A 225153-nucleotide genomic window follows, 5' to 3' on the forward strand; every position below is an offset into this window, starting at 1 on the left:
TCGCCACTCTCCAGGCCCAGCACCTTCCTGGCGTTCACGGGCACAGTGACCTGGAGGCTCACGCCGTTCTTCCTTACAATCACCGATCCTATGAGAAGTACGTCTGGCACCCTTAGGGTGTGACAATAATTCAATTAAGTGTTTGTAAAAAACTCTTTTAAACTTTTGACACCACCCCAGGGATGGGTATCTTCTCTTGTGCGGATCCCTGTGGAAACATTTTATACAGCCCCCACATTCTGCCCGGTATCAGGGCAGGGCCTGTGCACCCCACACCGTGGGCATTCAGGTGTTGGATGCCAGGTGCTGAATGTGCCCTGCTACCGAATAAAGGGGAAGGTTCCGGTTATGCGGCCGTCCGGTTCGTTGAATTCTGTCGTCGCCATCAGGCCGGTGGCCGCTGTAATAGCAGCCGAGTTCATGAGGACGTTCACCAGGTCAGCTGCCTGGATATTCATGCCCCTCTACCTGGAACGTGTGAGGCACATCCCCTACGGCTTCATAGGCCTAATATTCACAGTGGCGTCGATGGCGGCCTTCCCTTTCGCCCTGCTGGGCGGCAACCTCATAGACAGGCTGGGGAGCAGGAAGATCCTGCTGACAGTGTCACCTCTCCTCTCCATAGTCTTCTTCTCCATGTCGTTCCTCGTCTACAGCGAAGCAAGGAGCATATACCTCTACGCTGCCTTCATATCCTCTTTCCCCCTGGCAACCGTGCAGGCCACTGCGGACAGCGTGGTGGTCACCCACGCCACGGAACTGGACCAGAGGATCACTGCCTTCAGCCTTACAAGGATTTCCGCCAACGTAGGGTTTTCCGCAGGCCCAGTGCTGGGGGGCGCTCTCAGTGCTCTGGGTTACCACATCATATTCGCCATGCCTGCCATCGCTGCAATCTGCGAAACGCTCCTCTATTGGGCCATAGTGAGGCAGGACACCAGGGCCGGGGGCGTGGAGGGGGCGGTTTTCCACTTCCCATGGGATGACAGGGTCTTCATACTCGTGGTGTTGCTCGTATCCCTCTCCTGGTTCGGTGCAGGGCAGTGGGGGACAACGCTCACCCTCTTCCTGAGCAGCCAGTACGGGATAAGCAACCTGATGATAGGCGCCATATACGCATCGAACGGAGTAGCGGTTGCAGTGCTGCAGCTGCCCATGAACAGGCTCCTCCGCAGGATCGATGAGGTGTTGAGGATAGGCCTCGGCTCCGTTATATACGGCGTGGCCTTCTTCCTCTACTCTGTGTCGGGCAACATCTTCTTTCTCATAGGGAACACCGTGTTCCTGACCCTTGGGGAGAACACGATCTCACCTGTCATGAACTCCCTGGTATCGAGGATGGCACCCCCTGAGAGGAGGGGTGCTTATTTCGGCACACTGCAGTTCTTCAATGGCTTCATTTCCCCATTGGCACCCCTCATGGGCAGCGAGATGCTACAGTCAATAGGTGGCCACCACCACACCTTCTGGGGCATAATAATGGCCATCAACCTGTCGGTGGCCGCAGCGATACTCTCGGTGAGGAGGCTGAGGGGGGTGAGGGAACGCCTCTCTCTATGAGAGGCCGGTTATGTTTCCCTGCTCATCCACATCTATGCCCTCGGATGCTGGCACCTTTGGCAGGCCTGGCATCGTCATTATGTCTCCGAGCATGGGCACTATGAATCCTGCCCCTGCGGAGAGCGAGATGCTCGAGATCCTGACCTCGAATCCCCTTGGAGCGTTCAGAAGCGCTGGGTTATCGCTGAGCGAGTACTGCGTCTTTGCCATGCACACGTACGCATCTGACATGCCTGTGCTCTCCACCAGCCTCAGGTCTGAGAGGGCCCTCTCTGTGAACGTCACTCTGCCAGCTCCGTAGACCTTTGTGGCTATTGCCTCTATCTTCTCCCTCGGGTCCATGTTCCTGTCATAGGCCCTCCTAATGGTGTAGTCTCCCACCGACCTCAGCACCTCCTGTGCCAGTGCAATGCCCCCTTCGCCACCCTTTGCGTAGACATCGGACCGGGCGTGCCTCACGGAGTGGCTGTCGAGTATCTCCTCCAGGGCCTTCAGCTCCCTCTCTGTGTCAGTGGGGAAGAGGTTGATTGCCACCACCGGGTCTATGCCGAATGACCTCACTATCTCCACATGCCTCAGGAGGTTATCTGAGCCCCTGACAACAGCGTCCACGTCCTCCTTCTCAATGCTACCCGAGCCATGGTGCTTCAGCGCCCTTATGGTCGCTACAATAACGACTGCGTTGACGGAGAACTTCCCCTGCGCCTGGACTATGTCGAAGAACTTCTCGCCACCGAGCTCTGAGCCGAAGCCTGCCTCTGTGACAAGGTAGTCGAATGCGCTCAGCCCTATCAGGTCAGCGGTTATGCTTGACGTGCCGTGGGCGATGTTCCCGAAGGGCCCGGTGTGCACGAATGCCGGTGCGCCCTCCGTGGTCTGGACGATGTTCGGGTCCATGGCGTCCCTGAGGAGTGCGGCCATGGCACCCTGGGCCCTCAGGTCACTGGCCCTCACCACCTTCTTCCCCCTTGCATAGACCACAATCCTGCCCAGCCTCTCCTTCAGCTCCCCTATGGAAGTGGAGAGGCCGAGTATCGCCATGACCTCGGAGGCTGGCGTTATCACGAACCTGTCCGGCGCCATGACCCCGCTTGCCCTTTCCCCGACGCCCACTATTATGCTCCTCAGAGACCTGTCGTTCATGTCCACTGTCCTTGGGAACATTATGCCCTTGGGCTCCATGCCCAGTGGGTTCCCGTGGTACATGTGGTTGTTTATCAGTGCAGAGAGGAGGTTGTGTGCAGCGCTCACTGCCGGAAAGTCCCCGGTGAAGAGGAGGTTTATCCTGTCGCTGGGCTCAACCATGGACCTGCCCCCGCCAGTGGCACCGCCCTTGACGCCGAAGCACGGGCCAAGGGACGGTTCCCTTATGGCGCACGCCGCGTCCTTGCCCAGGCGCCTCAGGGCCTGTGTGAGGCCTATGGTCGTCGTTGTCTTTCCCTCGCCGGCCGGGGTGGGGTTGATGCCTGTGACCAGAATGAGCCTTCCCCTCTTCCTTCCCCTGTACCTGTGGTCGACCTTGCCCATGTACCTGCCGTATGGCTCGAAGTGCTCCCTGCCTATACCGCACTCCTCCACTATGTCCTCTATGGGCCGCAGTGTGCCGGATGGCATGCGTGAGTATATGCAATTAAGTAATTAAAAATTACAAAGACGGGAAATTCACAGGAACACAGGCTCCCTGTCCCTGACGAATGTCCCCCTCTGCAGGTCCAGGAGTGCCTCCTCTATCTGCTCCTGCGTGTTCATTACTATTGGCCCGTACCAGGCGATCTCCTCGTTCAGGGGCCTTCCCGCTATCATGATGAACCTCACCGGCTCCTCATCCGTCTCTATGCTGACCATGTCGTTTTCCCTGGACAGTATATATGCATGCCCAGGCACGAGCTCTGCATCGACCTCGGTGTAGGCCTTTCCGGAGATCAAGAACACGATTGTTGTGTAACCCTCGCCTATATAGTTAACAAACCTGCTCTCCTTCTGCATCGAAACGTCAAAGTACTTGGGGTCTATCCTCCTGTTCAGCTGGAGGGTGCCTTCAGCGTCGAGGTACTTCCCGGCTATGACCCTCACCGTTGAGCCGTAATCGTCCTTAACGACAGGTATCTCCTTCTTCGTCACTCCCCTGTAAACTGGCTTCTTCATCTTCTCGTCTGCAGGTATGTTTATCCAGAGCTGGAAGCCAGTGACGCTGTCCGGGTTGCCTGTAAGCGAGTCCTGGAACCTCGGGTTCCTCCTCTCCAGGCCGTGTGGCATCTCCTGGTGGAATATGCCGCTGCCCGCTGTCATCCACTGCACGTCACCCGGGTATATGGTGCCCTTGTTGCCCACGCTGTCCTCATGATCTGTCCTGCCGTCAAGCTGGTAAGTCACGGTCTCTATGCCCCTGTGCGGGTGCCAGGGGAACCCGTTGATGTAGTCTGCCGGGTTGTCAGAGCCGAAGCTGTCCATGAGAAGGAAGGGATCTGTTATGCTAACTGTCCTCTGGCTCCCGAATATCCTCCTGAGCCTCACACCGGCCCCATCCATCGTGGTTCTGCCGGTTATGTCGTACTGCACGAACTTTACCTTGCCGGATACCATATTTCAATATTTTTTGATAGTATTAAAGGATTATTACCCAAATATGTGTAGCAGATGCCTTCCAGCTACGAACGCGGCTCAGCTGCCCGGGACAGGCTCCTTCCCTGTGTTCCCTATCCTCATGAAGAGGAGGAAGAAGATCAGGCTGACGGATGCCTCGAGGGCCCCAAGCACAAGCCACATGGGCACGAACGAGTGGAACCTGTCAACTATGTACCCGGACATGGGCGGCCCGAAGACAGCACCGAGGTTTATGATGGTCAGGCTCAGGCCACTGAACACACCTACGCCATTCCTTGGACCAACCTCAGAAATGGAGGTGACGTATGCACCGTTCCACGAAACAGAGGTTGCACCAGCCAGGAAGGCGTAGGCCACGTCTGCGGGAAAAACCGGCGGGAGTGCCGGGAGTGCGAGCACCACCAGGCCTGCCAGGCCACCGATGGCCGATAGCAAAAGGCGCCTGTTTCCCCTGAAGAGCCTCTCGCTCAGCACCGCCCACAGGGATCTGCCCGCTATTGCACCCAAAAGCACGACCGAAAGGCTCAGCTCTGCCAGTTCGAGCGCCAGGCCCCTGCCGTGGAGGAATATCACATAGTAGGCAAGGAGCGTCTGCTGCACCCATGCGTAGAACATGGCGGTTATGCTCACCATCAGCAGCACCCTGTGCCTCAGGGCCGACAGGATAAGGCTCCTGAACGGCTCCCTCCTGCCCTTCCTCCCCATGGCATGCGAGTTGGCCAGCATCACTATTGTGGCTATGCACAGGGACGCCATGACAACGTAGTTGATCCTGAAGCCAAGGGCCAGTGCCAGCGGAGGGAACACAATCGCGCCTATGAAGCCGCTTATCGGCACGCCTATCTGCTTCAGGCCCAGCAGCTTGGCGTGGTGAGGGTAGTATGCGTCCATTATGGCCCTGTTGGTTGAGGGCGTGACCATACCGTAAGAGAGACCTATCAGCAGGTAGGAGACCAGGAGTAGGGTGAATCCCCTGGTAAGTGCTGTCATGGCCATGGCCACCGTCATCAGGGACATAGAGAAGAGCAGCGTTGCCCTGGGACCGGCAGTGTCCACCAGGTAGCCAGATGGAATCGCAGCCGCTGAAACCCCCAGGAAGGTGAAGCTCGGGACAAGGCCCACCTGCTCCTGTGTCAGGTCGTATGCCGACTTGAAAAATGCGTCCAGTGGGGAGAAGGAGGTGTTTGCCAGGCTCCCGGCCACCTGGGCGGTCAGCGTGACGCCGAAAAGGAGAAGGGATACCCTACCTGCCCGTGACACAGCATGGCATCTCAGCCCTCTCCTTTACCTTTTTCACAACTGTAAAAATGTTGTTGTTCCCATGCGTAATTCACTGTGCTATCTCCTCCACCATCTTCCTGGTGGTCCTGGGCCCGAGGATCAGGAGGTCTGCGACAACAATTGCAACGAGGAACCATATGAACTCGAAGACCGCCAGGTTACCGTGCGGCTTTATGAAGGCCGCGATCAGGAGGACGAGGATCGATGTGGAAACCCTGCTCAGCGCATAGACGAAGCCTGACGCGGTTGTCCTCACCCTGGTCGGGAACACCTCTGCGTTGTACTGGTGGAGGAAGTTGCTGAAGTTCCAGAGGGCGAATGACGTGAGGAAGCCGAAGACCACTGCCTGCAGCAGGGTGTGGACTATAACGAAGAGTGTGCCGAACGCGCCCCCAAGTATGGCAGACGCTATTATGCCCATCTTCCTCTCGACCCTGTCTATTATGAATATGTTGAATATGCTGCCAACAACGAAGCCGGAGAAGATTATGGAAGCAAAGCCCAGTGGGTCACTCTTCGGGAACGATACGGATATTATGCCCGGCGCGAAGGTTACGAAGCCGTAGAATATGCCTGACTGGAAGAACTGGAATATGGCCATCATGAGGGTTGTGCGCCTCACGTCTGGAGCAAAAATGTCAGCAAACCTCGAAGGCTTCTCCACAATGTTTGTCTTTGATGACAGGGGAGGGAGTTCCTTCAGGTTCAGTTCCCTCTTCACTCTGTCCTCTATCTGCCTCATTATGGCGTCTGCCTCCTTGTAGCGCCCGTGGACCTCGAGCCACCTCGGCGACTCCGTAAGCCTTAGCCTCACTGCCCAGACAGCAAACCCCGCCACGCCCATGATCCACAGCGGTATCCTGAAGGAGTAGTAGCCCAGATGTGATGTGAGCGAGGTGATGTAAACGATGAGTGGTGCTGCCGTCACGGCTATGGTATAGATAAGGGCCAGCCTGGCACCCCTCTGCTTCCCCCTGAACACCTCCGTGCCATAGCTGTCCACCAGCGGGAACTCGCCCCCAACCCCAATGCCGCCTATGAAGACGAACAATGCAACAAGCTGCCACAGAGGCATGAAGCCGGCGATGAGCATGCCGGTGCCGAAGAGCAGCTGGTTGTACAGGAACACGGCCTTACGACCCCTGGCATCGGCCAGCCTACCGAAGAATATTGAGCCAACGAACTCACCTAGGAAGAAAGGCACAGGCAGTGCATAGGTCGAGTACACCCCCTTCAGGGAGAAATAGGCTGCCACGAGGCTCAGTATGGCTCCGTTTCCCAGAAGCATGAGGCTCTCTGCCCACTCCCCACTGGTTAGCATCAGGAGGAAGTTTCTGTGGAACTTACTGAAGGGTAATCTCTCCAGTCTGTCCGCAATGCTCCCCTCATACCCTTTATTCTCTTCCATCCATGGTTGTAGGTGGTGGGTGTATATAATTGGACATTATAACTAATTAAAAAGAAAATGTCCTTGCAGTATCGTATTCAGGTGAACCTTTCCACAATGGCCCTAACGATCTTGCCCTCCGCCCTCCTCAGGTGGTAGAGTGCGGTCACCTTTGATATGTTGAACATGGAGCCTATGCTGTCAGCGTCCAGTTCCCTTGGCCAGCTGTAGAATCCGTGCAGGTAAGCGCTCTTCATAATCCTCCACTCCGTCTCGGTGAGGCCGAGGGCGTAAGGGGTGAAGCCCCTGAGTGTCATGAGTTCGAGAGCTTCGTGCGCACTGCACCTCTGGTACGTGTATGCCTCTATGTCATTCAGCCTCTCAACGCTTGACATTATGCCTTCTGCGTCCCCCCTGGAACTGACTATTACCCTGAACCTCTCGGTTCCGCCTGTGGCGATGACCGGGAACACCAGTGTGCCCCCGCCCAGTATTATGGCATCCATGACACCGTGGCCCTTTTTCCTGCCGGTTATCAGGGTGGCCTTTCTGTCTGCCTCTATCCTGAACTTCGTGAAGTCGCTGGACAGGGCCTTCCTTATCTCCCCAAGATCCCTGGAGAGCGTCAGGGCCGCAACAGAGTTCACCGACGGCTCCATGCGGAAGACGTCCAGTATGAACAGGGAGGCATCGGTCCTGGTTGCAACGGCGGATAGCCCGCAGCTGCTCCTGACCGTGAAGTCCAGAAGATACATGTTAGGATATCAGTGTGTATTTGCTATTAAACATTTCCAGCCCTGCTCTTCCCCTCACCCATCATGCCGTTGCCCTCACCCAGGGCAGGTGCCCTCCCTGGCCGGGAACCGCCTATGGGTATTCCGGGGACAAGGATGCTCCTGCCCCCGTACTCCACCTCGACCATCTTTGACCTCGCGTGCTCGTCAACGAGCAGGTCCCAGGGCCTCCTGAGCTCCGCAAAGCCGACGTTTGCCCTGGCCAGCCTTGAGGACAGTTCACTGGACGGCATTGATGCCACTATCTCGGAGATCCTGGGTATCAGCTCACCCCTTAGCCTGTGCCTCATGGCGTTTGTCTTGTATTCTTCCCTGTCGAGTTCCGGCGCTACCTCCCTGCAGAATGCCTTCCACTGTTCGTCGGTGGTCACAGCCACGAAGACATCCACCCCGTCCGATGTCCTGAAGAAATCGTACACGCCCCAGGAAAATCCCACCTCGTTTAACGGTGGCACTTCCCTTCCTGTGACCTGGTACGTGGCGATGTGCTGCCCCACAAAGAACATGGCCGTCTCGAAGAGTGCCGATTCAACGAACTTTCCCTCACCAGTCCTCTCCCTCTCCATGAGGGCTGCAAGGACTCCTATCACACCGAAAAGTGCTGCACCCATGTCAACGAGCGAAGCGCCCACACGGAGCGGCCTACCGTTCAGGCCGGTCATGTACGCGAGGCCGCTGTGTACCTCTATGGGGAAGTCCAGCGACTTCCTGGCCTCGTACGGGCCCGAGCCGTAACCCTTGATCGATAGGTATATGATCCGGGGGTTCACCTCCCTGAGCTTCCTGTAGCCTAGTCCCAGGGCATCCATGGCACCTGGCCCAAGGTTGTCGATCACCACATCGGAGCCCCTCACCAGTTCCAGGAACTCATCCCTACCAGATGCCTGCCTCAGGTCTATCTCCACGCTCCTCTTGTTCCTGTTGAAGAACGGGAAGGTGCCTGCGCTGGAACCCTCTAGCTCCCTTGCGATGTCTCCCCTGCCTGGCCTCTCCACCTTTATGACCTCAAAGCCCAGGTCAGAGAATATGAGCCCTGCTGTTGGCCCGGCGACTATGTGGCCTATCTCAATGACCCTTACCAATGACATCACCCGCGATCCTTACAACATCATCCACTTTCAGGCACACGCCCCTCCTGGCAGACTCGTCCTTCACCCTTGCCAGGACCTCCCTTATCTCAGCCTCGGACGCACCGATGCCCCTCGATGCCAGTATTTGCTCCACCATTGCCCTTCCGGCATATACGTTGATGCTGAATTCCGACGCCCTGAAGACCCCACTGAAGGCAGCGTGGGTGCCGGCAGTGTGCTTCTGGGCATTTGCGCCGAAGAATGGCAGGTTGTCGAAGAGGAACGTCTCTCCTACCTTGCTGACCAGTATGGACGCAAGGTACCTGTAGGCCTCTGCCAGGGCATCCATGTCCAGGCCATCGCTGCCCAGTGCCCTGGTGGCGAAGTCAGAGACCGCTGCAAGATCCGCTATGCCGTTCCTCTCCCCTATGCCCATAATGGTGCAGTCAGCCCTCTGGGCGCCACTCTCCAGGCCGGCCAGAGTGTTGGCAACCGCAAGCCCCCTGTCGTTGTGGCAGTGCACCTCCACAGAGGCCCCGACACTGGAGGCAACCGCAGAGACCACTTCCCTCATCCTGCCTGGTGTGGCCTGGCCGAGTGTGTCCGGAAGCTGTATGATGTCTACACCAAGCGAGTCCAGGCGCTTCGAAATCTCGACTATCCTCTCCAGGCTCCACTCACTCACGTTGACCACGGCAACGGCAACGGGCCGCCCTGTGGACCTGGCGTAGCGCACCGCCTCCATGGCCCTGTCCAGGTGGCCGAGGTCGAAGGGCAGGTGCATCGCGATGCCCGCGCCTGTCCTGAATACCGTTTCTGCGTCCTGAACGGTCGTCCTCCCAAGGCCGAATACCTCCCTGAACAGCCGCATCTCAACGACCCTTTCAGTGAACTCGGCCTCAGAGGGGTGGGCAGGGGGGTAGGCAACTATTGCAGACCGCACCCCTGCTCTTGATATCAGGCCTGCCAGCCTTAACCTCTCCTCCCTGCTGTACGCAAGGCCAGGGGCCTGCATGCCCTCCCTCAGTGTATCGTCAACAATCATGATGGTGAAAGCGGTGAACGCGTATTCAAAGAATACTCTAACCTATTAGCACCATGCCTGCAAAAAATGAATAAGGTAAGTGCAGATCATTGAATGAGGACGCAGAGATGTCGGCAATAGTTGCATCCGGCATGACCAGGTTCGGGAAGAGGAAGGAGGACCTCCTGTCCCTGGGGGGCGAATCTGCCCTCCCTATACTCAGGAAGTACAGGAGTGATATCGATTTCCTCCTTGTATCGAACTCCTACTCTGGTGAATTCAACTCAATTTCAGGCATCAACACGCTGCTCGCCACCTACCTGAGCCTTGACGGCGTCCCTTCCCTGCGTGTGGACAACACCAGTGGCAGCGGTGGCACAGCAATCTTCCTCGCTGACATGCTCATCAAGTCAGGCCAGGCCCGGGCGGTGCTTGTTACCGGCCTGGAGAAGATGTCCACCATGGACACAAGGCACGTGACATCAGTCATTGCGTCACTCCTGCCAGAGGAGGAGAGGCGGCAGGGGCCGTCCCTGCCATCGCTGGCCGCACTGCTGGCCCAGCTATACATGAGGCGGTACGGCGCCAGCAGGGAGAGCCTGGCACAGGTTTCAGTGAAGAACCATAGGAACGGTGCAGCCAACCCTTATGCGCACATACAGAAGGAGGTTACACTGGAGGAGGTCATGCAGTCCCCAGTGGTTGCGGAGCCACTGAGGCAGTACGAGTTCAGCCCCATAAGCGACGGGGCAGCATCGGTGCTGGTGGTGGGCGACGGGGATGCGGAGAGCTTCACAGACAGGCCAGTTTACATAAAGGCGGTATCTCTGGCCAGCGACAGTGCATCCGTCACGGCGAGGGGAGACCTCATGGGCCTGGAAGCGGTGAGGAGGGCCGGGAGGAACGCAATGAGGCTCTCAGGAATATCCAAGCCGGATTTCGCAGAGCTCCACGACATGGCCACTGTGCTTGAACTTGTCCAGATGGAGAGCCTGGGGCTCTGCGAGCCAGGGGAGGCATGGAAGATGGTGCTGGAGGGCGAGACCGAGGTGGGGGGGAGCATGCCTGTGAACACCAGCGGGGGCCTCAATTCAAAGGGCCATCCGATAGGTGCCAGTGGCGTGGCGCAGGTCGTGGAGGCCTTCTCTCAGATAAGGAAAGAATGCGGTGGTAGGCAGGTCAAGGACGCAAGGACTGGCCTCTGCCTGAGCATGTCCGGGTTCGGGAACAGTGCGGCTGTCACGGTGCTGGGTGATGAGCCATGATGGTGAGCGAATGTGCCAGGTGCAGGGCACGCTGGTTTGTGAGGCGCCTCATGTGCCCGAAGTGCGGGTCTGAGGAAATCCGTGCAGTGGAAGTCCAGGGTGAAGAGGAGGCCTCAACGAGGCTCCTCGTCACTCCCGCTGGGTTACCTGAAAGCTACAGGGTGAGGCTGGTGAGGGCAGACAACTGTTTCTACCTGGAAATGCTGAATGAGTGATCCCTGTCGGTACCAGGGCCTGGGTTTCACGGAACACAGGAACTTTTTTATCGTCAAAGCACTGTTAAACACTGGCATCCGATACGCGGTACATGCGGAGCAAGGGTGGGGCCGCAGGCGAATCCGGCACGTGGTCATGGTCGACCTGCGGTAAATGGCCAGTGCAGGCCCCCGTTTGGGCCTCAGGGCCTTTGTCTCCCTGCCTGCACACCCTGCTTTCGCTGTGCCCTGGTTCAGTGGTGATGGGGTGATCGAGTGCAGTCCTCACTTGGTGGTATAAGGGTGGTAGACTTCACGGTGGCCATGGCGGGGCCCTACTGCACCATGATGCTGGGTGACCTAGGTGCTGAGGTAATAAAGGTCGAGCCTCCGCAGGGAGATGTGACCAGGTCCTGGGCGCCCCCGTATATAGCCGGTCAGTCCGCTTACTTCCTGAGCGTGAACAGGAACAAGAGGAGCATATCTGTGGACCTGAAGGACGAATCGAACAGGGAGAGGGTAAGGAAGCTCATAGCATCGTCCGACGTCGTGGTGGAGAACTTCAAGCCGGGAGTTATGAGGAAACTGGGCCTTGACTACGAGAGCGTCAGGCAGCTGAACGAAAGGATCATATACTGCAGCATTTCCGGCTTCGGGCAGACAGGCCCCAGGGCGGAGCAGCCGGGGTTCGACCTCACGATATTGGCAATGAGCGGACTGATGAGCATAACAGGTGAGCCCGAGAGGCCACCGGTCAAGTTCGGCGTTCCGATCGCGGACATAGTCTCTGGATTGCATGCTGCAATAGCCATAGTGGCAGCAATCAGGCACAGGGACAGGACAGGGGAAGGCCAGTACATTGACATGTCCATGCTCGAAGCCAACATGTCTGTGCTGACACACCAGGCCTTCAGCTACTTCGCAACAGGCAGGGACCCGGAAAAGCATGGCTCTGCCCACTCCAGCATAGCACCCTACCAGGTCTTCAGGGCCTCTGACGGGTACATCGCAGTTGCTGTGGGAAGCGAGAAGCAGTGGTCATCGTTCTGCAGGGCAATCGGGAGGGAAGACCTTGAGAGGGATGAGAGGTTCAGGACAAACCCTGACAGGGTGAGGCACAGGGAGGAACTTGTGGCAGAGCTTGAAAGGGTCTTTATCACCAGGGACAGGCAGTACTGGGTGTCAGCACTCATGGCTGCGTCTGTACCAGCTGCCCCTGTACTCAACGTTTCAGAGGCAATGCATGACGAGCAGGTCAAGGCGAGAGAAGTGGTTGGTGAAATCGACGCAGGTTATGGCAGGGTACCCGTTATATCCTCACCGTTCAGGATGTCAAAGACACCCGGGACTGTTAGGCTCCCTCCTCCCCTGCTGGGCCAGGATAACGAGCTGCTGGAGGAAGTGCAATGATGGAGAGGAGTAGCCTGGGCAGGGACGTTCTAATGATATCGTTCTCTGCCTTCTTTGCAGACCTCGGTTATCAGGCCGTTATAGCGGGGTATCCCCTCTACCTAACCGTTGCCCTGGGCGCCCCCGTTTTCGTTTATGGGATCGCAGAGGCCCTCAACTACGGTGTGGGCTCACTCTTCTCCTACATAGGTGGCAGGATCTCGGACAGGTTCGGCAGGAAGAGAGTCGCTATTGTGGGGAACAGCTTGATACCCATTCTCTCTTTCACAGGCCTTGTCAGGTCAGTACCCGGCGCAGTGGCGACATTTGCATCCGGCTGGTGGTCCAGGAACTTCAGGTCCCCTGCGAGGAGGGCACTCCTGGCCTCGGCGGCTGGGCCAGAGGACCGATCGAGGGCCTTCGCCTTCCTCCACTCCCTCGACGTTGGTGGAGGCATGATCGCAACGGTTCTGGTAATACTCCTGCTCCTCATCCGCCTGCCGCTCTATGAGATCTTCCTCTTCACTGTGCCACCGCTTGTCATATCGACCCTCCTCCTGGTGCCTGTCAGGGACAGCGGCAGACAGGCAGAGGGGGCCGGCTCGCAGGGCAAATACGTGATGAGCCGCGCAGCCTTCTTTTCAGTACTTGCCGGCACTGCACTGTTCGGGTTCAGCTACTACAGTGCGGGCTTCACGATCATCGTGTCGGAGCGCATCTCAGGCAGCGAGGAACTGGGTGTGCTCTCCTACACGATCCTGATGGCAGCCTCATCACTCACGGGCTTTGCCCTGAGCAGGTTCCGCCTCAGGAAGGACCTCTTTCTCCTCTCCCTCCCAGGTTACCTCCTGGCGGGCATCTCATCACTGGGCATATCGGCCTCCATAGTCTTCGGCGCAGGCCTGCCTGGTGTCTACACAGCCGTTGCCCTCCTTGGTGTATCCCTCGGTTTCGTTGAGACGCTCGAGCCCACCATAATTTCGAGGGCAGTCTCAGCATCTGGCACTGGGCGTGGTATGGGCTCTCTCTCCGGCATGAGGAGCGTTGGGCTCTTCCTCTCGAACCTCGCGATGGGAACGCTGTTCAGCGTGCAGCCATACTATGCATTCTACTATGCCACCGCAGTCTCCACCGCAGCGGCCATACTGGTCATGTGCGGCAGCATTCTCGAGAACAGGTGGAAAAATAATGGCGCCCCGGCAACTGTGAACTGACCGGGGGGCCCTTCCCTTCAGTGCACACTCAGTCTGCGTTGCCGTGCTCGAAGTACTCCTCAAGGCCGGCTGTGCCCCTTTTCCTCCTCAGCGCTATCCTTATGGCTGTCTCGGCGTCCATGCCGTACTCCATCAGGGACTCAAAGGTCTCGTCCTCTATCTCCACCCTCTTCATTGAGTGACTGAGTTTGTCATTGTATTAATAATTTGCTGAAGTCTGCATCGCTTATTGACGGATCAAATCACCATATGCTCCCTCGGAACACGCCTCTCCTCCACCCCCAGGTCACTTACCCTGACCCTCTCTCCGTTGTAGAGTTCCGCAAACTCTTTCCCGCCAAGGAGTGCAGAGACGATCCTGCCCGCCGCGTCCCCCTTCATGATGCCGCTTCCGCTGGTGCCTGTGGCCACGATCACGTTCAGATCCCTGAAGATGTAGTGTGTCCTGTCGATGGTGTTGTAGGCGTAGTGGCCAGCCCACATTGAGGTAACGCGGGCCGATGACAGTATGGGGAGGTATGAGCGTGCAACGGGGAAAACGCTCTTCTCATAAAACTCAGGCTCTGGCTGCGGATCCTCTGTGAAAGAAAAGTCCCTGCCGTACTCGTCAGCCACAGAGATCCACAGTGACCTGCTCCTGGGCTCCGGCCTCATGTACACCCTGTGGCTGGGCAGGACGACGAAGGGCACAGTGTCAGCGCCTTCAACCATGGGGTGCTCCACGAACCTCCCGATCTCCGGGCCAGAGACCTGGAAGACCTGCCTCTTCTTTGGCCTAATATGGCTATCTATGCCTGTTGGGTCAAGGAGTGCGGTTGTCCAGACGTCGGTGCAGAGCACGTAGGTGTCCGCAGAGACCTCCCCGGAGCTCGTCTGGAGGCTCCTCACGGTCTTTTCCTGCCACAGGAAGGGCTCTCCGGGATAGTTGAGTGGCTTCACCGGTTCAAGGGCAACCCTCTTCACCTCAGTCCCGTACATTGCCTCCACACCCATCTCCCTTATCTGTCTGTCGTAGAACCCGCAGAGCTTGTCCGGCTCTATGATTCCGCAGTTCAGGCCCAGGAGCCCACCTTCAATGTCCGAGAGGCCCATGAGCTCAGCCTCCGACCTCTCAGGCCTGAGTCTGAACCCCATCTCCTCGATCTCATGCTTGTCCACAAACCTTGACCTGCTCTTTGCCGCTGCCTCCCTCGTATACCCAGAATCCAAGGCACCGCTCCCGAGTAGGAAGAGGTAGCCGGTGAACTTCATGCCTATGTCGTGGTGCAGGTCTTCCTGCACGTGCCTGTAGAAGGAGATGGAGGACGAGGCGAGCTTCCTGTTCATCTCGGATGAGAAGACGTCCCTGAAGCCTGCCGCACTCCTCCCTGTGTTCCCCTGGGCGAAAGTGCTCTTCCTCTCCAGAAGTGCAACCCTCATGTCCGGGTTCTCCCTCTTGATATGGTAGGCCGAGGAGAGGCCAGTTATCCCGGCGCCGACCACCACAACGTCGAACTTTTCCATGCCGCTTTATATTGAAACACAAATTAATTTGTTTCACTCCGCGGGATATGAAGAAACTGGATAACAGCTCCAGTCTCCGTGCACCGACTGAAAGAGAATGGGCGCTCCATTGGCCGGGCATTCAGGGGGAAGGCCCCTCCATGGGGCCGTCCAGGCACCCGGCCAGAACCACTAGCCTGTTACCTTGATGTCCACGGTCCTCCAGTCAGTATTAGAGGCGTGCTTCCCGCGCTTCTTCTGGAGGTAGTTGTATGCGCTCAGTGCAGCCGTGGCACCCTGTCCGGCGGATATGACCACCTGCTTGTACGGCATCTGCGTTATGTCGCCTGCCGCAAACACACCCTTCCTGGACGTCTGGCCGAGGCTGTCCACTATTATCTCGCCTTCATCATTCATTTCCACGAAGCCCTCCAGGAACTTGCTCCTGGTGACGTACCCCATCTCCACGAAGACTGCCTCGCCCTCTATCCTCTCCTCCTTCCCCCCGCAGACTGCAGTGACACCCCTCACTGTGGCATCACCCTCTATGCTCCTGACCTCGCACCCTGTCCTGAAGCGGACATTGTTCCTGGACTTGAGGGCCTGGAGCAGCTCCGGGTCGCCCCGCACTGTGTTCGGCCTCTGCACCACGGTCACGCCAGAAGCGACGCCTGAGAGGTACAGGGCTGCCTGCAGCGCGTGGTCCCCGTGGCCCACGAGTATCACTTCCTTCCCCCTGTACAGGGGTCCATCACAGACAGCACAGTAGGACACTCCACGCCCCTTCAGCTCGCTCTCACCCGGCACGTTCAGGTCCCTGGGTGTCTTGCCGAAGGCCAGTATAAGGGCCTCAGCCTCGAAGGACGCCGTGGTAGTCTTAACCGTGAACCTGTCCTCGCCACTGACGGAGACGACCTCGTCGTAGAAGAACTCTGTGCCGTAGAGGCTGGCCTGCTCCTGGAAGATGGACATGAGTTCGAAGCCGCCTATGCTCTTGAAGCCGGGGTAGTTCTGTATCTCCGTTGTGAGGAGGGCCTGCCCTCCGATGTCCTTGGTTATCACCAGGGTCTTGAGCCCCTGCCTTGCCATGTAGAGGGCAGCCGTGAGGCCAGCGGCAGCTCCACCGACCACGATCACGTCGTATTTGCTCTCCATCAATCTACCTCAGTTCAGGACGAAATTCCTCTTTATCTTGGTCTCCAGGAAGGCCCTGGGCACAGCCCCTATCACCGCGTCCACCGGCTTGCCGTTTGCGAAGAACATGATTGTGGGTATGCTCCTTATCATGAACCTCGAGGCAACCATGGGGTTATCGTCCACATTCACCTTTGCGAAGTCGATCTTGCCGGCGTAGTCCTTCGCAAGCTGCTCCACTATGGGCGAAACCATCCTGCACGGGGCACACCAGGGTGCCCAGAAATCTACGACGACATACCTCTTTGAGGACACAAAGCTGTCGAAATCGCTGTCCGTAAGCGGAACAGGCTCAGTGTTCACAACTCTCACCTCCATACTAGGCTCTCTGCCCTGGGACATGAACTGCCTCAGCATGCGTTCCCTTATCCTCTGCAGTTCCTCATCATCAGAGGGCATCTTTACCAGACCTGGATTTTGAGCTGGCTTATATTTTTTGTTATTGCAAATGACATGCAATACCGTTTAATATGCATTTTACATTACCTCAAGCATGGAGATGCCCACATCACTCCTGGACAGGAGTGCCAGCTGCTCTGACTTCCTCTCCTGCCTCTTCGCACTCAACGCAACTGACGTGTCCGTACTGTTCTCACTTTCGTCCGCAAAGAAGGCGACGCTGGACAGCATAGCGGAGATCACAGGGAGGGACAGGACCACGGTCTTCAGGAGCCTTGAGAGGCTGATAAGCGCCGGCTTCGTGACAAAGACCTCCTCAGTGGTGGACGGCGGGGGCACCAGGAACCTTTACTCGGTCGTTTCGGAGGAAACGCTCATGGAGACGATAAGGTCCAGGGCTAGGGCTGCGGTGGATAACATACTGGAAGCGGAGAAGAGGGCGGAGGAGGAGCTCCGCCGGCACCTCTACCAGTAGCCTGGATGGGCCCTGCAATTCTGGCTTGCATGCCTGGCCACAGTACACGGGCGGCCCGGGCCCTGCATCAACTGTCGCCGGTTACGCCCATTTTCCTCAGGAGGACGTATGCTGCTGCCAGGTCTTCCAGGCCTATCCCCATGCTCTTGAACACCACCCTATCCTTCCTGTACGCTTCAGGTTTCACCATGAAGTCCTTCAGCTCAATGAGCCTCTCCCTGCCGTGTTTCCTGACGTAGTCTATCACCTCGCCGCTCTCAAGCAGCGCCTGCTCAAGGTGCTCCACCACTATGAGCTCGCTGCCCTCCAGCACGTCAGGCGCAGCCTCCCTCCTGTTAGGCAGGTTACCTCCTGCGAGGTTGACTATGTACCTGTCAGGGAGGTCACCGCGGCTGAATATGGCCTCGTTTGAATCGGTGATGCTGTTCACTATATCAGTATCCCTCAGGGCCCTGTGCACGTCGCTGAATGGCTCTATGCCGAGGCCCGTCACCTTTGACATCCTCTCTGCAAACTTCCTGGCGTTCTCAGGGTGCCTAGAGTAGACCCTGACCTCCTCGAACTGGAATACGGAGCACATAGCTGTGAGCTGCGTCTCTGCCTGGAAGCCGGAACCTATGACTGTGAACACCTTGGGTTTCCACGTGATCGCCTCCCTGGTGAACATGGCCGGGAGTGCTCCCGTCCTGACCTGGCCGAGCCTGTTCGCCTCTATCACAGCCATCAGTTCCATCGAATCAGTGTCGAATACGAGCACAACGAACCTGGCGCCCCCCTTGCCCGCTATATACGTCTTCAGGCCAGCCATGTGCCTGTCCGCGTACAGGGCCGGCATGGTGTTCAGCACCATGCCGTCACCGAAAATCCTATCCCTCGGGCTGCTCTTTGACCTCCCTGAACCGTACGAAAGGAATGCGTTCCTCAGTTCCTCGATGACATCCTTCACACTCAGGTTCCTGTCCACTTCCTCCTCTGTTATATAATGCATAGAACCATATTGCAAATAATACAATAAAGGTTGGATCGCGGCAACCAAGGTAAAAGTAAATGTAACATGCGGGGATGTTCAGCCATGTCCAGAAAGCCATCCATTGAACTGCAGAAGCTCAGAAAATACGTGATGGCCAACTCATCTTACAGCCTGGAGGAAAAGGGTAGGGAAATAGTGCTGAGGTTCGTGCCAAACTCCCCTGAGCAGATGGCGCACTTTCCAGAGGGCCAGCCGGTCGAGCACCTTATGTTCGGGTATGTGGAGGGCGGAAGGGTGTTCTTCTACAGGTTCACCACAATAAGCAGCTTCGGAGAGACAACAACCGAGCTGGACGGAGAGGACGACCCTGTCATGGAATGGCTCAAGTACATCTGATCCGCAGGCAGGATACTGCAGTGTTTGGAATCCTTCAGTAGAAAGGTGCATGGTCGCACGCCACGCAGGTGGGATATGGGTCTGCCCCTCCTCACCACTGCCAGGGCTGATACCGCCTTTCCGGAAGCCTTATTCTGGTGAACCCTGGAGATATCACACCGGTGTGGGCATGGTCAGGCAGGATTGTTGGCAGGGGAAGCCCGCATCAGAGTATTGCACCGAACAGGAGGGGCAGTATCACCGTGGCATCGCCGTAGACGTTCACGAACTCCGCGTCCTCTCTGACCTTCTTCCATGAAATTGCCTCCTCCAGCTTGGCGCCAGAGAGCGAGCCGTCGTACTCCTGCGCCGTGGTTATGTAAACCGCATAGTCAAGGCCACCCCTGAACTGGTTCCACCAGATGGTGTGATGCTTTGATATGCCCCCACCGATCATGATCGCTCCCGTCTTCTTCGCCTCGAACACTATGTCCGAAAGCTTGTGCTCGTCCTCAAGCAGGTTGATCTTGAAGTCCCTGTGCATCTCGTAGAAGCTCCACATCTGTGAACCGACCGACCCGTCTGTCATCCCGGGCACAAACACAGGTATACCGTTCTTCGCGGCGTTGTAGAGGATTGAGGAGTCGCTCCCGAGCCTCAGACCGATCTCCTTCACTATCTCGTATCCCGCCCACTCCTTCTTCCTGCTGTAGAGTTCATCGAGGAGGGGCATCATGAAGGCCTCTATGGCCTTTCCGTAACTCTCGTCAGGTATGAACACGCTGCCGAGCCTGTTTATCCCCAGGTCCCTGAGCTTCCTATCACTGAACTCAAACGCACCGCAGTAGTAGTTGCTCACCGTCCTCGCTATGTCGTGGTCAAGGGTGCCGTTGGTCGTTATTATGACGTCCACAAGCCCCCTCTTCACCACCTCGTTAATGATCCCCCTGGTACCTGTGGATATGATGTCGGCAGGAAAGGAGAGGAATGTGGTGTTCTCCTCATCCACCATCTTCCTGATTATGGAGTAGGCGGTGTATATCTTCGAAGAGGTGAAGCCCCCGCTCCTGGCGAAGCTCTCCATAAGCTGCCCTATCGTGGTATCCCTCGATGCCTTTATGTCCACAACTGTATCCCTGAGAAGCTGGTCTCTCTGCATGGAATGAAATAGACCGGCATTATAAAGAAGTTAACTGGCGCAGCAGGGTAGCCGGCCGATATGTGGAGTTAAAATTGAGTGTGCAGGTCTTGGCCCCTGGCCTCACCTTGCAGACGCGGCTATCCTCTCAACCTCTTCCTTCCTGCTTATTGCGAAGGAACTCGTGTCGTTCCTGGCAGCCGCCATGATCTCGTCGGCCAGGCACTGAGCTATCGGCTTCTTGCTCTTGAACGAAGCGCTTGTTGCGCCTATTGCGATGTTCCTGAGGGCCACGTCCAGCCTCCTGGACGGAGACACGTCCACGGCCTTCGGCACGGCTATGCCACCGTACTTCAGCCTTGTGACCTCTTCCCTGGGTGCGGCGTTCTCTATTGCGTTCACAAGGACCTGGACAGGGTTCTGCTTGGTCCTGCTCTCAATGATCTGGAAAGCCTCGTGTAGCACCCTGTACGCGCTGTACTTCTTGCCTGTCCACTTGCCTGTGCGCATCAGTTTGTTCAGGAGCCGCTCAACAGTGTTTATGTTCCTCTTTCCCGCGGAGTAGCTGGAGTACCTGCCCCCGGTGTGCAGGTTCAGGTTGCTGGTCAGGTTGATGTACTTCACCAGGCCCGGGTCATGCACTTGCACGTCTGTAACTGTGTACTGATTGAAGAGTTTCTGCTCCATCTTCACCTCACCGTCTTCTCCTTCCTTCCCTTCACCAGCTCCTTGAGGGAAATTCCGTTGACCTTCACGACCTTATACCTCACACCCGGTATATCTCCCTTGCTTCTCCCCTTCCTGCCGCCTATGCCCTCCACAACGACCTCATCGTGTTCGTCTATGTAGTTTATGGCCCCATCACCTGGCGCGAAGGCCGTTATCTGCCTACCATTCTTTATGAGCTGGAGCTTCACGCACTTCCTGATGGCAGAGTTGGGCTGCTTCGCTTCGATTCCGATCTTCTCTATCACTATTCCCTTGGCCTGGGGTGCCCCCTCAAGCGGGTCGCTCTTTTCCTTCAGCCTGAGCACCCTCCTCTTGTACTTCGCCTTGGACCACCTGAACTTCTTCCTCTGCGCGAGCAGCTTTCCTCCAGCATTCTCACCGTTCGCCAACTTTTCCCCACCCTTTCAACAGGCTTTGACAGTGAAACACCACACCACAGCATGTGGTGCTGACTCCTTACCGATAGCAGGACTCTATATTAATCTTTTAACTCTCCAGATACGGGAGGACCGAGAAGCGGGATCTGCGTCCAAAGTGGCACCCATGAAAGAGTGCATTCCAGGCCCAGGGAGGGGCCTGGGGGATCAGGGGGATTGCCAGAGAGCCAGGCCTATGGGCAATGGGGGCAACAGGACTGTGGGGGTGTCCCCACCCCATGGGCCATGGGCACATGGGCCGCTTCCTCGCCTGGACACGTGACCGGGGATGATCGCACACACTCCATTTGTAATAATGGAGGATTGGCTGTTAAAAATTACAGAACTACTTAATTATTGACTTAATTGCATAATTTATGTCAATTAGTGTAGTAATTTTTAAGTCGTGACGCAGATTTGACCCCCATGGCTCAGAAAGTCCTCCTGCTCTACTCTGGAGGCCTGGACACGTCTGTGATGATAAGGTGGATCAAGGAGAACCTCGGTTATGACGTGGTGACCCTAACGCTCGATGTGGGGCAGGACAGCAACGATCTGGATGCAATAGCGCAGAAGGCCGTGAAGATTGGGGCGGTGGATACGATAACGAAGGACGTGAAGGAAGAGTTCGTCAGGAACTACGCCTTCAAGGACGTCAAGGCCGATGGCCTGTACCAGGGGACATACCCGCTCTCAACAGCGGTGGCCAGGCCGCTCATGGCGTCTGTGGCCGTGGAGGTCGCACATGACACCGGCTGTTCGATAATAGCACACGGGTGCACAGGCAAGGGCAACGACCAGGTGCGCTTCGACCTTGCAATAAGGTCCCTGGACAGCACCTTAAAGGTGATAGCACCGGTCAGGGACTGGAACATGAACCGTGACCAGGAGGCAGAGTATGCCAGGAAACACGGTATACCGGTGAAGAACGGAGGTAAATACTCCACAGACGAAAACCTCTGGGGCCGCTCCGTGGAAGGCTCTGACCTCGAGGACCCGTCTATGCCTGTACCCGAGGATGCCTACCTCTGGGTGACGCCCCCCTCCAAGGTGGACGGCACATTCGAGACAGTGACGCTTGGCTTCACCTCCGGCATCCCGGTCTCGCTGAACGGCGAACACATGGATCCCGTGCAGCTGGTGAAGAAGCTCAACGGGATTGCTGGATCAAGGGGCGTGGGTGCCATCGACCACCTGGAGGACAGGGTCACGGGGATAAAGAGCCGTGAGTTTTACGAATGCCCTGCGGCTGTAACGGTGCTCACCGCCCACAGGGCCCTTGAGAAACTCGTCCTGACGAGGAAAGAGCTGGAGCTGAAGCACTACATCGACAACATCTGGTCGAACATGGTCTATGAGGGCTTCTGGTTTGACCCACTCATGGCGCACATAAACGCCTTCGAGGAGAGCGTGAACACGCCTGTAAGTGGAAAGGTCACACTCAAGCTGGGCAAGGGTATGTGCATCGTCTCTGGGGTGGAGAGCCAGAACTCTCTGTACAACTACGGCCTCACGACTTACAGTTCAGTGCAGACGTTCGACCAGACCCAGGCGCCCGGCTTCATAAGCATATACGGCCTCCAGTCAGTCCTGGCATCTTCAGTCCGCTCTGTCATGAAGGAAGCCGAGATAACGCAGTGAGTGTGGCCATGAACGCAGGCAGCCCGATCTGGAAGGGTGGGCTTGCCCACACCGATGTGAAGAGTGGCGAAGACTTCACTGTGGGCAGGGATGCAACCTACGACCTGATGCTCTACCGGTACGAGGTTCTCTCCCTGATAGCCTACCACCTTGCCCTGAAGGACACCGGCCTCATCGGTGATGGCCTGAGTGACAGGACAGTGAAGGCACTGAGGCAGGTCTACGGTGAAGAGCCCAGGAGCCTTGGCGGTGCAGAGGACGTGCACACACTGGTTGAGAACATGGTCTCGTCCATCGACGCTGAATGCGGCGCAGTGCTCAGGACTCTCCTCTCCAGGAACGAGCAGGTGCACACCGACCTGAGGCTCTTCTTTGTCGACCACCTGCTCTCGGCCTCACTGGTGGCAGCTGATGCGTGCATCAGGGTCATGGGAACAAGGGGCGAGGACGGTGACATGCCGGGTTACACCCACTACAGGCAGGCTATGCCCGTGAAGTTCAGCACCTACATGGACTACGTCTCCCGCACACTTCTGAGCATTTCCGAGAGATCTCTCGCCCTGGCGGACATGCTCTCTGAGTGCCCACTCGGCTATGGATCTGGCTTCGGCTCACTGTCCCCGGTGGACAGGGGATCACTGGCAGGCATGCTCTGTATGAGGCCAGGGAGTGAAAACCCCCTCCACATGGCATCTCTTAGGGGCCTGGACGAAATCCAGGTTCTAGACCTGGTTAAGGACGCCTTCATCTCCATGTCCAGGATCGCGCAGGACCTCATAATGTGGAGTTCTGAGGAGATAGGGATACTGAGGCTGCCTGACGACTTCGTGACGGGCAGTTCCCTGATGCCGAACAAGAGGAACCCAGACTTCCTGGAAATGGTGCAGGGCTATGCGTCCATGGTGACCTCCATGGCCTTCGGGGCGTCAGCGGATCTGCTCTCGAAGTCCACGGGCTACCACAGGGACTTCCAGGTTCCGAAGTGGCATGCGATGGAGGCGCTTTTGCTGCTTGAGAGGGCAATACCCCTTTTCGGGGACCTCATCTCCAGGGTGCAGTTCGATCCTCAGAGGGCCAGGGAACTGGTGCTCAACTCAACCCACGCGACGTCCTACGCATCCTCGCTGGTGCTTGGCGGTATGCCCTGGAAGGAGGCCTACAGGTCTGTGGGCTCGATGCTTGCGGGTGGGAAGAGGATACCAGAGTCACCGGCCCCTGCCTTCAGGCCTCTGGATGGACATGAGGTCTCATCCCACAGGGATATGGTCTCAAAGAAGATCGAGGAGAGGAAGAGGCGTCTCTCAGGTCTACTTGGAAATGTCTGATGCTCCTGCAAGTGCTTATGTGCAGGGCTCCCCTGGTTTATGGGGAATGGCCATATCCGCTGTCCCCTGCCCATGAAGCTCTGCTGTTTGGTAATGCGTAGGGGACGCACGCAGATTTCCCTCACACGTCTCCGGCGACGTAGACCCCGGCGGGGGCCTCCAGAATATACGGAATCGTTTGAAAGATGTGTGGCACCCGGATATCAGAAGAACTGCAGCGACGTTGCCAGGAAGATTATCGCCACCATCAGTGCCAGTGAGAAGTAGGACATCACGTGCGTGTAACGCCTGATCCTCTGGACCTCCTGTATCTTGCCCTCCCTGGCCAGCCTCGTTATCTTGCGCCCATGGTATATGTTATTGAAGTAGATGACGAAGATCATTATACCAACGAGTATGACCTTGGCCAGGAGTATCCGGCCCCCTTCAGTGGCAAGCAGGTCGTAGTTGCCGCCCAGGTACCAGGTGGCGTTGTATATGCCCGTGACCACCAGCGTGGCTATGGTCACATGCGTGAAGTAGGCGAACCTCTTGGCCACCCTGCCCACCATGAGCGTCCTCTCCCTCTCGTCCTGTGTCACCTTGAAGGATGCTGGCCACAGGACAAGCCACATGAAGAATGAGCCGCCTACGAATATGATGGCACAGAATATGTGGATCCAGAGGACGATTATGTCAACAATCAGCACGGCAATGGTTATGCAAACGATCCTTAAACATGTTTTCTATTTCGCCCTGCTCACTATCTTTACCACGTCCCCATCCCTCAGTTCGTGCTCCTTCCCGAGGGCCCTCTTCGTCCTCCCGTCTATGGCCCTTATGAAGCCATCGCCTATCTCTGTGTGTATCATGTAGGCGAGGTCAAGAGCGGTGGTGCCCTCAGGTACCATGAGTGCGTCAGGCAGAACGTTGCCCTGAGAGTCCGTCCAGTGTGTCTCGTCCTGGACAGGATAGACAACGATCCTCCTGAGCCTTTCCTTCGCGACCGCCCTCAGGATTTCCCCGGCCCTCTTGAGCCTCCCAGACCTGAAGGCGCTCCTTATGGTCTCCAGAGCCTCTGCCTGCCTGCTGTTTGCCCTTCCAGAAACGTCGAAAGAGGTGTCTGTGCTAGATATAATGCCTAGGTTGAATGCCCTGGTCAGGGTGAGCTCGTAGTCGGCACTTATCACATCGCAACCAGGCAGTGCTTCCCTCACTTCCCTGATCTCACCATCGCTCAGCAGGTCCCCCTTGTTCGCGACCCTCACTATGGGCTTCACGGAACGGAATACCTCACCAGCGAACTCATGGAAGTCGTCTGCCCCCCATATGGACAGCCTCTGTGGGAAAACGCCCTTAGAGAGGCATGTGGAGATATCAGCCTCGCTGAGGCCAAAGGATGCCAGCTTTGTGTGCAGCGACCTCTCTATCCTCTCTCCGGATGCATCCGCCCTCCTCGAGAACCTCTCCCAGTCCCTGGCCATCCTGTCCGCAAACCAGGTCACTATCTCCCTCTCCACCTCCTCCGCCTGTGCGGCAAGCCTTTCCTTACCTCCCCTCACAGACGTGCCGTCGAAGAGGTTTATGATGGCATCTGAATTCCTTAGGGCGTCCAGGAACTCGTTGCCCATGCCCTTCCCCTGGCTCGCGCCCTCTATGAGGCCGGGCACGTCGACAACCTCAACGGGTACTGCCCTCATCCCGTTCCTGCAGAAACCCTCCCTGGGGCTGCACTTCCTCCCTATCTCGCCCTCCGGGCACCTCTCCATTATGTACGAGAGGCCAACGTTCGGCTGTACGGTTGTGAATGCGTAGTCGGCAATGTCCACCTTTATGCCAGTGAGTGCCGAGAAAAGAGTGGACTTTCCTGCGTTTGGCCTGCCAGCAATGCCTATCTTGAGCCTAGCCATCAGGCTTCACTGGATGATGGAGATGCTCACTCTCCTCATGTCGTAGCCCTTTGGGCACTCCAGCCTGCCCTCAATGGCCTTTATGGTCGCCTTCGTGCCCTCCCTCTTGTGCACCAGGTTGCATACCTCTATGTTCGGGCACGTTATGTGGTCACAATTCATGGACTTGAGCGTTATTGTGGAGCCCTCCTGCAGTTTCTTACCGAACTGCATGTTCACGTATTCCTGTATCTCCTCGACCTCCACCGTTGCAACCTGGTCCCGGTTGAACACAAAGCAGGGGTTCACCTTGTCCCTCACCTTCGTTATCCTGTAGTTCCTCCCGGGCTCAAGGTTGAAGCAGACGTTCTTTATCTTGCACGAGGCACAGCCCACCAGGGGCGTTACGAAAGTGAACTCCAGCCCTTCCCTGGCCAGGTCAACACCGATGAGCGTTATCTTCGCCATCCCGTCTTTCCCTCATATTATGCCTGTTATCTCAAGCGCCCTCTCGGCGGCACTGTAACTCAGGTCCCTCTCGCCGAGTATTGTGTACCTCTCCGGCCTTATCCTGTGTGCCGTGCTGAGCGCCTTTATCATCGTTATGTCACTGATGTTATAATCCTTTGCCCTTATCGAGAGGCGTATTTTCCTGTAGGTCTCCGCGAGCTCCTCCCACCTGCCGCCGTGCAGGTACATGGATACGACCGAACCTATTGCGCACTGCTCTCCGTGGATGCTGTTCCCGGCACCCAGCATCTCAAGCGAGTGTGCGATCAGGTGCTCGCTCCCGCTGGCTGGCCTCGAAGAAGAAGCAATGGCCATTGCCGTGCCTGAGGCGAGTATCTGCTTCATGACGAGCCACACGCTCTCTTCCACTCCTGGCATTATCAGGTGGGCCTTCTCTATCAGCTCCCTCGCCGCGTACTGTGAAAGTGCAGCCGCGCTGGTGCTGAAGTCCTCACCATGGAGCCTGTTCGCCAGCTTCCAGTCCAGTATGGCGGTCTCGTTCGAGATAACGTCTGCCGCACCCGCAGCAAGGTACCTGTAGGGTGCCTTAACCATTATGGACGTGTCTGCAATGATGGCAACTGGCATCGCTGCCTCCTCTGAGAGGTTACAACCGGACCTCTTGATCGATGCCCTCGGCGATGCTATGCCGTCATGGCTCGGCGACGTCGGTACGCTCACGAAGGGCAGGTCAAGCTCGTATGCAGCCTTCTTTGCGAGGTCTATCTTGGTGCCACCGCCCACTCCTATGACCATGCCAGCGCCGACCTCACGGCAGAACTCCTCCGCCATGTTCAGGTTCTCGGTGTTCGCCTCTCCCGTTATATGTACATGCACATCGAAGCCGGAGGACTCGATCAGTTCAGCCACGGTCCTCCCGGCCATTGAATAGGTAGTGTTCCCAGTGATGACAGCAACCGATCCCGATCTGAGGTTCCTCGAGACGACGCCTCCCACATTCTCTATGACGCCGTGCCCGACGAACACGTCCCTGGGAAAGTGCATTGTTCTGAATTTGTCGAACTCCATTCCTGCATTTGATCTTCAGGATAGATATAAAGATTGATGTCCTGGATATATGTGATACTTTTGTGTGATGCTTTATAAATCATGTTTCGATGTGCAGCCAATGCTGCTGGCATCCCTCTATTTCCTGTGGCCAGCTGCCATCGGAATGGTGATCGCGAACTCCATTTCAATCTATCTTGCACGCAGATCCTCAACGATCCTGGGCAGGCTCGTAGACTACCTCATCCTCACCATGATGAACGGGATGCTACTTGGCCCACTCCTCCACTTCATCTTTCCATATTACCTGAACTTCCCAAGGACTGTGGAAGTCTCGGTTTTCCTGATGGCTGCAGAATCCCTGCCGTTCGTCGGAAGGTTCATATCAATGGCCCTGAACGGTACGCAGGGCTCAGGGAGGCCGGTGCTTTACTTAACCGCGTCATTTGTCCTGGTCGATGAGGCCCTGATGAGCATCGACTTCAGCCTTGCCACAGCCAGAGGAGCTGCAGCAGGCTACCTGGACTTTGCACACATCATGGACTACCTCTCATCCTATTGGTTCGTTGTGCCGATGGGGCTTGAGATGGCGCTCTCCTCGGTACTCCTCACCAGGGACTTCAGGAGGGAGCATTCGGTGACATTCATGGTCCAGGCTGTGGCCATGGCGCTTGTGCCAACCGCCTTCAACCAGCCCCTATGGGTACCTGTGTCCATTTACCTCTCCGGTTCAGTGATGACAGCATACTTCATCTATATGTTCGAGCACCTCTACAGGTCAAAGGCGGTTGAAACTGGTTTCTCTGAATACCTCCTATTACTGCTCCTCATATATGGTTTCATGATGGCGGGGATTTTCCTCTGGCAGTACAGTGGAGATGCTGATATCCTCTCAATAAGCATGCTAGCTCTCATGGCTCTTTACCTGTATGGTGCCCTATGGAAAGGTGCGCTGGAGGGCAGGAAGAGGTACTGGACAGTCGATGCCAGGTGGACGCTCCTCTTCATGCTCCTCGTCTTCTTTGCGGAGTTCTTCATGGGCGCAGTCTTCGACGCGCAGTTCTTCGGGGCACGGCAATTCGTCTCTTCGCTCTCCCTCGTAGCCATTCATGGCGGCGTATCCGGAAAGATCGCATCCTCCCTCTACGACGGCTTCATGTTCCTGGCTGAGATTTCTCTGTCCACATGGTTTCTGGTCATGATGGGCATAGAGATGGGTTCCCTTGGATACTTCAAGGCCAGGGAGGCCAGGAACACCGAAAACAAAGTCAGGCTTTACCTCATGATTGCGGCATACGGCATATACTCCGTCCTGCTGCCTGACTTCATCATCCCCAACCCGTCCGCAGTGCCATTCATCGGTTGGTCAATGGGCATCGGTACAGGGGGGCCTCTTGCGCCTGTGTTCATATTGCCGATACTGCTCACCTACCTGATAAGCGGCATCCTGTCGCTCCTCTTCGGTGCCAGGCAGCTCTGCTCGGTGTTCTGCACTGCACCCCTCATGTACCAGGGGACGTTCTACAGTGCCATGAAGTCTTTCAACAGTGGCAACAGGGTGGCCAGGTCTCTAACTGTTCACGACAGGAGGGCTAGGCTCCTGTACAGGGCCACCTCGCTCATGGTTTACTCGTCACTGGCCGCCGCAGGTGCCCTCTCTTTACTTGACAGCATACACGTGCTGGACATCCGTGTCTACGGTACAGATCCTGAGTACTTCGTGTACCTCATGCTTTTCGGGGTGGCATGGTACGTTACCTTCCTGACCATGCCCCTCCTGGGCTCGTATGCCTGCATCAACACAGGCTACTGCCACTGGGGGAACTTCAACAGGTTCGTGTCAAGGTTCGGCCTGTTCAGGCTGAAGGTCCTTGACCCATCGCTGTGCGTTAAGTGCAGGGACAAGCCCTGTGCGAAGGCATGCCCGGTCGGTAACCACGCGCAGCCGGGCAGCTTCATTGCCACTGGCCAGTACAGGGATTCGAGGTGTGTTGGCATAGGCGAATGTGTTGAGGCCTGCCCGTATGACAACATTTTCTTCTATGACATAAGGGGCTGGATAAAAGAAAGGCTTAGGGGGGCACCGCGGGCCACTTCAGAGGACTGAGGGCTGGCCCTTGCCCACAGCCTCTGATACTGTGCTTATCTTTGCCAGGTCGAGGACATTTGTGAAGTAGATGAACATCGAGACTATCATGGCCACGGCCAGTGCCGCCCATGAGAGGCCGAAGGGGTGGGAAACCACCACGGGCTCCACTATGCCTATGGCCGACAGGGCGAAAATTGCGAAGAAGAGGCTCATGAACTGCCTCTCTCCACTGGTCAGGGAATTCCTGTTCTTATAGACGAAGCTCAGGAGGAGGTATATGGAGACAACCATCAGCACAGCATAGGCTGCAAGCATTATTGTGACGAACTTCCCTGGGCCCGCGAGGGCGGGGTCTGCTACCTGCATGAGGAACACGGAGAGAGAGAACCTCCTCTGGAAGCCAGGGCTCAGCCTGAAGGCGAGGAAGTAAAGCATCTCCACAAGCATGGGGGCAAGGAACAGGTAGTATGTTACAGACCTTCCGAAGTAGGCCACGTATAGCAGGCCGCCCCTCGCAGAGACATGTACTCCAGTCAGGGAGAAGAGGAGCAGGGCCATGGAGACCTCGTTCCAGGTTATGAGGCCCGATATCCCTATCACAGACATCGGTGAGGTGTAGCTCTTCTTTGCGTTCACGGCAATCCAGAAAATGTAGACGAGGGCTGCGGTCATGAGTACCATGCCGATTGTAGCTGACAGGACGGTATCGAAGAAGTCCTTCGGGCTCACTATGTAGTAGAAGAAGGCATCAAGCATGCTGCCCATCATGACAAGGATAACGATGGATATCGCGTATGGCCTGAAACCCAACTGGCCCATGTTCTTCCTGGTGTAATCGATTATCCAGACTATCAGTGGTGTCATCACCACCTCTGTGAGCACTATGAGCAATGGGCTGTACATCTGACAGGTGGTAATGTTATGCCGTCTGATAAAAGTTGGGAATGGGTCAGAAATATTCTACAGCATAGGCCATGTTGGTGTTCGAGGCTGCCACAGCCTCATCCTCGCTGACTGCTATAAGGCCGACCGAGACGTTACCAAAGGCTGCGATCTCTTCCCTTACTATGTCCTCCAGCCTCTTGGCACCTATCCTGGAATAGACCCTGTAGCACAGCACTCTCTTCAGTATCTCCTCACCTATGCCTGTGGCCACAACCGCTCCCTTCTCCCCGCAGTATATGCCGGCCCCAGGGATCGGGGAATCGCCTATCCTGCCCCTCAGCATTGGGGACGCCCCTCCTGTGGAAACCGCAGCAGCAAACTCCCCGTTCACCCTTGCCACTGCACCCACTGTGTCTGTGGTGCTCAGGAGCTCAGGCATGCTCCTCAGCACTTCCCGCATCACAGAGTACTTCTCATCTTCGCCAGTCTTCTTGCCCTCGAGCGCAGACATCATTGCCCTGTACCTCTCCCTGGCCTTCTCTGTGCTGGGGTCATAGTCCCTATGGCCCATTGCCCTGGCGAACCTCACGGCCCCGTCACCGGAGAGTATGAGGTGCGGTGTCCTCTCCATGACATCCCTGGCCACAAGCACAGGGTTCTTGACCCTCTCGATGGCCGCAACGGCACCGAAGCGCCCCGGTATCATTACGGCAGCGTCCATCTGTATGCTGCCGTCAACCCTCATGACTGAACCTGTGCCGGCGTTGAAGTCCTGGTCATCCTCCATCTGCACAACGGCAGAAATCACGCAATCAAGTGCGCTCTTTCCATTAAGCGATCTTTTCGCGTAAGCCTTGAGGCGTTCAGAGAACTGGTTGCTTGAGCCTGCACCCCCGTGCAGGACAATTGTGTTGCTCACGGGGGGCAATACTCACGTTATTTAACTTTATATTGTTTCAGCCAGTCAGTGTAACCAGGATCTATTAGGAGTTTCACTATGTCAGGGCATTGTCCCTCGGCCTTGGGGTACTTCGTAGTTGGAACTCTGCAGTGCGGTGAGCTGTGTGGCTCTGGTGTGGTCACTTAGAGCGCCATTCCATATGTCAGTTGGCCATTCCGAACCGGAAAAACGTTTAATACCGAACAGCAATCCCTTAGATCGCTGGGCTCGTAGTCTAGTTGGTATGATGTCGCCCTGACACGGCGGAGGTCACCGGTTCAAATCCGGTCGGGCCCATTTAATCTATTAATAGAGTAATTCCTACCCTGCCTATCTTTACGCCCTTATGACAACAGAGCCGGGCTTTCAGTGGCAATATTTTTCATTAGAACTTTGATTCCCTTATCTCGAGAGTTTCCTCAGGATCTCCACTGTAATACTGTATTGATGTTAGATAGTTCAGAAAAAGAATGCCGCGCCTTCTCGTTGTAATCATATAAGATTTTTGGTATCTGCTATAGAAATTGTACCGCTTATCCCTTCTAGGGCATTCCTCAGATTTCCTTTGCTTATTTATATCCTTTCAGACATTCATAAGGCATGGAACAGCATGCTCATGATTGTTTTCATATTTAGCCTAGAGATGCACAAAACATTTTAATAACTTAATATTAATAAAACTACAATGGATATTTATTCTAACCAAGTATGGAACGTTAACACTAACCCGATTTCAAAGAATCCAATAAGTACCGGAAGTGCATCTGTGGTTTTAGGCAGTAGCGCCTCTGTGACTGTAAGTGTAGGTTATAATGGGTACGATACGGGAACCGTTTCTGGTGGAAATGCCCTTCCCTATGGTGAATTCGATTGGCAGCACTCGTTTACTATGCCACAAATAGTGAAGCCAGTGTAGAGGGGAGTGTTACTGTTCAATTCTATATGTGGTGGACAGAAGGCTGGAACACTTTCTCGGTGTTTCCGACATTTATATACATTCTTTTCTTTGCGTCTACAGCGTTTCTGATTTCTGCATCGACTTCCAGGCCGTCACTGTCCATATTAATTAATTTCCTCGTGGTTGCCTTTCTCTATTTTTTGTGGATACTATTAGTACACCTTTTGAATGTCGCTTTTATTTATCGAATGTTGGGTATCAAACAAAATTCATCAGCAGCTTTCTTATTAGAAAATGAAGAAAGCTATTTCATCCCAACTCAGGGGTATAACAATTCAATAACACCTCTGGGAAACCCTTCGGTGGTCGGCTTTAATTTGCAGAATTTGCTAGTATATTCATTCAATGGTATGCAGAGTTCGTTATTTCATTCCCTTGAACTGAGCCTTATATTTATGATACCTACATTTTCTACACCGTAATTGTTTTCTTTGTATTGAATTGGCGTATTTCTAATCTTAAGGATAATTATTGAGACAGCGTGTCCTTCCAACACACTCTGACTAACTTAAACATTAACAGCATCTTCCAATAATCTCGTTAAGCAAAATTGTGGCACTGAGTGAGGATCAGAAATATATATTGTTGCATCATGATAATAAGGAAAGTTAAAGAAATAGCCTCACAAGGCAGAATGGTATGTAAATATGATGTGAACCTCGATTCTGATAGGGTAAAAATTGACAGAAATAAAAAGGGGCCCAGCCGCTAAGAGAACGGAATTGACCGACCTTCAGGCTAGCTTGATTGTGGGATGGAGAGACGAACCTGTGGAGTTGAGAAAGGTCGTCATTGAGTCAAACCACGGATAAAGGGAAAAATCAGAAACATAATATTCTATTATAGAAATAAAACCTCATTTTACAAAGCTCAAATATAAATATATATTGTTATACTGGAAGATCCTGATGATAAATCTAGACGGTCATTATACTGTGGCAAAGGTCATGCAAGATCACTGCAGCTCCACACCGGTGGCACATAATATGTACTGTTCACGAGTTCTTACTGCTTAATCTAGGCGAGTTCTTACTGCTTAATCTAGGCCACAAGTGCGTGGAGTAGAAGCAGGTTTTTAGAAGAAAACCTTTGGAATTAGCCCATCCTCTGTGCTTGCAGCTGTTGTGTAGTTTTATTGCGGACTGTGCTACGAAAACTTTAGTACATGTAATGTACACCCCATCTAGTTTCATTTATGTTGACCGTTTACGGTTTTTATTTAAATAAGGGTGGTTGGCCTTATGTGCTTCTTATATTATAGTTTTTGAATTATATTAGTCAACATATATGACTAGCAGATTCTGCAGTATGAGATGCGTATTATTTGGGGGTGAGCAATGTGTTGGTGAATAGGAGAGTTAGCGTGAGACTCTATCGCGGAGATACTTATGAGGGTATACTGAGGAAATCAGAGATGCCGGGCTTCCTGCACCTGGGGCAGAGGGTTGCAGGTGGAGTGGTTGACAGGTACATACATCTCGATGATATAATGTACTTCTGGTATTTAGTTAATGGAAAGAAAAAGATATACGAGGTTCGCGTGGTAAACCGTTTCCGGGGGTTTTTAGCTTAATCCCACCACATCTTTTCGGACTGGCACCTTGAGAGGGGGGGTGTGCTGTAAATGTCTGAATCCGTTGGTAAGGATATAGGTACAGCCCTGGCTATAATCTTCCTCGTCTCTGCCCTGGTCATCCTGCCGCTGTATGTGTCCTACTATTTCTTCAGGTGGTGCAGGTAAGGACCCTGAAGCCGCCCCTCGTCGTCGTTGCAGGCTCGTTGCAGGCGCTCTATTCGTTTCACCAATAAACCCAAGCAGTTGCGGTGAAAACCTGGATCTCGCACAGCTGGCCTTTTCCATGCTTATGATAGGGGATGCCATGCTCTTCTGTGAATGGGTCGCTGGTCAGATCTACAGGCTGGCAATAGGCAAGAAGGGCAGGAAGAGGCTTAAGAAGATCTACAATACCATGGATTCGTTAGGAATGCTGTGGCGGAACACCACCTGGTCCTGGCTGCAGTGTCGCCTCTCCCGTTCATCCTACTCTCGCTGATAGACTTCAGCTGGATCAGTGGGGCTGCGGCTGACGATTTTTCAACCTTCTGGTACCTGATCTTGCTCTTCTACCTCTTTTCCGCTGTGGCAATCACCTTCGCATGGATCGAGGAGACTTTCGGGTGAGGCTGGAACAGATCTGGGCAATACTCCATCCCAGTTCATCAGTCCTGACCTCTCCACCTTGCTTACATGGAACAGTGTGCCACTCCGTTCATATGGTATAACGTGTGGAAAGGGCCGGGTACCCTATACCATAGTAGGCGTGCATTGAAAATGGCCTTGGAGACGTGTGGTATGCAAGCGCAGGCCTCTCAGGATCGGTGGTCTGCCCCTATTAGGCGGGAAGATCCACTAACCGTATTATGTGATTCACTCAATTTTATGTATTTAACAGAACTGAGATCTCATGGACTTCAACGAAGCGTGGTACAGGATCCTTGATTTTGCGAGAACGCACAAGAGTGTGAAGACGCTAGTGAGGAAGACCGAAAACGAGATCGTTGGAGTGAGTGAGAGTGAGATAAGGGCAGTTTCGAGCGTCCGGAGGAGGGGGCGTCTATCCAAGGAACGCGTGCTCCGGAAGGAGGAGTTTGAAATTGCCTGGAATATGCTGTTTTCCAAGGGTAGCGTCAGCTCGAGAGACATTTCACCGGTACTCATGGGCAGGAGGCTCATTATACTGGCACTCATGGCCAGGGCACTCGGGCTGGAATGGAAGACAAGGCCGGTGACGGTATTCATTGGCAGCGAAGGCCACCAAGCCTGATCCGTGGCCCGTTGCCTGGTTCACCATATGGGGTATGGGCCAGCCAGCAGCTTTTACTCTTCCCTGCATCTTTGATCTTCATCCAGTATCCTGCGAACTCTCTCTTTGGCTCCATCGTTGCCAGGCTCAGCTGCCCTGCAATGGCCCATCAAGGGGCAGAATGCATCCGCCACAGGATGCTGGGAGGCGCCACTCAACGTACCACACTGTCATGGCAGTTGTCAGATCCTTAAAAGCAAGGAATCCGGACGGAACTGCACCTTTCCTGCCATTATCTGAATGTCCCAGCACTGCAGGCCGACCACCTACACAGGAGGAAAAGCTTCCAGGAGAGGCCTCTGTTCTCGATCTGGCCTGGAGTGTTCACATCGCTTCATGGGGAAAACATGGGCCTCCTGGCCCTGACGACCGTACAGTACACGAACAGGCTCGATCAGGCATGCCGTCATGGAAACGCCGCCAAAAGGCCAAGGTATCTCTGGGCCGTAACAAGCGCCGCGAGAGGGATTCGAACCCCCGATCCACTAAGGGAACCAGATCTCAAGTCTGGCGCCGTACCACTGGGCCATCGCGGCACTTAATAAATGGAGTTTACCTTCTCAGCCTCCCATTTGCCCTTATGGAAGGCCTGCTCTTGGCACTGCCCTTCCTGCCTGTGCGGAGGCCCCTGCCCTTGTAGCCAGCAGACGTGAGGCCCCTGTATACTCTTCCCTTGTGCTGGGGCTCATTTATCCACCCGAGGTTCTTGTCCGCCATGACGTCCGGGCAGACAGGGTCGACCATTATGACCTCGTAATACTTGTACTTCCCGTCCTCACCAACGTAGTATGAGTTGAGCACCTCGCAGTTCGGGTACTTGTCCGCGGCCCTCTCCTCCGCTATCCACTGGAGGCTCTTCTTGGGCGTGAGCTTGTTGTAGGCCATCCTCCTTGGCCTCCTCCCACCCATGATCTTGGGCCTGTTCAGGCCTCCGCGCCTGACCCTTGACCTTACAACGAATATGCCCCTCTTTGCCTTGTAGCCGAGTGACCTCGCCCTGTCGATCCTTGTCGGGTACTCGAGCCTCACCACCGAGGGGCCGTTGCGCCACTCTATCATCCTTTCCTTGTGAAGCCTGTATATTTCCGACTTCTTCAGGCTCTTCCAGGCGTCCCTAACGACGGAGTATGTTGAAAGTGTCTCTGCCATCTGAATCAGCCTTTGACCGTTACGTAAGGCGATAACTAAGATACCTATAAATATGTTGCCGGCACCAGGATGCTGCACAGAGAGCACCCTCCATGGCCCACGGTGTGAACCATGTACGAAATCAAGAGGCCCAGGTACCGGCAAGGGCCCGGGCATTCCCCGGCTGCATGGGCCTGCCATGAGTCCAGGGGGTGCGGGAGCACTTCGTTGTGTGCCATTATCGCTTACATTTTCAATCCTGGCAGGAGCATACCTTGCGCACCCCCACATGCAAAACTGCATTTGGTGGTTATCCACCATTCCAAACATGTCTTTTTAAAGGTGTGGGGCCAACCGTAACCTAAAATTGGCAGACGCTATGACATGCCATTGAAGTCCTCCAGGCTCAGGAAAAGGTACATACTTGTGGAATGCCAGAACAGAGAGGCGTTACTCTCCATGGAGGCCAGGGTGTCACCCCTGGGGGTGAGGCGGAAGTACTGGAGGGGCAGGTACGCGATTTACCTGGCCAACCAGTTCAACAAGAACGATGCCATTGACCTCATGAACTCCGTTGATGGTGTCAGGACGCTTCTGACCAGCGGGAGCATAAGGAAGCTCAAGGGCCTCACTGGGAACGGAGGAATGCCTCCTCCTTATCAGAGATATGGAGCCAGGAGGCAATAGCATCCCATAACCTCTTCCTCTTCCTCAGCTCGGAGAGTATCCACAGGCTCGATGAGGCTGCTTCGTTGCCCATGTGGCAGAGCATCCTGAACTTCATCAGGAGGGAGTTCCTGGTGTTCCTGCTCTCCCTCATGTCAGACATCTTCTTCACGTAGGATGGGAACTGGTACTTCACAAAGTGTTCGTTCCTCTTCCCTATGAACTGCGCTGACGAAGCTGCGATCTCCTGTGCGTACATCCTGAACGCGAAGTGCTGCTTCCTGCTTACCCTCCCCAGGAAGACGTCCGCGCGTGAGAGGATGTCGTATGCGGAGGCAAGGTCATCTGGCTCCTTAGCCTCCTCGTGGAGGTTCTCGTCCATCCACATGACCAGGTCCTCCGCCTCCAGGTCGCTCTCATCGATGCTCCTCAGCGCCACGTCCAGGTTGCCGGACTTAAATATGCTCTGCATCACGTCGAACGGGGTCTTCTTCGTATCCCTCCTCATCACGTCCGCTGTGGACGCTACCATGCCAGCAATGTCGTTTATCATGCCCCTGATGTCCGTGCCGTTCCTGTCCATGATGGCCTGGATCTGGTCCTGCGAGAGCCTTATGCCCTCCTCCTCGCCTATCTGCTGCAGCCTCCTGGTCAGGCGCTGCCTGTAGCTCCTGTAGTCCAGGTCATTCTTCCTCCTGTACGGCTTGAACTCTATCACCATCGAGTTCTCCAGCACCTCCCTGGCAGCGCCCTTCCTCCTGAACTCGTAGAAGTCGTTCATTGTTATGACAATCGGGTTCCTGGAGACCCTCAGTACCCTGGCCAGTTCCGAGAGGCCACCGGCGTCCCCACCCGATTCCCTGCCCCTCCCCTCAAAGAAGTTGTCCGCCTCGTCAATGAGTATGAGCCTCAGGCCCTCAGTGCCTGTGCCCGATATGTCCCTGTACAGGGAGGCCATCAGTGCAACCCTCCTGACACCGTCCCTGTTCCTCTGGTCAGAGGCGTTCATCTCGACAATGGGCCAGCCCATCTCACCGGATATGGCGTAGGCCATGGACGTCTTCCCGACGCCAGGCTCCCCGTAAAGCAGTAGGGCCTTCTTGGTGACCTCGCCCCCCCTCCAGGCCTGGCACCACTCCCTGACCTGCCTGACTATCGAGTCCGGAGCGATAATCTCCTCCAGGTTCCTGGGCCTGAACCTCTCCGTGCTCAGCATCAGGAAACCCTCAGTCCCTCTCCTATTTCTCTGTCAACCGTGAGCAGGGCAAGCCTGTCTTCCGTCTCAACCGCAAGGAGCATGCCTTGGCTCTCAAGGCCCATGAACTTTGCTGGCTTCAGGTTTGCCAGTATTATTATTGTCTTCCCCACGAGTTCCTCCGGTCTGTAGTAGTCCGCGATGCTTGATATGATCTGCCTCTCCTCGCTTCCAAGGCTTACAACGAGCCTGAGGAGTCTCTTTGATTTCTCGACCTTTTCACAGTGCTTCACAAGCGCTGTCCGTATGTCCAGCTTCTTGAAGTAGTCAATGTCAACAAGTTCCTCAGCGCACATGTGCCAGCTAATCACTAAATTTATTTAACAACTGCGTTACGTCCAGCGTTGTTAAGCTCCCGCTCACCAATGCTGGTACTGCAGAGCGCTGTGAACGGCATACTGGGCTACATAGGGCTGTTCTTTGTAACACGCTTCATAGGCGCCACTGCTTACGGTTACCTCGCGTTTGGCATGGGGTTCGCTGGCACCCTCTTCTTCATGAACGACCTGGGCTTCTCGCAGGCGCACATAAGGAACATATCATCGGGGGCCAGCTTCAGGGAGGCCAACGAGACGTTCCTGGCGATCAAGCTCCTGCTTGGAGGCATCTTCGTCATCGTTGTCATCTCTGCACTGCTCATCTGGACCGACATTCTGCACAAGGGCTTCCAGAACCCTGTTGAGTTCGACGTGATCCTGGCACTCATACCCTACTACTTCTTCCAGAACATGCTAGGCTTCTCCAACGCGTTCTACACGGCACGCCTGCACTCCGCCAGGATGAGCTTCCCCGGGCTGGTGGAGGCCACATTCAGGAACTCCACGTTCATAATCATAGGTGCCCTGGCCCACTTCCATGTCATATCGGTGGGTGAGGCACTGGGTGGTCTCATCCTGTCGATAATATACAGCGTCTCATACACCTTATACTTCACGGTCTCCTACCTTATTGGACGGCCCTGGAACATCGGCAGGCCCAGGCTCACGCTCCTGAGGAGCTACATGGCCTTCGCCCTACCCCTTGCAGTCTCCTCGTCCCTGTCCACGGTGAACGGCAACATTGACAAGGTAATTGTACAGTTCTTCTGGCACGCGGATGCCACAGGTGCCTTCTATGCATCGCAGAGGATCGTGACGATCATAACCACGATGTCCTCTTCCCTCTACATATTCTTCCTCCCCCTCTTTGTGAGGATGCTGGGCTCAAGGGAGGACTTCGACACATCGGTGCAGGAATACGAGAGGATAGTCTCGCTCTTTGCACTGCCAATAGTGGTGGCGTTCATAGTCATGCACCTCTACATAACGAACCTCTTCACTGCAGCATACGACAGTTACTCCGAAATGCTGATGTTCCTCTCTGCCAACGCATACATTGCTGCTGTAACGATGCCATACTCATCTGCCCTCACGGCGGAGAACAAGACATGGGTGGTTGGCAGGATATCGATATATGCGGTAATAGTGAACATAGCCCTGAACCTGCTCCTTGTGCCGCCCTCAATATTCGGCTTCAGGGCAATATCGCTGGGCGCAACTGGCGCATCGGTCAGCCTGCTGAGCGCAACGCTCTTCAGCAGCTTCCTCTACCGCTACAGGGTGTGGAGGGACAAGGGGATCGGGTACCCGAAGGGGATAACAGTGCAGGCTGTCCCTGTGGCCGCCCAGGCAGCTTTCCTCTACATCTGCTCCAGGGTGCTGCACCCCTATGACATACTCATCCTGGCGCCCGTCCTAGCCGCATCGGTCATAATATACCTGGGCTTTGCCGTGCTCCTGAGGCAGATAACCATAGGCCAGATCTTCATGTTCATAAGGATGGTCAACCCGAAGAGGATAGTCTCGGGCATGAGGGAGGAGAGGTAGAGTCACCTAATGTATTCCCTACCCAGCGTCTCCCTTGCAATTATGGTTTTCATCACCTCCCTGGAGCCCTCCGCGAGGAGGAAGGACCTTATTCCCCTGAGGGCCCACTCCTCGGGGCAGTCCTTGGAGTACCCGTAGGCCCCCTGCCACTGCATGGCATCGTTTATGGCCTCGAAGGCCCAGGTGGTTGATATCAGCTTCGCGATCGCAACTTCCCTGCTCACCTGAAACCTGGAGAACTTCCCGTGCCTCTGTTCCTGGTCATAGGTCCAGAGGGCCCTGTACCCCATGGTGAGGGCCGCCTCCATCCTGGCCACGTCGTCGGCCAGCTGGAACTGTAGACCCTGGAACTTCGCGATAGGCGAACCAAAGGCGATCCTGCTCTTCATGTATTCTGCACCGTTGGATATGGACTTCAGTGCAGTTGCCGCGCTTATCACGGCTATCAGTGCCCTGGCGAACTCGAACCCCTCATGGATTATCTTGAACCCCTGGTCAACGCTGCCTATCACGTTCTCCTTTTGCACACGGACGTTTTCGAACGTTATGGCGCCCCATGATGAGCCCTCCCTCCCCATCTCCTCCAGGTACCGCACGGACATGCCGTCGCTGTACGGGATGAAGAGCAGGGTCACCCCTCTGGAGCCCTTGTCAGGGCTTGTCTTCGTGACAGTCACGAAGCCACCTCCAATTTCTTTGACGTCCCTCACCAGGCTTATGAAGCTCTTCTCCCCGTTCACCACATACATTCCGTCCTGGAGCGTAGCTGTTGTCCTCATGGAGGCTATGTCGGATCCGAAGTTAGGTTCCGTGGACGCGATGCCGACTATTTTCTTCCCCCTGGCAACATCTGGCAGTATGCTCTCCCTGAGCTCGCTGCTCCCGTACTTGCTCACAAGGTAAGACCATGCGTTGTCCACAAGGAAGAGGACCGGTATGGAGCATGTGGGATCCGCCCTGGCGATCTCCTCCGCTGCTATTCCAGTAGTGACCGCATCTGCCCCCATGCCGCCGTACTCCTGCGGCACGGTCATGCCGAGGAGCCCCATCCTGGCAAGGCCATCGTAGACCTCCTTTGGGATCCTCCTCTCCCTTATCATGTCCCTTATCCTTGGTGCGATGGTCCTTGTGCAGAACTCTCGCACGCTACTCCTGAGTAACTCCTGGTCCTCTGAGAACTCGAAGCTCAGCATACTGGAAGATGGCAAAGGTTTTAAAATAAGGTTGCGGGGTCAGGATACCCTGATCCTGGCCCTCTCCGGGTCCCTGGCCAGCAGGGCAACCCTGCTGTCACTCCTCTCGCCCGCTACCTGGTACCCGGTCCTCTCGGCCAGTGCCCTGGAAAAGTCCATTATGTCGGCATGGGAAGGCATGTTCTCTATGCCGAGCCTGGCAATGGACTGGCCCACGTGCACATAGCCCTTGGGCTCTATGAAGTCTGGCATGCCTATCATGTCGAGCCTTGCGTATTCATCCACATAGGGCATGTTCACTCCCTTGACGAGTGTGTGCCTTATGACTTTTCTCGTGTCGAGGGAGGGCAGGAGCTCAAGCGTCCTCATGAGGTTCTGCCACCCGTTCCCTATGGCAGGGCTCAGGAGCTCCTTGAATATCTTCTCGTTCGGGGCCGCCACTGTGACGTAGAGCTGGGTCGGCAATGGATCGAGCTTCTCAAGCACCATCGGCAGTGTCCCGTTGGTGACAAGGAAGGTGGTCATGCCCCTCCTGTGGGCCAGCTCTATGAACTCACCGAGCCTTGAATATAGCGTCGGCTCCCCTGTGAGCGATATGGCAATGTGCTTCGGCTCCATTGCCTCCTTCCACCTCTCCTCGCTCACCTTGGGGTTGCCCTTGAACCCTGAGAGGAGCTTCTTGTGCTGCCTTATGCTCTCCTCCAGTATGAACTCCGGGTCGTCCTCATAGGATATGTGCATGCTGTCGAACCCCTGGAAGCGCCAGCAGAAGGAGCAGTTCTCTGTGCATGCGTTCAGTGCTGGGGTCATCTGTATGCACCTGTGAGACTGGATGCCGTAGAAGTCCCCCTTATAACAACCTGGCCCGCCGGTGAGCTCGCTCTTAGTCCAGTGGCACACCTTAACCGCGGAGTGGCTTCCCACAAGGCCGTAGTGCTGCTTTTTGTAGATCTCGGTGTAAGCGTTCAGGGCCTCCCTCTTCTTGACTGTGATCATAAACGGTACTCAAATTCGGCAGAATATAAAAATTTAGTGAGGTGCCTGTTGTTCGGGCCCATTCCGGTATGCCTGCTGCCTGGCCATCTCAGGCACCGGAATGGCCTGGCCTATCCTTATGGACCAGGTGCGAAGCTCCATTGAGACGCCTTCCACGATCCTGAAGAAATCCGGCCTGACTATGTCAGGGACGAACGTGCCCAGGTGGAACGACCTGCCGTAAAGCCTCTGGGGCATCGCCATGGCCACTGTCCTGTCCGCAGTGATGCCGTTCACTAGGCGCTCCACAACCGGGTTGCTGAAGGACGCAGCGTAGATCCTCTCTTCCCTCGATATCTCAGAGACCCAGTCCTCGCCACCGCCTATTATGTTTGTGTCGTCATAGAACACTGCCCTGAAGTTATCCTCCAGCAGATATTTCATCTCCCTGGTCCACTTGACACCCAGGGACGTTATCACCGGGTCATGGGAAATGTCTATGTACTCAGGTGGCACCAAGCAGTCCAGCTGGTAATAGGTAAGCGGCATGGCGCTGCATATCTCCTCGAAGGATGAGAGAAAGCCCTCCGTCGTGACCTTCTTCTCCACGGCGAAGTCTGGCATCCTCCCGTAACTGCCGGCAAGTGCGCTCCAGAGGTTTTCCTCATCACTCCTGTGGTACCTGAGGTATACAGTGTAGACGCCTTCCCTGATCACAGCACCGTCAATGACAAGGGATGGCACCTCGTTGATCCTCTGGAATGCCTCTATCAGCGGGGATCCCCTCAGGTCCCTGGCGCTCTTTACCGCCCACCTCGTCTTTAAGGAATCACTGACCTCAAGGCCACCTGTGGCAGGCATGTTGTAGATGCCTATGCCCCCATCCCTGGTGAGCCTGAACCTGACGGCCACGTTAATTCCGTGCCTTTCAGAGACTGCAGTGAACTCATCATCGTGATAGAAGGACAGCACAGCCCTCCTGTCCAGCCTCGTCCCTATCTCTGAGGGAATCATAAGAGGGAAGTGAGCATGCCCTTATTTAATTTAACTGCATGGGATGGCGAAAAACAGCTCTGGACGCGCAAGCGAAATGGAAAATATGCAATGGTTTGTGGAAAATATACTCAAGAATAATGGCGGAATTCAGTCTTCGCTGTCCCCGCCAGAGGAGGAGCTGCTCGAGCTGCTGCCAGACGGCGGGTTCGGAGTCTTGGAGGCCTTTGTGGCTATCACGTCGTCTATCCTCAGTATCATGACTGCGGCCTCCGTGGCGGCATCTATGGCCTGCTTCCCAACCCTCACAGGCTCAATGACGCCGGCCTTCTCCATGTCCTCCACCTCGCCAGTGTAGACGTTTATGCCGTACGTCTTGTGTCCCTTGGCGTGCTCGCTCCTTATCTTTATCAGTATGTCTATGGCATCAAGGCCAGCGTTCTCTGCAAGGGCCCTGGGTATCTCCTCGAGCGAGTCAGCGAACTTCTCTATGGCCAGCTGCTGCCTGCCACCAACGCTCTTTGCGTAGTCCCTGAGCTTCATTGCAATCTCTGCAGCGGTGGAACCGCCACCGGTGACGTAGGCGCCATCTTCGAGCGCAGCGGCGACCACGTGGATCGAGTCTGTAATCGACCTCTCAACCTCATCCGTCACGTGTTCGGTGCCGCCCCTGACCAGTATGCTCACCGCCTTGGGGTTCTTGCAGCCCGTCACGAAAGTCAGGTAGTCCTCGCCTATCTTCACCTGCTCCACCAGGTCCGCCGTGCCAAGGTCAGCAGGAGAGAGCTCGTCTATGCTCGATGCGATGGCAGCGCCGGTTGCCTTGGCCAGCTTCTCTATGTCGCTCTTCTTGACCCTCCTGACAGCGTATATGCCCTCCTTTGCCAGGTAGTGCTGGGCCAGGTCATCTATGCCCTTCTGGGTTATGACCACGTTCGCCCCCGTCTGCTTTATCTTCAAGACCATGTCCCTGAGCACGCTCTCCTCCTGTGCCAGGAACCTCTGTATCATGGACGGGTCGTCTATCCTTATGTTCGTGTCGAACTCAGGCTTCTTTATCTCAAGGGCTGCGTTGAGCACAGCGATCTTCGCGTTCTTGACAAAGTTGGGCATGCCCGGGTGGACCTTCTCCTTATCCACTATCACGCCGTATATGAGCTGCGTGTCCTCTATCTCGCCACCGTGCTTCTTCACTATCTGTATGTTGTCAAAGTCCACGTGCAGCTTGCCATCTATCTCCTCTGCCACTGCCTTGACCGCCTGGTAGGATATCTCCGAGAGCTTCTCCTTGCTCCCTGAGGCGCTCTTGCTGCTCAGCGAAGTGGCGGCCATCTTCATGAGGAGTTCCTTGTCGTCCGGCTTCACAGGCTTCGATATGCTGTCAATGATCTTCTTCGCCTCCTCGGCTGCCATCCTGTATCCTTCGGATATCACTGTGGGGTGGACATTCTGGTTAATCAGTCCCTCGGCCTGCTGTAGCAGTGCACCCGCTATGACCACCGCTGTGGTGGTGCCGTCGCCCACAAACGAGTCCTGGGTCTTGGAGACCTCAACCATCATCTTGGCCGCTGGGTGCTCAACATCCATCTCCTTCAGTATTGTGACACCATCGTTGGTGATGACGATGTCGCCGAGGGAGTCCACGAGCATCTTGTCCATTCCCCTTGGGCCAAGGCTTGTCCTGACAGACTGTGCGATCGCAATTGCCGCCTCAATGTTGTTCTTAATCGCGTCCTTGCCAGTCTCTCTCTTTGTGCCTTCCTTTAATATGAAGATGGGTTGTCCGCCTATCATGCTGATCGAGGATGTAAAAATAAACTTCTATATAAGTATTTCTAAAACATCCGGGGCACACAGTCAGTCCCGTATAAGTCTTCTGGGCAGGGGGCTCCGTGCTCTGTCAGTGGCATTTCACCGGCACTTCCCACACGCATTCCCAATACGCATGCAATGCAGAGGCCTTCTGCAATGAAAGGGAAGCCCGCTCAGGAAAAATAGTGAATAACGAGGAAAAAAAGGACTCACGGCTTCAGGACAACCCGGCCCTCAACCTTTCCCTCCTTCAGCTCCCTCAGCACGGTGCCGGCCTCGGAGAGCCGCCTCTGCTTCACCATTGACCTGAGGACACCGTCCGCTGCCAGTCCCAGGACTGCCCTGGCGTCCTTCCTGAAGCCGGATGCCACGCTGGTTATGTCCTTCTCCCAGGTGAACGAGGTGAACGGGATCTCTATTCTGTCCATTATTGCAGGTACCACCACGGTGCCACCCGGCTTAACGGATCTGGCCGCTTCCGCCACGGCCCTGCTGTTCGGCGCGAACACTATGGCTGCGTCATAGGGCCCTTCCGGTTTTTCGAGTACCTGCGATGCACCCGCTTCCTGGGCAAGCCTTGCATGCCTGGATGTTATCGCTACTGCCTTCGCACCAGTAGCCTCTATCAGCTGGATTGCATAGTGGCCCAGGCCGCCGACGCCGAAGACCGCCACCCTCTTTCCCGGTTCTGGCCTTACCCTCTTAACCGCAGTGTATGCGGTGATGCCCGCGCAGAACAGGGGTGCGGCCTGCTCGCTTGGCAGTCCCTCGGGAATGGGAGTGACGTAATCGCCGTTGAGGCTCACCAGCTCGGCGTAACCGCCGTGGTGGTTTATTCCCGTCACCGTGGCGCTGGGGCAGAGGTTCTCCCTTCCGCTCACACAGTATTCGCATTTGCCGCAAGCGTCATAGAACCACCCTATGCCGACCCTTGTGCCCTCCTTGACCCTGGGGTTCCTGCTCTCTATAACCTCCCCAACTATCTCATGTCCAGGGATCAACGGGAAAAGTTCCCTCGGCACCGGGACGTCACCCTCGACTATGTGCAGGTCGGTGTGGCAGACGCCGCTGGCCTGAACCCTTACAAGCACCTGCCCATCCTTCAGGGCAGGGTCTTCGAAGTCCCCGTACACTGTTGGGTTCTCCTCTATCTTTCTCTGTTCCCTGATGTAGACTGCCTTCATAGTGGTGGCATTCCAGGGCAAGATAAATATGTTTTACTATAATAATGATGCCACACATAGTTGTGCATACATCTGAGCCCGAAAATGCATTCCAGCGGCAAGGGAAAAAGATATCCAGATATGTGTATTCCTCTCCGATGCTCCAGTTTGATAGCGTTGAAATAGAAGGCCACAGGTTCCAGTTCCTGCAGTACGCTGTTGGAAACGCCCCGCTGCTGGTCCTGAGGGGCAAAAGGGGGTACGTGATGTGCGGTTATCTTGACATAGAGACTGCCGATAGGGTCGGTGATGTGGCCGTCAGGGTAACGGGCGTCAGGTCCCTGGGCGATATGCTGTCTGCAACTGTGAGGTCCGTAACCGGGAAGGCCAGGGAGCTCGGGATCAGGGAGGGCCAGAGTGTGAGGGAAATACTGGGGCTAATTGCATGAGGGACAGGTCCAGTGTCTCAATAATATTCAACAGTGGATCGATAGTGCTCATAAGGAGGATCGAGAGGCCAGACGATCCATGGTCTGGCCAGATTGCACTCCCCGGCGGCTTTGCAAAGCCTGGGGAGAGCAATGTGGAGTGCGCAGTCAGGGAGACGCGGGAGGAGGTCGGGATCTTGCTGGGCATGGGTAGCCTTGTGGGTGAAATGGGGCCATTTCACCCATTTCGCTTTCCGCACATCAGCGTCTTCCCTGTGCTCTTCAGGATAAGTGAGGAGGTTGAGCTGAGGCCGGGGCCTGAGGTGGCTGAGGCTAGGTTTGTGCCTCTCCATGACCTCCGGCCAGATTACCTTGGAGAGCACCCTGCATTCAGGTACAGGGACTGGTACATCTGGGGGCTCACCTTCAGGATCCTCCAGGAACTCCTCGGCGACAGCGACCTGCTCTGCAGGCTGTACTCTGGCCAGTGAGAACGCACCCAGAGTGGTGCATCCCTGTGGCCTACCTGAGTATCCTCGTTCCCTGGGGGTCAAGCGAGACCCTGAAAACGAATTCCGATTCCGACATCAGCCTGGACTGTATCCTGTCCACATCACCAGGCCTGCATAGGACAAGGACGAAACCATCACGCCCTCCGCCCATGAGCCTGGCAGCCCTGGCGCCCGAGGACAAGGCTGTGCCTATTATCCTCTCAACCCTCTCGCTTGTTACCCTGGATCCAAGCCTCTTCTTGATTTCCCATGCGGCGTTCACGAGGGAGTAGAAGCCGTCGAGGTCTCCGGAGAGGGCCGAATGGAGCATCTTCTCTGCAACATCCTTCATCCTCTCCAGGTTCCCTATGGTTTCCATGTCCCCGCTCCTTGAGGCCTGGACCTGATCCTTCAGGGCCTCAGTGCTTTCCCTTGTTTTTCCTGTGTAGACAAGGATTGTGCCACCGTCTATTTCGCTGAAAATCCTGCTGCCTACCTGGATCGGGTGCACAGTGAACTCCTTCCCTCTGAACGCCATCCCCTTGAAACCCCCTATTGCTATTGCGTAGGGGTCCTGGCGCCCGAGAGTGACACCGAACCGGTTCATCTCGATGTCGTAGGCCTCCTCTGCCATCTTGCCCGGGGGATCGACCGCGCCCCTGAGTTCGCCTATGAGCCTGAGTGTGGCAGTTATCAGGGCGCTGGAAGAACCGAGGCCAGAGCCGGGCGGTACGTCTCCGTTGAGGAGTATCCGCCCCCTCTTCACTCCGTTCACCTCAAGGAGCTCAACCATCCTGTCGAGCACCTCTGTGTGCTCATTGGCCCCAACTATGTAGCTCCTGAGAAGGTCCCTGGAAGATATCTCGAGGCTGTGCCCATCATCCTTGTAGGATACCCTAACGCCCCTGTCTATGGTCGCGTTGACCACAAAGCCGCCGTGGGTGGAGATGAAGGGTTCTATGTCTGTCCCTCCCCCACCAAAGGTTATCCGGAAGGGGCTGTAGGAAGTGATGGTGCTGCTCAAGCGCCTTAAAAACACTAAAGGTGTTAATAAAAATATTGGGCAGACTCTCCCTGGCCTGGGCTAAGGTTATATCCATGGTTTGAGTTTCACTGGTGTCATGGCTGATAAGAGGAGTACAGAGGGATTCCAGTCAGGGGCTGGACTCATAAGGTACTTTGAGGAAGAGGAGATTAAGGGGCCCGCCATGGATCCGCGCCTCATAATTTACATAGGCATAGCCATGGCGGTCATAGTGGAGCTTGCTAAGATCTTCTGGCCGGTCTGAGGTTGTGTGTCAGAAAAAAATAAATGATCAATCGCTATTTCGCACAGAGCTCCCGTGGTGTAGTCCGGCCAAGCATAAGGGACTCTCAATCCCTCGACTCGGGTCCAAATCCCGACGGGAGCATCCACAAAAGGTCAAAGGCATACGCCCTTCCTTGAAAGGTTGCAGATGGCCTGTTTTCCTTGTCCAGTTATTACCTTCACCTTCCACACCAGCGATTATGAGGGCAATCCTGACAACAGGGAGCCAGAATGGAACCCGGGTATAGGTAAATGGCCTGGTACGGGAGTGTTGCTGGGCCTTAGTGCACGACGGCAAACCTCAGCATTACAGACTTCCCGCGGTTGTTCAGCTACCTCGAGGGAACACCGATAACATTCGCTGTTGCGGTGGCCATCTTCTACCCGCCCGGTGTCTTCTCCGGCTTCAGGAGGCAGTTCTGGCACAGGGGGTGGACTCAGCAGTACATAGAGGGGAGGAACTAAACGGGCCGAAACCGACACTTCCAGGCCAGTGGCGCTGTCCCATGGGGGGTGGGCCATGCATTGAACGCACGTGGATGGGCTCACCATGGTGCCCTCCCTCCCTGCCACCCAACGTGTGCAGACCCACTCCATCTTGTCTCTGTCCCAGGCTGGAGGCTGTTGCGCCATTACGCAGTGTTCGCAAGCCCCATGGAATCTGTGGCGAGAATGGGGAGGAGCTGGTGGTGTGGGGCAGACTGCAGGGCTGCAGGAGGTAGGCACTCCTTACAGTGTGAAGTGTGGAACCTTAGCCGTGGTGAACGGGCTGCACGGGCTCTGGCTCGACCGTGCAGACTCTAGGGAGGGCCTGACTGTAGGGCAACCTCAACCACGCTTGAGGCCTCATGACCGTGATGAGGGTGCCAAAGTTAAATACATGCACCCAATACGTTAAGATGCACAGGCATGTCCTGTGATGGGACAAGATGATAGATGGGAAGTTTTGAAACACTTGGCATTCCAGACCAGGTTCTGAGGAACATAAGGCTTGCAGGGTACAGGGTGCCCACCGATATACAGGCCCAGGCGATCCCGGTCCTGCTTCAGGGGATGGATGCTGTCATCAGTTCGGAGACAGGTTCCGGCAAGACAGCGGCTTTCCTGATACCGGGCATAGTGAGGTATGTGGAGGGCAGAAGGAGGCTACTGGTGCTTTCCCCAACAAGGGAGCTTGCGATACAGACAGACAGGCAGGCCGGCACGCTTGGTCGTGGCCTCCTCAGGCACGCCCTGGTATACGGTGGTGCACCCATGGGCAGGCAGGTCTCCGATCTTTCCATGGGCCCGGGGATAGTCACGGGCACACCAGGTAGGGTCCTCGACCTGCACAGGCGCGGAGCCATTGACCTCGGAGCATTCGACTCTGTGGTGCTGGACGAGTGCGACACAATGCTCGACATGGGCTTTGTGGAAGACGTGACGGAGATCCTGTCGCACGCCAGTGGAAGGTCGCAGACCTCCTTTGTGTCCGCCACGGTTACCGCCCCGATCCTCTCCCTGATTTCCGAACTCGGCACAGACCCCGTTTACATAGGGCTTAGGCCGGGTGAGCGGCACGGGGGTCCCGCAATCGAGCACACCTATGCGGTTGTCAGGCCCGGCGGAAAGTTCCAGGCCCTGCTGGAGTATATAAGGCATGCCAGGCCTTCCAGGGCCATAGTCTTCACGGGCACACGGAGGTACGCGGGCATACTTGCCCAGAGGCTGAACAGGCACGGGGTGAGCGCGCTGGCAATCCACGGTGACATGACTCAGAGGGCCAGGGAGAGCGCCATGGAGGAGTTCAGAAGGAGGCCAGGAGTGCTCGTGGCAACGGACGTCGCATCCAGGGGCATAGACATAAAGGGGATCGACGCCGTGGTAAACTTCGATGTCCCCCGTGATCCCAGGCTCTACGTGCACAGGACTGGCAGGACAGCCAGGATGGGTGCAGTGGGTCTGGCCCTGACCATAGTGGAGAGCGGGGAGGTCGGTGCACTCGAGGAGATAGAGAGGGAGGCCGGGGTCAGGATGATGAAGGTCGACCTTGGCGCAGCGGCAGAGTGAGGCCTAGGCCCGGGCTGGGGCCCTGGCCATGCCCTTCAGCTCCCTGATCTTGGCCGCCCACAGGTGTGCCCTGCACACCGTGATCTCTATGTCGTTCACGTACAGGGTTGATGTCACGAACTCCGTCTTTTTGAAGGAAACGCGCTCTATTCTCTCAAGAGGTATCGAGAACTGTTCCCTCTTCCCCCTGAACTCCAATCCTCTCTCGCTCAGCTTCAGGGTGCCCTTCGAACCCTTGTAGAGGGCAAGGTCAATCAATCCCACCACTCTCCTCCTCGACCATGTTGACGAGGCGGCCAGCTCTCTTCACTGTCTCTGGCCTTTTCTTGGACAGGACCACCACATATAACACCGCGAGCACCAGGTACACTGAGCTGATGAGCACTGCCTGGGTGACCGGAAAGATCGGTGGCACGATGCTCTCGTAGAGCACGAAGATGAATATGGCTGTGGCAACGGCTGGCATTATGTAGTGCTCTATGGGGTGCAGGATCTTCTGGCCCAGGGTTATGTGCCTCTCCCTCAGCCTCCTGAACATTGTCATGACGGATGTGTTCAGGAGCGTGTGGGTCAGTATGAGCCCGACCAGTGCCACAGTGGTGAGGAGCTGGAAGGTGTTGGACAGTGCGCTGGAGATGGCTGCGGAATTCGCAGACCCGCTGAGCAGTTCCACCGGTGAGAGGCCCATGGCGGCAGAGATGGTAAACGTGGCCCCAACTGCAACAGCAGACGAGACCGTGCCTATGAAGGCCAGGGACTTCCAGGGAGTGGCGAACCTCTCGCTGACCTCGGAGAAGAACTTCGGTATTATGCCGTCCCTGGCCATGGCGAAGTATACCCTTCCCGCGTTGCTCTGCATCGCCACTGAGTCCGAGAAGGCAGAGTTGAAAGCAACAAGGGCCAGCATGAAGCCACCGGCAATGCCTGTGTAGAGGGTTGCCACTATGATGCCGGGTATGTTGCTCTGGGCGAAGCTCTGCATCATGCTGGTGCCCCAGCCCACCGTGAGGGCGTATGCCACCTCTGTGAGTATTATGCCCACCAGCACCAGGCCGTAGATGAGGGCCTTGGTCACGCTCCTCGGGTGGTCAACCTCCTCACCGAGGGGTGCGGAGCCACCGTAGCCTATGAAGCTCGTCAGGCCGAATATCATGCCAAGGCCGAGGCCTGCCACTGGCCCGCCCTCATTGGCGAAGAGGCTGCTGTACTGCTTCCATGCAAATGGGTTGAAAACAGCCGCGGTGTTGTCCGGGGCGCGGAGTATTATAATGAGCGATAGCACCCCAAGGAACGCTATCTCGAAGAATGCGGCGACCCTGACATACTTCATCTGTGGCCTTATGCCGACGATGGCCAGCACTATCGGGACAACAATGAAGACCAGGATGAACGGGATCCATATCCAGGCTGGCAGGGCCACGTGGAAGAAGTAGTAGATCACCCCTGGCAGCACAACGCCGGCCACATAGACCGGTATGGCAGCAGTGCTGGCGATCTGGTAGAGCACGTAGAGCAGCCCAGATACTATGGCAGGCCTGGGGCCGAACGCTGTGGATATGTATCCATAGTACCCGCCGGCACTTGCATGCCTCTTTGATAAGTGGTACAGGGTGTTGACCTCAAGGAACATTGTGAGCATCGCTATGAGGAAGGCCAGGGGCGTGAGCATGAATGCAAAGGCCGCTGCGCTGGTGACGAAGGCGACTGTGTCGCATGCCGGTGCCATGGCAGCGATCTCCTCTGCAACTGCGCCCCAGAACCCAACCTGCCCCCTCTTCAGTCTGTGGTAGTTCTCACCTGAGTACGTTTCGGCGTTGTCTGCCATGTATTTGCACCGTCCTAACTGAATTAGGGTTATACTAAAACAATATTTAAAACTTAATGCCCTGCAGAGCACCTTAAAACTGTAGCATATACGGAGGGAGTTAAGCAGGCCTGAAAACCAGGCGTAAAATGCAGGGACCATGCAGGCATGTCAGCGCTGGGAGGGAGATTTGAACTCCCGAGCTACTACGAGCACAGGTTTTCCAGACCTGCGCCTTACCAGGCTAGGCTATCCCAGCAGAAGCACCGATCGGTCATGGGAGAATGGTTTATTAGAATTTCTAATCCTGGTGGGGCAGCATGCCCTGCCATGGAGCACCCGTGCATCCAGGTGCGCATCGCTTTTAAGTGCCGTTCGCATGATCGGTGCAATGAGGCTTAGCACGGACTCCTGGCACTACAGGACTGAACTACTTGATATCGATAGGTCGCTCTGCAACTACTGCGGGGCCTGCGTGGGCATGTGCCCGACTGATGCCATATGGATGGACGATACGATCATAGAGGTCAACGATTCTAGGTGCATAAGGTGTTCGTTCTGCGTGAGGGGTTGCCCGACCGGGGCGATAGCCGGGAGGTGGTAGGGTGCGCTATGACTGTGTCGTGGTGGGCGCAGGGCCCGCCGGGAGCACAGCAGCCAGGTACCTGGCGAGGGGCGGCATGAGCGTACTCATGCTTGAGAAGAGGCCGGACATAGGCTCCCCGGTGAGGTGCGGTGAAGGGATATCCAGGGACTGGCTGGGCGAGCTCGGTATAACGCCGAGCGACAGGTGGGTGGACAACGAGGTGAAGGGGGCCAGGATATTCGGGCCAAGCGGAAACAACTACATATCTGTGTCCGCGTCCATGGCCGGGAACGAGGTGGGCTACGTCATAGAGAGGGACAAGTTCGACAAGTACCTGGCTTCAATGGCCGCCGACGCAGGTGCGGACATTATGGTTAAGACGCCTGCTGTGGATGCAATCGTTGATGCCGGTGGCGTGGTCGGGGTGAAGGCGAGGGTGGGAGGCAGGCTCGAGGATATACGTTGCGACTTTGTCCTTGCCTGTGACGGGTTTGAGAGCGAGTTTGCCAGGTGGGCTGGCATGAAGGATTTCCTCCTGCCCCCGTCTGACATGGTGTCGGCCCTGCAGTACAGGCTGCGTGGCATTTCATGCGATAGGGACTACGTGGACTTCCACTTCGGGAGCATAGCGCCAGGTGGTTACATATGGGTCTTCCCAAAGTCCGAAGGGGAGGCCAACGTTGGCATAGGCGTTAACCTCTCCAGGGCAGGCAAGGGCATGGCCAAGGAACTCCTCGACTCTTTCATAAAGCGGAACCCCGCGCTGTCCAGGGGAAAGCCAATCCAGGTTGTATCAGGGGGCGTCTCTGTGTCGAAGGTGAGGAAGCGCCTCCACATGCCAGGCCTCCTGGTGGTGGGTGACGCTGCCAGGCTCATCGACCCCCTCACCGGGGGCGGGATATCAAACGCCTGCATATCGGGCAAAATGGCGGCCGAGAGCATCCTCCTGTCCAGGGACAGGCAGGAGGCAGGACAAATATACGAAGACAGGGTCAGGGAGCGCTTCGAGGTCCCCCACATGAGGGGCTGGTTCATGAAGGAGAAGCTGATGGAGGTAAGTGACGAACTCATAGAGGCGGTGGTGGACGCCCTCCACTCTGTTGACCTTGGCACATTCTCACCCCAGGAACTCATAAACGCCGTTGCCTCCACGAGGCCATCCCTCATGGAGGAGATAAGGCGCTTTGCGGGCCTATGATGATTCAGTGCCCTTGATTATGTCGTCCAGCGAGAAGTTACCGTTCCTAAACTGGGCACGCATCAGCTTCCTTATGCCCCTGTTGCCCTTGAGCATCTTCAGGTTGTTCTTCATGGCCTTGTATTCCCTCAGGAGTTCCCTCACCTCGGATTCCGGCCTGCCGGACCCCCTCGCAACCCTCTGTATCCTCTTGGAGTTCAGTATATCCGGGTTCTCAAGTTCCTCAAAGGTCATCGAATCAAGGATGACACGGTACCTCTGCAGCTTCTGCGTGGCACCCTCTATGTCCGCCTGACCCACCCTTGAGGCCAGGGGCGACCTGGCCAGTGGCATGTTGTCCAGGATCCTCCTGAGCAGGCCTGGCTGTGCGAACTTCTCCCACACATCGTACATGTCCTTGAGGTTGAACTTACCGGACATCAGCTTGTTGAACGATTCCTCGGCTTCCTCCTCTGTTATGTTCGCCTCCTGCACTGCCTCCATCAAAGACTCAAGGTCCCCAAGGCCCAGGAGCCTGGAGAGGAAACGCGTCGGGTTGAATATCTCGAAGTCGTCCAGGTGCTCCCCTGTGCCTATGAAGAACACGGGCGCCCTGATCTCGGCCACAGCGCTCAGCGCTCCACCTCCCTTGCCCGTGCCATCCATCTTTGTGATTATCACGCCTGTGATGCCAACTGCATCGTTCATGGCCTTCGCCTGCGGCCCAGCCTGCTGGCCCACCGTAGCGTCCATGACCAGGAGGACTTCGTCCGGCTCAACAGCCTTCTTCACCCTCTTGATCTCCTCGATGAGATCCATGTCGAGCGAATCCCTGCCGCTCGTATCCACTATCTTCACCTTGAAGTCCTCAAGCCTGCGGAGCCCCTCCTGCACGATCTTCACAGGGTCCTTCTCTCCCTTGATGCCGAAGAACCCGCAGGAGAGCTGCTTCGATATCTGCTCGAGCTGCTCATAGGCCGCCGGCCTGTGCACGTCTGCCGCTATGAGGCCCACGTTGAGCCCCTTCTTGCTGAAGAACCTTGCCAGTTTCCCTGCAGACGTGGTCTTTCCCTGCCCGTAGAGGCCCACGAGCATGATCTTCTGGGGCCTTATCTTGATCGTGGAAGGCTCTCCGAGTATTGAGAGCAGCTCCTCATAGATGATCTTTATCATGAAGTCCTGTGGCGCCATTCCTGCAGGCGGCTTCTCCTCCATCGCCCTCTTCTCAAGCTTCTTGGTGAGTTCCAGGGCAAGCCTCACATTGACATCTGCCTTGAGGAGCGCCCTCTGGACATCCCTGACTACCTCTCTCACGGTCTCCCTGTCGATGTAAGAGGAGTTCGATATCTTCCTTATGGTCTCCCTGAGTGATGTGGCCAGGTTGTCCAGCACCATATTACTTCGAAACAACACCGTTTATTAAACCTTATCGGGCGCGCTCAATGCTTCGCTAGGCAAATCTGGAGGCACTCCATGCCACCGACTGAATTTCACGCCTACCTGTCAGCCTTTAAGGCGGAGAAGCGCATAGGTGTGGGCCCAGGATAGGGTCATTTCCCAGTGGCCCCACTAGGAATGGTGTCAGTACTCCCTCCACCTGTAGCCGCATGATGCGCAGGTGTAAAACTTGGTCTCTGGCTCATCTGCGGACCTTGTCTGCTTGAGGAGGTAGTAGGCACCCCTGTGCTTGCACTTCGGGCAGACAGCTTCCGAGTCCAGGGGCTCAGCCGTGACCTCGCTCTCGATCATGATGACTTCCTTGGAGCTGCTCTTGTTAACTATCCTTCCAGTGCCATCTCTGCTGTTGCTCTTCTTCACCTCGTAACCGCAGCTTGAACACTTGTAAGTCCCACCGTTGGGGGACATGAGGGAACCGCATTTCGGACAGAACATAGGGCATGCATATCTGTTAATGATATTTAACGTAATGGGGGTCATGGAGTTCGACCTGCGCCAGCGAGGTATGGGATTGCGGGCTCACTCCCAAGGGATCTCCTTGAGGTTGCTGGAAGACGAATGTAACTGGACCGTGCAACCTCCTCAGGTACCGCATTGGCCCACTCTCCCGTGCCAGTGGGCGGGAGACATCTCATTGGCATTCGATTCTCCGGGGCAGTGCGTATCGACTACGATGAGGAAGGAGGAAATCCGATCGTAGGGCCGAAATGGTCAGCCCGCTTGGCCTGCGCAGAACAAGTTGACCGGAACTATACATCCTTACGGCCATCGCCATGTTTAACTAAGCGGAAAAAATGTTACTGCATGCCTCTGCTGAATGGCGATGAAGAGATATCGGGAGTTCTCAGGAAATACAGGAACATTGCTGTAGTGGGCATCTCTGACAAGCCGGACCGGGACAGCTACAGGGTTGCATCTTACCTGAGGGAGCACGGTTACAGCATAATACCAGTCAACCCCACGTTGAAGGAGTGGAACGGCATCAGGGCTTACCCAAGCCTCTCCTCGATACCAGGTGACCTGAAGGTGGAGGTTGTCGATATATTCAGGAAGCCAGAGGCAGTAACGGAAGTCGTCAGGGAGGGCCTGCAGCTGAAGCCCAGGGTCTTCTGGATGCAGGAGGGCGTTGTAAACAGGGAGGCCGCGGACCTTGCTGTGCAGAACGGCGTGGACGTCGTCATGGACAGGTGCATGATGAAGGAACACAGGCGGCTCCTCGGTGGTAAGTAATATTAGCCAGTGATCAATCGGGTCTCTGTGTCGGGGTAGCCTAGCCCGGTAAGGCGGTAGACTCGAGATCTACTGCTCTCTGTAGCTCGGGAGTTCGAATCTCCCCCCCGACGTCCCTGCAAAAATTTTCCCTTTCCCGGCATGCTGGACAGTTTTGAGCTTTATTTAAATACTGGTTAACAGATTTCGTAGGGTGAGCGGCCTGGATAAAAAGGACATTCTCATAATCCGCTACCTCTCCGAACATGGGAGGGACAAGATATCGAACATATCTTCAAGCCTCGGGATACCCAGGGCAACGGTGTTCGAGAGGATCCAGAAGCTGGTCGCTTCCGGATACATCAAGAAGTTCACGATTGAGGTGGACTTCGAAAAGCTGGGGTTGCCGATCCTCTCCTACATCCTCCTGCACCACGGCTTGGGAAGCGTTGAGGACACTCTCCGGAGGCTTTCCTCCCTTGACTGCGTGGTGAGCGCTGCTCTCACCACGGGGTGCTGGGACATCATCATGCTCACTGCCCACCGCTCCATGAAGGACCTGTCTGACTTCGTGGTGAACGAGCTGCAGAGGCTCACTGGCTCCGGCAACTTCCAGATACTCCCCGTCATGAGGCTTGAGAAGCAGTGACCAGGGATGTGAAATAGATTTATATTGCTAGGATCATACTCGTCACAGCTTGCGATCGGTATGACAGCGGATGGAAAGTATGATGTGATTGTGGCAGGGGCAGGCCTGGCAGGTTGCCTCGCCGCCACTACTGCTGCGAAGGCTGGGGCAAATGTGCTGTTACTTGACAGGAACCCGGAGAGCGAGGTGGGAAAGAAAACAGTATGGGGATGGACGTGCGGAGATGCGGTTGCCAAGTCCCACCTGGACTTCGTGAACAGGAAGACGGGCATCACCTTCTCCAGGCCAGAGCTTGACAACCCTGTCACGGGCGTTCTCGCCATCTCACCGGACATGCAGACGAAGTTCATGTTCGATGGCGAGGGCTTCATCCTGGACAGACCGGAGTTTGAGGCAAAGCTCCTGAGGGCGGCCCTTTCTGCCGGAGCGCATTACGAGAGCAGCTTTGAGGTCGAGGCCCCGGTACTCGAGGACAGCAGGGTCGTCGGGGTGGAGGGAAAGGACAGGAACGGGCAGAAGCGCGAATACAGAGCAAAGGTCGTTGTGGACGCCCTGGGGATATCCACTGTCCTCAGGAGGAAACTGCCAGAGAACCCCTACGTGGAGAGGCAGATAGATATCGACGACATTGAGAGCACGGGCCGCTACATATATGAGTTCGACCTAGACCATGAGGATCTGAACTATTACGACCCGAAGAACGCGCTGATCCACCTTAACCCTGTGCTGGCACCAGGCGGTTACGGCTGGGTGTTTCCGAAGAGCGGGAACAAGGTCAACATAGGCCTCGGCGTCCAGAAGAAGAGCCTTGAGATAAGGAACAAGAAGCTCGGGAAGAACGACAACCTGCAGTCCCTCATAGACCAGTACGTGAAGTGGAACCCCACACTGAAGAACCTGAGGCTGTTCAACAAGAACAACAACGGCAAGGGCATGTGGTCCGTGGCCGTGAGGAGGCAGATGGAGAGCCTCGTCTTCAATGGCTACATGGGGGCTGGGGACAGCATGGCCATGCCGAACCCCATAAGTGCCGGTGGCATAGGCCCGGCGCTCATATCCGGTTGCCTCGTTGGGGAACACGCGGCCAGGGCAGCGCTTGAGAACGACACGAGCATAAGTAACCTCTGGCAGTACAACCTTGACTTCAACCAGGCCTATGGGAAGAGGATGGCGGGCCTGGAGGTGTTCAGGATATACCTGCAGTCTCTCAACACGGATATACTGAACTACGGCATGAAGACGTTCCTGACGGTCAAGGAAGCCACCGAGATAACCTACGGTCGCATACCGAAGCTGAGCCTGGCCTCGAAGTTCAAGATGGTGCTCAAGGGTGCAGCGAACATAAACGCCTTCTCCAGCATGCTTTTTGCAATCAACAGGATGAAGGAACTAAACGAGATCTACGAGCAGTACCCGGAGAAGCCGGAGGGGTTCCTGCCCTGGAAGAAGAAGGTGCAGGCCATAATAGAGGATGCAAAGGAGAGGTTCAAGCCGAACCCGATCTGACCTTTTTCTTATAGTACTCACAGTACTGTGAGACCTTACACTCCCCACATTTGGGGCCTACCGGCCTGCACACGTGCTTCCCGAACTCCACAAGTGTGGGGTTGAAACCGAGCCAGAGGTCCTCCGGGACTATCCTTCTCAGGTCTTCCTCAGTCTCCTCTGGCTTCTTTGTGCTTACCCAGCCTATCCTGTTGGCTATCCTGTGGACGTGGGTGTCCACAGCGATCGCGGGAATGCCGAACGCATCTGCAAGCACTACGTTTGCGGTTTTCCTCCCAACTCCGGGTATTGTCACGAGCTCCTCCAGCGTGCTCGGCACCCTGCCACCAAAGCGTCCCACCACTGTCTTTGCAACCTCAATGACCCTCCCTGCCTTGACCCTGCTGAACCCGACCCTCCTTATGATCTGCCTGACCTCCTCCGGGTCCGCCCTGGCCAGGGCCTCAGCTGTCCGGTAGCGTTCGAAGAGGGCCCTGGCAGAGGCATCCGTGACCTCGTCCTTTGTCCTGTGCGAGAGCACCGTTGTTATGAGGACCCAGAATGGGTCGGAGAACTCGAAGTGGTGCGGCGGGCTCTGCGACTTTATCAGCCCGTAGATCTCCCTCACTTTCCCTGCTGCCTGGTCTCCAGCTGGCATACCCAGTACTCTGATATCTCCCTTGCATCGGTAGGCGTATTATAAAGCAAGCTGTCGACCAAGGCCTCAGCCAGGCGCACGTTTGTGACCAGGGGTGTACCCTTCATGATCGATACCCTCCTTATCTCGAAGCCGTCCCTGATGGAGCCACTCATATCGGTTGGCGTGTTTATCACGAATGACACCAGGCCGAGGGCTATGGCCTCGTCCACCCTGGGCCTCCTGACGTCATCTATGCGGTAGACCACATCGGCCTCTATGCCATGCCTGGAGAGGAACTCCTTGGTGCCAGGGGTGGAATATATCTTGAAACCCTTCTCCCTCAGCTTCCTGGCTACCCTGAGCACGTCTGGCTTGTCCCTGTCACTGACCGTTATCAGGACGGAGTTCCCAAGACTGGACTTTCCGAACATCACCTGTGATGCCTTGTATATGGCCTCATTCAGTGTCATCCCGGCACCGAAGCCTTCGCCTGTGGACTTCATCTCCGGGCCCAGTACCGTGTCCAGGTCCCTGAACCTCTTGAACGGGAACACCGGCACCTTCACGAAGTAGGCCCTGGGCTCCACGTGCTCCACAGACAGCCTGCCTCCGAGCATGCACAGCACCCCCTCCCTCACCCAGTCGACACCAGTTGCCTTGGCAACGAAGGGGAGGCTCCTGCTTGAGCGTGCGTTCAGCTCGATTATGTAGACATCGCCTGACTTCACAGCGACCTGAAGGTTGGAAAGCCCGCACAGGCCGAACTCAAGGGTCAGCCTGTCCACTATGCCCACTATCTTCGAGTAGATGTCCTGGGGCACCATGCCGGGCCCGAGGACCATGGTGGCATCTCCGGAGTGTGTCCCGGCCTCCTCTATGTGCACGGAGATCCCGGCTATCACGCTCCTCATGCCATCAGAGACGAAGTCCACGTCCATCTCAGTGGCGCTCTCTATGTACCTGCTCACAACGACAGGGTATCCCGGGCGGTCCTTGAATATCTCTGCGACCCTCTCCCTGACGGCCTGGATGTCGTAGAGTATGTCCATGGCACGGCCACCGATGATGAAACTCGACCTGACTATGACCGGCAGGCCAACCTTTTCTGTCTTCCTGATCGCCTCCTCATCGTTTGAAACGATGGCGAACTCTGGCTGCAGCAGCCCCAGGCGGTTGAGTGCGTTGGCGAAGAGGCCCCTGTCCTCGATCCTGTTTATCGATGATGGCTTCGTGCCCAGTATCATGCCCTCTCCGAAGAGTTTCCCCAGGTCTCCTGCCATGTTCTGCCCCGTCTGGCCAGAGAACTGTATTATTATGCCGTCTGCCCTCTCCCTGGCCACGATGTTCGACACATGCTCCAGGGTGAGGGGCTCGAAGTAGAGGGCATCGGACACGTCAAAATCTGTGGACACCGTCTCAGGGTTGCTGTTCACCATTATTGTCCTTATGCCCAGCGCCCTAAGCGCCATAACTGCCTTAACGGAGCCGTAGTCGAACTCCAGGCCCTGGGATATCCTGTTCGGGCCGGATCCCATCACGATTATGCTCTTCCCACTCTTCTCCGGCAGGAACTCGCTCTCACTCTCGTAGGTGGAGTAGAGGTATGGCGTGTCCGCCTGGAACTCCCCTGAACAGGTGTCTATGGACTTGTATGCAGGCAGGATGCCCCTTTCGAGCCTCCACCTGACCACGTCCGCTTCCGAAATGCCGGTGAACCTCGCTATGAGGTAGTCAGGAATGCCCATCCTCTTGAACTCGTAGAGGTTGTCAGGTATCTTCCCCCACTCCAGCTCCTTGAGCTTGTCCACTATGTTCTTCATCTTGTGCACAAAGTAATCCGGGTAACCGCACATCTCCGCTATGTCCTCAGGCCTCCACCCCCTGAAGAGTGCCTCGAAAACGGCGAAGAGCCTCCTGTCATTAGGTACGGTGAGGAGCCTGCGCAGCTCGCTGTCCGATGCGTCAAGCCTGAGCCTCCTGCTGTCCTCGGTCTCCAGGGAAGCGACCGCCTTCATCAGGGCCTCCTCGAACGTCCTGCCGATGCCCATGACCTCGCCGATGGACTTCATCTGGACACCAATCGTCCTGTCGACGTGGAACTTGTCAAAGGGCCACCTCGGTATCTTCACTGTTATGTAGTCCAGTGACGGCTCGTATGCGGCATAGGTGTTGCCCGTTATGGGGTTCCTTATCTCAGGAAGGAGGTAGCCAAGGGCGATCTTCGCTGATACCCTGGCTATGGGGTATCCGCTGGCCTTGGACGCCAGTGCCGATGACCTCGATGTCCTCGGGTTTACCTCAACCACATAGTACCTGTGTTCCCTGCTGTCAAGGGCGAACTGTATGTTGCACGCCCCCTTTATGTCCAGCGCACTTATCACATGGATGGCAGCATCCCTCAGCATGTGGTACTCCTCATCACTGAGCGTCTGCGACGGCGTCACCACTATGCTTTCGCCTGTGTGCACTCCCATGGGGTCGAGGTTCTCCATGTTGCACACCGTGATGCAGTTCCCAGCGCTGTCCCTGATCACCTCATACTCGAGCTCCTTGAGGCCAGCAATGGACCTCTCCACCTCAATGGTCTCCTCAGGGTTGAGCCTGAAGTACTCATCGCAGATCTCTCTGAGCTTCTGGAGGTTCGGCACAATGGTGCCCCCGGAACCGCCCAGGGTGAATGAGGTGCGCACTATGTACGCAGATTCCTCCATTCCCTGCAGTGTGTCCATGTAGTTTTCAGCGCTTAGCTCGTATGATTCAGGTATCGGCTCCCCTATCTGCTCCATGAGCCTGTGGAACAGCGTCCTGTTCTCCGCCAGCCTGATCGATTCCACGCCTGTTCCCAGGATCCGCACGTTCAGTTCCCTGAGTATTCCCCTCCTGTCTAGCTCCACCGCCATGTTGAGGCCTGTCTGGCCCCCCATGGTCGCTATGATCGAATCAACGTTCTCAGCCTTTATGATCTTCACTATGTTCTCCACAGTTATGGGTTCCAGGTAAACACGGTCCGCCACGGCGTGGTCTGTCTGTATGGTGGCGGGGTTTGAGTTTATCAGGACCACCCTCACACCCTCCTCCCTCAGGGAGAGGCATGCCTGCGAGCCCGCGTAGTCAAACTCAGCCGCCTGCCCGATAACAACCGGGCCGGAACCTATAACGAGGACGCACTTCACGTCAGGTATCTTTGGCACCTCAATCACCTACCCTTTCAATGAGGGAATCGAAGAAGGCACTGGCATCGTGGGGCCCAGGCGAGGCCTCGGGGTGGTACTGCACCGAGTAAACATTCCTGGCCCTGTCCTCCATGGCCTCCACAGTACCGTCGTTCACATCCCACTGGAGAACCTTGAGCCCTGTGCCCTTCAGCGTGTCCGGGTCAACCGCATAGCCGTGGTTGTGGGTTGTCACTATGCTCCTCCTGCCGTCCGTGACCGCATGGTTAGAGCCCCTGTGCCCGAACTTCATCTTCCTCGTGGACGCGCCGTACGCCTGGGCTATTATCTGGTGCCCCAGGCAGACGCCGAAGGTAGGTACCCTTCCTATGCAGGACTGCACGAAGTTGACAACGGGCCTAAGAGACTGGTGGGCCGGGTCACCGGGCCCGTTTGATATGAAGAGGAGGTCGTAATCATCAATATCGATGGCAGAGAAGTCGTGGTCATAGTTCACGGTGTGCAGCGTGAACCTCCTAGCCATCTGCTCCCTGAGGCTGAACTTCGACCCAACGTCTATGTAGAGGCATTTGAGCCTACCGGAGCCCATGGTGGCCTCTTCCCTGTCCCTGCAGACGCGCCCCACAAGGTCCAGGGACATTGTGTCGACCCACTGGCCGTGGAACTCCTTGCTGTCAGAGATGACTGCCTTCATGGCACCCTTCTCCCTTATGTGCCTCACCAGGGCCCTGGTGTCCACAAGGTCAACGCCCGGCACGCCGTTCCTCTCCAGGAACTCCTCAAATTCATCCCCTGGCTTCCCTGCACCCAGCACCGAATGGGCGTCCCTGGTGATTACGCCGGACACCCTCGCCCTCTCCGACTCCATCTTTCCTGCCGAAAGGCTGTAGTTGGCAATCGTGGGAGACGCAAAGACCAGCATCTGGCCCTCGTACGAAGGGTCAGTGATCGCTTCCAGGTAGCCAGTCATGGCTGTGGTGAACACGATCTCGGACTGGGCCTCTCTGTCTGCACCGTATGGCACGCCGTCAAACACAGTGCCATCCTCCAGTATAACATACCTCCTTTCCATCAGAACCACCAATCAGGAAAAAGCAGATCCCCCCGGTTGAGCTCACAATCCCAGATGCTTCCCAGGGGTTCACCTTGCTGACCTCTAGGGGATTCCTTATCTCTCTTGTAATAAATTGTTTTCTGTTATAAAATTTCAAACGGTGTTAAAAATTTTGACCATTGTCGGTAATCTTAGCTTTACTATTAACAGTTCTGTCAATCCAGTCAAGGTACTCGCCACTTCCCGCATCTACTGGCATGAATATTATTTCAGGCAGCTGGTATGAATGTTCTCTCTTCACAAGATCGATTATCCCTGGCACCTCGGTTTCTGTTGTCTTCACCACGGCCAGGTACTCCCGGTCATCCGCGATCTTCCCTTCCCACCAGTACATGGAGTTCACTGGCACTATGTTAACGCACGCTGCCAGCTTCCCCTCGAGGATCTTGAGCGAGATCTTCCTTGCCTCCTCCTCACTGCCAAAGGTCAGGAGGCCTATGAGGTGCTTCACCATAGTACCTGGATCTCCTCCCTGTAGATTACACTGCGCCCATCGAACCTGAAGCCCAGTGCACGCACCTCCACCCCTCCATCGTATGCCTGCCTGAGGGCCTCACTGAACGCCGGGTCGCGTTCCCTGTTGGCCATGAAGAACCTCGCCCCTGACCTCAGCACAAGGAATAGGACAGCGGCCCTGCCTCCCTGCTCAGAGATCCTCCTCAGCCCCCTCAGGTGCCTCACGCCCCTCTCCGTGGGTGCGTCCGGGAAGAGGGCAATGTCACCCTGGATGAGAGAGCAGCCCTTGACCTCCACAACCGTACCGTCAACAAGGAAGTCGAACCTCGAATCGCCGACCTTCACCTCAGGCCTCGCCTCTCTGCCAAGCAGCGATTCAGCGATCTTCCTGTGAACGCTGCTGTCAGTGAGGGCCCACTCCCCACCTTGCTGGAAGGCAATGAGCCAGAGGCCGGTCTTTCCCCCGTGGGGCCTGAGCAGCACCGGCGTACCGGGGATGGTGAACTCCTGCAGCCGTCCGGGGTCGTGCAGGTGTGCGGTCACCTTCCTCCCCTCAACCTCCACCACAGTGAGGAACCTGTTTGGCCTCTCAATGAACCTCCCCTGGAACAGCGGCCCGCTGTAGGTGAAGCAGGGACCCTCGGGCCTCAGGATGCGCACCACGCCTACGGCATGGGTTCGGTGCATAACAATGTGTTCTTCCACCGGCACAGGCAGTCCGGATGTGCTTTAACGGCATTTTCCCGGGGGCAACATGTAATCTGGGCCGATCTCCATGACAGGCGCGCTCCGGGGGGCGGATAACATTGCATGGATGTCCACTGCCATCCCCTTCGGATTGTGGACCGCAACTGAAATTAACGGTGCACCGCATTATCATCCATGCTCGTTGAAAGTGGTCACAGGATCAAGGGTGGCAGGTACAGCGGTTCTGCGTCGCTCTACATATCGGTTCCAGGGCCGGTGGCCGGTGGCGGGGCGCCGGGGCAGCTGGCCCAGGACAGGGAGACGTTGGCCGGTATGAGGAGCGATGGCAGTGTGAGTTATGCTGTGATCGGTGGGGCAGACCCCCTGGTGTACCAGGCCTCTGATTCGCTTGTCCAGATGGTCAGGGCGCTGCACGAGCTCAAGTATTCTGTGATCCTGGAGGTCAGGGGCAACATCAGGCCACAGGAGTGGGTGAAAAAAGAGGCGGATCTGTTCCTAGTGCGCCTTGAGCCTGAAATGAAAAGCGTATTCTATGAGGACTCGGTGTTGCTCACATATCCACGCGAGAAAACTGACTACACCGTCGTGTGCGATGGTGTTGACGATGCCCTGCTGGCCCACTTCTGCCTCACATTCCTGAGGGGTGTTGAGGCCGTATACCTCATCCACAGCGCAGGCCGCGATATATCTGCCCTGTCGGAAAAGGTAAAGAAAATCGGGATCAATCCGGTGGATTGCCCGTCCTGACCCGGGAAGGCATCAGACCTCTATTTCCCTTCCGTTGAACGGGAGGACAACGTTGTAGCCTTCTAGGGCCTCCTGAAGCTTCTCCCTCTGGTCACCGTGGCACAGTACCACAGTCTCGGGATCGACCTGCTTCACGAAGGACACAAGGTCATCGTGCCCTGCGTGCGCTGACAGGTCGAAGAATTCCACCTTCATCTCAGGCTTCACGGCGGCACCCGCTATGTTCATGGTGCCGCTCTCCAGGAGAAGCCTCCCGTTGGTGCCCTCAACCTGGTAACCGGTGAGGAAGATCGCGCTCTTCCTGTCATTGAGCATGTTCTGTATGTAAAACAGGGCTGGGCCCCCGTCCAGCATGCCACTTGTCGTAATTATTATGTCGCTCTTCAGGGCACGCTGCCTCATCCTGTTGCCCCTCACCTCTATGACCTTCTCCAGTGCCCTCTGGAACTCCTTCTTCGATCGCAGGAACCCGTTCGTGTTCAGGTATATGCTCGTGATGGAATTCCCCATGCCGTCGACGTATATCTCGTAGCCCGTGTCTGCCAGGTTCATTATCAGCTCCTGCGTCCTTCCGACTGCGAAAGTGGGCAGTATCACCCTGCCGCCGTCGTCTATGACCTCCTTTATCCTGGCCTTGAGCCTGGCCATCACCTGCTCTCTGTCCTCGTGGTTCCTGCCTGCATACGTGCTCTCCATGATCAGGATGTCAGATTTCACAGGCTTCGCTCCCACAAGGAGCTTCGTGTCCCTTGTGTACAGGTCGCCAGTAACCAGGATGCTCCTGGAGTCCTCCATCATCCACATCGTGGAGCCTGGTATGTGGCCCGCGGAATACGGGGTCACCTGGAACCTCCCCACCTCCTGCGTCTCCCCATACCTGGCAACGTCGAGGTACGCGAACAGGGATGAGACATCGTCCTTGTTGAACCTCACCGGGTAGCCCTCCAGGTTCATGATCTTGACGGAGTCGTCCAGCAGCGGCTTCATGCTGTTTGCTGTCATCAGGGTGGCATGTATGGTCGGCGACGCACCCTGGTAGTACAGTGGCAGGGCACCTATGTGGTCAAGGTGCGCGTGTGTTACGAATATGTCACTGACAGGCTCCGGTGGCATCGGGTACTCCGGAGGTTTGTCAGGTATCACGCCGTAGTCCACGAGCACTTTTGTGTCTCCGTCCGTTATCTTTATTGCCAGCCTGCCTACCTCTTCCGCTCCTCCCAAAAACTTCAGTTTCGTCATGTCATCTCACGCCTTTGCATTTTCTAACCTTGATGAACAGTTGCACTTCCTCTCCCCAGATATCCTCGGCACCGTCTCCCTCACCACTTCCCTCACTACATCCTCGTTCTCCTTCATCACCCTAAGCACCTCTGACGTATCTACCGGCTTTTCGGACCACACATCGTAGTCTGTGACGGTGGCGAGGACGGAGTAACACATGGCCATCTCGTCCGCAAGGACAACCTCAGGCACCAGCGTCATGCCTATTATGTCCCCGAACTGCCTGAACATCTTCGATTCTGCCCTTGTGGAAAACCTTGGCCCCTCTATGACGACATACGTCCCGCTGTCATGGACCCTCTTCCCCATGGCCCTGGCCTGTGAGGCCAGTGCTGAATTCACATCCGGGCAGAACGGGTCTGCGGTTGAAATGTGGTACACCGAGGGCCCATCATAGAAGGTGCTATCCCTCCTTTTTGTGAAGTCTATGAACTGGTCAGGGATCACGACATCCCCTGGCCTCATCTCCTCCTTCAGGGAGCCCACGGCGTTTATGCCTATTATCCTCTTCACGCCAACGCTGTTAAGGGCCCATATGTTGGCCCTGTAGTTAACCCGGTGTGGAGGTATGCTGTGCTTCTTGCCGTGCCTGGCTATGAAGGCGACCTCCACACCGTTTATCGTCCCGATATCAATGCTTGAAGATGGCCTTCCAAAGGGCGTATCGACATCGATGCTCCTCGGGCTGTCCATCAGCTGGTAAAGGCCACTTCCTCCGATTATGCCTATGTACGTCATTGGACCACTGTAAGCTTAACTACTATATGTTTGAGACCATATCCGTACACAGTATTTAACCATGATATCATGGCTCCGTGTAATAAATGGGAACCCCTCGCCTGCAAACTTGGCGGAATGCACAGTCACCGGTGCATACAAGAGTTAAGGGTTGACCTTCCTGAGAATTTTCTGCACCCCGGAACCGTACTGTGCAGCCTTCTTTCCCCTTAGCGCTATCTCCATTGGTAGGCCGCTCCTAATTGCAGTGTACCTGAGGAATGCCTTCTCTACCCCTGCGTAGAGGTGTATCCATTTGGGTATGGAATTCGCTATTTCAACGACCTCCGTGTTGAGGTACGGTGTCACCAGTTCCTTGCCGAACATCCTGGCCATCTTCACCTCCCTTGGCAGCACTGAGTCCTGCAGTTTCCTCAGGCTATCCCTGTTGTCAGGCTCCCTGACCCTGAACTTGTGATAGCCGTAGAATAGCTCGTCTGATCCCTGCCCGCACACAACCGTATCGCCCTCACACCTCTGGACTACAAGGAGGAGCACTATCTCGAACCCCATGTCTTCCCTCGGTATCTGCGGGTCGATGGACCTCAGGGCCTCCCTGGCCCTCCTGACATCTTCCTCGGATACCTCTATGTGACGGAGCCCGTAATTCAGTGCCCTGGCCGAAGCCAGAGAGGCCACCCTGTCGTGCGTGTTGGGGGCAGACACATTCACGGGGGACAGCGACCCACCGGATAGGAAGAGCAGAAACGAACTGTCAACCCCGCCAGAGAAAGCGAGTTCCGCAGCACCTATACCCCTCACAGTATCCCTCAGGATCCCGTGTAGCCTGTCGGCCAGTTCGGGGACGCTGCTTCCATCCAACGTTTCCTTCTCGATCCTCTCGTACCACTCCATCCCGACGCAGGTCATGAAGGCACTGCACCGATATTAAACATTCCAGGGGCAACCACCATTATAGCATGCGCCCGGGATAGGTTGGTGCTGGAAACCATTTTTACCGTATTGTGCATAGCCATGTGTGGATTACGTCCCCGACACTTCGGTCATAGTGGATGGCAGGTTCACCTCCTTCCTTTCTAGGAAGAGGGATGTACGTGTGATTCTGCCGGAGGCGATGATAGCGGAAGTCGAGCACCAGGCCAACGAGGGGAGGGCCATCGGTCTCGCTGCCCTGGAGGAGCTCAAGGCCCTGAGAAAGATGGCGGATGAGGGGAAGATATACCTGGAGATCCAGGGGGGCAGGCCAACCAGGTCGGAGATAAGGAACGCCAGGTTGGGGGATATCGATAACATAATCAGGGAGGTGGCTCTCGAGAACGACGCCACACTTGTCACGGGTGATGCCATCCAGAGGGACATAGCATTCGTGAAGGGCATAAAGGTGGAGTACATAGAACACCCTTCCAAGTCCTTCAGGAAGATAGAGGAGTTCTTTGATGAGGAGACGACTTCTGTGCACCTCAAGGCAGGCCTGAAGCCCATCCTGAAGAAGGGGAGGCCTGGGGAGACAAGGTACGTGGAGAGCGGGAACACCATAAGCCACAGGGAGCTGGAGAGCATAGCCAACAACATTGTGAAGAGGTGCAGGACAGAGCCAGAATCGTTCATCGAGCTCGACCTGAACGGGGCAACAGTGGCGCAGCTGGGCCCAATGAGGATAGTGATAACCCGGCCCCCATTCTCTGACGAGATGGAGATAACGGCAGTGAGGCCGATAACCAAGCTGAGCCTGGAAGACTACAACCTCGATGCTGAACTGGTGAACAGGCTGAAGGACCAGGCCAGTGGCATACTCATAGCCGGTGCCCCTGGAGCCGGGAAGAGCACCTTCGTGCAGGCCCTTGCTGAGTTCCTCAGCGACCAGGGGAAGATGGTGAAGACCATGGAAAGGCCAAGGGACCTCCAGGTCAAGAAGCAGATCACGCAGTACACATCACTTGAGGGCTCCATGGAGCGCACCGGAGACATCCTGCTCCTGGTCAGGGAGGACTACACCGTGTTCGATGAGATGAGGGTCACATCGGACTTCAAGGTATTCTCGGACCTCAGGCTTGCGGGCGTCGGCATGATCGGTGTCGTCCACGCTACAAGGCCAATAGACGCGCTACAGAGGTTCATCGGGAGGATCGAGCTTGGCCTGATACCACAGGTGGTCGATACGATCCTGTTCATCAGGAACGGAGGTGTCAGTTCAGTTCTCACAACAGAGCAGGTGGTGAAGATACCTGAGGGCATGACGCAGGAAGATCTGGCCAGGCCTGTCATAGTGGTCAGGGACTTCAAGACCTCCAGGCCCCTGTACGAGATCTATTCATATGGAGAGCAGGTCGTTGTCGTGCCGGTTAACAGGTCCGAAGCAACAGGCGTCAACTCACTTGCGGCCCAGAAGATCGAGGAAGATCTGAGGCGCTTCCTAGGTACGCAGGAGGTGAAGGCCGAGCTCCTGTCAGGCAGCAGGGCCAGAGTCTTCGTTCCTGAGGAATACATACCGAAGCTCATAGGGAAGAAGGGTTCCACTATATCGGAGGTGGAGAAGAGGCTGAACATAAAGCTCGAGGTGGAGCCCCTGCAGGTGAAGCCCGCGGGCAGGAGGCCGGTTGGCGTGGAGATAAAGAACAAGATAATTTACCTTGATGTGGGGGAGAAGGACAGGTTCGTGAAGGTCTACGTCGACGACATACTGATCCTACAGGCCAAGAGCTCGTCAAAGGGCATAATAAGGATAAAGATCAACAGTGAAACCGGCGCTGCCCTGTACAAGTACATAAAGGAGGGCAAGAGGATAGAATGCTCCTTTGTTGATTGAGGCGCCAGGCCATGAGATGCTCTTTCTGCCGCGGGGAGGCGGTGTACGAGGCCAGGTACAGCGGTGCCAGGATGTGCAGGTACCACTTTACCGAGAGTGTGGAAAGGAGGGTGAAGAGGGAGATCAGGGCACAGATGGATCTCAAGGGAAACACAAAGAGGATAGCCGTGGCAGTATCGGGGGGAAAGGACAGCTCCACCCTGCTCTTCCTGCTGCACAAGATCCTGGGCAACAGGAAGAACGTTGAGATATTCTCGTTCACCATAGATGAGGGCATAGAGGGCTACAGGCCACCTGGAGTGGAGTCGGCAAGGCGCCTCTCAGAGAGGCTGGGCGTTGAGCACCGCGTCCTCTCATACAGGGAGGCCTTCGGGGCAACGCTTGATGATATGGTCAAAATGGACAGTGGCCGCACCATACCATGTTCCATATGCGGCCCCATGAGGAGGAGGCTCATCAACGAGGCCTCATTGAGGATAGGCGCGGACTACGTGGCCCTGGGCACGAACCTGGACGACTACGCGCAGTCCATACTCATGAACGTGTTCAGGGGGGACGTCGCGAGGATGGCAAGGCTCGGGCCCCACAGCACCGTGAAGGAGGGCCTCGTACCGAGGGTCTTCCCGCTCAGGCTGGTGCCCGAAAAGGAGGTCATGCTCTATGCAATACTCAACGGCATTGAGTTCGACGCCGGGTGGTGCCCTTACTATTCCAGGGCCCAGAGGAACGAATTCAGGGACATACTGAACAGCGTGGAAGAAAGGTCGCCGGGCACAAAGTTCTCCATAGTGAGGTTCTATGACGGAATAAGGGATATTCTGGCCGATGCATACCAGGCGGAGGGCCTGGGGCACTGCAGGGTCTGCGGATCCCCCTCCTCATCCGATGTCTGTCCGGTCTGCTCATTCTTGGAGAGGGTTAAGGGCAGCGGGGTGCCGGAACAGAAGGGATGAGATATGTATGCCCGTTGGATAACTGCAGAGCATTCCGTAAAATCCATAAACTCAGAAACATTCAGGTCAAACGGCTGGGGTTGTAGCTTAGCATGGTTTGAGCACCCGGCTGATAACCGGGAGGTCATCGGTTCAAATCCGGTCAACCCCACTCTGTAAATGTGTAGGGTTTCTCTTATTTCCGGAACGTCTCGACGAGTACCCGAGGCCATCAGGCAGGGCCGATCGGAACCCCAACACTACAGAGCCTTATTATGGGGACTGTGTGCAGCCTGATCTTAATAGAGAGCATCAATCACATGGGGAGCACTTAGGGAACCAAGATCGACATTCGATAAAACATGAGACACACAATTATCTCATCTTACAACATCTGGAGCATGTTGGACAAATGGAGAAGCGGGTCCGAGGGGATTTGAACCCCTGGCCTATGGATTAAGAGTCCATCGCTCTACCTAGCTAAGCTACGGACCCAGCGGGAGGAGATTGTTTGGATAGATTTATAACTTATTATGATCCTTTCTGTTCCGCCGCCTCCTCGACCTGGCCCTGCTTCAGTCTCCTTATCTCCTCGATCATCTTAGGTATCACTGTGTAGAGGTCGTCTACTATTATGTAGTCTGCAAACTTGTGGATGTCAGCCTTCTCGTCAGTGTTGATGGAAATCACGGTGCCGCTGTCCATCATGCCCACAATGTGCTGAGGCTTTCCGGAAATGCCAGCTGCTATGTAGAGCCTGGGCCTGACTATCTTGCCGGTCTGCCCGACCTGGTATTCCCTCGGTACCCAGCCAAGATCTGCCACTGGCCTCGTTACACCTATGTTGCCACCGAGTTCCTTCGCCAGCTCTCTGAGGAGCTCTATGCCCTTGGGGCTGCCCAGGCCCAGTCCTCCTGCGACGATGACCTTTGAAGCGGTTATGTCATCACCGCCGCGCGGTGTGAAGCCCAGGATCTCCTCCCTGAGCTGCTCCTTCTTGAACTCGAAATCTACCTTCTCCACACTGTACCTGTGGTCCTTCAGCTTCGGGGGTATCTCGAACGTCCCGGGCCTGGAGGTGGCCATCTGGGGCCTGTGCTTCTCGCACCTGATCTCTGACATCGTGCTGTCGCCGTAGTCAGGCCTCCTGGCCAGGAGTATACCGGTATCTGTCTCTATGTCTATGTCCATGCAGTCCGCTGTCAGGCCGCTCTGCACCTTGACCGCAACCCTTGCGGCCAGGTCCCTCCCGTTCTTGGTCCCGGGCACTATGAGCACGTTGGGCTTTGCCCTGAACACGAAGTCCGCCACCACCTCAGAGTAAGGTGTGGAACGGTAGAGCTTCAGCTCAGGGTTGTCTGCAACCATCACCACATCGCAACCGTATTCGCCAGCTTCCCTTGCCATGCTTTCTGTCTGGTACCCCGCAAGCGCACATATGAGCCTGCTCTTAGTCTTGTCAGCAAGCTTGCGCCCGACGCCGATCATCTCCAGGGAAGCGTTCTTAAGCTTCCCCTGCCAGTGATCGAGGTATACCATCACATCCCTGTATTCCTCCGGGTGCTGAGGCGGCTCAGCCCTCGCAAACTTCGCCAGCTCACTCACCTCCCAGCTCTATGATGCCTTCCTTAACCAGCTCCTCGAGCATCTGCCCGATCTCCTCGGTCTTGACCCTCTTGGCCTTCCTGTCCTTCCTTGGGAACGGCAGCATCTTCTTCACGACAGTTGGTGAGTTCCTGAGGCCCACCCAGTCCGGTGGTATGCCAAGGTCCTTCATTGTCCACACGGTCACTCCCTTCCTCATGGCGTCTATCTTCCTCCTCAGTGACGCTATCCTGGGCGTGTTTGAGTTTGTGACTATAGTGACCACAGCTGGTGTCGGTATCCTGACCACCTCAACACCCTCTTCGAGTTCCCTCTCGGCCACCACATAGCCATCCTCGTAGGTGCAGTCCCTCACATAGGAGGCCAGTTCAGCCTCCAGGAACTCTGCAACACCCGGACCAACATGGCCTGTGCTTGAGTCTGACGTCTTCTCGCCGGCAAATATTATGTCGTACTTTCCCAGCTTCTTTATCGCCGCGGCCAGTGTGAGGCTCGTGGGGTAGGTATCGGAGCCTGCTATCGCCCTGTCGTTGACCAGTATGGCATTGTCGGCCCCCCTTGCCATGCACTCTATAAGTGCCGCCTCCGCGAATGAGGGTGCCATGCTGATAACTGTGACAGTGCCACCGAACTTGTCCTTGATCCTGAGCGCGGCTTCCAGGGCATTCTCGTCAGCCTGGTTGATCACGTTGGTCGCCTGCGACCTGTTGAGTGTGAACGTGACCGGGTCAACGAAGACCTCGTTGCTGTCAGGCACAACCTTGATGAGGACCACCATATCGGGCATTGTAAATCATGACTGTATCATGTGAAGATAGATAAACGGAACGATCGGGCATTCGGTTTGGGGTGTCTCCACCTGTGCTGTACCGTGCACTGCACTGAACAGTAGGCCCGGTGCTGGAACCCAAGGCCAGGAGAACGGTGGGAAGGCGGGAAAATGCCGTATGGGTGTCTGGTTTCGAGCAACCGCAGCATTGTCGCACCCCGCACGTTCTAGGCTCGGGCCACCGGGTATAAAGGTTTAAATAACTTCTTCCACTAACCCTACAACCATACCATACACTAATGGGCAATGCCTCCTGTGGCATCCCAGTGTCGCCTGGAGCGTTCTTCCGGGCGAATGTGAGTGTAACGGTTATGGACGGTGGTACGTAATGGCGACTCCGCATCACCCCAGACGGGGGTCTATGGGTTACTATCCGAGAGTGAGAGCGAAGAGCATATTCGGCACCATAAGGTCATGGCCTGAAATACAGGGCCCGGTGAAGGTTCAGGCCTTCGCGGGGTACAAGGTGGGCATGACCCATGTGCTCATGGTCGACTACAGGAAGAACAGCCTCACCGCTGGCCAGGAAGTGATGGCAGCGGTCACAGTTGTGGAGGTCCCGCCGCTCACGGTTGCAGGCCTTAGATTCTATGATGAAAACGAGAACGGCTTGTTCGTCAGCTACGAGAAGTGGGCGGACAACCTTGATAAGAGCATATTCAGGAGGATACCGGAGAGGAAGAAGAGCAACGAGAAGCCCATGGTGACCAAGGTGGCGGATGTAAGGCTCATTGTCCACACGAACCCGCAGCTGGTTAAATCAATACCCTCGAAGACGCCGGAGATATTTGAGGTGAGGGTTGGGGGCGGGACAATTGAGGAGAGGATAAAGTACGCCCAGGAGAAGCTGGGCAAGCAGATCACTTTCGATGAGTTCTCCAAGCCCGGTAAGTTTGTGGATGTCATAGGGGTGACCAAGGGAAAGGGCTTCACGGGCCATGTGGAGAGGTTCGGAATAAAGCTGCTGCACCACAAGAACAGGAAGCACAGGAGGATGATAGGCACCCTGGGCCCGTGGCACCCTGACTGGGTCAGGAACACTGTGCCCCAGGCCGGTCAGATGGGGTTCCAGCAGAGGACGGTTCACAACATCAGGGTAATAAAGTATATCAGCGACCCGACCAAGGAGAACGTGAATGTCAAGGGTGGCTTCCCCGGGTACGGGGTGGTGACGAACCCGTGCGTGCTTCTCCATGGTTCAATACCGGGCCATATGAAGAGGCTAATCAAGATGAGGGATCCGGCTAGGCAGACGTCGCCAGACGTAACGGATCTCGTGATACGCTACGTCTCAACCGAATCCAAGCAGGGTGATTGATTTGAAGTCAAACGTTTACTCGAAGGATGGCAATGCCGTTGCTGAGATCGAGCTCCCGAGGGTGTTCGAGACCGTGCCGAGGGAGGACATCATAAGGAGGGCCTTCAGGGCTGTGACCCTTTCCATGCGCCACCCCTACGGTACATCGCCGACGGCCGGTCTCAGAAGGGTGGGTCATAACTACGGGCCAGGCCACGGGATAGCGAGGCTGCCCAGGGTGGCAGGCTCCACCAGGGGTGTTATACTCGCAAACATGGTCGGTGGGAGAAGCGCGCATGCACCGACAACGCAGAAGGTGCTCGTCAAGCGCTTCAACAGGAAGGAACTCCGCATGGCAAAGTTCAGCGCCATAGCGCTTACAGCAGTCCCGGAAAAGGTCAGGGCGAGGGGTCACAGGGTACCAGAAGGGCTTTCCCTGCCCGTGGTTGTCAAGGACGATGTTGTGGAGGTATCAAAGGCAAAGGATGCGATGAGTGTCCTCTCCAGCCTTGGCCTCGATGAGGATGTTATGAGGGCCAAGGAGGGAACCAAGATCAGGGCAGGTAGGGGAAAGATGAGGGGCAGGACGTACAGGGAGCCGAAGAGCATACTGATCGTGTGCACTGACACCAGGAAGGCGAGGGGGTTCAAGTCACTCCCGGGTGTGGATGTTGCGAACGTCTCCTCACTCGGCATACGCCATCTAGCCCCTGGAGGAGTTGCAGGCAGGCTCACCCTCTTCACGGAATCAGCAATAAGGAAGCTGTCGGAGGTGGAGTGAGTGGACACCCAGAGCGTTATACTGACTCCTGTGGCAACCGAAAAGACGATGCTCATGATGGAGAAGGAGAACAAGCTCACGTTCATAGTCCACAGGGCTGCCAGGAAGGCGGACATAAAGAAGGCCGTGGAGGAGTCCTTCAACGTCAAGGTAGTGAAGGTCAACGTGGTTATAGGCAAGGAGGGAAAGAAGGCCATTGTGAAGCTGGCGCCTGAGTTCTCGGCGGAGGAGATCGCCGGGAGGATAGGCATATTCTGAGGTGAAGGTATGGGTAAGCACATTGTTGCTCAGAGGAGGGGCCGCGGGGGTCTTGTCTACAGGAGTCCGAGCCACAGGCACGTGGCACCAATAAGGCACCCTTCCCCCGGAGAGTACACGGTCAAGGACATTATACATGCCCCTGGCAGGAATGCACCCCTGCTGGTGCTGGAGGACGGGACTGGAAAGCACCAGTTCCAGATCGCGTTCAACGGTGCATACGTCGGCCAGAAGTTATCTGTAGGCTCAGGCTCACCTGCACCGGGCTGCACGCTACCTCTTGGCTCAATACCGGATGGGAGCCTCGTCTACAACATTGAGAGCATGCCAGGCGACGGCGGCAAGTTCTGCAGGACCGCCGGTACGGCTGCACTCGTGGTCAGCCACGGGGAGCGTGTGACACTGAAGTTCCCCTCCGGAAAGATGAGGCAGTTCCACCCGTTGTGCATGGCCACTGTGGGCATAGTATCCGGCAGCGGTGCGAAGGACATACCCATACTGAAGGCCGGTACACACATACACTACCTGAGGAGCAAGGCCAAGTGGCCGTTCACCGTGCGCGGTGTGGCAATGAACGCGGTGAACCACCCGCACGGGGGAGGCAACCACCAGCATGTGGGCAGGCCAAGCACGGTTGGAAGGGGAACGCCACCTGGTAGGAAGGTCGGTAGGCTGTCTCCTAAGAGGAGGAGGTGAACATGCCGGTAAAGAAGCAGGCATCTGTAAAGTCGATCAAGAGGAAGGCCAGGAAGTCACAGAAAGTGGTCCTGGGCAGGGCGAAGGAATTCACATACAGGGGGTACACACTCGAGCAACTCCAGAAAATGGACCTGCAGGAAGTCATGAAGCTCCTGACCGCCAGGGCCAGGAGGTCCCTGACCAGGGAGATGAACTACGAGCAGAAGGTGCTCTTTGAAAAGCTGAACTCAGATGAGCAGAACATAAAGACCCACGTGAGGGACATGATAATACTCCCGAGGTTCGTTGGCAAGATTGTTGAGGTCTACAACGGCAACTCATTCGTAAAGTTCGAGATAAAGCCCGAGATGATAGGCCATTACCTGGGCGAGTTTGCCATGACAAGGAAGGAGGTGAAGCACTCCGGCCCAGGCGTTGGTGCTACCAGGTCATCGAAGTTCATGCCGCTGAAGTGATGCATATGAAGGGTTACTCTATCCAGAATGTGGGTGAGAGGAGCGCCAGGGCAAGGGGGAAGGAACTGGACATATCCCTCAAGGACTCCGTGAACATAGCACACTTCCTGAGGGGGAAGAGGCTCCAGTGGGCCATAGATGCGCTTGAGAAGGTCACCCAGAAGAAGCTGGCTGTGCCTTACTTCAGGTACCTTGACTCCGTGTCACACAGGAAGGGCATGTCTTCCGGGCGCTACCCAGTAAAGGCCGCCAGGGCATTCCTAGAGGTGCTCAGGAACGCCGAAGCAAACGCAGAGTTCAAGAGCCTTGACACGGAGAACCTCGTGATCCGCCACATAGCAGCCACCAAGGGCAGGATGATCAAGAAATACCTGCCGAAGGCCTACGGCAGGGCCGGCGCATGGTTCAAGGACCTCGTCAATGTGGAGGTAGTCGTTGAGGAGGTGGAGTCATGAAGGAGAGGAAGTTCGTGAAGGAGGCCGTGAACAAGCTCCTCGTGGCCGAGTTCATCAGGAAGGCAACCGACAACGCTGGCTTCGGCGGCATAGAGATGAAGAGGACCCCCTTCGGCACGAACATAACCCTCTACGTTAACAAGCCCGGCCTGGTCATAGGCAGGCACGGTGCCAAGGTGCAGGAGATCACGGACGAGCTGGAGAGGAGGTTCAAGGTGGAATCTCCGCAGATAGAGGTCAAGGAAATACCGAACCCCGACCTGAACCCCCAGGTTGTCTCGAAGAAGATCGCACTGTCCCTTGAGAAGGGCTGGAACTACAGGAAGGCAGGGAACACGTCTCTAAGGAGGGTCATTGAGGCAGGCTCCAAGGGCGTCATGATCAGGATAGGGGGCAAGATATCCGGCGAAAGGGCCAGGGCACAGAAGTTCATGTACGGGTCGATAAAGTACTCCGGCGAACCCGGCAGGAGCGGCATGGAGACGGGCTTCTCCATAGCAAAGCTCAAGCAAGGCGTGATCGGCGTCACGGTCCGCATGCTGAAGAACGATTACAAGCTGCCCGATGTGATAAGCGTCGGGGAGCTCCCAAAGCAGGAAGTAAAGGAGGTAGTGTCACAAGATGGAGCTAAGGGCGAGTAGGATTAGGGAGATGAGCAGGCAGGAGAGGGAGGAGACCCTGAAGAACCTCAGGGAATCCCTGCTCAGGGAGAGGGCAAGCCATGCCATGGGAGGTGCACCCTCCAACCCGGGCAAGATAAAGTCCATAAAGAGGCAGATAGCCAGGGTCCTGACAGTGATGACGGAGGAAAACAAAGAATGAAGGACAAGAATTTCACGGGCATCCCGAAGGAGTTGCAGCCCTGGGAGGGCTTCAGCAGGGACACCCAGACTGTGAAGATAAGCGTGGACAAGAGGAGGTACGGCAAGAGCGTCACGATCATAGAGGGCATAGACCCAAAGGCGGAGAACATACAGGAGATTGCGAAGACGCTGAAGAAGAAAGTGGCCTCTGGGGGCACCGTTAAGGACGGGAGGATAATAGAGCTCCAGGGTGATCACAGGGAAACCGTGAAAAAGCATCTGGAGGAGATGGGCTTCAGGACTGAGGTCGTATGAGGAACCTTAGGGACTACCTTGATGACCTGATTGGCTACCACTGTGAGGTCGTGAGGTCCAGCAACAGTGCCCTGGTGGGCATAGGCGGAAAAATAGTGGACGAGACCAGGAACATGGTCTATATAGGGTCTGGCAGGAGGGTCAGGGCAGTCCCAAAGGGCGTGGTAACACTCAAGATCTCAAAGCCAGGCAGGGAAGTCTACCTGAAAGGGCCCTTGCTCTGTTACAGGCCTGAGGATAGGCTCAAGGAATCAAGGAGGATTGAGAGGAACCTGAGAAGGGGTGGTGTTAATGGCAACTAGGAACATCGGTATAGATGTGAAACCGCCAGCCACTGAGTGCAAGGACAAAAAGTGTCCTTTCCACGGCAGCCTGGTCGTGAGGGGCCAGGTGATGACTGGCGTCGTCAAGTCTGCATCCATGATAAGGAGTGCAGTAGTGACCAGGGAGTACAAGAAGTACATAAAGAAGTACGAGAGGAGGACCAGCGTCCTGAAGAAATACCATGTGCATGTGCCCGGATGCATATCCGTCAAGCCGGGCGACGTGGTCAAGATCGCTGAGTGCAGGAAGCTGGCCAAGACCATATCATATGTTGTGGTGGAGAAGGTGACCACATGAAGGGAGTAGCGGGCAGACAGCACAGGGGACTACCGCTCGGCGCAACCATGATATGCGCGGACAACAGCGGTGCCAAGATGATCAGCCTCATAGACGTCAAGGCGTACCACGGCGTTGCCAGGCGCATACCGGCCGCTGGCGTAGGCGATATGTTCGTTGCGAGCGTGAAGAAGGGTACGCCTGAGATGAGGAGCAAGGTGGTCTACGCCGTCGTGATAAGGCAGCGCAGGCCGTACAGGCGCCCTGATGGCACGATGGTCGAGTTCGAGGAGAACGCAGCGGTGCTTGTAACGCCTGACGGAGAGGTGAGGGGATCCGAGATAAAGGGGCCCGTGGCCAGGGAGGCGGCCGAGAGGTGGCCAAGGATAGCGGCAATTGCCTCCACAATAGTATAGGGTGATATCATGATCAAGAGGCTGAATGTGCACCTCTCAAGGGACCTCCAGAAGAAGTTCGGCATACGCACCTTTCCCATAGTCTCCGGCGACGTGGTCAGGATTGTCAAGGGATCGAGGAAGGGAGAAGGCGGAAAGGTCGTTGAAGTCGACCACGTCGCGGGAAGGGTCTCGGTGGAGGGAATAACCATAGCGAAGGCGGACGGCAAGCAGAAGCCATTCTTCCTGAGGCCGGAGGAACTGGTCATCACAAGGCTCGACCTCTCCAGGCAGGAGCGGCAGGACAGGCTCAGGCAGCTGGCCGCACTCAGGAACGTCACGGTGTCTGAAGAGGTCATAAAGGAAGAACAGCAGGCGGCTGTGGCAGAGGAGAAGAAGGAGGTCAGCGAGCAGCCGGCGCAGGCAGTGGAGGGCACAACCACGGATGAGGCCGGATCAGTGGCCGCATCTGGTTCAGAGGATGAAGTGAAGGAGGCCGAGGGAAATGATAACGAAAACTAAGAGGCTTGTCCTTCCCAGGACAATCAAGATCGCGAGAAAGACCCACTTCTGGGGAGCGAGTGCATCCCCCGGCAAGCATGACAGGGAGCACTCAATACCCCTCCTGATCCTGTTAAGGGACTACCTCCACCTTGGCGACAAGGAGAGGGAGATAGCCAGGATGCTTGCCAACAGGCAGGTTGCCGTGGATGGCAAGGTAGTCAGGGAGAAGCGCTTCGGTGTAGGCTTCATGGATGTGGTCTCAATACTACCGACAGGGGAACACTTCAGGATAACCTACGATACCCTGGGAAGGCTCGTCCCTGTGAGGATCGAAGAGGGGGAGGCACAGATAAAGCCCCTCAGGATAAAGGGAAAGAGGAGCATAGACAACAGCCGCTTCCAGATAACCTTCCATGACGGGAGGAACATGATCACACAGGACAAGGACCTGAGGCCCGGTGACGTAGTGATATTTGACCTGAAGTCTAGGTCGGTTGTGGAGAAGCTGAAGTTCCAGCCTGGGAACAGGGCCTTCCTAACAGGCGGCTCGCACGTGGGGGAAATCGGCACGATCAAGAAGATCGAGGTCAAGGAGTCATCGCACGCCAACCTGGTGCACTTTGAGGAGGGCTTCAGCACCGTTCAGGACTATGCGTTCGTCATATCGTCACCGAAGTACTCATTCAACATCAAGGTACAGGGAGGTGCGCAGTCTTGAGCAATCCGATGCAGGAAATTGTCATAGACAAGGTCGTGGTCAACATAGGCGTTGGCCAGGCGGGCGACAGGCTTAACAAGGCGGCCAGGGTCGTGGAGATGTTGACTAACAGGAAGCCGGTGTTCACGACCGCGAAGAGGACCGTCAGGGACTTCAACGTGAGGAAGGGCCTGCAGATAGGAGTCAAGGTTACCCTCAGGAAGAATGATGCTGTGGAGTTCCTCAAAAAGGCGCTCTACGCAAAAGGATATAAGATCCCGCACTACTCCTTCGACAGGCAGGGAAATGCCTACTTCGGCATAGCGGACTACACGGACTTCAAGGGCATGAAGTACGATCCGGAGATCGGCATATTCGGCATGGACATAGCCGTGGTGCTCAAGAGGAGGGGCGGGTACAGGCTGGAGAGGAGGAGGGTAAACAGGAAGCACCTGCCCTCTAAGATCAGGGTCACCAGGGAGGAGAGCATGGAGTTCCTTGAAAAGAATTTCAACGTGCAGGTGGTGAGGTAATGGCACAGGTCAAGCTGCAGCCCAAGAAGAAATTTGGCCACAAAGAGGGTTGCCTGAGGTGCGGGAGGAAGAGAGGGATAGTGAGGAGGTACGGCCTGCACCTCTGCAGGCAGTGCTTCAGGGAGACGGCCCCCCAGCTTGGCTTCAGGAAGTACAGTTAAGGTGATGTTATGAGACATGACCCGCTCAATGATATAATAAACAGCATCAAGAACGCTTCCAGGATAGGGAGGAAGGAGATCGTAGCTGAACCTGCAGGCAGGCTCATAGGCAGGGTCCTGAAGGTCATGCAGGAGTACAACTACCTGAAGAGCTTCGAGGTCATAGACGAGGCCAGGGGAGGGAAGTTCAGGATCGTGCTCAGCGACACCATTAACAACTGTGGTGTGATCAAGCCAAGGCTCCCTGTCAAGATATCAAACATGGACAGGTACGAGGCCAGGTACCTCCCCGCCCAGGACTTCGGAATCCTGATACTCACAACAACAAAGGGCGTGATGAGCCACATAGAGGCCAGGAAGCTGGGAATAGGCGGTAAGCTGCTTGCCTACGTCTACTGAGGTGGCGCGCATGGAGATAAAGTGGAAGGAAATGTTCTCATTAAGCCCTCCGCAGGGCGTCACGTTCACGGTGAGCGACCACACGGTGGAGGTGAAGGGTAAGCTGGGCACGGTTGTCCGTGTCTTCAAGGACAACTATGTCCGCGTGGTGCCTGACGGGAACTCCATAAAGATAATGGTGAGCAAGGAGAACCGCAGGAACAGGGGGATAGCGGGCACCTGGTACTCCGAGATCAGGAACGCCTTCAGGGGAGTGACAGAGGGGTTCAGGTACGAGATGAAGATCGATTACACGCACTTTCCCATGAGGGTCTCTGTCAGGGGCAACAGGGTAGTGATTGAGAACTTCCTGGGGGAGAGGTCACCCAGGTATGCAGACATAGTGGGCAACACAAAGGTGAGCGTCAAGGGTGATAGGGTTACGCTTGAGGGCATAGACAGGCGCCAGCTAGGCGAGACCGCCGCAAACATAGAGAGGGCCACGAAGATAAAGGGCTTCGACCTCAGGGTCTTCCAGGACGGCGTCTACCTGATTTCAAAGGGTGAGTGAGATGAACACTCTGAAACCTTCGCTGTCGGAATACGAGAAGAGGTTACTGAAGATCAAGGTCGAGCAGGCAAGGAAGCGTCCAGCCTTCAGGAGGCAGGAGTGGTTCAGGTACAAGAAGCTCGGGGATGCATGGAGGAAGCCCAGGGGAAAACACTCCAAGATGCGTGAGCACCTTGCCAGGAGGCCTCCTGTAGTCGATTCGGGTTTCAGGTCTCCAAGAATCGTGAGGGGCCTGCACCCGTCCGGCTTCAGGGAGGTGCTGGTGAACAACGTTTCTGAGCTGGAGAGGCTGGACAGGAACAGGGAGGCGGCCAGGATTGCCTCCAAGGTGGGGGCCAAGAAGAGGGAGGCGATCCTGAAGAGGGCAGATGAACTTGGCATCAGGGTCATCAACAGGGGGAGTGAGTGAGCATGAAGATGGAAACAGCGAAGAGGCTGGCTGCAGAGGAGTTCAAGTCCGGCGTCTCCAGAGTCTGGATCGACACGAACAGCACCGAGGAGGTGCTCGAGGCCGCATCGAGGGAGGACATAAGGCAGCTCATAGAGAGGAACGTCATACAGCTCAAGCAGAAGAAGGGCAACTCCAAGGGGAGGTTCAAGAAGAGACTCAAGCAGCTTTCCAAGGGCCGCAGGCGCGGGGAAGGTTCCATAAGGGGTACCAAGTATGCTAGGTTCCCGAGAAAGGAGCGCTGGATCAAGACGATCAGGCCACTCAGGGAGGAGCTCAGGAACCTCCGGGACAGAGGTAGCATAGACAGGAAGACTTACAGGCGCTTTTACAGGATCATAAAGGGGGGCTCGATAAAGTCCAGGGCCCAGCTGGTGGCCCAGATAAAGTCGCAGGGCCTCCTAAAGGGCGGTGAATGATATGCACGTTAGAGTGTTCAAGAGGAAGAGGGAGGGCATTACCGACTACAGGAAGAGGCTTGCCCTCGTCAAGTCAGGCCTACCGAGGCTCGTGGTGAGGCCTTCGGGAAAGGGGATACAGGCCCAGATAGTGAAGTTCAGCCCGAGGGGTGACATAGTGGTCGCCACGGTCAACGAGAGGAGCCTCAGGAAGAGGGGGCTCCAGGTTGATGGCAACAGCACCCCCGTCTGCTACCTGGTGGGCTACATGCTGGGAAAGCTTGCGCTTTCCAGGGAGGTGGAGGAGGCTGTCCTTGACATAGGCCGCAGGAAACTGACACGGGGCGGAAGGATAACGGCTGTCCTCAAGGGTGCCGTCGATGCTGGCCTTTACGTTCCGCACGACGAGAGCATCCTCCCCTCGGAAGACAGGATAAAGGGAAAGCACCTGAAGGACAGCAAGAGGTTCAGCGGTATCGATGAGATGAAGAGGGCCCTGGAGGTGGTTCAGTGACTGATGAAGACTGGGTCCCAAAGACGCAGCTCGGGAAGCTGGTGGCCGAGGGCAAGATAAAGACGATGTCAGAGGCCATCAGGTCAAGGCTGCCACTGAAGGAGTACCAGATAGTTGACATCCTCTTACCAAACCTGATGGATGAGGCAATATACATAGAGAGGGCACAGAGGATGACAGACTCCGGAAGGAGGATGAACTACTCTGTGACCGCGGTGGTTGGCAACGGCGATGGCTTTGTCGGTGTGGGAAGGGGCAAGGCCAAGGAGGCTGCACCTGCCATAAGGAAGGCAGTGAACAACGCGAAGCTCAACATACTGGAGATCAGGAGAGGCTGTGGCTCCTGGGAGTGCGGCTGTGGCAGGGCCCACACGCTGCCGTTCCTGGTCGTCGGGAAGTCGGGCTCCGTTGAAGTGGTGCTCAAGCCTGCGCCACAGGGCCTGGGCAGGGCAGTCGGAGATGTGGCCAAGATCATACTCAGGATGGCAGGCATCGAGGACGCCTGGGGCTTCGCCAAGGGCCACACGAAGACCACTGTGAACTACGCTCTGGCCACATTTGATGCCCTGAGGCAGACCTCCATAATGAAGATAAACCCTGCGCTCAAACTGTCAACGCCAATATATGCGGGGAGTGTTGCTAATGCTGGCAGTGTTAAGAGTTAGGGGAAGGACCGGCATCAGGCCGGACGCGGAGAAGACCGCGGCACTCATGAGGTTGCACAGGATCAACCACCTGGTCCTGGTGCCCGAGGACGATGTGCACAGGGGCATGCTGCAGGTGGTGAAGGATTACGTCACGTGGGGTGAGATAGACCGGGAGACACTGGTCATGCTTCTCAAGTACAGGGCACAGCTGAAGGGCCACAGGCCTCTCGACAGGGAGGCACTGTCATCCCTCGGCTACTCCTCTTACGAGGAACTGGCGGACGCAATACTGGCCGGAAAGAAGCTCACAGACCTGGAGCCACTGGTGCCGGTGTTCAGGCTGAACCCGCCTGTGAAGGGCTACGAGTACATAAGGAAGCCCGTGACACAGGGGGGCACACTGGGCTACAGGGGTAAGGCCATAAACCAGCTGATCAAGAGGATGCTGATCTCAGGGGTTGATCTCAATGGTAAGGGAGAAAACTAAGAAGCTGAGGGGCGGTCACTACGGCCGTGGCTGGAAGGCAGGAAGGGGCAAGGGAAAGCGTGGAGGCTCAGGGAACGCAGGAATGGGGAAGCACAGGTGGATATGGATGCTCAAGTACGACAGGCTCCACCTGGGCGGAAAGGGGTTCGTGAGCCACCACAGGAAGGCGCCAGAGAACCCGATAAACATATCGAAGCTCAACCAGCTGCTGCAGCAGCTCGAGAGGGATGGCTACGCGACCAGGGATGGGGATGCTGTGACAGTTGACCTCAGGGCCGCTGGCTACACCAGGCTCCTCGGGGCCGGTGTGCCTGAGTTCAGGGGCCACATAAAAGTGGCCAGGGCGACGCAAAAAGCAATAAATAAGCTTTCCAATCATGGTGTCACGGTTGAAGTAGATGGCGGAGATTCAGAGGAATAGAGCGGCCGCTATCCCGGTCGTAATTTTCTACGCACTGGTAATCGTCGGCTTCTGGTACTTCGGGCACTACGGGGCAGCGAAGCTGGTGGTCGCGGCGGTCCTCACCTCACCCGTATTTTACCTCATTTACCTGGTGGCCAGCTACAAGGGCCCGAAGAAGAGCAGGCTCTACGGGCTTGAGAACCTCACGTCCAAGCTCCCGGCCATCAAGAAGCCCAAGGGGCACGTCCAGTTCAAGTACAAGCTGATGTGGACTGCCCTTGTGGTGATCCTCTACTTTGCTCTCACAAACGTCTACGTCTACGGCCTGAACAGGACCGATACAATCGACGTATTCGCTGCGTTCAGGGCAATATTTGCAGGCGCATCTGGCTCGCTCATGGACCTCGGTATCGGCCCCATAGTCACTGCGAGCATAGTGATGCAGCTCTTCGCAGGCGCGAAGATATTCAACCTTGACCTACAGGACACATCAGACAGGGCCATTTACCAGGGCGTCCAGAAGCTCATGGTAATAATAATGATATTTGTGGAGGCCATACCGCAGGCATTCGGGTACCTTGTACCGGACGCATCCCTCGTTTCCAGGCTGAACGCCCTTGCGCCAGGATTCGGGCACTTCCTTGCGGAGACAGTGATAGTCCTCCAGCTATTCTTCGGCTCATACCTCGTCTTCCTGATGGATGAGGTCGTTTCGAAGTACGGGATAGGCTCTGGAATATCTCTCTTCATCGCAGCAGGTGTCTCACAGCAGCTCATTACGGGCACGTTCAACTGGCTCCCCACAACCCCGACATCGCCGCTCTCCCTCTCGAACCCGCCTGCGGGCGCACTGCCGAAGATGTTCTACATCCTCACGCACTCGTCCGCATCATACCTTAGCAACACAGGGATGCTTTCAATACTCTTCCAGCAGCCAAACCCGATGATAGCCCTCATTGGAACGCTCTTCATATTCTTCCTCGTTGCCTACTTCCAGAGCAGCAAGATTGAGCTGCCTATAGCACACGAGAGGGTGAGGGGTGCCAGGGGCAGGTACCCGCTCCAGCTGCTCTACGCATCCAACATACCTGTTATCCTGGCAACTGCACTCCTGGCCAATGTATCCATGTGGACACTCCTCTTCTGGTCCAGCCCAGTCCTGAGCAAGGTGCCCATCCTGGGCCATGACAGGTACCTGGGGGCTTACCCGACCGCTTCCCAGATCTCGCAGTACGGCATATCCAGCACCACCCCTGTGGGCGGGCTGGCGTACTACCTCGCTGCACCCAATGGCCTGTCTGACTGGCTGTTTCCGATACTGCAGCCCTCAACGGGACAGTCAGTCCTGCTCGGGCACACGCCCTGGGAGGAGGCTATACACGTCATTGTGTTCGTCCTCTTCATGGTGGGGGCCAGCGTGCTCTTTGCCAAGTTCTGGATCGAGACTACGAACATGGGCCCGTCTGCTGTGGCCAGGCAGATAATGTCCTCAGGCATGCAGATACCCGGGTTCAGGAGGGACCCGAAGGTGATGGAGAGGGTGCTCCAGAAGTACATCCCTGCAATCACCGTCTTCAGCGGCGCTGTGGTGGGCCTTCTGGCTGCAGGGGCAAACCTCATAGGCACAGTGGGGGACACCAGCGGTACGGGTCTCCTGCTCGCTGTTGGCATAGTGATCCAGTTCTACGAGGCAATGGGCAGGGAACAGCTCATGGAGATGCACCCTGTGATAAGGCAGTTCTTCGTCGGTGGTTAAATGCGCGTTGTCATTGCAGGTGTTGCTGGAGTTGGCAAGTCTACAGTCCTGGAGATAGTGGCGAAGAGGTCGAAGTACGAGATCGTGAACTTTGGCACCCTCATGTTTGAGATGGCAAAGGACATAGGACTTGTGAGCAACAGGGACGAGATCAGGAAACTCCCCGTGGACACGCAGATAAACCTGCAGAAAAAGGCCTCATCTGCGATAGGCAGGATGGATGATGTGATAGTCGATACCCACATGTCCATAAAGTCCAAGAACGGCTACCTCCCGGGCCTTCCAGAGTGGGTGCTCAGGGAGCTCAAGATCGCTTCATACTTCCTGATCGAGGCAGACCCTGTGCTGATAAAGAGAAGGAGGGAGATGGACCCCACACGCTCGAGGGATGACGACACCGTGGAGGAGATACGGACGCACCAGGAAGTCAACAGGTACTTCGCAGTGGCCTATTCCATATACACAGGAGCGACAGTTAACTTCATAGAGAACCCAGAGGGAAAACCTAACATAGCTGCTGAAAATATATTATCGAAGCTGGTGTGACCATGGCAGAGCAGAACACTCAGGTGAGTCAGCAGCAGGCTCAGCAGGAAGCGATGAGGAAGATGCTGAGCTTCCAGATGATATATATGATGGTGAGCCTGGTCATGCTGTTCATCGTTGCATCCCCATCACTCAGGACATACATAGGGATGGGGATGAACAGGGTCTTCGTTCCCCTCCTCGGCTTCAATTACATGTACCCTCTCATATCCCTCATATTCACAGGCCTGATACTCGGCATAATAACTTCCGTGCCCAGGTACTTCTTCACCGACTGGGTCAAGATGGGCCAGATCCAGGAGAGGTCCAGGGCACTGTCAAAGGCAATCACAGAGGCGTACAGGAACAACCAGAGGGACAGGCTTCAGAAGCTCCAGAAGATAAGGATGGACATGGCTCTGGACCAGCAGGTCATATCCATGAACACGCTCAAGCCCTTCATGGTCCTGACAGTCTTCACCTTCCTGATATTCGCATGGCTCTACGTCTTCGTGGGTGAGATACCTTACAGGGTCGTGGCTTTCCCATGGGACTTCAACGTGAACATACAGCTAGCCCACGCTTGGATCTTCCCGTACTGGATAATCATGTATGCCCTGGTGAGCCTCGTTGTCGGGTACTTCATAACAATGGTCATGAAACTGGTTGACTTCACGTACAAGATAAGGGAACTGGAGAAGAAGACGCAGACAGTGGACTGAATGAGGATCGCCATCAGTGGTGGAATCGGGAGCGGAAAGTCCACAGTGGCAAGGCTACTGGCGGAGAGGACTGGTTACGAGTACGTATCAGGCGGCGTCTTCTTCAGGCAGAAGGCGAGGGAGCTGGGAATGACAATAGAGGAGTTCAACGAATACGCCGAGTCCCATCCTGAGATCGACATGGAGCTGGACAGCGACCTCCTGTCCTTCCTGAGAAGGAGCGACGATTTCGTGATAGAGAGCCGCCTTGTGGGCTGGCTCTGTTACCGGAACGGCATAGATGCGCTCAAGATATTCCTGGAGGCGAGCCGGGAGACGAGGGCCAGGAGGCTGGCCTCCAGGGAGAGGCAGAGCTACCAGGAGGCCTTCAGCGACCTCGTGAGGAGAGAGGAGAGCGAGCTGAGGAGGTACAGGCACCTGTACGGCATAGACTACATGGACAGCTCCTTCTATGACCTTGTGATAGATACGGAGAATCTCTCTCCGGAGGAAGTTGTGAATGAGGTCTTCTCAAGGCTCAGCAAGGGCTACCGGTGCTGAACTGAACGGCTTCATAGTGATAGATAAGCCGAAGGGCCCCACGAGCCACCAGGTGGACTACTGGATCAGGACTATAACCGGCACGGAGCGTGTTGGGCACGTCGGCACGCTGGACCCTCAGGTAACCGGGGTACTTGTTGTGGCCCTGGGGGATGCAACGAAGCTCATAGAGGTCGCGCACGAGCAGAGCAAGGAGTACGTATGCGTGATGCTGTTGCACAGGGATGTGCCCACTGAGAGGCTCCAGCAGGTGTTCCAGGAATTCACAGGCGACATATACCAGCTGCCGCCGGTGAAGTCCGCTGTCTCCAGGAGCATCAGGGTGAGGCGCATCCACTCCCTGAGCCTGGTCGAGAGGGATGGAAGGTACGTGATGTTCAGGGTTGTCTGCGAGTCCGGGACATACATCAGGACGCTGTGCGTGGACATGGGCTACGCCCTAGGCACGGGGGCGCAGATGGTAGAGTTGAGGAGGGTCAGGACCGGCCCGTTCACAGAAAAGGAGGCGGTGACACTGCAGCAGGTCAGCGACGCCTTCGCCCTCCTGAAGGCCGGCGATGCCAGGCTGGTCAAATCCGTGGTAAAGCCCATGGTCTCCCTGTTCTCCGACGTACCGAAAGTGGTTGTTAAGAAGAGTGCTGTGGAGAACATCGCCCACGGTTCGGACCTTTACGCTGGCGGGATTAAGCACATAATCGGCCATCCCGGGCCAGGGGACAGGGTATGCGTGATCACGGACGATAACCAGGTGGTCGGCACGGGCAAGATGCTCGTGCCACACGACAGCATGGACTCCCTGAAGGTCGTGGATTTCGACCGGGTGCTTGTGAAGCCCAGGGAGCCCGCCGGGAGGAAGAAGCCTGATGTCAGGAAGGAGCGTAAGGTGGTACGGGGTCAGGCGAGGAGAGGCCACTGAATTCTTCAGGGATTTAGACAGGGATTTCATAGGGGTCTTTGACAGCCTCAGGTCAGGGTCGGTGCCAGAGACCGGTGGGACGAGGCCGGGAATAGACCTCAGGCAGGCGATGATAGAATATGCTAAAAAGAGGCTCAGGGAGGAGTTCACAGAGGACCAGGTACTCATAAGGGGTTACCTGCTGAAGAAGGAATTGGACACAGCCCTGAACAGCCTGGTCTCCAGGGTATCTTACATTGAGGAGGCGGAGGGCAAGGAGTACTCCTCCGGGGACATCTGCTCCTACCTGAGGGCCCTGAGGCCTGGATCGATTGATGAGAGTGTGATATCTGGCATAAGGTCTCTGTGCGATGCCAGGGAGACCCTCCTCTCAGACCTGGAGGGCAAGGCACTCAAAGTCGCACCGAACACCCTGCGGCTGGTGGGACTGGAGGCAACCCTGGAGCTGCTTTACAGGACAGGTGGCCTGAGGCGCCTGGCATCATTGCCAGCAAGCAGGATCCAGTTAGTGGGGGCCGAGAGAGCGCTGTTCAGGCACCTCACCTCTGGGTCGCCACCGCCCAAGCACGGCTGCATATTCAAGGCCCCACTGATCTCCTCTCTAAGGGCAGAGGACAGGGGCCGGGCTGCGAGGGTGCTTGCCTGCAAGATAGCCATAGCCTCAAGGGCCGACCTGCTGGGAAGGGACCTGGGGGAAGAGGCTATAGCTAGGTTCGTTGCTGATGTGAAGAGGGCAGGGTTCAAAAGTTCTCGAGTTCGCTCTGGGCGGCATGCCTCTCGCCGGGTATCGTGACAGGGTACTTACCTGTCAGGCACCCCAGGCACAGGGATTCTGCGGGGAAGCCTATTGCATCCACGAGGCCCTCTATTGACACGTATCCAAGCGAATCTGCACCGATCTCCTTCCTTATCTCCTCGGTTGTCCTTCCAGCCGCAATGAACTGGTCCTTTGTCTTCATATCTACGCCGAAGTAGCAGGGCGCGATTATCTCTGGAGAACCTATCCTGACGTGTATCTCCCTGGCCCCGGCCCTGCGCAGTATATCGACGATATGCTTCATCGTGTTGCCCCTGACTATGCTGTCGTCCACGAGCACTACCCTCTTGTCCTTCACCGTCGACTTTATTGCATTCAGCTTGACCTTGACAGCGTTCCGCCTCTGTTCCTGCGTGGGCATTATGAACGTCCTCTCCGAGAACCTATTCTTTATCAGGCCCTCGTTGTATGGAATCCCAGATTCCATGGAGTAACCCAGTGCCTGAGACCTGCCGGAGTCTGGTACCGGTATGACCAGATCCGCATCTACGGGGTGCTCCCTGGCGAGCCTGCGTCCGAGTTCGATCCTTGTATCGAAGACCTCCCTCCCGTCTATGATGCTGTCAGGCCTCGCGAAGTAGACATACTCGAACATGCAGTGAGATATGCTCTTGCTTGCCTGAACGAAGAGTGTATGCAGGCCGTCCTCCCTTATCTCAACGACTTCGCCCGGCATGACGTCCCTGAGGAGCTCACCACCTAGGACATCGATAGCGCAGGATTCGGAGGCCACCAGGTACCCATCTGGCAGCCTTCCTATGACAAGGGGCCTGAAGCCGTGAGGGTCCCTGATGGCGAAAAGCCTGTCGTTTATCAGGAGGGTTGCTGAGTATGCCCCCTTGAGCCTGTTCATGGCCTGCTTTATCCCGTTGACGATCCCGAACTCGTTTACGTCTCGGGATATCTCCATTAACATGACTTCAGTGTCGGACGTGGTCTGGAAGGTTGCACCCCTCCTCTTCATGCTCTCCTTCAGCTGCTCTGCGTTCGTTATCTCGCCGTTGTGGGATATCGCTATGTAACCCACGGAGCTCGAGACCACAAATGGCCCCGCATTCTCAACCGTCTTCCTGCCGGCGGTGGAGTACCTGGTGTGCCCTATTCCTACCCTTGAGCCGTCCAGGAAAGAGAAGTCCGAGTACTTTGGGTTGAAGACCTCCGATACCAGGCCCATGCCCTTGTGAACCTGTACAGACCCTGACTTGAAAACTGCAATGCCAGCGCTCTCCTGGCCACGGTGCTGCAGGGTCTTGAGGGAGGTCAGGAGGCTATCGAGTGCTTCCCCACCGCCCTTGTAACCTACGACAGCACAGTATTCACTTGGCTTTTGCCCATCTGTATGATCTGATCCTAGGGGCAGGGAATCCACAGTGGGAGCACCTCTTCTTCCTCACGTGGTAGGTGTGATGCCCACACCTGCGACATGTCACGTGCACCTTCCTATTGTTCATCTTGCCCAGAGCGGCAGTTCCATTGCTCATCTTCAATCACCCTTTGATGGTGAGACAAAGATCACGTTATCCCCTCTCACCAGCACCCTCTCATAAACTCCCTTGTTCTCTCCGCCTATAATCTCACCGGCATTCCTGATCACTAGGTTCATGTAGATGTCGTATCCTTCCAGTATGCCAGAGTACCCCCTGTTTCCCTTAACGTCCACCAGGACGTTCTTGTCTATGGAGTTCCTCAGAACATCCATGGGCTTCACTATGTTTCCGGTGTTCTTCGCCATGAACTTCACGTGGTAATACCGGTTCCGTATATAATTATGTTGAATTCGCAGGCTTACAGGTAACAGAGAAGGCCTGGCCCCTGAAAGGAGACTCCGAAAACTTATATTGAGAGCAGACATAACCCTGAGGCACACTCAAGATCAGGAGATGTGGTCTGTTTGAAAATGCCAAAGAGCATCAAGATGTACTGTCCTTACTGCAAGAAGCACACGATGCACGAGGTGGAAAGGGTAAGGAAAAAGAAGGCAAGTGAATTTAAGGCAGGACAGAGGAGGTTCAGGAGGGTCACCTCAGGTTACGGAGGTTTCCCCAGGCCAAGGTTCGAGGGCAGGGAAAAGCCAACCAAGAGGCTGTCCCTGAGGTTCAGGTGTGAGGAGTGCGGTAAGGCCATAACCAGGCCCACACAGAGGGCAAAGAAGTTCGAGCTGCTGGAGGCGCAGTAAATGGCCGATGCTAAGTTCAAAAAGATTAAGTTCGCCGGCAATAAGTTCATAAAGGTTAAGTGCAAGGACTGCGGTAACGAGCAGATCACGTATTCCAAGGTCTCTTCCAAGGTGGTGTGCTCCATATGCGGCTCAACGCTGGCGGTTCCCACGGGGGGATCCACAGCGGTTGCCTCAGATGTTGTTGAGGAGGTAAAATGAGGAAGGACCTGCCTGAGGTCGGTGACCTCGTCGTTGTTACGATAAAGGAGGTCAAGAACTTCGGCGCAAAGGTGGAGCTCGACGAGTACAAGGGCAAGGAGGGCTTCATCCACATAGCTGAGGTGGCCACAGGGTGGGTAAGGCACATCAAGGACTACCTGAGGGAGGGTCAGAGGACCGTATGCAAGGTGCTTAACGTTGACCAGACCAGGGGCTATGTGGACCTCTCCCTCAAGAGGGTCAACGAGCACCAGAAACGTGAGAAGATCCAGGAATGGAAGAACGAGCAGAAGGCTGAAAAGCTCCTCGAAATTGTGGCCCAGCAGTTGGGAAAGAGTGTTGAGCAGTGCTACACTGAGTTCGCAGACGACCTGGTTGAGAGGTATGGAAACCTCCATGCTGCCTTTGAGGACGCTGCGGCATCGGAGGAATGGCTTCCAGACGTGGATGGGGACTGGAAGGAAGTATTTCTGAAGGTGGCAAAGGAAAACATAACTGTACCTTACGTAAAGATAGGCGGCTATGTGGAGGCATACTCCCTGTCGTCCAGGGGAGTTGAGGACATCAAGAAAGTGCTTGTGCCCGTGCTCAGCCAGAAGGTGAACATACAGTATGCCGGGGCCCCCAGGTACAGGCTCACAGTGATTGAGAAAGATTATAAGTCAGCTGAGGATGTATTGAAAAACACGGTGCAGATTCTGCAGGAAAATGCAAGGAAATACAACGTATCCCTTGAGTTCACAAGGTTCCAGTCGAAATGAAGTCCCTGATACGCAAGTGCCCCAGGTGCGGTGCATACACGATGCGCGAGAACTGCCCGCAGTGTGGTGGCCTGACCATGATGGCCCTGCCCCCGAGGTACTCGGAGAAGGACAGGTTCCAGAGGTACAGGTTGAGGGAGTTGGTGTCCGATGGTGCTGAACAGGATAGAAATTAAATATTACAAGAAACCAAAGATCTCAAAGTCAATCCTCGTGAGTGGCCTCCCAGGTATCGGCAACGTGGGCAAGATAGCGGCCGATTACCTGGTGGAGACACTGGGGATGGAGAAGATAATAGACATATTCTCGCAGTACTTCCCGCCTCAGGTGTTCATAGGCGATGACAGCGTTGTGAGGCTTGTGAGGAACTCCATCTACCACAAGAAGATCCCAAGGAAGTTCGACCTCCTGGTGCTTGTGGGCGACTTCCAGGGCACGACTCAGGAGGGGCAGTACGAGCTCTCCGGCGCCATACTTGACATTGCGAAGGAGCTGCGCGTCAACATGATCTATACCCTGGGCGGCTACAGCACTGGCAAGATAGTCGAGGCCCCGAGGGTGCTAGGTGCTGTCACGGATGAGGACATAGTGGAACCCCTGAAGAAGGGGGGTGTTGTCTTTCCTAAGGGCGAGCCCGGTGGTGGCATAGTTGGGTCAGCTGGCGTTATACTCGGCCTGGCCAAGGAAGTGTACTCGATAAGAGGAGCATGCCTCATGGGCGAGACCTCCGGCTACTTTGCGGACCCGAAGGGGGCCAGGGAGGTACTGAGGGCGCTGTGCAGGATACTCAACATAGACGTCGACATGTCAGAGATAGAGGAGAGGAGCAGGGAGATAGAGCAGATAACGGAGAAGATGCAGGAAGACATACAGAATAAGGTCCAGCAGAAGGAGGACCTGGGCTACTTCGGATGAGGCAGGGTGGTTCCTTTGCCCCAGGCCCCGAGGGACGAGGGCAGGTACAGGGAGGCATCGATAAGCGAGTTCTTTGAGAAGAACAGGCACATCCTGGGGTTCGATTCTCCCCAGAAGGCCCTCTTCATGGCAGTCAAGGAGGCGCTGGACAACTCCCTGGACGCGTGCGAGGAGTTTTCCATCCTCCCTGAAATATCCATTTCCATTGATAGGCAGGGCGGGGATGTCTTCACGGTGACTGTTGCAGACAACGGGCCCGGGATAAAGAGGCGCTTCATTCCTGAGGTTTTCGGCCGCCTTCTCTACGGTTCGAGGTTCCACTCGTTCAGGCAGTCCAGGGGTCAGCAGGGTATCGGGATAACCGCCGCAGTGCTGTACGGGCAGATAAGCACAGGGCAGCCTTCACGGATAGTGTCGAAGACGGAGGACGAAGACGTTGGCTATGAGGTCGTGATGGGCATCGACGTGGCCAGGAACAGGGCGGACATACACTCTGAGAAACCGGTAATAGTGGGTTTTGAGCACGGCACAGTGGTGAGCATGCCCCTGAGGGGAAGGTACCAGACCGGCAGACAGTCTGTCCTTGAGTACGTGAGGCAGACCGCGGTAGCTAACCCACACATGGAAATGAGGTTCAGGGACCCAGATGGAAAGGTGTACGTCTTCCACAGGTCAACAGGAGTGGCCCCTGCCCCGCCGAAGCAGAGCAAGCCATACCTGAGGGGCCTGGAGGCAGGCGAGATAAGGCAGCTCGCGCAGGCCTCACCCTCGAATGACATGCTGCACTTCCTCACAGACACTTTCGGGAGGATGAGCGAGGACGTGGCTCAATCGGTACTGTCGAGAGCAGGCATAGATCCCAAGAGGGAGCCGCAGTCCATCACGCCCGCCGAGGCGATGAAGATCAGGGAAGTGGCAGAGGGGGCCGACCTCCCCCCGCCAAGGACTGACGTGCTCTCACCACTGGGCGGGGAATTCATAAAGCTGGGCCTCAGGGCAGTGTACGGCGACCTGGAGCCCTCGTTCTACGCGGAGCCCATCGTCAGAAAGCCATCCGTCTACAACGGCATGCCGTTCCAGGTGGAGGTGGGCATGGTATACGGCGGTGCCCTGAACCCCATGGAACAGGTGCAGGTGGTGAGGTACGCCAACAAGGTACCGCTGCTTTACCAGCCGGGCTCGTGCGCCATAACGCAGGCCGTGCAGTCTGTGGACTGGAGGCCATACGGCCTCGAGCAGAGGAACGGACAGGGCATCCCGTTCGGGCCAGCAATAATCCTGGTCCACGTGTGTGGTATAAGGCTGCCTTACTCGTCGGAGTCGAAGGAAGCAATAGCCCCCGTTGACCCGATAGTCCAGGAGATAAGGAGTGCCCTCATGTCTGCGGGCAGGCAGCTGAAGCTCCACCTGCAGAGGAGGAAGAGGAGGGAGAAGAACAAGGAGAGGTTCCAGCTTGTTAGCGAGCTGATCCCGGAAATAGCCAGGAAGGCGGCCAAGATAGCAGGGAGGGATGAGCCAGACATAAGGCCCCTCCTTGTAAGGGTCGCCAGGGTCGTCCTCTTCAGCCTTGGAAGGAACGGGACACTCAGGGTCATCAACCTCTCCGGCAAGGAGAGGGAGTTCGACGTTTTCGCAAGGGTGAGGGGAGCGGCGAGAGAGGACAGGCACCTCGGGCACCTGAGCCTTGCCCCCGGAGAGGAGGCGGAGTTCCACCTCGGCACCGAGGCACAGAACATCTCGGTATTCTACAGGGGGCTCAGCGAGGAGCAGGTACTGGGTGCCGACCCGCTGCCCGGAGACTGGGGCCTGGTGGTGGGCGAGCATGAAGGATGAGGTCAGCGCCAGGATAAGGAGCCTCGCGGAATCCATATACCAGCAGGTAGTCAGCGGTGAAGTGCCATACCTGGAAGTTCCGGCCAGGACTAAGGATAACATTGTCTTCGACCCACTTGCCTCCGTGTGGAAATACGGCACATCAAAGGTGGTGAGGGGGGCCCAGACAACGGACGGCGCAGGGTACCTGGTCAAGGCCCTTTACGTCATGGACTTCATCGAGGAGATGCTCTCGGCCAACAAGTCTTCAACGCTCAGGGAAATGTACTACATTTCCGAGGGCTGGGGGCACGGGAAGTTCGCCACCCAGGACGAGTCGAACATGATGGCAGAGGACCTGGAGATCCTCCTTGGCCTGCTGCGCGAGGACATGAAGCTGAGGCCTGAGGAGAACGGAGCCAGCGTCATAGGGAACCTTACTGTGCTCGAGAGGAACAGGAAGGGGCAGATGAAGAAGATAAACTGCAAGGACGATGTGGGTGAGGGCGGGTACGCGATACCATATAACGTGGAGAGGGACAACCTGGTCCTGAAGGACGCTGATGCAGACCTAGTGCTTGCCGTGGAGACCGGTGGTATGTTCGACAGGCTCGTTGAAAATGGCTTCGATGAGAAGTTCAGGGCGATAATAGTGCACCTCAAGGGGCAGCCGGCAAGGAGCACAAGGAGGCTACTCAAGAGGCTGAATGAGGAGATGCACCTGCCTATCTACGTATTCACGGACGGGGACCCGTGGTCGTTTAGAATATATGCATCCATAGCATACGGTGCAATAAAGACCGCCCACATCTCGGAGTACCTTGCTGTTCCCACTGCGGAGTTCGTCGGCGTAACAGCGTCTGACATACTTAACTACGACCTGCCCACCGACAAGCTGAACGAGAAAGACATTGCGGCACTGCACGCGGAACTCTCCGATCCCAGGTTCCAGACAGAGTTCTGGAGGCAGGAGATCGAGACAATGCTGTCCATCAACAGGAAGGCGGAACAGCAGGCACTTGCGAAGTACGGGCTTGACTACGTGACGGACACATACCTGCCCGAGAAGCTCGGCTCCAGTGGTGGTGACCTGCATGCATAGGTTCAGCGTGGAGATTGTCCAGATGTCCCCCTCAGCCTCGAAGGAGGAGAACCTTGAGAAGTGCCTCAGGGCATTCGATACTGTCAGGCCTGGTTCCACGGACCTTGTGGTCTTCCCTGAATACCAGATGCTCATGCCAGACTTCGAAAACCCGGAAAGGGTGAACAGAGAGGCCGAGGCCATCTCCGGCCCGTTCATGGAGAGGATGGTCGAATCTGCCAGGAAGTACTCAACGAACCTGGTGGTCAGCATTGTGGAATCGAACTTCGGGTCGCTGAGGCCCTTCAACACCTCAACAGTAGTCACGGAGCTGGGGCTGGTGGAGAGGAAGTACCAGAAGGTGCACCTGAACGCCAGGAGTGGCCCGCAGGAAAGGCGGGTGTTCGAGAAGGGGTACGCACCCATAGAGCCCTTCTACGTGGGCGAGCTGAACATAGGGATACTGAAGGGCGAGGACATCCTGTACCCTGAGCAGGCCAGGTACCTCACTCTCCTGGGCTCCGAGGTACTCGTTGTCCAGGCCGCGTGGTCATCTGTCACGGACATCTCGGAGATGTGGTTCCCGATACTCCGCACCAGGGCCGTGGAAAACTCCTGCTTCGTGATAGCATCAGACAACGCTGGGGGCCAATTTTACGGCCACTCGTGCGTCATATCGCCCCTGGGCCAGGTCATATCCGACGCAGGCCAGGACGAGTGCGTAATACATGTGGACATAGACCTCGACCTGCTGAGGGTTGCCAGGGGAGAGGGTGACCCGTTCGAGGACAGGAGGCGTGACCTATACAACATAAATGGGCTATGACCTCCTTATGAGCTCCCTGAGCAGCGACCTCATCTCCATGTAATCCGAGACCCTGTACCTTGCGGAAGTCTCCCCCGGCCCGACCTTGACTGTCAGGGCGTCAGAGTTCTTGATGAACGCCTCCTCGTCGGTGATGTCGTCACCGGCGATCAGGGCCTTCCTGCCATGTTTCCTGAACTTCCTTATGGCGTCTCCCTTGTTCACTCCAGGGATACGGAGCTCAACCACCTGTTTGCCCAAGTAGAGTTCCATGCCGCTCTCCTCGGCAAGCGAGCGCATGAAATCCTCCAGCCGTCCCCTGGTAGCCGTGTCCATGAGCCATGTGTTCACAGTTATGCCGCCCACCTTGTTGTAGAGCCTGGCGCCATGGAACATCTCCCTTATCTCGTTCTTCCTGAGGGCGATGGAGTTGCAGATCTCCACGTACCTGCTGTAATCTGGTATGAGGGGGACATCCCCCTCACTGGTGAGGAGAAGTGCCCCGTGGAGCGCTATCACCCTGTACCTGGGGGGCAGGAACCTCCTCATGTCCTCGGCACTCCTGCCCGTCACAATGTACATGTCATATTCCTCGCCTAGGCCGTCGAGGATGGACAGCAGTTCTCTGTCTGCAAAGCACGATGTTGGGTCGCTGGATATCGGAACCAGGGTGCCATCGTAGTCAAGGAACACCTGGTCGCCTGGCCCCATCTGTTCCAGTATCTCAGCTGTACCTGATCTCCCCCTGGTTGCGCTCTGCACTCCTCTCACCCATGATGTGCTCTGCCACCCTGCTTATCTGTGCCGTCCACCAGAAGAGGTTGTGCTCACTGACCTCTCTCTTCATGTTCTCGAGTCTTCTCATTATCTCCTCCTTAGTCATCCTGAAGGCTGCCACTATGGAATCCGCGACCTGGTCTATGTCGTTCGGGTTCACTATCAGTGCGTCTTTGAGGTCGTAGGCCGAACCAGCGAACTTCGATATTATCAGGACGCCACTGTGAGACGCAGCGACGAACTCCTTGCTCACCAGGTTGAGGCCATCGATGAGTGGGGTAATGAGGGCAACGTCAGCACTCCTGTAATAGGAAACAAGGGCCCTGTCGCTTATCTTCCTGTACATGTATATTATCGGGAACCAGGAGATCGAGCCGAACTCACCGTTGACCCTACCTATGGTCATCTCCAGCTCCCTTTTCATCATGGCATATTCCGGCACAGTGATCCTGCTCGGCGTCACGATCATCACGTACACGAACCTGCCGACGTACTCCGGGTAGCGCTTGAGCAGGTTCTCTATGGCCAGGACCCTGTTGGTGAGGCCCTTCGTGTAGTCCAGGCGGTCTATGGAGAATATGATCTTCTTTCCCTCCAGCAGCTCCCTCTTCATCTTCTTCCCGCGCCTCATCCTGTAATACGCGTCGTCAATGCCCAGGGGAAGGGCCATGAGCTTCTTCTCGAGTTCACTGCTGTCGCCCACCAGCATCCTGTAGGAGTTGAGGAAGTTCTTCAGGTAGACCTCAGTGTGGAAGGTTACCAGGTCGCTGGAGGCGATGCTCCTTATCATCTGGGCGCTCTCTGGCAGTATGGCGAAGAACTCACCAGCCACCCATGGTATGTGCCAGGTGAACACAATCACGTTCTCTATGCCCTTTTCCCTGAGCATGCCGGGGACCAGGGTAAGCTGGTAGTCGTGTATCCACACGATCATATCGTTTTCGATGTACTTGCTTATCTTCTCGGCGAACTTCTCATTGACTGCCCTGTAAGCCTTGAACGCGCTGTGGGACATCTTTATCCTGTCCCTGAAGTAGTGGAAGAGTGGCCAGAGTGTGCCGTTCGAGTACTCGTCGTAGAAGCCCTCCTTCTCCGTTCTGTTGAGTATGACCCTCACTATCTTGTACTTGCCGAGGTCCTCGACCTCATAGTTGCTGTCCAGGTTGCCGTCTCCCCAGCAGACCCAGACGCCACCCTCCCTCTGCATGAGCTTCCTGAGGGCCGTGGCCACTCCCCCAACGTTCTCTTTCACAGTCTCCTTTCCCTTTGACTGTTCATGTGTGATGGGGCAGCGGCTTGTGACTATAAGGTAGCTCACATGTCATTATGCTTATTCAATATAAAATAGTGATAGATGCGGCAAGGACGCAAGCCACACTTTCCCGGAGGCCTCTTGTTGCCCTGGAGGCCATGGGAAACCGCCAGTTCGAACTGCCTGCAGGTCGAGTGCGAAACAATTTTATACAGATTCCATATTCAGTGGTCGTGACGGCCATAACAGCGGTGTCACACCCGGTCTCATTCCGAACCCGAAGGTAAAGGCCGCTGTGTGCCGCGTTGTACTGTCTTCCGCGAGGGGACGGGAAGCGCGGCTCGCTGTCATGCTTCTGAAAGTTTCTCGATGTGCCGGTGTCTCCTAGCAACAGGACATTGCCGTGGATGACTATTAAAGAGTGAGGTTGAAGGCAGGTTTATTGCCTTCTGTCAGCGCATTACCTTGTCAATTGAAAACCTGTAAGCGTCCACCTCACTCCTGACCTCTTCCCTCCTGGCCCTGAGCTCCTCGAGGAACTCGTTTATCTTGTCCGTCGCTATCTGCTTCATCTCTCCGCTGAGCAGTGCCCCTCTCCTGTACTCCTCGTAGACTTTCCTCACCTTCCCCTGGTCCGGCTCAAGCAGTTTATATATGTTGTAGGCGAAGTCTATTTCCGGCACCGCACCGAACTTCCTCTGCTCTTCTGCCGTGGCCCTGCCCCCAGAGAATGCGTATTTCATCATCTTCTTCCTCACGGTCTTGGGGTCGTCGTCCAGGTAGATGCCCGAGTTCGGATCCGAGGAGGACATCTTGCCGGAGCCCTTGAGTGCAGGCATGAACTTTGAGATGATTGAGGATGGCTTCCTGTAGCCTATCTTCGGCAGCACGTCCCTGGCCACAAGGAAGTGGGGGTCCTGGTCGATGGCGTATGGTATGAGGCACCTCTCGTCCCTCCCTGTGAGTGCCGGGATCAGGAAGGCCGGGACCGCCTGCATGGATGTGAAGAAGAACTTGCCAACGTTGTCGCTGTCAGAAAAGCCGAAGACATCCCTGGCCAGAGAGACGTTTATGTGCCTGGCGACCCGGATGGCCTGGTTGTACAGTATCCCTGCCTGCTCACTGTCCACTATTATGTGCGTGTTCTCGGGCCTGAAGCCGAGGGAAAGGATGTCCAGTATGTTCTCCTCAGTGTACTTCCTTATGTCCTCCATCTCCAGGTCTCTGAAGAGGAACTTCTCGTCATCAGTTATCTGGATGAGGAGGTCAGCTCCGAACCTGTCCTGCAGCCACTTTGTGAATATGAACGGTATTAGGTGGCCAAGGTGCATCTTGCCTGATGGCCCCCTGCCGGTGTAGAGGTAGAAGCGCTTTCCACTCCGGTAGTCGCTGAGCAGCATGTCGAGGTCCCTATGTGCGAAGAAGGTCCCGTTTGTGATGTAGGGATGTACCTCGCCAGCGGCGCTCCTTATCATCTCCGTCAGTTCTGGATCGATGATCTTCGCGCCGAACTCCCTTGCGACCTTCTGGTAATCAGTGTCCGTGAGCTCCCCCTGGACCTCCCACGGTGTTATCTGTTTCTCCTGAGCCACGTCAGCGTATCCCAACGTCTCTATAAACTTTGATTGCACCCCTACCCCCATGCCTCGGGAGCGCAACCGGGGCCGCCACACGGGCTTTCAGCACACCGTGCGGGAGTATAGGGGATTCAGGCTTAAGGCCCTTGGAAAAGCAGGTTTTTACGTTCTTGGCCCGTGAAGCAGGGGAAACTTGTGGAGGCCCAGGGCCTCACACCCTCATGAACAGGTCCCTCTCTATCTTGGCCTTCATCTGTGATAGTTCGCTGGGCTTGTATATGCCGTATTCTGTTATGAAGCCGGTGACGTACTTCGCAGGTGTCACGTCGAAGGCCGGGTTCTTTGCCCTGCTCTCCTCTGGGCCTAGCCTCTTACCGTTAACGAAGAGGACCTCGTTCTCGTCCCTCTCCTCTATGGGTATCTCATCCCCGCTTTTCAGGGAGAAGTCAAACGTGCTCCCGGGGGCTGCCACGTAGAATGGTATCCCGTTCTCCTTTGCCAGCACAGCCTTCTCATATGTGCCGATCTTGTTTGCGAAGTCCCCGTTGGAGGCTATCCTGTCAGCACCCACTATTACAAGGTCCACCTCGCCCCTCCTCATGTAAAAACCGGCGGCGTTATCCGCTATTATTGCGTGGTCTATGCCCTCCTGGGCCAGCTCCCACGCGGTCAGTCTGGCACCCTGAAGCCTCGGCCTCGTCTCATCCACGAACACGAACGGGTTCTTGCCCTCCATCTTTGCAAACCTGATCGGGGCAAGCGCAGTCCCCCAGTCAAGGACGGCCAGGGCCCCTGCATTGCAGTGTGTCAGTATCTTCCCGTTCTCCGGTATGAGCTCGTTCCCGTACTCGCCTATCTTCCTGCACCTGCCGGATATCTCGTTCGCGTACCTCCTGGCAGCGTTCATGTCGTAGTTGTTCTCCTTCATGTAGCGTATGGCCTTGAAGAGGTCGTAGGCTGTTGGCCTGGTTGAGCCTATCTTCCTTACCGCGCTCTCCATGTCCTCTCCGTTCATCTTTGCCAGGGCGAGGCCATATGCCGCGGTCACTCCTATGGCCGGTGCCCCCCTTACAACCATGTCCTTTATTGCGAAGGCTATGTCGTCGGAATTCCTTGCCTTGAAGACCTCAACGCTCTCCGGTATCTTCCTCTGGTCGATGATCTTGACAACGTTGTCCTCAAACCACACTGCAACGAGAGTCCTGACCTCGCCCTCTATTGCTACCTTCATACCTCTGCATACCTCCTTCTCTTAAAAAATGATCTGCACTCCCTCTCCACCTCCTCCAGCTCCGGGGAGGGGTGGATCTCCTGGAATGGCTCAACCGTGTAGCTGGAAGGTTCGGCCTCTCCAAGCACGATCCTTCTGAAGAGGTAGTTGTGGATCACAGGCACCTCATACTTCGATATGACCTCCACGACCCTCTTCACCCTCTCCTGGGCCTCCCTTGCCTCTTCTTTCTCCCCGTGTACTATGACTGCTGTGAGGTTGGTGAAGTTCGCCGTGGAGCATATGCCCCCCTCTGCACCAGCCTCTATGGATTCGAGGAGCACGCTGTCCTTGCCCTGGAAGACGCTGATGCCAAGGCCTGCAAGTTCAGCGATCCTTTTTACGCTCCCCGAACTGTCCTTGATGCCCACCACGTTGCTGCACTCCTCATGGAGCCTTCTCACGGTCTCCAGGGAAAGTGATGTCCCTGTAAGGGCGGGGTTGTCGTAGAGGTAAACATCGAGATCCAGCGAGGAGGATATGAGTGAGAAGTAGCGGAACATGGAGGCCTGGCTGTACCTATGGTAGTATGGCGTGACCAGGACCGCCCTTCTGATGCCCAGGTCAGAAACGAACCTACCCATCTCCAGGGTCTCATCCACGTTGTTCCTGGAAATGCCTGCAAGGACCTCTACACCGCCCTGGCTGGCAGCGAATTCCATGAGCTCCATGTGCTGCTTCCTGCTCAGGGCCGCAGACCAGCCGGTGGAGGAGCCGAAGAAGAGGCCGTCAAAGCCCATGGCCCTGGCAAACTCAACGAGCCTAGATGCCGCCTCCCTGTCCAGGCTGCCGTTCCTGAACGGGGTCACGGCGGCGACCATAGCCTTTGCCATGCCGTCTCAATCCCCTGGCTGCTATTTACGGTTTGCGTGCGGACGCAGAAGATCTCGGAACGTTTATATTGGGTCTAATAATCAACGTCACCGCAGCTCAAGGGGCCCGTAGCTCAGCTAGGTAGAGCATCTGGCTTTTAACCAGGTGGTCGGGGGTTCAAACCCCCCCGGGCCCGCAGGAGGGGATGAGGAAATGGCGAAGTTCAACGTGCTCAAACACGAGCTGGTGCCAGAGCACCACCTGCTCAGCCCGGAGGAAGAGGATAAGGTTTTAAAGGAGTTAGGGATATCAAAAGAACTCTTGCCAAAGATAAGCAGGAGTGATCCAGCGGTGCTGGCTTTGGAGGAGATAAATGGCCCTATTGAGGAAGGTAGGGTCATTAAGATAATCAGGAAGAGCCCAACCACTGGATATGCTGTATATTACAGGGTTGTAACGAGTGAGGTTTTCAGATGAGGGAGCTAGTGGATGTTTTCTTCAAAAGGGAGAGTGTAGTCAACCATCAGATCGAATCGATGAACCACTTCTACGCCGAGAGGGGAGACCCGGACAACGGCATGCAGGCCATTGTGGACGAGACAAAGGTTACCGATGAGGATGAGCCAGGCGTGATCGTCCTCGACCCCAGCAAGACCGGCGGAAGGGACATAAGGATCTACTTCGGCAGGATCAGGGAGAACGGCAGGCCCGTTGGGGAACAGACAATATGGGTTGAGAAGCCAGAGATCAAGGAGGCCTCCGGTGCCTCGAACCAGATAACGCCGAATGAAGCGAGGCTCAGGGGCCTGAACTACGTGGCCCCCGTCATACTGAAGCTCAGGATCGTCGAGGACGGCGTGGAGAAGGAGCCTGAGACGCTCAAGATTGGGGACATACCTGTGATGGTCAGGTCAAAGATATGCACGCTCTACGGCACCAACCTCGACCAGTATATAGAGAAGAACAACGGGCCGGTGAACGCCACAAGGACGGAGAAACTACAGTATGTTGGCGAGGACCCGGATGACCCGGGCGGTTACTTCATAATCGGCGGTTCAGAGAGGGTCATAGTGTCGCTGGAGGACCTTGCGCCAAACAAGATAATGGTGGAGTACGAGGAGAAGTACGACACCAAGGTCGAGGTGGCAAAGGTATTCTCACAGCAGGGCGGGTACAGGGCACTGACATCCATGGAGAGGGGCAGTGACGGCATTATCAACGTCACGATTCCCAGCGTGGCAGGTACGATCCCCCTCGTGATCCTGATGAAGGCCCTTGGCCTGGAGAGGGATGTGGACGTGCACAACGCCATTGCGTCAGTGCCGGAGATGGAGCCCATAATATACGCGAACCTTGAGGAGGCCAGGAACCCGAAGAACCTGCCCCCAAACGGCGTGAACAACCAGGAGGACGCCATAAACTACCTGGAGAAGAGGTTCGCGGCCGGCCAGGCCAAGGAGTTCAGGGAGAAGAGGGTTGCGCAGATGCTGGACAAGAACCTCCTCCCGCACCTGGGCGACTCGCCGGAGGACAGGCTCAAGAAGGCGATATACCTGGGCAGGATGGCGAGGTCCCTGCTCGAGCTGCACCTGGGCATAAGGAAGGAGGATGACAAGGACCACCTGTCGAATAAGAGGGTCAAGCTGGCCGGAGACCTGATGGATGAGCTGTTCAGGAATGCCTTCCAGGCTGTCATGAAGGACCTCAAGTACCAGCTGGAGAGGACATACAACAGGAAGAAGTCGCAGATAAGGCTAAAGCCTTCCGTGAGGCAGGATCTGCTAACGCAAAAGCTCCAGCACGCCATGGCCACGGGGAACTGGATCGGCGGCAGGACAGGGGTTTCACAGCTTCTGGACAGGGTCTCCAACGTGAGCACCATAAGCCACCTGAGGAGGATAATATCGCCCCTCACGCGTTCGCAGCCGCACTTCGAGGCCAGGGACCTCCACCCGACACAGTGGGGCAGGATATGCCCCAACGAGACGCCTGAGGGCCAGAACTGCGGCCTGGTCAAGAACGCTGCCCTCATAATCAACGTGACCGAGGGCGTCGACCCCCAGTCTGTCCTCGAGTTCCTGCGCTCCCTCGATGTGAAGGAGGTCATGGAGGAGAACCCGAACGCAGGCAGGGTGTACCTGAACGGTGACCTCGTTGGCTACCACGATGACCCAGAGGGTCTCACCAACAGGATAAGGGAGGAGAGGAGGAAGGGCAGGATCTCCGATGAGGTCAACGTGAGGTGGGACCCTGGCACGAGGGAGGTCATAGTGAACTGCGACAGGGGCAGGATCAGGAGGCCCCTGCTCGTCCTCAGGAACGGAAACACAGTCATCGATTCGACCATGCTGAAGCGCCTTGAGACAGGCGAGTACTCGATAAAGGACATAACGAGGAAGGGCGCCCTGGAATGGGTCGATGCGGAGGAGGAAGAGAACCTATACATAGCGGTCTATGCTTATGACGTGCCTGAGAAGTGCCCGTCATGCGGTGAGTACCTGTACCGTGGCAAGGTGGACTGGGTGGATCCAGGCGAGCCCAGCAGCAGCGGCGACAAGGTAACGCTTGAGTGCCTGTACTGCCACGGCAGGTTCCAGTCCAGGAAGCTGATAACGGAGGAGCACACGCACCTTGAGATCGACCCTTCGTTCATACTGGGCGTTGTTGCATCTGTAATACCGTATCCGGAGCACAACTCCTCGCCGAGGATCACGATGGCAGCTGCAATGACGAAGCAGTCCATAGGCCTCTCAGCCACGAACTACAGGATAAGGACGGACACGAGGGGCCATGTGCTCCACTACCCGCAGGTCCCGCTGGTGAAGACCAGGATCATGGACTTCATAAGGTACGAGAAGAAGCCAGCCGGGCAGAACTTCGTCGTTGCGATCCTCTCCTACCAGGGCTACAACATACAGGACGCCATCATACTCAACAAGGCGTCTGTGGAGAGGGGTCTGGGTAGGAGTTCGTTCTTCAGGACTTACGAGGCGGAGGAGCGCAGGTACCCGGGAGGCCAGGAGGACAGGTTCGAGATACCTACCCACGACGTCCTGGGCGCCAGGGACGAAAAGTACTACAAAAACCTGGACGATAACGGGATAATAAGCCCAGAGATGGAGGTTGAGGGCTCCGATGTGCTGGTAGGAAAGACCTCCCCGCCGAGGTTCCTGGAGGAGGGCGCTGAGAAGCTGGGGCCACAGAGGAGAAGGGAATCGTCAGTGACCATGAGGCCCAACGAGACCGGCATTGTGGACAACGTCTTCCTCACCGTCTCAGAGAGCAACAGCAGGATAGTGAAGATCAAGGTGAGGAGCCTCAGGATCCCGGAGCTTGGCGATAAGTTCGCCTCCAGGCACGGCCAGAAGGGTGTCATAGGCGCAGTCATACCGCAGGAGGACATGCCTTTCACCGAGGACGGCATAATACCTGACCTCATATTCAACCCCCACGCCGTGCCTTCGAGGATGACTGTGGGGCACATACTGGAGATGATAGGCGGCAAGGTTGCCTCCAGGCGCGGTGACTTCGTCGACGGGACTATATTCAGCGGGGAGCCAGAGCAGAGCCTGAGGGCTGCACTGGAGAGGCTAGGGTTCAGGAGATCCTCCAACGAGGTCATGTACGATGGCGTGACTGGAAGGAAGTATGTGGTCGACATCTTCACAGGCGTCATATATTACCAGAAGCTGCACCACATGGTTGCCGGGAAGTTCCACGCGAGGTCGAGGGGGCCGGTGCAGATACTCACCAGGCAGCCAACGGAGGGCCGTTCCAGGCAGGGAGGCCTCAGGTTCGGGGAGATGGAGCGCGATACCCTGATAGCGCACGGTGCGGCAATGGTGATAAAGGACCGCCTCCTGGACCAGAGCGACGGCACGATACTCTACGTGTGCGGGAACCCGAAGTGTGGCCACATAGCCATACTGGACAGGAGGAAGGGCACCCTGAAGTGCCCGGTTTGCGAGAATACAGGCAACATACACCCCATAGAGACGAGCTATGCCTTCAAGCTGATGAGGGACGAGCTCGCTTCCATGGGTGTCATGATGAGGTTATCCCTGGGTGATCTCAAATGATGAGTGGTATTTCGAAGAGGATAAACAAGATACAGTTTGCCCTGCTCTCACCTGAGGAGATCAGGAAGATGTCCCAGGTGAAGGTCATCACAGCCGACACATACGATGACGACGGCTACCCCATTGAGAGGGGCCTGATGGACCTCCACATGGGTGTCATAGAGCCGGGACTGAAGTGTGCCACCTGCTACGGACGCGTTGATGAATGCCCTGGGCACTTTGGCCACATCGAACTGGCCATGCCAGTGATACACGTGGGCTTCGTGAAGGAGATAAAGACGATCCTGGAGAGCACGTGCAAGGTGTGCGGCAGGATAAAGCTCACGGACGACGAGATCAAGATCTACAGGGAGGAGATGAGCAACCTGAACTTTGCCCAGGGTGACCCCGAGGTAATAGCAATCAAGTCGAAGAAGATCACGGACCTGGCATCTTCCAGGATGGTCTGCCCACACTGCGGCGCACAGCAGAGCAAGCTCATCCTGGACAAGCCAACAACGTTCAGGGAAGAGAAGGTGGGCATAAAGGTCACCCCAAAGGAGATAAGGGAGAGGCTGGAGAGGGTGCCGGACGAGGACCTCATATTCTTCGGCCTCAACCCGGAGGTGGCAAGGCCCGAGTGGATGGTCCTCACAGTGCTGCCCGTGCCGCCCATAAACGTCAGGCCCTCCATAACGCTAGAGACGGGAGAGAGGAGCGAGGACGACCTCACCCACAAACTCGTTGACATAATAAGGATAAGCCAGAGGCTCAGGGAGAGCAGGGACAACGGGTCGCCGCAGCTCATAATAGAGGACCTCTGGGACCTTCTCCAGTTCCACGTCACGACCTATTTCGACAACCAGACAGCAGGCATACCTCCGGCGAGGCACAGGTCAGGCAGGCCACTGAAGACGCTGGTCCAGAGGCTCAAGGGGAAGGAGGGCAGGTTCAGGTCAAACCTCTCGGGCAAGAGGGTAAACTTCTCCGCACGCACGGTCATTTCCCCGGAACCATTCCTCTCAATAAACGAAGTGGGTGTGCCAGAGAGGGCTGCCAGGGAGCTCACTGTGCCGCTTGTGGTGAACGCCTTCAACATTGACTATGTGCGCGAACTGGTGAAGAGGGGGCCCGAGCCCGTGGATGAGCAGGGAAGGTACGTCACCGGCGTCAACTACATCATCAGGCCAGACGGCAGGAGGATAAAGATAACTGCGCAGAACGCCGAGGAGAACAGCAAGAGGATAGACATCGGCTGGGTCGTTGAGCGCCAGCTCACTGAAGGCGACATAGTGCTGTTCAACAGGCAGCCGTCACTCCACAGGATGTCCATGATGGGCCACACCGTCAGGATACTGCCCGGCCACACCTTCAGGTTCAACCTGCCTGTATGCACCCCGTACAACGCTGACTTTGACGGGGACGAGATGAACCTGCACATAATTCAGAAGGAGGAGGCCAGGGCCGAGGCCAGGATCATAATGAAGGTGCAGGAGCAGATAATGTCACCCCGTTTCGGCGGCCCCATCATAGGCGGCATACACGACCACATAACAGCACTGTTCCTCCTCACCCACGGCAACCCCAGGTTCACTGCCGAAGAGACCATGCACATGCTCTCCTACGTGGACGTCCCGGGCATGCCACAGGCAGAGATCGTGGACGGCAAGAAGTACTACAGGGGTAGGGACATATTCTCGCTCATCCTGCCCAAGGACCTCAACCTGAGGTTCACGAGCAAGCTCTGCTCCTCCGCCAGGGAGAGGTGCGAGTACGAGGACGACCCTGCTGACAAGGAAGTTGTCATAGAGAACGGCAGGATGGTCCACGGCACGATAGATGAGGCTGCCATAGGCCCGTTCTCCGGCATAATCATAGACAAGATGTTCAGGAAGTACGGGCCCGAAGAGACTGCGAAGTTCATAGACAGGATGACCAGGCTCGCTGTTGGCTTCATAAGCCTGAGGGGGTTCACCACTGGCATAAGCGACTACGACATACCGGAGAGCGCAGTGGCCAGGATAGATGAGATCTCGCAGGAGGCCATAGAGAGGATAGACAGGCTGATCGATACCTACAGGCAGGGCCAGCTGCAGCCTATGCCCGGAAGGTCTGTGGAGGAGACCCTGGAACTGGAGATACTGAGCGAGACAGGCAAGGTCAGGGACGAATCGGGAAAGATAGCATCACAGTACCTTGGCCTGAGCAACCCATCTGTCATCATGGCTAGGAGCGGTGCGAGGGCCAAGATGCTCAACATATCTGAGGTGGCCGGAATGGTGGGCCAGCAGTCGGTCAGGGGTGGCAGGCTCAACCGCGGCTACTACGGCAGGACACTGCCACACTTCAGGATAGGTGATATGGGAGCCATGGCACACGGCTTCGTAAAGTCGTCATACAAGCAGGGCCTGAACCCGCTCGAGTACTTCATGCACAGCATAGGGGGAAGGGAGGGCCTTGTGGATACCGCTGTGAGGACGTCAAGGAGCGGCTACATGCAGAGGAGGCTGATCAACGCCTTCGAGGACCTCAAGGTGGACGAGGCAAGGAGGGTGCAGGACACCGTGGGCGCAATGATACAGTTCAGGTACGGTGAGGACGGCGTCGATCCCACGAGAAGCGACAGGGGTTCCACCCTGGACCTAGACTACATAATCTACGACGAGGTGGAGGCGGGACAGTGAAGGCCCTTCTATGGAGAGAGCTGAAGCAGAGGCTCAACGAACTAGCGTCGAGGATCCCCGTGAGGTACGCGGTTGAGTTCAAGGTTGAGGGCGAGGTCAGGGAAGCCTACATATCCGTAGACGGGAAGACGCTGAAGTGGAGGGTGAGCATATCGTCCATCGAGCCGTATGAGAGCGGGAAGGAGGACCTGGCGAAGAGGAAGAACCAGCTCCACTCGATCCTGGTGATCGATAGGATAGAGGAGATAGAGCCCATATCGATCTCGGAGTTCTACCAGGACGGAAAGAGCCTCCGTGAGCTGAAGGGATACGCTGTGGCTGAGAGAAGGCCAGCCACAATAGAGGAGAAGAACGAGTACGAGAGAGCCATATCCGATGGCGCAAGGCAGGTAATGGAGGACTTCAGGCAGATGGGCGTGGAGATCCAGGTGTCCCTGGCGGAACAGCTGGCGGAGAGGAGGAAGGGGCTCACAGAGGAACAGTACAGGAGGGTCATCAGGAGGGTTGCCGCGGAGCTGGAGAAGAGGTACATCGACCCGCACGAGGCGGTGGGTATCATCGCTGCGCAGAGCATAGGAGAACCTGGTACGCAGATGACCATGAGGACCTTCCACTTCGCAGGCGTCAGGGAGATGAACGTGACCCTGGGCCTACCGAGGCTCATAGAGATAGTGGATGCCAGGCGCATACCCAGCACTCCTTCGATGACCGTTTACCTTAAGCCTGAGTTCGAGCAGAACGAGGAGGTCGTAATGTCGGTGGTCAAGAGCCTGGAGAACACGACACTCCTGGACGTTGCGGACATAGTAACGGATGTCACGGAGATGACGCTCTACATAAGGCCCGACACAGACAAGATGCGTGAGAGGATAGTGGACAGGCAGGATATACTTAGCGCACTCGAGAAGGTAAAGAACGTAACGGTGGTGGAGAACCCCGACACAGATGAGATCATAGTGAAGCCACAGCAGGAGTCATTCAAGAGGCTCTACCAGCTCCAGGAATCCCTGAAGGAGCTGACCATAAAGGGGATACCGAAGATAAGGAGGGCCATAGCCAGGAAGGAGAGTAACAGGTGGGTCATATACACGCAGGGCTCGAACCTCAAGGAAGTGCTTCAGATAGACGAGGTCGATGCCACAAGGACTTACACGAACGACATAATAGAGATATCCGAGGTACTGGGCATAGAGGCCGCGAGGAACGCAATATTCCTGGAATCGCAGAGGACACTGCAGGAACAGGGCCTGGAGGTCGACATAAGGCACCTGATGCTCGTTGCGGACACCATGACGTTCAGCGGCGCAGTGAGGGCTGTGGGGAGGCAGGGCATATCGGGCAGGAAGAGCAGCGTCCTGGCCAGGGCTGCATTCGAGATCACGACAAAGCACCTTTTGAGGGCTGGTCTCCTGGGCGAGGTTGACACGCTGTCAGGCGTGGCGGAGAACATCATCGTGGGGCAGCCGATCACTCTGGGGACGGGTGCGGTTAACCTTGTCTACAAGGGGATCAGGCGTAAGAACAAGGGAGAATGATGCTTCACATGAAAGAGGTAACTATAGATAACAGGATAATGGGTTACATTGCTCTTTTCGAAAAGCTCGGGAAAGTGGAGACAAGGGAGTGCCTGGAGAACGAGGACATGATCCTGTTCATTGTGGGTGAAAGGAGGCTCTCCGACCTGTTCAAGAAGAACCCTAACATAATATCGGAGCTGAGGGAGAAGACGAACAAGCACATCCTGGTCGTGGAATACTCCAGGGACCTCCTCACCTACGTGAGGAACATATTCTTCAGGTTCGGGGTGAAGGAGGTTGAGGTGGTCTGGCGCTCTGGCCAGATCGACATATCGGTCTCCGTTGACCAGGGCGAGATAGGCCGGGCCATAGGGAAGGAGGGCAGGAACATAAAGCTCTTCAGGGAAGCGGTACAGAGACACTTCAGCAACGTCCGGAGCCTGAACATAAAACAGTGAGGCAGGCAGCAGCAAGGGTCAAAAGGTATATGAATGACAACGCGATGCCAAAGCCTGGGTGGGACCGCACTCCACGGTCCGGTGGGGTGCCAGGGCCAGCCGGATAATCCTATCTTCTCACAGGGAGGATCGGATGAGGGGAGACGATGATGTGAGCAACGAGGAGCCTGAAGAGGCAATCACAAGGGTGATACTGCCCAACAAGAAGAAGGGTGAGATGTTCGGAGTAGTGGAGAAGCTGTCAGGTGCTTCGCACCTATCCGTCATGTGCGAGGACGGCTTCACCAGGACGGCAAGGATACCTGGAAAGATGAAGAAGAGGATGTGGATCAAGGAGGGTGACCTGGTCATAGTGAAGCCCTGGCAGTTCCAGAACGAGAAAGCGGACGTCGTTTACCGCTACACCCAGACCCAGGCCAACTACCTGAGCAGGAACAACATGCTCCCCGAGGTCATCAACATATTCAAGCAGGCATGACCGACGAGGAACTTTCAGCCCTTGAGAGGCTCATAAGGGACCGGGAGTTCTGGAGAAAGTACGACCTTGACTACAAGACGGAATCGCTTGTCTTTGACAGGAGGACCCTGCAGGCCCTCTACGACCTGATGCACAGGAACTCCGTGCCATACATCGATTTTCCAATATCCTCTGGGAAGGAGAGCGTTGTCTTCAAGGCCTACATGTCCGGGAAGCCCGTTGCCATAAAGGTCTTCAAGATGACAACGCTCAAGTTCCACAGGATATGGGAGTACATTGAGGGGGATCAGAGGTTCGCCAAGGAGAGGATCGACAGGTCTAGGTACGTTTACATATGGTGCAGGAAGGAGTACACAAACCTTTCTGAGATGCAGAGGGCTGGGGTAAGGGCGCCCAGGCCCATTGACTTCGAGAGGAACGTCATGATGATGTCATACCTGGGCACCAAGCAGAGGCCTGCGCCGCAGATCAGGAACTACGAAGGCGCCCGCGACCTATTCGGTGAGGTAGTGGAGCAGCTGGTCGCAATGTACAAGAAGGCGAAGCTGGTGCATGCGGACCTGTCGGAGTACAACATACTCGTCCACAGGAGGAAGCCCTACTTCATAGACGTGGCGCAGGCGGTGAGGGCCACGCACCCATCCGCCGAGGACTTCCTGAGGAGGGATGTGCACAACGTGTGCACATTCTTCAGGAAGCAGGGTGTCGACGCCGATCCGGCCGAGGTTCTCTCACAGCTCGGCATCTCTTCCTAGGTGGTCAAAATATTAATAGCATCGTTGATTGTGGATCGTTCCCAGATCACGTTTCCCTGATGCGTTAGGGGTGGTCGAAATAGGGGGGCAGCTGATCGTTGTGAAGATACCGAGGGACAGGGTGGCTGTGCTGATAGGACGGGACGGTGCGACCAAGGAGGCCATAGAGAGGGCGGGAGATGTCAGGATACACGTTGATTCAAGGGAGGGTGAGGTGACCATTGAAGGAGGTAGCGACCCCCTGAAGGCGGTGATAAGCGAGAGCGTGGTGCAGGCCATAGGGCGGGGCTTCAACCCCAGCAAGGCCATGTACCTGTTCAACGAGAACTGGCAGCTCATCATAATCTCCCTCAGGGAGTTCGCCAGGCCTGGCTCCAGGCGGATAGAGGAGCTCAGGGGCAGGATCATAGGTAGGGAAGGGAAGACCAGGAGGATCATAGAGGAGCTGACATCCACGTTCATCTCAGTCTACGGTGACACGGTATCGATAATCGGTGACTACATTTCCGTTCAGTACTCAAAGGAGGCTGTGGAGATGCTCATAAACGGCAGGAGGCACAGGACCGTCTACCGCTTCCTGGAGCAGAAGGTTGGCGAGCTGAAGGCCAGGAGAATAGAGGAAACTTTTGGCTGAACTCTAAAATATTATATTGTGAGAAAGCATATGGGCCTGAAGCGGGGTGGGGTAGTCAGGAAATCCCGACGGGCTCATAACCCGTAGATCGATGGTTCAAATCCATCCCCCGCTATTCTCCGTAGAGTTCCTCGATCTCCTTTATGAGTCCACCTATGTCGGATTTGCCGATGGGCTCAGACGGTTCGATACCCATGGACCGGAGGGTGGCAGCGGTTGGAGGGCCTATTGCGAACACCATGGGTGTTGCACCGCACTCCCTCATGCATTCTGAGAGGGCCTGGGCCTCAAACGACGAGGTCACAAGCACACCCCAGGAATTACGGATCTTCGTGCAGTCGCATGGCAGCCTTTCGACCCTGTAGATGGGGATATCAAGTACCTGGAACTCGTCAGAGAGGTCGCCAACATCCCTGCCATGGTCGCTCCTGAGGAAGCATATCCTTGAACCGGAAGGTATCTTCTCCCTTATCTCCCTCTTTAACCCGTCGGTGTCCATCTGCCCCGGTACCAAGGGGCTGAGGCCAGCCTCCCTCAGGACGCTGGCAGTGGCGTTGCCTATGGCCATGGAGAGCCTCTCCCTGAGCCACCTGGCCGGCAGGTGCCTGAGTGCCAGCCTTGCACCGTACTCGCTGGTCAGCACAACCACATGCGGCCTGAAGCTCATCGCTCTCTCCATGGCAGCCTGTATGTCACCGATCGGAGAGATCCGTGTCAGCGGCACCATCACGAGGTCGAAGCGGTTGCTCGTGTACCTGAACGGCTTCTCTGCAGGCCTGGTAATGGCCAGGACCCTCACGCCCATCACCCGACCCTGTACCCGTAGCCGGGAGGTATGGAGGCAGCAATCGCACCGGATATCTCCTCAAGCTCCCCGGAATCGGAAAACTTCTCCAGGAAGTGCACACTTTCGCTGGAGTGCATGGAAAAGAACCTTGCCTCCACGGTGTAGCGCCTGCCATCAGGCCTTACGAGTATACCAGCGGGGACAGAGCAGCCGAGCCTGAGCCTGCCGGAGACCTGCCGCTCGAACCTGAAGCACTCCATGGTCTCGCTATGGGAGAGCGGGGCCAGCTCCCCGGATATCTGGGAACCGGCCCTGGCCACAACCGCTATGATCCCCTGGTTCGGCTGTGGGACGAATATGCTGTCGGGTAGCCTGTGCCTGACCGCATCTATCCCTAGCCTCTGCAGGCCCGCCTCCGCCAGGATGAGGCCAGAGACCTCGCCAGAGCGCATCCTGGATATCCTGGTGTCCACATTGCCCCTCAGGTCCTGTGCGACCAGGTCTGGCCTCCAGAGCGACAGGGCCTTCTGCCTCCTTATGCTTGAGGTGCCTATCCTGGAGCCTGGCCCAAGGCCATCGATACCGCTGTCGGTGACCATGACGTCCCACCATGGCCCCCTGGGCGGCGTGTGGCAGACCACAAGGCCGGGCTCCAGGGAAGAGGGCATGTCCTTAGCGCTGTGCACTGCAATGTCCGCCTCGCCTGAGGCGACCAGGTGGTTCAGGAGCTCAACGAATATCCCGGTCCTGGACATCTTGTGCAGCGGGGTCTTCCTGTCCACGTCTCCGTGGCTGTCAAGGCCCACTATCTCCCACTGGTGCCCCAGCTCCTCCAGGACAGAGAGCACCTCCCTGGTCTGCTCCATGGCCAGGTTGCTCCTCCTCGTGGCCACCCTGACCCTCACGCCCCTGGTATCTGTTCCACTCTAATTAACTGTGCCCAGAGGTCAAACTGCATTAATCTGCACGCCATCATGTGGCGATGCCCAGGTCCCTTGCGGTAGCGGTCAACAGGGAAAAGGCCGAGGAAACGATCAGGCTACTCGGAGGCCTGGTGGACAGGGAACTCAAAACCGTGCAGTCTGGCGAAGTGGTATACATACCAGTGAGGCGGGTCCCGGATCAATCCCTGGGCCTCAGGGTGGAGGCCGTGGACTTCCCCGCCAGGGCCACCGCAGCCTCCCCATACATGAGGGTGGTGGAGATGCTCGGCACCGCTTCGGGCGTGCCAAGGAAGTATGTGAGGTACGGCGATGCGCTGGTCTTCAGGGAGGAGATCGGGGAGGATGTGGCGAGGGCCTACATGCAGGCAACGGGCTGCAGGAACGTGTACGTCATGGAGGGGAAGGTCAGGGGGGAAGAGAGGATACCGTCCGTCAGGCGCATCCTCGGTCCGGGAGGGGAAACGGTGCACAGGGAGAACGGCATAAGGTTCGTCTTCGATCCTGAGAGGGTCATGTTCTCCCCTGGCAATGTGAACATAAGGGTCTGGGCATCCAGGCTCGATGCCTGGGGCTGCACCGTCCTGGACATGTTCAGCGGCATAGGCTACTTCACCCTGCCAGTTGCAAAGTACGGGGATCCGGAGAGGGTGATCGCTGTGGACATAAACCCAATGGCCCTGGATTACCTGAGAAAATCCGCAGCGGCCAGCGGCATTCGCACCGGCATTGAAACGGTGGCAAGGGACTGCAGGGAGCTGCAGGGCATAAAGGCAGACCTCATCCTGATGGGCAACTTCAAGTCTGTGGCGTACCTGCCTGCAGCACTCAGGAACATGGGTGGTGTGGCAAGGATCTTCATGCACTACCTGGTGGACACATCCAGCCTGGGTTCGCACGCCACCATGGTGATGGGGAGGCTGAGGTCGTACGGCTTCGTGGGGGAGGAACTGCACTCCGAGGTGGTCAAGTCGTTCGCGCCACACCTCTGGCACGTGGCCGCACTCTTCAGGGTGAGACGCACAACAGGCCCATTGCCCTGATGAGGGAGGGCGCCACATCGCTTATTATGCCCATGTAGCCGCTGTCCATGAACTCCATTGCCTCCCCTATGCTGTTGACAGTCCAGGGTATGCACCTCTCCCTCTCCTTCCCGAGTTCCCTTGCCAGGCCGCTCTCCGGGACTAGCAGGTCGCACTCCCTCATCTCTTCCCTTACCATGTCGCCCAGGGGGCTCTGGAGCGTCTGTACATCGATGTCTATTCCCGTAACGAACCCGGGGTACCTCTCCCTCACTTCCCTCGTCTTCCTGGGGTCGAAGGATATGATCCTGCACTCCTTCACTGCCCCTTCCTTCTCCACCATGGAGCACACGGCATCCACTATTCCCGGGTTCCTGTCCACGCCGTCAGGCCACAGGGTCTTGAGCTCGATGAACTTCACTATTCCCTTCAGGCCCTTCAGGGCATCCTGGAGGGACGGGATCCTGTAGGAGCCCTGGAGCTCGATGCCCCTCACCTGAGACGAGTGCATCTCCACAATGTAGCGGTCAATGCCTGCAAGCCTCTCCGTTGAGAAGTCATGGAAGAGGAATGGAACCCCGTCCCTGGACAGCTGGACGTCAAACTCAACCGCTCCCACACCCATGCGCCTTGCTGCCTGGAAAGATTCAAGGGTGTTCTCAAGGGCCTCATGGGGTGCTCCCCTGTGGCCCACAATGCAGAAACCGTCAGAAGACACATGGGGGTATGTTTCCAGGTATTAACTTTTTCCCGATTTCGGTGCACAGTGCGGAAGGCCCCTCCTACCCATGTTGTGGGGGTGCGCAGTAAAAAGGTATAAATACGTTATAAAGTTATGAAACCCTGCAAATGAGTGGTTACAGGAATAGTAATTACAGGAACGGAAACTACAGGGGCCAGGGCTGGAGTGACAGGGGCCCCCAGCAGAGGAGGGTCAAGAAGCTCGACATGTCAAGGAGCGAGGAGTTCAGCTACCTTCTCGGGAGGATAGTGGAACCCCTACCTGAGAGCGTGAGGGGGGCCATAATGGGCGGCATATACTCCATTGCCTCCAAGAAGGGGGCAAATGAGGCAAAGGAGTTCATAGTCAGGAAGAGGCAGGAGGGTGTCATAGACAGCGAGATGGGAAAGAAGCTGATCGACCTGATATTCGACTACTCCAAGTACAGATGAGCGATCTCTCGGAGCGTGTGGAGAGGTACCTGAGGCTCAAGGAGGAGGCGCTCTCCGTTCTCAGCATAGGTGTGCCTCGGGATTCGTTCCTTTACGCATTCGCTTCTGATTGCCTGGACATGGCAAGGCGCTATTTTTCCGATGCGGAACACTTCCACTCGGTCGGTGACGACATAAACGCCCTTTCCGCCATAAACTACGCCTATGGGTGGATCGATGCAGGCGTTAGGCTTGGCGTCCTAGACGGAAAGGGCGACCACAGGCTCTTCACCCACTACCGCTAGCGAGTGAAAGTATATTATTTCAGGTCGTAATATCGGTTAACTTACGTTCAGGGCTGATCAGATGGCTGGAAAGAACAATCCTAAGGGTAACCAACCGGCGCAGGCCGATAAGAAAAAGGCAGAGGAGAAGGAGAACTTCCAGTATATTGTGAGGATAGCTAACCGGGACCTCGATGGCGAGAAGAAGGTCTACTTGGCACTGGCTGACCTGAAGGGTATAGGCCAGAGGCTCGGGATAATGATATGCAGGCACCTCGGCATAGACGAGGATGCCAAGATCGGTGAGCTGCCGGAGGAGACCGTGGACAGGCTCAGGGAGTATGTGGAATCAAAGGAATACGAGGGCATGCCTGTGTGGGCACTGAACCACAGGAAGGAAATCGTAACGGGCCTGGACCTTAACCTGGTATCGAACGACCTGGAGGTGCAGGTCAACGATGACATCAACCTGATGAAGAAGATGCGTTCATACAAGGGCATAAGGCATGAACAGGGCAAGAAGGTCAGGGGACAGAGGACAAGGTCCAATGGCAGGAAGGGCCTTGCAATCGGTGTCATAAGGAAGAAGGACTGAGGTGGTTCAATGGGCGACCCTAAGTTCCCAAGGAAGAAGTATTCAACTCCGAGGCATCCATGGGAAAAGGAGAGGATAGAGGAAGAGAGAGGCCTGCTGATAAAGTACGGCCTGAAGAACAAGAAGGAGCTGTGGAGGGCACAGTCCCTGCTTGAGAACTTCAGGAGCCAGGCTAGGGACCTGCAGGCGAGGCTCAGGAGGGACGACCCGTACGCCAGGAAGCAGTTCGAGGCCCTCGTGGGCAGGCTCAACCGCTACAGCATCCTGGGCCCAGACGCCACCCTGGACGACGTCCTATCACTGGGCATTGAGGACATACTCCAGAGGAGGCTGCAGAGCCTGGTGCTAAGGAAGAACCTGGCCAGGACGCCGAAGCAGGCCAGGCAGCTCATCACTCATGGCCACATATCCTTGAACGGGCGCAGGGTCACCATCCCGGGAGTTCTCGTTGAGGGCTCGGTGGAGGACACCATAACCTATTATGAGTTCTCGCCCCTCAGCGACGAGCTCCACAAGCTCAGGCAGGAGATAGCGGGCGAGGCCAAGGAGGAGAAGCAGGAGGGTGAGGCCCAGTGAACAAGACGGGCATAGCGCACATATTCGCTTCACAGAACAACACGATCATCCTAGTTACGGACGTTACCGGGGCCGAGACGCTTGCCAAGGCAAGCGGCGGCATGGTCGTGAAGAACGACAGGGACGAGTCGAGCCCGTACGCGGCAATGAGGGCAGCGGACATAGTGGCAGAGAAGTTGAAGGAGAAGGAGATCACGGACCTGATCATCAAGGTCAGGGCGCCGGGTGGTAACAAGTCCAAGATACCTGGCCCGGGTGCGCAGTCGGCCATCAGGGCGCTCTCCAGGGCGGGGTTCAGGATCGTTAGGATAGAGGAGGTCACCCCGATCCCCCACGACGGGACCAAAAAGAAGGGGGGAAAGAGGGGAAGGAGAGTCTGAATGACCCTCAAGATCATCGAGCTTTCCGACAGGTACATGAAGTTCTACGTGGACGGCATAACGCCTGCCATAGCCAACGCCCTGAGGAGGACGCTCATAAACGACATACCTAAGCTAGCAATAGAGAAGGTCACGTTCAGGCACGGCGAGATCAGGGACACCGAGGGCAACGTCTACGATTCCTCGCTGCCCCTCTTCGACGAGGTGGTGGCCCACAGGCTGGCAATGATACCCCTCATCACAGACCTGAAGATGAACTTCAGGGACCAGTGCAGCTGTGGGGGGAAGGGCTGCCCACTCTGCACCGTTACGTACTCAATCAACAAGGTGGGCCCGGCAATAGTGACGTCCGCGGACCTGCAGCCCGTGGATAACCCTTACCTGGTCCCAGCCGACAAGGAGATACCCATAGTCAAGCTGGGGCCGAAGCAGGGCCTATTGCTCACCGCGCAGGCCATCATGGGCAGGGGAAAGGACCATGCGAAGTGGCAGGTGACCTCAGGTGTTGCGTACAAGTACCACAGGGAGTTCATAGTGGACAAGTCGCAGTACCCTGACTGGGTGAAGGCAAAGGAATCCTGCCCTTCATGCGTTCTGAGGGAGGACGAGAAGGAGATAGTGTTCACGGATGACTACGGCTTCCCGTGGGCCAACAGGCTCTTCGAGAACAGGGCTGTGAGGATAGTTGAGGACGACACGCGCTTCATATTCCAGTTCGAGACAGACGGCTCCCTCAAGGCCATAGATGTCCTGGACTATGCGCTGCGCAGGCTGCAGGAGAGGCTGAACACGCTGGCGGAGAGCATGTCCGCCCCGGACTGACCCCGGACCCGGGGTCGCCTTACAGGTGGCCACGCCCGTTCTTTCAGATCCTATTATTAGGCAGAAAGCTCTGTCCATGAAAAGATGGACAGCCTGCTTGCCTCACTCCGGGAAATAGGGCGTGAGATACGTGAAACCCTTCTAAGGGTTATAGGCGACCCTGACATGTCTGCCATCACAGGCATGGGTGCCGACGGCACGTACACACACAGGATCGACAGGGTCTGCGAGGACATAATCATAAGGAATGTCAAGGATCTCGATCTCCCGGTGAACGTCGTGAGTGAGGAGGCAGGGATCGTGGACAGGGGCTACGACCAGAACCTAGTTACGGATCCTCTTGACGGCACATTCAATGCGGAACACAGGATACCTTTCTTCGCCTCCTCCATGGCGGTCATGGGCAGTGATACAGATTCCCTGAGGCTCGGTTACGTGATCAACCTTGGCAACGGTGATGAGTACTGGACGGAGAGGGGTGGTGGCGTCTTCTTCAACGGGAACAGGGTCACGAGGAAGAGGAGGGCGAACGTTGTATCGTTCAACATAGGCGATGGGGTGGAGGAGTACATCGGAAGGTTACTGTCCCTCAGGGGCAAGAAGCGCGCCCTCGGCTGCGCATCCCTGGAACTGTGCTTGGTCGCCACAGGCTCCCTGGACATGATGGCCTACCTGGGTAACGGGAACAGGATACGGAACGTCGACGTGGCCGCTGGCGTCCTGGCTGTGAGGGAGTCCGGCGGTGCGGTTGTGGATGAAAGGGGCGCAGAGTTCAGGGCCGGGCTGGACGTTTCGAAGAGAATGAACATCGTGGCCGTCTCAGACAGGAATTTCCTGGTTGATATACTATGAGGGTCGCCTTTGTGATAAGGAAGGGCTGTGAGAGGTGTGCCAGGATCGTCCGCAGGATAGTAGAGATCCTGCCAGAGGACTGGGAAGTCATCTATGACAGGGAGTGCGCGAGGTTCCTCGGGGGCAAGGGCCAGGAACTGGAGAGGATCGAAGCGGACATAATAGTTACAGTGGGCGGTGACGGAACGGCGCTGAGGGCTCTGCAGAACTCAAAGGGGCCCGTGCTGGGCATCAACATGGGTGGCCTTGGCTTCCTGACAGAGGTGGAGATAGGGGAGGTCGAGAAGTCAATATACAGGATAATAAGGGGCGATTACAGGATAGAGAGGGCAATGAAGCTCAAGGTCACCGTGAACGGCATCCGCACCAAGGACTGCACCAACGAAGTGGTTGTGCACACGAGGAAGGTGTCGAAGATAAGGAAGTTCAACATATACGTGTCAGGCCACTTCCTGGACTCCGTGAGCGCAGACGGGGTAATAGTGGCCACGCCCATAGGGTCAACCTCATACTCGTACAGTGCGGGCGGGCCCATACTCCTACCTTCACTGAGGGCCATGGTCATATCTTACCTGGCCCCGTTCGGATCCAGGATAAGGCCGGTGGTGGTGCCGACGGAGAGGAGCATAAGGATAAGGCTGGTGGGCAGAGACCAGGACAGCCTGGTGATACTGGATGGCCAGGAGGAGATCCCCGTGCACGCGGGGGACGACATAGAGATATCTGTATCGGAGAACTACGCGGAGTTCGTCACTCTGGAGCGGTCATTCTACCAGAGGATGAGGGAAAAGCTGATCAAGTATGTGGTCAATTAAGAGAAGGACACTCCTCATGATCATGGAGGCATCAAAGTCCTCATATCCCAAGGAGTTCGGTGCCTTCCTGAGGGCCTACAAGGATGTTATCTATGAGATCGCGGTCCTCCCGGGCACCATCCAGGGAGACCACCACACAATATTCCTCATGTACACGAAGCCCATCGACTTCTCCATTGTGGGCACGGTGCACTCCCACCCCTCAGGCGTGAGGATACCGAGCGATGAGGACCTTCACATGTTCTCCAACACGGGCCCGGTGCACATAATCGTCGGCTACCCATTCGGCGAAGGTGATTTCACTGCGTTCAGGAGGGACGGCAGGGAGGTGGAGGTCAGGGTCATATGAGGCCCCTGCCCCTCCTGGCCTGCATCCCCTGTACCTCTCTGAAGATGCCGCTGTCATCTTCGGCATACTGGTCGTAGCCTATGACGCTGTAGAACTCCTTCCGCGTCATCAGGCTGTCCACGAAGCCCCTCTGCGTGCCCGCCCTGAAGAGGTCCCTGTACACCGAGTCCATCGCCTTCAGGGCAGCCCTGAAGGCGGTGAGCGGGAATATCACCGCCCTGTACCCGAGGCTCTTTAGCTCCTGCGCCGAGAGGAGCGGGCTCTTCCCGAACTCCGTCATGTTGGCGAGGAGCGGGCCGTCAACCTCCCTGGCGAACTGCCTGAACTCCTCCTCGCTCTCCAGCGCCTCTATGAATATCATGTCGGCACCGCAGTCCAGGTAGAACTTGGCCCTTTCAACGGCGTCCTGGAAGCCGTTCACTGCCCTGGCATCCGTCCTGGCTATTATCACAAAGTCCTCGTCCTTCCTGGCTTCCACAGCCGCCCTCACCTTCATCCCCATCTCCTCGGCGCCTATCACCTTCTTCCCCTCAAGGTGGCCGCACCTCTTGGGCATCACCTGGTCCTCGATGTGTATTGCGGACGCGCCGGCCGCCTCCAGGAGCCTTACGGTCCTTATGACGTTGATGGCCTCACCGAAGCCGGTGTCAGCATCCACTATGAGCGGCGACCTCGCCACAGAGGTGATCCTTCTGCACTCCTCCGCCAGTTCCGTGAGGGTCGTCACGGAGAGGTCGGGGAGGCCCATGGCCCCCGCAACGCCTGAGCCGGAGAGGTAGAGTGCCCTGAAGCCGCCCCTCTCCGCAAGCTGGGCGCTTATGCCGTTGAATACTCCGGCTGCCGTAACGAAGTCAGCCATCTGCCTCCTGAGTTCTGCCGGACCCAGGTTCACGTTGTCCCTAAGGACCGACACTCTTCACCACCTCCATCAGCTCCCTGATGCTCCTCCTCTCCAGGTCCCTGCAGACGCCTATGACCTCCCTGGCCCTGTCCTCGCCCATGACGCGCCTGCCCTTCTCCTGAAGGTCATCCCAGGTGTATGGCCTCCTGAAGTGGCCCTTGGGTGCATCCACCTCCTTTGACCACGTGCCCCTGTCTGTCCTCACCTCGATCCTTACAGGCAGGTACTCCGGGTACATACTGTTGTACTTCTCCGTCACATTGAACTTCATCCTGTCGATGAGGTCAAGTATTGCCTGGTCCCTGAGGTACCGGTCGTCGTAGGCATCCAGGCCGGGGGCACCGTGGAGAAGCGTGTACGCTATTATGTAGGGCATGCTGTGGTCTGCGGTTTCCTTCGTCCTTGGCCTCAGCTTCTCCGGGTCCTTTATGATTATGGTGTGCGCCACCCTGAAGGTGTCCACACTCACGCTCTCTATGTCTCCTCTTATCTCTTTCCGCAGTTCATCCGCAGCCTCCGCCGCGCTCATCGCATGGTATTCCACGGGGTAGTTCTTTATCATTGTCCTCGGGACTCTGTCCACAGAGAGGTCCAGGTCGAACTCACCGGACACCTGCTTGAAGAAGCCCATCTCCCCAGTGAATATGTGAGATGGGCCGGTGAAGCCCTTCTGGGCCAGCAGTGCTGCGAACACGCTGTTCCTGCAGGCATTGGCTGCCGTGAAGCCCTTCCACATGCTGAGCTCGCCGGCCCTGGTCTGCCGCATGCTTATGTTGTTGTTGATGCCCAGGCTCAGGGCGTTCTCAAACCTCTCTTCAGTGAGGCCCATGAGGTTCGCTATACCGGCGGCGGAAGATACCGATATGTAAGTCACATGGTCCCAACCGCGATCCCTAATGGAGACCGCATCGGACAGCGCTCCAACCACCTGGTAGGACACGTAGGAGGCCCTGAGGAGTTCCTCACCACCCAGTGACATGGCGTAGCCCACCGCTATGAGGGGCGGTATGTTGTCCGATGGGTGCAGGGCCTCCTTCGAAAGGTAGGTGTCGTTGAAGTCCAGGTACCTGGTCATGCCGCCGTTTATGAAGGCCGCAGCCTCCACGGACACCATTGAGCCGGAAAAGTAAATGGGCGCCTCCATGCCGGATCTGTGGTGCCCGAGGGCTTCAACGGCGATCCTGACCGGCACCGAATTCCTGGCACCATAAGAAACGATTATGGAATCCGCAACCCTCTTCTTCAGCTCCTCCCTGTCTCCTCCCTCTATGCCCTTCTCAGACACTTCCACTGAGAGTTCATGTATCTTCTGGACTATCCTGTCCATGCTGGAATATGGATGCTGCTTATGTAAAACTTGGCTGTCTGACAGTTGCGAAATTTCATGCAATGTGCTAAAATTTATATGTGCACTCCTGAGGTCTTCCACACTGCGGATTCCCGGAATAACCGGGAACGGAGGTACAGCAGATGATATGCATAGGGGTCGACCTTGGTTATGGCGACACGAAGGTTGTGGGCCCTGACGGGCAGAGGGTGAAGTTCCCGTCAAGGTGGGCGAAGTATGACCTTAAGTCATGGGGTATAGGAGGAAACACGCTGGCTCTGAGGATAGACGATGGGGACCCGTTCCTCTTCGGCGACAACGCAACTGGCCCATCGGTGAGGGAACCCCAGGGAGATGGGAGGCTTGCAGACCCGGATTCGCTGCCGCTGCTCGCAGCGGCCCTGTGGATGAGCGGGGCAGGTGCTGACGGGAACCAGACGCCGGTCATCATCGGGAGCGGTACGCCACTGGGCAGGTTCGAGCAGGAAGTTACGGCTGCAAGGGAAGCGCTGCAGGGCAAGGAGCTGACCATATCCTCGGCCACAGGGGAGAAGAGACAGTTCATAATAACGAAACTCGTGGCCAGGCCACAGGGAGTCGGTGCAGCCCTCTACCTGCTGGAGAAGGGGCAGATCAAGCAGCAGATGGGGTACGGAGTGGTTGTGGATATCGGCTCAAGGACAACGGATGTCCTGACGATAAACCTGCAGAACATGGAGCCCGTTGTTGACCTGTGCTTCAGCATACAGGTCGGAATAGGCGATGCGGTCAGTGAGGTGGGCAAGGCCATAGCTAGGGAGACCGGGTTCATAGTGCCCACAGAGGTAGCGCACAAGGCCCTCACCAGCACGGTTATGTTCAAGCAGCGCGAGGTCGGAGGCCCCAAGGTGAGCGGACCAATACTGGAGAGCCTCAGCAACAGGATCATCGACAGGCTCAGGGAGTACCTGAGGGGCGAGTTGGACATGATCACCGCACTCATACCGGTGGGCGGAGGAGCAAGCCTCATAGGCGACAGGCTGGAGGTGCTGGCGCCGGGCGTCATGGTGAAGATATCGCCAGAGGACGCACCTTTCGCCAACGCCCTGGGTTACAAGGACGCAGCCGAGAGGGTGAGCGCGAAGGCATAGTGCGGAAGGGGCTGTGAGATGGAGAGATCGGTGTGACCGAGGGTGAGAGGGGAGAGGGCGACACCGCAGGCGACGAGCTGGAGGGTGTCGTGATTCGGCTCACCAAGGAAGACGTCATGCTGATCGAGCTCCTGAGGAGGGAGGAGGAGAGCGTCCTTGACGTTGTGAGGCGTGCGCTCTCCGAATCCCTGGAATACAGCATCCTGCGAAAGGCATTCTCCTCTCTGGACGGCGGCAGGGCACAGGGCGAGAGGGCGGAGAAGTACGTGCCCAAACTCGAGCCTGGAAAGCCAAGGAACACCCTGCGTGACGTGGTGATGGAGGAGAGGAAGAACCTGAAGGAGGCCCTGGAAAGCAAGTGGGCAGAGGTCGGCGACGGCTGATCACTGCTGCATGTTCCTGAAGAGTTCCTCTATCTTCCTCGCCATGCCGGTGTCCTTCTCTGTCACAGACATCTCGTCGTGTGTTGTTAGTTCAACGGTGACACGGCCGTATGAGAGCGTTATGTCCGGGTGGTGGCCCTCTTTCTGTGCAAGTTCCGCGATTCTGGTTGCGAACTCCCTGGCCTTTTCATAGCTCGAGAACCTGAACTCCCTCCTGATGCGCTCCGGCACCAGGACCCAGTCCCTGCCCGGCAGGTCTACATTTCTCAACTCCCGCACCTCCGAGTTGTTGGAAATCCAATACATCATGAGGTCATTGCGGATTAACCTTCGCAGCCCGGATGGGTACAGTTCATGAGAAGGGGCAGAGCGGCAACTTCTGTCAGGACCGTGGAAATGAAGTTGAATATAATCCATCCACGGGCATATGGGAACCATCAAGGTTTATATCACCGCATTCGCATGATAATGTATGGCATCACCCCTCAGGGATGCCATGCTCAGCAGGGCCGCGGACTTCTCCAGGGCTACGTCATCAGTTCCGATTGTATACCTTGGGGTATCCGGTTCGGTTTCCTACGAGCCGTCCGAGGGCGATGACATAGACCTGTTCACTGTGACTGAAAGGGATGCGCTGTGGTTCACCCTGCTTGTGCTCCTGGTCAAGAGGAGGCTCATCGGCGACCGGGACCTGTGCATCTCGTTCGTCATGGATCGTGCTTTCGCATCTTCCTACCTCTCCGGTGACCTTGGGCCACTTGAGAGGCGAGACCTCGAGCACCTGGTGCGCCTGAGGGGTACCGACCCATCCAGGATCGGTTCAGGGAGAGGTGGTGTAGCATCACCTGCCATGGTTTTCCTCAGCGCACTCACCTACCCCTGGCTGGCCGCTTTCCTCTTCATAAAAGGGTGCGCTGTCGATAAGTCTGTGAGGAGGAGGTTCGGCGAGGAGAGGGGCTTCAGGGTCAGGCTCTCCTGGAGGTACTACATCCTTGACACAGTGAAGTACCAGAGGATGAGAGAACGAGCATGGGAAGGTCAGCACTGATATTCGCATACGACGAGCCCGATGGCCTGCGGCAGGTCATGGAGAGTGTGAGGGGGAGCAGCGTCAGCCATATCGTTGTTGCGGCGGGCGGCGGTGCAGACACCGTTGAGGTACTGCGTTCCCTGGCCTCCCAGGGCATATCTGTCCTTTTCGAGAGGGAGAGGCTCGGCAAGGCTGCCGCGTACAACCGGGCCATAGGAAGCGTCAGGGGAGATGCCGTCGTCATTGTGAACAGCGATGTGGTGGTGGAGCCTGAGACCATAGACCTTTTGCTCTCTTCGGTGGAGGGTGGCTGTGATATATCCTTCCCCAGGATCGTGCCGGACCGTTCAAGGGGCTTCTGGTCAAGGGTCTCATCGGTGCTCTGGGACCTGCAGGACGTACGCATAAGGACGCTCATGGGGAAGGGAATGGTACCGAGCAGCGGGGAGGTCTTCGCGATCAGGTCAGGGCACCTGAGGCCCATACCTGAGGTCATCAACGACGACGCTTACATCTTCGCCAGAGTCGCCAGGGAGGGAGGGACCCTGTGCTACCTGAGGGAGGCGGAGGTTGTGAACTTCCCTCCCTCAAGCCCGCGAGACATCGTAATGCAGAGGAGGCGTGTGATCCTGGGCCACATGCAGCTCCTCTCCCTCGGGACGTATTCTGATACGAGCGTGACCATGCTCCTCTCAGGTAAGGGGGTATTGCTCACCGTGATGCTGGAGGCAATCAGGGAGTGCCGCTGGCGTTCCCTTTACCTCTTTCCCCTCCTCCTGCTCGAGGCCATATCCTTCGCCCTGGCCCTTGGCGACCTGAGGAGGGGCAGGTCCATGCTCAGGTGGCCCATCGTGAGGAGCACAAAGATTCACTTCGAGAGGAGGAACCTGTAGATGGAGGGGGCATCGTAGCCCAGCTCCTCCACAACCCTGTCACCTGGCGGCCTCACCCTGAAGGCCACACCCTGCTTGCACACCAGGAAGAGGAGTGAGAACCTCTTGGTGTCGAAGCCAAGGCATATGCCCCTGTCTGAAATGAGGTATTTGAGTGGCAGTCTCTCGGAGTATATTTTCACATGTATTATATGGGAACTTCCCCTATAACCATTGCCCTCAAATGTACGATGTTGTGGTCAGGACTTACAACTCATCCAGGACACTGGAACGCTGCCTGGAATCGGTCGCTACCTACCTGAGACCGCACAGGGTCATTGTTGTGGACCACAGGAGCACGGACGGGACGGTGGAGATCGCGAGGTCCCGTGGGGCTGAGGTGATCAGTGAAGAAGGGGGCCTGTGCTATGCCTCATACATTGGATCTGCTTCCGCAGACTGCCCTACGGTCGTCTATGTGGACAGCGATGTGGAGATAGTCAGCCCGGTATTCAAGAGAGTGGTCGAGGGCAACGGGGGCAGTGTCGTTGTGGGGTGCAGCACTTCCAACGCCTTCCTCTACGGTATTCCACTGTGTGCCACCGCTGTGCCGAGGCAGGTCGCAATATCCTCATTTCTGGGAACCTCATGCTTCGGCAGGGAGACATACTACCTCATGCGGGCCGTGAGGCGGGAACGCCTCAGGGTTATACATGTGCCCGGCGTTTACGTGCACAGGGCCTACCACAGGTCGAACAGGGACTGGCCGGTGTGGCAGGGTGCCATGGCCGCGATGGTGTCAGGGGGTAGTCTCATGCAGGCGGCGAGCTCGGTCTTCACCTCGTTCCTCATGCTAGCCGGCTCCAGGAGCATGAAAAACGGCCTCTACTTTCCGGTATTTTCTGCCAGGCTGCTGTGGGGCTTTGCGAACTACAGGAGATACCCTGCGGGGCCGAGGCCCTCAGAGCCTCCTCATCAGGACAGCGGTATGATCCCCCAGGGCCCTGATGAGGGGCAGCCCTGATACTGCAGCATCTATTTTCTTCAGCCTCCCCTTGTCCACCATTCCATCCAGGGATGCCGCAAAGTCAGATGGCGGTATCAGGGCAGGCACGGCGAACACCCTCTCGACCCTGAAGTGTTCCCGGAAGCACGATAGGACCTCGGCAAGTGAATAGGAGAATATGTCCACGCAGAATCTGGAATGGCCAAGGGGTATGTACCTCCTGCTCCTGTCAACAACCCTCGATACCTTCATCCTGAGCACCGATGCTATGGCCTCGGAGAGGCAGAACCTGTTGTAGACAGAGATGAAGCACATCCCACCCTCCTTCAGGCAGTCCCTGATGTTGAGCGCAACCGACCGGAGGTCTGGCTCGCAGTTCAGTGCTCCGTACGTGGAATACACGAGGTCGAAGGTCTCTCCCTTGCCCGCAAGGTCGGAGAGGACATAGCCTGCAGGGCCATTTAAGCACCTCAGCCTTGAGGCCAGGCCCCTGGACTCAGCCTTGCTCCTGAGGACTGTGAGCATGCCCGCAGATATGTCCACAGCGGTGACCTCTGCACCCATTTCAAGCACCGGTATCGTTTCCGTGCCCGTTCCGGGGCCTATGTCGAGCACCCTCATCCCCGGCCTCACGATACCTGAGAGCACCCCGAGCGACCTCTCACGGAGGTAAGAGTTGATCCAGTTTCCGTATATGTGGCGGTCATAGTCCCAGGCTATGGCATCGAACTCGTCCCTGACCCAGGGGAGGTAACCACCCTCACCCTGGGCGCCTTCACTCATCGCCACCCACTTTGTCCTCTCGCTGAACCACATGCTGAACCTGTCAGGGAAGCATGCCCTGAACAGGCCCTCCACCACTCTCCTCTCATCTGGGTCAGACACAAGTGTTGCCCTCATTCTGACCCTTTTTCCATTCAGATCCAGAAGGGCGCTCCCAGAGAGCATGACCTGCCTGAACCACTCCTCGTTGCCCCTGGAAGCCCCTATGAACACAGACCCACCTTCCCTCACGTAAACGAGAGGTATGGCCTTTCCGGCCACAAGGGTGGCAACACCGTGCTCGGGGATCACATGGTTCTCAGCGGGCCCCTGGGATATAAACTTTGCCGGGCCAGGGCACATGGTGGCCCTGGCACCCGGTACGCATTCCTGACGCTCTCCTTCCGGGTGTCGGAGTCCAGGTGGTTCATGAGTGAAGGGGTCGTCCCCTTCAGTTTTCGATAAGGCCCACCATGGGCCCCGGCTCCGACCACCACCATGGCATTCTACAGTTCATGCACTGAAGCCCCGCTGTCCCGTATCTAGCCCCCGGCCGGCAAGTGAGTATTTATTGTGATCTATTTAAAGATATAAAATTATAAATACAGTTTATCACTATGATCGCACATGGAAAGGAACGGTTACCTCCTCGGCGTCTCGATAGTCTACCTGGTGGCGTTCATAGTCACGCTCGTGATACTCTTCACGGACCACAACCTGCAGACGGACTTCGGCACAGTGAAGCCCTACTTCATACACTGGTACGGCCTCCTCATAACAGGCATAGTGAGCCTGATAGGCTTCGGCATACTACTGGCCATGGGCTCAAAGGTCTGGAGGGCAGTGTCTGTTGCCTGGTCCCTCTTCATGGTTCTCTTCATGATAGCGGACATAGCCACATACTCCATGGTGGGCTTCTCCTCGCCCCTCCAGTTCGCCAGGTACCTCTTCGGAGTTACGAAGTACCCGGGAACGCTCTCCTACATACCAGGCCTGTACGACCTCCTCTTTGCAATCTACGTGGTCTCTCTGGGGCTGGCGGTGGTGGCGTACAGGAGCAAGTCGTGAGGCCGCTGAAGGGTGGCAGGGACTATTAAGGTTAAATACAGGCTATCGATGTTTAGCCATGGTTCTTAAGGTGGGCACCAAGGCCCCAGACTTCACCCTCAAGGATGAGAACAACCAGGATGTAACGCTTACCTCGCTCCTTTCAAAGGGCCCTGTCGTCCTCTACTTCTACCCCAAGGACGAGACGCCTGGATGCACTGCGGAGGCCTGCGAGTTCAGGGACAACTGGGACGAGATAACGAAGCTTGGTGCTGTGGTGGCGGGCGTCAGTTCAGATTCCGTGGAATCACATAGGAAGTTCAAGGAGCACCACAACCTGAAGCACATCCTCCTCTCTGACCCAGAGAAGAAGGTGAGGAAGGCCTACGACGCGGGCGGTCTCCTGTTGCCTGGAAGGGTAACCTATGTGATAGCGCAGGACGGCACCATAGTCCATGCGTATGAATCGCAGATGAACGCCAGGCAGCACGTGAAGGAGGCCATAGAGGGCCTGAAGAGGATAGATGCAGGGGCAAAGAGCCCAGCCTGACAGATGGACGAGATGGCCGGCACGAACAGGACACTGACATTCTGGTACCTGCTATCCATAATAGTCCCGGTGACGCTGGCTGTCAGGGCCAGCAACAACATGTTCCAGACTGAGGTACCGCTGCTCGCCAGGGACTACCTTGGCATGAGCGAGCTTGAGATCGGGTCCCTCGCTGCGGTCGCCTCCCTGACCACATTCGTGATGAGCGCCTTCATCAACGCACGCCTCCCCTCTGCGGGAAGGCGCACTCTCTTCGTGGCCTCATCCTTCCTCTATGCCATCACCTTCCCCTTCTTCTTCCTTGTGGACAGGTACACCATATGGCTGGTCCTGTCCCTGGCGGGCTTCTCCCTGGGCTCTGTCATGCCGAACATAATCACCTCTGCTTCCCTCCTCCCTGACAGGCTGCAGAGGGAGAGGCTCCTGTCCCTCTACACACTGACGCTGAGCATATCCCTCGTCGCCGGCCCTGCCCTGGAAGGCTACCTCCTGAGGTCCATGAGCATTAGGGAATCGTTCCTCTACTTCGAGGTATTCCCTGTGGTCGCTGCAGCCCTCTCTTTCCTGATCGCCTTCCCCAAAGAGACGGGGAAAAGGCCGGATACGAGGGGAGTTTGGAGGAACCCGGGATTCAGGGTCTCAGTGCTGAACATCATGACATACAACATACCGTTTGCCTTCATCCTGACGTTCGGAGGGATCTATGCTGAGGAGTACTTCCACTATACCGTCTCGGCCGCCACGCTCCTCTTCTCCGCCTTCTTCGCCACCTCCATGCTCGGTCGCCTCGCCCTCTCACTGAGGCCCCCATCGAGGCTTGCCAGGATAATGGCATCATCTGTCGCCCTCACTCTCCTGGGCCTCCTCATGATGTTCATATCCAGGGACTCTTACATGCTCGTCTCATCTTTCCTCATCCTCGGTGTCCCCCACGGCCTGACGTACCCTGTATCTGTGGTCCAGCTCTCAAGGACCTTCGATGAGAGCGGGAGGGCCGCCGCAAACAGCCTCTTCTTCTCAGTGATGATGATCCTGTCCTCTGCGCTGCCATTCCTCCTGGGCCTCCTCGTCTCGTACATAGGCATAAGGCTCTCTTTCGCCGCACTGATGCCCGTGGTGGCCGCCATTGCAGTTGCACTCGCGGCGTCCATAAGGTCACTGCAGGGCATGCCGGAGAGGGGCGCCGCAGGTACACAGGGGTGACCCCAGCGATCCTGGTGGGGGCCTGCGGCCCGGATCAGGCACCCTTGGGCCTGTATACCCTCTTCCTCATGTCGTCACTTACCCTGTGCTCCGTGATGAGGCCATCAGCAATGAGTGCCCTCAGTGACTTCTGCACGGTCCTCCTCCCGAGGCCGGTGGCGCTCACTATGGCAGCCTGGTCCGGCGAAGGGAGGGTGCAGACCACGTAATAGACGAACTTGTCCGCCGGCGAACCCCTGACTCTGGCGGACGAGATGTCAAGCCTGTAGGTATCGCCCCTCATGCCGAGCCTCTGGGTCACCATGGCAGGGAGGGATGCAGGGGCGATGTTGCCCAGGTTGACGCCAGGGCCGAGCCTGGATATGAGCTCGACCTGCTGCCTCTCCTGGGGGGCCTCATACATGAGAGGGCACTTTCCTGAGCCCTCCTCTATGGCGTCCACCCAGTCCCACTTTATGTTCCCCCTCTCGTCAAATATGCCCACGCCAAGGCCGGTCTCCCTGCCCTCCAGGACCACCATGTCAGGCTCCAGGTCCGCTGCCCTGTTGAGCGCTTCCAGGGTCTCGTTCAGGGACAGCTGCTCCCTCTCCCTCTTCTTGCCAACCTCCACGGAGAGGTAGAGGCCATTTGACCTGGCAAACTCCGCTATCCTCTTCCTGTCGTACGAGCTCATCTCCGTTATGCCAGAACTGATCTCCACGGCCCTGAAGCCGAGCTGGAGGACCACCTCGAACCCGGCGTCCAGCCTGCCCTTCTGTGCCAGGATCTCAAGTGCCGTCCCTCCCATGCCAGGCCTCAGGCCCGCACCGGTCATTGCACTCACTCTTGCACCCATGAACTTCCTGTCTGCAACCAGGGGCAGTGTCCAGCCTATCTTGACCACATTTATGTATTCCCTGAACGCACCAAGCACACCGATATCGATGGGACCGAGCCTATCAATGACCATGCTCAGCCCCACACCTCTGGGCCCCACATCATACACACTGCTGTTCATGCCCGGTAAAGGTGTATCCAGGGCTGGCAATAACCATCTCGGTATGTGTATATCCTGCACATTTCTGATCTGGGATACGCACATGGAAACGCTGTAGTGGCGGCCAGGGATGCCTGTGGCATGCAGGTCGAAGACATGGAAGGCCTGGAACCACCCACACTGGTCAGGGAGGTGTGGGAGAGGTTCGGTGATGCCTCCGTATTCACAACCTCCCTGGGGGCTGAGGACATGGTGATACTGCACATGATGTCCGCCATGGAGGTGGGCATGGAGGTGGTCACCATAGACACGGGGAGGCTCCCGGAGGAAACCTATGCCCTGATTGGCGAGGTGGAGAGGTTCCTGGGAATAAGGGTGAAGGTCTACTTCCCCGACACGGGGGAGGTGGAGGAGATGGTCAGGCGCCATGGGGTGAACCTCTTTTACGACTCTGCGGAGAAGAGGCACCTCTGCTGCTACGTCAGGAAGGTCAGGGTCCTCGAGAGAGCCCTTAAGGGCAGGTCTGCCTGGGTCTCGGGCATAAGGAGGGGCCAGACGGAGGCCAGGGCCAACACCTCCAGGGTGGAGTGGGACAGCGTGCACGGCCTGTGGAAGTTCAACCCCCTTGCCGACTGGTCATACCAGATGGTCTGGGCATACATAAGGGAAAACCATGTGCCGTACAACGCACTCCACGACAGGGGGTACAGGAGCATAGGCTGCGCCCCCTGTACGCGGGCAGTCCGGGAGGGAGAGGACGAGAGGGCAGGGAGGTGGTGGTGGGAGAGCGGTGTGAAGGAGTGTGGCCTGCACACTGGCTGGGTGCCTGCGGACTTCAGGCTGGGAGGGCGCTAGCATGGACCGCTGCCTGCAGTGGAGCCAGTTGATCCCAGACATCAGGGGGGATGATGGGGCAGAGACCATCCCTGTGGACAGGGCCACGGCAGTGCTGGTCACGAACATGAAGCATGGGGCCCTCAGGCCCCTGGCCGGTTTCATGGACAGCCAGACAGTGTGTTCGGTGATCAGGGACTGGCGCCTGCCAGACGGGCAGGCATGGGGCATGCCTGTGGTCTTCCAGACCAGCATGGAGCACTGGTCGAAGGTGCGCGAGGGCGACGAGATCAACCTTTCCATGGACGGGCGCCCGGTGGCACTGGCCAGGGTGGTGGAGAGGTTCACACTGGACCTGAAGGCCTACTGCTCCGGAGTGTTCAGGACAGACTCACCTGATCACCCGGGCGTCAGGAGGGTCGTGCGCTCAGGGCCGTATGCCCTAGCCCTCTCTCTAATTTCTGCATCAGACCCTGGGCTCCCCTTTAGGGACATAACCATGTTCCCCGAGGACACGTTGCGGTATTTCAGGTCAATGGGGTGGAAGACGGTGGCTGGGTTCCAGACGCGCAATGTCCCCCACAGGGGGCACGAGGAGCTGCAGAGGATGGCACTGCGCATGTGCGACGGCCTCTTCATAAACCCTGTCGTTGGCACAAAGAAGCCTGGGGACTACAGGGACGAGGTCATAATCGAATCTTACAGGCGGCTCATCCGTTCCTATTACCCCGGGGACAGGGTGGTGATGAGCCCGCTGCACTACGAGATGATGTACGCAGGGCCCAGGGAGGCCACGCTGCATGCGATTATCAGGAGGAACTTCGGCTGCACGCACTTCATCGTCGGCAGGGACCATGCCGGTGTCGGAAACTACTACGGACCTTACGAGGCAATCGAGGCCATGGAGGCGCTTGACCTGGGGATAGAGATAATCAGGGCCAGCGAGGTCTTCTACTGCAGGGCATGTGGCTCCCTTGTTACGGAGATGGACTGCGGCCACGGGGAGGACAAGAGGCAGAGGTTCAGCGGCACCATGATACGGAACAGTATCGAGCGCGGATCTGTGCCTGATGAGAACATCATGAGGCGGGAGGTGTACGAAGCAGTTGCCTCGTACGGCAACCCGTTCAGGGGCGGTGATGTCTGATTCTATGCCACCGATCCAGGTTACATTAATTTAGATTTTTAGACTTGTGCAATTAATGCGCATACCCAGATGCTTGTTACCGCTTACCACATACGGGGCCGATGGTATTCAGCCCGCATTTCCAGACGCCGGAAGAGGAGTACTCCAGTGTTGAGAGGGCCAAGATCAGGACATCCGGACTCACGGAGGACCTCATGGGTCTCTCCTACGCCATGTCGTCCCCTGACGACCTTGAGGGCGAGGTCTCCGACGTGGCGAAGTCATTCGGCATATACACCCAGTTCCACAGGGACATGAGGCCGGGCGAGAGGAAACACATGTACATGGTGCGCATCCCGGTCCCCGGCGGTGGCCCCATAGACCTGGAGGCATGGCTGAAACTGGACGCCATATCCAACAGGTACACTGTCTCTGATGCCTACACCGGTACCCCTGAGCCATCACTGCGCCTGACCACCAGGCAGGACATACAGCTCCACTGGGTGAGGAAAGCGGACCTGGTGGAATGCATAAGGGAGATCTGCTCTTCAGGCTTCCTGACGCTCAACGGCTGCGGTGACAACGTGAGGAACACCAAGGCCTGCCCCCTGGTATTGTCTGGCGATGCCATCGATCACAACTCACTGGCCAGGAGGATAGCGGAACACTTCAGGCTCCCATCCCGCCTTTACCTGGAGGTCTTTGAGATACCACTGGAGGGCCAGGGGCAGGAGGGCCACTCCTACCCCGATAACCTTATGCCCAGGAAGTTCAAGATCGCCGTGGCCACCGCGCGGCGCGTCAACGGCATGCTTGTATATGACAACTGCGTTGACGTGAGGACGAACGACATAGGGATCGTGCCTGTAATCGGGAGGCCAGGCACCTTCCAGGTCTTCGTGGGTGGCGGCATGGGCGAGAACCAGGGCAGGGCCACCTTCTCCGCCCTGGCCCTGCCTCTGGGCACTATTGAAGAGGACGGCCTCATCCCCTGCCTTGACGCCCTTGCCTCCATATTCGAGGCCTACGGAGACAGGAAGAACAGGCACTGGGCCAGGTTCAAGTACCTTGTGTACTCAATGGGCCTCCAGTGGCTTCGGGAAAGGCTCTCCGAGAGAGGTGTGGAGCTGGGGCCAAGCACCATCTCCAACTTGGACGGCCTGGAGAGGCATATAGGGCCAGTCACTGACGGTGACAGGGTGCACTACGGCCTCTTCATCGAGAACGGCCGCATCATCGACGGCCCTAACGGTAGGCTCAAGACCATGATGAAACACATAGCACAAACGTACACGGGGACCGGAGTGCGCTTGTACATCACGCCCGGGCAGGGGATAATCGTATCTAATATCCCTGTGGACCGCCTGGGGGAATTCGAGGCCATAATCGGTTCCCATGGCTATGGAAAGAGGAACGGCAGGCCGGTGAGCAGGATGCGTGAGAGTTCGATTGCATGCGTGGGCCTTCCAACCTGCAGGATATCCTTCACGGATTCGGAGAGGCTGGAGCCACGCCTCATAGACATGCTCGAAGCAAAGTACGGAAACACCGGCATCGGGATCGGCATATCTGGCTGCCTGGCCCAGTGCTCCATGCCTGCCAGGAAGGCCATAGGCTGGATAGGCACGGGCAGGGACCGGTACATGCTCAAGCTGGGCGGAACCTCTGACGGCTCCGGCCTAGGCATGCCCCTCATCGATGGAGAGGGAAAGTTCTATCTCCAGATGGTCCCAGTGCATAGGCTCGCGGACTGCACCGCGGCGCTGATAGACCTTTACCTGGGCAACTCAGACGGGAAAGAGGACCCTGGCAGGTTCTTCAGCAGGGTTGGAAGCCAGTTCATAATCGACGCGCTGCGCAGGGACCCGAGGACTTCTGACCTGATGGTGCCGGTGGAGATGCCGGAGAGGCTGGAGGGTTACCTGTTCTACAGGGAAGCGCTCAGGAGGGAGGCATGAGGGTATGGGCCGTGTGTACATTGTTGGCGCTGGGCCAGGTGACCCTGGACTCCTGACCATCAGGGCGGCCAGGGCGATAGCTTCCTCCAGTTACATTGTCTACGACAGGCTGATCAGCAGGGAGATAAGGGAAACTTTTCCGGCAGCCGCTAAATGTGTCTGCGTGGATGAACTGGGGTTCATGGAATCCCTAGCATCGATGGTGGATTGGTCACGCTCCGGCACGGTGTGCAGGGTCAAGGCCGGTGACCCATTCATGTTCGGCAGGGGTTGGGAGGAGGTCGAGTACCTGCACAGGAGTGGCGTGGAGTACGAGGTCATACCCGGCGTCTCATCTGTGAACGGTGCTGCGTGCTCCTCCATGATACCGCTGACCTACAGGGGGCTCTCCTCTTCGTTCGCTGTGACCACAGCCGTAACCTCCGGGGGCAGGGGTGCTGACCTGAGGCGCTTTGGCAGTTTCGATGGCACCCTGGTGGTCCTGATGTCAGGCAAGTCAGTGGCCAGGGTCTCCAGGGATCTCATGGATGGCGGCATGGACCCAGGCATGCCTGCGGCTGTGATCACGAGGGGCACTGAACCAGGCCAGGAGGTGCACCGTGGAACCCTGCGCACATTTGCCTCTACCGACCGCGAATATCCCTCGCCTTCAATGTTGGTTGTGGGCCCAACGGTATCTCTCTGGGGGTCACTGAATGGCGTACCTGCCACTGATGCTTGATGTCGGAGGTAGAAGGGCCGTCGTGTTCGGCCTCAACGCACTGACTGCACAGAGGATCAGGCAGCTGCTTGATGCCGGTGCAGTGGTGGACCTCTATGTGCCCGGAGTGGAAGGCGTGGGCTCTGTGGTTGAGGACGTAAGGGGGGCTGTTAGGGGCGCGGCCATCGTCGTTGTGCACACCGGCAGGGCTGACCTGGACAGGGCCATAGCAGTGGTGTGCAGGGAGAAGGGGATACCGTGCAACACCGTGGACAGCCTGGACGGCAGTGTGGTATTCCCGGCGGTGTCCAGGCACGGAAACCTCACCGTTTCGGTATCGACTGATGGCCTTGTTCCATCCCTATCCGTCCACATCAGGGACAGGATCGACAGTGAGGTGCAGGTGGCATCGAGGGCCCTGCCTGTCCTCGCCTTCACAAGGGAAAGGATCAGGGAGATGGGCCTCAATACCAGGCCTCTGATGCGTGACATCCTCTCGGACAGCCGGTTCTGGGCCATGGTCGAGGCGGGGCGCCTGGAAGATGCCAGGGAGTTCTGCATGGAGAGGGTCAGGCAGGTGCTACATGAACGTGGGAAAGGGAGCGCCCCTTGCCATGTTGGGCAAAGTTAATATGCCGTCTGGAAAATCAGCATGTGACCGGGGGCGCTTCGAAAGAGGCTGAGAGGCCGCATGCGGCCGACCCTTTGAACCTGATCCGGGTAATACCGGCGGAGGGAGTGTCTTTTGGAGCTGTTCCAGGTCAGGAGACTGTGGAATGGTGGAAAGAGAGGACATAGTGGAAGTGGATGAGGCACTGATAAGCCAGTGCATCCTTGAGGAGAGTTTGGAGTTCCTGAGGGACATAATAACTACCGACCTTGTAATCGTAGGTGCTGGGCCCTCAGGGCTCACGGCGTCCATCTATGCCTCCAGGGCAGGCCTGAAGACGGTGCTCATAGAGAGGAGGCTGAGTTTCGGCGGGGGCATGGGTGGCGGAGCCATGCACCTGCCAACACTGGTCATAGAAGAGCCGGCCACGGAGATACTGGACGATATAGGCTGCAGGTACAAAAGGCGAGGGGAGGGCGTGGCCACAGTAGACTCGTCTGAACTTATGATCAGGCTGGCCAACGCGGCCATAGACGCTGGCGTGCGGTTCCTTCACGGTGTCACAGTCGATGACATAGTGTTCAGGGAGGACGGTCCCAGGGTTGCGGGCGTTGCAATAGAGTGGACAGCATCGCAGATGGCCTCGCTGCACACCGATCCCCTGTTCCTGAAAACATCAGCGGTTCTGGACGCAACGGGCCATGATGCAGAGATAGTGTCTGTGGCCTCAAGGAAGGTGCCGGAGCTCAACATACTGCCAGTGGGTGAGAAGTCTGCAAGTTCTTCGTCATCCGAGAGGCAGGTGGTGGAGAAGACTGGCAGGGTGGCACCGGGCCTATACTGTGCTGGCATGGCAGTGTCTGAGGTCCATGGCCTCCCTAGAATGGGGCCCATATTCGGTGCGATGCTCCTCTCCGGCCGCAAGGCCGCCAGGATAATAATCAGGGACCTGAGGGGTGAGTGAGTTGCCCTTCCGCATTGATGTACAGAGGAACGGCGTTGTCAGGTGCGAGAAGTGCGGCCGCACGGTGCCGAACGACAGGGCGATCTTCATAAGGACCTGCTGCAACAACAAGCCCAAGGCCTTCTGCAGCATGCAGTGCTACAGGGTCTGGGCCTCTGCGTGGCTCAGGAGGCAGGAGCAGATAGCCTGAACCCGTGGTTCCCTCATTTTTTAAGGCAAGCAGCGGGGCGCCGGTGCCTGCAAGGGTTTACCGCTTCCCCGGCACCCGTGAGGAATATGTATACACAAAAGTAGATAGGCTTAAACACCGATAATCCCCACAGACATGGTCACTGTTAGAAACAAGTACACCGGTGAGGAGATAGCAGAAATAGAGGACACTGACCTGGCCGGGGCGGAGGAGGCCCTGAGGGTAGCGGTGAGAGCCTTCAGGGAAGTCTCATCGATGCCAGCGTACAGGAGGAGGGACTGCCTCTACTCCGTGTCAGAATACCTGAGGTCCAGGGAGGTGGAGTTCGCCAGGACAATATCAATGGAGGCAGGGAAGCCCATCAGGTACGCCAGGAAGGAGGTCAGGAGGGCTGAGTTCACAATACGCTCATCGGGCGACGAGGCCATGAGGATACACGGCGAGACCGTGCCATTCGACGTGGAGCCGAGGGGCGAGGGCAGGTTCGCCTACTTCGTCAGGGTGCCCATCGGCCCTGTCCTATCCATCACACCTTTCAACGACCCGCTGAACCTTGTTGCGCACAAGGTGGGCCCCGCCCTGGCAGCCGGCAACTCCATAATAAACAAGCCAACTACCCTGGCACCCCTATCCTCCATCAGGCTGCAGGAGGCCTTCGGGCAGTCCGGGTTTCCGGATGGGGCCTTCCAGAACGTCATAGCCGGTGGCTCATCCAATGCGGTGAAGTTCCTGCTCGGGAGCAGCGAGATCAAGAAGGTCACTTTCACCGGTGGGATCGAGGCAGCGAGGTCGCTCGTGAGGGCCGGGGGGATCAAGAAGTACTCCATGGAGCTGGGGAGCAACTCCCCCGTCATAGTGTTCGATGGGTCGGCATGGAGGGAGCACCTGGACGACATAGTGGACGCAGCCTTCGAGTCCCAGGGCCAGAACTGCATCCACGCACAGAGGCTCCTCGTTGAGGAGAGCATAGCGGACGAATTCACCGACGCTCTGGTCGAGAGGGCCATGGGGCTGAGGGTTGGAGATCCCCTCGATGAGGACACGGACATAGGGCCCATGATAACCGAGGGCGAGGCAAGGAGGGTTGAGGAGTGGGTCATGGAGGCGGAGAAGATGGGCGCGCAGGCCCTCACCGGCGGGAGAAGGGAAGGGGCCATATACATGCCGACAGTGCTTGTTGACGTCCCGAGGGAGGCCAGGGTGTGGAGAGACGAGGTATTCGGGCCTGTCACCGTTGTGGAGAGGTTCAGGGACGCTGATGAAGCGGTGGGCCTTGCCAATTCAGTACCGTACGGCCTCCAGGCTGGAGTTTTCACCTCTGACCTGGGCACGGCCATGAGGTTGGTCGAGAGGCTCGAATACGGCGCAGTGCTGATAAACGACACGTCAGACTTCAGGGTCGACACGATGCCATTCGGGGGCATGAAGATGAGTGGCATAGGCAGGGAGGGCGTGAGGTTCGCTGTTGAGGAGATGACCGAGATAAAGCTTGCAATATTCAGGAAGTGAACAATCACTCTGACCTGGATATGCTGACAAGGTCGGTGAGTGCTGCCTGAGCAGTCTCGATCTTGCCGGCCCCAGGCCCCATGCTGTATATCTTCCCGAGCGTGTCGGTCTCGATCTCAATGGCGTTCATCACGCCCTTCACGTGCCTGAGGACGTCTCCATCATCCAGCACCTGCGGCCTGACCCAGGCCTCGTCCCTGTCAGCGTACACGAGGAGCTTCGTCCCGGATGCCGCTTCCTCCGCTGTGATGTTCCTTATGCCCTCCACTCTGATCCTGTCCATGGGGTGGTCCCAGCCGAAGACGCTGGATATTATGGCAGCCTTCGCCGCAGCGTCGAAGCCGTCCACATCGTTGGTGGGATCGGCCTCCGCGTAGCCCCTGGACTGGGCCTCCTTCAGGGCATCACTGTAGCTCAGTCCCTCGGACATCCTGGTGAGTATGTAGTTCGTGGTGCCGTTCAGTATGCCCCTTACCCTCACTGGCCTGGCGCCGGGCAGGAGGTCGAGGATGTTGAATGACGGCGTTCCTGCCATTACGGTCCCCTTGAACCTCACCTTCCTCCCGTTCTCGCTTGCAATGTGCATGAGCTCCCTGTACCTCAGGGCTATTGGGCCCTTGTTCGTTGTTATGACGTGCTTCCCGCTCTCCAGTGCAGCCTTCATGTAAGAGAAGGCCGGTTCAGCGTCCCTGTAGTTAACCCATGTGAACTCGCACACTATGTCCGCATCGGACGCCTTGATCCTTTCAACCACGTCCGATGAGGATATTGTCCTGTCAACGTTCCCCAGGTATTCCCTCACATGGCTTTCGTCCGTCATGTTAGTGTACCCGAACCTCATGTCCACGATCTCTGTGATCCTCGAGCCCTCCAGGCCCAGGGCCCTCCTCTTCGCGTTGAAGAGCTCGTAGAACCCCTGACCGACGGTGCCGAAGCCTATGACCATTATCCTGTGTGTCCTGTGGGCCATCATGAAAACATGGATGATGGGCTATTCAAACTTGCGAACCGTACTGCCCTCACGGTCGCAGGGAATGGAAAGTGTGATGCATCATGCCCCGCGGTGGAGAGGCCATATGAAGAGATGGGTGCCTGTGAATGCCCCATGCTGCCATGGCAGCATGGCACTCAAGCATTCCCCAAGCCTTTACCTCCCACAGGGGCCCTCCTCGCCAGGTCGAAGCGGTCAAGCATCATGACCCTGTTCCAGGCCGCGGCGAAGTCCCTCACGAACTTCTCCCCTCCGTCCTTGCTCGCGTAGACCTCCGATACTGCCCTGAGCTCTGAGTGCGATCCGAAGACCAGGTCGACGCGCGAGGCCCTGTAGAGCAATTTTCCCGATCCGCACTCAATGCCCTCGAACTCAGTCCTGAGTTCGCTGGTTGGCCTCCATTCAATGCCCATGTCCAGGAGGTTCACGAAGAAGTCGTTGGTGAGCACTCCTGGCCTTGAGGTGAACACGCCCAGGCCCGAGTTCGCATGGACGGCGCCCAGCACCCTGATGCCACCAACGAGCACTGCCATCTCTGGCACCGAGAGTGTCAGGAGGTTCGCACGGTCAACCAGGAGGAACTCGTCGGGCACACCCTCCATGTACGAAGGGTCCCTGTAGTTCCTGAAGCCGTCAGCCCTGGGTTCCAGGACAGCAATGTTGTTCACGTCTGTCTGCTCCTGCCTGGCATCTGTCCTGCCCGGTACGAATGGAATGGATATGTTATACCCTGCAGCCCTGGCGGCTTCCTCCACAGCGACGTTCCCTGCCAGCACTATGAGGTCTGCCATGGATATCCTGATACCATTTTTCATCTGGCCGTTGAACTCATTCCTGACGCTTTCCAGGACACCGAGCACCCTGGCAAGGTTCCCGGGCTCGTTCACCTCCCAGCTCCTCATGGGTTCCAGGCGTATCCTGGCCCCGTTGGCGCCTCCCCTGTAGTCGCTGCCCCTGAACGTGGCCGCTGAGGACCAGGCCGTGTACACCATGTCCCTGGTGCTGAGCCCGGAGTCAAGGATCTTCCTCCTGAGCTCCCTGACCTCCTCACTGCCAACAAGCCCATGGTCCACTTCCGGAACAGGGTCCTGCCATATCAGGTCCTCACGTGGCACCCAGGGCCCCAGGTACCTGGTCTTAGGCCCCATGTCCCTGTGGGTGAGCTTGAACCAGGCCCTGGCAAATGCCTCCTCGAACCTGTCCGGGTGCTCAAGGTAATACCTTGCGATCCTCTCGTAGTCCGGGTCGTACCTAATGGCGAGGTCTGTGACGAGCATCCTGGGCTTCCTCTTCCTGGACCGGTCATGGGCATACGGTATGCTCTCTTCCGCATCCTTCGCCACGAACTGCCAGGCCCCTGCCGGGCTCTTTTCCAGTTCCCACTCGTATCTGAAGAGGTTCTGCAGGAAGCCCATGCTCCAGCTCGTCGGCGTCTCCGTCCACGTCACTTCAGGCCCGCCTGCAATCGTATCGTCCCCCTTGCCGCTGCCGTAGGAACTGACCCAGCCTATGCCCTGGTTCTCTATAGGTGCCGCCTCCGGTTCCGGGCCCAGGTGGCTAAGGGGCCCCGCACCGTGTGTCTTTCCAAAGGAGTGCCCGCCGGCAATTAACGCGACCGTTTCCTCATCATCCATGGCCATCCTTGCGAACGTCTGCCTTATGTACTTCGCCGCCTCCCTCGGATCCGGCTTCCCGCCAGGCCCTTCCGGGTTAACGTATATGAGGCCCATGTGGTCCGCTGCCAGTGGCTCCATGAGGTCGCCCTCGCCAGTGTGCCTCTCATCTGAGAGCCACTTCCCCTCAGGCCCCCAGTAAACGGAAAGATCCGGCTCGTACACATCAGTCCTGCCTCCGCCGAAGCCGAAGGTCTTGAACCCCATGTCCTCCAGCGCAGTGTTGCCAGCAAGGACCATGAGGTCTCCCCAGGACAGCTTCCTCCCGTACTTCTGCTTCACCGGCCACAGTATCCTCCTGGCACGGTCGAGGAGGACATTGTCGGGCCAGCTGTTCACCGGTGGGAACCTCTGCTGGGCATGGCCTGCGCCACCCCTGCCGTCAGTCACCCTGTAGGTGCCCGCAGCATGCCATGCCATCCTTATGAAGAGCGGCCCGTAACTGCCGAAGTCGGCCGGCCACCATTCAACCGAGTGGTGCATGACCTTCACTATGTCCCTCCTGACCTCCTCCAGGTCGAGGCCCAGGAACTCCCTGGCGTAGTCCAGCTGGCCCCTGAACGGATCAGATTCAGTGGAGTTCTGCCTCAGGACCCTGAGGTCGAGCCTCTCCGGCCACCAGTCCTCCAGCCCCCTCCCCCTGTACTTACCCACTCCTCCTTCCATTGTAAATCAACTCTTAATAGATATAAGATAGTAGTTAATAATGATTACTAATTTGTATTGGATAAACTAAAAATTGGGTTAACTAAAAATGGCATGTGAGGGAAATAGCGGGGGCACCCGGGAGAACGTTTGGCATGCCCGGGCCCATGCAGCATTTCACTCCGGGCCCACTGCCTGGATCTCTACCCACACATGAGTTTGCTGGCCAGGCCAGTATGGTGGAGCACACAGGGGGCATTCCGCCTGGCATGCTGGAGCACTGGGGCCTGCCGGTAGGTTCACCGCGAAAAATTCCGGAGGCGATAAGGGATGTAATCGCGGGATAACGAGTTGCCATGGAAACCACATGTAGTTCATGGGGAAGCGGCCAGGCAATATTTAAATACTGCCAGTTGCTAGCAGTGTGCATGGCAACGGAGAGCCTGCCAAGGGGCGTCCTTGGCTTCTGGTCAATAGTCTTCCTTTCGGTTGTGGCCATCTTTCCTGGCAGCATTTACATAATCTCTTCCACAACCGCACTCACATTTGCCGGTGAGGCTGCCCCGCTCACCTTTGTCCTGGGGACTGCACTCATGTTCTTCAACGTCATAGCGGTCTACATATTCTCCACAAAGGTCGTGAACGCGGGCGGCTTCTACAAATTCGTGCAGAAGGGCACGGGAAGTGCGGTGGCATCCCGGGCGGTTGCGTGGGACCAGTTCATAGCCCAGATGTGCCCTGTCATAATCTCGTCCACGGTCTTCGGGTGGCTCATACCCGTAACAGCCAGCACACTCTTCAACGTGACACTGCCTGCGTTCTTGCCCTTCCTTGCCAGCATCGCGGTCATAGTGTACGTGTTCCTGCTGAGCTACTTCGGCATCAGGCTCTCCGCACTGATAGCAATGGCTGTGGGTGCCGCCCAGTTCATCTTCATAACCGCAGCAGGGATAATAATAGTGGCACACACGCACTACAATACCCTCGGTGCATTCAACATATCCAACTCCAGCGGTGGGCTCAGCGGTTTCTTCATAGGCATGGTGACAGGGCCGCTCACCGCTTACATCGGCTATTCCGCAGTGGTGCACTTCAGTGAAGAGGCGAAGTTCTCAAAGGGCACTATGAAAAAGGCAATAGTTACGTCCATACTCATCGCGGGCGTCTTCGAAACATTCATGATGTACGCAATAACCGTGGGCGTTCCCAGGTCAGACCTCTCTTCTCTTGCTGGCACATACGCCCCGGCCCTTATTGTGACCGACAGGTTTGCCGGCCTCGTGTTTGCGCTGGTGGTGCTGGTCATAGCCCTGCTGGGCCAGATCACATCGCCGCTGACATTCGGGAACGCTGCTGAGAGGATCCTCTACTCGCTCAGTAGGGACGGAATCCTGCCCGAATTCCTCTCTGAGATACACCCCAGGTACAGGAGCCCACACAAAGCGTCAATCGTAGTTCTCGCCTTCGCACTGGCTGCAATACTCCTGACACAGGTCCCCCTCGTACTCCACTATGGAGTCCTGACCGGCTTTTTCTACGCAGTCGTGATATGGGCCACAGTCCTCACAGTCACGAACCTGATATACCACGTGGCAGTTAACCAGTCCCTTGCCTTCCTGACGCGCAGGCTCAGGGAGCTCAGCGTGGTGAAGCATATCGTTGGGCCAACCATCGGGTCTGCTTTCATAGTCATAATACTCTACTACACCTTCCTCGGGATAGCTTACCCGTTTGTGCTAGCCGCGCCGATAGTGGCCGTTTGGGACGCCATTGGCATTTATTTCGCGTACAGGAAACGCAAGGTGCCCCTGGGAGAGAGCGATGTGGAAACAGCAGCTGAACAGGCGGCATAGGGAGGGCAAAATTCAATCAGTGTTGCCAGGGGCAATCTGTAACCTGGAAGGGAGTGAGAACCCTGATAGTTGCAGGGGCAGAGGGTGATTTCCTATACGATGAGGCCGGGAGGCGCTACATCAACTTCTCGGAGTCCACAAACATACTCGGGCACAGGAACCCGGAGGTAATGAGAATAATATCCGAATGCATGAAGCAGGGCTTCATACACTATCCTCTCACCGTCTCGTTTCCGAAGGTCGCTGAAGAGGTCGCTGGTGGCATTGAGGGGCTGTCCGGGATGCCCGGGGCTTCCTGCGTTTTCACTTCTTCCGGGTCGGAGGCATGCGACGCTGCCCTGTCTGTTATGTCAGGACTGGGCCCTGTGGTCACCGTGGAAGGAGGGTACCACGGGAACACCGGCCAGTTCATGAGGAAGAAGGAGACTGACAGGCTGAAATACGGGTCTGAATTTGAGATACCTTTCCCGCACGACGAATCTGTGCTGGGCGAAATGGAGGCCCTTGTAAGGAAAGGCGCGCGCTCGATCATTGTGGAACCGGTCCAGGCTGAGGGAGGCTTCAGGAAGGTCTACGATTCCTTCCTGAGGGACCTCCGGAGGGACTTTTCCGATCTGGTGATCTGCGTGGATGAGTGCTACACCGGCTTCGGCAAGACTGGCCGCCCGTTCTCTTACCAGTGGTTCGGCATCAGGCCGGATATCCTCGTCATAGGTAAGGCCTTGGGTGGGGGCCTGCCTGTCGGAATGGCTATATTCGATGGGCACATGAGAGAATCACCTGTACTGGGTGCATTCAGGAACGGGGCTTTCGGCTCTTCAGCCGGAAATGTCATGGCACTGCATGTTGCGCGGTATATCATATCAGTTGTTTCGGAACCCAGATTTCTGAGGGGTGTAGAGAGCAGGTCACGTATCATTGACAGTTCAGGGGAGGCCCTGAAGAGGAGGCTGAGGGGGATGGGCCTGGTGAGGGGCTTAGGTCTCAGCAGCAGAAACGAGGCATCCCTCTTCCACGGTATGCTCATGGAAAGGGGGGTGTTTGCGACTCCCATGAGTGACGCTGTAAGGATATGCCCACCACTCACCGTAGGTGTGGAAAACCTGAGGGCCGGAATCGGGGAGATGGAAGAGGCGCTGCAGGAGCTCGAACATTGAACGGTGCAACACTGTGGGCTACCCTGCAGAGGGCTTTGAGATTCTTTTCTAAAATGAAACGAGAACACGTGGGATTTCTGAATAGATGAAGATAAATTTGAACCTGTATGAGAGAAAAAATGTAGATCGGCCAAAACACTCTCAATCAGCGTAAGCACCCTAGTGTACAAATCCACTTTATCCTGGACGCTCTGCTAGGAGTAGCACACTTCATGAACGGTGAAACAAGTGTTCGGCCATGCTCAGCAGAGCACTTATTGCTTTGAGCCTCCCTTTAAAGCAAATCTCTAAACTGGAAGGCTGGATAAAAATATGGATACGGTGGTATGACATTTATATATAAATTATCTGAACTATCTCGCCTTTCTAACTGCAAGTACAGTGAGACCTGCTAGCAAAGCAAATATGGACATTGCGTACACCCCAGAGACGAATGAGCCTGTCAAAGTATCGAGGCCACCAACAACTATTGGCCCAACTATGCCTCCTAGGTTTCCCAGTGCGTTAATAAGTCCTATCGAAGCGGAAGCACTCTCCCTGACAAGCGCTTCCTGCGGGATTGTCCAGAATGCAGGCAGGAAGGTAAATATTCCTATTGCCGAGATGGTGAACATTATAAATGATAGTGCCGGTATTCTTATGGTGAAGGCGCTGAGCGCAAGTCCAGCAAAGGCAACGAAGAATATGGTCGCGGTTAGCCTCTTCCTTATGCCCTTTCTATCCGAGTAGCGGGATATGAATATTAGGGCAATGGCCGCAACAACGTATGGTATGTCGGATAGAAAGCTTGATTCTGCCGCGGAGACGTGGGAGAAGGAGCTTATTATGGTAGGAAGCCAGATCGTGTAGCCGTAGAGTGCCGTCACCCCGAAGAAGTATACCAACACAAGTATGATCACATCTCTATCAACCAGGGCCTTCCTCCACGGTACCTTTGTGGGCTTTTCTTCCTGCTCTTCCTGCAGCCTTTTTATGAGTGCATCCCTATCTTCCTCGCTCATCCATCTTGCCTGTTCTGGAAAATCCGTGAGCACAAAGTAGAATATTGGTATGGAGACAAGTGCGAGTGCGCCCTCTATTATGAAGAGGTACCTCCAGCCAAGATAATTTCCATAGGCAGTGAACACGGATCCCGCTATGAGGCCTCCGAATATGCCTGCCACCGGTATTCCAGCGTTGAAGAAGCTGTTGGCAAGGCCTCTCTCCTCCTTGGTGAACCAGAGGGCAAGGAACAGCATTGTACCTGCATAGAAAGGCGCTTCTGCCAGGCCCAGAAGAAACCTTAGCAGGTAAACTTCAGGTACGTTCCTTACAAAGGATGTGGCTATGGTTATAACTCCCCATGCACCAAAGGCTATGGCGAATATTTTCCTAACGCCCATTCTGTTAACCTGTAGGTTGGTGAACACTTGTGGTATTGCGTATGCGACAAAGAAGAGTGCAGAGGCAACTCCCGCTATAAATGAAGCAGTTGATGGTGGGGCGCCTATGTCCTGAAACATGCCTGCATCTATGGCATATGAAAGGTTTACTCTGTCGAGGAAGTTGACCACGTAAAGGTAGAAGAGCATGGGTGTGAGCCTCATGAGCCTCGTCCTGTAAGACCTTAGAGTCCCAGTGCTCCTCAAAGCCTCCATAATAATTACATGTCCTTAACTATATTTAAGTTTATAGCTTGATTTGAATAGAATATTTATGCCGAACTGTTTAAAATATATAAAGTTTCAAAATTAACCAGATTAGAAAATATTATCTGAGAGAACGAATTACATACTACCATGCAACGTGATATACAATAGTTTATTGGTGAACATGTTCTGACTTCTCAATTTATATAACGCAATCCATTGTATACATGTGATATTGAGAGTTACGCTACGACACATAGATTGCTGGAGCACGGTACTGTCCAGTTACGATGGGGTCGTCGGTGAACTCCTGAATCAGAATATCGGTAATGATAGCCTGGTAGCAAGTGTTGTTTTCCACTCCTTAGTCTCAGGATCCAGCAGCACATGGGCATCTCTGGTCGGTGATCTGAAGTCGCATCCATCCATATACAAGATCAGACATGTTGAAACGATAGAGAGGGGTAGGTCATTGCTGGTTCAGTTCGTTGCAACTAGAAACAAGGCAATGTCAGATCTTGTGGGGAGATTTGAGTGTCCAGCCTTCAGGGAGTACTTTCATAATGGGCTTGAAACGTGGGTCATACTCTCATGGGCAGATAACTGGAAAGCCCTGTTGGGAGAGATATCATCACTGGGAGAAGTGGCCAGAGTAGATACTTTTGACCAGAGGTTGCACTCACAATTCTTCTTTTCATCTTATACGGAACTTACTGGTGAGGAGAGGAAAATCATTGAATCAGCATTTCTGGCTGGATTTTACAGATATCCGAGAACCATAAAGTTAGAAGATCTGGCAATATCAACGGGTAAGTGCAAATCCGATCTCTCGAGAAGGCTCAGGAGAATAACCGGAAAGCTCATCGCACGTTATCTCCTCACAGAGAACATGCTGGGTGGCCTGAACCGTGAGGAGCAGGAAGAGAAGAGTGTGGCCAGATGATAGTGGTATCCGATGATCTCACGGGCGCTTCACTAATGGCGTCCATGTGCAGGGGAAGGTATATTGTCTACCCGCTGGAAAATGTGGACGAATCTCATCTTAGGGAATCGTTCATCTCTGTGGATCTTGGCACGAGGGCCCTGGAGGCTGCAGAGGTAGAAGAGAAACTCGACATTTTTGAGCGTCTTCTGGGAGACTCTCCATGGACTTACAGGATGGACAGCAGCGGTAGGGATAACCTCACTGCATACCTGCGCAGGCTTGTCAAGAAGAGCAGAATAATGATAACATCAACGATACCAGAACTCGGAAGGTTCACACTGAACGGCGTCTCAGTGAGTGAAGATGGCAACATCGATCTAAGGGAAAGGGTGTTTCACCAAGCATGCAGGTTCCTGAGGGAGAGGGTTAAGATTGTGGATTCTAGGACTTGGGAAGATATAGATCGAATATCACAGTTGTGCAGGGAACTATCCTGCATTCCTGTGGATCCAGGACCTTTGATTTCAAGGTACCTGGGCAAATCTGGAACCGAACTGCCCATATCAGCAGACGTGGAGAGAGTCTGCTTGGTCATAGGAACTTACAGGCCTAAGACTGTGAAGCAGATTATTGCACTAAGATCTTCAATTTCAGATGGTTTCCTTAGGATCGGCGGGCATTCAGTGAAGGTGGACATAACATTCGAACCTCTTGAGAGGATGAAATCAAAAATTGATAGGGACTTCGTAGATCGTCTGGCTAACTATGACCTCATTGTTATCAGTGGTGGCTTAACCGCTGAGACTGTATTGGAAAAATCTGGTTATCACCACATCCTCTCCAGGCCAGCCGACGTAATCATGACTGGAGCGGGTACAGTGGTTGGTGGGAGACTCGATGGAAAGGAAGTTATACTCAAGGGAGGGATGGTGGGAGGCGAAGGAATTTATGTGGATCTTATCATGGGAGCAGTGTGTGGTTCACACGCCGTACGGCGTCTCTCCGATCCGTAATTCGTTATCTTGAACATGAAAGTGACTTTTCTGCAATCATCTATTGAGTTCGAATCGGGATCTGTTTGAAAGAGGAAACCTTTAAAGTGTAACAATTGACCGGAGGGCAATGGTTTATGGGGATATTTTCGTAAGTTCAAGCGGTCTTCGGAACTCAGGTCTTGATATATATAATATATTTCAGGAATATGTTCATACCAAAATGTATCTACTATTGTAGATATAATTGCGTATGCCTGGAAACGAAGGTGGCAACTCTGACAGGATACTGACATCTCTCGGCAACTACAGGGATTTCTATGAGCAGGTAAAAGCTTCAAGAATATGCATCGTGGGGTACGGGAATCAGGGTAGATCCCAGGCTCTCAATCTGAGGGATTCTGGCTTCAATGTTGTGGTGGGCAACATTGATGACTCTTATGCAGAGATCGCTAGAAAGGATGGGTTCAGAGTTATGGGAATACAGGATGCTGTGAAGTTATCCGACATCATATTCTTCTTGATACCAGACGAGGTACAAGCATCTGTTTTTGAGAGCGATATCAGGCCGTCCCTCTCGAAGGGCAAGACCATAGTTTTCGCATCAGGATACAATTACTTTTACGGCTTTGTTAGCCCACCACCTGATGTTAACGTTATAATGATCGCGCCTAGGATGATCGGTTGGGGTGTTAGAGATGTATATGTCAGGGGAATGGGATTTCCTGCCCTAGTGGCGGTGGGCCAAGATGCTGATGGAAGAGCCGAGGGAATAATGCTCTCGCTCTGTGAGGGCCTAGGAATTTTCAGATCTGGTGGATGTGCCGTCAGATCGTCGTTCAGGGAAGAGACCCTCGTTGACCTTCTGACAGAACACTCCTGGGCCGGAGCAATGCTCTTCCTCTTCCGAGCATACTACGATGTTGCTACTTCTCTAGGAGCATCACCTGAGGCGGTTATACTCGAGCTGTACGGATCTGGTGAGTTGGCGGAAATTGCAGAGTCCATGAGGAACATGGGTCTCTTCAAGCAGCTAAGGACGCACTCCACCACAAGTCAGTATGGTCAGCTGACAAGGGGACCACTCTACGTGACTGATGATGTCAGGAAAACGCTATACAACGAGGCTATCAAAATACTAAATGGGGAATTCGCAAGGGAGTGGCACCAGGAGCAGGTTTCGGGTGGAACTGTTCTTAGGATGTCTCTTCGCCTATCATCTGAACACCCGATGGAGAGGGAGGAAGAAAGGCTTTACAGGATCCTGGGGAGGGAAGGAAATTGAGCATATCCGTTTTTGGTTCCGAAGAGTTCGATGTCATCGACCTCACTAACACGATTTACAGCGGGATGCCTGTGTGGCCTGGCCACTCACAGCTTGTCGTTGAGGATCTCAAACTACTCACTGTGGACGGTTATGCTGTCAAGAAGATATCCATGAACACGCACATAGGCACTCACATAGACACCGAGGCCCACATGGTTGAGAATGGCCGGACGCTGGACAGGTACCCCATTGAAACATATTTCGGGCGAACACTGGTAGTTGATGTGAGCTCAACTCCAGCAGGGAAACCAATACCTCTTGATACTGTAAGAAAGCATTTGGAACAGAAGAAGGGATCGGAGATACTTCTGCTTCACACGGGGCACTCTCTCAGAAGGGGAAACAACTCCAGGTACCTTTTTGAGTGGCCCTATGTGGACTTGGATCTGGCACAGTACCTGTCCACTAAAGGTCTGAAGGCAGTTGGAACCGATGGACTGAGCATAGCCGGCTGGGGAGGCTCCGTTCCTGGACACGGACCGATAACGTCCACTGCCAGGGAGGTTCATCAGACACTCCTGAGGATGGGCACAATCATAATTGAGGAACTCACAAACCTTGACAAACTCCTCCAGGGGAAAGAGTTCGCCGATGTTTACACCATCTTCCTGCCTCTTAGGATCGATGGCTCTGACGGAAGTCCTGTAAGGGCCGTTGCTTTGAAAAGGAGGGATTAGATGGCCGAGGTTCAGTACAGGGGAGAATACGAGGAGAAGGTTAATGCTGAGAAGGCAGTTTGGGGAACCAGAGGAAAAAAATATGGAGTGTACCTTTTCGCAATAGCGCTCCTCGGGTGGGCACTGGCATCGTACAACTACAACCTTCTAACCGTGGCCTATCCTGTTGTGGAAAAGGCTCTTCACCTAACCGCAGCTGAGGTTGGGGAAACTGGCACGGTGATCAGTCTGGTCTCGATCTTCGTGCCCATAGCAGTTGGTTACTGGATGGATGCCAGGGGAAGAAGGATCATGTGGATGACCGTGCTCGCTATATCAGCAGTTTTCACGGCGCTGACTGCAATTGCATCTAACTTTGCTGAACTTGTATTCTTCAGGTCAGTGGCATCAGCGTTCGGCCTCTCCGAGCTCGGTGTTTCTGTCACAATAGTTAACGAATCCCTTGGCCCCAAGAGCAGAGGCTGGCTCTATTCATGGGTTCAAGGCGGATGGCCACTGGGTGTTTTCATAGCATCCGGAATATATCTCGCAACGATCTCCTTCGGCTTCAGGGTAGTCTTTGCCATAGGTGCCATACCTCTCATAGCCGTTTTCATTGGAAGATACTGGATCAAGGATCCAGAGAGGTACGAGAACCTGAAAAAGATAAGGGAACTCCTGAAGAAGGGAGTTCCGAAAAGTCAGATTGCAGGAATAGAGGAGTTTGAGGCGGATCTGGACGAATCACAGAAGGTGACATTCAGGCAAATATTCGCAACGCCTGGCTATGTCAGGCGCCAGCTGATCAAGGTCATGGTCACATGGTTTTTCTACGCATCGTCCTGGATGCTTCCTAACGTTTTCATTTCAGCCTTCCTCGTAAACTTCTACGGTTGGTCATCAAGCTATGTTGCCCTCCTGCTGCTTATTTCTGGTGGCCTCGGCTTTTTCTTTTATCCCCTGGGAGGATACCTTGGAGAAAAGTTTGGTCGGAAATATGTGCTTATAGGCTCTGCAGCTTTCACACCACTGCTGGCAGGCTTGTTTATCCTGAATGTCCACAACGTACTGGTTGCATCGATACTCTATTTCTTCATATACCAGGTTACTAATGGTACATGGTCCGGTGTGGGCTACACTTACTGGGCCGAAAGCTTTCCCACTAGGGTGAGGGGCACCGTCATGGGCTTCCTCACCGGATGGTTCAACTTTTCCAACTTTGCAGGTAGCCTGATATACACGGCCCTAGTTATAGTATTCGTGCATTCGCCCATACTCATCTGGGTGATTCTCGGTGTAATACTGTCCGCTGGTGAACTGAGCTCCATAGCGCTTAGAAACATAAAACCTGGAAGTACGCTGGAGGAGATCGCTGTGTAAACTGTAATTCAATAGGCTGGTGAAATTGAATGAAGACCCTGTCAGGCGGGCGGTAATGTTCATTTACCTTGACATGGATTGCTTCAACGGGCTGTGGCGCACAAGCAGCGCGGGAAAGTTCAATGTAACTTACGGAGGCTAAATAAAGTACCGGCTGCCTTTCCAGTAGGACATATTGTTTTTTCCTCCTTGACAACACCGAGATATGGGTAGGTAACTACAAGCTCTTACTTAAGAGGGTAATCAGAGGGTATTTCGCTTACCTTGACCAGCCCTATGCGTGGACGAAGGGGAAACAGTTCGTTAACTGCTTTTCGGTCCTGAAGGTCCCCGGCGAAAACCTGAATGCACTGCACACGCTTATACACGAGGTGTCGCATGCGAGGCTCGATCACCTGTATAGAAAGGATCTCCCAAGGGGCATCGCAGAGGCGGAGGCCGAACTTTCGACTTACCTTGTCGGCGCACACTTCGGCTTCGATTTCAGGGAGGATTCCGCAGCGTACATAAGGGGATGGCTCGAACATGCCAGGGCCGATGGCAAAGGCCTAGGTAAGGAAAACATCGACCGGGTTATGAACAACGCGAGGTGGCTGATAAACGAGATATCTGCAAGGCTGTGAGGTTTTAGCAATTCCGGAATATATTATAACCTAGTCTTTTTAAGACTTTACACTGACATCCTCAAATTTTTGGATTAAATGAGGTCACTAATCTACTGATGCCGGATCACTGTCAAACAAGACTGCAACATGAGGTTCTTTTTCTAGTCTATCAATTATCAGGCTTAAATAAAATTTCATTTATTCTCTATTTTTATTAGCTTTTTGCTTTGTTGCCCTTAAGTGATTTCTAACATTCATTGTTAAAAATAAAATGGAAAATACTAAAAGTATGACACCTAATTCAATTTGATTATTGCCGTTAATTGCAATTTCTGGATAGTTTTCGGCCACTCCTACTAATATGTCAGCGATACTGCCAGGGAATATAATAACAAAGGCAAATTCAGAAAGCTCGGTAAATACTGATTTGATAGATTTTTTAATATTTTTCTCGTATATAGGCTTGTATGCATCTATAACAGCTAATTCGCGGTCATCATACCTAGATTTTCTCCACACTTCAACACCGATGATTCTCCGCATTTTCGAGATAAATCTTGAAGTCAAATAAAGAAAAAGCCCAAGCGCGAAGGCTACCACAGAAAAAAACGAACTATAATAAAGCAAAGGACTGAAGCCTACCCAAAAGGAGGAAGAAATTGAAGAATATATTGTAAATAGGCTTGATAAAAGAGCGGGAGCTAATTTCTTTAAGATAACGGTAAATATTTGAATCCTGTTGTTATGAGTGTCATATCCCAAAATAGAAGCAGCCGATTTGTTGATTGAATCTTCTGGATACAATTCTTCCATAGGTATTTATAAGCAACGCTTTTATTTTTATGTCCACACTATTTAAGATATAAGCCCAAGTTGAAGCGGTATAGAACGCTATAGAATGAGAGGAGAATAATTGATTTTCGGTAGGGTTCAAAAATTGATTCTCTTTAAATACCATTATCGTTCGATCTTAACGTCCTTAACTCTCCTTCAGAGAGGAGCTGAGTGTTCAACTCTATCATTAGGACTTGAACATCAATACGCGTACGTTTTCATTAACTCGAGTAAATAAAAATATCAAAACAAGGCGGAATGGACAAGTTTAAATTAGACCTGAACATCATATTCCATCATAGATCCGATACTCATAGAATTCGGTGAACCGAAGCACAGGAGGAAGATCGGAAAGACGATCATAGAGGAAGATCCGACGAGGCCCAACGTCGTGCAGATGAGGACGCGAATACTGCGCCCATCGGAATACGAAGCCCTTCGATCCGCAGCGTCGCCCAAATACCGCGTGGTCTTCGATGCTGCTCTATTGACGGGCATGCGTGTTGTTGAGCTTAGATTGTTTCTCAAGAATCCTGCATGGTTCGACGGTACCTTCATTCACCTGCCAAGGGTCGCAATCAAGAAAAGGAAGGCCACCATAAACCAGAGGTGGGTACACCTGTCCGCACGGGGGCGGGCGCTGATAGAAAACATACACCAGATACTGGGGACCTGGGAACTACCCTCCGAATCTGCGCTGCGCAGGTACCTGATTCGGTGTGCACGGCGGGCAGGGGTGGATCCTAGGGGATTGAACATGAAGATGTTCCGGAAGACCTGGGAGTCCTGGCTTATCGCATCCTATCCGGACAGGAAGGAGGAGGTATTCCTGAGCCAGGGGCACACCTCCCTGACGGCCCTCCAACACTATGTGAACTTACCGTTTACCGACGAGGATCGCATGAAAATGAAAGAATGGGTGGAGGGGTGGAGATGAGCATCGACGAGCGTACCATAGTCGCTGACGTGAAGAGTTATATCGATAGCCTCGACGGCTTCAGGGCCGAAGTGGAGGAGCACGCAGAGAAAATTAAAAGGATGGATCTTACCATATATTATGGAAGGAGGCTCATCTGCACTGCAGAATTTAAAAGGCCTACAACCATAGAAGGCAAGACACCGAGAAACTTCGATGTGGTCATGGACGCTTTCCTAAAGGCTAGCAACAAGAACCCGCCGCCTAGGTTCTTCGTCACATCGAACTTCAACGAGACAATATTGTGGGATAACAGCGATACGACGAAGCCGGTGATGGCCAGGGATGTATATACGATATACCTTGAGAGGAAGATAAACAACGATGAGGACTTTGAGGACGATGAAGTCAGGGAAGAGATAAAGAGGAAGATGCAGGGCCTTGTTTCTTACATAAAGGAGCTGTACGAAGGTACGAAGAAGGCCCATTACAAGCCGCTTGGCGAGAGCTTCATCCTTGGCCTTAACGCTCACCTTGAAAGCGCAGCATCCGTGATAAAGAGGCACGTCCCGGATAAGGTATTGCAGAAGTGGTGGAAGGACCAGGGATACGTACCGAAGGTCACCTTTGACGATTCGGATCGTGAGAAGATAGCGAAGTACAGCCTGTATGTGCTTGCGAACAAGGTCGTTTTCTATTATGTCCTGAGGCGTATGTTCCCGGCCATCCGGAAGATCGATGCCAATAAGGAGGGCATAGACGATCTAAAGGCGGAGCTGGGATTTATGCTTCAGCGCCGCGAAGAAGGTGTCAGGAGACTACGAAACCGTATTCGAGGAAAGCGAGGCTGACCTCATTCCGTTCCAGAACCAGGAGAACCTCGATTCAGTAAGGGCCCTCATAAGATTCCTGGAAGACTATGACTTTAGTGGCCTCACGCAGGATCTCCTCGGAAACATCTATGACAGGCTCATAAGCCCTGAGGAGAGGCATGCAAACGGCCAGTACTACACACCGATACCAGTGGTGGATCTGATCAACGCCCTCGCTATAAAGAGGAAGGATGCAAGGGTCATGGACCCGGCATGCGGTTCCGGGACCTTCCTGTCCAGGGCCTTCGATCTGAAGCTGAAACTGTACGGTAAGGACGACGAGGCCACAAGAGAAGCGATCATGGGGGACATTTTCGGGTGCGACATAGCAGCCTATCCAGCACACCTGGCAACTATCGCCCTGGCATCGAAGCTGCTGATGTACAACCCGTCCGTGTACCCGAATATACTGAGAAAGGACTTCCTGGATGTCAGGGCAACGAACGTAATACCGAAACTGCGGACGGAGTACGAAGGGAACGTGAAAAATCATACGATATCGCTTAATGGCGAAGAGAAGGTCGTATCGTTCAAGCCCATAGACGCCTTTGTCGGAAATTTACCGTACATAAGGCAGGAGGACATACCTAACAAGGATGAGGAGAGGAAGAAGGTAGCGGACTTCCTCAGCCAGAACGGCTATGCCGGTGCAGGCGAAGAATATCTTTACGCACCAGACAGGGGTGCCGATTTTCATGTCTATTTCTGGTACTACCTGCTTCCCTTTCTGAAAGAAGGTTCGATGGTCGGCTTCCTCACTTCCGATACGTGGATGAACGTTGAATACGGCGAGGGCTTCAAGAAGTTCCTGAACAGGTACTTCAAAATACGGTATATCATCGATTCCTCCGTAGAAAGGTGGTTCGAGGACGCTCTCGTAAATACGATCATAACTGTAATCGAGAGGACTGATAACAAGGAAGAGAGGGAAAACAATGAGATCAAATTCGTCAGGATAAACAGGCGGATATCGGAGATCATAAGGAATCTGGATGACGCTTTGCGCATAGCGGATGCGCTGGAAAAGGGAAAGGATGCGGACGGCGTAACGATAGTGAGAAAAGTCAGGCAGGGCGATATAGACTTCGACGATACGCTGAAAGGCAAACTTTTCCCCTATCTGAGAGGACCTGATGAGTTCTTCGAGATAGTGAACAATAGAAATATGGTGCCGATGGATAAGATAATAGATGTTAGATCCGGTATTAAAACTGGGGCAAATGAATTCTTCTACGTAACGGACGTTACTGATGAATACGGCGATGAAGATCTCAAGGAGCTCTTCGGCCTCCACAGGGGAGAGACAAAGAAGATAAGGGTCATAAAGGACGGCCTGGGCGCAGTCCATTTGATAGAAGCGGAATACCTGAGGCCGATACTGAAAAGCCCCAAGGAGTTCACACAACCAGGCAAACTTATATTCAATGATTCCACAAAGAAGTATGTAGTCCTCATAGAGGAAGAGGACAGGATGAAGATCAAGAAACATGCCCTCGAGTACATAGAGTACGGAGAAAGGAATCCCGCAGGAGAACCGTATTCGGAGAGGTCAACATGCAGGGCCAGAAAGCCCTGGTGGAAGCTCTCGCCGGTGGTTCAGCCGGATATTGCCATAACAGAGTATTTTTCCTCCAATTTTATATTTCCCAAGACTTCTTTTCTGTTGGATACCGCGCTTAATTTCGGAAAAATCCGAAACGAATATTTTGATGACCTTCTGAGCGTTTACTCGTTCCTAAACTCATCCCTGAGCTACCTATATGCGGATCTGTATGGAAGGAACTATGGGGGAGGCCCGGCAGGATTCGTGGTTTACGAGGTACAGAAACTTCCAGTACCGAGACCGGAGGCAATGAGACCATATTACCATGATTTGGAAGGCATAATGCACAGGATGGAGGAGAGGAAGATCGGGTCCGTTTTTGAAGAGATATGGGATATGAAGGGAGAATTCAGCCTTGATTCGGTAAAAAAGGACCGATTGGAACTTGATCGAACCATTCTGAAAGCTTTAGGTTTCGAAGACCCGGATAGATTCCTGAGATCTTATTATCCCAGTGTTGTCAGGATCGTAAAGGAAAGGCTGGAAAAGGCGAAGAGCGTTAAGACTTCTAATAGAAAGGAAAAGATCTCACTGTCTAAGGTTGCTGACGATATCATTGCGCGCATCAATGTCAAGAACTTCCCCCAGGACTATGTAAAAGATGTAGCGGACACATTGACCCTGAGGAAAGGGACGAAGATATCGCAGGGAAGGGATCTTGAAGGCAACTACGTGTCAATAGACGGAAAGAAGGAGTACTACGATACACCGGTCATGGCCAGGTACGTTTATTACTGCGCCCTGCGCGGCATGGATCGCATACAGGTGCCTGCGGATCTTGAGGCTGTGCTCAAGGAGTTCGAGGAGGATCTCGAATCCTGGAGGAAAAGCATTGAAACTGAGATAGAGAGCATAACGGACGACGAGAAATACAGGGCGAAACTGTTCGAGTTATGCGTAAAGAAGTTGAACTACCCCATGCTTGATAAACCCTCATGATGCGCAAGAGTTCAATTCAGGACTAGCTCTTGAATCAATAACAAAGCGAGCCATTACGGAATTATGCCATTAAGATCAGTATGCTTCACGATTCCCTAAAAGGGCATCCAGATGGATATCTTTACATATATGTAGGTCATAGGTAGGGCAGGCGATGGACACAAACAGAAAGGCTCCTCTTGAGATATGCGAAAAGATCCCGTTCTACCTATAAAATAATAAAAGGTGAGGGTAAAATGAAGGGCTATGAGACGGGGCTTGTTTTCATTGGAAACTTTTCCCCTGTCTTTTTAATTGCTTACATAGCATATTTGGGCTATACTGCAACATGGTGGCTTCTTCCTTTGGCATTCTCATTCATCTCTAATATCATTTGGATAAAGATCCTTAACGAGAAGATTGCCAGGGAAACCTTTCAAATTTTAGATGTGAGGGATATTGGCCTAGACGTGATTGCATACTTTCTTTCGTATTCGATCGCATTGCCAGCAATTTTGGTACTTCCTGCATCGAAGGGGCTAGCAATACTGGCAGTGATACTTTTAATCGTGTACGTAGTTTCAAATGGCAACAAGGTCATGCTCTTTAACCCATTCCTTTCTGCCTTTGGCTATCACGAGTATGAAGCAAAAACCAAGGCAGGCTCAACTATATACGTCATTTCGAAGGAACGCTTAGAAGAGAACAATTCGATAACCGTTTTGAAAATCAACCCATTTATTTACTATCATGAAAGGGTGCCAGACACCTCGGGAAAAGATGACTATTGACCCTTCATTTTAAAGTTCTGATACTCTTTAACGATGATTTTTTCTGATTTTCCGTCTGTCCTGAAGTGCGATCCGTATTTTCCTAGCAGTATTAGGTATATATCCCTTCCATTCAGGTTTTCACATATTAATCGCTCGTTTTCGTCGACGGCAAGCCTATTATCCGCAAAATATTCCTTGTTAAGCTCCTCTATGTAATTGGGCTCGATCTTAAAGCCACTCCTGTTGGCGGCAAAATAAAGGACATGGATAGCAGAAGGTGCCTTCCTCAGGTATTCATACAGCTTTTCCGGTTTATTCAGGATCTTGTTTATCGGATTATCCTGTGATTTTAGCCTTTCTATCATTTCTTTATTGGACATGCAGACGTGTGCGAAGTTAGCGGAATTGTATATGAAAACAGTGTCTTTTCCCCCTTGGTTTACGATTATGAAATCAGGCTCAGATATTGTAAGCACAATTATGTCTTCCTTGAATTTTTGCAATTTATTGCTCTTTGAGCCTACTAGGAGCGATTGTTTGAACTTTTTCCCTGTTGCGAGCTCTATAGTATGGATTCTCTTCACCATTTTTATTCCTTTAAATATTATGGCGTATCCGACTATGCTCTGCCTAACTTTCCTTGCCGACTCCCTGCTTCCGTCCGTAGCATAGTCTACTGCCTTCGAAAATTCAGGTATCAGCTTCTTCAGTTCAGCAGGAAAGTCTTCATCGTTCAAGATGCCTACGCTCCCGTCCGTGATCTGCTGTTCGAATCTATAATTGCGAATCACTTCGTCATTTCTATCCGCTACATCCTTTAATGTATTTTCCACCCTAGTGATCAGGTAGCTTTTTGCGCTATCATCTATGACAAGCTCCTTTGTGCTGTAAGAAACATGGGCTTGGCCGTTTTCATCTTGCTCCTTGTTCCGATAAATATAGCGGATTTTAAAATCAGCCGCCTCTGCCTTGTTAGCAATGTCTGCAATTTCCTGGATCTTTCTTTTATATTCCTCGCCATTCTCAGTCATTCTTCCCACCTTTGATGCGGACGCCAAGATATCCATCTATCCTTCTGATCGCCTGCGGCACCTCCTTCTCCTTTGCCGCATTACATCCCACTTATCTTCCTCTTTTCATTTCGTTGCTTTTAGTGATATAAATGCTCTCCATCACGCGGAATAGGCCCGGCGTTTCATCGCAAGAACTCGTTCTCTCTATATCCACGGTACCGTCGTAAAGGAAGGCTGGGGCCTTATATTCCTTTACAAGCTCATGCTGATCGTAGTTAATATGTATCGTGATTCCGGACAGTATCAATATATACCCTCTCTGGATGATAAACAGGGGCTTTGTGTCGCATGCCTCAATTACTGGTCTTTCACTGCCAATCCCACTCATCAAGATTATGTTGCCCGGTTCGAGCTTAAGGATCTCTATTCTTCCATCACCCTTTTTCCCGAGCTTATCCTTGATGTCCTGCTCTTCTCTTTTTTCATATGTTCTATTTTTTAAGAAGTCTATGAATCTCTTGACGCCATCAATAGTAGCAATGCCACCTCCAGCATAAGATAGGTATTTCAGAAATTCACTTATCAGATATGGGTCAAATGAGGTATATTTCCCTATATCCGAGAACTGGTTGTCATAATGTTCAAATAAATATCGAGCAAACTCGTCATTTATATCATTTGGTTTCATCATTCCAGCCTCGCCCCGCATTCCATGCAGAACTTCGCATTTTCAGGGTTCTCGTACCCGCACACGAGACACACCTTCGTCTTCCCTTTGTAATGGAGGATCATGTGCTGCACTTCCGGATAGGTCCAGGCCACTTCGACGTGCACGCAATCGAACGAATCGTCCTGTTCGCACCATAAACGGAAGTCTCCGAGGCCATTCCTCTTTATGTACACGTCGAATATCCTCGGCCTTCCCCCATTCCTGGGGATCTCCTCTATGCTCACATGGTCGTCGTATACGTTGACGTGATAGAGGAGCCGGAGCTCTTTTACTCTGTCTGCGGCCTCTTCCGTTACCTCTATCCTTGGCGGGTTCCCTAAGCCCTCTTGATCTTCCATCTTTGATTCTGCTATCTCCTGCGCCTTCTTGAGCTGTTGTGCAATTGCCTTACCCTTCTCTGTCAGCGAAATATAATATGTGTTTCTGCCAACAAATTCCTTTTTGACTGAAATAAGATCCTCGTTCTTCAGCTCATTGATTAATTTATCTATTAGAGTATTGGAATGGGTAACGGCCGTCAGATCGGTCTTGTGAACTGTCCCATGGTCCAATAAGAAAATCAGAATGCCGGGTACATATTTCTGGGAAAGAACCGGGACTTTGCTATCTACCATAATCACTATTGTAAGTTAAGATTATATATTACTTAATTGATTATCCCAACTTTCAATATAGTAAATAGAAATATTTATATTATCATTTGAACTTACACTATTGAAAGTTGGTAAAAATGATGACCATACAAAAGGTTTATTTGGACCCAAAAGGGGGAGGTCGGATCTATATTCCAGAAGAAATAATGGATAAGCTTGGATGGCAACATCATGAGCGGTTAGTTTTTCTACAGGAAAAGGACCAGCTTCGCATATTGCCGGAAGAACGCTAGCTTGAGGAGGCGAAGGCATGATCGAAATAGGCAGAGGCATCGAGGAAAGATCAGGTTCATACTTTCAACATCGAAGTACCCGAAGACAGTGCGTGACATCAGGTACAGGCTCAACAGGATCATGGGTTTGCCTCCCAGGGAAGAAGCGGTCAGCGGCCGCGTCCTGTCGGAATGGCTCCGTTCGCAGGAAGACATCGTAATAATCGAAAGGAACTCTAACGGGCTCGCAAGGTAAGCAACGAAGGCGCTCGCGGAAAAGATATTCGCTTCGCAGAACCAGAAGGCTTTCTTCGATTCCAACGGAATGCTCATCATTCCGGAAGGGGCAAGGCGGGAATTCGATTCGGTAAGGAGGAGGAAGGTGCATACTGGCGTCTTCGTGACCTGCCCCAGGTGCGGTTATACCTGGGAGAGGACGGTTCTTTTCTCGCGGTATGCAAGGTGCCCTGAATGCAGGAAGCACATCACGGTGGACCCGGTCATGGAGGTGAGGGCATGACAAAAAGGTGGGCTCCGGCGTTTGCTCCGTCGAGGGAAGACTTCGATCAATGGAAAAATGGGAAGATGAAGACGCTGACAGTGCATATCGATGCTTGGGGCAAGGCATACTGCGATCCTTCGATGTCCCTGTCCGCGTACCGCTTCATAGGCGAGCCCTTGCGCCCGGACGTCATTGTATGCTCGGCATGCAGGGAAAAGCTCGCAATTACGCTGAATACAGATAAGGTGGAGGTGAAAGAATGAGCGAGATGGACGACTTCGAGAGATGGCTCATCGACGACCAGAGATTTTCCCCTTCCACCGTGAAGGCAACCCTCCGCAAGCTGGAATACGTCGCCAATAATGCCGGACTCTCCGAAGATGCCATCAAATCCTTCGTCCGATCCGTATGGCAGAACAAGGGGAATAAAACGGCGAACGAGTACATCAAGGTCATCAACAGGTGGCTGAAGTTCCGCGGCCTTCGTCAGATGAAGTACTTCCGAGAGTACGGAACGGAGTTCAGGATCCGCATCTGCTCTCCGGACGAGAAGAGGCGCTTGCTCGATGCTGCTTCACGATCCGGCCCTAGGGAAAAGGCCATGTTCTACCTCCTCTTCGGCACAGGCATCCGGCTGGGCGAGGCCTGTTCGCTGAAGGTCCAGGACATCCATGAGGACACGATCACGGTCACGGGCAAGGGCCGGAAGACCAGGGAAGTTTACCTACCGCCGGAAGCAAGGGAAGCACTCCTGGACTATATCGAGAAGGCCAGGGCCCAGCCGTCCGACCGTGGGGACCTGAACTACGTCTTCACGACCAAGGCGGGGCGCCGGATGTCGTACGACTATTTCCGGAAGATCTGCTCGGACGTGGCCAGGGCAGCGGGCGTGAAGTTCCACCCGCACATGGCCAGGCACACATACGCTACGGAACTCATTCGCGCTGGGATATCCGTCGTTTATGTGTCCCAGCTCCTCGGCCATGAGGATCTTGAATCAACCTCTATATACCTTCATCCCAGTCAATACGACGCCATAGAGCAGGCCAGATCCGTGGATCTGTTCAGGGTTCAAAAAGACCAGGGTCTGCACGGTATGGACCGGAGGGGATTTGAACCCCTGGCCTCTTCCATGCCAAGGAAGCGATCTACCTCTGATCTACCGGCCCTGTAGACCTGATTTCATTCGCACCTATAAATCTTCCCACCTTTCGGCAACCCTGCAGCAACCAGCGTGGGAAAACTTTAATCCTGGCGCCCGCTGGACTCAGGGCAGATGGAGCTCCAGGAGAGCGGACTTCTCACCACTTACACAGTTTACGACAACTACAGGGTCGACATAGTGAGGGAAGGCAACGGCATATTCTATGTCCTGAACGGCCCGGAATACAGCGCTGAGGAGAGGAGGTGCATATCGGAAGTCAGGAAGCGTTACACGGCCTTCCTGCGCTCCTCAAGCGGCATGGAGGACGGGAGGAAGGTAATAGATGACCTGATAATGGGAGTTGCAGCGAATGGGCGCATCAGGCCGCAGCTGGTGAGGCAGAGGCTCCTTATGGAGTTTTTCGAGTACGGCGACATAACGCCTATCTTCCATGACCCTAATGTTGAGGACATCTCCTGCAATGGTCCAGGGAGGCACGTGTACGTTTACCACAGCTCCTATGGTTCCCTGAAGACGAACTTGGTACTCTCCCAGGAACAGGTAGACTCGCTTGTAATCAGGTTCGCCACCCTCTCCGGCTCAGATGTCTCCATGAGGAGGCCCATCCTCGACGGTGTGACACATGGCGGTCACAGGGTGCAGGCCATATACGGGAGGGAGATCTCACCGCTGGGCTCCTGCTTCACTGTTCGTGTTTTCAGGGAGAGGCCACTCACCCCTGTAGACCTGATGCAGAGAGGTACTGTGAGCGAGGACATCCTGGTATACCTCTGGTACATGGTGCAGATGGGCAGGTCGGCCGTGATAGCAGGTCCACCCGCTTCCGGAAAGACAACGCTCCTCAACTCCATCCTCATGTTCGTGCCGGAGAACACCAAGGTCTTCTCCATCGAGGAATCCAGAGAGATAAGGATAGAGCACCCGGACTGGGTGCCTTCGGTCGTCAGGCGCACCGGCCTCGTGTCTGATGCAGGCGTGAGACAGTACGAGCTCTTCGACCTGGTGAAGATAGCCATGAGGCAGAGGCCCACCTACATAGTGCTGGGGGAGATAAGGGGCCGGGAGAGCTATGCAATATTCCAGGCCATGAGTACCGGCCACACCTCTTACACAACTATACACGCGGAGAGCATGGAGAACCTTGTCCACAGGCTCGAGGGTGAGCCGCACAGGATACCCAGGGCGATGATGCTCTCCATGGACACCGTGGTCTTCGTTAACTTCTCCGGGAACAGGAGGGTAGTGACCTCAATATATGAGACCGTGGACATAGACCCATCAGATTCTTCGCTGATAGTTAACAGGGTCTTCTCGCTCGACAAGCAAAGCGGTAGACACGTCTTTCACGGGAGGAGCGTGCTCTACAGGGTTGTGGAGGAGAAACTGGGCAGGGAAAGGTTTGCGGGCGACATGGAGAGGAAGAGGCAGGTGTTAAGGGAAGCCTTCTCTTCAGGCGTCAGCGACTACAGGCGCTTCATGGAGATGGTCAGGAATGCCAGCACCAGCTGAGAGGTTGCAGCCTGCGTCCAGCGTCCTCAAGCCCTTCCTGTCCAGGCTCGTAAACATGGATGCCTACCAGAGGAAGCTGGACAGCGCGAGGATCAGGATGAGCGCCACGGACTACCTGTCCCTGGCGTTCATCGCGGTCTCATCGGTCACCGCAGTGGCCTTCGCCTTGGCGTTCCTCATATCGTCGAGGGTGCCAAGGCTGTCGTTCCTTTCGTATTCCATAGCATTCCTGGCGTTCGCTGTGACTCTCGCCCTCATCTCCGAGTATCCGGAGAGCGCCAGGAGGTCTTACGGTAGGGCCCTTGACGCCGAGCTCGTCTATGCCTCGAGCTATGCGCAGGCACTTTCGATAGCAGGCACGCCCATCATGGGCATAGTGGAGAGGCTTGCCTCCGAGGAGACGGTCAGGCACGTGGCCAGGGAGTGCTCCCTCATCCTCTCCATGGCGAGGCTGGGGGGCAGGGACATAGTGTCTGCCATAAGGGCAGTGGCCAGGGATACGCCCGGCAAAAGGTTCGGGGACTTCCTCCAGGGCATAGTGAACACGGTGGTCTCTGGAGGCTCACTGGGCGATTACTTCAACTACAGGGCCAGGGAGTACCAGGAGGAGCTGGGCACAAGGAACAGGGTCAATATCGAATCTCTCGGTGTCCTCACCGAGAGCTACATAACCGTGGGCATAGCGTTCCCGATAATACTGCTCATAATGGTCGGGATAGTCGCCGCACTATCGCCGTCGCCAAGCCCTCTGCTCATAAGGGGCCTCTACGCCACATCCGCCATAATAATACCTGCGGTCAGTGCAGTCTTCGCCTACCTGATATACCAGACGTCCAGGGAGGTGTCCTCTTGAGCACTGGCATGCCTGTGCCATATGTGTCCTCAATTATTATCTCCACGGCTCTGGTGGCATACGGCTACACGATGATGGTGCGCAACAGGAGGAGAAGGGAGGCAGAGCGTATGTTGCCTGACTTCCTGAGGGACCTCTCCGACTACCTGTCATTCGGGTTGCCGATGGCAGATGCCCTGAGAAACCTGTCGGAGAGCAACTACGGGCCACTAAGCGGGAACCTCGCCACTGTGAACCGCTTGGTAGCAGGTGGCACGCCAGTGTCCAGGGCCATCCTCTCACTCTCCAGGGGCCTGGGGTCCGTGCAGGTCGAGAGGGTATCGTCCCTGATCTCCGTTGCGGCCGATGCGGGTGGCAGCTCCCCGCAGGTCATAAGGTCTGTGGCAGATTTCGCGCAGAGGCTACAGGCGGTGGCGAACAACCGCTCTGCGGAGATGAAGAACTACCTCCTGATAATGGCAGTTGCAACAGCGGTGTTCATCTTCGTGATCGTGATCATGGAGGTGCGTTTCCTGGACGCCATAAGCGCGTTCTCCCTGTCCAGCGGTACGCTCCTCCATGGCTTCGGGTACCATGCCATATCATCTGCCTTCAACCTGGGCCTCCTCGTCAGCTCAGCATTTTCAGGCTTCATATCTGGCCTCATAGTGGAGGACAGGCCGGGCGCCGCACTCTTCTACTCCGGCCTCTTCCTCCTCGCCTCCTCCCTTGTGCTCCTGGCGGTGGTGCTCGCATGACATGCACTCTGGACAGGGAAGGAAACCGGTACATAATGAGGTGCGCAAGGAAGCGTTACAGCGAGGAAGTGAGGCGCAGGGCTGAGGAGGTCATCTCTTCGCTGGACATAACGGCGTCCAACGATACCAAGATCCTGGAAGCCGCCAGGAAGGTCGCAGCCGGTATGGAGAAAGAAATCCTCGAATACATAAGAGACAACGTCCTGGGCCTGGGACCACTGGCACCCCTAATGTCTGTGCCGGAGGTGGAGGACATCTCCGTGGTCTCCTTCAGGGAGCCTGTATTCGTTTACCACAGGGACCTCGGTTACATACCCACGGACATTACCTTCCAGTCCGAGGTGGAGCTGGCGGAGTTCATCAAGAGCATAGTGGAGCGCTCGGGTAAGCAGATATCCATATCTGACCCTGTTGTCGATGTATCTCTCCCCGACGGCTCCAGGCTCCAGGCAACCCTGGGAACATCAGTGACCTCTGAGGGGCCGAGCCTGGCCATAAGGAAGTTCAGGAAGGACCCTGTGACCCCACTGGACATAATAAGGCAGGAAGGGGCCAGCAGCGACCTCATGGCCTACCTCTGGCTCCTCGTCTCAAGGGGTGCGAACATCCTGGTCTGCGGTGGGACTGGCACCGGCAAGACCACGTTCCTGAACGCCCTCATGTCGTTCATACCGGAGAACCTTAGGGTCATCACGATAGAGGAGACCAGGGAGATCGAGTACCCGGGGGAGAACGTGCTCCCCCTCGTTACAAGGCAGGGCATAGGCAGGGACACAGAGGTGGACGCATACAGTCTCCTCTCCATAGCGCTGAGGCACAGGCCCAACTACATAGTCCTGGGCGAGGTGAGAGGGGAGGAGGCGTTCTCGCTCTTCCAGGCCATGTCGGCCGGGCGTTATGTAATGGCCACATTCCATGCGGGCTCCATCAGCACAGTGGTGCACAGGCTTGAGGCCAGGCCTCTCTCGATACCCAGGAACATGCTCACAGCGCTGCACTGCATCGTCCTCCTCTCCTCGGAGCTGGGCCATGGGGGCACCAGGAGGTTCGTCTCATCCGTTTACGAGGTCATGGGCCTGGACAGGGACACAGGCGAGCTCCTGGTCAACAGGGCTTTCTCCAGGGAAAATGGCACTTATTCCTTCTCAAGGGCATCATACGCGCTCCGCAGGCTTGCGGATGCCACCGGTACCACTGAACCTGAACTCATGGCGGATATGAAGAGGAGGAGCCAGTTCCTCTCATCCCTGCAGGCGGGGAACATGAGGGAGTTCATGGCCAAGGTCTCCTCATTCCTCTGACTTGTCCCCCGGCTTTGCCTCTGCCATGCCGAAGAGCCTGTGCGAGATCACCGGCACGTATACTGTCTGTACGACTATGGATATGAGGACAACGAAAGCAGTCATGACCGAGATCAGGGGCCCCCACTTCAGCAGGAGCGGGTTGGCGTCAACAAGGCCTATTGCGTAGGGCAGGGTGGAGAGGACAACGGAGACGACGCCCCTGGGGCCCACCAGTGACATGAAGGTGACCACCTTCCTGTCTATCCTCCTTGGCATCCACTTGGCCCTGGTGGGGAGCGTTGAGACATAGACTGATATGGGCCTCACCACGAGCATCACGGCCAGCGAGATCGCTATGCCGTAGGGGATGTAGGCCCTGAGGTCCGCCCTGGTTACCACGCTGCCCAGGAGTATGAATATCACCGCCTGCGCCAGGAAGGAGAGGTTCTCCTGGAAGTTCGACTCCCTGTTCCAGAATATGCTCTTGTCAGAGAAGTTGCCAACTATGGCCCCCGTAGCTATTATCGCAGGGAACGGTGTTATTCCGGATGCCTCCAGCACGGTAAATTCCAGCAGGACCGTCCCGAGGAGGAGCGCAACCAGGAGGTTCTCGAAGTTGAGCAGCCTGTTAAGGTAGAGCACAGAGAAGCCGACAACGATGCCTATTATGGAGGGCACGGTTATCTGTATGAGCAGGTAGATCACGGAGGCCAGCGGTATGCCCACCCTGGAGGATATGCTGGTGAAGAAGGAGACGTAGCTGGATGTGGGTGCCACCATGGCGACCGCTATGGTGAAGAGTATTATGCTCAGCGGGTCGTTGAATATGCTCTCCCCAACCAGGGTGCCGGAGACGTCCTCCTTTATCCTTATCCTCTTGAAAAGGGGGATCAGTGTGGCAGGGTCTGTGGGCGATATTATGGCACCGAACATGAAGCCTATGGAGAAAGGTGCCCTGAACATGAGGGAGAATATTGCCCCGCCGACGAGTGCCGTGACCACCAGGCCGAGCGTATCGAGGGACACTATGTTCCAGAAGTGCCTCCTTATGACCCTGAAGTTTATGTTGTGGCTCTCGTAGTATAGGATTATGACAATGCCCAGTATGCCTATTCCCACGGAGCCGAACTCGGTCATGAAGTATATGGCGAAGCTGTGGTGTATTATGCCCAGGAACGGGCCGAAGATTAGGCCCATTAATATCAGTATGGGTATGTCGGCAACCGCTATCTTCCTGGATATCGGTATAGAGAAGGCGGCCAGGATAAGCACGAGGCTTATCTGGTAGTACTGGCTGGCGAAGGAAGATAGCATTGCCCTTACCAATCACAGCCTCATTATATTTAATTTGCACAGTGCTTTCGTCCCATTTCCTTCACTGCAGCGACCTCGGCATCTCCCTCTTGTGCTTGGTCTCCTCGTACATCGCCCTTATCCTCCTGTGCTCCTCTGTCAGCGTCCCGATCCTCAGGTCAAAGAGGTCTTCCAGTATCCTGTCCAGCCTGTCGTAGGTTATGCCCAGTTCGTCCTCATCCGTCTGGCCCTCCCACAGGCCCGCTGTGGGCTTCTTCTCTATTATCCTCCTGGGCACCCCGAGGTACGAGGCCATCTCCCTCACCTGGTGCTTGTAGAGGTGCATTATCGGCTCAATATCGCACGCGCCATCCCCGTACTTTGTGTAATAGCCAGTCAGGTACTCCGTCCTGTTCGTTGTGCCGACTACAATGCCGCCGTCGGTGTTCGCATAGTAATAGAGGACAACCATCCTGACCCTGGACTTTATGTTCCCTATCGCCCTCCTGTCTGTTGCCCCGAGGGTGTCCACGAACGCTGAGACCATGGGCTCTATGGAGACCTTCCTGTATGTGCCCTTCTGCGAGTTCGCCAGTTCCATTACGTCTTCCTCATCACTGGCGGGCGTCCTGGCGTCGGGGAGGAAGAGGCCAATGACCCTCTCCGGCCCCAGGGCCCTGATGCAGAGCGAATACACAACGGAACTGTCTATGCCGCCGCTCAGGCCCACGATTGCCTTCCTGCTGCCAGCACTCTTCCTGATGAAGTCAACGATCCTCTGTGCCTCCTGGGAGGGCTCAGGCATAAGGCGTCAGTGAATACTGGTATAGAAAACTTCACAGCTGCCCCGTGGACAGGTAGACGGCGTTCCATATGAGCATGGCGGTAGTGACCTGGCCCACCCCACCGGGCACTGGCGTGATGGCGGCCACGTGCCCGTTCAGCGAACTGTAGTCCGCGTCCCCCACGAGCTTCCCGCCCACAACAGAGGTGCCCACATCGATGACCGTGGACCCCTCCCTGACGTCGTCCCTGGTGAGGAAACCCGGCCTGCCCACTGCAACGACCACGACGTCCGCAGATGCGGTGAACCGCCTCAGCTCCCTGGTCCTGCTGTGGCACACCGTCACTGTATGGTCCCTTGCGGTCAGCATCAGGGCCAGTGGCTTGCCGACCACCGTTGACCTGTTGACAATGCATATGTCCGCAGGGCCCTTGAGGTGCGCGTCGAGGAACCTGCACACCGCAGATGCGGTTGCCGGCCCTGGCCCCCTCCCGTTGTAGAAGAGCGTGCCAAGGCTCGCGGGGTTCATGAAGTCCGCGTCCTTCTCCACAGGTATCAGCGATCCTGCCTCCATGCTGGTTATGCCGTGGGGGAGTGGGGTCTGCACTATGACCGCAGTGTTCGAGCTGTCAGAGGCGGCCCTTTCTATTATGCCAAGGGCCTCATCCCTTCCCTGCACGTTGCGCTTCACGTATTCCGTCTCCAGGCCAATGCCCCTGGCCTTGCTCACAAGGCTCCTTGAGTACCTCTCTGCCTCTGGCGAACCGGTCACATCGATTATGCAGAGCCTTGCCCTGTGCCTGGAGTTTGCCAGCATGGCCCTTGCCTCTGCCAGCACCTGTGCTGACAGGGCCGAACCAAGGAGAAGCTCGGTGTGCAACCTCACCACTTTATCACGGACTTGATCTCCTCGGCGGGCTTTCTGCTGAATATATCGGTCTCCTCGGGGGAGTATACGCCGGTTATCATGGAAGCGAAGGCCTTGCCGTAGACGTAGCGCCACTTCCTGATGTACTCAAGGGCCTGGTAATAGTGCACCTGTGCTGCGTCCACAGAGCCCGCTATGGTGATGTTCCTCTCCACTATGTAGTCTATGTCACTCCCGTCCAGAGGTGCACCAGGCGCCTTCCCGTTGGTGCCGAATAGGATCAGGACGCCGTTGTAGTTCATCTTCCTCATGAAGCGGAATATGGTCTCCGGGTGCCCGCTTGTGTCTATCAGGAGGTCTATGCCCCCCTGAGTGACCTGGTCGAAGTCCTTCGAGTAGTCGTGGAACTCTATGCCTGCAGCGTCGGCTAGGGAGAGCTTCCTCTCGTCTATCGGGTGCCTGTTCAGGATCACGGTCTCGAAGCCATACTCCCTGCACATGAGGGCGTACAGGAATGCCTCGGAGCCTGTCCCTATGACGAAGGCCCTCTTGTCAGTGAGAGTGGAGTGCCTGTTGTGGAATATGGCCCTCTTAGAGACGACACTGAAGACCTCAAAGGCCTTCATCACGTTCTTCGTAGGCTCAGTAAGGACTGCCACGTCCAGTATGGATGGGTCCTTAACCTTAACGAGGTAGTCGGAGTGGTCGTAGAAGTACTCACGCATGAAGCCGTGCATGCCCGTTATGCCGGCCTCGTGTTTGTTGCCGTCGGAGCAGTTGTCCTGCCTCCCGGCCAGGCAGTTCACGCAGTCCCCGGGCCTTCTCACCACCGGCACCACATAGTCCCCTGGCCTGATGTGGTACGGGTTCTCTCCTATATCGATCACCTTGCACACGCTCTCATGGCCCAGCACAAGGCTGGAGTAGCCCTGCGGGTTGTAGGCGAACTGAAGCGAGCCAGACACAATGCCCCTATCGGTACCGCATATGCCAGTGTAAACTGGCTCCAGCTTGGCGTTCGCACCTTCCTCATCCCTTATGTCGATCTTCCCGTACCTCACGCCACCCTTCGGAGCGTCTGTGAGGATCGCGTTTACCTGCGCCATGGCCTCACCATCGCTCCGCAGGATAAAAAGGGTCGCAGTCAGAGCTGGTGTCCCAGCCTCTCCCTCTTGGTTGTCAGGTAGAACTCATCGTAGGGCGTGGGCGTGCTCTTCACAGGTATCCTGCCCGTGACCCTTATGCCGTGTTCGAGGAGGAAGTCCATCTTGGCCGGGTTGTTCGTCATGACCTTCACAGACTTTACGTTGAAGTACTTGAGGACCTCCACCGCGAAGGTGTAGTCCCTCTTGTCCACGGGCAGGCCAAGCATGAGGTTCGCCTCCACCGTATCGTAGCCCTGGTCCTGGAGGCTGTAGGCCCTTATCTTGTTCAGGAGGCCGATCCCCCTGCCCTCCTGCCTGAGGTATATGAGCATCCCGTACTCCTGCTTGCCAAGGTAAACGAGAGACCTTATGAGCTGGTCGCGGCAGTCACACCTCCTTGAGCCGAAGACGTCGCCAGTGAGGCACTCCGAGTGTATCCTCAGGGGCACGTCCTCCTTCCCCGTGACGTCCCCCTTCACCAGGACTGCATGGTCCTGGTGTTCATCGTTCTCGAAGGTGTATATGTCGAACATGCCTGCCATGGTTGGCAGCTTTGCCTTTGCGTAGAGCTTGATCATCCGATCCCCCTTGTTATTTACTTTTTGTATAGAAATGATTCCATTCCAGCGATCATGTAAAGAGAAATTTGACAAAATGGAAGCCTGCGGGTCATGGGATCTCCACGGCGGCAAACGGACCGGAGCCATCCTTGAAGATGTAGGCCGTGCCTTCGCCCCTGATCTCCCTCTCGATCCTCATCTTCTCGCTGTAGTTCTCCCCGGGGCTGGAGCTGAAGCGCACGAAGACCCTGCCGATGTTGTTCTCCCTCAGCCTCTCCACCATGTCGGAGCTGCCGGATATCCTCATGTAGGCCTTCCCTGGAAATCCACTGTATTCGGTGTCGGAGGTCAGGACGAGCCTCCTGGGGCCACTCTCAAGCACTCGCATGTCACTAATGCCAGGCACTGTGTGGAGGAGCCTGGCGTGAACAACAGCAGGGTCAGGGACGTAGACATACCTCCCTGCTTCCCTGATGGCTTCCAGCCCCACCTCTCCGGGATCACCCCTGATCACCCTTCCCTGCGGCAGCATCACTGCACTGCTCCCTGACAGGGCAAGGCTACCGGTGTAGAGGGTAAGGCGGTTCAGCTCCCCGTCCACAGATATGTACTCCTTCTCCCCATCTACGGGTATGTTATCCCACCTCATCTGCGGCGGCAGGTCAAAGGCATAGTCCCTCTGCCCGAAGAAGTCCATGAGGGCAAGGGGTGAGGGGAGGAGTGTGCCCATTGTCCTCACACCCTCCTCCCTTGGCCTCAGGGGGTCAGAGAACACCACGTCTGCCTCGATCCTCCCGGGGTCGAGGGAAGCGTAGTCGGAATGGACAACATCCACCTTCGCCCTGTAGGCCAGGGAGTTGAGGAGTGCCAGCGTGTACCTGAGAGGGTCTTTTTCGACCGCAGTGACCCTGCAGTGGCCCAGTGAGAAGAATATGGCCTGCATCCCTGCGCCACAGCCTATGTCCGCTATGCTCTTCCCCTGCAGCCTCCTGCCCCTGTACATGCCGGGCAGTTCCGGGGTGGAGAAAGAAGATGAGTACTCATCCAGGTAGACCCTGTCCCACCTCGTGAACCTCTTCCTTGCCGAGATCCTTCCACGGGCCAGCTGGAAGAGCAGGCCGAAGTGCCTGTGCTTTACCTGCCTCTCTATCTGCTCCCTCTGGTGGCCCTCGTCGATCATGCGCACTATATCATTTATCAGCGCATCCGTGCTCTCCCTCTTGCCATCATCGTTCACCAGTGACATGAGGAACCTGAGCTCGGCCTGGGTTGATGCCGTTCGCATTTCGCCCTGGTAATGCGTGTGAAAATATTATTATTGAGAGCACGCTGGTACTCCGGGCAATGGACACACGGAGGGACGACAGGGCAGTATCGGAGATAATAGGCACGATACTGGTCATAGCAATCGCTGTGAGCGTTGCAACCTCCGTCCTCGCCTGGTACCTGCCAACACAGGCAGCATCGAACGACTACAGGTACCAGGGTGCCCTCGTCCAGTCGTTCCTCTCAATGGACAGCGGCGTGGCTGGGGGTCTGGTGGAAGGCGAGCAGCTATCGTTCCCTGTGGCGCAGGGGATAGCTGGAATACCTCCATTCTCCGGCCCGGAACCGACCAGCATCTCCATCCTTAACAGTTCCCCGGTGGAGAGCGTCTCCCTGTCCATACTGGTCGACTTCACCTACCTCTCGAACTCCACCTCCTCGCACGCCTACCTTAACCTCTCGATAGCTGGGAGCGGGTCTCTGGCCTCAGGGTATTACACGGACGGGGCCCAGCCACTCTTCGTGTACCTGGAGGATACCTCCGTCGTCCTAGATTACATTGGCGGGTCAGTCTATTGCAGGGGTGTCTCTCCCGTATCGGCCTCTTCTTCCAACCTCTCCGTCTCGATGATATCCTATGTGGGCCGGGACACAGCATACTCCTCGGACACGGAGAGCGATGTCGTCATGACCGTGGAGAACACCACGCAGTTATCGCTTGAGAGTGGCTCCATAACCACCATTGACGGGACCGCTGTAGAGATAGGGAGGATCGATATGCTGTCGCTCAACTACACGATCACATCGCCAGCGGCTTCAGCTCTCAACAGCATGATGCAGCAGTACTTCAACAGCACAGCCTTTCAGGACTCCTCTGCTTCATGGCACCTGGGTGCCCTTGCAACAGTCACACTCTCCGGTGATACCATACACATTGAGGGAATTTCCGGCTCACTCCTAAAAGGCCTCCAGTTCAGGGCCTCAACCCTGTATGTTGTCTCCCTATGATCCATGCTGGTGCCAGTGAGCCCTCCATGCTGCTGTGCAGCCTTCCACAGGTGATACTCATGGCGGATGCTCTCCTGCCGGGTGAAGGCTGTACAGGGCACCGGGACATCCTGCTGTATGCGAAATAATATCCCTGTGCACAAATAATTAATAATGGAATGCATGCGATGCCATGGACTGGAGACAGAAGGCCGCAGGCCTCCTGATAGGCATATTCGTGGGGCAGTTCCTCCTCTTCATGATCGTTGCAGAGGCGCTCTACCCAGGTTACAGCGTGTCACATAACTACATAAGCGACCTGGGGGTGGGCAGGACAGCACCGGTTTTCAACACGTCGATCATACTGCTCGGCCTGGCACTCATAGCCGCGTCTGTCCTGATGGACAGCCAGCCCCTCCCGTTCAGGGTCCTGATAGCCCTCTCCGGCATTGGCGCCGCCGGCGTGGGCATATTCCCAGAGACCACGGGCATACCGCACACCATATTTTCCCTGATAGTTTTCCTGTTCGCCTCCCTGGCACCCCTTGCGCTCCTGCGTGCCGGGAGGAGGCCGGCGGTCTTCCTTTGGACCGCCTTCGGCCTTGTTGGCTTGATAGCCCTCGTGCTTTACGTGACCGGCCACTTCCTGGGCCTGGGCCATGGTGGGATGGAGAGGCTAATAGTGTACCCTAACATGGTCTGGGCCCTCTCGTTCTCGGGCCAGGTAGTGAATGATAAATAGTGAATGCTATATAAAATACATCAATGCTTAAATATTGGACATCAATGTACAGGAAGTATGATCACATCACAGACACAGGACATCATCCCCGAGAAGTGGTACAACATAGTCCCGGACCTTCCAGAGCCACTTGCGCCCCCAATTGACAACAGCAGCGACAGGTCTTCCATTGAGCTGCTCAACAGCCTCCTGCCCAGGGAGGTGCTGAGGCAGGAGTTCACATTTAACAGGTACGAGAGGATACCTGACGAGGTAAGGGAGATATACGCGCAGATAGGCAGGCCCACGCCCCTCTTCAGGGCCCGGCGGCTGGAGGACTTCCTGGGCTACAGGGGCAAGATATTCGTGAAGTTTGAGGGTGCCACTGCAACAGGCTCGCACAAGATAAACACTGCGGTGGCACAGGCCTACTACGCCGGTAAAGAGGGCATAGAGGAGGTCGTCACAGAGACCGGTGCGGGCCAGTGGGGCACAGCCACTGCCCTGGCTGCAACCATGAACGGAATAAGGAGCACGGTCTTCATGGTGAAGGTGAGCTACGAGCAGAAGCCGCTCAGGAAAAAGATCATGTCCCTGTACGGTGCCAGGGTGTATGCCAGCCCGTCCACCGAGACACCTTTCGGAAGGTCGGTCCTGGAGAAGGAGCCAGGGCACCCAGGCTCGCTGGGGATAGCCATAAGCGAGGCCACTGAGTACGCCCTGGAGCACGGCATAAGGTACCTGGTCGGCAGTGTCATGAACGCTGTCCTCACCCACCAGAGCGTCATAGGGCTGGAGACGCAGAAGCAGCTCGAGCTGATGGGCGAGGAGGCCAACGTCCTCATAGGCTGTGTGGGCGGTGGCAGCAACTTCGGGGGCTTCACATATCCCTTCATAGGTCAGGGCAAGGAGGTGGAGGCGATTGCGTCCACGGCGGAGGAGGTGCCCAAGCTCTCCAGGGGAGAGTTCAGGTACGACAGGATGGACACGGCTGGCGTCCTGCCGTCGGTGAAGATGTACTCCCTTGGCGCTGATTTTGTCCCCAAGAAGATATACGCGGGGGGCCTCCGCTACCACGGTGCCTCACCGTCCCTCTCAGTGCTTGTTAAGAACGGGATCGTGAGGCCAGAGGAGGTCGGCGAGGCAGAGGTCATCGAGGCGCTGCAGGTCTTCGCGAGGACGCAGGGCATAGTGGCTGCGCCGGAGTCCGGGCACGCCATAGCGTCGCTCATACGGTACTGCAGGGCCCACAGGGAGGAGAGAAAGAACATTGTGGTGAATGTGAGCGGCCACGGCCTCCTGGACCTCTCCATATTCGACAGGGTGGGAATATGAGGAAACTGATCCTCTACCTCACCTTCAACTACCCATCGCCAGACACCTTCACAAGGTTCCTGGATGAGGTCTCCAGGCTCCCGGTGGACTACGTGGAGCTCGGCCTGCCTACCCAGAACCCTGTCTATGATGGCCCAGCGATCAGGCAGACACACAGCGGCACCAGGAGGCCCAGTGCGGAGGAGATGTCACGGGCTGTGAAGAAGCTCCACGGTGCTGGCATAAGGACATACTTCCTGCAGTACTTCCGGGACATAGAGGGGCAGAGGGACACATTCCTCACCACTGTAAACGCCTCGGGTGCTGACGGCATACTGCTCCCTGACCTGCTTATCGATTTCTTTCAGGGGGCCGAGGGGCACATACACGCTGTGCACAGCCACGGCCTTGACTTCGTGCCCTTCTTCAACCCGGCGATGCCTGACAGGACGATCTCGAGGTTCTCTTCCATAACGCGCTCGTGGGCCTACTGCGGCCTGATACCATCGACCGGGATAAACGTGCCCTATGACCAGGGGGCTGTGGTGGAGAGGATGCTGTCGCTCCTCAGGGGCAGGGAGGTCAACTTCGGCTTCGGGCTCAGGAGCCTGGAAGACGTGAGGAAGCTCGTTTCAGGGAGGGATGTTGGGGTGGCTATAGGCACAGCCCTCATCCCATACGTGAGGGAGGGCGACTTGGAAGGCTTCAGGAAGTTCGTCACTGAACTGAGGGGTGTTCTCTGTGATTCCTGAGATGGAGAACCTGGTATCAGGCAGCGTCCTCGGGAGGGAAGAGGCCAGGAACCTCATGCTCTACCTGGCTTCCGAGAGGTCAAGCGATGCGGAGAGGGCTGCATTCCTGGCGGCCCTGAAGGTCAGGGGCGAGAGGCCGCAGGAGGTGGAGGGCTTCGTGGACGCGCTCAGGTCCTTGGCGTCCATGGGCCGTATTTCAGGGGTCACGGACATAGTTGGTACGGGCGGTGATGGCAAGAACACCATAAACGTGAGCACCGCTGCGGCAATAGTGTGCGCTTCCATGGGTATAAGGGTTGCCAAGCACGGCAACTACGGTATAACCGGGACTCACGGGAGCGCCGACTTCGTGAGGTTCCTGGGCTTCAGGACAGATTTCAGCGCAGCCGAGGCGGAGAGCATACTCGAGGCCTCAGGGTTCCTCTACATCCTGGCACCCCTACACAACAGGAGCTTTGGCCGGTTCTCCAGGGTGAGGAAGGAACTGGGCTTCAGGAGCGTCTTCAACTACCTGGGGCCCCTGACAAACCCTGCCGACCCGGACAGGATCGTGGCCGGTGCGTCCACAGAGCACGCGTACGAGATGTTCGTGCAGGTGCTTTCCGCCAGGGGTAAGGACGCAGCAGTGGTGATGTCCGAGGACGGCATGGACGAGGTCTCTCCCTTCGGGGCCACGAGGATAACCTTCACGGGCCGCCTCAGGGGGACCATGCACCTCGAACCCCTTTCGGTCACCGGCTTCAGGCCCAGGGAGGAGGAGTGCATAGAGAAGGACCCTGAAGCCTCTTTCTACAAGGCCCTGGGCGGCCTCCTGGGAACCAACAGGGATGCCCAGGCCTTCATAGCGCTTAACTGTGCCCCCGCCCTCATGATAAACGGCCTCTATTCGGGTTTCAGCGAGGCGTACGGTGCCGCCATGAGGCATATCTCATCCGGATCGGTCAGGAGTTACCTGGAGGGGAGGCTGGGTGTCAGGCTCGCAGAGCTGCAGAGGGCGTGAGACCCTGTTCAAGGTGTGCGGCATCACCAACGTGGACGATGCTGTGATGGCAGCAGGGGCCGGAGCGGACATGGTCGGCGTCATAATGGACAAGAAAGTGGTGAGGCACGGCGACAGGAGGACTGTGGAGGAGATAGCGTCCATGGGCATCCCGGTTGTCACGGTGCACACGTCCATGCCCGCCAGTGTAGGTTCGGAGAGGTACGTGCAGCTGCACTTCCCCCACGGCGCCAGGGAGGTGGAGGAAGCGAGGTCGATGGGTGTCGGGGTGATATCCGTGGTGAACTCAGGTACGCTGGGGGATATGCTCTCAAGGTACAGTGAGTGCAGGGAGGCAGGCTCTGAGATAGTGCTCGTGGAGGACAGGTCCGGCATAGCAAGGAGGACGGACATCCTGGAGGCATTTTCAGGCCTTCCAGGCGTCGGTTTCGCAGGCAACGTGTCCTCTGCTGACCTGGAAACGCTCATGCGCTTCAGGCCCCGCCTGATCGACCTGAGCAGGTCACTGGAGGCAGAGCCGGGAAAGAAGGACGCCAGGAAGGTGGAGGAGTTCTTCAGGGAGGTGAGGAGGCTTGCCCCTCTACACTGACCTCGAATCGCTCGCCAGCGGATACCGCTCCTTCATGTATATATGCAGGTTCGATGCCGAGAGGGTCAGGGGAGAGGAGAGCCTCTTCCTCTCCTCGAGGGAACCACTATCACTAGAGGGCGGGTCACTGCATGCCCTGGACGAGGTTGACGGTGAGACGCCGGTTGTGGTCAGCTATGACTTCGTGTCCGAGGCGTACCCATCGCTGAGGTTCAGGAGGAGTGGCTGGCCCCAGGTCATGCTCATGGAACCTGATGAGGTAATGCATGGAAACTTTGTGAGGGAGAGGCCCCCCTCCAGGAGGTACCCTGCAAGGGTGGAGGTGGATACTGGCCTCATGTCCTCAATATCGGAGGCGGTGGAGAGGATCAGGGCAGGAGAGCTCCTGCAGGTTGTGCTCTCCCGCCGCATATACCTGGGCCAGGTTGACCCGTTCTCAACACTCTCAAGGTACATGGAGGGTGACCGCTCCCTCTACGTCTACATGTACAGTGATGGGAAGAGGCTCATACTGGGCAGCTCCCCTGAGAAGGTGGTCACGAGGTCAGGCAGGGAACTCGTGATTAACCCGATAGCAGGTACGAGGCGCAGGGGGAGGAACATGGAGGAAGACCTGGCGCTGGAGGAGGAGCTGAGGAGGGACGAGAAGGAGCTGCTGGAGCACAGGATGCTTGTGGACCTGGCAAGGAACGACCTCGGCAAGGTCTCAATCCCGGGCTCCGTGAGGGTCACATCGTCCATGGAGGTGCATAGGTACGCCAGTGTCCAGCACCTTGTGAGCACAGTCGTAGGGAGGATGCGGGAGGGCATTGGCAACCTCGATGTCCTCAGGGCAGTGTTCCCGGCCGGAACGGTCTCTGGTGCACCCAAGGAGAGGGCCATGGAGCTCATCGACCTCTACGAGGCTTACCCGAGGGGCGCCTACTCTGGGGCCATAGGCACGGTCTCCAGGGACAGGATGGACCTTGCCCTGCTGATAAGGACGATCTTCAGGGACGAGACAGGCACCTATGTCCAGGCCGGCGCGGGAATAGTGAAGGACTCCAGGCCCGAGAGGGAAATGGAGGAGATGAGCGAGAAGATAGGCACGATTATGGGGGGTGTCATAGCTGAGGGTCTTAGTGGTGGACAACCATGATTCGTTCGTCTACAACCTCGTGCAGCTCATAGAAGAGCAGGGCGCGGACGTGAGGGTGATATACAATGACATGGTAACGCCGAAGTCCGCACTCTCCTTCGACAGGGTCGTCATATCCCCTGGCCCCGGCACGCCCCTTGTCGCCAGGGACAGGGGCCACCTGCTTGAGATGCTGGAGAACGACCCGGTTAAGACCCTGGGGGTGTGCTTCGGACACCAGGTCATCGGGTATTTCTTGGGCTCCAGGGTGATCAGGGCAGGGAAGCTCATGCACGGACAGGTGGACGGCATACTGAACAGTGGGGGTGGCGTCCTGAGGGGGCTTCCGCAGAGGTTCGTGGCCATAAGGTACCACTCACTGGCCATAGAGCCGTCTGACAGGGTCGTTGTGGATGCTGTGGCGGAGAGTGATGGCACGGTCATGGCGTTCCACTCCACTGATGGGAGGTTCATGGGGGTGCAGTTCCACCCTGAGAGCTACTATTCCGAGCACGGTTCCGATATAATAAGGAACTTCCTGGGTGACTGACATGTCGGTTGTGGATGAAATATACAGGCTCAACAGGGAGAGGCGGAAGGACAGCATGGAGAGGGCTAGGGGAGTGAGGAGCATGGTCTCCGAGATCTCCAGGATCAACTCGAGGGGGAAGATAGGGATCATAGTGGAGTTCAAGCGCAGGTCACCCTCAGGCTTCTCCCTGGCAAGGGACACAAAGCCATACCAGTACCTCTCGAATATGAGGAACGAGCGCGTTGTGGGCTACAGCGTGCTGACGGAGGAGAGGTACTTCGGCGGGTCCTTCCGGGACCTGCAGGAGTGCCAGGGTCTGGGAAAACCGTTGCTGGCGAAGGACTTCATAGCCACAGTGGATATGATAGACGCCGAGTACAGCGCAGGCGCGGATGTAATTCTGCTCATCGCCGACTTCCTTCCAGATGCCAGGATCAGGGAACTCGTCTCCCATGCCCACAGTGATGGCATGGAGGTGCTGCTTGAGTTCCATGAGATATCAAGGATCCCGTCTGTCAGGTCCGCAGGCGCCGACATGGTGGGCTACAACAGGAGGGACCTGCGGACAATGTCGATGGACCCGCATGAGGGGGAAGTGGTCTCAAGGCTCCTCGACATGGACTGCCCCGTAGTGCTGGAGAGCGGGATATCAAGTTCGAACCTCTCCTCCTCCATACTGGACGGGTTCAATGCAATCCTCGTCGGGACATCGCTGCTAAACGGCGACGACCTCTTCTCTGCACTGGAGGCTGTGGGCATATGAGGGACTTCATGTTCATTGCTGGGCCATGCGCTGTGGAGAGCAGGGAGCAGATCATGGAGGCGGCGCACTTCCTCTCCTCACTGGGCATAAGGTACCTGAGGGGAGGAGCGTTCAAGCCCAGGACGGACCCGGACAGCTTCCAGGGCCTCGGGGAGGCAGGCCTTAGGTACCTCAGGGAAGCTGCAGACACGTACGGGATGAAGGTCGTCTCTGAGGTCATGAGCGAGGAGCAGATACCACTGGCCGAGGAGCTCATAGATGTCCTGCAGATAGGCTCACGCAACTGCCAGAACTTCTCACTGCTCAGGAAGGTGGGCGCGGTGGGGAAGCCTGTGCTCCTCAAGAGGGGCTTCGGCATGACGGTGGATGAGTTCCTGAAGGCCTCAAGGTACATTGAGAAGGAGGGGAACACTGAGATCATACTTGTGGAGAGAGGCATAAGGACCTTCGAGCAGTCCACCAGGTTCACCCTTGACATATCCGCAGTGCCCGTGATCAAGGAGAGGTGCAGTTACCCCGTGGTCGTCGACCCGAGCCACCCTGCAGGTCAAAGGAGGTACGTGGAGCCCCTGGCCCTGGCAGGAGTGGCAGCGGGCGCAGACGGGCTCATGGTGGAGGTCCACCCTGATCCCGATAGGGCGCTGAGCGATGCCAGGCAGCAGCTGGATTTCCAGTCCTTCGCACGCCTTCATTCAAGGGTCCAGGCCCTCCTCTCCTCCCTCTCCCCCATCGACCAGGAGGCACGCTAGGGATCGAACGTATAAATACGGAGTGGGCTTACTTCAGAGCATGGCCTCAATGAAGATCATAGCGACCATAGGGCCTGCTTGCTCCGACCCGGAGACGCTTAAGGGCATGGTGAGGGCTGGCCTCAACAACGTGAGGATAAACACGGCGCACATAGAGAAGGGCTACATAACCAAGATAAGGAAGATGGTCGACCAGGTGAACGAGGAGACGAAGGCCAGCGTGGGCATAATGGTCGACCTCAAGGGCCCGGAGCTGAGGACGAGGGCGTACGATGGGGGCAGGATGGAGATAAAGGCTGGGAACACGTACAGGTTCTCTGATGACGAGAGCGATCCAAGGAACATAGGTGTCAACTACCTGAACGTCATAGACACCCTTGAGCCTGGAGACCTGATCCTGGTGAGCGACGGCAAGATCACCCTCAGGGTGGTGCAGAAGTCTGGCAACACCGTTGAGGTGAAGGCCCTGGACTCAGGGGTGATCAGGGACAGGGGAAGGATAAACATACCGGGAAAGGTGCTGAACCTCGGCGTCACAACGGAGAGGGACGAGTTGTTCATAAAGGAGGGCATCGAGGCCGGGGTGGAGTTCTTTGCCCTCTCATTCGTGCAGACAAGGGAGAACGTTGAAGAGCTCCAGGAGCTGGTGATGTCACAGGGCGGTGACCAGCTTATCGTTTCAAAGATCGAGACGAAGAGCGGCCTCCAGAATATATCGGACATAAGCAGGGTCTCGGACTTCATCATGGTGGCAAGGGGCGACCTTGGGGTGGAGATGCCGCTTGAGGAGGTCATAGTGGCGCAGAAGCAGATCATAAGGGAATCGCACAAGCACGGCGTACCGACAATAGTGGCTACCCAGGTGCTGGAGAGCATGGTGTCTAACCCTGTGCCCACCAGGGCGGAGGTATCGGACGTGACCAACGCCATACTGGACAACGCTGACGTCCTCATGCTCTCAGAGGAGACCGCGATAGGAAAGTATCCTGTGGAGTCTGTGGAGTACCTGAAAAACATAAGTGAGTACGTGGAACGCTCCTACGGCAACTTCGCAGGGCCGGAGGAGTTCCTTGGGAACAGGATCGCCTATTCCATAGCCATGGCTGCCAGGGTCGTGGCCAGCGAGATAAGGGCCGCAGGCATACTGGCGTTCACCCAGAGTGGCAACACGGCCAAGATGCTCTCCGCCGTGCGCCCGCCCTGCCCGGTGTACGCAGTGACCACGAACCCGAAGATGCCGGCCCGCCTGAGCCTCTACAGGGACGTCATACCTCTCTACATACCTCAGGAGGAGGGCCAGAAACTCACACAGCTGAACGCGCTGGAGTGGCTACTGGAGAAGGGCATGTTCGAGAAGGGGTCCCGGCTGGTCATAACGAGCGGTGCACCGTACTTCCTATTTGGCGGCACCAACGAGGTCAGGATCGCAACGGTTGGCAGGTTCATAGGCCGCGGCTATCCGTGCGGAAAATCAACGGACGGCGTGGTGACCAGGAACATCGATGGCACCGGCGATGTGCTCATAACAGATTCGCTCTCTGAAAGGGACATGGATAGGTACGGGAAGTTCAGGTGTGTCGTGTGCACCTCGAGCGTACCACACAGGCTCCTGAGGGAACTGACATCCAGGGGCGTTACAGTGCTGTCTAACACCAGGCTGGCTGGAGATGTGAAGGAGGGCGATCACGTGACTGTTGATGGGGACACGGGCGTGATAAATGGATAGGGGACGGTCACTGGACGAGGTCGTCCCTGACCGTGTTTATGTGCAGCTCCCTGCCGGAATAGTCTATGTAGATGTTTTTCACTTTCACGTACTCCTCTATGCCGTATCTGCTGCCCTCTCCCGCCTGGCCCGTGAGCCTGAAGCCGGTGTGGTACCCCTGTGACGCCTCCGGGCCCGGCATGTTCACATACAGCTCGCCGAACCTTACCTTCTCGAAGGCAGTGAACATGAGGTTCGGGTCCTTCGTGAAGAGGTATGATGCCAGGCCGTACTTGGAATCGTTGGCCTTCCTGATGGCGTCATCGAAATCGCTCACTGGCATTGCACCCAGGACAGGCCCGAAGACCTCCTCCTGGAATATCTCGTCGCCCTGCTTCACGTTGCTGAGTATGGTGGGCTGGAAGAAGTACCCGTTGGCCAGCTTCCCTGGCAGGTTAGGCCTGGAACCGCCGAGGAGCACCTGGGCACCATCAGACACTGCATCTTTCACGAACTTCTCCGTGGTCTGCACGGCCCCCTTGTTTATGAGCGGGCCCATGTCCGCCTCCCTGGGGTCCCCGACCCTGAGCCTGGACGCGGCCTTAACGAACCTGTCCAGGAAGTTTTCGAATATGTCCTCGTGTATGTAGAGCCTCTCCGCTGCTATGCATGACTGCCCGGCGTTCCAGAACTTGGCCCATATGAGGGTCTTTATGGCGTTCTTTATGTCCGCGTCCTTCCAGACTATGAACGGCGCCTTGCCACCGAGTTCGAGGATCAGCTTCGCCATGTTCTTCGAGGCCTTCTCCATTATCCTCTGCCCCGTGGCCGTGGAGCCTGTCATCGTCACCACAGAAACCTTCCTGTGCGATACTATGTAATCCCCTATCTCTGAGCCCTTTCCCGTGACCAGGTTCAGGACACCCTTCGGTACGCCAGCTTCAATGAACTTCTTCACAAGCCACTCGGCAGTGAACGGCGTGTCGCTGCTGGGCTTCAGGACAACGGTGTTTCCCGTGAGGAGGGCGGGCGCCAGCTTCCTGGCAACCATCCCTGCCGGGAAGTTCCAGGGTGTGAGTGCCACCACTATGCCGTAAGGCACCTTGTACTGGAATATCTTCCTGGTGCTGTTCGCTCCCTCGACGACCTCGCCATTGATCTTCCTGGCGAACTCCGCATAGTACTGTATCTGGTCTATGACACCGTCGACCTCCTCCTTGGCTTCCTTCAGTATCTTCCCGTTCTCGTTCATCAGCAGCTGCTCCAGTTCGCCCCTGTCCTTCTCTATGAGTTCCCTGGCCCTGTAGAGTATCTTGGACCTCGCAACGGAGCCCATCTCGTTCCAGGCCTCAAAGGCCTCCTCCGCAGCGTCTATGGCCCTGTCCACGTCTTCCTTGGTGGCTGCGGGGAACTTGCCAAGTACCTCTCCTGTTACCGGGTTGTACTTTTCTATGGTCTCACCGCTGGAGGAGTCCACCCACTGACCGTCGATGTAGAGCTTCATGGTTTAATGATTTGTACATCGGATAAAAAGTATTGCTGTCACGCATCTGTCTGTGGCCAATCCTCCCTGGGGTAGGAGCCTATCACCTTCATCTCTGTGACCATTGAGGATATGTCCGAGAGCGCAGACCTCACAGCACTGTCATCCTCGTGGCCGTGCAGGTCAAAGAAGAACCTGTACCTCCAGGGCTTCTCCTTCTCCGGCCTCGATACAACCATGCTCAGGTTTATCAAACGCTCTGCAAATGGTGTCAGGAGCCTGTGGAGGGACCCCGGGCCATCGTCCCTCAGCACAAGTGTCAGCGAGGTCTTGTCCCTACCGGTCCTCGGAGGCCTACCACGGCCCAGGCATATGAACCTGGTCAGGTTGAACCTGTAGTCCGACATGTCCTGTGCGATCACCCGGAGACCGTACTTCTGGGCCAGCCACGGTGGGCCTACCACCGCTGTGTCCTCCCTGTTCGCAGCTTCGATCGCACCCGCGGAAGTGGATGAAACAGAGATTATTTCAGCGTTCGGAAACATGGCTCTTATCCTGCCCTCGCACTGGGCAAGGGCCTGCGGGTGGGAGACCACCCTTCTTATGTCTGTGCCAACTGCGAGGAGCGCCTGCCTCACGCTAACGATCTTCTCTGCAACGATCCTCAGGCCCGTTGATGTCAGGGCATCGAGCACGGGAGTTACAGGGCCCTCTATGGAGTTCTCCACCGGAAGCACGCAGTATTCGGTGCTGCCGGCCTCTGCAAGTTCTATGGCCTCCCTGAAGCCCCTGCAGAACGCGATCTCGGCCCTGCTGAACATGCTCCTCACAGCGAACTCGCTCCATGTCCCCTCAGGGCCAAGGCATGACACCCTGACCCCAGCTCCCTTGGTCTCCATACGGCGCAGGTGGTCAGGGTATCGATCAATATAAATACCATCTTGAATTTTCCAGTAGAGTCTTTTAGTTCGGTGGTACCTGATGAATGATGGGGACTTTATCAGAATCGACTACGAAATGAGCGTCGGAGAGGACAGGAAGCTGGTCTCAACAAACAAGGAAGACCTGGCCAAGCAGAACAACATCTACGACGAGCACATGAAGTACAAAGACGCGGTAGTTATTGTGGGCTCAGAGGGCCTTTTCAAGGAACTCAACGATTCATTCAAGAACGCGGAGGTCGGGAAGGAGGTGGAGGTGAGGATAGAGCCAGAGAACGCCTACGGCCTCCGTGACCCGAAGAATGTCAAGGTCCACAACATAAGGGAGTTCCAGAGGCTCAACATAGAGCCCGAGGTCGGCAAGGAGGTAACGATCAACAACAGGCGCGGTAGGATAATATCCGTGACGCCGGGTAGGGTCCTGGTAGACTACAACCACCAGTGGGCTGGCAAGCCCGTGTTCTACAAGTACACAGTGAAGGGCGTCATAACCGATGACACAGAGAAGGTGAAGGCAATAATTGATATGTACTACAGCATCGATTCATCGGAGTTCGGCGTCAGTGTCACGGACAGGGAGATAAGGATAAGGATACCTGAGAACTCAAAGTTCGACGCGGCCTGGATAGAGGCCAAGTTCAGGATAGTCAGCGACCTCAGGAAGTACGAGAAGGGCAAAGACATCGTGATAGAGGAGTTCTACGAGGCACAGAAGGAGGAGCCGAAGGAGGAGAAGAAGGAGGAAGCCCAGGAGAAGCCCCAGGAGGAGAGCACAGAGGCAAATGCAGCAGGGCAGTGAGGCCAGGAGGCCCCACGTCTCTGTCGTACTGGTCGAGCCACAGTACGAGGGCAACATAGGTTTCACTGCCAGGGCCATGGCCAACTTCGGCATACGCGACCTGAGGATTGTCAACCCACCTCCAATAGGCGATGAGGCGGTATCTAGGGCCATGGCGGGCAGGGAGATACTCGAGAAAGCGACATTTTTCACCGGCCTGCAGGAGGCGGTGACCGGCTTCCATGTGGTGGCAGGCACATCCAGCGACACGGGGAGCAAGGCTCACCTGTTCCGCAGGATCCCTTACACCCCCCAGGAGTTCTGGGACCACTTCATGGAGGAAGGAGTGAGAATAGCACTGGTGTTCGGCCGTGAGGCAGATGGCCTCAGGAACGAGGAGCTGAACCTGTGCAACGCCTTCATAAACATACCCACAGACCCGGGGCACCCAGTGATGAACCTCTCCCATGCAGTTGCAGTCATACTCTACGAGATGTACAGGCACGTGCCCAGGGCAGCCAGGAGGGGCACGGAGCCCATGAACGACATCCAGTTCAACGCCCTCATGGAGAGGACGGGATACCTCCTTGACCTTGTCGGTTACAGGGGCGGCAGGAAGGAGAACACGCTCGTCATGCTGAGGAGGATATTCGCAAGGTCAATGATCACGGATGCGGAGTTCTTCAAGATCATGGGCATACTGAGGCATATAATAAACAGGATTGAGGAAGGGGAGAACTGAGAAAATTTATTAACGATTCTGCATTTTCCAGCAACGCAGCTGGTATAGATGTCTGTAAGAGCGGATAACAAGGAGAGTCCTGTATTAAGATCAACGGTAGATAAACTGCTCCAGGCCTCCAGGGAATCCGGAGGCAGGCTGTGGAGGGACATAGCCAGGAGGCTCACCGGGCCCAGGAGGAACTATTCAGCCGTGAACCTGGCGAAGCTGGACAGGCTCACCAGCGAGGGTGATGTTGCCGTAGTGCCCGGCGCAGTCCTCGGCACAGGTAGGCTCACCAAGAAGATCACCGTAGCGGGCTTCAAGGCCTCAGCCTCTGCCAGGAGGAAAATAGAGGAGGCCGGTGGCAGATACGTGAGCCTTGAGGAACTGGCCAGTGAGAACCCTAAGGGCACAGGCATCAAGATAATCGGGTGAAGCATCATGATGGTGATTGACGCTGATAACGCAGTATATGGCCGCCTATCAACCTTCGTTGCGAAGAAGCTTCTTGAGGGGGAGGAGGTAACGATACTGAACGCGGACAAGGTAGTGGTCACTGGTTCCAGGGACTTCATAATAAACAGGTTCAGGGAGAGGAGGGAGATCGGTAGCGTCAGGAAGGGCCCGTACTACCCGAAGACGAGCAGGGAGATCCTGAGGAGGTCCATAGGCGACATGCTCCCGAAGAAAAAGACCCGTGGCAAGGAGGCACTCCACAGGTGCAAGGTTTACAGTGGCTTCCCGGAAGCGTTCAAGGGTGCGCAGGTGGTCAGGGTGGAGAAGGCCATGAACAGGAAGGTCAACGGCTTCGTCACTCTCGGTGAGATCTCCAGGCTACTTGGTCAGAAGGTGTGACCGTGGCGGACTACGTGATTACTTCTGGAAAGAGGAAGACGGCCGTTGCGAGGGCCGTCACGAAAAAGGGAACCGGCAAGTTCACCATTAACGGGGTGCCAGTTGAGCTCTATCCGGTGGAGGTGCTCAGGGAGAAGATCATGGAGCCCATAAGGCTCCTGGGCGAGAGGGCAAATGAGATCGACATAGAGGTCAACGTGAGGGGCGGCGGCCTAACAGGCCAGGCAGACGCCTCAAGGACCGCAATGGCGAAGGGAATGGTGGAGTACTTCAAAGACGATTCCCTTGAGGAGATGTTCAGGCAGTTCGACAGGACCCTCATGGTGAACGATGTCAGGAGGAAGCTCCCGAAGAAGCCCATGGGGAGGGGAGCCAGGAAGAAGAGGCAGAAGTCATACAGGTGAATAAATGATAATTCCCGTGAGGTGTTTCAGCTGCGGGCGTGTAATCGCATCGGATTACGTGAGGTTCAGGGCCAGGATGGACGAGATACGCGCCCTTGGGCGAGAACCTGCGCCGGAGGAGGTCTCAAGGGCCCTAGACGAGCTTGGCCTGCACAGGTACTGCTGCAGGCGCATGATACTCTCTCACGTTGACCTGATTGACGATGTGATGCCCTTCTCATGAGTGGGACCGTGGGGTAGCTTGGTATCCTGCCAGCTTGGGGTGTTGGCAACTTGAGTTCAAATCTCAACGGTCCCATCCATCTAAGTCTTTAGCATAACTTGTCACACCCCTCTGTGCGTTGCCTCCTTTAGTTACCCGGCTTGGATAGTCGGTATCACCCGTCATTTGAGCCCATGCCACTGAAGCACTTCCAATTCGATAACAGATACAGAGGCCCATATGATACGCCTGCAATAACGGGCGGATACAATGGCATAAAATTGCACCTTTAAACTGCATAGCACCGTAAATTTCCTCTGGATGCACCTTTGGTGTCCCGGGTAACCTGCACCTCCGGCCCAGGGCTGGTTCGGCGGAATGGCGGGGAGGGACGGACAGGTATTGGGACTTAGGTCACCGGGTGGTTGCCAAAGACGGTATTATTAATTAATAAGCGAAACACGAACCCGAGGCAGGGTCAGCGCCGTGTATTTCATCAATGGCAGTAGCAATATCACACCATTCCGGAAAAGCAGGTTCGGAGATGTACGCCGGGCATTGCATGAATATGTGGCATTCAATAATTTTCCATATCAACTGTATCTGGGGGCATTGTAATTATACATGATAAGTGTTATATTAGTTGTTTTGTAGGTTCTGACGCGTAGGTTTAAAATATAATAGAAGGGTATTGTATCCACGTGAACACGAGAAATCGTCGCGGTGGTGGTTACGTTGATTCTATCGATATATTCCCAGGCCATCCAAAATGTTCATGCTTAAACGGTGCCGTATATGTGAACAGATAGAACAGGACAACTTTTGGCTTTGAAGGGGTGCAGGCCTTCTCACCGAAAGGAGGAAATCCCATCGCCAGGGGTGTATTTGAATCACCGGTGCCCGGCACGGTATACCGTAATCAGAGGACTAGTGGGGAGGTCAGAGACTTGCTTTATGCGGCTGGTGGCCAGGCTTATGGTTTACCCGCGCAGCTGATCTCCTGTCGGGCGCCTGCATATCCGCATAACTGGTGGTGAGCACCAGGTGCCATCAAGGGGGATAAAACCCTGGCCTTCATCGTGTTTGTGATAGTATCCATAACCCCTTCCAGCTATGAGGTCGAGCCCAGGCCACTGGCCCACACTATCCGTTCGATTATTACAGTTTTGGCTACGGGAAACGTGTCTATCTATACAATTCATTCAACAACTCCATAAACGTCACGTTCACCATTATGGGGCAGTCATTCACGTACAGCAAAACGCCTGTTAACGTTGAGGGGTGGATGGTAGAGATCGCGACCAATGCCGCCGTAACAGAGCCAAGCATACCCACTGGCCCGGTGTTCGTGAACTGGGTCAAGATGGACCTTGTGAAGGGTAGTGACATCTATTTTGACCACCTCTTCCTGGAGGTGAACTATTTCTACTTCAACCTGACCGCGTGGAATGGCACGGCATCGATCCCCGTAGACATACTGGCTGAGGGCTATCCACCTTACGGGACGTTCTTCGTAGCCCACAGGGGCCCAGATGTCGTGACCAGCATTGAGTTCGCTCCCTACGGGCCATGGAGGATATTTGCGATCCCAGGAATCATGAATCCTGCGCTGCCGCCACTTCCGCTCGTGTGTTCTGGAAACTTCACGCCTGAGCCACCGGGAGCAGTAACATATGCGAACTGCTCAGTGCAGTACGGTGGGCCTCTCACGTGCCAGTGTTCTGGGTATCTGACATCAACACCGATCACATTCTCGTGACGCCAGTGCTCGAAATGGGACCGTATTTCGTGAAGGGTGACCCGGTCTGGATAAACATCGAGTTGAGCTATCCCTCTGGAACGCTGAGGTACTGTGTAATGGAGGAGTGATACCGTGAATATTAAGAGGATGGTATTAGCGATTGTTGTTGCATCGATAATTGCCTATGCAGGCTTCCATTACGCCTCACTCATCCACCTGAAGGAAGGCGTGGGCATTTCCGATATCAAGTCTCCACCAGACTTCGGCCCGTTCTTTCCCGTGACGGAGCACATATCCGCCTCCAACAGGGTTACTGTGCTGTTTATCGGTGCGGAGGCATGTACCTTCTGGGATGCCGAGAGCTGGGTCATATACTATGCCCTCCTCCACTACGGCTCCTGGTCATCGGTACAGTTCGTGCACTCTTACAATGGGGACGTATTTCCAGGAACCCTGGGGATAAACCTCATGAACGCTACCTATTCATCAACCACCATCGTGTTCCATGGCATCGAGATGTACAACGAGACATGGCACGCCATAACGGAACTTAACGCGAGCACCAAGGCACTCTTAAACAGGTACGACCCACAGGATTCGATCCCGTTCATTCTCATCAACGGTGAGTACCTGGAGGTTGGGTCTTCCTATTCCCCATCGTATATCCCCAATATGACTACGAATGAGGTCAATGAAAGACCTGGATGAGAAGAGCGGGGCCGCGGCCACTGTGATAATCAAAGAGGCAGGGTGTGTTGACCAGGTGATCTCATACCTGATGGGCCAGTAATCCCAATCTTATTGTAGAAGACAAGAGAAATCGGCTCCCTAAAGGGTTATGATCCCTGGCTAGTGGCATCAACTTTATAGTACCTAGGCACCCACGAAGACTTCCCCTTCAAAGTTTCTGTAACTAGGAACTGATATGGTTAGTTCATTCGGCAGGAAGGGTCCGATAGCCCAATGGTGTGGAGGGCTGTGCTAGTCGGTAGAAACTGGAAGGGTGCCCTTTCAGTCCTTCCTGAATCGTCAGTATCACCTGGCCTTGTACCTCCAGAGGGTATTGTAACTCCCTGCACCGCACTAATACTGAGTGGGCCTCTGCAGTCTGGGCCTTTCCCCGCAAGGAGTTGGGTTACAGGTGTGAGAGTATGAACTTCCTTAGCGTATCGTTGTAGCCCTTCCTGTCCTCCCACATGGTGAGGTGGGAGCAGCCCTTGAAGATGACCATCTCCGAGCCACCTATGTTCCTGTGGATCACCTCCGCAACTGCAGGCGTGACCTCATCATACTCCCCGACGCTGACGAGTGTTGGTACCTTTATCTCGTGCAGCCTGTCCGTAATGTCCCAGTCCTTTATCGTGCCAGTTATGGTGAACTCGTTCGGGCCATTCATGACCCTGTAGACGTTCCTCTTCTCCCCGTATTCCAGGGACCTCAGGACCTCCTCAGGCCAGTCCTCGGAGCGCAGCAGGTGCTGGTGGTAGAAGTAGTTCACAGCAGAGAGGTATGCTGGTTCGTTGTACAGGCCCTTCGCACCGTATTCCCTTATGGCGTCCCTGTACCTGGCTGGCAGGCCGTCTATGAGCCTCTCCATCTCCCTCACGGTTAGCGGCACGGAGGAAAGGCCCCCAGACACTATGAGGCCCCTTAGCCTGTCCTGGTACTTCAGGGCGTATGCAAGTGCCAGTGCCCCTCCGTAGGAGGATCCCATTAGGAACACCTTCTCCTCACCGAACAACTGTTTCCTCAGTGTCTCAGCCTCCTCCACACCGTAGTCTATTGTAAAGTCCTCAACCGGAGGTTCCTCTGACCTTCCGCAACCGAACTGGTCATAGAAGAGCACGGTGATCCCGTGATCCACAAGATCCCTCAGTGACAGGAGGTAGTCATGCGACATGCCTGGCCCGCCGTGCATGGTCATCAGCTTTGCCTTCTCATCCTCTGCCCGGCACAATTTGTAGTAGATGTAGATACCCTGTACCTTTGCATACCCGTCTGTGCACCCCTCACAATCGACATCCTTCTCCATGAGAGCACCCCGCCATGCAGTAACGGGTCGTCCCATTCAAAACTTTCAGCATGGCTTTTTCAAGATTACCGCAGCCACCTTCATGCCTCTGTCCTGCACAGGGTGGGATCAGGAGGCAGGCCTCATTCAGTCACATGGAAAGCATTCTAAATCCAGGCGGCCTCATCCATACATGTGCAGGATGTTCGCCTCGTTCTCCCGGAGGGCAGAGCAGCAGTCCATTGTCAGTGCGCTTGTCAGGGCTGCCAGGAACGACGTGTTCCGCAATGGGGAGGCACACAGGGATGGGTGGGGCTGTGCGCTGGCATCAGGCGACGCAGTATTCACGTGGAGGTCAACAAGGCCCATTTACCAGGACTTACCGGCCATTCCAGACGCACTGGGCCAAACATTCCTGGCACTGTTCCATGCCAGGCTCGCTGCGGATGGTGAGCCCGTGAATGCACCTGCGTACTCGCACCCGTTCACTGTAACCGCGCAGGACGGGCACATGTACGTGTGCCACAACGGCTGGGTGGACAAGGAAAAGGTGGGCAGGGAGTACGGCGTCAGGGTAGAGGGGAAGAGCGACACTCAGGTGATGTGTGAGGCCATGTCCACGCTCGGGAAGGGGGCGTTCGAGGGCTTCAGGGAAGTTATGGAATTCTGCCGTGAGAATGCCATGAAGGGGGCCCTGAACGTCCTGGCACTCTTCATCGGGAACGGGAGGATGGCGGAGGTATACTACCACTCATCACTGCTGAAGGAGAGCGTGTACGGCCGCCTTTACTCCAGGCAGACCGGTGGCAGCTTCGCAGTGATGTCATCCACAGTTGCCTACTACATGGGCCTCATCGACGCCTCGGGCCAACCCCTTGTGCAGGACACCATGGCAGTTGAGGAGAACGCCTGTTTCAGGGAATCCTTCACCCTCTGAAGCATGCACATGATGGGCCACAGGTATCCACCCTGCCATCCGGGACAGGCCAGCACCCACCGGAATGGGTCTACACCTGGTTCACATAGACCGTAATGTCAAGGACACCGGCAAAGTTTCTGTCAGGCAGCCTGACGCCTATGGCCATGTCCACGCCCTTTCCTGGCCCTATCACCGATGTTGTGGATGAGAGAACGTAGCCAGGCACACTGAACCCTGGCGTGGCCGAAGAAACCTCTGTTACGTTGATTGGCACCGACAGGGTGTCCTCTATCACTGTCCTGATGGTAATGGTGGAGCCACCGTAGTAGGTCCTGAAGTTCCAGGGTATGTGGGCGCTGTATATCTGCTGCGATGTGTTGTTGTCCATTACGGCAACATTGACAGCCATCACATTCACAGTCCTGGAGCTGAACTGCCCTGTGGCTGCGAGGACAGCCACAACAACAGCTATTACCGCTATTACGGAAACAGCGATCCTCAGGAGGGTGCGCCTGTTGTTGGGGTGGTTGTTCCTGATGGGTTCCAACGCAGTTCATGTGTGATTCTGTACCGCGTATTTCTAGATTCACATTTCCAACGGGAAACGCACGGAAGTGTTCGGGAAAAGATAAATAACAGGACTGCAATATTAAGAAGTAAATGGAAAGCATAGAACCAAACGCCCGCATCGCAGACCTGGTTGGCCTGCTGTATGTCCTCACATATGTTTTTCCAGACCGTACAGACCTGTATGAGCTGGAGAAGGAGATGGAGGTCGACCTTGACGACCTCATGCCAATAGTATACACGGCCGCAAGGCTCGGCTTCGTCCATGTGGTGGATGGCGACATCGAGATCACGGGCCTGGGGAAGGAGTACATACTCGGCAGCATAAAGAGGAGGAAGGAGATACTGAGGCAGATACTGGACAGGCTTGAGCCGTTCGCCACCGCAATATCCATGGGAGATTTTACCGTTGATGACCTCTATGACGCCCTTGAGGCAAAGGGCATCCAGACCTACAACAGCCCCTCGGGCAGGCGTGACCTTGAGGTCATACTGATAGAGTGGGGCATATACTCCGGTCTCATCAGGAAGACGGAGGACGGCTTCGAGGCGGTGAAAAAGGCAGTGAAGAGCTGACATCACGCAGCGTATATGCCCTCCTCCGCCACATACTTCTTCCTGGCCAGGTCAAGGAGCCTCTTTGTGAAGAGCAGGGAATAGGCCACAACCACCATTCCGAAGAGCAGAGAGGCCCAGGCCGCCAGTGCTATGTTCCCGTTTGACGTGGCAACGTCTATGACCTTCATGAGGCCCACAGATACCGTCAAGTTCTTGCCCGCCGCTATGCTCGGCCAGTACTCACCGATCATGAGGCCGCCCCAGGCACTGTTCACCGTGGAGGATATGCCACTGACAAGGTAGGGCAGGGTGGACGGTATTATCACGTACCTGAGCCTCTGGAAGTATGAGAGGTTCAGGTTCCTCATGACCTCCCCGTACTCTGCCGGCATGGCCTTCACACCCATCCAGAAGCTGTAGAAGACGTAGTAGAAGGTGCTCACGAAGCCCAGGAATAGGACAAAGGCCTCATCCGTTAGTGGGCCGAAGAAGTAAGTGACTACCGGGTATACGCCGAGGAAGAGGAAGGGGAAGTACGTCGGGGCCGGGTAGGCACTCAGCGTCTGTATGAGCGGGACGCCTACGGCCTCTGCCCTGCTGTGCTGGGCCAGGTAGTACCCCAAGAATATGGCTATCGCTGTGGAAACAAGAGATATGACTGCAACCCTCAAGTAGTCGTATGCCAGGCTCTCAAGCAGGAAAGGTGTCTCTCCGATAAGTGTGGACCATGTCCTCGCGCTCACCCTCACTATCTCCGAATAGGAGCCGTAAACGATGAGGGCTAGGACCACGAAGCCCGTGGAGGCCCACACGTACCTGAGGTTGTGCACCCTCTTCTCCCTGTCAAAGTCGTCATCCTCAACTGGCCTCTGCGACCTGAATATGTTGTACCTGGCCAGTTTTGTGAGGGGGTTCACGGAGGCGATGGCGGAGAGCCTCAGTGTCTCCCGGACGTTGAGCCTGCCCCTCCTCACTATTGGCTGGTCGGTATCGAGGGTGTACTTGGCCACGGCGTACCTACTGAACTGCCTGAGCCCCAGGACTATGGCTGCTATGAAAACCGCGAGGATGCCGAGTGCCGTCCAGACGAGGCTGTATGCCCCGGCACTTACGTAACCGTTCAGGAGAGTTCCTATGCCGAAGGTCTGGTACGTGTGCACCCCAACGGAGAAGACCTCGCTCACCGTTATGTAGAAGAAACCGTCCGACACGCTGGGGAACAGGTTCGCTGCTATCCTCGGCACAGAGAAGGGTATGTAGACGTTCCTCATCCTCTCGAAGAAGGTGAGCCTGTAGTTGTCGGATACCTCGATCATCTCCCTCGGAATGGTCTTGAAGGCCTGGTACTCGCCCATCCATATGTTCCAGACAACTGCGGTGAAGACGAGGAAGTCGGCGGCCAGTTCCACTCCCAGGGGGCCACCTATGCCCAGGACAAAGAGCGAGAGCACGACTGGGAAGAAGGAGATCACGGGCACAGATTCGAGCACCTCTATGAGTGGTATGTATACGTTCTCGAAGGTCTGGCTCTTCACTGCCGCATACGAGAGGAACCACCCGGTGACTATGGAGAGGAGCATCAGGCCGAGCACACGCCCCGAGGTGGCGGCCGTTGCGGCAATGATCAGGAGTATCTGGTTCATCTCCTCTCCCTCGTGAGGTAACCGTAAAGGAGGTCAAGGTACCTGTCAAACTCCGGGTTCCTGGGGCTCCTGGGCCTGGGCATCCTGACGTCCACAGTTGCCACGATCGTGGCCGGAGACCCGTTTACAACGTATATCCTGTCCGACAGCTCGAGCACCTCGGTCAGGTTGTGGGACACCATTATGACGCTGCGCAGGGGGTTGTCCTCGCTGAAGAGTATGTTGTATATATCCTGCCTGAGACCCTCCGCTGTGAGCTCGTCAAGGTGTGCGAACGGTTCGTCCATTAGCAGCACTGCCGGGTCGGCTGCAAGTGCCCTGGCCACAGCCACCCTCTGCCTCATCCCTCCGCTCATCTCCTTGGGGTAGAGGTCCTCAAACCCCTGCAGGCCAACCCTCTCCAGTGCCTGCCTAGCCACCTCCCTTGCCTCCTCCTTGCTCATCCTCTTCGGCTTCAGTGCAAGCATCACATTCTCGAGGGCAGTCATCCAGGGAAAGGTGACGATGGACTGGTGGACGAGTATTACCCTGGGTGTCGGCCTCAGTATCCTCCTGCCCTCGAGGTAGACTTCTCCAGATGTCGGCTTCAGGAACCCCCCGATGAGCCTGAGCAGAGTGGACTTGCCGACACCGGATGGGCCAACTATGGAGACGAACTGCTTCTCGCCCGCGGTGAGGTTAACGTTCGTGAAGACCCTGAAACCGTTCTCATAAACAAACTCGAGGTTCCTGACCTCAATCGTTGTTCCACTGTCCTCACCAGAGCGGTATGGGCATATCATATAAAACTGTTACACACATTGTAGTTGTGGTGTATACATAAAAGCAAAATAGATGGAATACAGGCACTCCGTCAGGGTATAAGTGTGCGGTTGGAAACATGCACTCTCCCACCGTTTTCCCCTTTACAGTGCCCGCATCTGTAGGATACCGACTGTGGCAGGCTTCACTACAATGTCCGCACAGGACATGGCTGCCCATGGGAGAATGTTTAACCCTGCAGGCGATACAAGGGCGTGGTTTTCCCTGTATTTGACACCGGCGTCTGGATAAGGGGCCACAGGGCAAGGTTTGACCTCTCGCAGAGCGGTATGGCTGGGAGGACGGGGATCGAGCGTTACCTGGCCGCAGGAACTGCAAGTGAGGAGCAGGTGAGGGAGGAGTTCTCGTCCATATACGGTGTGGACCCGTCAGGTGTTGTGGTGACGCACGGTGCCACGGAGGGCGTCTTCCTGGTGGCACTGGCCCTCAGGCTGTCCGGCAAGGAGACATTCACGGCTCCAAGGCCGGAATACGAACTGATGTTCAAGGCCCCCGCCATATCGGGAATGAGGGAGGAAAACGGCGGGGTCACCTTCGCAAGCAACCCCAACAACCCCACGGGTGCATTCAGGCAAGCATTCAGGGGCAACGCGGTCGTCGATGAGACATTCCTGATGTTCCACACTGACCCGGGGAAGGTCAGGTACGCGGGTGACGTGTTCAGGGTCACCACGCTCACAAAGTTCTTCGGCGCTGACGACGTAAGGGTGGGCTTCATAGTCTGCCCGGACACGGAGATGAGGAGGAGGATAGAGGGGCTCAGGGGCCTTGTCTGGGAAAACATGCCTTCCATGTCCCTGGGATCCGCGCTCAGGATCCTGAAGGACTACGACAACATCGCCTCCACTGTCAGGCCCATGGTCAGGAAGAACCTCTCTTACATGGTGAGCCACACTGGCAGGCTGAGGTTCTACAAAAAAATCGAACCAGTATCCGTCCCGGTCACGTTCGTGGACTATTCCAGCTACACTGACGCCGCGCCGGAGGAGGTGTGCGAGTACCTCTGGGGCAGGGGTGTCTCTGTGGTGCCCGGGAGCATCTTCGGTGCCAGTGGCCCCAACTTCAGGGTCTGCGCCACAAGGGAGGACTTCCCGGAGGCATTCGAGGCCCTGAAGGGGGCGCTGGAGGACTTCCCTCCTACTCCCTGAGCCTCGAGCCAATCAGTGAGGACACCATCCTGAGCGTGTCCTCGGCCGCCCTGGATATGTAGAAAGCGCTGGAGAGGAAGCCGTGGACCATGCCTGACACCCGGATGGCGGTGACGTTGACGCCATGCCTCCTCAGCCTCTCTGCATAAGTCTCACCCTGATCCCTGAGCGGGTCATACTCCGCTGTCACAATCACCGCGTCTGCCAGGCCCGACAGGTCAGGAAGCAGTATGGGCGAGAACCTGGGGTCGAGGGCGTCCTGGGGGCCATTCAGGTACTGGTCGGAGAACCATGACATCAGGTCGTGCGTGAGTATCAGGCCATCCCCGTACTCCCTGTACGATTCGGACGCGAAGTCAGGGCCCACAACCGGGTAGAACAGGGCCTGGAGCCTGGGCTGCCTGAGGCCCCTCATCTTTGCCATTGCGCAGGCCACGGCTGTGAGGTTTCCGCCTGCACTGTCCCCAGCTATGCATATCCTCTCGCTACTGATGCCGAAGTCAGGGGAGTGCTCCATGAGGTAGGCATAGGAATCTATGGCGTCCTCAGCCGCTGCGGGGAACTTGCTCTCCGGAGCGAGCCTGTAGTCAACAGAGAACACCTTTGCACCTGAGTGCTTCGCCATGTACCTGCACATGGCATCATGCGTCTCTATACTGCCGAGCACAAACCCACCACCGTGCAGGTAGAGGATGGCACAGTCGCTCCCAGCATCATCGTAGATCCTGACCTTGAGGTCCCTGCCAGGGAGCCTGAAAACAGTGTCCCTGACGCTCCTCACACTTATCTCCGGCACCTGGGACACGGCCAGCCGCTCCATGGATCTTATCCTGTCCAGCGGCGTTGTCCTGGGATCCGGCATGGGGTTGTTCTCAAGGATCTTCAGCATGTTCCTTATCTGCGGGTCCAATGTCATGACCTGAAATATGCCATTCTGGCCTTATCTACTTTTCCAGTATCGATAAAGGGCAGTGAAAGGTTTATTAACAATGGTATGCTATAGCCTACCAGTGTTGCCCACGGTAACAGAAGAGGTGTCCTGCGTTCTCTTATTACACTCTGGCAGGCACCATCCTGTACCGTAACTGAGGGCAAGAGGTGGTGTCTGTGTTTTCGGGCGGTGAAGGAAGAGAGGATAGTGTACAGAGTTACCGGATATGGAGCCCCTGGTACGTGAAGAGGGACTGCGGCCGCGTCGTGGTCTTCGATACCACGCTCAGGGACGGGGAGCAGACTCCGGGCGTCGCCTTCGGTGCCAGGGACAAGGTGGAGATAGCATCGGCTCTGGAGGAAGCTGGTGTTGATATAATAGAGGCAGGCTTTCCCGCGGTATCAGAGGAAGAGATGGACGCCGTGGCACAGGTGGCCTCCACCGTGTCAAGGTCCGAGGTGGCGGCACTGGCCCGGTGCAATACAGGGGATATCGAGAGGGCCATAAATTCAGGGGCTTCCCTGGTGCATGTATTTATAGCCACATCGGATACGCATATGCATTACAAGCTGCGCATGAACAGGGATCAGGTGATATCCAGGATAAGGGATTCAGTGGAGAGGTGCTCGTCCTCTGGCATAGGCACCATGTTCTCGCCCGAGGACGCCACAAGGTCCGACAGGGAGTTCCTCTTCAGGGCAATTGCAACTGCCGTGGAAGCAGGGGCCAGGTGGATTAACATACCCGACACCGTGGGCGTCATGTTCCCCTCGTCCATGTTCGAGATGGTCAGGGAGGTGCACTCCGCGTTCAGCACCGATCTATCAGTGCACTGCCACAACGACTTCGGCCTCGCCACAGCGAACACGCTGTTCGGCATAGCCGCCGGGGCCAGGCAGATGCAGGTAACGGTCAATGGCATTGGCGAGAGGGCAGGCAACGCCTCGCTCGAGGAGTGTGTCCTCGGGGCAGAGGCTTTCCTGGGCTGCAGGACAGGCATAAGGAAGGACAGGCTCTACGATCTCTCCCGCCTGGTGGCGGAGAAGTCCGGTGTACCGGTGCAGCCCAACAGGGCCATAGTGGGGCAGAACTCCTTCTCCCACGAGGCGGGCATACACGTGCATGGCGTCATAAACGAGCCTTCGACCTACGAGGCCTTCGACCCAGCCATCGTCGGGCGGAGGAGGGAGGTGGTCTTCGGGAAGCACTCCGGCATAAACGCAGTGATATGGGCCTTCAGGAACAGGGGAATGGAGATTGACGAGGAGGAGGCGAGGGCAGTCCTGCGCTCCATAAAGGCATCAGGTGGGCGGATCACGGAGGATGAGGTCGTGGAGAGGTTTGAGAGTGCGAGGTGATTGTGTTGGGAAAGACGGTTGCAGAGAAGGTTTTCTCGGCCCATTCTGGCACTGATGCCTACGCTGGCGATTTTGTGGAGGCGGAAGTAGACTACGTGATGGCCAACGACATCACAGGTGCGCCGGCCATAGAAGCCTTCAACCAGCTGGGCATGGAGCCAATAAGGGAGAAGATCGTGCTGATACCTGACCACTTTGTCCCGGCCAAGGACATAGCGAGCGCCATACAGGCCAGGAAGCTCCGGGACTTCGTGTGGAAGTACGGCATAGAGAACTACTTCGAGGTGGGGCGCGGAGGGGTGTGCCACCAGGTGATGATGGAACAAGGGTTCGCTGCGCCTGGAAGGCTCATAGCTGGCGCGGATTCCCACACATGCACATACGGTGCCCTGGGGGCAATATCTGTGGGCATAGGCAGCACCGAAGCGGGTGTGATATTCGCCACGGGCCGCATGTGGTTTCGCGTGCCCCAGAGTATGAGGTTCCAGGTAGATGGCGAGCCGGACCCATACGTTGAGGGGAAGGACATAATACTCAGGGTCATATCCGAGATCGGGGTGGAGGGTGCACGCTACAGGTCGATGGAATTCTACGGCAGCACCATATCGCTCCTCGACGTTGCTGAGAGGATGACCATTGCGAACATGACCACTGAGGCCGGAGCCAAGTGCGCCTATGTGCATGTCGACAAGAAGACGCATGAGTACCTAAGGGGCCGTGTGAGGGGCACGTACAGGGAGGTATCTGCAGACTCGGACGCTGAGTATGTCAGCGACATCCACATAGATGCCACAGAGCTCGAGCCTCAGGTGGCCCTACCAGGCTCGCCGGACAACGTGAGGCCGGTGAGCGAGGTCGATGACCACATAGACCAGGCATACATCGGTTCGTGCACTAACGGCCGGCTGGAGGACATAAGGAAGGCAGCGGAGATCCTGAGGGGCAGGAAGGTTCACCCTTCGGTTAGGCTCATCGTGGTGCCATCGAGCCAGAGGGTCTATGAGGACGCCATAAGGGAGGGCCTGGCAGAAATAATCGTGGAGGCGGGTGGCTTCTTCTCCGGCCCGACCTGCGGCGCGTGCCTTGGCGGCTACATGGGTGTCCTCGGGCCAGGGGAGGTGTGCATATCAAGCACGAACAGGAACTTCCTGGGCAGGATGGGTGACAGGGACTCGAAGGTCTACCTGGCGAACCCGTCTGTGGTGGCTGCGAGCGCAGTTGCAGGCAGAATAGTGAAGCCAGAGGAGGTGCTGGCCAGATGATCATGGAAGGCAGGGTGTGGAAGCTCGGTGACAACATAGACACAGACCAGATAATACCTGCCAGGTACCTTGTCACATCTGACAGGAAGAAGCTGGCGGAACACATACTGGAATACACTGTCCCGGAAATGAGGGGTGCTGTGAGGCCAGGAGACATCATCGTGGCGGGCAGGAACTTCGGGTCAGGGTCGAGCAGGGAGCACGCTGTGCTGGCCATCCAGGGCGCTGGCATATCCTGCGTGGTGGCGAAGAGCTTTGCGAGGATATTCTACAGGAACTCCATAAACCTGGGCCTTCCGGTGATAGAGGCTGATGTTGATGTTGAGCAGGGGGACACCATAAGGGTTGACACTGACCAAGGCACCATAGATACCCCCAGGGGCAGGTACACGTTCAGCCCGTACCCGGAGTTCATAGCCGGGATAATAAGGGCAGGCGGCCTCATAAACTACGTGAAGGGTGGCGGGCTACGCTCAAGGTAGCGGTCATCCCGGGGGACGGCATTGGCAAGGAGACGGTGCCAATGGCCGTAGAGATGATGTCAGAGATGCTGGAGAACGTGGACTTCCAGGAATTCGGGATCTCTTCGCAAAGGTACCTGGAGAGCGGCACGGTGATGAAGGAGGAAGAGGTGGAGGAGATCAGGAAGAAGGACGCGGTGCTCTTTGGCGCCATAGGCGATCCCAGGGTGAGGCCCGGCATCATGGAGAGGGGCGTGATCCTGAACCTGAGGGCCACCCTGGACCTCTTCGCCAACGTAAGACCTGTCCGCTCCTTTGTCACAGGCAGGGAACTGGTGGTGTTCAGGGAGAACACCCAGGAGTTCTACGTGGGCATAGGAGGGGACAGGAGTGGCATCGAGCGGCCACTGGGCCTGTACGGCTGCGAGGGCACAATCGGCGTGCGCCTCTCGGTACGGGGAAACATGGCTTTCGACATCGGCATCATGTCAGAGGCCCACCTGAGGAGGTTCTTCTCCAGGCTCAGCATCTACAGGGGCAGGAAAATCACCGTGACAGACAAGGCGAACGCGGTGCCGAACATGTATTCCCTGTGGAGGAGCGTGGCTGCAGAGGTCCTGCAGAGGGATGGATTCGAGTTCACCTTCCAGTATGCAGATTCTGTTGCCTACGACATGGCCAGGAACCCTGAGAAGTATGAGGTCATAGTGGCGCCTAACCTGTACGGGGACATACTCTCTGACCTGGCTGCTGGCCTATTCCATGGCCTCGGCTTTGCTCCAAGCGCAAACATAGGCGACAGAAGGCCAGGCCTTTTCGAACCTGTGCATGGCTCCGCACCAGACATAGCAGGGAAGGACATAGCGAACCCGTTTGCTACAATCCTCGCCGCATCCATGCTCCTGGAGTACAACGGGCATCCAGGACTGTCAAAGGCAATAAACGACTGCGTTGCAGAGTGCTACAGGTCCCGGATACTGACACCGGATGCGGGGGGAAAAATGAGGAGTTCCGAGGTCTTCAGGGAATTCATGAAAAAACTGAGGGGCGCAGTATGACTACGTCCTGGCACTGGCCCTCTCCTTCACGGGCCTGAACATGGCCCTTATCTCCTTCCCTATGACCTCTATCTGCTCCTTTCTCGCCTTCTCCCTCATGGCATCGAGGTTCTTCTGCCCTGAGTAGTATTCGTCCATCCACTCCTTCGCAAAGGAGCCGTCCTTGATGTCCCTGAGTATCCTGTCCATGGCTGCCTCGTAGTGCTCGTCTATGACCCTTCCACCCCTGGTCCTCCCGCCGTACTCCGCTGTGTTGCTGACGCCGTCCCACATGTTCTCAATGCCTCCCGCCTGTATGAGGTCAACGATGAGCTTCATCTCGTGGAGCACCTCGAAGTAGGCTATCTCCGGCTGGTAGCCCCTGGAGACCAGGAAATCGAAGGCCCTCTTTATGAGCTGCGAAATGCCGCCGCAGAGCACAACTTGCTCGCCGAACAGGTCTGTCTCGGTCTCCTCAGTGAAGGTCGTCCTTATGACCCCTGCCCTGGTCGCACCGATCCCCTTCGCTATGGCCATGGCGGTCTGGAATGCCTTACCTGTATAGTCCTGCTCCACTGCGACCAGCGATGGTGTGCCGAACCCTTCCAGGAACGTCTTCCTCACCATGGCCCCGGGCGCCTTGGGTGCCACCATGATCACGTCCACGTTCGCCGGTGGGACGATCCTCCTGAACCTTATGTTGAAGCCATGGGCGAACTCCAGGGTCTTGCCCTCTGTGAGGTGGGGCATTATGCTCTCCCTGTAGACCCTTTCCTGGGTCTCGTCAGGGATGAGCACCATGATCACGTCCCCAGCATCTGCCGCCTCGCTGATCTCCATGGGCTCGAAGCCGTCGTCCCTGGCCTGCCTGTAGCTCTCGCCATTTTTCCTGACGCCAACTATCACGTCCACCCCGGAATCCCTGAGGTTCAGGGCCTGCGCCCTTCCCTGGATGCCGTAACCTATGACGGCCACAGTCTTTCCATCAAGGTATTTCATGTCCGCGTCCTTTTCCGTAAGCACGTTCACCATGCCCTTTCCTCCTCCCTTACAAGGTCGTTCACAACGCTCACGTCCACAACACCGCTGATCCTCCTGAGGTGCTTCAGCACCTTCTCTGTATCTTCCCACCTGTACGGCTCTATCTCTATCCTCACCATCCCGCCTTCCTCCTCGTACTTGAGACTCCTCATCTCTATGTTCCTCCTGGAGAACTCAAAATACGTCCTCTGGAGCACTCCATCCTCCTTATTGGCTGAAACCAGCAACTTCACCATTCTCCACCTCCTTCCACCTGCACCTTCCGTATATTATGTCCGCCTTTCCTCCCCAGGGTGGCGTCATGGGCAGGCACTCCTCCTCCCTGTCTGTCCTTACCTCGAGAACGTAGGGCCCCCTGTAGGCCAGCATCTCTCTGAGGGCATCCTCCATCTCTGAGGGCCTCTCAACCGTGCTGGACTGGACGCCGAAGCCCTCCGCTATCTTTGCGAAATTGGGCGCCTTGCTGTAGTCCGCGGCGTATATGACGTTACCGTAGAAGTGGGCCTGGAACTGCCTTATCATGCCGAGGCTTGCATTGTTCATCACAACCGCTTTCACAGCCACATCTTCCTCAACAGCAGTGGCCAGTTCCGACACGGTCATCATGAAGCCGCCGTCTCCTATGAGGGCGACCACTGGCTTGTCCGGCCTCCCTATCTTTGCCCCTATGGCTGCAGGCAGTGCGTAGCCCATGGTGCCCATGCCTCCGGACGTTATGAACTTCCGGGTTCCCCTGGCCTCGAAGTAGTGCGCAGCGAACATCTGGTGCTGCCCCACATCGGCCACGAGTATCGCGTCCTCCGGGAGCACTGAGTTCATTGCGTGTATGAGTTTCTGCGGCTTCATCGGCTCACTCATGAAGTTGAAGTCACACCTGCAGAACTCCCTGACCTTCCTGACCTCCTGTACCCATGCCTCCCTCCTCTCGTTCTCTCCCACGTACTTCAGGAACTCCCTCAGGAAGTCCACTATGTCTGCCCTGATGCCTATGACGTCCTTCTTCCTCTTGCCTATCTCCGCCTCGTCATTGACCACATGCACCACGGTCCTTGAGGGTATGAACTCGTCCATCTTCGCTGTCGTCCTGTCACTGAACCTGGCCCCCAGGGCCATCACGAAGTCAGACCTGTTCAGCACGTACCTGGAAGAGCCTCTGCCGTGTATCCCGGTTATGCCCAGGGCCAGTTCGTAGTCCTCGGGCACCGCCCCCTTCCCCATGACAGTCGTGACCACCGGTGCGCCGATCCTCCTGGAGAGCTCCAGGATGAGTTCCCTGCAGCCCTCAGCCTTGGCACCGCCTCCAGCAAGGATCACGGGCCTCTGGGATGACCTGAGAGCGCCCACAGCCTCCGAGACGTCTGGCACCTCCGGGAACTTTGCACCTTCGTACCTGTACGCTGTGTACTCCACCTGTGACATGGATATGTCGCTGGGTATGTCAACGGCAACCGGCCCCCTGCGACCTGACATGGCCGTGGCGTACGCCTTCCTCAGTGTTGGCACCAGGTCCTCTGGCCTCTTCACCTTGTAGTTGGCCTTCGTCACGGGTATCATCACGTCAAAGACGTCTGCCTCCTGGAATGCGTCTGTCCCAAGCGCCTTCGTCCCCACCTGCCCGGTTATTGCCACCACCGGTATGCTGTCCATGTACGCTGTGCCCAGGCCTGTTACCAGGTTCGTTGCCCCGGGCCCGGATGTGGCTATGCAGAAGCCTGCCCTTCCGGTCACCCTTGCGTAACCGTCGGCCATGTGGGCGGCACCCTGTTCCGTCCTGGTCAGGTGGTGCCTGACCCTGGAACCGGCCAGCGACTGGTATATGGCAAGGTTTGCACCCCCGGGTATCCCGAAGAGGTGGCCCGCACCCACGTCCTCCATGAATCTCACAACAGCCTCAGACCCTCTCATATCAACCTCCTGAAACCAGCCACAGCTGGTTCAGTGTAAGATAATAATGACTGCAGCGACAACAACACTGTCGTCACACACCAACACAGGAGCTGCAGCCATGCTGATCAGTGGCAGGCAATGATTATATTTAATATTTTCTGCCGCTTTCCTATGAAAAAATTCCATATGTAAAGCGTTATTTGACATATTTTTTAATCAATGTGGGATATAGCAGTGTATGCGGATGTGGATGGTGAACCCAGTTTACATGTGTGACAGGCACCTGCTCGGGGAACACGTGGAAATCCACATGCTCGTGTCGTCAATAGGGATGGGAAGAAACATAGGCGGCTTCCTTGAGAGGAAACTAGTTGACCCGTCTTCTGCACTGAGGCGCCATGAGGAGATCGTTGGGGAAATGCTAAAGAGGGGCTTCAGGCACACATCCCCCTTGAGGGGGGTGGAACGGATCCAGCACCTGCTGGTCTCAAATCCGCTGGATGCCGAAGCCAACCTCACCGAACTGTTATCCAGGTGCCAACGCTGCAGGCAGAGGTACCGGGAGGTCAGAAGTCTATGCCCCTCCGGGCAGGCACACCGGCCCTGAAAGGGTGCTTTACCTCCACCATCTCCGTCACCAGGTCAGCCCTCTCCATTATCCTCTCCGGCATCTTCCTCCCTGTCATCACGAGTTCCGTGTTCGGGGGCTTTTCGTCGATCATCTTAATGACCTGGTCCTCGTCTACCAGGCCATAATAGATGGCAACGTTGACCTCGTCCAGTATGACAACGTCCCAGCGGCACGAGAGCATCTCCTCTTCCGCTTTCCTGAACGCCTCCTGGGCCAGGTTCCTGTACTCTGGCGGGGGCTGGCCCCTCGGGCAGACCTTGACGTTTGCAACCCTCCCGTTGTTTCCCTTCCTGTACTCGTCTTCCCAGACGATGAAGTAGGGCATGCCCACGTATTCGAGCCTTATCAGCTCCCCGAGGTTGTTCACGCCCCTGTTCTCCCCGTAGGTGCCCAGCTTCATAAACTGCAGTATGTAGACGTGCATACCCCACCCGGCCGCTCTCAGGGCCAGGCCAAACGAGGCAGTGGTCTTTCCCTTCCCGTTGCCAGTGTATACTTCTACCAGCCCCCTGGTTAGCCTCAAAGGAACACCTCCATGTATATCCGCAACGCAGAGTTAACGCTATCTGATCCCATGTTTTTCTACTCCCTCCCAATACACGTGGGAATGCTCAACGTAGTGATAGCTGATGCGGAGCTCGAGCTGATCCCCGGGGAGATGCTGGATGACTACCAGGTGAGGAAGTACGCGAAGAAGAGGAAGAAGCCTGCAGCGGAGGTGCTCCTCGATTCTAACTTCCTGCACGGTGCCATAGAGAGGCACTTTCCCGGCGGCTCCACCAGGATGGGGAGGCCAGACATCTTCTACATACTCCTGCAGGTCCTGCAGGAATCGATCCTGAACAAGAGGGGACTCCTCAGGGTTTACATCCACACGAAGCACAACAAAGTCATACACATCGCACCGCAGACAAGGGTACCGAAGTCATACAACAGGTTCGTCGGCCTCATGGAAGACCTCTTCAAGAAGCAGGAGATACAGAGCGGCCAGGAGAAACTGCTCACCTTGAAAGATGCCGATCTCTTCTCCCTCCTGGACGACCTCGGGAAAGAGGTCGTGCTCCTATCGCCGAGGGGCAGGCCATCTAAGCCGGAGGACATAATCAGAGAAGACATGTCACTGGTCATAGGCGGCTTCGCTGAAGGGGACTTCCAGACGGATGTCTATTCACGTTACAGTGCGCACTCGATCTTTCCAGACGAGCTGACGATATGGTCGGTGGCATCCGAGATTGTCGTCAGGTACGAGTGCATGTTCGGCCCACTGTGACGGTTTACGACTCCCGCCTTCGCAAAGTGTTCACGCTGATTCAGAAAATGTAAGACGCACTCCGGCAACGTTTTTGCACTCCACTGCATCGTCAGGTACATGCGCGGGTACAGTGAGTGTGAGGCTGCATGCTGGGACTACGGGGCTGACAGCGCCCCATTCTACTCGTGCCTGGATGCCTGTGAGAGGGGTGAGCCAATTGTACGGCCAACCTTTGTGGTGGCACGGCCGGACAAGGGGAACCGCACAGGGAACAGGGAAAGGTTGGTAAAATAACAATAAATACAAGGAAAAGATAACGGAAAAGTCACTATGGCACGATTGCATACCAGAAAGAGGGGTAAGTCGGGTTCAAAGAGAGTCTATACGGAAACAAGGCCATCATGGGTGCAGATGAGCGACCAGGAGGTGGTGGACACCATAAGGAACCTCAGGTCACAGGGCATGAGCTATTCTATGATTGGCATCACCCTCAGGGACCAGTACGGGATTCCGTCCACCAGGACAGTCATGCGCAAGAAGCTGGGCAAGATAATCCAGGAGCTGGGCATGGCGCCCCAGGTGCCCGAGGACCTCATGAACCTCATAGAGAGGTACAGGAACATAACCAAGCATGTGGAGATGAACAAGAACGACCTGGACAACAAGAGGAGACAGGCACTGCTCATGTCAAAGATCCTGAGGCTCGTGAAGTACTACAAGAGGGAGGGCTACCTTTCAGAGGAGTGGAACCTCAGCAAGGTTCTTTAGGGTCACCGGATGAGCGTAGGCTTCATACCCCCAGACCTCCTGAATGCCCTCAAGAAGGCTGCGGCTGAGGTCAGGGCGCACGATACGGTGCGTGTTCTGGGCCACTATGACGGCGACGGCACAAGCGCGGTCATAATCCTCACGCGGGCCCTCGAGAGGGAGGGCATAAGGTACCAGGCGGGCTTCATAAAGGAGCTCGATGCAGAGAATTTCAGGAAGAGGATGATGGAGGCCCCCGACCTTTTCACCATAGTTGTGGACGCAGGCTCTGACCAGCTGCGGTTTGTTCCGGACATGGAGAACGTCCTGGTCCTTGACCACCACTTCTACAACAGGGCAACGGTTAAGGGGATGAACATAAATGCAAGGGACTTCGGCATAGACGGAACCAGGGGAGCCTGCGGAGCCACCATGGCCTTTGCCTTTTCCCTTGCCATGTCCGAGGAGAACTCGGACAGCTTCCCCTTCATGCTCTCAGGTGCCATTGCGGACAAGCAGGACATAGGCGGCTTCACAGGCCTCAACAGGGCCATAATAGAAGCACTGGGCCCAAACTACAGGAGTATCAGGGGCCCAAACCTTGAGGGAGAGACGCTCGCGGAGGCCATAGCGTTCTCCACGGATCCGTTCTTCAGGGACCTGTCAGGTTCCATGGAGAGGACTGAGGAGTTCCTTAGGGGGATAGGCCTGGACCCTGCAAGGAGGCTTGCCGAACTCACAGAGGACGAGAAGGCACAGGCGATCAATGCCCTCGCTGCCTGGCTCATATCGCAGGGTGCCGGGAGCGAGGCTATCAGGTACACCGAGACGGATCTCTACATCTTCGACCAGTACGGCCTTTCATCCAAGGACATATCTGGCATAATAGACGGAAACGCCAAGGTGGGCAGAAACGGCGTCCCGGTGCAGTTCTTCCTGGGTGATGAGGGTGTCAGGCAGGAGATGCTGGCCAACTGGAAAACGTACAAGGGCAAGCTAATAGACTACGCCTACAGGGCCTCCAAGGAGATATTCGAGGAACAGAACGTGAGGTACTTCTACGCGCCCGAATCAGAGATGGCAGGCTCCATAGCTGGCCTCCTGACCCTCTATGTGCTCCCGCAGGACAAGCCGCTGATTGGCTTCAACGTCGGCGATGGCACCACAAAGGTGTCATCGAGGGCCTCCAGGAGGCTAGTCGAGAGGGGCCTGAACCTATCCACTGTGATGGCAGAGGCCTCCAGGGAGGTAGGGGGTACAGGAGGGGGGCATGACATCGCAGCCGGTGCCTCGATACCCAAGGGAAGGGAGAGGCAGTTTGTGGAGATTGTGGGCAGGCTTGTGGGTATCCAGCTGAACGGCAAGGCTGGTCAGGGTGCCAGTGCGGAGTGACATACGCGTCCGGACACGACAAGAAGAACGACAGGCCTCACCCTTCCGGGAGGGGTGTTGGTCAGAAAGAATATATGCAATGGTTGAATAAATGAGATGAATGAGACGGATAGGTATATACACCTCCGATTTCAGGTTTTATCACAATATAATTGTTGAGCTTAAGAAATGGGGCCTCCCTTTTGTGAGCCTTGAGAACCCCAATGACATACCTCCCGATGTTGCCGTCGTTCTCACTTCTGAAACGGATGTTGAAACCTTTCCCGTGCAGGTCAGGGATTCGAGGCCGGATAGTGCTGTCAGGAAGGCCATCCCGTACCTGCTCAACAAGACACACTTCAAGAGGATAACGGTCGGCATAGACCCTGGGCCATACCCGGGCCTTGCTGTTATGGGTGAGAGCATACTCCTTGAGGCGACCGAGTGCCCGTCCATCCAGAGCCTCAGGGTGCAGCTGGAGAGTATAGTGAGCAGCTACTCTTACAGGGAAATAGTCATAAATGTCGGGAACGGAGACCTGCCAAACAGGGCCGAGATCACCTCTATGCTGGAGAGGATGGGCCTTGACTTCAGGATAGTGGACGAGAGGAAGACCAGCGTGCCGCACAAGATGCATGATAACGCCCTTTCCGCAGCCAGGATTGCGAGGATAGACGGTGACAGTTACAGCTTCCAGGAGATAAAGGGCGTGAGGAAGAGGGACCTCATAGAGGTGGAGTTCAAGACACTGAAAAAGTCGATCTAGGTGGACCAATTCAGGGCCTGAATAACTGGCCACATTTCCCCAGTGGATCGCTTGGGGCACTGAAACCGCATCATTCTCTTGCTTCCCCCTGTGTGGAATTCCGTTACACCACGCTCTTCACAACCGAGCCGAAAGTGGTGTGGTACCGTCCTCATGCCCTCCTTGAGATCCCCCTGGGTCGGACTCACCTCTTCCACTTTGGCCTGCCGCCGGGCGTCTGGGGCCTCCTCCTGGATGTCGCCACCACTATCATTACCACAGCCACAACGGCAACAACGTAATATATCCAGTCATAGTTCGGCGGCTGCCCGTAATAGAAGGTGGACGTAGCGTAGTCGGTGCTGCCGTCAACCTTCACCGTGGGGCTGCTCACAACGACCCTGAGTGTGTGCTCCCCGTCTGCTGGGTGGTATGGCGGGTAAGGTATTATCCAGTCGTACCGCACGGTAGTGGTAGAGTCCGGGGAGAGGTTCACGACCTTTGAACCGACCAGGGTGTTGTCCACGTAGAAGTAGACGGTCACGTTGTCTATGGGCACGTTCTCCGGGTTATTTATCACTGCGTTCAGGACGTATGGCTGCACCACCTGTATGCTGATGGTCGTCGTGTATTTCAGAACGGAGGAGCCGTCACGGGCCCAGGTCTCTATGTACAGGTACAGCACCCCTCCTGTGTCCGGTGTCTTGACTGGGATCCTGAAGTCCGAGGTGTTTGCACTGCTGTTGTAGTATGTCCCGGACGGGCTCATGCCTGTGAGGTTCTGGCCGTAGAATATCACCTGCAAGGCGTAGTCCCTGAAGCCCACGGAATCGTTCACCCACACCGTTATGGAGGTGTTGGTCGCTGAATAGGACGGGGCAGTGACAGAGGCTGTGAAGATGCTGGTTGGAGATGAGGCGTGCGCTGCAGGGATGAGCATGCCCATGGCCATTACGATGAGCAACACCGCGATTCCGATCTTCCTCATGGTCTCCTCCTGTTCCTGTAAACTGCAACACCGATGCCAACTGCCACTATCAGGACTATGGCTATGAGGCCAGCCTCGAGGTTGATGAACGGGTCACCTGTGTAGTTCGCTATTACATTCGGCCCGGTCGGGTACGGGGGTACCTGGTAGCTTACTCCGGGCATGGCAGTGTACACGGTCACGCTCTTCGTTATGTTGTATGTTGTGTTTGTGAACGTCACAGGCACGCTGACCGGCGCTGTTACGTTGGAGGTGGGCGTGAGGAGGACGTATAGTGTCATGTTGACGCCGAAGCCCAGGTAAACATGGTGAACCGCAGTACCGTTGGCGTAGGTGAGGGTGGCGTTCCAGTGCGTGAAGTTGAGGCCGCTCTGGTTCCCTATGGACGGCGTCAGCAGTATGCCGGTGTCACCCGTGTTGTTGATGTACACTGGCAGTTTTAGGGCCTTTCCGTCCGGTATGCCCGGCACAGAGGTTGAGAGCGATATGCCAGGCACCTGTGTTACGTTAACTGTGAGGTCAACGGTGGAGTTGCCAGACGAGTACCTCACGGATACAGGCACCTCCTCTGTGCCGCTCTGAACCGGCTTCACCATGCGGAGCTGTGCGCTCAGGTTGACCGTTGCACCGACCGGTAGGTATATGGAGCTCCTGTTGAAGGCGGCCACCCATGAGCTGCTGGCACTTGAAAGGTTAACAGTGGCGTTGAAGTTTCCTGCATTGCTCAGCTGGAACTTAACCTCAACAGAACCGAGGAGCGTCACGTTGGGTACCTGGGTCTGCTTCACTATGAATGATGCCACGGGCTCTTCCACGAGAGTCAACTGCACATACGTTGTCCCTGCTACGCTCTGCGTAACGTTTGTGCCGAACGTTATTGTCTCATTTATGCCGTTTATAACCGTGTGCTTCGATATGGATGAGGAGAACGAGTAATTGCCGTAAGGCAGCACGAAGTATGTGAAGGGCGTGACGTTCATGCTGGCGCCGTTCGAGCTCACGGTGACGTTCTGGTGGAGCAGCTGGCTTCCAAGGTTCTCCGACACGTAAACTCTGCCCGCTTTCTGGAGCGTGATGACCAGGTCTTCGCTCTTCTGGAATGGCCCAACAGTGAACGAACCGAAGTATGCATAAGAGCCGCTGGCGTCCGTCACATAGATGCCGTAGTCCCCGGAGGTCAGGTTAACGCTGAACGCCCCGGAAACGCCTGTGGATGTTGCCGCAACTTTTGAGCCGTTCTCGCCTGTTATGACCACACTGGAGAGAGCGGCCGGTGACCCACCGACGTAGGCTTTGCCTGTAACCTGGGTGTAGAAAGGCACTGCGTGCACACTCACTCTCACTGTCTCATTCGCCACCAGGCTCACGCTTGCACTGCCGCTCAGTGTGAAGGACCCGGTGGTGTTCGAGACCCTTGAATTGAACTGGATACTGTAGGACCCATATGGCAGCAGTATGCTGCTGTTCGATGTCACAATGATTGCCATGCCGTTCCTTATGGTGTAGTTGCCGCTAGCCGAGGCAGAGTTGTTGAGGCCGAGAACGTATGAGGGCTCCATAGCTGGCCTCACTGTCACGTTCCGGTCAACATACAGTACCGTTATGTTGCTCTTGGTCCCGTTCTCGGAGTACACTGTGTAGTAACCTGGCACCAGGTTGTGTCCGCTCACAACGCTCCCGTTCGAGCTGAATATCTCGTAGTGCGGCGCATCAACAGTCAGTGTGGAGAGTGGCTGCAACACCTCGCTGACCGATGCGTTCTGGTTGAAGGGAACAACGATGGTGGGAACGCTCACGCTCGCACCGTACTCCGGTGAACTTATCTCCACTGAGTAAACCCCGGGCATCACGTAAACATTTGCAGTGCCGTTCGCCAGCGTTCCCGTGAATGACCTCACACCTGACAGGGTAACGGTGCCGTTGGCCCAGCTTCCCATGGAGGTCATGACATGCATTGAGACATCCTTCATCAGGGGCTCCGCCCCTATGTAAGTTGAGTTTGTGCCGGATGGAGCAGAGGAGACCACATAGTATGGGCTCTCATATTCGTATGATGAGGCATTTATCCCGTTCGGGAGGTAGAACGTGGCGTACCCCTGCCCACTGACCTCCTGGAACCCAATTGGCTGGCCGTCGAGCTCCGCCACAGCCATTCCGCCGCTCACTGCGGAACTGCTGCTATAGGAAGACGAAGCATTGCTGTTGTAGATGAAAACAGATTCTGAGTGCGAGCTGGCCAGGCTCATGTTGATGCTGTAGTTGTCCTGCAGCGAGATTGGCTTCAGTGATGTGTCTACCGTTCCAGAGTGCACACCCTCCGCACTGAGCATGTAGCTTCCCAGGGGCAGGAGGATGCTGTAATACCTCGAGGAGGAGTTTCCAGTGGCTCCAATCACTGCCCCGTGGCCTAAGACCTCGTAGGTCCAGTTATAGCTGGAGACACCAGGGTAGTACGAGGAGAGGGTGACATAGGCAGACGGCTCCAGCACCAGGTGCTCGCTGGCCACTCCGCTGACCTTTACAGTGGTTAAGTTGGACATGTGGCCACTCGTCACATAGATCGTGTACACGCCGGGCACGACCTGCAGCGAGTATGTTCCGGAGAAGTTAGATGCCGAGCCTACAACCTGCACTCCGTCCTTCAGGACCGTAACGTTGAATACCCTAGCGTCTGTCGATACATCTATGCTTGCACTGAGCCTGGGCTCCAGCGTGACCGAGAGCTTTTTGCCCCAGCCGGATACCGTCACGTTCTGCTCACTGCTGAACACTCCTGGGCTCGATATGCTGACAGTGTAGTTGCCCGGTGTTACCTCAAAGCCGGCACTCCCGTTCGCGGATGTTCTCTTGACAAGATCGTGCCCGTTTCCGGAGAGACTCACCGTCAGGCCTCCGTAATCAACGCCGTTCGATTCGGCCTTCACTGTGAGGTTGTCAAGTGCGACGTAAACGTTTGCCTGGTTGCTACCGATCGAGACAGAGATGTTCTGCACGTCGGCGTAGTTGTTTCCATCAGAGTAGACGCTTGCTGTGTAGTTGTAGGCTGGTATGTCCGAGAGGTGGTACTGGCCACCGCTCACCGTGGCATTGAACTCTGCGTTGAATGTTGAATTGTAAAGTGTCAGAGTGCCGCTCTCAATGGGCATGGTCATGTTGCCGGTGGGTGATGTCTCGTTCAGGTAGACAGAGCCCGACAGGGTGGTGGTGGGCACCTGGAAGTTCTCCACGAAGTAGTAGTCAGGCAGGCCTGTTGTGGTGTTGTAGTATTCAGGTATCCTCATGGCCTCGTTCTGCGTCACATTTATTTTAACCTTGCCCAGCTCGTGGCTCCCGACAAGCTCGATTGGGTTTTCGGGGCCTGTTGAGAACACTATGCTGTCATTCCCGGGAACTGCCACAAGTGAGTAGTAACCCTGGCTGTTGGTGTACGTCACATTGTGGGGTATTCCGTACTGGTCAAGGAGAGTGACCCTGATTCCAGCAACGGGTTGCCCGTTCGGAAGTGTCACCCTCCCTTCCACGATGGCTCCAGGGTAGTAAGCCACGATGGGGTCAGCCTGGGAGAAGAAGTTAGAACCGGAGAACTGGAAGTCAACAGTGCCTATGTTGTCGACCTCGTACTTGTAAGCCTCCTGCAATGGAATTATCTGCCATGCGTTGGGGTGTGCCTCGTAGTCCTTGTACGGGTTCCAGAGGACGCCGACATAGACGAGTTCGAAGTGGCTCATGTTCCAGGCCGGCATGGCGGGGTAGTTGGAAATGGATGAGGAGTAGCCCGGTATTTCACCGGGGACTCCGGTGGCGGATGAGGGGTAACCGATCATGAAGCGGTATATTGTCGTGTTGTAGAATGCCGGGGTGTATACAAGGTTGTAAGATATGGGTGTCACTCCGGGTGGCAGGTTACTGAGGTTGTAGGTGCCGTTTGAGGTTATGACCTGCACGTTGTAGTATTCCTCGGGCACTATCTCGCCATACGCTGTGTAGGACGGTGTATCTGTAAGGTAAGCCGGCGCATAGAAGATGCCAGGTGAAACGCCTGAGAACGGGAAGAGGTTGTGGTCTATCTGTATGTACTGTATGAAGAAGCCGGTCTCAGAGTACAGATCCTGGTAAAGGTCAACGAGGGTCGATATGGGGTACTTGCTGGCCAGCTGCCCTTTAACATAGGCGTAGTAAGCGTTTGCACCCGTCAGAGCACTGGAGAAGTTGCCGTAAACGGACGGATCCGACAGCACCACACTTATGTAAGCGTTGGAGTCTCTGGATACATCATATATCTTCATGGCCTCCTGGGCCCCGAGCAAAGAGTCCAGGGTGTGCCATACAGGGGCGCTGAAGTTCCCGCCGTTATCCTGCCAGTTGCCCTGCAGCACCCTTGATATCAGGAGCGCTATTATCTGGCTCTGGTTCTGCGCAAGCAATACCTGACCTGCGACCTGGTACCCCTGCTGGAAGTCGTCTGCCACTGCTGGGTGCTGGCCCTGCTGTATCTCCTGGAACCCGTAGTCCCACCATGAGAGGTAGCCTGGCCTCTGGTCAAGCGGGACGTTGGTGTTCTGCGTTGCCAGCCAGAGCATCGATTCTGTGAGTGGCTGCGTCTTGTTCTCTATGCCGAACCCGTAGCCACCAACGAAGTAGGACGATGCCGTGCTGTTATTCACTGGCCTCAGGAACGCCGGGAGCTCGCTGTATATCTCACTGTTTATGTGAGATGCCGAGTTCGCAGGGACGGCGGCCGAAACCACGGCCATCCCGGACGGGATGATTATGCCTATAACAACGATGAACGCGAACACAGCCTGCAGCCAGCCAATGTTCCCCTTTATGGACTTCGCCACACCCTGCTCTGAAGCCGGGCGGCGGCGCTTCACATCGCTCATCCTGACTGCATCCGCGAAGTAGATCAGGATCAGGCCATCGAGGATGGCGTATGCGGGCGCGGCTGTGATGTTGAACCTTGCTGCCTCGAAACTCATGTATATTGAAACCAGGGAGAAGACGAGCAGGTAGAGGAGCGCATCAGTCCTCTCCTTTATGAACCTGTAGATCACCATCACGAGGCCAGCAAGGCCAAGTAGGAACTGTGCAACACCGAAGCCGCTTATGTACTCGCCGAGCGGTGGTGCCTGTGCCTCAGCAATCGTTTCATAAACCCTGTTCTTCACAAAGTACCCCTCGCCGGTTATGAGGGCGTGGAGCACTGCAGGGTCAACAAAGCTGAGGCCTATGACGCCAAGGACGGATATTATGACAATGGACGGTATGGTGATGAGCCACGGCCTCCGGCCGAATATGTTCACCACTATGCCGAAGGCTATAACCATGAGGCCCATCACCACCTCCGGGTAGAACCATGACGGGCCCTCGCCAAGCCTTATATAGTAGTAAGCACCCATGGCGAAGGCGAGAACGTAGAAGACAACTGTGTAAAGGGTAAGGTAGCCAGTTGGCCTCCTCAGTACCATGTTTATGATGTACTGCGCACCGACGTAGATCAGGACAATGACCTCTATGTAGGCGTAGCCCTGCCACGATAGCATGAGTGCGCCTAAGGACGCACCTGCAAGGAGCGAGTAAACGAATGGCAGCCTGTTCTCCCTGACGAAGGACATTATTGAGGACCTGTAGGACCTGAAGTCCGAAAGCCTCTCTATTATGACCCTGTCCTTTGACAGCTTGACGGTCTTCAGGAAGTAGTATATCGTCATCATGGCGAATAGGAGCTCCGGCGTGTGCATCCTCCCACCGGAGGCTATCCCGGCGGACAGGTTGCTCGGCATCAGGGTATAGAGGACGGCAGCTATCATGGCAGCCTTCTTGCCGAATAGCTCCCTTGTGATCAGGTACACCGGTATTATCAGGAGCGCACCGAAGACCGCATCGAACTCCTGGAACACGTCAAAGGCCGCATGGGTAGCGCCCCCAAGGAAGGGTGCCAGCAGTATTCCCGTAACTGCCACGAACCAGTGGAAGAACGGGTTCCTCGGGTTTATGCTGCCCACAGGGTAGTTGAGGGCCAGGTCATAGACAAGCTGCTTGTGGTAGGCAAGTATGTACTCTATTATCCTCCAGTTGTAGTAGGGGTCGCTCCCTCCCGAAGTGCTCAAGACTGGGTATGTGGAAGCGTACGGCCACGCGAAGTATGTCGCTATGAAAATGTAGAATGCGACCAGTATGGTTACAACTGTGATTTCAGTCCTGACACTCGGGCCTCCCCTTTCAGCTTGTCTGACTTCAGCCCGATTACTTTGATCCATAGGCACCCGGAGAGCACTAATGCAATTGGTATATAAAAAAGTGACAGGGAGTGGCGGCAAACATTGGGAGAATCGCAGGAGAAACCATAATATCAGATCTCCTGATGCTTGCAGGTGCAGCAGGACCCCAGGAAGGCAATACTCCTCATGCTCAGGCAGGCCGAGGAGAGGGGTATCGATCAGAGCGAGCTTCAGGGCAGGACAGGCTATTCTAAGTCCAGGCTATCGGAAATACTCACATCACTTGAGAGGGAGGGCCGCATCGTAAGGCAGACAACGGGGGGTAAAAAGAAGAGGGTATGGCTCAAAGGCTTCGAGCCCAATGCAGAGAAGCCAATAATACGTGTCGGCTATCTGAGATCCTCGGAGTACATACCGATCCTTTCCGCCATATGGGAGGTTGCGCGGGACACAGGCACGGCCTTCAGCATGAGGGTATACGATTCGCCGATAGAGATCTCCATGGACGTCTCCAGGGGCGCACTGGAAATGGGCCTTGCACCCACAGTGACGCAGTTCCTGGTCGCTGTGGTCACATCACAGACAAGGATCCTCATGCCCGTGGCCACTGGGGGTGCGTCAGTACTGGAGAACACCTCGTCGCCCCAGTGGAGGCTGGCCACGTCCGAGATGTCTTCAATGATGGTGCTCGCGAGGGCATATTCCGTGGCACAGAGGCTGGAGATGGTCTCCTTCTCATCACCAGTGGAGGCTCTGCAGGGCTTTACAGGTGGCAGTGCCCGTTACATAGCAATATGGGAGCCCTACCGGACAGTTGCCCTCTCCAGGCCAGGCGTGAGGGAGGTGGCCAGGTTCTCTGACATACTGGACAGTTACCCCTGCTGTGTCCTCTCCGTCCAGCGGGAGTTCACGAAAGGTCACATGAACGTCCTGAGAAGGATAAAGGAGATCTACAGGGACTTTCAGGCACAGGCGGGTGAGCGGTTCGCTGCAAGTGTCCTGTCGAGGATGAGGCGTGACACCGGTGTGGACGAACGGACACTCTTAAGGTCGCTGGCATCCTACAGGTTCCTGAAGGAAATCGATATGGAACAGATATTCTCTTACATGGCCTACACTGGCGTGCCCATTGGCAGGGACATGATTACGGATTCGATCATCAGAATCTGATCTCCAGCACCGCCGCGGGGTACTGTATCTGGAAACCATCCAGCGTTTCAGGGTGCACCTCGCCTATCAGGCCTATCTCCAGGTCTCCGATCCTGACAGAGCCGCTCCTCCCCGGTATCATATCCTCAACTTCCCTTTCCCTTATCCTCGCTGTGCCTCCCAGGAACCGGTCCCTTATTACCTCGTAGGCCCTCATGACCTCGCTGAAAGCACCCTTTGTGTCGACCGCCACGCACGAGAGCCTGTGCTCCTGCCTACCCCCTACGACCACGTCACCTATCTCGAACAGCTTCTGCGGGAACCCGTACCTCCTGTTTCTCGACACAAAGTCAAGGAGGTTGAGGTAGATCCTATCCCTGACCACAGAGAAGTCCAGGCTCTTGGGGTTCACGACCTCAACACCTCCCCTGTAACTCCTCCCGGAGTACAGTGACTGCGATGTGACCACGAAGGTCATGACCTCCTGGTAGCCCAGGGATACCATGAGCTCCCTCAACATCCTGTCGTCCATGGCCTGGGGCTGCGGGTTCCCGAAGTGGCCTGTCATGATCACGGTCTCAGGCACGCTGTCGTAACCCATGGACTTCGCTACGTCCTCTATTATGTCCACGGGCCCCATCACATCAACCCTCCAGGGAGGGACACCCACCTGGGCTGAATTCCCGTGCTCCTCGCACCTGTACCCGAACCTCCTGAGGAGGCCGCAGACCCCATTCACCTCTGTGCCTATTATCCTCTTTACCTCCCTGCCACTCACCTCCATCTCCCTGAAGCTGCCGGCGAGGCTTGACCCGCCACTGACCTTGCATCTCTCCAGGGAGTAGCCGAGCGAGAGGAAGAAGAATGCCAGGAGGTGCATCGCGTCCTTGACGGCCTTATCCTCAGTTCCCGTGATATCAATGAAGAACTCCCTGGTCCCCTCATCCACCCTGCTCTTTGATCCGTTGACCATGGGTGGCAGGGACAGGATCCCGCCCGTGCTGTCCACTATGCCCAGGTAGACTCCAGGTGGGAGCAGCCCACCGTACTGCCGGCCCTTCTCGTGCTCCCTCACCACACTCTCCGGGGTTCCTGTAACCGATCCGTCGTAGGTCGTGAAAACTGTCTCATCGGGCCGAAGCCCCCTGTACGTGAAGGGCGGGCTCACCTTGGAGAGGTCGTGAAGGCCTATGGCCGCCTTCACCCTGTCCTTGCCAATGCTCTCGTGCAGTCGCTCCTGGTAGTCTATCAGGGCCCTCAGGTTTCCTCCTATTGGATTCCCTCTTGCCACGAAGCAGGCGAAGTTACCCCTGTATGGCGCCACGCTTCTGTCAACATACACCGTTACATGCCCATCCACGACCTTGTATTCAGCATCGTCCCCATGGTATGTGCGTATTGCCCTGGCCAGGGTTGGCAGTGAGAAAAGGTCTGGCCTGTCGGGGTTGAACTCCACCCTCAGCCCTTCCGCATCAGCCTCAACAGAGTAACCGATAACTGAGGCAAACTTCTCTATGAGCGAGGCCCCCTCTTCGCCGAGGGTATTGAGAATCTCTTCCCCGCTCGCCCTGATCACGACCATTGTTCAGGTTAACAGCAGAATCATTTTAAATTCTTCTGGTCGGAGAGCTGGCCAAGCTCCCTGTTTATCCTGCTGGCAGTGTAGTCCCTCAGGATCAGCCTTATGAGATCCTCTATGGATATGGCCGTGCCCTGTGACACGTCACGCTCCAGGTCCTCTAGTATTTTCCTGGGTATGAGGACGTCAACACGGCTCACTGGTCCGCTGCTGTGGTGCCTCTCAACGAACTCGTCTATGGCCCTTCTTATTATGTCCGAGATACTCTCATACTGGAAGCTTTCGACCATCTCCTCCAGCTTTTCCATGGTCTTCTCAGATATCCTGACGGTAATTCTATATGGAACTGACATGAAACTGAGTACCTCCATTCATTTTCCAGGCAAGGTTACTGGCAGTCTGAGGGTCAGCTAACATGTGTCTGACAATTTTGTATCGATTAATAAACGTTTCTATGCAGGGATTCAGATTCTTATTTTCTGCAGTGCTTTCACACGGCGTCCGCTGATTGCCTTGCCCGGAGAGAAAAATATATATTTCTGTATATTTCGCGCTGGATCATTTTATTACCGATAAAGGGGTGCAGTCACCATGGTTACCCTGGGCAGGAACACAATGGTGAT

At 55.9% G+C, this 225153-nt stretch carries 243 protein-coding genes, 11 tRNA genes, 1 rRNA gene, 1 pseudogene and 1 riboswitch (2 of these 257 only partly in view); of the genes and pseudogenes, 161 read left to right on the top strand and 95 right to left on the bottom strand.

The annotated features are described in order from the left end of the window. Positions 1-110, bottom strand: the 5' portion of a protein-coding gene (locus IEW66_RS03430; protein WP_188680327.1) for an AbrB/MazE/SpoVT family DNA-binding domain-containing protein. The gene continues 55 nt to the left of window position 1, outside the view; 110 of the gene's 165 nt are visible here — the first part of the coding sequence; it begins with the start codon at positions 108-110; the stop codon falls past the left edge of the window. Positions 111-366: 256 nt separating this feature from the next. On the opposite strand from IEW66_RS03430, the gene IEW66_RS03435 reads away from it, so the two are divergent. Next, positions 367-1560, top strand: coding sequence for an MFS transporter (locus IEW66_RS03435; RefSeq protein WP_188680328.1), 1194 nt, complete (start codon positions 367-369; stop codon positions 1558-1560). Here IEW66_RS03435 and IEW66_RS03440 read toward each other — a convergent pair. The 7 genes from IEW66_RS03440 to IEW66_RS03470 form a co-directional block, all read right to left on the bottom strand. Continuing rightward, positions 1555-3159 carry a formate--tetrahydrofolate ligase gene (locus IEW66_RS03440; RefSeq protein WP_188681206.1) on the bottom strand — a complete coding sequence of 535 codons (1605 nt, stop codon included), beginning with the start codon at positions 3157-3159 and terminating at the stop codon, positions 1555-1557. The two genes, IEW66_RS03435 and IEW66_RS03440, sit on opposite strands and share 6 nt — an antisense overlap. A 63-nt stretch (positions 3160-3222) precedes the next feature. Next, positions 3223-4143 (bottom strand): pirin family protein, encoded by a 921-nt coding sequence (locus IEW66_RS03445; protein ID WP_188680330.1) that lies wholly within the window; start codon positions 4141-4143, stop codon positions 3223-3225. A 78-nt stretch (positions 4144-4221) separates the two neighbouring features. Continuing rightward, positions 4222-5424, bottom strand: coding sequence for an MFS transporter (locus IEW66_RS03450; RefSeq protein ID WP_188680332.1), 1203 nt, complete (start codon positions 5422-5424; stop codon positions 4222-4224). 70 nt (positions 5425-5494) lie between these two features. Continuing rightward, complete coding sequence (locus IEW66_RS03455; protein WP_188680333.1) at positions 5495-6853, bottom strand: MFS transporter; 1359 nt, start codon at positions 6851-6853, stop codon at positions 5495-5497. A gap of 77 nt (positions 6854-6930) precedes the next feature. Further along, positions 6931-7587, bottom strand: coding sequence for a helix-turn-helix domain-containing protein (locus IEW66_RS03460; protein ID WP_188680335.1), 657 nt, complete (start codon positions 7585-7587; stop codon positions 6931-6933). Between the two features lie 26 nt (positions 7588-7613). Beyond that, positions 7614-8708 carry a CaiB/BaiF CoA transferase family protein gene (locus tag IEW66_RS03465; protein WP_188680338.1) on the bottom strand — a complete coding sequence of 365 codons (1095 nt, stop codon included), beginning with the start codon at positions 8706-8708 and terminating at the stop codon, positions 7614-7616. Beyond that, positions 8692-9741, bottom strand: coding sequence for a LeuA family protein (locus IEW66_RS03470; protein WP_188680340.1), 1050 nt, complete (start codon positions 9739-9741; stop codon positions 8692-8694). Before IEW66_RS03470 ends, IEW66_RS03465 begins: the two co-directional genes overlap by 17 nt. 107 nt (positions 9742-9848) lie before the next feature. Between IEW66_RS03470 and IEW66_RS03475 the strand changes: the two genes are divergently transcribed. The 4 genes from IEW66_RS03475 to IEW66_RS03490 all read left to right on the top strand — a co-directional run bounded on the left by IEW66_RS03475 (position 9849) and on the right by IEW66_RS03490 (position 13782). Continuing rightward, positions 9849-10985, top strand: coding sequence for a thiolase family protein (locus IEW66_RS03475; RefSeq protein WP_188681208.1), 1137 nt, complete (start codon positions 9849-9851; stop codon positions 10983-10985). Further along, the gene (locus IEW66_RS03480; RefSeq protein WP_188680342.1) at positions 10982-11200 is read left to right on the top strand and encodes a PhlB family protein; all 219 of its coding nucleotides are present in this window, start codon (positions 10982-10984) and stop codon (positions 11198-11200) included. Before IEW66_RS03475 ends, IEW66_RS03480 begins: the two co-directional genes overlap by 4 nt. 255 nt (positions 11201-11455) lie before the next feature. After that, the gene (locus tag IEW66_RS03485) at positions 11456-12589 is read left to right on the top strand and encodes a CaiB/BaiF CoA transferase family protein (RefSeq protein ID WP_229657473.1); all 1134 of its coding nucleotides are present in this window, start codon (positions 11456-11458) and stop codon (positions 12587-12589) included. Further along, entirely contained in the window at positions 12586-13782 is a 1197-nt protein-coding gene (locus tag IEW66_RS03490) for an MFS transporter (protein WP_188680344.1), read from the top strand. Before IEW66_RS03485 ends, IEW66_RS03490 begins: the two co-directional genes overlap by 4 nt. A gap of 28 nt (positions 13783-13810) precedes the next feature. Here the strand turns inward: IEW66_RS03490 and IEW66_RS03495 are convergent, their stop codons facing one another. The 4 genes from IEW66_RS03495 to trxA form a co-directional block, all read right to left on the bottom strand. Continuing rightward, positions 13811-13957 carry a hypothetical protein gene (locus IEW66_RS03495; protein WP_188680346.1) on the bottom strand — a complete coding sequence of 49 codons (147 nt, stop codon included), beginning with the start codon at positions 13955-13957 and terminating at the stop codon, positions 13811-13813. Positions 13958-14019: 62 nt separating this feature from the next. Further along, the gene (locus tag IEW66_RS03500; protein ID WP_188680348.1) at positions 14020-15285 is read right to left on the bottom strand and encodes an NAD(P)/FAD-dependent oxidoreductase; all 1266 of its coding nucleotides are present in this window, start codon (positions 15283-15285) and stop codon (positions 14020-14022) included. Positions 15286-15456: 171 nt separating this feature from the next. Beyond that, complete coding sequence (locus IEW66_RS03505; protein WP_188680350.1) at positions 15457-16419, bottom strand: NAD(P)/FAD-dependent oxidoreductase; 963 nt, start codon at positions 16417-16419, stop codon at positions 15457-15459. Between the two features lie 9 nt (positions 16420-16428). Continuing rightward, positions 16429-16857, bottom strand: coding sequence for a thioredoxin (gene trxA / locus IEW66_RS03510; RefSeq protein ID WP_229657474.1), 429 nt, complete (start codon positions 16855-16857; stop codon positions 16429-16431). 94 nt (positions 16858-16951) lie between these two features. Between trxA and IEW66_RS03515 the strand changes: the two genes are divergently transcribed. Next, positions 16952-17332, top strand: a complete 381-nt coding sequence (locus IEW66_RS03515; RefSeq protein WP_188680352.1) for a helix-turn-helix domain-containing protein — start codon at positions 16952-16954, stop codon at positions 17330-17332. A 67-nt stretch (positions 17333-17399) separates the two neighbouring features. On the opposite strand, the gene IEW66_RS03520 is transcribed toward IEW66_RS03515, so the two are convergent. Further along, positions 17400-18320, bottom strand: a complete 921-nt coding sequence (locus IEW66_RS03520; protein WP_188680354.1) for a Rossmann-fold NAD(P)-binding domain-containing protein — start codon at positions 18318-18320, stop codon at positions 17400-17402. Between the two features lie 84 nt (positions 18321-18404). Between IEW66_RS03520 and IEW66_RS03525 the strand changes: the two genes are divergently transcribed. Next, on the top strand, positions 18405-18698 hold the full coding sequence (locus IEW66_RS03525; RefSeq protein WP_075057361.1) for a hypothetical protein: 294 nt from the start codon (positions 18405-18407) through the stop codon (positions 18696-18698). A 205-nt stretch (positions 18699-18903) separates the two neighbouring features. Here the strand turns inward: IEW66_RS03525 and IEW66_RS03530 are convergent, their stop codons facing one another. The 3 genes from IEW66_RS03530 to IEW66_RS03540 all read right to left on the bottom strand — a co-directional run bounded on the left by IEW66_RS03530 (position 18904) and on the right by IEW66_RS03540 (position 20933). Next, the gene (locus tag IEW66_RS03530; protein ID WP_188680356.1) at positions 18904-19836 is read right to left on the bottom strand and encodes a deoxyhypusine synthase; all 933 of its coding nucleotides are present in this window, start codon (positions 19834-19836) and stop codon (positions 18904-18906) included. A gap of 102 nt (positions 19837-19938) precedes the next feature. Then, positions 19939-20502 carry a 30S ribosomal protein S7 gene (locus IEW66_RS03535; RefSeq protein ID WP_188680358.1) on the bottom strand — a complete coding sequence of 188 codons (564 nt, stop codon included), beginning with the start codon at positions 20500-20502 and terminating at the stop codon, positions 19939-19941. Between the two features lie 2 nt (positions 20503-20504). After that, positions 20505-20933, bottom strand: coding sequence for a 30S ribosomal protein S12 (locus tag IEW66_RS03540; RefSeq protein WP_188680360.1), 429 nt, complete (start codon positions 20931-20933; stop codon positions 20505-20507). A 453-nt stretch (positions 20934-21386) separates the two neighbouring features. Here IEW66_RS03540 and IEW66_RS03545 point away from each other — a divergent pair, with 453 nt between their 5' ends. After that, entirely contained in the window at positions 21387-22601 is a 1215-nt protein-coding gene (locus tag IEW66_RS03545) for an argininosuccinate synthase (protein ID WP_188680362.1), read from the top strand. An 8-nt stretch (positions 22602-22609) separates the two neighbouring features. Continuing rightward, a complete protein-coding gene (locus IEW66_RS03550) occupies positions 22610-23926 on the top strand; it encodes a lyase family protein (protein WP_188680364.1) in 1317 nt (438 codons plus the stop codon). 203 nt (positions 23927-24129) lie between these two features. Here IEW66_RS03550 and IEW66_RS03555 read toward each other — a convergent pair whose 3' ends face one another. The 4 genes from IEW66_RS03555 to IEW66_RS03570 are packed head-to-tail and all read right to left on the bottom strand — an operon-like array spanning position 24130 to position 27333. Beyond that, on the bottom strand, positions 24130-24615 hold the full coding sequence (locus IEW66_RS03555; RefSeq protein ID WP_229657475.1) for a CopD family protein: 486 nt from the start codon (positions 24613-24615) through the stop codon (positions 24130-24132). 36 nt (positions 24616-24651) lie between these two features. Beyond that, positions 24652-25815: a YchF-related putative GTPase gene (ychF, locus tag IEW66_RS03560; protein WP_188680366.1), complete on the bottom strand. Its 1164-nt coding sequence runs from the start codon at positions 25813-25815 to the stop codon at positions 24652-24654. 6 nt (positions 25816-25821) lie between these two features. Continuing rightward, positions 25822-26262: a UPF0179 family protein gene (locus tag IEW66_RS03565; RefSeq protein ID WP_188680368.1), complete on the bottom strand. Its 441-nt coding sequence runs from the start codon at positions 26260-26262 to the stop codon at positions 25822-25824. 12 nt (positions 26263-26274) lie between these two features. Beyond that, positions 26275-27333, bottom strand: a complete 1059-nt coding sequence (locus tag IEW66_RS03570; protein WP_188680370.1) for an NAD(P)-dependent glycerol-1-phosphate dehydrogenase — start codon at positions 27331-27333, stop codon at positions 26275-26277. 100 nt (positions 27334-27433) lie between these two features. Between IEW66_RS03570 and IEW66_RS03575 the strand changes: the two genes are divergently transcribed. Then, positions 27434-29419, top strand: a complete 1986-nt coding sequence (locus tag IEW66_RS03575; RefSeq protein WP_188680372.1) for a 4Fe-4S binding protein — start codon at positions 27434-27436, stop codon at positions 29417-29419. On the opposite strand, the gene IEW66_RS03580 is transcribed toward IEW66_RS03575, so the two are convergent. Together IEW66_RS03580 and IEW66_RS03585 are read right to left on the bottom strand one after the other, a co-directional pair. Beyond that, entirely contained in the window at positions 29408-30304 is an 897-nt protein-coding gene (locus IEW66_RS03580) for a hypothetical protein (RefSeq protein ID WP_188680374.1), read from the bottom strand. The genes IEW66_RS03575 and IEW66_RS03580 overlap by 12 nt on opposite strands. A gap of 46 nt (positions 30305-30350) precedes the next feature. Further along, positions 30351-31205 (bottom strand): isoaspartyl peptidase/L-asparaginase, encoded by an 855-nt coding sequence (locus tag IEW66_RS03585; protein ID WP_188680376.1) that lies wholly within the window; start codon positions 31203-31205, stop codon positions 30351-30353. Positions 31206-31450: 245 nt separating this feature from the next. On the opposite strand from IEW66_RS03585, the gene IEW66_RS03590 reads away from it, so the two are divergent. Continuing rightward, positions 31451-31523 (top strand) — tRNA-Val (locus tag IEW66_RS03590). Positions 31524-32164: 641 nt separating this feature from the next. Here the strand turns inward: IEW66_RS03590 and IEW66_RS08730 are convergent. Beyond that, positions 32165-32287: a hypothetical protein gene (locus tag IEW66_RS08730; RefSeq protein WP_306789758.1), complete on the bottom strand. Its 123-nt coding sequence runs from the start codon at positions 32285-32287 to the stop codon at positions 32165-32167. Between the two features lie 1236 nt (positions 32288-33523). Here IEW66_RS08730 and IEW66_RS03595 point away from each other — a divergent pair. The 3 genes from IEW66_RS03595 (at position 33524) to IEW66_RS03605 (ending at position 35009) form a co-directional block, all read left to right on the top strand. Continuing rightward, entirely contained in the window at positions 33524-33757 is a 234-nt protein-coding gene (locus IEW66_RS03595) for a hypothetical protein (RefSeq protein ID WP_229657476.1), read from the top strand. Positions 33758-34174: 417 nt separating this feature from the next. Beyond that, the gene (locus IEW66_RS03600) at positions 34175-34366 is read left to right on the top strand and encodes a hypothetical protein (RefSeq protein WP_188680380.1); all 192 of its coding nucleotides are present in this window, start codon (positions 34175-34177) and stop codon (positions 34364-34366) included. Positions 34367-34649: 283 nt separating this feature from the next. After that, positions 34650-35009 (top strand): hypothetical protein, encoded by a 360-nt coding sequence (locus IEW66_RS03605; RefSeq protein ID WP_188680382.1) that lies wholly within the window; start codon positions 34650-34652, stop codon positions 35007-35009. Between the two features lie 493 nt (positions 35010-35502). On the opposite strand, the gene IEW66_RS03610 is transcribed toward IEW66_RS03605, so the two are convergent. Both IEW66_RS03610 and IEW66_RS03615 read right to left on the bottom strand, forming a co-directional pair. Next, positions 35503-35584, bottom strand: a tRNA-Ser gene (locus IEW66_RS03610). Positions 35585-35600: 16 nt separating this feature from the next. After that, a complete protein-coding gene (locus IEW66_RS03615) occupies positions 35601-36197 on the bottom strand; it encodes a 50S ribosomal protein L15e (protein ID WP_188680384.1) in 597 nt (198 codons plus the stop codon). A 369-nt stretch (positions 36198-36566) separates the two neighbouring features. Here IEW66_RS03615 and IEW66_RS03620 point away from each other — a divergent pair, with 369 nt between their 5' ends. Further along, entirely contained in the window at positions 36567-36863 is a 297-nt protein-coding gene (locus tag IEW66_RS03620; protein ID WP_229657477.1) for a hypothetical protein, read from the top strand. On the opposite strand, the gene IEW66_RS03625 is transcribed toward IEW66_RS03620, so the two are convergent. Then, positions 36805-38058 (bottom strand): replication factor C large subunit, encoded by a 1254-nt coding sequence (locus IEW66_RS03625; protein WP_188680388.1) that lies wholly within the window; start codon positions 38056-38058, stop codon positions 36805-36807. The genes IEW66_RS03620 and IEW66_RS03625 overlap by 59 nt on opposite strands. Beyond that, complete coding sequence (gene metG / locus IEW66_RS03630; protein ID WP_188680390.1) at positions 38058-38393, bottom strand: methionine--tRNA ligase subunit beta; 336 nt, start codon at positions 38391-38393, stop codon at positions 38058-38060. Before metG ends, IEW66_RS03625 begins: the two co-directional genes overlap by 1 nt. A gap of 48 nt (positions 38394-38441) precedes the next feature. Between metG and IEW66_RS03635 the strand changes: the two genes are divergently transcribed. Further along, a complete protein-coding gene (locus tag IEW66_RS03635; RefSeq protein WP_188680392.1) occupies positions 38442-39962 on the top strand; it encodes an oligosaccharide flippase family protein in 1521 nt (506 codons plus the stop codon). A gap of 2 nt (positions 39963-39964) precedes the next feature. Here the strand turns inward: IEW66_RS03635 and IEW66_RS03640 are convergent, their stop codons facing one another. From IEW66_RS03640 to IEW66_RS03660, 5 genes are all read right to left on the bottom strand, one after another. Next, positions 39965-41155, bottom strand: coding sequence for an acyl-CoA dehydrogenase family protein (locus tag IEW66_RS03640; RefSeq protein WP_188680394.1), 1191 nt, complete (start codon positions 41153-41155; stop codon positions 39965-39967). A gap of 39 nt (positions 41156-41194) precedes the next feature. Next, complete coding sequence (gene twy1, locus IEW66_RS03645; protein ID WP_188680397.1) at positions 41195-42151, bottom strand: 4-demethylwyosine synthase TYW1; 957 nt, start codon at positions 42149-42151, stop codon at positions 41195-41197. 33 nt (positions 42152-42184) lie between these two features. Continuing rightward, entirely contained in the window at positions 42185-43144 is a 960-nt protein-coding gene (locus IEW66_RS03650; protein ID WP_188680399.1) for a hypothetical protein, read from the bottom strand. Between the two features lie 129 nt (positions 43145-43273). Beyond that, the gene (gene thsB, locus IEW66_RS03655) at positions 43274-44917 is read right to left on the bottom strand and encodes a thermosome subunit beta (RefSeq protein ID WP_188680401.1); all 1644 of its coding nucleotides are present in this window, start codon (positions 44915-44917) and stop codon (positions 43274-43276) included. Between the two features lie 227 nt (positions 44918-45144). Continuing rightward, the gene (locus tag IEW66_RS03660; RefSeq protein WP_188680403.1) at positions 45145-46119 is read right to left on the bottom strand and encodes an alcohol dehydrogenase catalytic domain-containing protein; all 975 of its coding nucleotides are present in this window, start codon (positions 46117-46119) and stop codon (positions 45145-45147) included. Positions 46120-46256: 137 nt separating this feature from the next. On the opposite strand from IEW66_RS03660, the gene IEW66_RS03665 reads away from it, so the two are divergent. Together IEW66_RS03665 and IEW66_RS03670 are read left to right on the top strand one after the other, a co-directional pair. Then, entirely contained in the window at positions 46257-46547 is a 291-nt protein-coding gene (locus tag IEW66_RS03665; RefSeq protein WP_188680405.1) for a YunC family protein, read from the top strand. Beyond that, positions 46544-47017, top strand: a complete 474-nt coding sequence (locus IEW66_RS03670) for an NUDIX hydrolase (protein ID WP_188680408.1) — start codon at positions 46544-46546, stop codon at positions 47015-47017. Before IEW66_RS03665 ends, IEW66_RS03670 begins: the two co-directional genes overlap by 4 nt. Before the next feature lie 31 nt (positions 47018-47048). Here IEW66_RS03670 and IEW66_RS03675 read toward each other — a convergent pair whose 3' ends face one another. Beyond that, positions 47049-48041 carry a GHMP family kinase ATP-binding protein gene (locus IEW66_RS03675; RefSeq protein ID WP_229657478.1) on the bottom strand — a complete coding sequence of 331 codons (993 nt, stop codon included), beginning with the start codon at positions 48039-48041 and terminating at the stop codon, positions 47049-47051. A gap of 97 nt (positions 48042-48138) precedes the next feature. Here IEW66_RS03675 and IEW66_RS03680 point away from each other — a divergent pair, with 97 nt between their 5' ends. From IEW66_RS03680 to IEW66_RS03695, 4 genes are all read left to right on the top strand, one after another. Then, positions 48139-48306 (top strand): preprotein translocase subunit Sec61beta, encoded by a 168-nt coding sequence (locus IEW66_RS03680; protein WP_188680410.1) that lies wholly within the window; start codon positions 48139-48141, stop codon positions 48304-48306. Between the two features lie 48 nt (positions 48307-48354). Further along, a tRNA-Glu gene (locus IEW66_RS03685) sits at positions 48355-48429 on the top strand. Positions 48430-48650: 221 nt separating this feature from the next. Further along, the gene (locus IEW66_RS03690; RefSeq protein ID WP_188680412.1) at positions 48651-48791 is read left to right on the top strand and encodes a hypothetical protein; all 141 of its coding nucleotides are present in this window, start codon (positions 48651-48653) and stop codon (positions 48789-48791) included. Between the two features lie 471 nt (positions 48792-49262). Next, a complete protein-coding gene (locus IEW66_RS03695; protein WP_188680414.1) occupies positions 49263-50375 on the top strand; it encodes a DEAD/DEAH box helicase in 1113 nt (370 codons plus the stop codon). A gap of 3 nt (positions 50376-50378) precedes the next feature. Here IEW66_RS03695 and IEW66_RS03700 read toward each other — a convergent pair whose 3' ends face one another. The 3 genes from IEW66_RS03700 to IEW66_RS03710 all read right to left on the bottom strand — a co-directional run bounded on the left by IEW66_RS03700 (position 50379) and on the right by IEW66_RS03710 (position 52438). Then, positions 50379-50639 carry a hypothetical protein gene (locus IEW66_RS03700; protein WP_188680416.1) on the bottom strand — a complete coding sequence of 87 codons (261 nt, stop codon included), beginning with the start codon at positions 50637-50639 and terminating at the stop codon, positions 50379-50381. After that, positions 50626-52200 carry an APC family permease gene (locus IEW66_RS03705; protein ID WP_188680418.1) on the bottom strand — a complete coding sequence of 525 codons (1575 nt, stop codon included), beginning with the start codon at positions 52198-52200 and terminating at the stop codon, positions 50626-50628. Before IEW66_RS03705 ends, IEW66_RS03700 begins: the two co-directional genes overlap by 14 nt. Before the next feature lie 154 nt (positions 52201-52354). Next, positions 52355-52438: transfer RNA gene (locus IEW66_RS03710), tRNA-Ser, on the bottom strand. A gap of 132 nt (positions 52439-52570) precedes the next feature. On the opposite strand from IEW66_RS03710, the gene IEW66_RS03715 reads away from it, so the two are divergent. Together IEW66_RS03715 and IEW66_RS03720 are read left to right on the top strand one after the other, a co-directional pair. Then, positions 52571-52783 carry a 4Fe-4S binding protein gene (locus tag IEW66_RS03715; RefSeq protein WP_188680421.1) on the top strand — a complete coding sequence of 71 codons (213 nt, stop codon included), beginning with the start codon at positions 52571-52573 and terminating at the stop codon, positions 52781-52783. Position 52784: 1 nt separating this feature from the next. Beyond that, a complete protein-coding gene (locus IEW66_RS03720) occupies positions 52785-53963 on the top strand; it encodes an NAD(P)/FAD-dependent oxidoreductase (protein ID WP_188680423.1) in 1179 nt (392 codons plus the stop codon). On the opposite strand, the gene IEW66_RS03725 is transcribed toward IEW66_RS03720, so the two are convergent. Both IEW66_RS03725 and IEW66_RS03730 read right to left on the bottom strand, forming a co-directional pair. Continuing rightward, positions 53958-55337, bottom strand: a complete 1380-nt coding sequence (locus tag IEW66_RS03725; RefSeq protein ID WP_188680425.1) for a signal recognition particle protein Srp54 — start codon at positions 55335-55337, stop codon at positions 53958-53960. The two genes, IEW66_RS03720 and IEW66_RS03725, sit on opposite strands and share 6 nt — an antisense overlap. A 186-nt stretch (positions 55338-55523) precedes the next feature. Further along, a complete protein-coding gene (locus tag IEW66_RS03730) occupies positions 55524-55835 on the bottom strand; it encodes a transcription factor S (RefSeq protein ID WP_188680427.1) in 312 nt (103 codons plus the stop codon). Positions 55836-56204: 369 nt separating this feature from the next. Here IEW66_RS03730 and IEW66_RS03735 point away from each other — a divergent pair, with 369 nt between their 5' ends. The 4 genes from IEW66_RS03735 (at position 56205) to IEW66_RS03750 (ending at position 58764) form a co-directional block, all read left to right on the top strand. Beyond that, positions 56205-56630, top strand: coding sequence for a CoA-binding protein (locus tag IEW66_RS03735; RefSeq protein WP_188680429.1), 426 nt, complete (start codon positions 56205-56207; stop codon positions 56628-56630). A 29-nt stretch (positions 56631-56659) separates the two neighbouring features. Next, a tRNA-Ser gene (locus IEW66_RS03740) sits at positions 56660-56743 on the top strand. A gap of 80 nt (positions 56744-56823) precedes the next feature. After that, a complete protein-coding gene (locus IEW66_RS03745; RefSeq protein ID WP_188680431.1) occupies positions 56824-57258 on the top strand; it encodes an Lrp/AsnC family transcriptional regulator in 435 nt (144 codons plus the stop codon). Positions 57259-57282: 24 nt separating this feature from the next. Further along, positions 57283-58764, top strand: coding sequence for an NAD(P)/FAD-dependent oxidoreductase (locus IEW66_RS03750; RefSeq protein WP_188680433.1), 1482 nt, complete (start codon positions 57283-57285; stop codon positions 58762-58764). Here IEW66_RS03750 and IEW66_RS03755 read toward each other — a convergent pair. The 5 genes from IEW66_RS03755 to sfsA form a co-directional block, all read right to left on the bottom strand. After that, a complete protein-coding gene (locus IEW66_RS03755; RefSeq protein ID WP_188680436.1) occupies positions 58745-59401 on the bottom strand; it encodes an endonuclease III domain-containing protein in 657 nt (218 codons plus the stop codon). The two genes, IEW66_RS03750 and IEW66_RS03755, sit on opposite strands and share 20 nt — an antisense overlap. Further along, entirely contained in the window at positions 59368-62574 is a 3207-nt protein-coding gene (gene carB, locus IEW66_RS03760; protein ID WP_188680438.1) for a carbamoyl-phosphate synthase (glutamine-hydrolyzing) large subunit, read from the bottom strand. The genes IEW66_RS03755 and carB overlap by 34 nt, the downstream gene beginning before the upstream one ends. Before the next feature lies 1 nt (position 62575). Continuing rightward, a complete protein-coding gene (gene carA, locus IEW66_RS03765; RefSeq protein WP_188680440.1) occupies positions 62576-63628 on the bottom strand; it encodes a glutamine-hydrolyzing carbamoyl-phosphate synthase small subunit in 1053 nt (350 codons plus the stop codon). 145 nt (positions 63629-63773) lie between these two features. Continuing rightward, positions 63774-64124, bottom strand: a complete 351-nt coding sequence (gene cutA, locus IEW66_RS03770; protein WP_075056246.1) for a divalent-cation tolerance protein CutA — start codon at positions 64122-64124, stop codon at positions 63774-63776. Continuing rightward, positions 64118-64789, bottom strand: a complete 672-nt coding sequence (gene sfsA, locus IEW66_RS03775; protein ID WP_188680442.1) for a DNA/RNA nuclease SfsA — start codon at positions 64787-64789, stop codon at positions 64118-64120. Before sfsA ends, cutA begins: the two co-directional genes overlap by 7 nt. Before the next feature lie 219 nt (positions 64790-65008). On the opposite strand from sfsA, the gene IEW66_RS03780 reads away from it, so the two are divergent. Continuing rightward, complete coding sequence (locus IEW66_RS03780; protein ID WP_188680444.1) at positions 65009-65581, top strand: hypothetical protein; 573 nt, start codon at positions 65009-65011, stop codon at positions 65579-65581. A gap of 12 nt (positions 65582-65593) precedes the next feature. Here IEW66_RS03780 and IEW66_RS03785 read toward each other — a convergent pair whose 3' ends face one another. The 3 genes from IEW66_RS03785 to IEW66_RS03795 all read right to left on the bottom strand — a co-directional run bounded on the left by IEW66_RS03785 (position 65594) and on the right by IEW66_RS03795 (position 68509). Further along, positions 65594-66820: an MBL fold metallo-hydrolase gene (locus IEW66_RS03785; protein WP_188680446.1), complete on the bottom strand. Its 1227-nt coding sequence runs from the start codon at positions 66818-66820 to the stop codon at positions 65594-65596. Positions 66821-66826: 6 nt separating this feature from the next. Beyond that, complete coding sequence (locus IEW66_RS03790) at positions 66827-67600, bottom strand: S-methyl-5'-thioadenosine phosphorylase (protein ID WP_188680448.1); 774 nt, start codon at positions 67598-67600, stop codon at positions 66827-66829. A gap of 144 nt (positions 67601-67744) precedes the next feature. Further along, the gene (locus IEW66_RS03795; RefSeq protein ID WP_188680450.1) at positions 67745-68509 is read right to left on the bottom strand and encodes an asparagine synthase C-terminal domain-containing protein; all 765 of its coding nucleotides are present in this window, start codon (positions 68507-68509) and stop codon (positions 67745-67747) included. A 109-nt stretch (positions 68510-68618) separates the two neighbouring features. On the opposite strand from IEW66_RS03795, the gene IEW66_RS03800 reads away from it, so the two are divergent. The 3 genes from IEW66_RS03800 (at position 68619) to IEW66_RS03810 (ending at position 71510) form a co-directional block, all read left to right on the top strand. Then, entirely contained in the window at positions 68619-70406 is a 1788-nt protein-coding gene (locus tag IEW66_RS03800) for a PINc/VapC family ATPase (protein ID WP_188680452.1), read from the top strand. A gap of 11 nt (positions 70407-70417) precedes the next feature. Beyond that, a complete protein-coding gene (locus tag IEW66_RS03805; protein WP_188680453.1) occupies positions 70418-71359 on the top strand; it encodes a TIGR00269 family protein in 942 nt (313 codons plus the stop codon). A gap of 76 nt (positions 71360-71435) precedes the next feature. Further along, positions 71436-71510 (top strand) — tRNA-Ile (locus IEW66_RS03810). Between the two features lie 249 nt (positions 71511-71759). On the opposite strand, the gene IEW66_RS03815 is transcribed toward IEW66_RS03810, so the two are convergent. From IEW66_RS03815 to IEW66_RS03825, 3 genes are all read right to left on the bottom strand, one after another. After that, positions 71760-71833: transfer RNA gene (locus tag IEW66_RS03815), tRNA-Lys, on the bottom strand. A gap of 36 nt (positions 71834-71869) precedes the next feature. Further along, complete coding sequence (locus IEW66_RS03820) at positions 71870-72943, bottom strand: electron transfer flavoprotein subunit alpha/FixB family protein (protein WP_229657479.1); 1074 nt, start codon at positions 72941-72943, stop codon at positions 71870-71872. Next, a complete protein-coding gene (locus tag IEW66_RS03825; protein WP_188680456.1) occupies positions 72936-73730 on the bottom strand; it encodes an electron transfer flavoprotein subunit beta/FixA family protein in 795 nt (264 codons plus the stop codon). The genes IEW66_RS03820 and IEW66_RS03825 overlap by 8 nt, the downstream gene beginning before the upstream one ends. A gap of 370 nt (positions 73731-74100) precedes the next feature. On the opposite strand from IEW66_RS03825, the gene rpl3p reads away from it, so the two are divergent. From rpl3p to IEW66_RS03975, 30 genes are read left to right on the top strand one after another with little or no spacing between them, the layout of a single operon-like run. After that, complete coding sequence (gene rpl3p, locus IEW66_RS03830; protein WP_188680458.1) at positions 74101-75090, top strand: 50S ribosomal protein L3; 990 nt, start codon at positions 74101-74103, stop codon at positions 75088-75090. 1 nt (position 75091) lies between these two features. Then, a complete protein-coding gene (gene rpl4p, locus IEW66_RS03835; protein ID WP_188680460.1) occupies positions 75092-75850 on the top strand; it encodes a 50S ribosomal protein L4 in 759 nt (252 codons plus the stop codon). Beyond that, positions 75851-76108 (top strand): 50S ribosomal protein L23, encoded by a 258-nt coding sequence (locus tag IEW66_RS03840; protein ID WP_075056249.1) that lies wholly within the window; start codon positions 75851-75853, stop codon positions 76106-76108. Between the two features lie 9 nt (positions 76109-76117). Beyond that, positions 76118-76804, top strand: a complete 687-nt coding sequence (locus IEW66_RS03845; protein ID WP_188680462.1) for a 50S ribosomal protein L2 — start codon at positions 76118-76120, stop codon at positions 76802-76804. Between the two features lie 2 nt (positions 76805-76806). After that, a complete protein-coding gene (locus IEW66_RS03850; protein ID WP_188680464.1) occupies positions 76807-77262 on the top strand; it encodes a 30S ribosomal protein S19 in 456 nt (151 codons plus the stop codon). Between the two features lie 5 nt (positions 77263-77267). Next, entirely contained in the window at positions 77268-77717 is a 450-nt protein-coding gene (locus IEW66_RS03855; RefSeq protein ID WP_188680466.1) for a 50S ribosomal protein L22, read from the top strand. Further along, complete coding sequence (locus IEW66_RS03860) at positions 77714-78358, top strand: 30S ribosomal protein S3 (RefSeq protein WP_188680468.1); 645 nt, start codon at positions 77714-77716, stop codon at positions 78356-78358. Before IEW66_RS03855 ends, IEW66_RS03860 begins: the two co-directional genes overlap by 4 nt. Then, positions 78339-78539 carry a 50S ribosomal protein L29 gene (gene rpmC, locus IEW66_RS03865; RefSeq protein ID WP_075056251.1) on the top strand — a complete coding sequence of 67 codons (201 nt, stop codon included), beginning with the start codon at positions 78339-78341 and terminating at the stop codon, positions 78537-78539. Before IEW66_RS03860 ends, rpmC begins: the two co-directional genes overlap by 20 nt. Then, positions 78536-78835, top strand: coding sequence for a translation initiation factor (gene yciH / locus IEW66_RS03870; RefSeq protein ID WP_188680470.1), 300 nt, complete (start codon positions 78536-78538; stop codon positions 78833-78835). The genes rpmC and yciH overlap by 4 nt, the downstream gene beginning before the upstream one ends. Continuing rightward, a complete protein-coding gene (locus tag IEW66_RS03875) occupies positions 78832-79137 on the top strand; it encodes a ribonuclease P protein component 1 (protein ID WP_188680472.1) in 306 nt (101 codons plus the stop codon). The genes yciH and IEW66_RS03875 overlap by 4 nt, the downstream gene beginning before the upstream one ends. Beyond that, positions 79127-79456, top strand: coding sequence for a 30S ribosomal protein S17 (locus IEW66_RS03880; protein WP_188680474.1), 330 nt, complete (start codon positions 79127-79129; stop codon positions 79454-79456). Before IEW66_RS03875 ends, IEW66_RS03880 begins: the two co-directional genes overlap by 11 nt. Then, a complete protein-coding gene (locus IEW66_RS03885; protein WP_188680476.1) occupies positions 79453-79851 on the top strand; it encodes a 50S ribosomal protein L14 in 399 nt (132 codons plus the stop codon). The genes IEW66_RS03880 and IEW66_RS03885 overlap by 4 nt, the downstream gene beginning before the upstream one ends. Positions 79852-79860: 9 nt before the next feature. After that, on the top strand, positions 79861-80352 hold the full coding sequence (gene rplX / locus IEW66_RS03890) for a 50S ribosomal protein L24 (protein WP_075056255.1): 492 nt from the start codon (positions 79861-79863) through the stop codon (positions 80350-80352). Then, positions 80336-81052 (top strand): 30S ribosomal protein S4e, encoded by a 717-nt coding sequence (locus IEW66_RS03895; protein ID WP_188680477.1) that lies wholly within the window; start codon positions 80336-80338, stop codon positions 81050-81052. Before rplX ends, IEW66_RS03895 begins: the two co-directional genes overlap by 17 nt. Before the next feature lie 8 nt (positions 81053-81060). After that, a complete protein-coding gene (locus IEW66_RS03900) occupies positions 81061-81564 on the top strand; it encodes a 50S ribosomal protein L5 (RefSeq protein WP_188680479.1) in 504 nt (167 codons plus the stop codon). Beyond that, positions 81564-81725 (top strand): 30S ribosomal protein S14, encoded by a 162-nt coding sequence (locus IEW66_RS03905; protein ID WP_188680481.1) that lies wholly within the window; start codon positions 81564-81566, stop codon positions 81723-81725. Before IEW66_RS03900 ends, IEW66_RS03905 begins: the two co-directional genes overlap by 1 nt. A 9-nt stretch (positions 81726-81734) precedes the next feature. Continuing rightward, a complete protein-coding gene (locus IEW66_RS03910) occupies positions 81735-82124 on the top strand; it encodes a 30S ribosomal protein S8 (RefSeq protein ID WP_188680483.1) in 390 nt (129 codons plus the stop codon). A 10-nt stretch (positions 82125-82134) separates the two neighbouring features. Continuing rightward, entirely contained in the window at positions 82135-82674 is a 540-nt protein-coding gene (locus IEW66_RS03915; RefSeq protein ID WP_229657482.1) for a 50S ribosomal protein L6, read from the top strand. A gap of 1 nt (position 82675) precedes the next feature. Beyond that, complete coding sequence (locus IEW66_RS03920) at positions 82676-83083, top strand: 50S ribosomal protein L32e (protein WP_188680485.1); 408 nt, start codon at positions 82676-82678, stop codon at positions 83081-83083. A 2-nt stretch (positions 83084-83085) separates the two neighbouring features. Next, entirely contained in the window at positions 83086-83541 is a 456-nt protein-coding gene (locus IEW66_RS03925; protein WP_188680487.1) for a 50S ribosomal protein L19e, read from the top strand. Position 83542: 1 nt separating this feature from the next. Beyond that, a complete protein-coding gene (locus tag IEW66_RS03930; RefSeq protein WP_188680488.1) occupies positions 83543-84034 on the top strand; it encodes a 50S ribosomal protein L18 in 492 nt (163 codons plus the stop codon). Then, on the top strand, positions 84031-84699 hold the full coding sequence (locus tag IEW66_RS03935) for a 30S ribosomal protein S5 (RefSeq protein WP_188680489.1): 669 nt from the start codon (positions 84031-84033) through the stop codon (positions 84697-84699). The genes IEW66_RS03930 and IEW66_RS03935 overlap by 4 nt, the downstream gene beginning before the upstream one ends. Next, a complete protein-coding gene (locus IEW66_RS03940) occupies positions 84677-85168 on the top strand; it encodes a 50S ribosomal protein L30 (protein ID WP_188680490.1) in 492 nt (163 codons plus the stop codon). Before IEW66_RS03935 ends, IEW66_RS03940 begins: the two co-directional genes overlap by 23 nt. Then, a complete protein-coding gene (locus IEW66_RS03945; RefSeq protein ID WP_188680491.1) occupies positions 85149-85589 on the top strand; it encodes an uL15 family ribosomal protein in 441 nt (146 codons plus the stop codon). Before IEW66_RS03940 ends, IEW66_RS03945 begins: the two co-directional genes overlap by 20 nt. Further along, positions 85567-87327: a preprotein translocase subunit SecY gene (secY, locus tag IEW66_RS03950; RefSeq protein ID WP_188680492.1), complete on the top strand. Its 1761-nt coding sequence runs from the start codon at positions 85567-85569 to the stop codon at positions 87325-87327. The genes IEW66_RS03945 and secY overlap by 23 nt, the downstream gene beginning before the upstream one ends. Then, positions 87328-87873: an adenylate kinase gene (locus tag IEW66_RS03955; RefSeq protein WP_188680493.1), complete on the top strand. Its 546-nt coding sequence runs from the start codon at positions 87328-87330 to the stop codon at positions 87871-87873. It abuts the gene before it with no gap. A 2-nt stretch (positions 87874-87875) separates the two neighbouring features. Beyond that, positions 87876-88574, top strand: coding sequence for a DUF106 domain-containing protein (locus IEW66_RS03960; RefSeq protein ID WP_188680495.1), 699 nt, complete (start codon positions 87876-87878; stop codon positions 88572-88574). Next, entirely contained in the window at positions 88575-89114 is a 540-nt protein-coding gene (cmk, locus tag IEW66_RS03965; RefSeq protein ID WP_075056259.1) for a (d)CMP kinase, read from the top strand. It begins immediately after the preceding gene. Next, complete coding sequence (locus tag IEW66_RS03970; protein WP_229657483.1) at positions 89074-90030, top strand: RNA-guided pseudouridylation complex pseudouridine synthase subunit Cbf5; 957 nt, start codon at positions 89074-89076, stop codon at positions 90028-90030. Before cmk ends, IEW66_RS03970 begins: the two co-directional genes overlap by 41 nt. Next, the gene (locus tag IEW66_RS03975; protein ID WP_229657484.1) at positions 89978-90823 is read left to right on the top strand and encodes an NOP5/NOP56 family protein; all 846 of its coding nucleotides are present in this window, start codon (positions 89978-89980) and stop codon (positions 90821-90823) included. Before IEW66_RS03970 ends, IEW66_RS03975 begins: the two co-directional genes overlap by 53 nt. On the opposite strand, the gene purF is transcribed toward IEW66_RS03975, so the two are convergent. From purF to IEW66_RS03990, 3 genes are read right to left on the bottom strand one after another with little or no spacing between them, the layout of a single operon-like run. Continuing rightward, a complete protein-coding gene (gene purF, locus IEW66_RS03980; RefSeq protein WP_188680499.1) occupies positions 90771-92216 on the bottom strand; it encodes an amidophosphoribosyltransferase in 1446 nt (481 codons plus the stop codon). The two genes, IEW66_RS03975 and purF, sit on opposite strands and share 53 nt — an antisense overlap. Continuing rightward, the gene (locus tag IEW66_RS03985) at positions 92164-92328 is read right to left on the bottom strand and encodes a 50S ribosomal protein L37e (protein WP_075056261.1); all 165 of its coding nucleotides are present in this window, start codon (positions 92326-92328) and stop codon (positions 92164-92166) included. The genes purF and IEW66_RS03985 overlap by 53 nt, the downstream gene beginning before the upstream one ends. A 2-nt stretch (positions 92329-92330) precedes the next feature. Beyond that, positions 92331-92579, bottom strand: a complete 249-nt coding sequence (locus IEW66_RS03990) for an LSM domain-containing protein (protein ID WP_188681221.1) — start codon at positions 92577-92579, stop codon at positions 92331-92333. A gap of 159 nt (positions 92580-92738) precedes the next feature. Here IEW66_RS03990 and IEW66_RS03995 point away from each other — a divergent pair, with 159 nt between their 5' ends. The 8 genes from IEW66_RS03995 to IEW66_RS04030 are packed head-to-tail and all read left to right on the top strand — an operon-like array spanning position 92739 to position 98619. Beyond that, positions 92739-93023: a 50S ribosomal protein L44e gene (locus IEW66_RS03995; protein WP_188680500.1), complete on the top strand. Its 285-nt coding sequence runs from the start codon at positions 92739-92741 to the stop codon at positions 93021-93023. After that, a complete protein-coding gene (locus tag IEW66_RS04000) occupies positions 93024-93224 on the top strand; it encodes a 30S ribosomal protein S27e (RefSeq protein WP_188680501.1) in 201 nt (66 codons plus the stop codon). Then, entirely contained in the window at positions 93221-93985 is a 765-nt protein-coding gene (locus IEW66_RS04005; RefSeq protein WP_188680502.1) for a translation initiation factor IF-2 subunit alpha, read from the top strand. Before IEW66_RS04000 ends, IEW66_RS04005 begins: the two co-directional genes overlap by 4 nt. Then, positions 93982-94161 (top strand): RNA-protein complex protein Nop10, encoded by a 180-nt coding sequence (locus tag IEW66_RS04010; protein ID WP_188680503.1) that lies wholly within the window; start codon positions 93982-93984, stop codon positions 94159-94161. Before IEW66_RS04005 ends, IEW66_RS04010 begins: the two co-directional genes overlap by 4 nt. Next, the gene (locus IEW66_RS04015) at positions 94136-94900 is read left to right on the top strand and encodes a proteasome assembly chaperone family protein (protein WP_188680504.1); all 765 of its coding nucleotides are present in this window, start codon (positions 94136-94138) and stop codon (positions 94898-94900) included. Before IEW66_RS04010 ends, IEW66_RS04015 begins: the two co-directional genes overlap by 26 nt. Positions 94901-94915: 15 nt before the next feature. Next, positions 94916-96733: a DNA topoisomerase VI subunit B gene (locus tag IEW66_RS04020; protein WP_188680506.1), complete on the top strand. Its 1818-nt coding sequence runs from the start codon at positions 94916-94918 to the stop codon at positions 96731-96733. Beyond that, positions 96723-97814 carry a DNA topoisomerase IV subunit A gene (locus IEW66_RS04025; RefSeq protein WP_188680508.1) on the top strand — a complete coding sequence of 364 codons (1092 nt, stop codon included), beginning with the start codon at positions 96723-96725 and terminating at the stop codon, positions 97812-97814. Before IEW66_RS04020 ends, IEW66_RS04025 begins: the two co-directional genes overlap by 11 nt. Further along, complete coding sequence (locus IEW66_RS04030; protein WP_188680510.1) at positions 97807-98619, top strand: carbon-nitrogen hydrolase family protein; 813 nt, start codon at positions 97807-97809, stop codon at positions 98617-98619. The genes IEW66_RS04025 and IEW66_RS04030 overlap by 8 nt, the downstream gene beginning before the upstream one ends. Here IEW66_RS04030 and otsB read toward each other — a convergent pair. Continuing rightward, positions 98614-99360: a trehalose-phosphatase gene (otsB, locus tag IEW66_RS04035; protein WP_188680512.1), complete on the bottom strand. Its 747-nt coding sequence runs from the start codon at positions 99358-99360 to the stop codon at positions 98614-98616. The two genes, IEW66_RS04030 and otsB, sit on opposite strands and share 6 nt — an antisense overlap. After that, positions 99323-100693 carry an alpha,alpha-trehalose-phosphate synthase (UDP-forming) gene (locus tag IEW66_RS04040; protein WP_188680513.1) on the bottom strand — a complete coding sequence of 457 codons (1371 nt, stop codon included), beginning with the start codon at positions 100691-100693 and terminating at the stop codon, positions 99323-99325. The genes otsB and IEW66_RS04040 overlap by 38 nt, the downstream gene beginning before the upstream one ends. Positions 100694-100859: 166 nt before the next feature. Between IEW66_RS04040 and rrf the strand changes: the two genes are divergently transcribed. Further along, positions 100860-100980: ribosomal RNA gene (rrf, locus tag IEW66_RS04045) — 5S ribosomal RNA — on the top strand. Positions 100981-101079: 99 nt separating this feature from the next. Here the strand turns inward: rrf and IEW66_RS04050 are convergent. The 3 genes from IEW66_RS04050 to IEW66_RS04060 all read right to left on the bottom strand — a co-directional run bounded on the left by IEW66_RS04050 (position 101080) and on the right by IEW66_RS04060 (position 104307). After that, positions 101080-102219 (bottom strand): tryptophan--tRNA ligase, encoded by a 1140-nt coding sequence (locus IEW66_RS04050; RefSeq protein ID WP_188680515.1) that lies wholly within the window; start codon positions 102217-102219, stop codon positions 101080-101082. A 196-nt stretch (positions 102220-102415) separates the two neighbouring features. Then, the gene (mtnA, locus tag IEW66_RS04055; protein ID WP_188680517.1) at positions 102416-103435 is read right to left on the bottom strand and encodes an S-methyl-5-thioribose-1-phosphate isomerase; all 1020 of its coding nucleotides are present in this window, start codon (positions 103433-103435) and stop codon (positions 102416-102418) included. After that, positions 103432-104307 carry a dihydrodipicolinate synthase family protein gene (locus tag IEW66_RS04060; protein ID WP_188680519.1) on the bottom strand — a complete coding sequence of 292 codons (876 nt, stop codon included), beginning with the start codon at positions 104305-104307 and terminating at the stop codon, positions 103432-103434. Before IEW66_RS04060 ends, mtnA begins: the two co-directional genes overlap by 4 nt. A 102-nt stretch (positions 104308-104409) precedes the next feature. On the opposite strand from IEW66_RS04060, the gene IEW66_RS04065 reads away from it, so the two are divergent. The 10 genes from IEW66_RS04065 (at position 104410) to IEW66_RS04110 (ending at position 114986) form a co-directional block, all read left to right on the top strand. Further along, a tRNA-Lys gene (locus tag IEW66_RS04065) sits at positions 104410-104483 on the top strand. A gap of 17 nt (positions 104484-104500) precedes the next feature. Next, positions 104501-104764, top strand: a complete 264-nt coding sequence (locus IEW66_RS04070) for a DNA-directed RNA polymerase subunit H (RefSeq protein WP_075056274.1) — start codon at positions 104501-104503, stop codon at positions 104762-104764. Further along, positions 104761-108366 carry a DNA-directed RNA polymerase subunit B gene (locus tag IEW66_RS04075; protein ID WP_188680521.1) on the top strand — a complete coding sequence of 1202 codons (3606 nt, stop codon included), beginning with the start codon at positions 104761-104763 and terminating at the stop codon, positions 108364-108366. The genes IEW66_RS04070 and IEW66_RS04075 overlap by 4 nt, the downstream gene beginning before the upstream one ends. Beyond that, positions 108366-111029 (top strand): DNA-directed RNA polymerase subunit A', encoded by a 2664-nt coding sequence (gene rpoA1, locus IEW66_RS04080; RefSeq protein ID WP_188681223.1) that lies wholly within the window; start codon positions 108366-108368, stop codon positions 111027-111029. Before IEW66_RS04075 ends, rpoA1 begins: the two co-directional genes overlap by 1 nt. Continuing rightward, positions 111026-112564: a DNA-directed RNA polymerase subunit A'' gene (rpoA2, locus tag IEW66_RS04085; RefSeq protein WP_188680522.1), complete on the top strand. Its 1539-nt coding sequence runs from the start codon at positions 111026-111028 to the stop codon at positions 112562-112564. Before rpoA1 ends, rpoA2 begins: the two co-directional genes overlap by 4 nt. Before the next feature lie 8 nt (positions 112565-112572). Then, positions 112573-113004: a NusA-like transcription termination signal-binding factor gene (locus IEW66_RS04090; RefSeq protein ID WP_188680524.1), complete on the top strand. Its 432-nt coding sequence runs from the start codon at positions 112573-112575 to the stop codon at positions 113002-113004. A 133-nt stretch (positions 113005-113137) separates the two neighbouring features. Further along, positions 113138-113482, top strand: coding sequence for a translation initiation factor eIF-1A (gene eif1A / locus IEW66_RS04095; protein WP_188680526.1), 345 nt, complete (start codon positions 113138-113140; stop codon positions 113480-113482). Next, the gene (locus tag IEW66_RS04100; RefSeq protein ID WP_188680527.1) at positions 113479-114237 is read left to right on the top strand and encodes a serine protein kinase RIO; all 759 of its coding nucleotides are present in this window, start codon (positions 113479-113481) and stop codon (positions 114235-114237) included. Before eif1A ends, IEW66_RS04100 begins: the two co-directional genes overlap by 4 nt. Positions 114238-114307: 70 nt before the next feature. Continuing rightward, on the top strand, positions 114308-114871 hold the full coding sequence (locus tag IEW66_RS04105) for a KH domain-containing protein (protein ID WP_188680528.1): 564 nt from the start codon (positions 114308-114310) through the stop codon (positions 114869-114871). A gap of 40 nt (positions 114872-114911) precedes the next feature. Next, positions 114912-114986: transfer RNA gene (locus IEW66_RS04110), tRNA-Met, on the top strand. Here the strand turns inward: IEW66_RS04110 and IEW66_RS04115 are convergent. Both IEW66_RS04115 and hemC read right to left on the bottom strand, forming a co-directional pair. Beyond that, positions 114984-115676, bottom strand: a complete 693-nt coding sequence (locus IEW66_RS04115; protein ID WP_194446411.1) for a uroporphyrinogen-III synthase — start codon at positions 115674-115676, stop codon at positions 114984-114986. The two genes, IEW66_RS04110 and IEW66_RS04115, sit on opposite strands and share 3 nt — an antisense overlap. Continuing rightward, positions 115676-116563: a hydroxymethylbilane synthase gene (gene hemC / locus IEW66_RS04120; protein WP_188680530.1), complete on the bottom strand. Its 888-nt coding sequence runs from the start codon at positions 116561-116563 to the stop codon at positions 115676-115678. Before hemC ends, IEW66_RS04115 begins: the two co-directional genes overlap by 1 nt. 77 nt (positions 116564-116640) lie before the next feature. Here hemC and IEW66_RS04125 point away from each other — a divergent pair, with 77 nt between their 5' ends. Next, the gene (locus tag IEW66_RS04125; protein WP_188680531.1) at positions 116641-117642 is read left to right on the top strand and encodes a class I SAM-dependent methyltransferase; all 1002 of its coding nucleotides are present in this window, start codon (positions 116641-116643) and stop codon (positions 117640-117642) included. Here IEW66_RS04125 and IEW66_RS04130 read toward each other — a convergent pair. Next, the gene (locus tag IEW66_RS04130) at positions 117608-118339 is read right to left on the bottom strand and encodes a glycerophosphodiester phosphodiesterase (protein ID WP_188680533.1); all 732 of its coding nucleotides are present in this window, start codon (positions 118337-118339) and stop codon (positions 117608-117610) included. The genes IEW66_RS04125 and IEW66_RS04130 overlap by 35 nt on opposite strands. A gap of 131 nt (positions 118340-118470) precedes the next feature. Between IEW66_RS04130 and IEW66_RS04135 the strand changes: the two genes are divergently transcribed. The 9 genes from IEW66_RS04135 (at position 118471) to IEW66_RS04175 (ending at position 123446) form a co-directional block, all read left to right on the top strand. Then, a complete protein-coding gene (locus IEW66_RS04135; RefSeq protein ID WP_188680535.1) occupies positions 118471-118794 on the top strand; it encodes a hypothetical protein in 324 nt (107 codons plus the stop codon). Then, positions 118791-119078 (top strand): DUF357 domain-containing protein, encoded by a 288-nt coding sequence (locus IEW66_RS04140; RefSeq protein ID WP_188680537.1) that lies wholly within the window; start codon positions 118791-118793, stop codon positions 119076-119078. Before IEW66_RS04135 ends, IEW66_RS04140 begins: the two co-directional genes overlap by 4 nt. A 61-nt stretch (positions 119079-119139) precedes the next feature. Next, positions 119140-119652, top strand: coding sequence for a 30S ribosomal protein S13 (locus tag IEW66_RS04145; RefSeq protein WP_188680539.1), 513 nt, complete (start codon positions 119140-119142; stop codon positions 119650-119652). Positions 119653-119661: 9 nt separating this feature from the next. After that, on the top strand, positions 119662-120228 hold the full coding sequence (locus IEW66_RS04150) for a 30S ribosomal protein S4 (RefSeq protein WP_188680541.1): 567 nt from the start codon (positions 119662-119664) through the stop codon (positions 120226-120228). Then, the gene (locus tag IEW66_RS04155; protein WP_188680543.1) at positions 120225-120608 is read left to right on the top strand and encodes a 30S ribosomal protein S11; all 384 of its coding nucleotides are present in this window, start codon (positions 120225-120227) and stop codon (positions 120606-120608) included. Before IEW66_RS04150 ends, IEW66_RS04155 begins: the two co-directional genes overlap by 4 nt. Beyond that, complete coding sequence (locus IEW66_RS04160; protein WP_188680545.1) at positions 120609-121430, top strand: DNA-directed RNA polymerase subunit D; 822 nt, start codon at positions 120609-120611, stop codon at positions 121428-121430. It begins immediately after the preceding gene. Between the two features lie 84 nt (positions 121431-121514). Beyond that, positions 121515-122282: an inositol monophosphatase family protein gene (locus IEW66_RS04165; protein ID WP_188680547.1), complete on the top strand. Its 768-nt coding sequence runs from the start codon at positions 121515-121517 to the stop codon at positions 122280-122282. Then, positions 122279-123097: an NAD(+) kinase gene (locus IEW66_RS04170; protein ID WP_188680549.1), complete on the top strand. Its 819-nt coding sequence runs from the start codon at positions 122279-122281 to the stop codon at positions 123095-123097. Before IEW66_RS04165 ends, IEW66_RS04170 begins: the two co-directional genes overlap by 4 nt. Next, a complete protein-coding gene (locus tag IEW66_RS04175; RefSeq protein WP_188680551.1) occupies positions 123084-123446 on the top strand; it encodes a Mov34/MPN/PAD-1 family protein in 363 nt (120 codons plus the stop codon). The genes IEW66_RS04170 and IEW66_RS04175 overlap by 14 nt, the downstream gene beginning before the upstream one ends. Here the strand turns inward: IEW66_RS04175 and prpB are convergent. Next, a complete protein-coding gene (prpB, locus tag IEW66_RS04180; RefSeq protein WP_188681225.1) occupies positions 123439-124305 on the bottom strand; it encodes a methylisocitrate lyase in 867 nt (288 codons plus the stop codon). The two genes, IEW66_RS04175 and prpB, sit on opposite strands and share 8 nt — an antisense overlap. Before the next feature lie 40 nt (positions 124306-124345). After that, entirely contained in the window at positions 124346-125674 is a 1329-nt protein-coding gene (locus tag IEW66_RS04185) for an MmgE/PrpD family protein (protein WP_188680554.1), read from the bottom strand. A gap of 143 nt (positions 125675-125817) precedes the next feature. Between IEW66_RS04185 and IEW66_RS04190 the strand changes: the two genes are divergently transcribed. Further along, positions 125818-126804, top strand: a complete 987-nt coding sequence (locus IEW66_RS04190) for a ParM/StbA family protein (protein WP_188680555.1) — start codon at positions 125818-125820, stop codon at positions 126802-126804. 32 nt (positions 126805-126836) lie between these two features. Further along, entirely contained in the window at positions 126837-127187 is a 351-nt protein-coding gene (locus tag IEW66_RS04195) for a hypothetical protein (protein WP_188680557.1), read from the top strand. Here the strand turns inward: IEW66_RS04195 and IEW66_RS04200 are convergent, their stop codons facing one another. After that, positions 127188-127457 (bottom strand): 4a-hydroxytetrahydrobiopterin dehydratase, encoded by a 270-nt coding sequence (locus tag IEW66_RS04200; protein ID WP_229657487.1) that lies wholly within the window; start codon positions 127455-127457, stop codon positions 127188-127190. A gap of 202 nt (positions 127458-127659) precedes the next feature. Here IEW66_RS04200 and IEW66_RS04205 point away from each other — a divergent pair, with 202 nt between their 5' ends. Together IEW66_RS04205 and IEW66_RS04210 are read left to right on the top strand one after the other, a co-directional pair. Beyond that, entirely contained in the window at positions 127660-128235 is a 576-nt protein-coding gene (locus tag IEW66_RS04205) for a hypothetical protein (protein ID WP_188680559.1), read from the top strand. Next, a complete protein-coding gene (locus IEW66_RS04210) occupies positions 128217-129110 on the top strand; it encodes a glycosyltransferase (RefSeq protein WP_188680561.1) in 894 nt (297 codons plus the stop codon). The genes IEW66_RS04205 and IEW66_RS04210 overlap by 19 nt, the downstream gene beginning before the upstream one ends. Here IEW66_RS04210 and IEW66_RS04215 read toward each other — a convergent pair. Beyond that, the gene (locus tag IEW66_RS04215; protein ID WP_188680564.1) at positions 129086-129292 is read right to left on the bottom strand and encodes a hypothetical protein; all 207 of its coding nucleotides are present in this window, start codon (positions 129290-129292) and stop codon (positions 129086-129088) included. The genes IEW66_RS04210 and IEW66_RS04215 overlap by 25 nt on opposite strands. Positions 129293-129333: 41 nt before the next feature. On the opposite strand from IEW66_RS04215, the gene IEW66_RS04220 reads away from it, so the two are divergent. Continuing rightward, positions 129334-130113: a glycosyltransferase gene (locus IEW66_RS04220; RefSeq protein WP_188680566.1), complete on the top strand. Its 780-nt coding sequence runs from the start codon at positions 129334-129336 to the stop codon at positions 130111-130113. Here IEW66_RS04220 and IEW66_RS04225 read toward each other — a convergent pair. After that, a complete protein-coding gene (locus IEW66_RS04225; protein ID WP_188680568.1) occupies positions 130051-131169 on the bottom strand; it encodes a class I SAM-dependent methyltransferase in 1119 nt (372 codons plus the stop codon). The two genes, IEW66_RS04220 and IEW66_RS04225, sit on opposite strands and share 63 nt — an antisense overlap. 315 nt (positions 131170-131484) lie before the next feature. Here IEW66_RS04225 and IEW66_RS04230 point away from each other — a divergent pair, with 315 nt between their 5' ends. From IEW66_RS04230 to IEW66_RS04240, 3 genes are read left to right on the top strand one after another with little or no spacing between them, the layout of a single operon-like run. Further along, on the top strand, positions 131485-131925 hold the full coding sequence (locus IEW66_RS04230) for a hypothetical protein (protein ID WP_188680570.1): 441 nt from the start codon (positions 131485-131487) through the stop codon (positions 131923-131925). Positions 131926-131983: 58 nt separating this feature from the next. Next, entirely contained in the window at positions 131984-132454 is a 471-nt protein-coding gene (locus tag IEW66_RS04235; protein ID WP_188680572.1) for a peroxiredoxin, read from the top strand. A 3-nt stretch (positions 132455-132457) separates the two neighbouring features. Beyond that, positions 132458-133657: an MFS transporter gene (locus tag IEW66_RS04240; RefSeq protein ID WP_229657488.1), complete on the top strand. Its 1200-nt coding sequence runs from the start codon at positions 132458-132460 to the stop codon at positions 133655-133657. Between the two features lie 34 nt (positions 133658-133691). On the opposite strand, the gene IEW66_RS04245 is transcribed toward IEW66_RS04240, so the two are convergent. Next, on the bottom strand, positions 133692-134738 hold the full coding sequence (locus IEW66_RS04245) for a phosphosulfolactate synthase (RefSeq protein ID WP_306789759.1): 1047 nt from the start codon (positions 134736-134738) through the stop codon (positions 133692-133694). A 36-nt stretch (positions 134739-134774) separates the two neighbouring features. Here IEW66_RS04245 and IEW66_RS04250 point away from each other — a divergent pair, with 36 nt between their 5' ends. From IEW66_RS04250 to IEW66_RS04285, 8 genes are all read left to right on the top strand, one after another. Beyond that, complete coding sequence (locus IEW66_RS04250; RefSeq protein WP_188680576.1) at positions 134775-135488, top strand: phosphoadenylyl-sulfate reductase; 714 nt, start codon at positions 134775-134777, stop codon at positions 135486-135488. A 1-nt stretch (position 135489) separates the two neighbouring features. Then, positions 135490-136614: a sulfate adenylyltransferase gene (locus IEW66_RS04255; RefSeq protein WP_188680579.1), complete on the top strand. Its 1125-nt coding sequence runs from the start codon at positions 135490-135492 to the stop codon at positions 136612-136614. Between the two features lie 101 nt (positions 136615-136715). After that, positions 136716-138551, top strand: coding sequence for a nitrite/sulfite reductase (locus IEW66_RS04260; protein WP_188680580.1), 1836 nt, complete (start codon positions 136716-136718; stop codon positions 138549-138551). Between the two features lie 13 nt (positions 138552-138564). Next, a complete protein-coding gene (locus IEW66_RS04265; RefSeq protein ID WP_188680581.1) occupies positions 138565-139272 on the top strand; it encodes a uroporphyrinogen-III C-methyltransferase in 708 nt (235 codons plus the stop codon). Beyond that, the gene (locus IEW66_RS04270; RefSeq protein WP_188680582.1) at positions 139247-139882 is read left to right on the top strand and encodes a precorrin-2 dehydrogenase/sirohydrochlorin ferrochelatase family protein; all 636 of its coding nucleotides are present in this window, start codon (positions 139247-139249) and stop codon (positions 139880-139882) included. Before IEW66_RS04265 ends, IEW66_RS04270 begins: the two co-directional genes overlap by 26 nt. 19 nt (positions 139883-139901) lie before the next feature. Further along, positions 139902-140007: riboswitch (TPP riboswitch) on the top strand. A 20-nt stretch (positions 140008-140027) separates the two neighbouring features. Next, a complete protein-coding gene (locus IEW66_RS04275; protein WP_188680583.1) occupies positions 140028-140825 on the top strand; it encodes a sulfide-dependent adenosine diphosphate thiazole synthase in 798 nt (265 codons plus the stop codon). A gap of 1 nt (position 140826) precedes the next feature. After that, positions 140827-141015: a hypothetical protein gene (locus IEW66_RS04280; RefSeq protein WP_075056301.1), complete on the top strand. Its 189-nt coding sequence runs from the start codon at positions 140827-140829 to the stop codon at positions 141013-141015. Positions 141016-141150: 135 nt separating this feature from the next. Further along, positions 141151-142524 carry an aldehyde dehydrogenase family protein gene (locus IEW66_RS04285; protein WP_188680584.1) on the top strand — a complete coding sequence of 458 codons (1374 nt, stop codon included), beginning with the start codon at positions 141151-141153 and terminating at the stop codon, positions 142522-142524. Between the two features lie 4 nt (positions 142525-142528). Here the strand turns inward: IEW66_RS04285 and IEW66_RS04290 are convergent, their stop codons facing one another. Beyond that, positions 142529-143494: a homoserine dehydrogenase gene (locus tag IEW66_RS04290; RefSeq protein ID WP_188680585.1), complete on the bottom strand. Its 966-nt coding sequence runs from the start codon at positions 143492-143494 to the stop codon at positions 142529-142531. 158 nt (positions 143495-143652) lie between these two features. Further along, on the bottom strand, positions 143653-145854 hold the full coding sequence (katG, locus tag IEW66_RS04295) for a catalase/peroxidase HPI (protein WP_188680586.1): 2202 nt from the start codon (positions 145852-145854) through the stop codon (positions 143653-143655). 407 nt (positions 145855-146261) lie between these two features. Between katG and IEW66_RS04300 the strand changes: the two genes are divergently transcribed. Both IEW66_RS04300 and IEW66_RS04305 read left to right on the top strand, forming a co-directional pair. Further along, the gene (locus IEW66_RS04300) at positions 146262-147686 is read left to right on the top strand and encodes an APC family permease (RefSeq protein ID WP_188680587.1); all 1425 of its coding nucleotides are present in this window, start codon (positions 146262-146264) and stop codon (positions 147684-147686) included. Between the two features lie 53 nt (positions 147687-147739). Next, positions 147740-148843, top strand: a complete 1104-nt coding sequence (locus tag IEW66_RS04305; RefSeq protein ID WP_188680589.1) for an aminotransferase class III-fold pyridoxal phosphate-dependent enzyme — start codon at positions 147740-147742, stop codon at positions 148841-148843. 353 nt (positions 148844-149196) lie between these two features. Here IEW66_RS04305 and IEW66_RS04310 read toward each other — a convergent pair whose 3' ends face one another. Then, positions 149197-150480, bottom strand: a complete 1284-nt coding sequence (locus tag IEW66_RS04310; RefSeq protein WP_188680591.1) for an MFS transporter — start codon at positions 150478-150480, stop codon at positions 149197-149199. Between the two features lie 220 nt (positions 150481-150700). Here IEW66_RS04310 and IEW66_RS04315 point away from each other — a divergent pair, with 220 nt between their 5' ends. The 6 genes from IEW66_RS04315 to IEW66_RS04340 all read left to right on the top strand — a co-directional run bounded on the left by IEW66_RS04315 (position 150701) and on the right by IEW66_RS04340 (position 156374). Further along, the gene (locus IEW66_RS04315; RefSeq protein WP_188680593.1) at positions 150701-151414 is read left to right on the top strand and encodes a helix-turn-helix domain-containing protein; all 714 of its coding nucleotides are present in this window, start codon (positions 150701-150703) and stop codon (positions 151412-151414) included. After that, the gene (locus tag IEW66_RS04320; RefSeq protein ID WP_188680595.1) at positions 151411-152409 is read left to right on the top strand and encodes a four-carbon acid sugar kinase family protein; all 999 of its coding nucleotides are present in this window, start codon (positions 151411-151413) and stop codon (positions 152407-152409) included. Before IEW66_RS04315 ends, IEW66_RS04320 begins: the two co-directional genes overlap by 4 nt. A 232-nt stretch (positions 152410-152641) precedes the next feature. Continuing rightward, positions 152642-153673: a ketol-acid reductoisomerase gene (gene ilvC, locus IEW66_RS04325; RefSeq protein WP_188680597.1), complete on the top strand. Its 1032-nt coding sequence runs from the start codon at positions 152642-152644 to the stop codon at positions 153671-153673. Beyond that, the gene (locus tag IEW66_RS04330; protein ID WP_188680600.1) at positions 153670-154392 is read left to right on the top strand and encodes a cyclase family protein; all 723 of its coding nucleotides are present in this window, start codon (positions 153670-153672) and stop codon (positions 154390-154392) included. The genes ilvC (IEW66_RS04325) and IEW66_RS04330 overlap by 4 nt, the downstream gene beginning before the upstream one ends. Then, positions 154393-155751 (top strand): MFS transporter, encoded by a 1359-nt coding sequence (locus IEW66_RS04335; protein WP_188680602.1) that lies wholly within the window; start codon positions 154393-154395, stop codon positions 155749-155751. Between the two features lie 371 nt (positions 155752-156122). Beyond that, positions 156123-156374: a hypothetical protein gene (locus tag IEW66_RS04340; protein ID WP_188680604.1), complete on the top strand. Its 252-nt coding sequence runs from the start codon at positions 156123-156125 to the stop codon at positions 156372-156374. A 180-nt stretch (positions 156375-156554) separates the two neighbouring features. On the opposite strand, the gene IEW66_RS04345 is transcribed toward IEW66_RS04340, so the two are convergent. Further along, the gene (locus tag IEW66_RS04345) at positions 156555-157169 is read right to left on the bottom strand and encodes a hypothetical protein (protein ID WP_075056312.1); all 615 of its coding nucleotides are present in this window, start codon (positions 157167-157169) and stop codon (positions 156555-156557) included. 412 nt (positions 157170-157581) lie between these two features. Between IEW66_RS04345 and IEW66_RS04350 the strand changes: the two genes are divergently transcribed. From IEW66_RS04350 to IEW66_RS04365, 4 genes are all read left to right on the top strand, one after another. Then, the gene (locus IEW66_RS04350) at positions 157582-158127 is read left to right on the top strand and encodes a site-specific integrase (RefSeq protein ID WP_229657489.1); all 546 of its coding nucleotides are present in this window, start codon (positions 157582-157584) and stop codon (positions 158125-158127) included. Continuing rightward, positions 158124-158957: a hypothetical protein gene (locus IEW66_RS04355; RefSeq protein ID WP_188680608.1), complete on the top strand. Its 834-nt coding sequence runs from the start codon at positions 158124-158126 to the stop codon at positions 158955-158957. Before IEW66_RS04350 ends, IEW66_RS04355 begins: the two co-directional genes overlap by 4 nt. Continuing rightward, positions 158914-161520, top strand: a complete 2607-nt coding sequence (locus IEW66_RS04360; RefSeq protein WP_188680611.1) for an N-6 DNA methylase — start codon at positions 158914-158916, stop codon at positions 161518-161520. The genes IEW66_RS04355 and IEW66_RS04360 overlap by 44 nt, the downstream gene beginning before the upstream one ends. 236 nt (positions 161521-161756) lie before the next feature. Continuing rightward, complete coding sequence (locus IEW66_RS04365; protein WP_188680613.1) at positions 161757-162290, top strand: hypothetical protein; 534 nt, start codon at positions 161757-161759, stop codon at positions 162288-162290. Here IEW66_RS04365 and IEW66_RS04370 read toward each other — a convergent pair. The 3 genes from IEW66_RS04370 to IEW66_RS04380 form a co-directional block, all read right to left on the bottom strand. Beyond that, positions 162284-163303, bottom strand: a complete 1020-nt coding sequence (locus IEW66_RS04370) for a hypothetical protein (RefSeq protein WP_188680615.1) — start codon at positions 163301-163303, stop codon at positions 162284-162286. The two genes, IEW66_RS04365 and IEW66_RS04370, sit on opposite strands and share 7 nt — an antisense overlap. A 91-nt stretch (positions 163304-163394) precedes the next feature. After that, the gene (locus tag IEW66_RS04375; RefSeq protein WP_188680617.1) at positions 163395-163994 is read right to left on the bottom strand and encodes a hypothetical protein; all 600 of its coding nucleotides are present in this window, start codon (positions 163992-163994) and stop codon (positions 163395-163397) included. Next, entirely contained in the window at positions 163973-164629 is a 657-nt protein-coding gene (locus IEW66_RS04380) for a zinc-ribbon domain-containing protein (RefSeq protein ID WP_188680619.1), read from the bottom strand. The genes IEW66_RS04375 and IEW66_RS04380 overlap by 22 nt, the downstream gene beginning before the upstream one ends. A gap of 273 nt (positions 164630-164902) precedes the next feature. Here IEW66_RS04380 and IEW66_RS04385 point away from each other — a divergent pair, with 273 nt between their 5' ends. The 4 genes and pseudogenes from IEW66_RS04385 to IEW66_RS08765 form a co-directional block, all read left to right on the top strand. Beyond that, a complete protein-coding gene (locus IEW66_RS04385; RefSeq protein WP_075056324.1) occupies positions 164903-165136 on the top strand; it encodes a hypothetical protein in 234 nt (77 codons plus the stop codon). A 69-nt stretch (positions 165137-165205) separates the two neighbouring features. Next, entirely contained in the window at positions 165206-165400 is a 195-nt protein-coding gene (locus IEW66_RS04390) for a hypothetical protein (RefSeq protein WP_075056325.1), read from the top strand. Then, the gene (locus tag IEW66_RS04395) at positions 165397-165645 is read left to right on the top strand and encodes a hypothetical protein (RefSeq protein WP_188680621.1); all 249 of its coding nucleotides are present in this window, start codon (positions 165397-165399) and stop codon (positions 165643-165645) included. The genes IEW66_RS04390 and IEW66_RS04395 overlap by 4 nt, the downstream gene beginning before the upstream one ends. Before the next feature lie 338 nt (positions 165646-165983). Then, positions 165984-166346 (top strand): annotated as a pseudogene (locus IEW66_RS08765) (tyrosine-type recombinase/integrase); the annotation flags it as partial. Positions 166347-166479: 133 nt separating this feature from the next. On the opposite strand, the gene IEW66_RS04405 reads toward IEW66_RS08765, so the two are convergent. Then, a tRNA-Ala gene (locus IEW66_RS04405) sits at positions 166480-166551 on the bottom strand. A gap of 107 nt (positions 166552-166658) precedes the next feature. Here IEW66_RS04405 and IEW66_RS04410 point away from each other — a divergent pair. The 4 genes from IEW66_RS04410 to IEW66_RS04425 are packed head-to-tail and all read left to right on the top strand — an operon-like array spanning position 166659 to position 170947. Next, positions 166659-168056: a type II/IV secretion system ATPase subunit gene (locus IEW66_RS04410; RefSeq protein ID WP_188680623.1), complete on the top strand. Its 1398-nt coding sequence runs from the start codon at positions 166659-166661 to the stop codon at positions 168054-168056. Then, positions 168040-168909 carry a type II secretion system F family protein gene (locus IEW66_RS04415; RefSeq protein WP_188680625.1) on the top strand — a complete coding sequence of 290 codons (870 nt, stop codon included), beginning with the start codon at positions 168040-168042 and terminating at the stop codon, positions 168907-168909. The genes IEW66_RS04410 and IEW66_RS04415 overlap by 17 nt, the downstream gene beginning before the upstream one ends. Next, positions 168906-169646, top strand: a complete 741-nt coding sequence (locus tag IEW66_RS04420; protein WP_188680627.1) for a type II secretion system F family protein — start codon at positions 168906-168908, stop codon at positions 169644-169646. The genes IEW66_RS04415 and IEW66_RS04420 overlap by 4 nt, the downstream gene beginning before the upstream one ends. Continuing rightward, positions 169643-170947, top strand: a complete 1305-nt coding sequence (locus IEW66_RS04425) for a type II/IV secretion system ATPase subunit (RefSeq protein ID WP_188680629.1) — start codon at positions 169643-169645, stop codon at positions 170945-170947. The genes IEW66_RS04420 and IEW66_RS04425 overlap by 4 nt, the downstream gene beginning before the upstream one ends. Here IEW66_RS04425 and IEW66_RS04430 read toward each other — a convergent pair. The 6 genes from IEW66_RS04430 to IEW66_RS04455 form a co-directional block, all read right to left on the bottom strand. Then, complete coding sequence (locus IEW66_RS04430; protein ID WP_188680631.1) at positions 170936-172243, bottom strand: cation:proton antiporter; 1308 nt, start codon at positions 172241-172243, stop codon at positions 170936-170938. The genes IEW66_RS04425 and IEW66_RS04430 overlap by 12 nt on opposite strands. A 61-nt stretch (positions 172244-172304) precedes the next feature. Further along, entirely contained in the window at positions 172305-173027 is a 723-nt protein-coding gene (locus IEW66_RS04435) for an NAD+ synthase (protein WP_188680633.1), read from the bottom strand. A gap of 31 nt (positions 173028-173058) precedes the next feature. Continuing rightward, entirely contained in the window at positions 173059-173886 is an 828-nt protein-coding gene (locus IEW66_RS04440) for a bifunctional 5,10-methylenetetrahydrofolate dehydrogenase/5,10-methenyltetrahydrofolate cyclohydrolase (RefSeq protein ID WP_188680635.1), read from the bottom strand. Positions 173887-173888: 2 nt separating this feature from the next. Then, complete coding sequence (locus IEW66_RS04445; protein ID WP_188680637.1) at positions 173889-174980, bottom strand: glucose 1-dehydrogenase; 1092 nt, start codon at positions 174978-174980, stop codon at positions 173889-173891. Between the two features lie 38 nt (positions 174981-175018). Then, positions 175019-175597: a GTP cyclohydrolase II gene (gene ribA / locus IEW66_RS04450; RefSeq protein ID WP_188680639.1), complete on the bottom strand. Its 579-nt coding sequence runs from the start codon at positions 175595-175597 to the stop codon at positions 175019-175021. 91 nt (positions 175598-175688) lie between these two features. Further along, entirely contained in the window at positions 175689-176864 is a 1176-nt protein-coding gene (locus tag IEW66_RS04455) for a class I SAM-dependent methyltransferase (RefSeq protein WP_188680640.1), read from the bottom strand. Between the two features lie 59 nt (positions 176865-176923). On the opposite strand from IEW66_RS04455, the gene IEW66_RS04460 reads away from it, so the two are divergent. The 11 genes from IEW66_RS04460 to pyk all read left to right on the top strand — a co-directional run bounded on the left by IEW66_RS04460 (position 176924) and on the right by pyk (position 187095). Beyond that, the gene (locus tag IEW66_RS04460; RefSeq protein ID WP_188680642.1) at positions 176924-177853 is read left to right on the top strand and encodes an archaellin/type IV pilin N-terminal domain-containing protein; all 930 of its coding nucleotides are present in this window, start codon (positions 176924-176926) and stop codon (positions 177851-177853) included. Positions 177854-178025: 172 nt separating this feature from the next. Beyond that, positions 178026-178574: a DUF998 domain-containing protein gene (locus tag IEW66_RS04465; RefSeq protein ID WP_188680644.1), complete on the top strand. Its 549-nt coding sequence runs from the start codon at positions 178026-178028 to the stop codon at positions 178572-178574. A 57-nt stretch (positions 178575-178631) separates the two neighbouring features. Then, positions 178632-179888 carry a TrpB-like pyridoxal phosphate-dependent enzyme gene (locus IEW66_RS04470; protein WP_188680646.1) on the top strand — a complete coding sequence of 419 codons (1257 nt, stop codon included), beginning with the start codon at positions 178632-178634 and terminating at the stop codon, positions 179886-179888. Then, on the top strand, positions 179885-180619 hold the full coding sequence (locus IEW66_RS04475) for a tryptophan synthase subunit alpha (RefSeq protein WP_188680648.1): 735 nt from the start codon (positions 179885-179887) through the stop codon (positions 180617-180619). The genes IEW66_RS04470 and IEW66_RS04475 overlap by 4 nt, the downstream gene beginning before the upstream one ends. After that, the gene (gene trpD / locus IEW66_RS04480; protein ID WP_194446412.1) at positions 180609-181619 is read left to right on the top strand and encodes an anthranilate phosphoribosyltransferase; all 1011 of its coding nucleotides are present in this window, start codon (positions 180609-180611) and stop codon (positions 181617-181619) included. The genes IEW66_RS04475 and trpD overlap by 11 nt, the downstream gene beginning before the upstream one ends. Further along, positions 181588-182208 carry a phosphoribosylanthranilate isomerase gene (gene trpF, locus IEW66_RS04485; protein WP_188680653.1) on the top strand — a complete coding sequence of 207 codons (621 nt, stop codon included), beginning with the start codon at positions 181588-181590 and terminating at the stop codon, positions 182206-182208. The genes trpD and trpF overlap by 32 nt, the downstream gene beginning before the upstream one ends. Next, a complete protein-coding gene (locus IEW66_RS04490) occupies positions 182192-183346 on the top strand; it encodes an anthranilate synthase component I family protein (RefSeq protein WP_188680654.1) in 1155 nt (384 codons plus the stop codon). Before trpF ends, IEW66_RS04490 begins: the two co-directional genes overlap by 17 nt. Continuing rightward, entirely contained in the window at positions 183333-183875 is a 543-nt protein-coding gene (locus IEW66_RS04495) for an anthranilate synthase component II (protein ID WP_229657490.1), read from the top strand. The genes IEW66_RS04490 and IEW66_RS04495 overlap by 14 nt, the downstream gene beginning before the upstream one ends. Before the next feature lies 1 nt (position 183876). Then, complete coding sequence (locus IEW66_RS04500; RefSeq protein ID WP_188680656.1) at positions 183877-184620, top strand: beta/alpha barrel domain-containing protein; 744 nt, start codon at positions 183877-183879, stop codon at positions 184618-184620. Next, positions 184617-185369 carry a 3-deoxy-7-phosphoheptulonate synthase gene (gene aroF, locus IEW66_RS04505; RefSeq protein WP_188680658.1) on the top strand — a complete coding sequence of 251 codons (753 nt, stop codon included), beginning with the start codon at positions 184617-184619 and terminating at the stop codon, positions 185367-185369. Before IEW66_RS04500 ends, aroF begins: the two co-directional genes overlap by 4 nt. Before the next feature lie 40 nt (positions 185370-185409). Further along, positions 185410-187095, top strand: coding sequence for a pyruvate kinase (gene pyk, locus IEW66_RS04510; RefSeq protein ID WP_229657491.1), 1686 nt, complete (start codon positions 185410-185412; stop codon positions 187093-187095). 7 nt (positions 187096-187102) lie between these two features. Here the strand turns inward: pyk and IEW66_RS04515 are convergent, their stop codons facing one another. Continuing rightward, entirely contained in the window at positions 187103-188578 is a 1476-nt protein-coding gene (locus tag IEW66_RS04515; protein WP_188680660.1) for a D-glyceraldehyde dehydrogenase, read from the bottom strand. 38 nt (positions 188579-188616) lie between these two features. Continuing rightward, a complete protein-coding gene (gene pheA / locus IEW66_RS04520) occupies positions 188617-189456 on the bottom strand; it encodes a prephenate dehydratase (protein ID WP_188680662.1) in 840 nt (279 codons plus the stop codon). Positions 189457-189538: 82 nt separating this feature from the next. Between pheA and IEW66_RS04525 the strand changes: the two genes are divergently transcribed. The 9 genes from IEW66_RS04525 (at position 189539) to IEW66_RS04565 (ending at position 194910) form a co-directional block, all read left to right on the top strand. Beyond that, a complete protein-coding gene (locus tag IEW66_RS04525; RefSeq protein WP_075056347.1) occupies positions 189539-190297 on the top strand; it encodes an FKBP-type peptidyl-prolyl cis-trans isomerase in 759 nt (252 codons plus the stop codon). Further along, positions 190281-191018, top strand: a complete 738-nt coding sequence (locus tag IEW66_RS04530) for an RNA methyltransferase (protein ID WP_188680664.1) — start codon at positions 190281-190283, stop codon at positions 191016-191018. Before IEW66_RS04525 ends, IEW66_RS04530 begins: the two co-directional genes overlap by 17 nt. Positions 191019-191066: 48 nt before the next feature. Further along, positions 191067-191435, top strand: a complete 369-nt coding sequence (locus tag IEW66_RS04535) for a 50S ribosomal protein L18e (RefSeq protein WP_188680666.1) — start codon at positions 191067-191069, stop codon at positions 191433-191435. A gap of 6 nt (positions 191436-191441) precedes the next feature. After that, positions 191442-191855, top strand: coding sequence for a 50S ribosomal protein L13 (locus tag IEW66_RS04540; RefSeq protein ID WP_188680668.1), 414 nt, complete (start codon positions 191442-191444; stop codon positions 191853-191855). A gap of 2 nt (positions 191856-191857) precedes the next feature. Continuing rightward, positions 191858-192259 (top strand): 30S ribosomal protein S9, encoded by a 402-nt coding sequence (locus IEW66_RS04545; protein ID WP_188680670.1) that lies wholly within the window; start codon positions 191858-191860, stop codon positions 192257-192259. Positions 192260-192263: 4 nt separating this feature from the next. After that, positions 192264-192482 carry a DNA-directed RNA polymerase subunit N gene (locus tag IEW66_RS04550; protein WP_188680672.1) on the top strand — a complete coding sequence of 73 codons (219 nt, stop codon included), beginning with the start codon at positions 192264-192266 and terminating at the stop codon, positions 192480-192482. Positions 192483-192484: 2 nt separating this feature from the next. Beyond that, a tRNA-Pro gene (locus tag IEW66_RS04555) sits at positions 192485-192557 on the top strand. A 1189-nt stretch (positions 192558-193746) separates the two neighbouring features. Then, a complete protein-coding gene (locus IEW66_RS04560) occupies positions 193747-194220 on the top strand; it encodes a hypothetical protein (RefSeq protein ID WP_188680674.1) in 474 nt (157 codons plus the stop codon). Between the two features lie 114 nt (positions 194221-194334). Next, the gene (locus IEW66_RS04565) at positions 194335-194910 is read left to right on the top strand and encodes a DUF929 family protein (protein ID WP_188680676.1); all 576 of its coding nucleotides are present in this window, start codon (positions 194335-194337) and stop codon (positions 194908-194910) included. 427 nt (positions 194911-195337) lie between these two features. On the opposite strand, the gene pip is transcribed toward IEW66_RS04565, so the two are convergent. Then, positions 195338-196234, bottom strand: coding sequence for a proline iminopeptidase (pip, locus tag IEW66_RS04570; protein ID WP_188680678.1), 897 nt, complete (start codon positions 196232-196234; stop codon positions 195338-195340). A gap of 172 nt (positions 196235-196406) precedes the next feature. Here pip and IEW66_RS04575 point away from each other — a divergent pair, with 172 nt between their 5' ends. Next, positions 196407-197150 carry a class II glutamine amidotransferase gene (locus IEW66_RS04575; protein WP_188680680.1) on the top strand — a complete coding sequence of 248 codons (744 nt, stop codon included), beginning with the start codon at positions 196407-196409 and terminating at the stop codon, positions 197148-197150. 70 nt (positions 197151-197220) lie between these two features. On the opposite strand, the gene IEW66_RS04580 is transcribed toward IEW66_RS04575, so the two are convergent. Continuing rightward, on the bottom strand, positions 197221-197679 hold the full coding sequence (locus IEW66_RS04580) for a hypothetical protein (protein WP_188680682.1): 459 nt from the start codon (positions 197677-197679) through the stop codon (positions 197221-197223). A 113-nt stretch (positions 197680-197792) separates the two neighbouring features. Here IEW66_RS04580 and IEW66_RS04585 point away from each other — a divergent pair, with 113 nt between their 5' ends. Next, the gene (locus IEW66_RS04585; protein WP_188680684.1) at positions 197793-198275 is read left to right on the top strand and encodes an AAA-associated domain-containing protein; all 483 of its coding nucleotides are present in this window, start codon (positions 197793-197795) and stop codon (positions 198273-198275) included. 2 nt (positions 198276-198277) lie between these two features. On the opposite strand, the gene IEW66_RS04590 is transcribed toward IEW66_RS04585, so the two are convergent. Then, entirely contained in the window at positions 198278-199900 is a 1623-nt protein-coding gene (locus IEW66_RS04590; RefSeq protein WP_188680686.1) for an ABC transporter permease subunit, read from the bottom strand. Beyond that, positions 199897-200682, bottom strand: coding sequence for an ABC transporter ATP-binding protein (locus IEW66_RS04595; RefSeq protein ID WP_188680688.1), 786 nt, complete (start codon positions 200680-200682; stop codon positions 199897-199899). The genes IEW66_RS04590 and IEW66_RS04595 overlap by 4 nt, the downstream gene beginning before the upstream one ends. Positions 200683-200916: 234 nt before the next feature. On the opposite strand from IEW66_RS04595, the gene IEW66_RS04600 reads away from it, so the two are divergent. Continuing rightward, on the top strand, positions 200917-201870 hold the full coding sequence (locus tag IEW66_RS04600; protein ID WP_188680690.1) for a pyridoxal phosphate-dependent aminotransferase: 954 nt from the start codon (positions 200917-200919) through the stop codon (positions 201868-201870). On the opposite strand, the gene IEW66_RS04605 is transcribed toward IEW66_RS04600, so the two are convergent. After that, positions 201860-202786 carry an alpha/beta hydrolase gene (locus IEW66_RS04605; RefSeq protein ID WP_188680692.1) on the bottom strand — a complete coding sequence of 309 codons (927 nt, stop codon included), beginning with the start codon at positions 202784-202786 and terminating at the stop codon, positions 201860-201862. The two genes, IEW66_RS04600 and IEW66_RS04605, sit on opposite strands and share 11 nt — an antisense overlap. A 257-nt stretch (positions 202787-203043) precedes the next feature. Between IEW66_RS04605 and IEW66_RS04610 the strand changes: the two genes are divergently transcribed. Genes IEW66_RS04610 through IEW66_RS04625 form a run of 4 tightly spaced genes read left to right on the top strand, consistent with a single transcriptional unit; the run spans position 203044 to position 206940 of the window. Beyond that, positions 203044-204159 (top strand): LeuA family protein, encoded by a 1116-nt coding sequence (locus IEW66_RS04610; RefSeq protein WP_188680694.1) that lies wholly within the window; start codon positions 203044-203046, stop codon positions 204157-204159. 5 nt (positions 204160-204164) lie between these two features. Continuing rightward, a complete protein-coding gene (locus tag IEW66_RS04615) occupies positions 204165-205421 on the top strand; it encodes a 3-isopropylmalate dehydratase large subunit (protein WP_188680696.1) in 1257 nt (418 codons plus the stop codon). Continuing rightward, positions 205418-205903 (top strand): 3-isopropylmalate dehydratase small subunit, encoded by a 486-nt coding sequence (locus IEW66_RS04620; protein ID WP_188680698.1) that lies wholly within the window; start codon positions 205418-205420, stop codon positions 205901-205903. Before IEW66_RS04615 ends, IEW66_RS04620 begins: the two co-directional genes overlap by 4 nt. A gap of 41 nt (positions 205904-205944) precedes the next feature. Continuing rightward, on the top strand, positions 205945-206940 hold the full coding sequence (locus IEW66_RS04625) for an isocitrate/isopropylmalate family dehydrogenase (RefSeq protein WP_229657492.1): 996 nt from the start codon (positions 205945-205947) through the stop codon (positions 206938-206940). Here IEW66_RS04625 and ilvC (IEW66_RS04630) read toward each other — a convergent pair whose 3' ends face one another. The 3 genes from ilvC (IEW66_RS04630) to ilvB are packed head-to-tail and all read right to left on the bottom strand — an operon-like array spanning position 206941 to position 209865. Further along, entirely contained in the window at positions 206941-207951 is a 1011-nt protein-coding gene (gene ilvC / locus IEW66_RS04630) for a ketol-acid reductoisomerase (protein WP_188680700.1), read from the bottom strand. Continuing rightward, positions 207945-208196 carry a hypothetical protein gene (locus IEW66_RS04635; RefSeq protein WP_075056357.1) on the bottom strand — a complete coding sequence of 84 codons (252 nt, stop codon included), beginning with the start codon at positions 208194-208196 and terminating at the stop codon, positions 207945-207947. The genes ilvC (IEW66_RS04630) and IEW66_RS04635 overlap by 7 nt, the downstream gene beginning before the upstream one ends. Beyond that, positions 208168-209865 (bottom strand): biosynthetic-type acetolactate synthase large subunit, encoded by a 1698-nt coding sequence (gene ilvB / locus IEW66_RS04640; RefSeq protein WP_188680702.1) that lies wholly within the window; start codon positions 209863-209865, stop codon positions 208168-208170. The genes IEW66_RS04635 and ilvB overlap by 29 nt, the downstream gene beginning before the upstream one ends. Before the next feature lie 220 nt (positions 209866-210085). On the opposite strand from ilvB, the gene IEW66_RS04645 reads away from it, so the two are divergent. After that, the gene (locus tag IEW66_RS04645; protein WP_188680704.1) at positions 210086-210454 is read left to right on the top strand and encodes a pyrimidine dimer DNA glycosylase/endonuclease V; all 369 of its coding nucleotides are present in this window, start codon (positions 210086-210088) and stop codon (positions 210452-210454) included. Here IEW66_RS04645 and IEW66_RS04650 read toward each other — a convergent pair. After that, a complete protein-coding gene (locus tag IEW66_RS04650) occupies positions 210414-211001 on the bottom strand; it encodes a cob(I)yrinic acid a,c-diamide adenosyltransferase (RefSeq protein WP_188680706.1) in 588 nt (195 codons plus the stop codon). The two genes, IEW66_RS04645 and IEW66_RS04650, sit on opposite strands and share 41 nt — an antisense overlap. Before the next feature lie 84 nt (positions 211002-211085). On the opposite strand from IEW66_RS04650, the gene IEW66_RS04655 reads away from it, so the two are divergent. The 4 genes from IEW66_RS04655 (at position 211086) to IEW66_RS04670 (ending at position 214614) form a co-directional block, all read left to right on the top strand. Next, complete coding sequence (locus tag IEW66_RS04655) at positions 211086-211748, top strand: 16S rRNA methyltransferase (RefSeq protein WP_188680708.1); 663 nt, start codon at positions 211086-211088, stop codon at positions 211746-211748. Between the two features lie 312 nt (positions 211749-212060). Then, on the top strand, positions 212061-212498 hold the full coding sequence (locus IEW66_RS04660) for a 30S ribosomal protein S15 (RefSeq protein WP_188680710.1): 438 nt from the start codon (positions 212061-212063) through the stop codon (positions 212496-212498). 9 nt (positions 212499-212507) lie between these two features. Beyond that, positions 212508-213869 (top strand): single-stranded-DNA-specific exonuclease RecJ, encoded by a 1362-nt coding sequence (locus IEW66_RS04665; protein ID WP_188680712.1) that lies wholly within the window; start codon positions 212508-212510, stop codon positions 213867-213869. Between the two features lie 100 nt (positions 213870-213969). Continuing rightward, on the top strand, positions 213970-214614 hold the full coding sequence (locus tag IEW66_RS04670; RefSeq protein ID WP_188680714.1) for a hypothetical protein: 645 nt from the start codon (positions 213970-213972) through the stop codon (positions 214612-214614). 184 nt (positions 214615-214798) lie between these two features. On the opposite strand, the gene IEW66_RS04675 is transcribed toward IEW66_RS04670, so the two are convergent. Both IEW66_RS04675 and IEW66_RS04680 read right to left on the bottom strand, forming a co-directional pair. Then, positions 214799-215581, bottom strand: a complete 783-nt coding sequence (locus IEW66_RS04675; RefSeq protein WP_188680716.1) for a CARDB domain-containing protein — start codon at positions 215579-215581, stop codon at positions 214799-214801. Beyond that, complete coding sequence (locus IEW66_RS04680; RefSeq protein ID WP_229657521.1) at positions 215578-221841, bottom strand: STT3 domain-containing protein; 6264 nt, start codon at positions 221839-221841, stop codon at positions 215578-215580. The genes IEW66_RS04675 and IEW66_RS04680 overlap by 4 nt, the downstream gene beginning before the upstream one ends. A 114-nt stretch (positions 221842-221955) precedes the next feature. On the opposite strand from IEW66_RS04680, the gene IEW66_RS04685 reads away from it, so the two are divergent. Continuing rightward, positions 221956-222972: a hypothetical protein gene (locus IEW66_RS04685; protein ID WP_188680720.1), complete on the top strand. Its 1017-nt coding sequence runs from the start codon at positions 221956-221958 to the stop codon at positions 222970-222972. On the opposite strand, the gene pheT is transcribed toward IEW66_RS04685, so the two are convergent. Together pheT and IEW66_RS04695 are read right to left on the bottom strand one after the other, a co-directional pair. After that, positions 222962-224533, bottom strand: a complete 1572-nt coding sequence (pheT, locus tag IEW66_RS04690) for a phenylalanine--tRNA ligase subunit beta (RefSeq protein WP_188680722.1) — start codon at positions 224531-224533, stop codon at positions 222962-222964. The two genes, IEW66_RS04685 and pheT, sit on opposite strands and share 11 nt — an antisense overlap. A gap of 20 nt (positions 224534-224553) precedes the next feature. Further along, positions 224554-224883 carry a ribbon-helix-helix domain-containing protein gene (locus tag IEW66_RS04695; protein ID WP_075056470.1) on the bottom strand — a complete coding sequence of 110 codons (330 nt, stop codon included), beginning with the start codon at positions 224881-224883 and terminating at the stop codon, positions 224554-224556. Between the two features lie 238 nt (positions 224884-225121). On the opposite strand from IEW66_RS04695, the gene IEW66_RS04700 reads away from it, so the two are divergent. After that, positions 225122-225153, top strand: the 5' portion of a protein-coding gene (locus IEW66_RS04700) for a gamma carbonic anhydrase family protein (RefSeq protein WP_188680724.1). 481 nt of this gene lie beyond the right edge of the window; the window shows 32 of its 513 coding nt (coding positions 1-32); it begins with the start codon at positions 225122-225124; its stop codon lies beyond the right edge, outside the window.

The organism is Thermogymnomonas acidicola (assembly GCF_014646795.1).
In the GTDB taxonomy this organism is placed as follows: domain Archaea; phylum Thermoplasmatota; class Thermoplasmata; order Thermoplasmatales; family Thermoplasmataceae; genus Thermogymnomonas; species Thermogymnomonas acidicola.

Excerpts from the sequence above, each read along its gene's own strand:
- IEW66_RS03480 (WP_188680342.1), top strand. The coding sequence starts at position 10,982 with ATGATGGTGAGCGAATGTGCCAGGTGCAGGGCACGCTGGTTTGTGAGG.
- IEW66_RS03885 (WP_188680476.1), top strand. The coding sequence starts at position 79,453 with ATGAAGGGAGTAGCGGGCAGACAGCACAGGGGACTACCGCTCGGCGCA.
- IEW66_RS04010 (WP_188680503.1), top strand. The coding sequence starts at position 93,982 with ATGAAGTCCCTGATACGCAAGTGCCCCAGGTGCGGTGCATACACGATG.
- IEW66_RS04335 (WP_188680602.1), top strand. The coding sequence starts at position 154,393 with ATGGCCGAGGTTCAGTACAGGGGAGAATACGAGGAGAAGGTTAATGCT.
- IEW66_RS04475 (WP_188680648.1), top strand. The coding sequence starts at position 179,885 with ATGAGGAAACTGATCCTCTACCTCACCTTCAACTACCCATCGCCAGAC.
- IEW66_RS03975 (WP_229657484.1), top strand. The coding sequence starts at position 89,978 with ATGTCAGGAAGGAGCGTAAGGTGGTACGGGGTCAGGCGAGGAGAGGCC.
- pip (WP_188680678.1), bottom strand. The coding sequence starts at position 196,234 with ATGGAGAAGGATGTCGATTGTGAGGGGTGCACAGACGGGTATGCAAAG.
- IEW66_RS04140 (WP_188680537.1), top strand. The coding sequence starts at position 118,791 with ATGAGCGATCTCTCGGAGCGTGTGGAGAGGTACCTGAGGCTCAAGGAG.
- IEW66_RS03565 (WP_188680368.1), bottom strand. The coding sequence starts at position 26,262 with ATGGCGAAGATAACGCTCATCGGTGTTGACCTGGCCAGGGAAGGGCTG.
- IEW66_RS03930 (WP_188680488.1), top strand. The coding sequence starts at position 83,543 with ATGCACGTTAGAGTGTTCAAGAGGAAGAGGGAGGGCATTACCGACTAC.
- IEW66_RS04395 (WP_188680621.1), top strand. The coding sequence starts at position 165,397 with ATGACAAAAAGGTGGGCTCCGGCGTTTGCTCCGTCGAGGGAAGACTTC.
- IEW66_RS03505 (WP_188680350.1), bottom strand. The coding sequence starts at position 16,419 with ATGGAGAGCAAATACGACGTGATCGTGGTCGGTGGAGCTGCCGCTGGC.
- eif1A (WP_188680526.1), top strand. The coding sequence starts at position 113,138 with ATGAGGGGAGACGATGATGTGAGCAACGAGGAGCCTGAAGAGGCAATC.
- pyk (WP_229657491.1), top strand. The coding sequence starts at position 185,410 with ATGGCCTCAATGAAGATCATAGCGACCATAGGGCCTGCTTGCTCCGAC.
- secY (WP_188680492.1), top strand. The coding sequence starts at position 85,567 with ATGGCGGAGATTCAGAGGAATAGAGCGGCCGCTATCCCGGTCGTAATT.
- IEW66_RS03695 (WP_188680414.1), top strand. The coding sequence starts at position 49,263 with ATGGGAAGTTTTGAAACACTTGGCATTCCAGACCAGGTTCTGAGGAAC.
- IEW66_RS04190 (WP_188680555.1), top strand. The coding sequence starts at position 125,818 with ATGATATGCATAGGGGTCGACCTTGGTTATGGCGACACGAAGGTTGTG.
- IEW66_RS03945 (WP_188680491.1), top strand. The coding sequence starts at position 85,149 with ATGGTAAGGGAGAAAACTAAGAAGCTGAGGGGCGGTCACTACGGCCGT.
- carA (WP_188680440.1), bottom strand. The coding sequence starts at position 63,628 with ATGGAAAGGAGGTATGTTATACTGGAGGATGGCACTGTGTTTGACGGC.
- twy1 (WP_188680397.1), bottom strand. The coding sequence starts at position 42,151 with ATGATCACAGTCAAGAAGAGGGAGGCCCTGAACGCTTACACCGAGATC.
- IEW66_RS04070 (WP_075056274.1), top strand. The coding sequence starts at position 104,501 with ATGGCGAAGTTCAACGTGCTCAAACACGAGCTGGTGCCAGAGCACCAC.
- IEW66_RS04245 (WP_306789759.1), bottom strand. The coding sequence starts at position 134,738 with ATGTGCGTATCCCAGATCAGAAATGTGCAGGATATACACATACCGAGA.
- IEW66_RS03570 (WP_188680370.1), bottom strand. The coding sequence starts at position 27,333 with ATGGAGTTCGACAAATTCAGAACAATGCACTTTCCCAGGGACGTGTTC.
- IEW66_RS03665 (WP_188680405.1), top strand. The coding sequence starts at position 46,257 with ATGCTCCAGTTTGATAGCGTTGAAATAGAAGGCCACAGGTTCCAGTTC.
- IEW66_RS04390 (WP_075056325.1), top strand. The coding sequence starts at position 165,206 with ATGCTCATCATTCCGGAAGGGGCAAGGCGGGAATTCGATTCGGTAAGG.
- IEW66_RS04030 (WP_188680510.1), top strand. The coding sequence starts at position 97,807 with ATGCATAGGTTCAGCGTGGAGATTGTCCAGATGTCCCCCTCAGCCTCG.
- IEW66_RS03535 (WP_188680358.1), bottom strand. The coding sequence starts at position 20,502 with ATGGAGCAGAAACTCTTCAATCAGTACACAGTTACAGACGTGCAAGTG.
- IEW66_RS03520 (WP_188680354.1), bottom strand. The coding sequence starts at position 18,320 with ATGCATTATATAACAGAGGAGGAAGTGGACAGGAACCTGAGTGTGAAG.
- IEW66_RS04300 (WP_188680587.1), top strand. The coding sequence starts at position 146,262 with ATGGCAACGGAGAGCCTGCCAAGGGGCGTCCTTGGCTTCTGGTCAATA.
- IEW66_RS03470 (WP_188680340.1), bottom strand. The coding sequence starts at position 9,741 with ATGATTGTTGACGATACACTGAGGGAGGGCATGCAGGCCCCTGGCCTT.
- IEW66_RS04100 (WP_188680527.1), top strand. The coding sequence starts at position 113,479 with ATGACCGACGAGGAACTTTCAGCCCTTGAGAGGCTCATAAGGGACCGG.
- IEW66_RS03545 (WP_188680362.1), top strand. The coding sequence starts at position 21,387 with ATGGCTCAGAAAGTCCTCCTGCTCTACTCTGGAGGCCTGGACACGTCT.
- IEW66_RS04210 (WP_188680561.1), top strand. The coding sequence starts at position 128,217 with ATGGGAAGGTCAGCACTGATATTCGCATACGACGAGCCCGATGGCCTG.
- IEW66_RS04025 (WP_188680508.1), top strand. The coding sequence starts at position 96,723 with ATGAAGGATGAGGTCAGCGCCAGGATAAGGAGCCTCGCGGAATCCATA.
- IEW66_RS03680 (WP_188680410.1), top strand. The coding sequence starts at position 48,139 with ATGGCTGATAAGAGGAGTACAGAGGGATTCCAGTCAGGGGCTGGACTC.
- IEW66_RS04275 (WP_188680583.1), top strand. The coding sequence starts at position 140,028 with ATGGTGGAAAGAGAGGACATAGTGGAAGTGGATGAGGCACTGATAAGC.
- IEW66_RS04125 (WP_188680531.1), top strand. The coding sequence starts at position 116,641 with ATGCCCAGGTCCCTTGCGGTAGCGGTCAACAGGGAAAAGGCCGAGGAA.
- IEW66_RS04575 (WP_188680680.1), top strand. The coding sequence starts at position 196,407 with ATGTGCAGGATGTTCGCCTCGTTCTCCCGGAGGGCAGAGCAGCAGTCC.
- IEW66_RS08730 (WP_306789758.1), bottom strand. The coding sequence starts at position 32,287 with ATGGACAGTGACGGCCTGGAAGTCGATGCAGAAATCAGAAACGCTGTA.
- IEW66_RS03735 (WP_188680429.1), top strand. The coding sequence starts at position 56,205 with ATGCCTCTGCTGAATGGCGATGAAGAGATATCGGGAGTTCTCAGGAAA.
- IEW66_RS03615 (WP_188680384.1), bottom strand. The coding sequence starts at position 36,197 with ATGGCAGAGACACTTTCAACATACTCCGTCGTTAGGGACGCCTGGAAG.
- IEW66_RS03910 (WP_188680483.1), top strand. The coding sequence starts at position 81,735 with ATGAGACATGACCCGCTCAATGATATAATAAACAGCATCAAGAACGCT.
- rpoA1 (WP_188681223.1), top strand. The coding sequence starts at position 108,366 with ATGAGTGGTATTTCGAAGAGGATAAACAAGATACAGTTTGCCCTGCTC.
- IEW66_RS03715 (WP_188680421.1), top strand. The coding sequence starts at position 52,571 with ATGAGGCTTAGCACGGACTCCTGGCACTACAGGACTGAACTACTTGAT.
- IEW66_RS04355 (WP_188680608.1), top strand. The coding sequence starts at position 158,124 with ATGAGCATCGACGAGCGTACCATAGTCGCTGACGTGAAGAGTTATATC.
- IEW66_RS04165 (WP_188680547.1), top strand. The coding sequence starts at position 121,515 with ATGGACAGCCTGCTTGCCTCACTCCGGGAAATAGGGCGTGAGATACGT.
- IEW66_RS03445 (WP_188680330.1), bottom strand. The coding sequence starts at position 4,143 with ATGGTATCCGGCAAGGTAAAGTTCGTGCAGTACGACATAACCGGCAGA.
- trxA (WP_229657474.1), bottom strand. The coding sequence starts at position 16,857 with ATGCCCTCTGATGATGAGGAACTGCAGAGGATAAGGGAACGCATGCTG.
- IEW66_RS03940 (WP_188680490.1), top strand. The coding sequence starts at position 84,677 with ATGCTGGCAGTGTTAAGAGTTAGGGGAAGGACCGGCATCAGGCCGGAC.
- IEW66_RS03475 (WP_188681208.1), top strand. The coding sequence starts at position 9,849 with ATGTCGGCAATAGTTGCATCCGGCATGACCAGGTTCGGGAAGAGGAAG.
- IEW66_RS04320 (WP_188680595.1), top strand. The coding sequence starts at position 151,411 with ATGATAGTGGTATCCGATGATCTCACGGGCGCTTCACTAATGGCGTCC.
- IEW66_RS04255 (WP_188680579.1), top strand. The coding sequence starts at position 135,490 with ATGGACCGCTGCCTGCAGTGGAGCCAGTTGATCCCAGACATCAGGGGG.
- IEW66_RS04645 (WP_188680704.1), top strand. The coding sequence starts at position 210,086 with ATGCGGATGTGGATGGTGAACCCAGTTTACATGTGTGACAGGCACCTG.
- IEW66_RS04625 (WP_229657492.1), top strand. The coding sequence starts at position 205,945 with ATGGCCGTAGAGATGATGTCAGAGATGCTGGAGAACGTGGACTTCCAG.
- IEW66_RS03525 (WP_075057361.1), top strand. The coding sequence starts at position 18,405 with ATGTCCAGAAAGCCATCCATTGAACTGCAGAAGCTCAGAAAATACGTG.
- IEW66_RS04530 (WP_188680664.1), top strand. The coding sequence starts at position 190,281 with ATGCAGCAGGGCAGTGAGGCCAGGAGGCCCCACGTCTCTGTCGTACTG.
- IEW66_RS04605 (WP_188680692.1), bottom strand. The coding sequence starts at position 202,786 with ATGACATTGGACCCGCAGATAAGGAACATGCTGAAGATCCTTGAGAAC.
- IEW66_RS04375 (WP_188680617.1), bottom strand. The coding sequence starts at position 163,994 with ATGCGGGGCGAGGCTGGAATGATGAAACCAAATGATATAAATGACGAG.
- IEW66_RS04115 (WP_194446411.1), bottom strand. The coding sequence starts at position 115,676 with ATGGGCGTGAGGGTCCTGGCCATTACCAGGCCTGCAGAGAAGCCGTTC.
- IEW66_RS03795 (WP_188680450.1), bottom strand. The coding sequence starts at position 68,509 with ATGACCTGCGTCGGGATGGAGTGGTACGAGAGGATCGAGAAGGAAACG.
- ilvC (WP_188680597.1), top strand. The coding sequence starts at position 152,642 with ATGCCTGGAAACGAAGGTGGCAACTCTGACAGGATACTGACATCTCTC.
- metG (WP_188680390.1), bottom strand. The coding sequence starts at position 38,393 with ATGTGCGCTGAGGAACTTGTTGACATTGACTACTTCAAGAAGCTGGAC.
- rpmC (WP_075056251.1), top strand. The coding sequence starts at position 78,339 with ATGGAGCTAAGGGCGAGTAGGATTAGGGAGATGAGCAGGCAGGAGAGG.
- IEW66_RS03650 (WP_188680399.1), bottom strand. The coding sequence starts at position 43,144 with ATGATTCCCTCAGAGATAGGGACGAGGCTGGACAGGAGGGCTGTGCTG.
- IEW66_RS04455 (WP_188680640.1), bottom strand. The coding sequence starts at position 176,864 with ATGCGAACGGCATCAACCCAGGCCGAGCTCAGGTTCCTCATGTCACTG.
- IEW66_RS04540 (WP_188680668.1), top strand. The coding sequence starts at position 191,442 with ATGATGGTGATTGACGCTGATAACGCAGTATATGGCCGCCTATCAACC.
- IEW66_RS04665 (WP_188680712.1), top strand. The coding sequence starts at position 212,508 with ATGAGCGTAGGCTTCATACCCCCAGACCTCCTGAATGCCCTCAAGAAG.
- IEW66_RS03460 (WP_188680335.1), bottom strand. The coding sequence starts at position 7,587 with ATGTATCTTCTGGACTTCACGGTCAGGAGCAGCTGCGGGCTATCCGCC.
- yciH (WP_188680470.1), top strand. The coding sequence starts at position 78,536 with ATGAAGGACAAGAATTTCACGGGCATCCCGAAGGAGTTGCAGCCCTGG.
- IEW66_RS03785 (WP_188680446.1), bottom strand. The coding sequence starts at position 66,820 with ATGACGAAACTGAAGTTTTTGGGAGGAGCGGAAGAGGTAGGCAGGCTG.
- rplX (WP_075056255.1), top strand. The coding sequence starts at position 79,861 with ATGATCAAGAGGCTGAATGTGCACCTCTCAAGGGACCTCCAGAAGAAG.
- IEW66_RS03515 (WP_188680352.1), top strand. The coding sequence starts at position 16,952 with ATGGAGATGCCCACATCACTCCTGGACAGGAGTGCCAGCTGCTCTGAC.
- IEW66_RS03990 (WP_188681221.1), bottom strand. The coding sequence starts at position 92,579 with ATGGCGAAGAACACCGGAAACATAGTGAAGCCCATGGATGTTCTGAGG.
- IEW66_RS03900 (WP_188680479.1), top strand. The coding sequence starts at position 81,061 with ATGCAGGAAATTGTCATAGACAAGGTCGTGGTCAACATAGGCGTTGGC.
- ribA (WP_188680639.1), bottom strand. The coding sequence starts at position 175,597 with ATGATCAAGCTCTACGCAAAGGCAAAGCTGCCAACCATGGCAGGCATG.
- IEW66_RS03875 (WP_188680472.1), top strand. The coding sequence starts at position 78,832 with ATGAGGAACCTTAGGGACTACCTTGATGACCTGATTGGCTACCACTGT.
- IEW66_RS03905 (WP_188680481.1), top strand. The coding sequence starts at position 81,564 with ATGGCACAGGTCAAGCTGCAGCCCAAGAAGAAATTTGGCCACAAAGAG.
- rpl3p (WP_188680458.1), top strand. The coding sequence starts at position 74,101 with ATGGCGACTCCGCATCACCCCAGACGGGGGTCTATGGGTTACTATCCG.
- IEW66_RS04380 (WP_188680619.1), bottom strand. The coding sequence starts at position 164,629 with ATGGTAGATAGCAAAGTCCCGGTTCTTTCCCAGAAATATGTACCCGGC.
- IEW66_RS04150 (WP_188680541.1), top strand. The coding sequence starts at position 119,662 with ATGGGCGACCCTAAGTTCCCAAGGAAGAAGTATTCAACTCCGAGGCAT.
- pheA (WP_188680662.1), bottom strand. The coding sequence starts at position 189,456 with ATGGAGACCAAGGGAGCTGGGGTCAGGGTGTCATGCCTTGGCCCTGAG.
- IEW66_RS03880 (WP_188680474.1), top strand. The coding sequence starts at position 79,127 with ATGGCAACTAGGAACATCGGTATAGATGTGAAACCGCCAGCCACTGAG.
- IEW66_RS03550 (WP_188680364.1), top strand. The coding sequence starts at position 22,610 with ATGAACGCAGGCAGCCCGATCTGGAAGGGTGGGCTTGCCCACACCGAT.
- IEW66_RS03730 (WP_188680427.1), bottom strand. The coding sequence starts at position 55,835 with ATGTTCTGTCCGAAATGCGGTTCCCTCATGTCCCCCAACGGTGGGACT.
- IEW66_RS04170 (WP_188680549.1), top strand. The coding sequence starts at position 122,279 with ATGAGGGTCGCCTTTGTGATAAGGAAGGGCTGTGAGAGGTGTGCCAGG.
- pheT (WP_188680722.1), bottom strand. The coding sequence starts at position 224,533 with ATGGTCGTGATCAGGGCGAGCGGGGAAGAGATTCTCAATACCCTCGGC.
- IEW66_RS04500 (WP_188680656.1), top strand. The coding sequence starts at position 183,877 with ATGTCGGTTGTGGATGAAATATACAGGCTCAACAGGGAGAGGCGGAAG.
- IEW66_RS04005 (WP_188680502.1), top strand. The coding sequence starts at position 93,221 with ATGAGGAAGGACCTGCCTGAGGTCGGTGACCTCGTCGTTGTTACGATA.
- IEW66_RS04515 (WP_188680660.1), bottom strand. The coding sequence starts at position 188,578 with ATGAAGCTCTACATCGACGGTCAGTGGGTGGACTCCTCCAGCGGTGAG.
- IEW66_RS04445 (WP_188680637.1), bottom strand. The coding sequence starts at position 174,980 with ATGGCGCAGGTAAACGCGATCCTCACAGACGCTCCGAAGGGTGGCGTG.
- IEW66_RS03725 (WP_188680425.1), bottom strand. The coding sequence starts at position 55,337 with ATGGTGCTGGACAACCTGGCCACATCACTCAGGGAGACCATAAGGAAG.
- IEW66_RS04365 (WP_188680613.1), top strand. The coding sequence starts at position 161,757 with ATGAAGGGCTATGAGACGGGGCTTGTTTTCATTGGAAACTTTTCCCCT.
- IEW66_RS03640 (WP_188680394.1), bottom strand. The coding sequence starts at position 41,155 with ATGCTGAGCTTCGAGTTCTCAGAGGACCAGGAGTTACTCAGGAGTAGC.
- IEW66_RS03955 (WP_188680493.1), top strand. The coding sequence starts at position 87,328 with ATGCGCGTTGTCATTGCAGGTGTTGCTGGAGTTGGCAAGTCTACAGTC.
- IEW66_RS04535 (WP_188680666.1), top strand. The coding sequence starts at position 191,067 with ATGTCTGTAAGAGCGGATAACAAGGAGAGTCCTGTATTAAGATCAACG.
- IEW66_RS04160 (WP_188680545.1), top strand. The coding sequence starts at position 120,609 with ATGACCCTCAAGATCATCGAGCTTTCCGACAGGTACATGAAGTTCTAC.
- IEW66_RS04465 (WP_188680644.1), top strand. The coding sequence starts at position 178,026 with ATGGACTGGAGACAGAAGGCCGCAGGCCTCCTGATAGGCATATTCGTG.
- IEW66_RS04585 (WP_188680684.1), top strand. The coding sequence starts at position 197,793 with ATGGAAAGCATAGAACCAAACGCCCGCATCGCAGACCTGGTTGGCCTG.
- IEW66_RS04470 (WP_188680646.1), top strand. The coding sequence starts at position 178,632 with ATGATCACATCACAGACACAGGACATCATCCCCGAGAAGTGGTACAAC.
- IEW66_RS03455 (WP_188680333.1), bottom strand. The coding sequence starts at position 6,853 with ATGGAAGAGAATAAAGGGTATGAGGGGAGCATTGCGGACAGACTGGAG.
- IEW66_RS04560 (WP_188680674.1), top strand. The coding sequence starts at position 193,747 with ATGGTAGAGATCGCGACCAATGCCGCCGTAACAGAGCCAAGCATACCC.
- IEW66_RS03825 (WP_188680456.1), bottom strand. The coding sequence starts at position 73,730 with ATGCCCGATATGGTGGTCCTCATCAAGGTTGTGCCTGACAGCAACGAG.
- IEW66_RS03960 (WP_188680495.1), top strand. The coding sequence starts at position 87,876 with ATGGCAGAGCAGAACACTCAGGTGAGTCAGCAGCAGGCTCAGCAGGAA.
- IEW66_RS04695 (WP_075056470.1), bottom strand. The coding sequence starts at position 224,883 with ATGTCAGTTCCATATAGAATTACCGTCAGGATATCTGAGAAGACCATG.
- IEW66_RS04525 (WP_075056347.1), top strand. The coding sequence starts at position 189,539 with ATGAATGATGGGGACTTTATCAGAATCGACTACGAAATGAGCGTCGGA.
- IEW66_RS03705 (WP_188680418.1), bottom strand. The coding sequence starts at position 52,200 with ATGGCAGACAACGCCGAAACGTACTCAGGTGAGAACTACCACAGACTG.
- IEW66_RS04655 (WP_188680708.1), top strand. The coding sequence starts at position 211,086 with ATGCTCAACGTAGTGATAGCTGATGCGGAGCTCGAGCTGATCCCCGGG.
- ychF (WP_188680366.1), bottom strand. The coding sequence starts at position 25,815 with ATGGCTAGGCTCAAGATAGGCATTGCTGGCAGGCCAAACGCAGGAAAG.
- IEW66_RS03790 (WP_188680448.1), bottom strand. The coding sequence starts at position 67,600 with ATGACGTACATAGGCATAATCGGAGGAAGTGGCCTTTACCAGCTGATG.
- IEW66_RS04270 (WP_188680582.1), top strand. The coding sequence starts at position 139,247 with ATGGCGTACCTGCCACTGATGCTTGATGTCGGAGGTAGAAGGGCCGTC.
- IEW66_RS04015 (WP_188680504.1), top strand. The coding sequence starts at position 94,136 with ATGGTGCTGAACAGGATAGAAATTAAATATTACAAGAAACCAAAGATC.
- IEW66_RS03530 (WP_188680356.1), bottom strand. The coding sequence starts at position 19,836 with ATGCAGAGAGACCAGCTTCTCAGGGATACAGTTGTGGACATAAAGGCA.
- IEW66_RS03605 (WP_188680382.1), top strand. The coding sequence starts at position 34,650 with ATGGACTTCAACGAAGCGTGGTACAGGATCCTTGATTTTGCGAGAACG.
- IEW66_RS04235 (WP_188680572.1), top strand. The coding sequence starts at position 131,984 with ATGGTTCTTAAGGTGGGCACCAAGGCCCCAGACTTCACCCTCAAGGAT.
- IEW66_RS03780 (WP_188680444.1), top strand. The coding sequence starts at position 65,009 with ATGCTCGTTGAAAGTGGTCACAGGATCAAGGGTGGCAGGTACAGCGGT.
- IEW66_RS04000 (WP_188680501.1), top strand. The coding sequence starts at position 93,024 with ATGGCCGATGCTAAGTTCAAAAAGATTAAGTTCGCCGGCAATAAGTTC.
- IEW66_RS03500 (WP_188680348.1), bottom strand. The coding sequence starts at position 15,285 with ATGGAAAAGTTCGACGTTGTGGTGGTCGGCGCCGGGATAACTGGCCTC.
- IEW66_RS04425 (WP_188680629.1), top strand. The coding sequence starts at position 169,643 with ATGACATGCACTCTGGACAGGGAAGGAAACCGGTACATAATGAGGTGC.
- IEW66_RS03985 (WP_075056261.1), bottom strand. The coding sequence starts at position 92,328 with ATGAGCAATGGAACTGCCGCTCTGGGCAAGATGAACAATAGGAAGGTG.
- mtnA (WP_188680517.1), bottom strand. The coding sequence starts at position 103,435 with ATGAAGGTAGCAATAGAGGGCGAGGTCAGGACTCTCGTTGCAGTGTGG.
- IEW66_RS03660 (WP_188680403.1), bottom strand. The coding sequence starts at position 46,119 with ATGAAGGCAGTCTACATCAGGGAACAGAGAAAGATAGAGGAGAACCCA.
- IEW66_RS03580 (WP_188680374.1), bottom strand. The coding sequence starts at position 30,304 with ATGTACAGCCCATTGCTCATAGTGCTCACAGAGGTGGTGATGACACCA.
- IEW66_RS04230 (WP_188680570.1), top strand. The coding sequence starts at position 131,485 with ATGGAAAGGAACGGTTACCTCCTCGGCGTCTCGATAGTCTACCTGGTG.
- IEW66_RS03495 (WP_188680346.1), bottom strand. The coding sequence starts at position 13,957 with ATGAAGAGGGTGGAGATAGAGGACGAGACCTTTGAGTCCCTGATGGAG.
- IEW66_RS04410 (WP_188680623.1), top strand. The coding sequence starts at position 166,659 with ATGGAGCTCCAGGAGAGCGGACTTCTCACCACTTACACAGTTTACGAC.
- IEW66_RS04680 (WP_229657521.1), bottom strand. The coding sequence starts at position 221,841 with ATGGATCAAAGTAATCGGGCTGAAGTCAGACAAGCTGAAAGGGGAGGC.
- IEW66_RS04310 (WP_188680591.1), bottom strand. The coding sequence starts at position 150,480 with ATGGAGGCTTTGAGGAGCACTGGGACTCTAAGGTCTTACAGGACGAGG.
- IEW66_RS04635 (WP_075056357.1), bottom strand. The coding sequence starts at position 208,196 with ATGGTGAAGTTGCTGGTTTCAGCCAATAAGGAGGATGGAGTGCTCCAG.
- IEW66_RS03925 (WP_188680487.1), top strand. The coding sequence starts at position 83,086 with ATGAAGATGGAAACAGCGAAGAGGCTGGCTGCAGAGGAGTTCAAGTCC.
- IEW66_RS04660 (WP_188680710.1), top strand. The coding sequence starts at position 212,061 with ATGGCACGATTGCATACCAGAAAGAGGGGTAAGTCGGGTTCAAAGAGA.
- IEW66_RS04415 (WP_188680625.1), top strand. The coding sequence starts at position 168,040 with ATGCCAGCACCAGCTGAGAGGTTGCAGCCTGCGTCCAGCGTCCTCAAG.
- cmk (WP_075056259.1), top strand. The coding sequence starts at position 88,575 with ATGAGGATCGCCATCAGTGGTGGAATCGGGAGCGGAAAGTCCACAGTG.
- aroF (WP_188680658.1), top strand. The coding sequence starts at position 184,617 with ATGAGGGACTTCATGTTCATTGCTGGGCCATGCGCTGTGGAGAGCAGG.
- thsB (WP_188680401.1), bottom strand. The coding sequence starts at position 44,917 with ATGATAGGCGGACAACCCATCTTCATATTAAAGGAAGGCACAAAGAGA.
- IEW66_RS03490 (WP_188680344.1), top strand. The coding sequence starts at position 12,586 with ATGATGGAGAGGAGTAGCCTGGGCAGGGACGTTCTAATGATATCGTTC.
- IEW66_RS04240 (WP_229657488.1), top strand. The coding sequence starts at position 132,458 with ATGGACGAGATGGCCGGCACGAACAGGACACTGACATTCTGGTACCTG.
- ilvC (WP_188680700.1), bottom strand. The coding sequence starts at position 207,951 with ATGGTGAACGTGCTTACGGAAAAGGACGCGGACATGAAATACCTTGAT.
- IEW66_RS04205 (WP_188680559.1), top strand. The coding sequence starts at position 127,660 with ATGGCATCACCCCTCAGGGATGCCATGCTCAGCAGGGCCGCGGACTTC.
- IEW66_RS04220 (WP_188680566.1), top strand. The coding sequence starts at position 129,334 with ATGTACGATGTTGTGGTCAGGACTTACAACTCATCCAGGACACTGGAA.
- IEW66_RS03670 (WP_188680408.1), top strand. The coding sequence starts at position 46,544 with ATGAGGGACAGGTCCAGTGTCTCAATAATATTCAACAGTGGATCGATA.
- katG (WP_188680586.1), bottom strand. The coding sequence starts at position 145,854 with ATGGAAGGAGGAGTGGGTAAGTACAGGGGGAGGGGGCTGGAGGACTGG.
- IEW66_RS04290 (WP_188680585.1), bottom strand. The coding sequence starts at position 143,494 with ATGGCCCACAGGACACACAGGATAATGGTCATAGGCTTCGGCACCGTC.
- IEW66_RS03625 (WP_188680388.1), bottom strand. The coding sequence starts at position 38,058 with ATGCTGAGCACGGAGAGGTTCAGGCCCAGGAACCTGGAGGAGATTATC.
- IEW66_RS03855 (WP_188680466.1), top strand. The coding sequence starts at position 77,268 with ATGAAGGGTTACTCTATCCAGAATGTGGGTGAGAGGAGCGCCAGGGCA.
- IEW66_RS04430 (WP_188680631.1), bottom strand. The coding sequence starts at position 172,243 with ATGCTATCTTCCTTCGCCAGCCAGTACTACCAGATAAGCCTCGTGCTT.
- IEW66_RS03970 (WP_229657483.1), top strand. The coding sequence starts at position 89,074 with ATGAGGTCTTCTCAAGGCTCAGCAAGGGCTACCGGTGCTGAACTGAAC.
- IEW66_RS04370 (WP_188680615.1), bottom strand. The coding sequence starts at position 163,303 with ATGACTGAGAATGGCGAGGAATATAAAAGAAAGATCCAGGAAATTGCA.
- IEW66_RS03915 (WP_229657482.1), top strand. The coding sequence starts at position 82,135 with ATGGAGATAAAGTGGAAGGAAATGTTCTCATTAAGCCCTCCGCAGGGC.
- IEW66_RS04435 (WP_188680633.1), bottom strand. The coding sequence starts at position 173,027 with ATGCCTGAGCCCTCCCAGGAGGCACAGAGGATCGTTGACTTCATCAGG.
- IEW66_RS03860 (WP_188680468.1), top strand. The coding sequence starts at position 77,714 with ATGAAGGAGAGGAAGTTCGTGAAGGAGGCCGTGAACAAGCTCCTCGTG.
- IEW66_RS04090 (WP_188680524.1), top strand. The coding sequence starts at position 112,573 with ATGAAAGAGGTAACTATAGATAACAGGATAATGGGTTACATTGCTCTT.
- IEW66_RS04285 (WP_188680584.1), top strand. The coding sequence starts at position 141,151 with ATGGTCACTGTTAGAAACAAGTACACCGGTGAGGAGATAGCAGAAATA.
- IEW66_RS03895 (WP_188680477.1), top strand. The coding sequence starts at position 80,336 with ATGATAACGAAAACTAAGAGGCTTGTCCTTCCCAGGACAATCAAGATC.
- IEW66_RS04250 (WP_188680576.1), top strand. The coding sequence starts at position 134,775 with ATGCAGGTCGAAGACATGGAAGGCCTGGAACCACCCACACTGGTCAGG.
- cutA (WP_075056246.1), bottom strand. The coding sequence starts at position 64,124 with ATGGTGAAGCACCTCATAGGCCTCCTGACCTTTGGCAGTGAGGAGGAG.
- IEW66_RS03920 (WP_188680485.1), top strand. The coding sequence starts at position 82,676 with ATGAACACTCTGAAACCTTCGCTGTCGGAATACGAGAAGAGGTTACTG.
- IEW66_RS03805 (WP_188680453.1), top strand. The coding sequence starts at position 70,418 with ATGAGATGCTCTTTCTGCCGCGGGGAGGCGGTGTACGAGGCCAGGTAC.
- IEW66_RS04670 (WP_188680714.1), top strand. The coding sequence starts at position 213,970 with ATGAGACGGATAGGTATATACACCTCCGATTTCAGGTTTTATCACAAT.
- IEW66_RS04060 (WP_188680519.1), bottom strand. The coding sequence starts at position 104,307 with ATGGCAAAGGCTATGGTCGCCGCCGTGACCCCGTTCAGGAACGGCAGC.
- IEW66_RS04460 (WP_188680642.1), top strand. The coding sequence starts at position 176,924 with ATGGACACACGGAGGGACGACAGGGCAGTATCGGAGATAATAGGCACG.
- IEW66_RS04590 (WP_188680686.1), bottom strand. The coding sequence starts at position 199,900 with ATGAACCAGATACTCCTGATCATTGCCGCAACGGCCGCCACCTCGGGG.
- IEW66_RS04175 (WP_188680551.1), top strand. The coding sequence starts at position 123,084 with ATGTGGTCAATTAAGAGAAGGACACTCCTCATGATCATGGAGGCATCA.
- IEW66_RS04185 (WP_188680554.1), bottom strand. The coding sequence starts at position 125,674 with ATGGACAGGATAGTCCAGAAGATACATGAACTCTCAGTGGAAGTGTCT.
- IEW66_RS04260 (WP_188680580.1), top strand. The coding sequence starts at position 136,716 with ATGGTATTCAGCCCGCATTTCCAGACGCCGGAAGAGGAGTACTCCAGT.
- IEW66_RS04135 (WP_188680535.1), top strand. The coding sequence starts at position 118,471 with ATGAGTGGTTACAGGAATAGTAATTACAGGAACGGAAACTACAGGGGC.
- IEW66_RS03575 (WP_188680372.1), top strand. The coding sequence starts at position 27,434 with ATGCTGCTGGCATCCCTCTATTTCCTGTGGCCAGCTGCCATCGGAATG.
- IEW66_RS03845 (WP_188680462.1), top strand. The coding sequence starts at position 76,118 with ATGGGTAAGCACATTGTTGCTCAGAGGAGGGGCCGCGGGGGTCTTGTC.
- IEW66_RS03755 (WP_188680436.1), bottom strand. The coding sequence starts at position 59,401 with ATGCCAGCTGGAGACCAGGCAGCAGGGAAAGTGAGGGAGATCTACGGG.
- prpB (WP_188681225.1), bottom strand. The coding sequence starts at position 124,305 with ATGGCTGACTTCGTTACGGCAGCCGGAGTATTCAACGGCATAAGCGCC.
- IEW66_RS03850 (WP_188680464.1), top strand. The coding sequence starts at position 76,807 with ATGCCGGTAAAGAAGCAGGCATCTGTAAAGTCGATCAAGAGGAAGGCC.
- IEW66_RS04345 (WP_075056312.1), bottom strand. The coding sequence starts at position 157,169 with ATGGAAGAATTGTATCCAGAAGATTCAATCAACAAATCGGCTGCTTCT.
- IEW66_RS04075 (WP_188680521.1), top strand. The coding sequence starts at position 104,761 with ATGAGGGAGCTAGTGGATGTTTTCTTCAAAAGGGAGAGTGTAGTCAAC.
- IEW66_RS04145 (WP_188680539.1), top strand. The coding sequence starts at position 119,140 with ATGGCTGGAAAGAACAATCCTAAGGGTAACCAACCGGCGCAGGCCGAT.
- IEW66_RS04550 (WP_188680672.1), top strand. The coding sequence starts at position 192,264 with ATGATAATTCCCGTGAGGTGTTTCAGCTGCGGGCGTGTAATCGCATCG.
- IEW66_RS04675 (WP_188680716.1), bottom strand. The coding sequence starts at position 215,581 with ATGAGGAAGATCGGAATCGCGGTGTTGCTCATCGTAATGGCCATGGGC.
- IEW66_RS04620 (WP_188680698.1), top strand. The coding sequence starts at position 205,418 with ATGATCATGGAAGGCAGGGTGTGGAAGCTCGGTGACAACATAGACACA.
- IEW66_RS04595 (WP_188680688.1), bottom strand. The coding sequence starts at position 200,682 with ATGATATGCCCATACCGCTCTGGTGAGGACAGTGGAACAACGATTGAG.
- ilvB (WP_188680702.1), bottom strand. The coding sequence starts at position 209,865 with ATGAGAGGGTCTGAGGCTGTTGTGAGATTCATGGAGGACGTGGGTGCG.